Source organism: Mycobacterium toneyamaense (assembly GCF_055384815.1).
Window position 1 is genome coordinate 2,207,547 of record NZ_AP040333.1, and the last position, 225,836, is coordinate 2,433,382.

At 66.2% G+C, this 225,836-nt stretch carries 212 protein-coding genes, 2 tRNA genes and 4 pseudogenes (2 of these 218 cut by a window edge); 121 read left to right on the plus strand and 97 right to left on the minus strand.

Going from position 1 to position 225,836, the window contains the following annotated elements; genetic code table 11:
• On the plus strand, positions 1-600 hold the 3' portion of the coding sequence (locus ACZ5IQ_RS10665) for a hypothetical protein (protein ID WP_135357833.1). 360 nt of this gene lie to the left of the window's left edge; the window shows 600 of its 960 coding nt (coding positions 361-960); its start codon lies off the left edge, out of view; it ends in the stop codon at positions 598-600.
• A gap of 112 nt (positions 601-712) precedes the next feature.
• On the opposite strand, the gene ACZ5IQ_RS10670 is transcribed toward ACZ5IQ_RS10665, so the two are convergent.
• A complete protein-coding gene (locus tag ACZ5IQ_RS10670) occupies positions 713-2,116 on the minus strand; it encodes an HNH endonuclease signature motif containing protein (RefSeq protein ID WP_464481219.1) in 1,404 nt (467 codons plus the stop codon).
• Between the two features lie 161 nt (positions 2,117-2,277).
• Here ACZ5IQ_RS10670 and ACZ5IQ_RS10675 point away from each other — a divergent pair, with 161 nt between their 5' ends.
• From ACZ5IQ_RS10675 to ACZ5IQ_RS10690, 4 genes are read left to right on the plus strand one after another with little or no spacing between them, the layout of a single operon-like run.
• Positions 2,278-2,559: a phosphoribosyl-ATP diphosphatase gene (locus tag ACZ5IQ_RS10675; RefSeq protein ID WP_029105736.1), complete on the plus strand. Its 282-nt coding sequence runs from the start codon at positions 2,278-2,280 to the stop codon at positions 2,557-2,559.
• Complete coding sequence (gene hisG, locus ACZ5IQ_RS10680; protein ID WP_061007418.1) at positions 2,556-3,425, plus strand: ATP phosphoribosyltransferase; 870 nt, start codon at positions 2,556-2,558, stop codon at positions 3,423-3,425. Before ACZ5IQ_RS10675 ends, hisG begins: the two co-directional genes overlap by 4 nt.
• A gap of 51 nt (positions 3,426-3,476) precedes the next feature.
• Positions 3,477-3,980: a DUF4126 family protein gene (locus ACZ5IQ_RS10685; protein ID WP_464481220.1), complete on the plus strand. Its 504-nt coding sequence runs from the start codon at positions 3,477-3,479 to the stop codon at positions 3,978-3,980.
• Entirely contained in the window at positions 3,967-5,343 is a 1,377-nt protein-coding gene (locus ACZ5IQ_RS10690) for an FAD-containing oxidoreductase (RefSeq protein WP_464481221.1), read from the plus strand. Before ACZ5IQ_RS10685 ends, ACZ5IQ_RS10690 begins: the two co-directional genes overlap by 14 nt.
• On the opposite strand, the gene ACZ5IQ_RS10695 is transcribed toward ACZ5IQ_RS10690, so the two are convergent.
• From ACZ5IQ_RS10695 to ACZ5IQ_RS10730, 8 genes are all read right to left on the minus strand, one after another.
• On the minus strand, positions 5,327-5,962 hold the full coding sequence (locus ACZ5IQ_RS10695) for a flavodoxin family protein (protein ID WP_464481222.1): 636 nt from the start codon (positions 5,960-5,962) through the stop codon (positions 5,327-5,329). The two genes, ACZ5IQ_RS10690 and ACZ5IQ_RS10695, sit on opposite strands and share 17 nt — an antisense overlap.
• Before the next feature lie 9 nt (positions 5,963-5,971).
• Positions 5,972-6,499, minus strand: a complete 528-nt coding sequence (locus ACZ5IQ_RS10700) for an SRPBCC family protein (protein ID WP_133427834.1) — start codon at positions 6,497-6,499, stop codon at positions 5,972-5,974.
• A complete protein-coding gene (locus ACZ5IQ_RS10705; protein ID WP_267325017.1) occupies positions 6,486-6,812 on the minus strand; it encodes an ArsR/SmtB family transcription factor in 327 nt (108 codons plus the stop codon). Before ACZ5IQ_RS10705 ends, ACZ5IQ_RS10700 begins: the two co-directional genes overlap by 14 nt.
• 160 nt (positions 6,813-6,972) lie before the next feature.
• The gene (locus tag ACZ5IQ_RS10710) at positions 6,973-7,455 is read right to left on the minus strand and encodes a GreA/GreB family elongation factor (protein ID WP_133427831.1); all 483 of its coding nucleotides are present in this window, start codon (positions 7,453-7,455) and stop codon (positions 6,973-6,975) included.
• Positions 7,456-7,509: 54 nt separating this feature from the next.
• Positions 7,510-7,995, minus strand: coding sequence for a GreA/GreB family elongation factor (locus tag ACZ5IQ_RS10715; RefSeq protein ID WP_133427830.1), 486 nt, complete (start codon positions 7,993-7,995; stop codon positions 7,510-7,512).
• A gap of 130 nt (positions 7,996-8,125) precedes the next feature.
• Positions 8,126-9,391 carry an NAD(P)/FAD-dependent oxidoreductase gene (locus ACZ5IQ_RS10720; protein WP_133427829.1) on the minus strand — a complete coding sequence of 422 codons (1,266 nt, stop codon included), beginning with the start codon at positions 9,389-9,391 and terminating at the stop codon, positions 8,126-8,128.
• 434 nt (positions 9,392-9,825) lie between these two features.
• Entirely contained in the window at positions 9,826-10,479 is a 654-nt protein-coding gene (locus tag ACZ5IQ_RS10725) for an Rv1733c family protein (RefSeq protein ID WP_133427828.1), read from the minus strand.
• A 202-nt stretch (positions 10,480-10,681) separates the two neighbouring features.
• A complete protein-coding gene (locus ACZ5IQ_RS10730) occupies positions 10,682-12,211 on the minus strand; it encodes a PucR family transcriptional regulator (RefSeq protein ID WP_133427827.1) in 1,530 nt (509 codons plus the stop codon).
• Between the two features lie 185 nt (positions 12,212-12,396).
• Between ACZ5IQ_RS10730 and ACZ5IQ_RS10735 the strand changes: the two genes are divergently transcribed.
• Together ACZ5IQ_RS10735 and ACZ5IQ_RS10740 are read left to right on the plus strand one after the other, a co-directional pair.
• Positions 12,397-13,581: a hypothetical protein gene (locus ACZ5IQ_RS10735; protein WP_464481223.1), complete on the plus strand. Its 1,185-nt coding sequence runs from the start codon at positions 12,397-12,399 to the stop codon at positions 13,579-13,581.
• 14 nt (positions 13,582-13,595) lie between these two features.
• Positions 13,596-14,102: a hypothetical protein gene (locus tag ACZ5IQ_RS10740; protein ID WP_133427825.1), complete on the plus strand. Its 507-nt coding sequence runs from the start codon at positions 13,596-13,598 to the stop codon at positions 14,100-14,102.
• A gap of 30 nt (positions 14,103-14,132) precedes the next feature.
• On the opposite strand, the gene ACZ5IQ_RS10745 is transcribed toward ACZ5IQ_RS10740, so the two are convergent.
• Both ACZ5IQ_RS10745 and ACZ5IQ_RS10750 read right to left on the minus strand, forming a co-directional pair.
• Entirely contained in the window at positions 14,133-14,771 is a 639-nt protein-coding gene (locus ACZ5IQ_RS10745; RefSeq protein WP_464481224.1) for a Hint domain-containing protein, read from the minus strand.
• 279 nt (positions 14,772-15,050) lie between these two features.
• Positions 15,051-16,004 (minus strand): MFS transporter, encoded by a 954-nt coding sequence (locus ACZ5IQ_RS10750; RefSeq protein ID WP_464481225.1) that lies wholly within the window; start codon positions 16,002-16,004, stop codon positions 15,051-15,053.
• A gap of 156 nt (positions 16,005-16,160) precedes the next feature.
• Between ACZ5IQ_RS10750 and ACZ5IQ_RS10755 the strand changes: the two genes are divergently transcribed.
• Together ACZ5IQ_RS10755 and ACZ5IQ_RS10760 are read left to right on the plus strand one after the other, a co-directional pair.
• A complete protein-coding gene (locus tag ACZ5IQ_RS10755; protein ID WP_052536990.1) occupies positions 16,161-17,474 on the plus strand; it encodes an IS256 family transposase in 1,314 nt (437 codons plus the stop codon).
• A 673-nt stretch (positions 17,475-18,147) separates the two neighbouring features.
• Positions 18,148-18,885, plus strand: a complete 738-nt coding sequence (locus ACZ5IQ_RS10760) for a cutinase family protein (protein ID WP_464481226.1) — start codon at positions 18,148-18,150, stop codon at positions 18,883-18,885.
• Positions 18,886-19,525: 640 nt separating this feature from the next.
• Here the strand turns inward: ACZ5IQ_RS10760 and ACZ5IQ_RS10765 are convergent.
• Positions 19,526-20,839, minus strand: coding sequence for an IS256 family transposase (locus ACZ5IQ_RS10765; protein ID WP_052536990.1), 1,314 nt, complete (start codon positions 20,837-20,839; stop codon positions 19,526-19,528).
• Here ACZ5IQ_RS10765 and ACZ5IQ_RS10770 point away from each other — a divergent pair.
• The gene (locus tag ACZ5IQ_RS10770; RefSeq protein WP_464481456.1) at positions 20,838-21,359 is read left to right on the plus strand and encodes a YkgB family protein; all 522 of its coding nucleotides are present in this window, start codon (positions 20,838-20,840) and stop codon (positions 21,357-21,359) included. The two genes, ACZ5IQ_RS10765 and ACZ5IQ_RS10770, sit on opposite strands and share 2 nt — an antisense overlap.
• Positions 21,360-21,861: 502 nt before the next feature.
• Positions 21,862-22,161 (plus strand): sigma-70 family RNA polymerase sigma factor, encoded by a 300-nt coding sequence (locus tag ACZ5IQ_RS10775; RefSeq protein WP_464481227.1) that lies wholly within the window; start codon positions 21,862-21,864, stop codon positions 22,159-22,161.
• Positions 22,162-22,179: 18 nt separating this feature from the next.
• Here ACZ5IQ_RS10775 and ACZ5IQ_RS10780 read toward each other — a convergent pair.
• Positions 22,180-23,408, minus strand: a protein-coding gene (locus ACZ5IQ_RS10780) for an IS3 family transposase (RefSeq protein ID WP_464481228.1) whose coding sequence is annotated in 2 segments (ribosomal slippage) — positions 22,180-23,096 and positions 23,096-23,408 — 1,230 coding nt in all. Because the reading frame shifts where the segments join, the coding sequence is not laid out codon by codon here.
• A gap of 120 nt (positions 23,409-23,528) precedes the next feature.
• Here ACZ5IQ_RS10780 and ACZ5IQ_RS10785 point away from each other — a divergent pair.
• Complete coding sequence (locus ACZ5IQ_RS10785; RefSeq protein WP_464481229.1) at positions 23,529-23,810, plus strand: RNA polymerase sigma factor; 282 nt, start codon at positions 23,529-23,531, stop codon at positions 23,808-23,810.
• Between the two features lie 609 nt (positions 23,811-24,419).
• Positions 24,420-25,370 carry a LysR family transcriptional regulator gene (locus ACZ5IQ_RS10790; protein WP_464481230.1) on the plus strand — a complete coding sequence of 317 codons (951 nt, stop codon included), beginning with the start codon at positions 24,420-24,422 and terminating at the stop codon, positions 25,368-25,370.
• A 74-nt stretch (positions 25,371-25,444) separates the two neighbouring features.
• Here ACZ5IQ_RS10790 and ACZ5IQ_RS10795 read toward each other — a convergent pair whose 3' ends face one another.
• The 4 genes from ACZ5IQ_RS10795 to ACZ5IQ_RS10810 all read right to left on the minus strand — a co-directional run bounded on the left by ACZ5IQ_RS10795 (position 25,445) and on the right by ACZ5IQ_RS10810 (position 27,735).
• On the minus strand, positions 25,445-25,702 hold the full coding sequence (locus ACZ5IQ_RS10795) for a DUF6510 family protein (RefSeq protein WP_057963658.1): 258 nt from the start codon (positions 25,700-25,702) through the stop codon (positions 25,445-25,447).
• Positions 25,702-26,433: an FAD-binding oxidoreductase gene (locus ACZ5IQ_RS10800; protein WP_464481231.1), complete on the minus strand. Its 732-nt coding sequence runs from the start codon at positions 26,431-26,433 to the stop codon at positions 25,702-25,704. The genes ACZ5IQ_RS10795 and ACZ5IQ_RS10800 overlap by 1 nt, the downstream gene beginning before the upstream one ends.
• Complete coding sequence (locus ACZ5IQ_RS10805) at positions 26,430-27,023, minus strand: molybdopterin-dependent oxidoreductase (RefSeq protein WP_464481232.1); 594 nt, start codon at positions 27,021-27,023, stop codon at positions 26,430-26,432. The genes ACZ5IQ_RS10800 and ACZ5IQ_RS10805 overlap by 4 nt, the downstream gene beginning before the upstream one ends.
• A 553-nt stretch (positions 27,024-27,576) precedes the next feature.
• A complete protein-coding gene (locus ACZ5IQ_RS10810) occupies positions 27,577-27,735 on the minus strand; it encodes a hypothetical protein (protein ID WP_464481233.1) in 159 nt (52 codons plus the stop codon).
• 158 nt (positions 27,736-27,893) lie between these two features.
• Between ACZ5IQ_RS10810 and ACZ5IQ_RS10815 the strand changes: the two genes are divergently transcribed.
• The 3 genes from ACZ5IQ_RS10815 to ACZ5IQ_RS10825 all read left to right on the plus strand — a co-directional run bounded on the left by ACZ5IQ_RS10815 (position 27,894) and on the right by ACZ5IQ_RS10825 (position 30,880).
• Positions 27,894-28,484 carry a hypothetical protein gene (locus ACZ5IQ_RS10815; protein WP_052568745.1) on the plus strand — a complete coding sequence of 197 codons (591 nt, stop codon included), beginning with the start codon at positions 27,894-27,896 and terminating at the stop codon, positions 28,482-28,484.
• 120 nt (positions 28,485-28,604) lie between these two features.
• Positions 28,605-30,068 carry a DDE-type integrase/transposase/recombinase gene (locus ACZ5IQ_RS10820; protein WP_260973669.1) on the plus strand — a complete coding sequence of 488 codons (1,464 nt, stop codon included), beginning with the start codon at positions 28,605-28,607 and terminating at the stop codon, positions 30,066-30,068.
• Between the two features lie 38 nt (positions 30,069-30,106).
• Positions 30,107-30,880 (plus strand): ExeA family protein, encoded by a 774-nt coding sequence (locus ACZ5IQ_RS10825; RefSeq protein WP_235660736.1) that lies wholly within the window; start codon positions 30,107-30,109, stop codon positions 30,878-30,880.
• 103 nt (positions 30,881-30,983) lie between these two features.
• On the opposite strand, the gene ACZ5IQ_RS10830 is transcribed toward ACZ5IQ_RS10825, so the two are convergent.
• The gene (locus tag ACZ5IQ_RS10830; RefSeq protein ID WP_464481234.1) at positions 30,984-31,403 is read right to left on the minus strand and encodes a TetR/AcrR family transcriptional regulator; all 420 of its coding nucleotides are present in this window, start codon (positions 31,401-31,403) and stop codon (positions 30,984-30,986) included.
• A gap of 803 nt (positions 31,404-32,206) precedes the next feature.
• Positions 32,207-34,456, minus strand: a complete 2,250-nt coding sequence (locus tag ACZ5IQ_RS10835; RefSeq protein WP_464481235.1) for a LuxR C-terminal-related transcriptional regulator — start codon at positions 34,454-34,456, stop codon at positions 32,207-32,209.
• A gap of 236 nt (positions 34,457-34,692) precedes the next feature.
• On the opposite strand from ACZ5IQ_RS10835, the gene ACZ5IQ_RS10840 reads away from it, so the two are divergent.
• Positions 34,693-34,911 carry a hypothetical protein gene (locus ACZ5IQ_RS10840; protein ID WP_109394498.1) on the plus strand — a complete coding sequence of 73 codons (219 nt, stop codon included), beginning with the start codon at positions 34,693-34,695 and terminating at the stop codon, positions 34,909-34,911.
• A gap of 485 nt (positions 34,912-35,396) precedes the next feature.
• Here the strand turns inward: ACZ5IQ_RS10840 and opcA are convergent, their stop codons facing one another.
• From opcA to ACZ5IQ_RS10900, 12 genes are all read right to left on the minus strand, one after another.
• Positions 35,397-36,308 carry a glucose-6-phosphate dehydrogenase assembly protein OpcA gene (opcA, locus tag ACZ5IQ_RS10845; RefSeq protein ID WP_057963650.1) on the minus strand — a complete coding sequence of 304 codons (912 nt, stop codon included), beginning with the start codon at positions 36,306-36,308 and terminating at the stop codon, positions 35,397-35,399.
• Between the two features lie 31 nt (positions 36,309-36,339).
• On the minus strand, positions 36,340-37,881 hold the full coding sequence (gene zwf, locus ACZ5IQ_RS10850; protein WP_464481236.1) for a glucose-6-phosphate dehydrogenase: 1,542 nt from the start codon (positions 37,879-37,881) through the stop codon (positions 36,340-36,342).
• Positions 37,878-38,993 carry a transaldolase gene (tal, locus tag ACZ5IQ_RS10855; RefSeq protein WP_464481237.1) on the minus strand — a complete coding sequence of 372 codons (1,116 nt, stop codon included), beginning with the start codon at positions 38,991-38,993 and terminating at the stop codon, positions 37,878-37,880. The genes zwf and tal overlap by 4 nt, the downstream gene beginning before the upstream one ends.
• 51 nt (positions 38,994-39,044) lie before the next feature.
• The gene (gene tkt, locus ACZ5IQ_RS10860; RefSeq protein ID WP_464481238.1) at positions 39,045-41,138 is read right to left on the minus strand and encodes a transketolase; all 2,094 of its coding nucleotides are present in this window, start codon (positions 41,136-41,138) and stop codon (positions 39,045-39,047) included.
• Positions 41,139-41,237: 99 nt separating this feature from the next.
• Complete coding sequence (gene gnd, locus ACZ5IQ_RS10865) at positions 41,238-42,251, minus strand: phosphogluconate dehydrogenase (NAD(+)-dependent, decarboxylating) (RefSeq protein ID WP_198530390.1); 1,014 nt, start codon at positions 42,249-42,251, stop codon at positions 41,238-41,240.
• A 29-nt stretch (positions 42,252-42,280) separates the two neighbouring features.
• Entirely contained in the window at positions 42,281-43,891 is a 1,611-nt protein-coding gene (gene pgi, locus ACZ5IQ_RS10870; RefSeq protein WP_464481457.1) for a glucose-6-phosphate isomerase, read from the minus strand.
• 462 nt (positions 43,892-44,353) lie between these two features.
• Positions 44,354-46,300 (minus strand): glycoside hydrolase family 15 protein, encoded by a 1,947-nt coding sequence (locus tag ACZ5IQ_RS10875; RefSeq protein ID WP_464481239.1) that lies wholly within the window; start codon positions 46,298-46,300, stop codon positions 44,354-44,356.
• Between the two features lie 1,027 nt (positions 46,301-47,327).
• The gene (locus tag ACZ5IQ_RS10880; RefSeq protein ID WP_464481240.1) at positions 47,328-47,939 is read right to left on the minus strand and encodes an acid phosphatase; all 612 of its coding nucleotides are present in this window, start codon (positions 47,937-47,939) and stop codon (positions 47,328-47,330) included.
• Between the two features lie 773 nt (positions 47,940-48,712).
• The gene (locus ACZ5IQ_RS10885) at positions 48,713-48,934 is read right to left on the minus strand and encodes a hypothetical protein (protein WP_464481241.1); all 222 of its coding nucleotides are present in this window, start codon (positions 48,932-48,934) and stop codon (positions 48,713-48,715) included.
• Between the two features lie 256 nt (positions 48,935-49,190).
• Entirely contained in the window at positions 49,191-49,367 is a 177-nt protein-coding gene (locus ACZ5IQ_RS10890; protein ID WP_464481242.1) for a hypothetical protein, read from the minus strand.
• A complete protein-coding gene (locus ACZ5IQ_RS10895; RefSeq protein WP_464481243.1) occupies positions 49,364-50,806 on the minus strand; it encodes a dihydrolipoyl dehydrogenase family protein in 1,443 nt (480 codons plus the stop codon). The genes ACZ5IQ_RS10890 and ACZ5IQ_RS10895 overlap by 4 nt, the downstream gene beginning before the upstream one ends.
• A 1-nt stretch (position 50,807) precedes the next feature.
• Entirely contained in the window at positions 50,808-52,046 is a 1,239-nt protein-coding gene (locus ACZ5IQ_RS10900) for a bifunctional alpha/beta hydrolase/OsmC family protein (RefSeq protein WP_464481244.1), read from the minus strand.
• Between the two features lie 540 nt (positions 52,047-52,586).
• On the opposite strand from ACZ5IQ_RS10900, the gene ACZ5IQ_RS10905 reads away from it, so the two are divergent.
• Positions 52,587-53,210, plus strand: a complete 624-nt coding sequence (locus tag ACZ5IQ_RS10905; RefSeq protein WP_464481245.1) for a TetR/AcrR family transcriptional regulator — start codon at positions 52,587-52,589, stop codon at positions 53,208-53,210.
• 36 nt (positions 53,211-53,246) lie between these two features.
• Here ACZ5IQ_RS10905 and ACZ5IQ_RS10910 read toward each other — a convergent pair whose 3' ends face one another.
• Positions 53,247-53,918, minus strand: coding sequence for a TetR/AcrR family transcriptional regulator (locus tag ACZ5IQ_RS10910; RefSeq protein WP_070943288.1), 672 nt, complete (start codon positions 53,916-53,918; stop codon positions 53,247-53,249).
• A gap of 448 nt (positions 53,919-54,366) precedes the next feature.
• Positions 54,367-55,680, minus strand: coding sequence for an IS256 family transposase (locus ACZ5IQ_RS10915; protein WP_052536990.1), 1,314 nt, complete (start codon positions 55,678-55,680; stop codon positions 54,367-54,369).
• 76 nt (positions 55,681-55,756) lie between these two features.
• On the opposite strand from ACZ5IQ_RS10915, the gene ACZ5IQ_RS10920 reads away from it, so the two are divergent.
• The gene (locus ACZ5IQ_RS10920) at positions 55,757-56,422 is read left to right on the plus strand and encodes an RNA polymerase sigma factor (protein WP_464481246.1); all 666 of its coding nucleotides are present in this window, start codon (positions 55,757-55,759) and stop codon (positions 56,420-56,422) included.
• A complete protein-coding gene (locus ACZ5IQ_RS10925; protein ID WP_198530388.1) occupies positions 56,419-56,700 on the plus strand; it encodes an anti-sigma factor family protein in 282 nt (93 codons plus the stop codon). Before ACZ5IQ_RS10920 ends, ACZ5IQ_RS10925 begins: the two co-directional genes overlap by 4 nt.
• Positions 56,701-57,126: 426 nt before the next feature.
• Here ACZ5IQ_RS10925 and ACZ5IQ_RS10930 read toward each other — a convergent pair whose 3' ends face one another.
• Positions 57,127-58,401 (minus strand): cation:proton antiporter, encoded by a 1,275-nt coding sequence (locus ACZ5IQ_RS10930; protein ID WP_464481247.1) that lies wholly within the window; start codon positions 58,399-58,401, stop codon positions 57,127-57,129.
• Positions 58,402-58,671: 270 nt separating this feature from the next.
• Between ACZ5IQ_RS10930 and ACZ5IQ_RS10935 the strand changes: the two genes are divergently transcribed.
• From ACZ5IQ_RS10935 to ACZ5IQ_RS10950, 4 genes and pseudogenes are all read left to right on the plus strand, one after another.
• Positions 58,672-59,340, plus strand: a complete 669-nt coding sequence (locus ACZ5IQ_RS10935; protein WP_464481248.1) for an RraA family protein — start codon at positions 58,672-58,674, stop codon at positions 59,338-59,340.
• 391 nt (positions 59,341-59,731) lie between these two features.
• Positions 59,732-59,998 (plus strand): phospholipase D-like domain-containing protein, encoded by a 267-nt coding sequence (locus tag ACZ5IQ_RS10940; RefSeq protein ID WP_464481249.1) that lies wholly within the window; start codon positions 59,732-59,734, stop codon positions 59,996-59,998.
• Positions 59,999-60,156: 158 nt separating this feature from the next.
• Positions 60,157-60,252, plus strand: a pseudogene (locus ACZ5IQ_RS10945) (ATP synthase subunit c family protein); the annotation flags it as partial.
• A gap of 495 nt (positions 60,253-60,747) precedes the next feature.
• Positions 60,748-60,924: a hypothetical protein gene (locus tag ACZ5IQ_RS10950; protein ID WP_464481250.1), complete on the plus strand. Its 177-nt coding sequence runs from the start codon at positions 60,748-60,750 to the stop codon at positions 60,922-60,924.
• 162 nt (positions 60,925-61,086) lie between these two features.
• On the opposite strand, the gene ACZ5IQ_RS10955 is transcribed toward ACZ5IQ_RS10950, so the two are convergent.
• A complete protein-coding gene (locus ACZ5IQ_RS10955; RefSeq protein WP_057963637.1) occupies positions 61,087-61,344 on the minus strand; it encodes a helix-turn-helix domain-containing protein in 258 nt (85 codons plus the stop codon).
• Positions 61,345-61,399: 55 nt separating this feature from the next.
• Complete coding sequence (locus ACZ5IQ_RS10960) at positions 61,400-61,591, minus strand: hypothetical protein (protein ID WP_464481251.1); 192 nt, start codon at positions 61,589-61,591, stop codon at positions 61,400-61,402.
• A gap of 145 nt (positions 61,592-61,736) precedes the next feature.
• On the opposite strand from ACZ5IQ_RS10960, the pseudogene ACZ5IQ_RS10965 reads away from it, so the two are divergent.
• From ACZ5IQ_RS10965 to ACZ5IQ_RS10985, 5 genes and pseudogenes are all read left to right on the plus strand, one after another.
• Positions 61,737-62,044: pseudogene (locus ACZ5IQ_RS10965) on the plus strand (type II toxin-antitoxin system TacA family antitoxin); the annotation flags it as partial.
• Positions 62,041-62,547: a GNAT family N-acetyltransferase gene (locus ACZ5IQ_RS10970; RefSeq protein WP_464481252.1), complete on the plus strand. Its 507-nt coding sequence runs from the start codon at positions 62,041-62,043 to the stop codon at positions 62,545-62,547. The pseudogene ACZ5IQ_RS10965 and the gene ACZ5IQ_RS10970, both read left to right, overlap by 4 nt.
• A gap of 6 nt (positions 62,548-62,553) precedes the next feature.
• Positions 62,554-63,096, plus strand: coding sequence for a hypothetical protein (locus ACZ5IQ_RS10975; RefSeq protein ID WP_057963633.1), 543 nt, complete (start codon positions 62,554-62,556; stop codon positions 63,094-63,096).
• Between the two features lie 11 nt (positions 63,097-63,107).
• Entirely contained in the window at positions 63,108-63,299 is a 192-nt protein-coding gene (locus tag ACZ5IQ_RS10980; protein ID WP_057963632.1) for a hypothetical protein, read from the plus strand.
• A 225-nt stretch (positions 63,300-63,524) separates the two neighbouring features.
• A complete protein-coding gene (locus ACZ5IQ_RS10985; protein WP_464481253.1) occupies positions 63,525-64,136 on the plus strand; it encodes a hypothetical protein in 612 nt (203 codons plus the stop codon).
• Between the two features lie 612 nt (positions 64,137-64,748).
• Here ACZ5IQ_RS10985 and ACZ5IQ_RS10990 read toward each other — a convergent pair.
• Positions 64,749-65,396, minus strand: coding sequence for a TetR/AcrR family transcriptional regulator (locus tag ACZ5IQ_RS10990; RefSeq protein WP_057963629.1), 648 nt, complete (start codon positions 65,394-65,396; stop codon positions 64,749-64,751).
• Between the two features lie 173 nt (positions 65,397-65,569).
• Here ACZ5IQ_RS10990 and ACZ5IQ_RS10995 point away from each other — a divergent pair, with 173 nt between their 5' ends.
• Positions 65,570-65,998 (plus strand): hypothetical protein, encoded by a 429-nt coding sequence (locus ACZ5IQ_RS10995; protein WP_464481254.1) that lies wholly within the window; start codon positions 65,570-65,572, stop codon positions 65,996-65,998.
• 274 nt (positions 65,999-66,272) lie between these two features.
• On the opposite strand, the gene ACZ5IQ_RS11000 is transcribed toward ACZ5IQ_RS10995, so the two are convergent.
• On the minus strand, positions 66,273-66,407 hold the full coding sequence (locus ACZ5IQ_RS11000; RefSeq protein WP_267888691.1) for a hypothetical protein: 135 nt from the start codon (positions 66,405-66,407) through the stop codon (positions 66,273-66,275).
• Between the two features lie 4 nt (positions 66,408-66,411).
• The gene (locus ACZ5IQ_RS11005; protein WP_464481255.1) at positions 66,412-66,888 is read right to left on the minus strand and encodes a DUF2510 domain-containing protein; all 477 of its coding nucleotides are present in this window, start codon (positions 66,886-66,888) and stop codon (positions 66,412-66,414) included.
• Positions 66,889-67,223: 335 nt separating this feature from the next.
• On the opposite strand from ACZ5IQ_RS11005, the gene ACZ5IQ_RS11010 reads away from it, so the two are divergent.
• From ACZ5IQ_RS11010 to ACZ5IQ_RS11020, 3 genes are all read left to right on the plus strand, one after another.
• The gene (locus ACZ5IQ_RS11010; RefSeq protein ID WP_052568745.1) at positions 67,224-67,814 is read left to right on the plus strand and encodes a hypothetical protein; all 591 of its coding nucleotides are present in this window, start codon (positions 67,224-67,226) and stop codon (positions 67,812-67,814) included.
• A gap of 120 nt (positions 67,815-67,934) precedes the next feature.
• Entirely contained in the window at positions 67,935-69,398 is a 1,464-nt protein-coding gene (locus ACZ5IQ_RS11015) for a DDE-type integrase/transposase/recombinase (protein WP_260973669.1), read from the plus strand.
• A gap of 38 nt (positions 69,399-69,436) precedes the next feature.
• Positions 69,437-70,210, plus strand: a complete 774-nt coding sequence (locus ACZ5IQ_RS11020) for an ExeA family protein (protein ID WP_235660736.1) — start codon at positions 69,437-69,439, stop codon at positions 70,208-70,210.
• 485 nt (positions 70,211-70,695) lie between these two features.
• Here the strand turns inward: ACZ5IQ_RS11020 and ACZ5IQ_RS11025 are convergent, their stop codons facing one another.
• Positions 70,696-71,310, minus strand: coding sequence for a hypothetical protein (locus ACZ5IQ_RS11025; RefSeq protein ID WP_464481256.1), 615 nt, complete (start codon positions 71,308-71,310; stop codon positions 70,696-70,698).
• Between the two features lie 315 nt (positions 71,311-71,625).
• Positions 71,626-72,882 carry an AlbA family DNA-binding domain-containing protein gene (locus tag ACZ5IQ_RS11030; RefSeq protein WP_464481257.1) on the minus strand — a complete coding sequence of 419 codons (1,257 nt, stop codon included), beginning with the start codon at positions 72,880-72,882 and terminating at the stop codon, positions 71,626-71,628.
• A gap of 132 nt (positions 72,883-73,014) precedes the next feature.
• Between ACZ5IQ_RS11030 and ACZ5IQ_RS11035 the strand changes: the two genes are divergently transcribed.
• The 3 genes from ACZ5IQ_RS11035 to ACZ5IQ_RS11045 all read left to right on the plus strand — a co-directional run bounded on the left by ACZ5IQ_RS11035 (position 73,015) and on the right by ACZ5IQ_RS11045 (position 75,566).
• Entirely contained in the window at positions 73,015-73,680 is a 666-nt protein-coding gene (locus ACZ5IQ_RS11035; RefSeq protein WP_057963624.1) for a type IV toxin-antitoxin system AbiEi family antitoxin domain-containing protein, read from the plus strand.
• A 949-nt stretch (positions 73,681-74,629) separates the two neighbouring features.
• The gene (locus ACZ5IQ_RS11040; protein ID WP_057963623.1) at positions 74,630-75,013 is read left to right on the plus strand and encodes a helix-turn-helix domain-containing protein; all 384 of its coding nucleotides are present in this window, start codon (positions 74,630-74,632) and stop codon (positions 75,011-75,013) included.
• 103 nt (positions 75,014-75,116) lie between these two features.
• Positions 75,117-75,566 carry a hypothetical protein gene (locus tag ACZ5IQ_RS11045; RefSeq protein WP_464481258.1) on the plus strand — a complete coding sequence of 150 codons (450 nt, stop codon included), beginning with the start codon at positions 75,117-75,119 and terminating at the stop codon, positions 75,564-75,566.
• Between the two features lie 99 nt (positions 75,567-75,665).
• Here ACZ5IQ_RS11045 and ACZ5IQ_RS11050 read toward each other — a convergent pair whose 3' ends face one another.
• Positions 75,666-75,923: a helix-turn-helix domain-containing protein gene (locus tag ACZ5IQ_RS11050; RefSeq protein ID WP_464481259.1), complete on the minus strand. Its 258-nt coding sequence runs from the start codon at positions 75,921-75,923 to the stop codon at positions 75,666-75,668.
• 158 nt (positions 75,924-76,081) lie between these two features.
• Between ACZ5IQ_RS11050 and ACZ5IQ_RS11055 the strand changes: the two genes are divergently transcribed.
• Positions 76,082-76,372, plus strand: coding sequence for a hypothetical protein (locus ACZ5IQ_RS11055; RefSeq protein WP_464481458.1), 291 nt, complete (start codon positions 76,082-76,084; stop codon positions 76,370-76,372).
• Here ACZ5IQ_RS11055 and ACZ5IQ_RS11060 read toward each other — a convergent pair.
• Complete coding sequence (locus ACZ5IQ_RS11060) at positions 76,263-76,898, minus strand: MFS transporter (protein WP_464481260.1); 636 nt, start codon at positions 76,896-76,898, stop codon at positions 76,263-76,265. The two genes, ACZ5IQ_RS11055 and ACZ5IQ_RS11060, sit on opposite strands and share 110 nt — an antisense overlap.
• Before the next feature lie 61 nt (positions 76,899-76,959).
• On the opposite strand from ACZ5IQ_RS11060, the gene ACZ5IQ_RS11065 reads away from it, so the two are divergent.
• The gene (locus ACZ5IQ_RS11065) at positions 76,960-77,610 is read left to right on the plus strand and encodes a winged helix-turn-helix transcriptional regulator (protein WP_464481261.1); all 651 of its coding nucleotides are present in this window, start codon (positions 76,960-76,962) and stop codon (positions 77,608-77,610) included.
• A 10-nt stretch (positions 77,611-77,620) separates the two neighbouring features.
• On the opposite strand, the gene ACZ5IQ_RS11070 is transcribed toward ACZ5IQ_RS11065, so the two are convergent.
• Both ACZ5IQ_RS11070 and ACZ5IQ_RS11075 read right to left on the minus strand, forming a co-directional pair.
• Positions 77,621-78,412, minus strand: coding sequence for a thioesterase family protein (locus ACZ5IQ_RS11070; RefSeq protein WP_293021198.1), 792 nt, complete (start codon positions 78,410-78,412; stop codon positions 77,621-77,623).
• On the minus strand, positions 78,409-79,245 hold the full coding sequence (locus tag ACZ5IQ_RS11075; protein WP_061001621.1) for a RecB family exonuclease: 837 nt from the start codon (positions 79,243-79,245) through the stop codon (positions 78,409-78,411). The genes ACZ5IQ_RS11070 and ACZ5IQ_RS11075 overlap by 4 nt, the downstream gene beginning before the upstream one ends.
• Before the next feature lie 82 nt (positions 79,246-79,327).
• On the opposite strand from ACZ5IQ_RS11075, the gene ACZ5IQ_RS11080 reads away from it, so the two are divergent.
• On the plus strand, positions 79,328-80,155 hold the full coding sequence (locus ACZ5IQ_RS11080; RefSeq protein ID WP_053856389.1) for a tRNA (adenine-N1)-methyltransferase: 828 nt from the start codon (positions 79,328-79,330) through the stop codon (positions 80,153-80,155).
• Here ACZ5IQ_RS11080 and ACZ5IQ_RS11085 read toward each other — a convergent pair.
• Genes ACZ5IQ_RS11085 through ACZ5IQ_RS11095 form a run of 3 tightly spaced genes read right to left on the minus strand, consistent with a single transcriptional unit; the run spans position 80,152 to position 81,514 of the window.
• Positions 80,152-80,445 (minus strand): DUF503 domain-containing protein, encoded by a 294-nt coding sequence (locus ACZ5IQ_RS11085; protein WP_464481262.1) that lies wholly within the window; start codon positions 80,443-80,445, stop codon positions 80,152-80,154. The two genes, ACZ5IQ_RS11080 and ACZ5IQ_RS11085, sit on opposite strands and share 4 nt — an antisense overlap.
• 8 nt (positions 80,446-80,453) lie before the next feature.
• A complete protein-coding gene (gene lppK, locus ACZ5IQ_RS11090; RefSeq protein WP_464481263.1) occupies positions 80,454-80,990 on the minus strand; it encodes a lipoprotein LppK in 537 nt (178 codons plus the stop codon).
• A gap of 17 nt (positions 80,991-81,007) precedes the next feature.
• On the minus strand, positions 81,008-81,514 hold the full coding sequence (locus ACZ5IQ_RS11095; RefSeq protein WP_061001618.1) for an MTB12 family secreted protein: 507 nt from the start codon (positions 81,512-81,514) through the stop codon (positions 81,008-81,010).
• Between the two features lie 168 nt (positions 81,515-81,682).
• Here ACZ5IQ_RS11095 and arc point away from each other — a divergent pair, with 168 nt between their 5' ends.
• Positions 81,683-83,521 (plus strand): proteasome ATPase, encoded by a 1,839-nt coding sequence (gene arc, locus ACZ5IQ_RS11100; protein WP_464481459.1) that lies wholly within the window; start codon positions 81,683-81,685, stop codon positions 83,519-83,521.
• A 56-nt stretch (positions 83,522-83,577) separates the two neighbouring features.
• Here arc and ACZ5IQ_RS11105 read toward each other — a convergent pair whose 3' ends face one another.
• Positions 83,578-84,732: a hypothetical protein gene (locus tag ACZ5IQ_RS11105; RefSeq protein ID WP_464481264.1), complete on the minus strand. Its 1,155-nt coding sequence runs from the start codon at positions 84,730-84,732 to the stop codon at positions 83,578-83,580.
• 43 nt (positions 84,733-84,775) lie between these two features.
• Between ACZ5IQ_RS11105 and dop the strand changes: the two genes are divergently transcribed.
• From dop to prcA, 4 genes are all read left to right on the plus strand, one after another.
• Positions 84,776-86,284, plus strand: coding sequence for a depupylase/deamidase Dop (gene dop, locus ACZ5IQ_RS11110; protein ID WP_406775942.1), 1,509 nt, complete (start codon positions 84,776-84,778; stop codon positions 86,282-86,284).
• Between the two features lie 75 nt (positions 86,285-86,359).
• Positions 86,360-86,554 (plus strand): ubiquitin-like protein Pup, encoded by a 195-nt coding sequence (locus ACZ5IQ_RS11115; protein ID WP_064986355.1) that lies wholly within the window; start codon positions 86,360-86,362, stop codon positions 86,552-86,554.
• Positions 86,551-87,411: a proteasome subunit beta gene (prcB, locus tag ACZ5IQ_RS11120; RefSeq protein ID WP_464481265.1), complete on the plus strand. Its 861-nt coding sequence runs from the start codon at positions 86,551-86,553 to the stop codon at positions 87,409-87,411. Before ACZ5IQ_RS11115 ends, prcB begins: the two co-directional genes overlap by 4 nt.
• The gene (gene prcA, locus ACZ5IQ_RS11125; protein WP_406804474.1) at positions 87,411-88,175 is read left to right on the plus strand and encodes a proteasome subunit alpha; all 765 of its coding nucleotides are present in this window, start codon (positions 87,411-87,413) and stop codon (positions 88,173-88,175) included. The genes prcB and prcA overlap by 1 nt, the downstream gene beginning before the upstream one ends.
• On the opposite strand, the gene ACZ5IQ_RS11130 is transcribed toward prcA, so the two are convergent.
• Complete coding sequence (locus ACZ5IQ_RS11130) at positions 88,176-88,790, minus strand: TetR/AcrR family transcriptional regulator C-terminal domain-containing protein (RefSeq protein ID WP_464481266.1); 615 nt, start codon at positions 88,788-88,790, stop codon at positions 88,176-88,178.
• 83 nt (positions 88,791-88,873) lie between these two features.
• On the opposite strand from ACZ5IQ_RS11130, the gene ACZ5IQ_RS11135 reads away from it, so the two are divergent.
• The 4 genes from ACZ5IQ_RS11135 (at position 88,874) to ACZ5IQ_RS11150 (ending at position 91,811) form a co-directional block, all read left to right on the plus strand.
• Complete coding sequence (locus ACZ5IQ_RS11135; protein WP_464481267.1) at positions 88,874-89,857, plus strand: nitrilase-related carbon-nitrogen hydrolase; 984 nt, start codon at positions 88,874-88,876, stop codon at positions 89,855-89,857.
• The gene (locus ACZ5IQ_RS11140; protein WP_464481268.1) at positions 89,854-90,879 is read left to right on the plus strand and encodes an agmatine deiminase family protein; all 1,026 of its coding nucleotides are present in this window, start codon (positions 89,854-89,856) and stop codon (positions 90,877-90,879) included. Before ACZ5IQ_RS11135 ends, ACZ5IQ_RS11140 begins: the two co-directional genes overlap by 4 nt.
• A gap of 153 nt (positions 90,880-91,032) precedes the next feature.
• Positions 91,033-91,308, plus strand: a complete 276-nt coding sequence (locus ACZ5IQ_RS11145) for a DUF3303 domain-containing protein (RefSeq protein ID WP_212811987.1) — start codon at positions 91,033-91,035, stop codon at positions 91,306-91,308.
• Between the two features lie 65 nt (positions 91,309-91,373).
• Positions 91,374-91,811, plus strand: coding sequence for a VOC family protein (locus tag ACZ5IQ_RS11150; RefSeq protein ID WP_020100695.1), 438 nt, complete (start codon positions 91,374-91,376; stop codon positions 91,809-91,811).
• Here ACZ5IQ_RS11150 and ACZ5IQ_RS11155 read toward each other — a convergent pair.
• The 4 genes from ACZ5IQ_RS11155 to ACZ5IQ_RS11170 all read right to left on the minus strand — a co-directional run bounded on the left by ACZ5IQ_RS11155 (position 91,798) and on the right by ACZ5IQ_RS11170 (position 98,409).
• Positions 91,798-94,380, minus strand: a complete 2,583-nt coding sequence (locus ACZ5IQ_RS11155; protein ID WP_212811986.1) for an NAD-glutamate dehydrogenase domain-containing protein — start codon at positions 94,378-94,380, stop codon at positions 91,798-91,800. The genes ACZ5IQ_RS11150 and ACZ5IQ_RS11155 overlap by 14 nt on opposite strands.
• A gap of 72 nt (positions 94,381-94,452) precedes the next feature.
• Positions 94,453-95,907, minus strand: a complete 1,455-nt coding sequence (locus ACZ5IQ_RS11160; RefSeq protein ID WP_464481269.1) for an NAD-dependent succinate-semialdehyde dehydrogenase — start codon at positions 95,905-95,907, stop codon at positions 94,453-94,455.
• The gene (gabT, locus tag ACZ5IQ_RS11165; RefSeq protein WP_133427818.1) at positions 95,904-97,244 is read right to left on the minus strand and encodes a 4-aminobutyrate--2-oxoglutarate transaminase; all 1,341 of its coding nucleotides are present in this window, start codon (positions 97,242-97,244) and stop codon (positions 95,904-95,906) included. Before gabT ends, ACZ5IQ_RS11160 begins: the two co-directional genes overlap by 4 nt.
• 151 nt (positions 97,245-97,395) lie before the next feature.
• Complete coding sequence (locus ACZ5IQ_RS11170) at positions 97,396-98,409, minus strand: AraC family transcriptional regulator (protein WP_064861084.1); 1,014 nt, start codon at positions 98,407-98,409, stop codon at positions 97,396-97,398.
• A 120-nt stretch (positions 98,410-98,529) separates the two neighbouring features.
• Between ACZ5IQ_RS11170 and ACZ5IQ_RS11175 the strand changes: the two are divergent.
• Positions 98,530-100,550, plus strand: a pseudogene (locus ACZ5IQ_RS11175) (fatty acid desaturase).
• 400 nt (positions 100,551-100,950) lie between these two features.
• Here ACZ5IQ_RS11175 and ACZ5IQ_RS11180 read toward each other — a convergent pair.
• The 4 genes from ACZ5IQ_RS11180 to ACZ5IQ_RS11195 all read right to left on the minus strand — a co-directional run bounded on the left by ACZ5IQ_RS11180 (position 100,951) and on the right by ACZ5IQ_RS11195 (position 106,780).
• Positions 100,951-102,492 carry an APC family permease gene (locus tag ACZ5IQ_RS11180; RefSeq protein WP_133427816.1) on the minus strand — a complete coding sequence of 514 codons (1,542 nt, stop codon included), beginning with the start codon at positions 102,490-102,492 and terminating at the stop codon, positions 100,951-100,953.
• Positions 102,485-103,327, minus strand: coding sequence for a universal stress protein (locus tag ACZ5IQ_RS11185; protein WP_464481270.1), 843 nt, complete (start codon positions 103,325-103,327; stop codon positions 102,485-102,487). Before ACZ5IQ_RS11185 ends, ACZ5IQ_RS11180 begins: the two co-directional genes overlap by 8 nt.
• 3 nt (positions 103,328-103,330) lie before the next feature.
• The gene (locus ACZ5IQ_RS11190) at positions 103,331-105,274 is read right to left on the minus strand and encodes a primary-amine oxidase (protein WP_464481271.1); all 1,944 of its coding nucleotides are present in this window, start codon (positions 105,272-105,274) and stop codon (positions 103,331-103,333) included.
• A 75-nt stretch (positions 105,275-105,349) separates the two neighbouring features.
• Entirely contained in the window at positions 105,350-106,780 is a 1,431-nt protein-coding gene (locus ACZ5IQ_RS11195; RefSeq protein WP_133427814.1) for a gamma-aminobutyraldehyde dehydrogenase, read from the minus strand.
• A 147-nt stretch (positions 106,781-106,927) separates the two neighbouring features.
• On the opposite strand from ACZ5IQ_RS11195, the gene ACZ5IQ_RS11200 reads away from it, so the two are divergent.
• Together ACZ5IQ_RS11200 and ACZ5IQ_RS11205 are read left to right on the plus strand one after the other, a co-directional pair.
• Positions 106,928-108,463 carry a PucR family transcriptional regulator gene (locus ACZ5IQ_RS11200; protein WP_464481460.1) on the plus strand — a complete coding sequence of 512 codons (1,536 nt, stop codon included), beginning with the start codon at positions 106,928-106,930 and terminating at the stop codon, positions 108,461-108,463.
• Between the two features lie 350 nt (positions 108,464-108,813).
• Entirely contained in the window at positions 108,814-109,083 is a 270-nt protein-coding gene (locus tag ACZ5IQ_RS11205; protein ID WP_061001596.1) for a metal-sensitive transcriptional regulator, read from the plus strand.
• A gap of 6 nt (positions 109,084-109,089) precedes the next feature.
• Here ACZ5IQ_RS11205 and ACZ5IQ_RS11210 read toward each other — a convergent pair whose 3' ends face one another.
• Positions 109,090-109,782 carry a cupin domain-containing protein gene (locus tag ACZ5IQ_RS11210; RefSeq protein ID WP_110783757.1) on the minus strand — a complete coding sequence of 231 codons (693 nt, stop codon included), beginning with the start codon at positions 109,780-109,782 and terminating at the stop codon, positions 109,090-109,092.
• Positions 109,783-109,956: 174 nt separating this feature from the next.
• On the opposite strand from ACZ5IQ_RS11210, the gene ACZ5IQ_RS11215 reads away from it, so the two are divergent.
• Positions 109,957-110,163 carry a hypothetical protein gene (locus ACZ5IQ_RS11215; RefSeq protein WP_061001595.1) on the plus strand — a complete coding sequence of 69 codons (207 nt, stop codon included), beginning with the start codon at positions 109,957-109,959 and terminating at the stop codon, positions 110,161-110,163.
• A gap of 71 nt (positions 110,164-110,234) precedes the next feature.
• On the opposite strand, the gene ACZ5IQ_RS11220 is transcribed toward ACZ5IQ_RS11215, so the two are convergent.
• A complete protein-coding gene (locus ACZ5IQ_RS11220; protein ID WP_464481272.1) occupies positions 110,235-111,077 on the minus strand; it encodes an alpha/beta hydrolase in 843 nt (280 codons plus the stop codon).
• A gap of 111 nt (positions 111,078-111,188) precedes the next feature.
• On the opposite strand from ACZ5IQ_RS11220, the gene ACZ5IQ_RS11225 reads away from it, so the two are divergent.
• The 7 genes from ACZ5IQ_RS11225 to ACZ5IQ_RS11255 all read left to right on the plus strand — a co-directional run bounded on the left by ACZ5IQ_RS11225 (position 111,189) and on the right by ACZ5IQ_RS11255 (position 119,277).
• Positions 111,189-111,755 (plus strand): TetR/AcrR family transcriptional regulator, encoded by a 567-nt coding sequence (locus tag ACZ5IQ_RS11225; RefSeq protein ID WP_464481273.1) that lies wholly within the window; start codon positions 111,189-111,191, stop codon positions 111,753-111,755.
• Between the two features lie 53 nt (positions 111,756-111,808).
• On the plus strand, positions 111,809-113,167 hold the full coding sequence (gene pafA, locus ACZ5IQ_RS11230; protein ID WP_029105057.1) for a Pup--protein ligase: 1,359 nt from the start codon (positions 111,809-111,811) through the stop codon (positions 113,165-113,167).
• A gap of 69 nt (positions 113,168-113,236) precedes the next feature.
• Positions 113,237-114,232 carry a helix-turn-helix transcriptional regulator gene (locus ACZ5IQ_RS11235; RefSeq protein WP_464481274.1) on the plus strand — a complete coding sequence of 332 codons (996 nt, stop codon included), beginning with the start codon at positions 113,237-113,239 and terminating at the stop codon, positions 114,230-114,232.
• Entirely contained in the window at positions 114,229-115,209 is a 981-nt protein-coding gene (locus tag ACZ5IQ_RS11240; RefSeq protein WP_061001591.1) for a helix-turn-helix transcriptional regulator, read from the plus strand. Before ACZ5IQ_RS11235 ends, ACZ5IQ_RS11240 begins: the two co-directional genes overlap by 4 nt.
• A 31-nt stretch (positions 115,210-115,240) precedes the next feature.
• Entirely contained in the window at positions 115,241-115,495 is a 255-nt protein-coding gene (gene tatA, locus ACZ5IQ_RS11245; protein ID WP_061001590.1) for a Sec-independent protein translocase subunit TatA, read from the plus strand.
• A gap of 61 nt (positions 115,496-115,556) precedes the next feature.
• Positions 115,557-116,504 (plus strand): twin-arginine translocase subunit TatC, encoded by a 948-nt coding sequence (tatC, locus tag ACZ5IQ_RS11250; RefSeq protein ID WP_064857657.1) that lies wholly within the window; start codon positions 115,557-115,559, stop codon positions 116,502-116,504.
• Positions 116,488-119,277, plus strand: coding sequence for a DEAD/DEAH box helicase (locus ACZ5IQ_RS11255; RefSeq protein WP_464481275.1), 2,790 nt, complete (start codon positions 116,488-116,490; stop codon positions 119,275-119,277). Before tatC ends, ACZ5IQ_RS11255 begins: the two co-directional genes overlap by 17 nt.
• A 12-nt stretch (positions 119,278-119,289) precedes the next feature.
• Here ACZ5IQ_RS11255 and ACZ5IQ_RS11260 read toward each other — a convergent pair whose 3' ends face one another.
• The gene (locus ACZ5IQ_RS11260; RefSeq protein WP_464481276.1) at positions 119,290-120,168 is read right to left on the minus strand and encodes an MBL fold metallo-hydrolase; all 879 of its coding nucleotides are present in this window, start codon (positions 120,166-120,168) and stop codon (positions 119,290-119,292) included.
• A gap of 142 nt (positions 120,169-120,310) precedes the next feature.
• Here ACZ5IQ_RS11260 and ACZ5IQ_RS11265 point away from each other — a divergent pair, with 142 nt between their 5' ends.
• Positions 120,311-121,042 carry a DUF4333 domain-containing protein gene (locus ACZ5IQ_RS11265; protein ID WP_464481277.1) on the plus strand — a complete coding sequence of 244 codons (732 nt, stop codon included), beginning with the start codon at positions 120,311-120,313 and terminating at the stop codon, positions 121,040-121,042.
• A gap of 157 nt (positions 121,043-121,199) precedes the next feature.
• Here ACZ5IQ_RS11265 and ACZ5IQ_RS11270 read toward each other — a convergent pair whose 3' ends face one another.
• Positions 121,200-122,150, minus strand: coding sequence for a 5'-3' exonuclease (locus tag ACZ5IQ_RS11270; protein ID WP_212811963.1), 951 nt, complete (start codon positions 122,148-122,150; stop codon positions 121,200-121,202).
• Positions 122,151-122,202: 52 nt separating this feature from the next.
• Between ACZ5IQ_RS11270 and ACZ5IQ_RS11275 the strand changes: the two genes are divergently transcribed.
• From ACZ5IQ_RS11275 to ACZ5IQ_RS11295, 5 genes are all read left to right on the plus strand, one after another.
• Complete coding sequence (locus tag ACZ5IQ_RS11275; protein WP_406775933.1) at positions 122,203-123,354, plus strand: M24 family metallopeptidase; 1,152 nt, start codon at positions 122,203-122,205, stop codon at positions 123,352-123,354.
• A gap of 43 nt (positions 123,355-123,397) precedes the next feature.
• On the plus strand, positions 123,398-124,723 hold the full coding sequence (locus tag ACZ5IQ_RS11280) for an ABC1 kinase family protein (protein ID WP_212811962.1): 1,326 nt from the start codon (positions 123,398-123,400) through the stop codon (positions 124,721-124,723).
• Between the two features lie 296 nt (positions 124,724-125,019).
• A complete protein-coding gene (locus ACZ5IQ_RS11285) occupies positions 125,020-126,243 on the plus strand; it encodes an ISL3 family transposase (protein WP_212806588.1) in 1,224 nt (407 codons plus the stop codon).
• Between the two features lie 23 nt (positions 126,244-126,266).
• Positions 126,267-127,670: an HNH endonuclease signature motif containing protein gene (locus ACZ5IQ_RS11290; protein WP_464481278.1), complete on the plus strand. Its 1,404-nt coding sequence runs from the start codon at positions 126,267-126,269 to the stop codon at positions 127,668-127,670.
• A 108-nt stretch (positions 127,671-127,778) separates the two neighbouring features.
• Entirely contained in the window at positions 127,779-128,420 is a 642-nt protein-coding gene (locus ACZ5IQ_RS11295; RefSeq protein WP_244872590.1) for a class I SAM-dependent methyltransferase, read from the plus strand.
• Here the strand turns inward: ACZ5IQ_RS11295 and ACZ5IQ_RS11300 are convergent.
• Positions 128,398-128,793 (minus strand): MmcQ/YjbR family DNA-binding protein, encoded by a 396-nt coding sequence (locus ACZ5IQ_RS11300; protein ID WP_212811960.1) that lies wholly within the window; start codon positions 128,791-128,793, stop codon positions 128,398-128,400. The two genes, ACZ5IQ_RS11295 and ACZ5IQ_RS11300, sit on opposite strands and share 23 nt — an antisense overlap.
• Before the next feature lie 111 nt (positions 128,794-128,904).
• On the opposite strand from ACZ5IQ_RS11300, the gene ACZ5IQ_RS11305 reads away from it, so the two are divergent.
• From ACZ5IQ_RS11305 to ACZ5IQ_RS11315, 3 genes are read left to right on the plus strand one after another with little or no spacing between them, the layout of a single operon-like run.
• Complete coding sequence (locus tag ACZ5IQ_RS11305) at positions 128,905-130,881, plus strand: alkaline phosphatase family protein (RefSeq protein WP_212811959.1); 1,977 nt, start codon at positions 128,905-128,907, stop codon at positions 130,879-130,881.
• A gap of 28 nt (positions 130,882-130,909) precedes the next feature.
• A complete protein-coding gene (gene ligA, locus ACZ5IQ_RS11310; protein ID WP_212811958.1) occupies positions 130,910-132,967 on the plus strand; it encodes an NAD-dependent DNA ligase LigA in 2,058 nt (685 codons plus the stop codon).
• A 17-nt stretch (positions 132,968-132,984) separates the two neighbouring features.
• Positions 132,985-133,689: a hypothetical protein gene (locus tag ACZ5IQ_RS11315; protein ID WP_212811957.1), complete on the plus strand. Its 705-nt coding sequence runs from the start codon at positions 132,985-132,987 to the stop codon at positions 133,687-133,689.
• A 3-nt stretch (positions 133,690-133,692) separates the two neighbouring features.
• On the opposite strand, the gene ACZ5IQ_RS11320 is transcribed toward ACZ5IQ_RS11315, so the two are convergent.
• On the minus strand, positions 133,693-134,358 hold the full coding sequence (locus ACZ5IQ_RS11320) for an ACT domain-containing protein (protein ID WP_212811956.1): 666 nt from the start codon (positions 134,356-134,358) through the stop codon (positions 133,693-133,695).
• Positions 134,359-134,471: 113 nt separating this feature from the next.
• On the opposite strand from ACZ5IQ_RS11320, the gene gatC reads away from it, so the two are divergent.
• Genes gatC through ACZ5IQ_RS11335 form a run of 3 tightly spaced genes read left to right on the plus strand, consistent with a single transcriptional unit; the run spans position 134,472 to position 137,343 of the window.
• Positions 134,472-134,771, plus strand: a complete 300-nt coding sequence (gatC, locus tag ACZ5IQ_RS11325) for an Asp-tRNA(Asn)/Glu-tRNA(Gln) amidotransferase subunit GatC (protein WP_212811955.1) — start codon at positions 134,472-134,474, stop codon at positions 134,769-134,771.
• Positions 134,768-136,252, plus strand: a complete 1,485-nt coding sequence (gatA, locus tag ACZ5IQ_RS11330; protein WP_212811954.1) for an Asp-tRNA(Asn)/Glu-tRNA(Gln) amidotransferase subunit GatA — start codon at positions 134,768-134,770, stop codon at positions 136,250-136,252. Before gatC ends, gatA begins: the two co-directional genes overlap by 4 nt.
• A 59-nt stretch (positions 136,253-136,311) precedes the next feature.
• Positions 136,312-137,343 carry an ATP-dependent 6-phosphofructokinase gene (locus ACZ5IQ_RS11335; RefSeq protein ID WP_029105781.1) on the plus strand — a complete coding sequence of 344 codons (1,032 nt, stop codon included), beginning with the start codon at positions 136,312-136,314 and terminating at the stop codon, positions 137,341-137,343.
• Here the strand turns inward: ACZ5IQ_RS11335 and ACZ5IQ_RS11340 are convergent.
• Positions 137,340-138,341 (minus strand): glycerophosphodiester phosphodiesterase family protein, encoded by a 1,002-nt coding sequence (locus tag ACZ5IQ_RS11340; protein WP_464481279.1) that lies wholly within the window; start codon positions 138,339-138,341, stop codon positions 137,340-137,342. The genes ACZ5IQ_RS11335 and ACZ5IQ_RS11340 overlap by 4 nt on opposite strands.
• Positions 138,342-138,399: 58 nt before the next feature.
• Between ACZ5IQ_RS11340 and gatB the strand changes: the two genes are divergently transcribed.
• Positions 138,400-139,896 (plus strand): Asp-tRNA(Asn)/Glu-tRNA(Gln) amidotransferase subunit GatB, encoded by a 1,497-nt coding sequence (gatB, locus tag ACZ5IQ_RS11345; protein WP_212811952.1) that lies wholly within the window; start codon positions 138,400-138,402, stop codon positions 139,894-139,896.
• Here gatB and ACZ5IQ_RS11350 read toward each other — a convergent pair.
• Together ACZ5IQ_RS11350 and ACZ5IQ_RS11355 are read right to left on the minus strand one after the other, a co-directional pair.
• Entirely contained in the window at positions 139,893-141,002 is a 1,110-nt protein-coding gene (locus tag ACZ5IQ_RS11350; protein ID WP_212811951.1) for a hypothetical protein, read from the minus strand. The two genes, gatB and ACZ5IQ_RS11350, sit on opposite strands and share 4 nt — an antisense overlap.
• Before the next feature lie 26 nt (positions 141,003-141,028).
• On the minus strand, positions 141,029-142,204 hold the full coding sequence (locus ACZ5IQ_RS11355; protein ID WP_212811950.1) for a PQQ-dependent sugar dehydrogenase: 1,176 nt from the start codon (positions 142,202-142,204) through the stop codon (positions 141,029-141,031).
• Positions 142,205-142,343: 139 nt separating this feature from the next.
• Between ACZ5IQ_RS11355 and ACZ5IQ_RS11360 the strand changes: the two genes are divergently transcribed.
• Positions 142,344-143,246, plus strand: a complete 903-nt coding sequence (locus ACZ5IQ_RS11360) for a DoxX family protein (protein WP_061001091.1) — start codon at positions 142,344-142,346, stop codon at positions 143,244-143,246.
• 23 nt (positions 143,247-143,269) lie between these two features.
• Here ACZ5IQ_RS11360 and ACZ5IQ_RS11365 read toward each other — a convergent pair whose 3' ends face one another.
• Positions 143,270-143,680: a PH domain-containing protein gene (locus tag ACZ5IQ_RS11365; RefSeq protein ID WP_061001090.1), complete on the minus strand. Its 411-nt coding sequence runs from the start codon at positions 143,678-143,680 to the stop codon at positions 143,270-143,272.
• A 259-nt stretch (positions 143,681-143,939) separates the two neighbouring features.
• On the opposite strand from ACZ5IQ_RS11365, the gene ACZ5IQ_RS11370 reads away from it, so the two are divergent.
• The 3 genes from ACZ5IQ_RS11370 to ilvC all read left to right on the plus strand — a co-directional run bounded on the left by ACZ5IQ_RS11370 (position 143,940) and on the right by ilvC (position 147,374).
• A complete protein-coding gene (locus ACZ5IQ_RS11370) occupies positions 143,940-145,790 on the plus strand; it encodes an acetolactate synthase large subunit (protein ID WP_464481280.1) in 1,851 nt (616 codons plus the stop codon).
• Between the two features lie 5 nt (positions 145,791-145,795).
• A complete protein-coding gene (gene ilvN / locus ACZ5IQ_RS11375; RefSeq protein WP_226521547.1) occupies positions 145,796-146,302 on the plus strand; it encodes an acetolactate synthase small subunit in 507 nt (168 codons plus the stop codon).
• Between the two features lie 70 nt (positions 146,303-146,372).
• Positions 146,373-147,374: a ketol-acid reductoisomerase gene (gene ilvC, locus ACZ5IQ_RS11380; RefSeq protein ID WP_205848940.1), complete on the plus strand. Its 1,002-nt coding sequence runs from the start codon at positions 146,373-146,375 to the stop codon at positions 147,372-147,374.
• A gap of 72 nt (positions 147,375-147,446) precedes the next feature.
• Here ilvC and ACZ5IQ_RS11385 read toward each other — a convergent pair whose 3' ends face one another.
• The 3 genes from ACZ5IQ_RS11385 to ACZ5IQ_RS11395 all read right to left on the minus strand — a co-directional run bounded on the left by ACZ5IQ_RS11385 (position 147,447) and on the right by ACZ5IQ_RS11395 (position 150,156).
• Positions 147,447-147,776: a hypothetical protein gene (locus ACZ5IQ_RS11385; RefSeq protein ID WP_135356618.1), complete on the minus strand. Its 330-nt coding sequence runs from the start codon at positions 147,774-147,776 to the stop codon at positions 147,447-147,449.
• A gap of 335 nt (positions 147,777-148,111) precedes the next feature.
• Positions 148,112-148,711 (minus strand): NAD(P)H:quinone oxidoreductase, encoded by a 600-nt coding sequence (wrbA, locus tag ACZ5IQ_RS11390; protein ID WP_464481281.1) that lies wholly within the window; start codon positions 148,709-148,711, stop codon positions 148,112-148,114.
• Positions 148,712-148,725: 14 nt separating this feature from the next.
• The gene (locus ACZ5IQ_RS11395) at positions 148,726-150,156 is read right to left on the minus strand and encodes a phytoene desaturase family protein (RefSeq protein ID WP_212811947.1); all 1,431 of its coding nucleotides are present in this window, start codon (positions 150,154-150,156) and stop codon (positions 148,726-148,728) included.
• A 76-nt stretch (positions 150,157-150,232) separates the two neighbouring features.
• Between ACZ5IQ_RS11395 and serA the strand changes: the two genes are divergently transcribed.
• From serA to ACZ5IQ_RS11410, 3 genes are read left to right on the plus strand one after another with little or no spacing between them, the layout of a single operon-like run.
• Positions 150,233-151,819: a phosphoglycerate dehydrogenase gene (gene serA / locus ACZ5IQ_RS11400; RefSeq protein ID WP_212811946.1), complete on the plus strand. Its 1,587-nt coding sequence runs from the start codon at positions 150,233-150,235 to the stop codon at positions 151,817-151,819.
• Entirely contained in the window at positions 151,816-152,826 is a 1,011-nt protein-coding gene (locus ACZ5IQ_RS11405; protein ID WP_138248762.1) for a 3-isopropylmalate dehydrogenase, read from the plus strand. Before serA ends, ACZ5IQ_RS11405 begins: the two co-directional genes overlap by 4 nt.
• Positions 152,827-152,839: 13 nt before the next feature.
• Positions 152,840-153,412 carry a hypothetical protein gene (locus ACZ5IQ_RS11410; protein ID WP_464481282.1) on the plus strand — a complete coding sequence of 191 codons (573 nt, stop codon included), beginning with the start codon at positions 152,840-152,842 and terminating at the stop codon, positions 153,410-153,412.
• Here the strand turns inward: ACZ5IQ_RS11410 and ACZ5IQ_RS11415 are convergent.
• Positions 153,401-154,252: a helix-turn-helix transcriptional regulator gene (locus tag ACZ5IQ_RS11415; protein ID WP_138248764.1), complete on the minus strand. Its 852-nt coding sequence runs from the start codon at positions 154,250-154,252 to the stop codon at positions 153,401-153,403. The genes ACZ5IQ_RS11410 and ACZ5IQ_RS11415 overlap by 12 nt on opposite strands.
• A 133-nt stretch (positions 154,253-154,385) precedes the next feature.
• On the opposite strand from ACZ5IQ_RS11415, the gene ACZ5IQ_RS11420 reads away from it, so the two are divergent.
• The 7 genes from ACZ5IQ_RS11420 to ACZ5IQ_RS11450 all read left to right on the plus strand — a co-directional run bounded on the left by ACZ5IQ_RS11420 (position 154,386) and on the right by ACZ5IQ_RS11450 (position 159,487).
• Complete coding sequence (locus ACZ5IQ_RS11420; protein WP_138248765.1) at positions 154,386-155,303, plus strand: alpha/beta hydrolase family protein; 918 nt, start codon at positions 154,386-154,388, stop codon at positions 155,301-155,303.
• Positions 155,304-155,419: 116 nt separating this feature from the next.
• Complete coding sequence (gene bla, locus ACZ5IQ_RS11425) at positions 155,420-156,301, plus strand: class A beta-lactamase (protein WP_061001021.1); 882 nt, start codon at positions 155,420-155,422, stop codon at positions 156,299-156,301.
• Between the two features lie 9 nt (positions 156,302-156,310).
• Positions 156,311-157,585: a DUF7373 family lipoprotein gene (locus ACZ5IQ_RS11430; protein ID WP_133428395.1), complete on the plus strand. Its 1,275-nt coding sequence runs from the start codon at positions 156,311-156,313 to the stop codon at positions 157,583-157,585.
• A gap of 78 nt (positions 157,586-157,663) precedes the next feature.
• The gene (locus ACZ5IQ_RS11435; RefSeq protein WP_212811945.1) at positions 157,664-158,290 is read left to right on the plus strand and encodes a dihydrofolate reductase family protein; all 627 of its coding nucleotides are present in this window, start codon (positions 157,664-157,666) and stop codon (positions 158,288-158,290) included.
• Positions 158,291-158,370: 80 nt separating this feature from the next.
• The gene (locus ACZ5IQ_RS11440) at positions 158,371-158,592 is read left to right on the plus strand and encodes a hypothetical protein (RefSeq protein WP_138248766.1); all 222 of its coding nucleotides are present in this window, start codon (positions 158,371-158,373) and stop codon (positions 158,590-158,592) included.
• Positions 158,593-158,607: 15 nt separating this feature from the next.
• Positions 158,608-158,892, plus strand: coding sequence for a hypothetical protein (locus ACZ5IQ_RS11445; RefSeq protein ID WP_061001018.1), 285 nt, complete (start codon positions 158,608-158,610; stop codon positions 158,890-158,892).
• Between the two features lie 118 nt (positions 158,893-159,010).
• Positions 159,011-159,487, plus strand: a complete 477-nt coding sequence (locus tag ACZ5IQ_RS11450) for a DIP1984 family protein (protein ID WP_064860476.1) — start codon at positions 159,011-159,013, stop codon at positions 159,485-159,487.
• A gap of 261 nt (positions 159,488-159,748) precedes the next feature.
• Here ACZ5IQ_RS11450 and ACZ5IQ_RS11455 read toward each other — a convergent pair whose 3' ends face one another.
• On the minus strand, positions 159,749-160,174 hold the full coding sequence (locus ACZ5IQ_RS11455) for a type II toxin-antitoxin system VapC family toxin (RefSeq protein ID WP_061001017.1): 426 nt from the start codon (positions 160,172-160,174) through the stop codon (positions 159,749-159,751).
• Positions 160,171-160,410 (minus strand): AbrB/MazE/SpoVT family DNA-binding domain-containing protein, encoded by a 240-nt coding sequence (locus ACZ5IQ_RS11460; protein WP_061001016.1) that lies wholly within the window; start codon positions 160,408-160,410, stop codon positions 160,171-160,173. The genes ACZ5IQ_RS11455 and ACZ5IQ_RS11460 overlap by 4 nt, the downstream gene beginning before the upstream one ends.
• A gap of 101 nt (positions 160,411-160,511) precedes the next feature.
• Between ACZ5IQ_RS11460 and ACZ5IQ_RS11465 the strand changes: the two genes are divergently transcribed.
• From ACZ5IQ_RS11465 to ACZ5IQ_RS11480, 4 genes are read left to right on the plus strand one after another with little or no spacing between them, the layout of a single operon-like run.
• The gene (locus ACZ5IQ_RS11465) at positions 160,512-161,966 is read left to right on the plus strand and encodes a DUF3375 domain-containing protein (RefSeq protein ID WP_061001015.1); all 1,455 of its coding nucleotides are present in this window, start codon (positions 160,512-160,514) and stop codon (positions 161,964-161,966) included.
• Complete coding sequence (locus tag ACZ5IQ_RS11470; RefSeq protein ID WP_234785328.1) at positions 161,963-162,574, plus strand: DUF4194 domain-containing protein; 612 nt, start codon at positions 161,963-161,965, stop codon at positions 162,572-162,574. Before ACZ5IQ_RS11465 ends, ACZ5IQ_RS11470 begins: the two co-directional genes overlap by 4 nt.
• Positions 162,567-165,845 (plus strand): ATP-binding protein, encoded by a 3,279-nt coding sequence (locus ACZ5IQ_RS11475; protein ID WP_212811944.1) that lies wholly within the window; start codon positions 162,567-162,569, stop codon positions 165,843-165,845. The genes ACZ5IQ_RS11470 and ACZ5IQ_RS11475 overlap by 8 nt, the downstream gene beginning before the upstream one ends.
• A complete protein-coding gene (locus ACZ5IQ_RS11480) occupies positions 165,838-166,974 on the plus strand; it encodes a DUF3322 domain-containing protein (protein WP_212811943.1) in 1,137 nt (378 codons plus the stop codon). The genes ACZ5IQ_RS11475 and ACZ5IQ_RS11480 overlap by 8 nt, the downstream gene beginning before the upstream one ends.
• On the opposite strand, the gene vapC is transcribed toward ACZ5IQ_RS11480, so the two are convergent.
• The 7 genes and pseudogenes from vapC to ACZ5IQ_RS11515 all read right to left on the minus strand — a co-directional run bounded on the left by vapC (position 166,957) and on the right by ACZ5IQ_RS11515 (position 179,205).
• A complete protein-coding gene (gene vapC / locus ACZ5IQ_RS11485; RefSeq protein WP_212811942.1) occupies positions 166,957-167,358 on the minus strand; it encodes a type II toxin-antitoxin system VapC family toxin in 402 nt (133 codons plus the stop codon). The genes ACZ5IQ_RS11480 and vapC overlap by 18 nt on opposite strands.
• Complete coding sequence (locus ACZ5IQ_RS11490; RefSeq protein WP_133425925.1) at positions 167,355-167,558, minus strand: type II toxin-antitoxin system VapB family antitoxin; 204 nt, start codon at positions 167,556-167,558, stop codon at positions 167,355-167,357. Before ACZ5IQ_RS11490 ends, vapC begins: the two co-directional genes overlap by 4 nt.
• A gap of 613 nt (positions 167,559-168,171) precedes the next feature.
• Positions 168,172-169,557 (minus strand): annotated as a pseudogene (locus ACZ5IQ_RS11495) (AAA family ATPase); the annotation flags it as partial.
• A gap of 34 nt (positions 169,558-169,591) precedes the next feature.
• Positions 169,592-170,905, minus strand: coding sequence for an IS256 family transposase (locus ACZ5IQ_RS11500; RefSeq protein WP_024455803.1), 1,314 nt, complete (start codon positions 170,903-170,905; stop codon positions 169,592-169,594).
• Between the two features lie 89 nt (positions 170,906-170,994).
• Positions 170,995-172,995, minus strand: coding sequence for a Swt1 family HEPN domain-containing protein (locus ACZ5IQ_RS11505; protein WP_464481283.1), 2,001 nt, complete (start codon positions 172,993-172,995; stop codon positions 170,995-170,997).
• A gap of 1 nt (position 172,996) precedes the next feature.
• On the minus strand, positions 172,997-175,795 hold the full coding sequence (locus ACZ5IQ_RS11510; protein ID WP_133425926.1) for a DUF1156 domain-containing protein: 2,799 nt from the start codon (positions 175,793-175,795) through the stop codon (positions 172,997-172,999).
• Positions 175,795-179,205 (minus strand): helicase-related protein, encoded by a 3,411-nt coding sequence (locus tag ACZ5IQ_RS11515; protein ID WP_212814856.1) that lies wholly within the window; start codon positions 179,203-179,205, stop codon positions 175,795-175,797. The genes ACZ5IQ_RS11510 and ACZ5IQ_RS11515 overlap by 1 nt, the downstream gene beginning before the upstream one ends.
• 193 nt (positions 179,206-179,398) lie before the next feature.
• Here ACZ5IQ_RS11515 and ACZ5IQ_RS11520 point away from each other — a divergent pair, with 193 nt between their 5' ends.
• Complete coding sequence (locus ACZ5IQ_RS11520) at positions 179,399-179,707, plus strand: helix-turn-helix domain-containing protein (RefSeq protein ID WP_082761789.1); 309 nt, start codon at positions 179,399-179,401, stop codon at positions 179,705-179,707.
• Positions 179,708-180,042: 335 nt separating this feature from the next.
• On the plus strand, positions 180,043-181,677 hold the full coding sequence (locus ACZ5IQ_RS11525) for a hypothetical protein (protein WP_464481284.1): 1,635 nt from the start codon (positions 180,043-180,045) through the stop codon (positions 181,675-181,677).
• Positions 181,678-181,921: 244 nt separating this feature from the next.
• On the opposite strand, the gene ACZ5IQ_RS11530 is transcribed toward ACZ5IQ_RS11525, so the two are convergent.
• Entirely contained in the window at positions 181,922-183,136 is a 1,215-nt protein-coding gene (locus ACZ5IQ_RS11530; RefSeq protein WP_212811939.1) for an MFS transporter, read from the minus strand.
• Between the two features lie 74 nt (positions 183,137-183,210).
• Between ACZ5IQ_RS11530 and ACZ5IQ_RS11535 the strand changes: the two genes are divergently transcribed.
• From ACZ5IQ_RS11535 to ACZ5IQ_RS11555, 5 genes are all read left to right on the plus strand, one after another.
• Positions 183,211-184,401: an alpha/beta hydrolase family protein gene (locus tag ACZ5IQ_RS11535; RefSeq protein ID WP_212811938.1), complete on the plus strand. Its 1,191-nt coding sequence runs from the start codon at positions 183,211-183,213 to the stop codon at positions 184,399-184,401.
• A 26-nt stretch (positions 184,402-184,427) separates the two neighbouring features.
• On the plus strand, positions 184,428-185,210 hold the full coding sequence (locus ACZ5IQ_RS11540; protein WP_212811937.1) for a fumarylacetoacetate hydrolase family protein: 783 nt from the start codon (positions 184,428-184,430) through the stop codon (positions 185,208-185,210).
• 1 nt (position 185,211) lies between these two features.
• Complete coding sequence (gene gltX, locus ACZ5IQ_RS11545) at positions 185,212-186,669, plus strand: glutamate--tRNA ligase (RefSeq protein ID WP_371824538.1); 1,458 nt, start codon at positions 185,212-185,214, stop codon at positions 186,667-186,669.
• A gap of 129 nt (positions 186,670-186,798) precedes the next feature.
• Positions 186,799-186,870, plus strand: a tRNA-Gln gene (locus ACZ5IQ_RS11550).
• A 60-nt stretch (positions 186,871-186,930) separates the two neighbouring features.
• Positions 186,931-187,003, plus strand: a tRNA-Glu gene (locus ACZ5IQ_RS11555).
• A gap of 54 nt (positions 187,004-187,057) precedes the next feature.
• Here the strand turns inward: ACZ5IQ_RS11555 and ACZ5IQ_RS11560 are convergent.
• The 3 genes from ACZ5IQ_RS11560 to ACZ5IQ_RS11570 all read right to left on the minus strand — a co-directional run bounded on the left by ACZ5IQ_RS11560 (position 187,058) and on the right by ACZ5IQ_RS11570 (position 190,423).
• Entirely contained in the window at positions 187,058-188,272 is a 1,215-nt protein-coding gene (locus tag ACZ5IQ_RS11560) for a DUF1501 domain-containing protein (RefSeq protein WP_212811935.1), read from the minus strand.
• 10 nt (positions 188,273-188,282) lie between these two features.
• On the minus strand, positions 188,283-189,599 hold the full coding sequence (locus ACZ5IQ_RS11565) for a DUF1800 domain-containing protein (RefSeq protein ID WP_371824569.1): 1,317 nt from the start codon (positions 189,597-189,599) through the stop codon (positions 188,283-188,285).
• Between the two features lie 122 nt (positions 189,600-189,721).
• Positions 189,722-190,423, minus strand: a complete 702-nt coding sequence (locus tag ACZ5IQ_RS11570; protein ID WP_029105769.1) for an IclR family transcriptional regulator — start codon at positions 190,421-190,423, stop codon at positions 189,722-189,724.
• A 75-nt stretch (positions 190,424-190,498) separates the two neighbouring features.
• On the opposite strand from ACZ5IQ_RS11570, the gene leuC reads away from it, so the two are divergent.
• The 3 genes from leuC to ACZ5IQ_RS11585 all read left to right on the plus strand — a co-directional run bounded on the left by leuC (position 190,499) and on the right by ACZ5IQ_RS11585 (position 193,434).
• Positions 190,499-191,923: a 3-isopropylmalate dehydratase large subunit gene (leuC, locus tag ACZ5IQ_RS11575; protein WP_135357174.1), complete on the plus strand. Its 1,425-nt coding sequence runs from the start codon at positions 190,499-190,501 to the stop codon at positions 191,921-191,923.
• 12 nt (positions 191,924-191,935) lie between these two features.
• Positions 191,936-192,529 (plus strand): 3-isopropylmalate dehydratase small subunit, encoded by a 594-nt coding sequence (gene leuD / locus ACZ5IQ_RS11580; RefSeq protein ID WP_064860460.1) that lies wholly within the window; start codon positions 191,936-191,938, stop codon positions 192,527-192,529.
• A 248-nt stretch (positions 192,530-192,777) separates the two neighbouring features.
• Positions 192,778-193,434: an HU family DNA-binding protein gene (locus ACZ5IQ_RS11585; RefSeq protein WP_293020781.1), complete on the plus strand. Its 657-nt coding sequence runs from the start codon at positions 192,778-192,780 to the stop codon at positions 193,432-193,434.
• A gap of 71 nt (positions 193,435-193,505) precedes the next feature.
• On the opposite strand, the gene mutT1 is transcribed toward ACZ5IQ_RS11585, so the two are convergent.
• From mutT1 to cofC, 3 genes are all read right to left on the minus strand, one after another.
• On the minus strand, positions 193,506-194,435 hold the full coding sequence (mutT1, locus tag ACZ5IQ_RS11590; RefSeq protein WP_464481285.1) for an 8-oxo-(d)GTP phosphatase MutT1: 930 nt from the start codon (positions 194,433-194,435) through the stop codon (positions 193,506-193,508).
• 62 nt (positions 194,436-194,497) lie between these two features.
• Positions 194,498-196,663, minus strand: coding sequence for an RNA degradosome polyphosphate kinase (locus ACZ5IQ_RS11595; RefSeq protein WP_374704296.1), 2,166 nt, complete (start codon positions 196,661-196,663; stop codon positions 194,498-194,500).
• Positions 196,664-196,721: 58 nt separating this feature from the next.
• Complete coding sequence (cofC, locus tag ACZ5IQ_RS11600; RefSeq protein ID WP_374704297.1) at positions 196,722-197,378, minus strand: 2-phospho-L-lactate guanylyltransferase; 657 nt, start codon at positions 197,376-197,378, stop codon at positions 196,722-196,724.
• A 61-nt stretch (positions 197,379-197,439) separates the two neighbouring features.
• On the opposite strand from cofC, the gene ACZ5IQ_RS11605 reads away from it, so the two are divergent.
• The 3 genes from ACZ5IQ_RS11605 to ACZ5IQ_RS11615 are packed head-to-tail and all read left to right on the plus strand — an operon-like array spanning position 197,440 to position 200,658.
• Positions 197,440-198,420 carry an NAD(P)H-dependent glycerol-3-phosphate dehydrogenase gene (locus ACZ5IQ_RS11605; protein ID WP_135357188.1) on the plus strand — a complete coding sequence of 327 codons (981 nt, stop codon included), beginning with the start codon at positions 197,440-197,442 and terminating at the stop codon, positions 198,418-198,420.
• 4 nt (positions 198,421-198,424) lie between these two features.
• On the plus strand, positions 198,425-199,528 hold the full coding sequence (locus tag ACZ5IQ_RS11610; RefSeq protein WP_135357177.1) for a cystathionine gamma-lyase: 1,104 nt from the start codon (positions 198,425-198,427) through the stop codon (positions 199,526-199,528).
• Between the two features lie 20 nt (positions 199,529-199,548).
• Positions 199,549-200,658, plus strand: coding sequence for a D-alanine--D-alanine ligase family protein (locus ACZ5IQ_RS11615; RefSeq protein ID WP_133425935.1), 1,110 nt, complete (start codon positions 199,549-199,551; stop codon positions 200,656-200,658).
• Here the strand turns inward: ACZ5IQ_RS11615 and ACZ5IQ_RS11620 are convergent.
• Positions 200,655-201,230, minus strand: coding sequence for a DUF3515 domain-containing protein (locus ACZ5IQ_RS11620; RefSeq protein ID WP_464481286.1), 576 nt, complete (start codon positions 201,228-201,230; stop codon positions 200,655-200,657). The genes ACZ5IQ_RS11615 and ACZ5IQ_RS11620 overlap by 4 nt on opposite strands.
• 69 nt (positions 201,231-201,299) lie before the next feature.
• Here ACZ5IQ_RS11620 and ACZ5IQ_RS11625 point away from each other — a divergent pair, with 69 nt between their 5' ends.
• Positions 201,300-202,262 carry a thiamine-phosphate kinase gene (locus tag ACZ5IQ_RS11625; RefSeq protein WP_064860455.1) on the plus strand — a complete coding sequence of 321 codons (963 nt, stop codon included), beginning with the start codon at positions 201,300-201,302 and terminating at the stop codon, positions 202,260-202,262.
• Between the two features lie 9 nt (positions 202,263-202,271).
• On the plus strand, positions 202,272-202,955 hold the full coding sequence (locus tag ACZ5IQ_RS11630) for a uracil-DNA glycosylase (RefSeq protein WP_226521571.1): 684 nt from the start codon (positions 202,272-202,274) through the stop codon (positions 202,953-202,955).
• Between the two features lie 186 nt (positions 202,956-203,141).
• Here ACZ5IQ_RS11630 and rpmB read toward each other — a convergent pair whose 3' ends face one another.
• Positions 203,142-203,336, minus strand: a complete 195-nt coding sequence (gene rpmB, locus ACZ5IQ_RS11635; RefSeq protein WP_029105766.1) for a 50S ribosomal protein L28 — start codon at positions 203,334-203,336, stop codon at positions 203,142-203,144.
• A gap of 218 nt (positions 203,337-203,554) precedes the next feature.
• Here rpmB and ACZ5IQ_RS11640 point away from each other — a divergent pair, with 218 nt between their 5' ends.
• The 3 genes from ACZ5IQ_RS11640 to ACZ5IQ_RS11650 are packed head-to-tail and all read left to right on the plus strand — an operon-like array spanning position 203,555 to position 208,163.
• Positions 203,555-205,237 (plus strand): DAK2 domain-containing protein, encoded by a 1,683-nt coding sequence (locus ACZ5IQ_RS11640; RefSeq protein WP_464481287.1) that lies wholly within the window; start codon positions 203,555-203,557, stop codon positions 205,235-205,237.
• 2 nt (positions 205,238-205,239) lie between these two features.
• Positions 205,240-207,459, plus strand: coding sequence for an ATP-dependent DNA helicase RecG (gene recG, locus ACZ5IQ_RS11645; RefSeq protein ID WP_464481288.1), 2,220 nt, complete (start codon positions 205,240-205,242; stop codon positions 207,457-207,459).
• Positions 207,456-208,163, plus strand: coding sequence for an HNH endonuclease family protein (locus ACZ5IQ_RS11650; protein ID WP_133425941.1), 708 nt, complete (start codon positions 207,456-207,458; stop codon positions 208,161-208,163). Before recG ends, ACZ5IQ_RS11650 begins: the two co-directional genes overlap by 4 nt.
• A gap of 334 nt (positions 208,164-208,497) precedes the next feature.
• On the opposite strand, the gene ACZ5IQ_RS11655 is transcribed toward ACZ5IQ_RS11650, so the two are convergent.
• The 3 genes from ACZ5IQ_RS11655 to ACZ5IQ_RS11665 all read right to left on the minus strand — a co-directional run bounded on the left by ACZ5IQ_RS11655 (position 208,498) and on the right by ACZ5IQ_RS11665 (position 211,028).
• On the minus strand, positions 208,498-208,818 hold the full coding sequence (locus ACZ5IQ_RS11655) for a hypothetical protein (protein ID WP_464481289.1): 321 nt from the start codon (positions 208,816-208,818) through the stop codon (positions 208,498-208,500).
• 519 nt (positions 208,819-209,337) lie between these two features.
• Positions 209,338-210,174: an aldo/keto reductase gene (locus ACZ5IQ_RS11660; protein WP_464481290.1), complete on the minus strand. Its 837-nt coding sequence runs from the start codon at positions 210,172-210,174 to the stop codon at positions 209,338-209,340.
• Positions 210,175-210,179: 5 nt separating this feature from the next.
• Positions 210,180-211,028 (minus strand): aldo/keto reductase, encoded by an 849-nt coding sequence (locus ACZ5IQ_RS11665; RefSeq protein ID WP_464481291.1) that lies wholly within the window; start codon positions 211,026-211,028, stop codon positions 210,180-210,182.
• Between ACZ5IQ_RS11665 and ACZ5IQ_RS11670 the strand changes: the two genes are divergently transcribed.
• From ACZ5IQ_RS11670 to mutM, 10 genes are all read left to right on the plus strand, one after another.
• Positions 211,027-212,175: an alpha/beta hydrolase gene (locus ACZ5IQ_RS11670; RefSeq protein ID WP_212811917.1), complete on the plus strand. Its 1,149-nt coding sequence runs from the start codon at positions 211,027-211,029 to the stop codon at positions 212,173-212,175. The genes ACZ5IQ_RS11665 and ACZ5IQ_RS11670 overlap by 2 nt on opposite strands.
• Before the next feature lie 48 nt (positions 212,176-212,223).
• A complete protein-coding gene (locus tag ACZ5IQ_RS11675; RefSeq protein WP_212811916.1) occupies positions 212,224-213,057 on the plus strand; it encodes a DsbA family protein in 834 nt (277 codons plus the stop codon).
• Positions 213,054-213,662: a vitamin K epoxide reductase family protein gene (locus tag ACZ5IQ_RS11680; protein ID WP_212811915.1), complete on the plus strand. Its 609-nt coding sequence runs from the start codon at positions 213,054-213,056 to the stop codon at positions 213,660-213,662. The genes ACZ5IQ_RS11675 and ACZ5IQ_RS11680 overlap by 4 nt, the downstream gene beginning before the upstream one ends.
• A gap of 34 nt (positions 213,663-213,696) precedes the next feature.
• Positions 213,697-217,080, plus strand: a complete 3,384-nt coding sequence (locus ACZ5IQ_RS11685; RefSeq protein ID WP_212811914.1) for a pyruvate carboxylase — start codon at positions 213,697-213,699, stop codon at positions 217,078-217,080.
• The gene (rsmD, locus tag ACZ5IQ_RS11690; protein WP_464481461.1) at positions 217,077-217,634 is read left to right on the plus strand and encodes a 16S rRNA (guanine(966)-N(2))-methyltransferase RsmD; all 558 of its coding nucleotides are present in this window, start codon (positions 217,077-217,079) and stop codon (positions 217,632-217,634) included. Before ACZ5IQ_RS11685 ends, rsmD begins: the two co-directional genes overlap by 4 nt.
• A 37-nt stretch (positions 217,635-217,671) precedes the next feature.
• The gene (gene coaD, locus ACZ5IQ_RS11695; protein ID WP_135357183.1) at positions 217,672-218,148 is read left to right on the plus strand and encodes a pantetheine-phosphate adenylyltransferase; all 477 of its coding nucleotides are present in this window, start codon (positions 217,672-217,674) and stop codon (positions 218,146-218,148) included.
• Between the two features lie 87 nt (positions 218,149-218,235).
• On the plus strand, positions 218,236-218,973 hold the full coding sequence (gene sepIVA, locus ACZ5IQ_RS11700; protein ID WP_020103794.1) for a cell division protein SepIVA: 738 nt from the start codon (positions 218,236-218,238) through the stop codon (positions 218,971-218,973).
• 56 nt (positions 218,974-219,029) lie between these two features.
• Entirely contained in the window at positions 219,030-219,602 is a 573-nt protein-coding gene (locus tag ACZ5IQ_RS11705; protein WP_209841241.1) for a YceD family protein, read from the plus strand.
• Positions 219,599-220,330 carry a ribonuclease III gene (gene rnc / locus ACZ5IQ_RS11710; RefSeq protein WP_135357184.1) on the plus strand — a complete coding sequence of 244 codons (732 nt, stop codon included), beginning with the start codon at positions 219,599-219,601 and terminating at the stop codon, positions 220,328-220,330. The genes ACZ5IQ_RS11705 and rnc overlap by 4 nt, the downstream gene beginning before the upstream one ends.
• Entirely contained in the window at positions 220,323-221,183 is an 861-nt protein-coding gene (gene mutM, locus ACZ5IQ_RS11715; protein ID WP_061010224.1) for a bifunctional DNA-formamidopyrimidine glycosylase/DNA-(apurinic or apyrimidinic site) lyase, read from the plus strand. Before rnc ends, mutM begins: the two co-directional genes overlap by 8 nt.
• Before the next feature lie 9 nt (positions 221,184-221,192).
• Here the strand turns inward: mutM and ACZ5IQ_RS11720 are convergent, their stop codons facing one another.
• The 4 genes from ACZ5IQ_RS11720 to ACZ5IQ_RS11735 all read right to left on the minus strand — a co-directional run bounded on the left by ACZ5IQ_RS11720 (position 221,193) and on the right by ACZ5IQ_RS11735 (position 224,257).
• Entirely contained in the window at positions 221,193-221,948 is a 756-nt protein-coding gene (locus ACZ5IQ_RS11720) for an Rv0361 family membrane protein (protein ID WP_135357185.1), read from the minus strand.
• 95 nt (positions 221,949-222,043) lie between these two features.
• A complete protein-coding gene (locus tag ACZ5IQ_RS11725) occupies positions 222,044-222,745 on the minus strand; it encodes an Rv0361 family membrane protein (protein ID WP_082761995.1) in 702 nt (233 codons plus the stop codon).
• Between the two features lie 89 nt (positions 222,746-222,834).
• On the minus strand, positions 222,835-223,500 hold the full coding sequence (locus ACZ5IQ_RS11730; RefSeq protein ID WP_464481292.1) for a hypothetical protein: 666 nt from the start codon (positions 223,498-223,500) through the stop codon (positions 222,835-222,837).
• Positions 223,501-223,561: 61 nt separating this feature from the next.
• Positions 223,562-224,257: a hypothetical protein gene (locus tag ACZ5IQ_RS11735; RefSeq protein WP_464481293.1), complete on the minus strand. Its 696-nt coding sequence runs from the start codon at positions 224,255-224,257 to the stop codon at positions 223,562-223,564.
• A 101-nt stretch (positions 224,258-224,358) separates the two neighbouring features.
• Here ACZ5IQ_RS11735 and ACZ5IQ_RS11740 point away from each other — a divergent pair, with 101 nt between their 5' ends.
• The 3 genes in view from ACZ5IQ_RS11740 to smc are tightly spaced (at most 51 nt apart) and all read left to right on the plus strand, a layout consistent with a single transcriptional unit that may run on beyond the window.
• Positions 224,359-224,763 (plus strand): OsmC family protein, encoded by a 405-nt coding sequence (locus ACZ5IQ_RS11740; protein WP_061001520.1) that lies wholly within the window; start codon positions 224,359-224,361, stop codon positions 224,761-224,763.
• Entirely contained in the window at positions 224,760-225,038 is a 279-nt protein-coding gene (locus tag ACZ5IQ_RS11745) for an acylphosphatase (RefSeq protein WP_133425951.1), read from the plus strand. The genes ACZ5IQ_RS11740 and ACZ5IQ_RS11745 overlap by 4 nt, the downstream gene beginning before the upstream one ends.
• A 51-nt stretch (positions 225,039-225,089) precedes the next feature.
• On the plus strand, positions 225,090-225,836 hold the 5' end (the start) of the coding sequence (gene smc, locus ACZ5IQ_RS11750; protein ID WP_464481294.1) for a chromosome segregation protein SMC. The gene runs 2,841 nt beyond the window's last position; the window shows 747 of its 3,588 coding nt (coding positions 1-747); it begins with the start codon at positions 225,090-225,092; its stop codon lies beyond the right edge, outside the window.

The window sequence follows — 225,836 nt, forward strand, 5'->3', positions numbered from 1 at the left end:
GAGCAGGCAATCGTGTCGGCGCTGTCGACGGCGTTCTTGACGTTGGCCCAGCCATTGGTCAGTACGCCTGAGCTGGCTGCTGTCTTCGGCCCGTTCGTGTTCTTGGGCATCATCCTGTACGGATTGGTCGTGGGTGTGCCCCTCACAATTTTCAACTCCATCGCTGCCCCGATACTCAACTTGCTGCCGTTCGCGGCGGTGCCGGCACCGGTGTCCGCGACGCCCACGCCGACGGCGGCCGTGTCGACCGGTCCTGTCGCGCCCACCGCGACCGTCTCCGACCCGGTGACGCCATCTCTCAAGGCGACACACTACGGGCGGGTGTCGCCGACGTTGCGGACATCGAAGCGCGCAGCGACGGCGTCGGATACGACCGGTGACGACGTGGCAGGGCAGTTCAAACCGACAGGGCGGCAGTCGGTGCGGCATGGGCCGATCACGGCTGCCGGCCAATCCCAGGATCGGAATGCCGGCGGCCAGAATGCCGGATCGCAGGCAGGCCTTTCGAAGGGAACCGGCAAGGCGGGGGCATCGCCGTCGCGTAGCTCGAAGCTGGGCCACGGCAGCCGGTCGGTTCGCGATCACAAGGGCAACTCCTAGGCGCGGTTCGTTTCGGCGTGGACGTAAGCGGCACGACGTAGGTGGCGGCGGCGCGTGCGGTACCGCCGCCGTGGTTGGTCGGCGTGGCCTTCCGGCGCCGTTGGGCGCCGGGTCAGCTTGTGGGACTGTCGCTTTCGCCGCCCTCGTCGCCACTCTCGGCCGGGTAGAGCGTCGGGTGGTGAGACTGGTTCGTCCTGGGTTGGCCGACGTCGAGTAGTGGTGGTGGGGTCCAGTGGGTGCGGCCGTCGGGGCCCATGGTGGTGCTCCAGCCTCCGGTGTCGACCAGGCGATTGTCGCGCCCGCACGCCAGGGTCATAGTGTCGACGTTGGTCAGGCCGTCATCGCGCCAGTTGGTGACGTGATGCGCCTGGCTGCGGGAGGCGGGGGCGGTGCAGTTCGGTCTGGTGCAGCCGTGGTCCCGGCCGAACAACGCCAACCGCTGCGCGGTGCTGGCGGTGCGGGCCGCCCGACCCAGATAGAGCGGTTGGCCGGTGTGCTCGTCGAAGACGGCGAGGTAGTTGTCTGAGCCTTGGGCGGCCATCCGGATCAAATCCCTGATCGGCAGTTTCGTGCCGGTGTGGGTGAGCGCCACCCCGGTGCGCTTCTCCAGGTCGGTGACGGTGCAGTTGGCGACCACCGCGACCGGGAACCCGTTGTGCACCCCCGAGGTCCCGGTGGCGAGCATCATCCGGCCCACGAACGTGAACGCGTCGTACTGGCGCTGCGCGAGGGTGCGGGTATCCGCATCGATCTGCTCTTGGGTCGGGGTACCCGAGTAGCAGGGCTGCGGATCGGCCGGGTTGCACATGCCCGGGGCGGCGTACCTGTCGAACAACACCTCCCAGTAGGCCCGCCCCTCCGGATCGAGTTGGGCGGTGACGTCGGTACGGCCGTCGGGCCGCTGCTTACCCATCACGAACGAGCGTTTGGGGTCGGGTTCGTCGTCGTCGGGTTCGGGCCCGTCCTGATCCAACTCGTACAAAAGTTTCTGCGCGGCGCGGCGCAAATCCTCGGGGGTTTTGACCCGAGCGTCGGCCACCAGATCCGCCTCACACTGGGCCATGGTGATCGGGTCGGCTGCCCACAGCGGCAGCTTGCCGAAGAACCAGGTGATCACCTGTACGTGCTCGGCATTGATCGCACCCTCTGCCAGGGCGGCGGCCACCAGTTCCCACACCGGGCCGAGCGCCTCCCCGGTAATCGCGGACCGCGGGCCCAGGTGGTCGCAGTCCCGTACCCGGCGGCGGGCTTCCTCCCGGCTGATCCGGTGCCGGACATGCAGCACCTCAGGCCAATCCTTCGCCCCGATCTCCTTGGCCGTCGCCCGCGTCTGCGCAGCAGCCAGGATCCGGTGATCGACCGCCTCGGCCGCGCACCTCAACGTTTCCCGTCGCGACTGCAACTCCAACAATGTCCGCACATCCAGGCCGGTGTAGTCCAGGGCTGCGAGCCGGGCCTGCGCAGACTCGTAGGCGGCGTAGGCCTCCTCGACGGCGGCTGGATCGGTCAATCCCATATTCGAACAATAGTTCGAAGGTCCGACAAGAAATGGCCTGGAATGTGACGCTAGTTACCCACTGTGACCAGTGCAAACAAAGTGACCAAAGTTTTTTCGGGACCCGCGGTAGCCCCGACATGTGACCCGAGGCAGCCACGTGCACGGCCCGTGCCCCCAGCGTGAAACAATTGCAGCCCGTGAAGACCTTCGATGCGCTATTCGCCGAGCTCAGTGAGCGAGCGAAGACCCGGCCGGCCGGCAGCGGCACCGTCGCGGCGTTGGACGCCGGGGTGCATCATCTGGGCAAGAAGATCATCGAAGAAGCCGGCGAAGTGTGGATCGCCGCGGAACACGAGAGCGATGACGAGCTGGCGGGCGAGATCAGTCAGCTCCTGTACTGGACGCAGGTATTGATGATCAAGCGCGGCCTGACCCTCGACGACGTGTACGGCAAGCTGTGACCGGCGCATCGTCCAACGGCCTCCTGCGCGTCGCCGTTCCGAACAAGGGCGCACTGAGTGAGTCGGCCGCCCACATCCTGTCCGAGGCCGGATACCGTCGCCGCACCGATCCGAAGGATCTGACGGTCGTCGACCCGGCGAACAAGGTCGAGTTCTTTTTCCTGCGGCCCAAGGACATTGCCATCTACGTGGGGTCCGGGCAGCTGGACTTCGGCATCACCGGTCGCGACCTCGCTGCCGAGTCGATGGCCCCCGTCAGCGAGCGGTTGGCCCTGGGTTTCGGATCCTCGACGTTCCGCTATGCCGCGCCAAAGGGACGGGACTGGACGGTCGCCGATCTGGCCGGCAAGCGCATCGCCAGCGCCTACCCGAACCTGGTGCGGAAAGACCTGTCCGACAAGGGGATCGAAGCCACCGTGATCCGCCTCGACGGCGCCGTGGAGATCTCGATCCAGCTCGGCGTGGCCGACGCCATCGCCGACGTCGTCGGATCCGGCCGCACTCTGGCGCTGCACAATTTGGTGGCCTTCGGTGAATCGCTGTGCGATTCGGAGGCGGTGCTGATCGAGCGCGCCGATGTCGCACCGGACCCGGCCCGCGACCAGCTCGCGGCCCGCATCCAGGGTGTGGTGTTCGGGCAGCAGTACCTGATGCTCGATTACGACTGCCCCCGCAGCGTTTTGGAGCAGGCAACGGCCATCACGCCGGGTCTCGAATCGCCGACCATCGCGCCCCTGGCTGACGCAGACTGGGTTGCGGTGCGTGCCCTGGTGCCGCGGCGGCAGGTCAACGCCATCATGGATGAGCTGGCGGCCATCGGGGCCAAGGCGATCCTGGCGTCCGATATCCGGTTCTGTCGCTTCTGACCCGTGCCGGTGTTAGCGTCCCCGTAAGGTCTGCATCCTGACGGAGGTCAAGTGACACAAGCACTGATTCTGCTGTTCGCCTTACTCATCGGTGTAGTCGCGGGCCTGCGGGCGCTGACTCCGCCCGCGGTGGTGGCCTGGGGCGCCAAGCTCGGTTGGCTGCCGCTGGTGGGTACCTGGGCCGAATGGGTCGGTAACTGGATCACGGTGACGGTGCTGACCGTCCTGTTGGTGGTCGAGCTGATCACCGATCAGTTGCCCAAGACGCCGGCACGAACGGCGCCGGCGCAGTTCGGGGCCCGGTTGCTCACCGGCGCGTTCGCCGGTGCGGTCATCGGCGCCGGGTGGCACCACACGTTCATCGGCATGGGCGGCGGCATGATCGGCGCGGTCATCGGGACGCTGGCAGGCTTCCACGCACGTCGAATCCTGGTGGCGCGCAACGGCGGACATGACCTGCCGGTGGCGCTCGCCGAGGACGTCCTCGCGGTCGGTGGTGGCTTCGCCATAGCGGCCGTCGCGCTGAGTGCCATCGGTCCCTATGTCGTCGTCTGAGAGCACCGCGTTCGACGCCATCATCGTCGGCGCCGGACAAGCGGGACCGCCCTTGGCCGGCCGACTCACCGAAGCCGGCCAGACCGTCGCCGTCATCGAGCGCAAGCTCGTCGGCGGCACCTGCGTGAACTACGGCTGTATACCGACCAAGACTTTGGTCGCCAGCGCTTACGCCGCACACCTGGCCCGCCGCGGCGCCGACTACGGCATCGGAACCGGCGACGTCACCGTCGACATGGCAAAAGTCAAGGGCCGCAAGGACGGGATCGTCACCGAGGACCGCGAAGGCGTCGAGAGCTGGCTGGAAGGCATGGACGGCTGCACGCTGCTACGCGGGCACGCACGCTTCCTCGACCCACACACGCTGCAGGTCGGTGACCAGCAGATCACCGGTGAGAAGATTTTCCTCAACACCGGCGGCCGTGCGACGGCCCCGGATATCCCCGGTCTGGCCGACGTCGATTACCTCACGAACGTCGGCATCCTCGACCTCGACACGGTGCCAGAGCATCTGGTGATCATCGGCGGCAGCTACATCGGTCTCGAGTTCGCGCAGATGTTCCGCCGGTTCGGCGCCGAGGTCACGGTCGTCGAACGCGGGCCGCGACTTGCCTCGCGCGAAGACGACGACGTCTGCGCCGCCATCAAGGACATTCTCGAACGTGAGGGCATCACAATCCACCTGGGTGCCAGCGATATTCGGGTAGCGAAAGACGGCGACGGGGTGGCGGTCAGCACCGGCAGTGCCGTTGTATCGGGCTCGCACCTGCCGGTCGCGGTCGGGCGCGTGCCCAACACCGACGACCTTGGTCTCGAAAAGGCCGGCGTGGCAACGGACTCCCGGGGATACATCACCGTCGACGATCAGCTGCGGACCACTGTCGACCACATCTGGGCCATGGGCGACTGTAACGGCAAGGGGGCGTTCACCCATACGTCGTACAACGACTTCGAGATCGTGGCGGCCAACCTGCTCGACAACGAACCGCGGCGGGTCAGTGACCGGATCCCCACCTATGCGCTGTACATCGATCCGCCGCTCGGGCGGGCCGGGTTGACCGAGGCGCAGGTTCGGGCGTCGGGGCGAAAAGCGTTGGTGGGTAAGCGCCCGATGACCCGCGTCGGCCGGGCGGTCGAAAAGGGGGAGACGCAGGGCTTCATGAAGGTCGTTGTCGACGCCGAGACCAACCAGATTCTCGGCGCCTCCATCCTCGGTGTCGGCGGCGACGAGGTGGTGCACTGCATCCTCGACCTGATGGCCGCCAAAGCCCCGTACACGACCATGACGCACACCGTGCACATCCACCCGACTGTTTCCGAGCTGGTGCCGACGATGCTCGAGGGGCTCAGGCCCCTGCAGTGACGGGCTCGGTAACAGCCTGTGCCACATCGCGTCCGGCGACCAATTGCCGGGTGACCTCGGCGACGCGCCGACCCAGGTGCTCGCAGGTCGCCGTATCGGATCGGTGCACCTGGTCTGGGTTGGCGTCGACATCGGTCGCCGCCGCGGCACCCAGCCAGAAGCCCAGCCGGTTCAGTTCGTCCGCGCTTGCGGTCGAGTGATTCCAGCCCGGGCCCAGGCCCAGATTGACCCAATGCATGTGATGCTGGGCGGCGAAGACTGCCAGTGAGACAAGCGAATTGAGCTTGTCGCCGCTCTTGCTTCCCGAGTTGGTGAACCCGGCGGCGACCTTGTCGCGCCACGCGCCCTGCTGGCAGCGGCGGCCCGTCTGCTCGGCGAACGTCTGGAACGCCGCCGACACATTGCCCATGTAGGTGGCGGTGCCGAAGATGATCGCGTCGGCGGTATCCAGCGTCTGCCAGTCGTCGTCGGTGAGGTCACCCAACCGGATCAGGGTGACGGCCGCGCCGCCGGACCGGGCTCCGGCGGCGACTGCCTTGGCGAGGAACGCGGTGTGGCCGAACCCGGACTGGTAGGCGACGACAACCGAAGGCGCTTCGTGAAAGGTATTGTCCGACATCATTAACTCCTAGGGGTTCGGGCCTGCGGGCGGGGCATCGAGCGGGCTGTGTCCGGCGATCTCGGCGTATCGCTCCAGCCAGCCGGGCAGGGGAGTGCCGTCGAGCAGGGCCTGCAGCCGGTCGAGGAAAGCCTGTGTGCCGGGCCGGAATCCGTTGGCATTGGGCACGCCGAGGCCGCGATGGGTCATCCGGAGCAGAGTGCCGCTGCCGTCGGCGGTGAGCTCGTAGCGGACCACGCCGGGTTCGACGATCTGTTGGTGCCACTCATGCTCGAACACATGCGGCGGATCCCAGACCAGGATGCGGCCCGTCATGCGTTTCATATCCGGTGGCACGGGCGGGCCCGAGGCGACAGTCTCGATCGAGCCGCCCGCACGGCCGTCGATGACGGTCTTGCCCATCCAGATGTCGCGATGCGCGGGTTCGGTGATCGCTGCCCATACCCGCTCGACGGGGTGTTTCAGTCGTCGCTCGAATGTCAGCGTGGCGCGGTCGCCGTCCACCGTGACGACGCCCTCGAGTTCATCGGTTGTCATGTCCCTCCTCGAATGTCGAATCCAGATGCCGCTCAAGGGCGTCCAGATGGTCGGTCCAGTAGCGGCGGTAGCGGTCGATCCATCGGTCCATCTCGACCAGGCCGTCGGCGCGGAGCGCGTAGATGCGCCGTTGGGCATCGGGCCGCACCTCGACCAGCCCGACTTCCCGCAATACCCGCAGGTGACGGGAGACCGTCGGCTGCGTCAGGCCGGGGAGGGTTGCGACGAGTTCTCCGGCCGTGCGCTCACCCTCGGCGAGTACGTCGAGCAGGGCACGCCGGTTCGGTTCGGCGACTGCTTCGAAGACGTCCATGGGCCCAGTATGCCGAGCCATCTATATAGATGCAAGTAGATATACGCAGACGGCGATCAGGGTGAGGCGGCGAGGGTCGACCTCGGCTCCGTGTAGTTGTCTTGCGGTCACCGTGCGGTGCGTGGCTGCGGTGGATCGGGAGGGGTGTACTTTCGCAATCTCACTGTGGTGCAGACTCGTTCAGGTTGGCGATATGGAGACCGTAGGGTATGGCTTTGACGAGTGTGACCTTCATCGGGATGCCATTGGGCAGTCGGTAGGTGCGCCGTTGCCCAGCGCATGCACCCGTAATGGCGGCGCCCAACGGGGATTCGATGGGGCGGACGGGCATGTCGGCGTATTCGGTGCCCTGGATGCCGAGCAGAAATGTCTCGAAGTCCCCGGTGGCATCGTGACGGATAGTGACCACCATCCCGGGTTCGGCAATTCCGTCGTTGGGCGGATCTTCGCCGACGACGGCGTTGATCAGCAGGTCATTGATCTGTTGAATACGTTTCTCCCACGCGCGTCGCACCGCTGCCGCGTTCTCGTCGATATTCTCATCGGCTTTTCCCGCGGAGTGCAGAAAACGCAGAGTGTCCAGTTCGCGGTGGAGCCGCTCGTGGGCTTGCGGTGAGATCCAGACCCGTGTCGTGGTGGCCATGTCAAGTCCTTTCGTGGCGCGAGTCCCGTTGCGAGGTGGGATATTTCAGGTCGCTTACGCGGCTCCGGATTTCGAGTTGGGTGCATGTATTCCGTAGGGGACCGCCTTGAGTAGCGTGACGGGCACGCTGGCCCCACTGGGAACGGAATAGGTACGCTGCTCGCCGGCATGTGCGCCGGTGATCGCGCTGCCCAGCGGTGATTGCAGTGAATACACATCGATATCGGGGCCTTCGGCACCGCGCACACCGAGCAGAAACGTCTCGATCTCGCCGGTGTCGTCGTAGCGGACGGTCAGCACCATTCCCGGTTCCGCGATCCCGTCGTCGGGCGGGTCTTCACCGACGACGGCATTGGACAGCAGATCTTGAATCTGGCGCATGCGGGCTTGTCGCGCCAAGTACTTCTCGACGAGGTTGTCGTCGGTGTCCATGAAGTCGTCAGGAACTTCGATACCGGGCTGTGAACGCAGCGTGACCAGTTCGTCCTGCAGCCGCGTATGAGCCTCATGCGTCATCCAAAGACGTTCAGTGCTGGTCATTTTCGGTGATCTTCTTTCGTTGAAGTAGGGGTTGCCGTCAGGGGCGGGCCGTGGTGGAAGCGCCGCCCCTGACGACTTGAGCGCCCGTGGTGTGGGCTACACGGGCGGTGTGGATCAGCGATCGGCGGATCTAGCGGCCGGTTCGGCGCAGCGGGTCGAAGTCGCGCAAGGCTTCGGGTTGCTTGCCGGTGGTGATCTGTTCGGCCAGCAGTCGGCCGGTAACCGGTCCGTGCGCCAGTCCCCACATGCCGTGGCCGCCGGCAACGTAGACCCCGCGCGACACCTCTCCGATGAGCGGGCGGCCGTCGGGGGTTACCGGGCGCGGGCCCACCCAGACCTCGCTGCGTTCGGCCCACCGCACGCCCTGTAGCAGGGGACTCGCGGACGTGACGATGGCATCCGCCCGCGCCGCTATGGCCGGGTCGTGCGGGTCGCGGAATTCCATGGTTCCTGCCACCCGCAGCGCGCCGTGGTAGGGCGTACATGCCACGCGTACATCGGGCAGATAGATGGGCCCGGGGACGGGGTGATCCACCGGCACCGTGAACGAGTAGCCGCGGCCGGCCTGCACGGGCACGTGTATGCGACTGCCCGCGAGCCGGGATAGCCATGCGCCGGTGGCGATCACCGCGGTGTCGGCGGTCAACGGCTCGCCACTGGGCGGGTAGACGCTGACCCCGCTGCCGGAGCTGGACACGTCGCGCACCTCGAGTGTGCGCATCGTTGCGCCGCGCTCCACAACGGCTTGACCCAGCGCGTGGACGAACCGGCCGGGATCGACGAAGCGTTGACCGTTGATGCTCAGGGCGGCCGTGATCGCCCGCGATGCCAGCGGTACTTGCTCTCGTAGCGCCTCGCCGGCCAAGCCCGTGACAGACATTGTCTGTCCGGCTTTTTCGAGATGCCTGAGTTCGCGCATCATGCGTTCGGCTTGTTCGGTACTGCGGAACAGTGCGGTGATCGGGGCATCGGTCACCGGTGCGTCGACGCCGTTGGCGACCAGGACGTCGAAGGCTTCGATGGCTTCCTCGTTGAGTGGCACGTTGGCGCGCACCGCCCGGTTCCACGATTCACGCCGGCAGTTGGCGACGAAGCGCATCAAGAAGGCCCCGAGCTCGGCGTCGGCGGTCAGGGGAATGTGCAACGGGGCAGCCGGATTGACGAGTGCGCGCAGCCCGTATCGCAGCACGCTCGGTGAGTTCAGCGGAAGCGTCAGGGCCGGTGCGATCCAGCCGGCGTTGCCCCACGATGCCCCGGCGGCCACGCCGGTGCGGTCCACCACGGTGACATCGAGGCCGCGCTCCTGTAGGAACCACGCCGTCGACAGCCCGACGATGCCTGCGCCGACCACGATCGCCGACCGGGGCCCGCCGTCAATACGCTCGCCGCCGCTCATCACAATCCTCCACATCTGAGCTTTCGTTGTTGACTCCATGGTGGCTTCACGAGGCAGGGTGCATTTGCTGAAATCCGACAAGCGGCCGGTGGCCGGTTGTCGGGATTCGACAACGCCCTCGTCATCGCGGCCGGTACCGCTTGGAGTAGAGCAGGCGCCGGCGACGAGCGCGTGATTCATGAGGTCGACGGCTTCTGACGTAGGGTCAGGAAAGGCTGTGCCACTTCGTATTATCCAGCGGCAGCGGTTACCGGATTCGAAGCGGCGCGACCATCACGCATAGGCGTGAATGCGCCAACCCGGCCGAATGTACCCAGGCCGCGACTGCATCCGGGGCGACTCTTTCCGCAACCGACTTCGACGCTTCGTGATGCACTTTGCTGGTCGCGTGCGGCCCGCCGGGCTGGGAATGGACGGCTTGCGACAGCGGGCGGTCAAGGCTGCCTGGGCTTGTGCCCTTCGTGGCTGATCAGGGCGTCGATCCCGTTTTGCCATCCGATGGCGCGGATCCGGTTACACAACACGCGGACAGCGCCCAGCAGGAGCGCGGCAGTGGTTGTGACTGCCGTCCACGCGAACAGCGCGGCGGTCACCGCATCTATCTCGGCGCGGCTGGCCGGGGTGGGTTCGTCGGTCAGCGCCCCGGTGTTGTCGACCCAGATCGTGACGTGGTCGCCGGGCTTGGCCGCCGTATGCGTCGTGACCGCTCCGGTGTGTTCGGCTCCGGCAGCCGACCATCGGGCGGTCATGGTGACGGTGTTGGTACGCGAGATCTTGTGGGCCGCAGGGTCGTCGGTGATCGTCGCGGTGACGGGCTGACGACTGTGATGCTGCTGGGCGTAGGTGGCACGTTGTGCATCGTGAACGGCCGTGCCGAGCGCGCAGGCCACGGAAATGGCCAGCAGCGACACGATCACAGCCACTGCCATTGCCGCCGCCTCGATCCGGTCGCTGGCGCGCAGCAGCGGATTGCGACGAAACGCCTCGAAGACGGGCCATCGTGGGAGGCCGATCCGGAAAGTCTCCAGAACTTCGTCGGCCTCTGCAGCAGTGCCGACAGGCCGGTCATGCGGACGCGGGACGATCATCGAAATTCCCTAGCGGTGAGTCGCTTTGGCACGCGAATGCGCCGTCGGCGCAGGGCGGCCGTATGCGTCGTCCATCATGAGTGTCCACCTCCGCACCATTGGCTGGAACTCTCTCCATGGTGGTGGGCTTTTCGTGGCTGGGCTTGCCGGCGCGGAACAATGATGTCGCCGCGCTTTGTCGCGTTTCGACAGCCCGAACTGGTCAGTCGGTGTCGGTGGCGGCGAGTTCGATCATCATGGCCAGCCGCTTTTTGGCGTCATCGAGCGGCAGATTGGTGATTTCGGCCATCTTGCGAAGTCGGTAGCGCACGGTGTTCTCATGCACGCCCAGCCGGTTGCCCGCTTCGGTGGGGTCGCCCTGAGCCTCCAGCCAGGCCCGCAGGGTGGGCAGGTAGTCGGTGGCGTGGTCGCGGTCGTGCCGGCGCAGTTCAGCCACCGGTCGGCGATCGGGGGAGCGGCCTGAGCGCGCCGCACTGCGCAACCGTTGCAGCAGGATGTCGTCCCAGGACTCGTCGTAGGCCGGAGGCGCGACGCCGGTCGGCGACGTCTCGTGCAACGCCAGACACTCGTCGGCCTCGTGGCGTGCCGCCACCAGATCAGCGGCCCCGGCGGCACCGCTGATACCGGCCAGCAGCGTCATCCGCTCGGGTAACGCCGCCCGCAGACCGGAAACCCATTTCCTGGCAGCATCTGATTCTTCACCGGGCAGCAGCGTGTAGACGGTGTTGCCGGCCAGGGCGCTGCGGCCGGGCCGTGACCAACCGAAGCCGGTCGTGGCTCGCTCAAACGCCAGCAGCAGTGCCGCATCTCGTTCCGCGCCGATGAAGGCCTGCAGCGCGATCACCCGAAACGGGGTGGGTGGAAGGCCCAGTCGGCTGGCCGAGGTGGTGGCATCGGCGGTGCCCTCCAGCAACTGGATCACCAGATCGGATTCCACTTGCCGCTCGAGGTCGGCACTGGCACGCGACCGCAACAGGTGCAGGGCCACAGTGCGGGCACCGTCGGCCAACGCGGTGAGCGTGGGCTCGGCCAGCGGTGCCGCGCACTCGACCCACACCGATCCCATGAGCTGACGACCCGATCGCACCGCCACCACCATGCGCCCAGTGACGCCGTGATCAGTGTCCGGGCCGACAAACAGCGGTTCGTCGGAGGACGCCAGATGCGCGTACACGCCCCGAGCGTCAAAGAAGGCCCGCAACTCCTCCGGCGCCTGGCGCTCGACGATGGTCGCCACCCGCGCCGGGTCGGCGCCTCGCTGGCGCCGTGAGTATGCCAACACCCGCGAGAGCTGGTCCTCGATGATGACCGCCCCGCCCGCGGACTCAGCCAAACTGTCTGCCAATGCAAACAGGTCCGTTGGGCCGCGACCCGATTCGGTTTCGCGGCCCTCCAGGACCAGCCCGAAGACAACTGCCGCCAACTCGCTCCAAGATATCGCCGGGTCGACCACCATCACCGCCACGCCTTCTGCCGCTCCGGCGAATGCGGTGTCGTCATCGTCGTCGCCGCGAATGAGTACGACCACCGCACGGGCTTGTGCAGCCCAGCGCACCGCCTGTTTCACCGATTGCGCGCCGATGCCCAGCAACACGTCACCGACGACGGCACGGTCCTCGGTGAGTTCGTGCAACGCGACACTGCGCAATTCCGTGGACCGCGGGACAGGACAAAACCGCAACCGCACGCCATAGCTGCCCAGCACATTGACCAGGCGGTCTAACGTGATCACGGGCCGCTCCCTATACCGAATCAATCCCAGCGTATCGGTCAGGAGCCAAACCACTGCCATCGTTCGGGGCACGATCGCTGTGTGCGAGCGACGGAATTTGGTGTCGAGTGCGTTGTTTGGTTGCTTGTAGCCTGAAAATGCCCGGCGCGAAGCGTCATCGAGCACTGCGCCGGCGTGGGGGAGACATGGCGAAACGCTCATCAGTTGCGCAGGCGTGGAAGGATGCGCTGCGCCCGGCGTGCCGCGATCGGGGGATGAGGTTCGTCAGCGGTTCCGGGTTCGTGGTCGATGACAGCTATCTCACCGAACTGTGTTATCCGCGGGTTTTTCATCCGGACAAAGACCCAGACAGGCTGCGGGTCATCTGGACTGTCGATGTCAAACCGCTGGCCGTCGACGAAATCCTCTGGGACGCTTTCCTTCCTGACGTCGCTATGGGCCCGCAGATGCGGATCAACCGCCGGGTCAACGGGGCTTTCAGGGTCCAGCCGCTGCGCATCGAAGAGGGCTCACTCGACGTCCTGGTGACCGACGAGCCGAACTGGAGCCCGGTGCTCGACGCGTTCGACCGCGCCAGAACTGAGTTCATCGCCGCGTATCCCACCGTGGCCGACTACGTGTCGGCGCTCGAGCAGCGCGGTGACGGCATCGCTTCGAACCGGGCACTGACCCGCACGGTCACCGCGCTGATCGCCGCGGGCCGCGCCGATGAGGCGGCGCGGGTGGCGGACGAAGCCAGCTCCGCCGGCGAGAGCGGCGGCATGTCGTCGACGGTCGACGTGCTCGAGTACTTGTCCGCGTGGGCGAAAGGTCCGCAGGCGTACTCCGACTTCAGGGTCAGCCTGAAGCCCACCCATGATTACTCGGCGATGTACGAGACCAAGCGCAGCGACATGTCCGTCGACCTGAGCCGGGCACACCACCGCGGCATGATGGACTGTCACCTGCGCGACATGGACGGCTCCGATCCGTGGGCCATCGTGCTCAGCGCTCGCCCACCGGCCGGGGTGGAGGTGGACTTCTCCACTTCGCACTACCTGCAAGCCGCCGGCAGCGCCGAGGCGATGACGATCGAGTACTGCGTACCCGGGGGAGCCGAAATCGGTGCGGTGTCAGTGCGTTCAGTGGTTGGCCATCCGCGTGAGAGTCCCGGCGAGCATGACGTCGACATAGTGTTACCACGCAGCGTCGAGACGATCAGCCGCCACGAAGTGTTCACCTCGCAGGAGGCTGCCGAGATGTTCGAGCGGTTCTACCGGACCGACACCATCGGCGACGACTATGTGCTGCGTGCGGTCGAGGGCTACCGAGCTGACGGCAGACTCATCGACCTGCGTCAGCCGCCGGTTCGCGGACACGAGCACTGCTGAAGGAGTTCGACAACGTGAACCGCGCCCTGTGTGCAGTGATCACCATCGCGGCGGCAACCGTACTGGCGGGATGCGACACGCTGAACGCACTCGCCAACGGCGTGCTCCATCCGATGACACCGCAGCAGTCCAGGAGTCAAGTCGTCGACGCTGCAGCAGAAGTCAGCCTGCTCATCGCCAAACCCATTGAATCGGCGTACTTTTGGCATGGGTCGTGCAGCGACGGCGACCAGGGCCCGTTTCGCGGCGAGGTCAGAATCTCCTATCGCCCGCCCGCTGACCCCCGGGCTGCGGCGGCGGAGTTCGAGGACATGACTCAACGTCTCCGTCGCGGCGGGTGGGCCGCGGACAGCGACTTTCTGAGCCACTCAACCGCTTTGAAAAAGGGAGCTGTCAACGCGCTGCTGTCGCCGCCGGATGCCAGCGTCGCGATGGCATCGGTCGAACTCCTCGGCGAATGCCGCGATACGACGACCACCAAGGCCACCAAAGGCGACGTCGAGGACCTCCGACTCAGTTGATGTCCACGGCGGCAACCGGATTCAGCATGCTTACCGCGTCGGGCAGTTGTGGACCAGGACGGCTGCGGTGAGGGTGGCGATGTAGAACGTATGGGTGTTCTCGACGGTCAGATCCCACATGTCGGCCGTGCCGAATACCGGCGTGCTGCCTGCGACGTGTGCAACGCTGTCCCGGAAGGGGGTGGCCAACCGATCGCCGGGGTGCAGGTCTTTCGCATCGATCCATTCGGCGCTCGGCCGCTCGGCTGTGCCAGTGGTGGCGGCCAATCCGACAACCTCAGACGACGACGCCTGGGCGCGGTCCGTGCTGTAGAAGGGGTGGTTGGCGGTGGTGTGTATCACCGAGGTGACATCGGCAGGGTTGGTGATCGTGAGGTCGATCAGCTCGGTGTCGTGGTTGACCAGGACCGCCTGAACGAGCTGACCGCTGGTGTGCCCGGTTTCCGGATCGAAGGACCACACACGTTCCCCGGCCTTGAGCTCGGCGATGGGACGTTTGGTCCCGTTGGCCAGTAGGACCAGCGTGTCCGGGCTGAACGACTGGCCCGCGCACGGAGCCTGCTGGGATAAAGGCCGCGCCAGCGAGAGGCCAGCGCCTTGTTCCGAGCGTGGACGATCGAGGCCGGCCAACCAGAGGATCCCGCAGATCGACAGAATGATGGTGACCACCAAAGCCACTGGCACCCGCCACCAACGGCTACGACGCCACCATGACCGTTCACCGGCCGCAAAGTCCACCACGACGATTCCCCTGAATACACCAGTTCTGATATCCGTCGGAAATGTCGGACACGTTCTGCAGGTGTAGTCGGAAGCCCGTCCCGAAACCGAATGTCATCCGACAGTGATCTAGCGCACACGATCGGTCGCGCACAGTGGCCGTCGGGACATGAAAGCAGGTCCGGTGCAACGCCTCGTGCTGGATCGGACAGCGTCACTACGGCTGTATCAAACCTGCTGGGCCACCGGCGCGCGTGAATCCGGCTCGTGTGCGGCGCCCGTCACGTCGCCCGGCGGCTGAAACCGTCGGCCGGGTAGCGCAAAGACTCCGGCGGCAGCCGCCGCGTAGCACAGTGCCGCGACGACCGAGCACGCCGTGGTGATGCCGCCGAGGAACGAATGTTGCACGGCAACAAGGAGTTCGGGGTGCGCAGTGGCAATGCCGAACGCGGTGGGTACGGAATCGCCGGCCTCGCTGGCCTTTCCGGTTGCGGCGAACGCGCTGTCGGCGACGCGGGCACTGAAGATCGAGGAAAAGAGTGAGCCGACGATGGCCACGCCGAGTGTGGCACCCAGCTCGCGCGTGGCGTCGTTGACCGCCGAACCGATACCGGCCCGGGCCGGCGGCAGCACGAGCATGATGGATTCTGTTGCGGGAGTGGAGACCAGGCCGATGCCCAGGCCCATGAGCACCATCTGCGCAACGATGGTGGCCCAATAGGGGGTGTCGGTGTCGATGCTCCCGGCAATCCAGGCCATCGCGGTGCCGAAGGACGCCAGTCCGCTGACCACCACGGCGCGGGTGCCGATGCGTGGGGCGAGCCAGCCGCCGGCGATGGAACCGATCGCGATGAAGCCGGCGACGGGCAGGATGCGGGCGCCGGTCGAGAAGGGGCTGAACCCGCGCAGCACCTGAAAGTACTGCGTGATCAGAAAGATGAAGCCGGACAACGCGAAGAAGGTGACGGCCACCGACGCGCTGGCGGCGCTGAATCTGCGGTCGGTGAACAACCGGACATCGAGCATGGGGTGCTCTGCTGACTGCTCGATCGTCACGAAAGCCAGCGTCAGCGCTGCCGCGGCGACGAAGCCGAACAGTGTCGCGGGGCTGTGCCAGCCTCGGGCAGGGGCTTCGATGATGGTGTAGACGAGCACTCCGAGCAATGCGGTCGAGGTGATCAAGCCCCGGATGTCGAGCGGTGGCGAGCAATGATCAGAACCTGTGGATGAGCCTCGGCGAGGCGGCGTAGGAAAGGGCGCACCTTCCCGAGGATGATCTGAATGTCGAAGGTCTGATCAAGAGCCGGCGTTGGCGCGCTGGTTCGGGAAGGTACGCCCATGCTCACGGTAGTTCACGATGCGGATTCATCCAACGAGGATGCTGGCTCGTCGCGGTCGTTGCTCGATGAGATTGTCCGCGACGGTGCCCGCCAGATGCTGGCCGCAGCGTTGCGGGCTGAGGTCGCCGCCTACATCGAGGCTCATGCCGGTGAGCTTGATGAGAACGGGCACCGGCTGGTGGTGCGCAATGGCTATCACCGCGAGCGCGAGGTGCTCACCGCGGCGGGCGCGGTGAGTGTGACCGCGCCGCGGGTCAATGACAAACGTGTTGACCCGGACACTGGTGAGCGGCAACGGTTTTCCTCGGCGATCCTGCCGGCGTGGGTGCGCAAGTCGCCGCAGATGACCGAGGTGTTGCCGTTGCTGTATCTGCATGGCTTGTCGACCAGTGATTTCGGTCCGGCGTTGGAGCAGTTCCTGGGCTCGGGTGCCGGCTTGTCGGCCACGACGATCACCCGACTCACCACGCAGTGGCAGGACGAGGCCAAGGCCTTCGAGGCCCGTGATCTGTCGGGCACCGACTACGTCTACCTGTGGGTCGACGGCATCCATCTCAAGGTGCGCCTGGAGCAGGAGAAGCTCTGTTTGCTGGTGATGATCGGTGTGCGCGCTGACGGCCGCAAGGAGCTGGTCGCGCTCACCGACGGGTACCGGGAGTCGGCCGAGTCGTGGGCTGATCTGTTGCGGTCGTGCCGACGTCGCGGGATGACCGCACCGGTGCTGGCCGTCGGCGATGGGGCCCTGGGGTTCTGGAAGGCCGTGCGTGAGGTGTTCCCGGCCACCGGCGAGCAGCGGTGCTGGTTTCACAAGCAGGCCAATGTTCTTGCCTGCCTGCCAAAGTCGGCTCATCCGGGGGCGATCGCGGCGATGCGGGAGATCTACAACGCCGAGGATATCGACCACGCGCAGGTGGCGATCAAGGCGTTCGAGGTGGACTACGGCGCCAAGTACCCCAAGGCGGTCGCCAAGATCGTCGATGACGCCGATGTGCTGCTGGAGTTCTATAAGTACCCGGCCGAGCACTGGGTCCATCTGCGCACTACCAACCCGATCGAATCAACGTTTGCCACGGTACGTTTGAGGACCAAGGTGACCAAGGGGCCGGGTTCACGCGTCGCCGGAATGGCCATGGCTTACAAGCTGATCGACGCCGCGCAAGCCCGCTGGCGAGCCGTCAACGCACCGCACCTGGTCGCTCTGGTCCGGGCCGGCGCGATCTTCCACAAAGGCAAACTGCTCGAGCGACCCACCGACATCACCCCGTCGGCGGACTCGGCACCGACCGAATCAACTGGAACGGAGGTCGCCTGAAACAAGCCGATCCACAGGTATTGACAATTCCTCCTCCAACGCCGGCCCTTGATCAGAACCACTTGGACCTTCAGATCATCCTCGGGAAGGTGCGCCCTTTCCTACGCCGCCTCGCCGAGGCTCATCCACAGGTTCTGATCATTGCTCCGTGCGATGCCGTGAACCCAAATACGTTGTGCGCCTCCTACTCAGTAACGGCTAGCGAACAATGGCTCGCCTGGGCCCGGCCGCCTAAGCTGCTTGCTTCGAGGAAGCGGGTAGCAGTTCCGTATCGTCGTTAGTCAGAAATCGAGCGGTGAATCCGCGCCACAACTCCTCTACTGCAGGAGTTTTAGCGGCCAAAGCGGGCTAACAACGATGCCGAACTCGGTGCGAAGGCCGGTCGAGCCGGGCTGCGCTGCTATCTAACGTACCGCGTAGTACAGTTTGCGTACCGGAGCTCGGCTTTGGCAAGCGTTGGGAGCACACGCATGGAGTTGTCCGACGTTTCCCGCTAGCGGTTGAGCCGAAGTGGCGCCCCGCTGGTGATGCCGACAGCTTCGGAAGGGTAACGATTCGAGGCCAGCAGCGAATACCACCTTCCCGAACTCACGACTTCGTTAGTTGGCCAACGTCGAGGTGTTAGCCGCAAGGCGGCACGTATCGACTCCACGACATCTGCAAAGGAACGATCATGAAGATCAGTACCGTTGGGCACTGCTCAGCGCGCCCGCAGGCCGGCGCGAGGTTAGCCGCTGCGAGTCTTTCCGTCATTGCGATGCTCATTCCGCAATCCCCGGCTACCGGAACCGCTGAAGCCGAACTCGAGTGCCCCTATGCACAAATAATTTTCGCTCGCGGCACATTCGAACGGCCAGGCGTGGGTGCGACCGGGCAAGTCTTCATCGACGCCTTGAGTGGTCGCCTAGACGGCAAGTCCGTCGACGTGTATGCGGTGAATTACCCAGCGTCGCTGGACTTCAAGCACGCGGCTGAAGGCATCGTCGACGTCCGTAACAAAATCGAGTCCACCGCAGCGACGTGCCCCACTACAAAGATCGTCCTCGGCGGTTACTCGCAGGGTGCAGCGGTGGCTGGCTATACCCTCGCGGACACGATTCCGGCCGACTATGAGCTACCGACCGGCATCACCGGTCCCATCCCCGCGGCGATGGCAAACCACGTCGCAGCGGTGGCGCTGTTCGGCACGCCAGGTGCCAGTTTTATGGCATTCTTCCAGCGCGACGCACCACCTATTAGCATCGGCAGTACCTTCCTGGCCAAGACGATTCAGCTCTGCGCGCCCGGCGATCCAGTTTGTTCTCCCGGCGGCCTCGATCGCGCAGCCCACAGTTCCTATACGGACAACGGAATGGCAGTGGAGGCAGCGGAATTCGTCGTTCACGAGTTGTCGGAGGTGGCTACCGCCTGAATATGGGTTACGCGCCTAATTCGTCGTGGGGTCGCACGGATGCCGCGTTCTCGCAGGGCCTCCACGCCTAACTCACCGGACCAGGGCCGGGTAGCAGAGCAGGCGAAGCGGTCCTACGGACTGACGTTGGCACTCAACGCGAGATGATTTTCGCCGTGTACCGGGGCAACAGGTCGAACAACAGCCGAAGATAACACGTTGGTGTCCACAGCAACCCCCCTTTGAGGGGTACAGCCTTCCTTCTGGGAAAATGGCTATAAGCAAATCCGATATCTCAATGAAAGCATCGGTTTTACACCACCGATTGTCTGCTGCTTTGGGATCGCGGGTTCTTTAATCGCGGTGTACCTTCTCTTCAGGGTCGCCGTGACATATTAATTTTACCCCTGTCCCCATCGCTGAACTCGCGAGATGTTTCCCGTCCGGTAACTGCATGAACGGAAGGTGTCACTTGTGGCTACGGAAATTAAAGCGGTTAATACAAAGTTGATAACTGCCGAGCCAGCGGTCAGCGCTGTGGGGAATCTCGTCGCTCGCTATGGCTTGGCGCTCGTTATCGGATGGATAGGGGTCTGTAAGTTTTTCACATACGAGGCGCAAAACATCCGAGGAATTGTCAATACCTGTGGATCGGCTTGTTTCAGGCGACCTCCGTTCCAGTTGATTCGGTCGGTGCCGAGTCCGCCGACGGGGTGATGTCGGTGGGTCGCTCGAGCAGTTTGCCTTTGTGGAAGATCGCGCCGGCCCGGACCAGAGCGACCAGGTGCGGTGCGTTGACGGCTCGCCAGCGGGCTTGCGCGGCGTCGATCAGCTTGTAAGCCATGGCCATTCCGGCGACGCGTGAACCCGGCCCCTTGGTCACCTTGGTCCTCAAACGTACCGTGGCAAACGTTGATTCGATCGGGTTGGTAGTGCGCAGATGGACCCAGTGCTCGGCCGGGTACTTATAGAACTCCAGCAGCACATCGGCGTCATCGACGATCTTGGCGACCGCCTTGGGGTACTTGGCGCCGTAGTCCACCTCGAACGCCTTGATCGCCACCTGCGCGTGGTCGATATCCTCGGCGTTGTAGATCTCCCGCATCGCCGCGATCGCCCCCGGATGAGCCGACTTTGGCAGGCAGGCAAGAACATTGGCCTGCTTGTGAAACCAGCACCGCTGCTCGCCGGTGGCCGGGAACACCTCACGCACGGCCTTCCAGAACCCCAGGGCCCCATCGCCGACGGCCAGCACCGGTGCGGTCATCCCGCGACGTCGGCACGACCGCAACAGATCAGCCCACGACTCGGCCGACTCCCGGTACCCGTCGGTGAGCGCGACCAGCTCCTTGCGGCCGTCAGCGCGCACACCGATCATCACCAGCAAACAGAGCTTCTCCTGCTCCAGGCGCACCTTGAGATGGATGCCGTCGACCCACAGGTAGACGTAGTCGGTGCCCGACAGATCACGGGCCTCGAAGGCCTTGGCCTCGTCCTGCCACTGCGTGGTGAGTCGGGTGATCGTCGTGGCCGACAAGCCGGCACCCGAGCCCAGGAACTGCTCCAACGCCGGACCGAAATCACTGGTCGACAAGCCATGCAGATACAGCAACGGCAACACCTCGGTCATCTGCGGCGACTTGCGCACCCACGCCGGCAGGATCGCCGAGGAAAACCGTTGCCGCTCACCAGTGTCCGGGTCAACACGTTTGTCATTGACCCGCGGCGCGGTCACACTCACCGCGCCCGCCGCGGTGAGCACCTCGCGCTCGCGGTGATAGCCATTGCGCACCACCAGCCGGTGCCCGTTCTCATCAAGCTCACCGGCATGAGCCTCGATGTAGGCGGCGACCTCAGCCCGCAACGCTGCGGCCAGCATCTGGCGGGCACCGTCGCGGACAATCTCATCGAGCAACGACCGCGACGAGCCAGCATCCTCGTTGGATGAATCCGCATCGTGAACTACCGTGAGCATGGGCGTACCTTCCCGAACCAGCGCGCCAACGCCGGCTCTTGATCAGACCTTCGACATTCAGATCATCCTCGGGAAGGTGCGCCCTTTCCTACGCCGCCTCGCCGAGGCTCATCCACAGGTTCTGATCATTGCTCGAAACATCCAACCTCTTGTGTCTAACAGTCCGTTTATGGGCTGGATTTACCGCTTACTCAGCATTGATGATTTTTCTATGATGCTGGGCATTGTTGAAATCGTTACCGCCCTACTGCTGGCTGTGAAACCGTGGTTTCCCGCGATTTCGCTCGTTGGAAGTCTGGTGGCGGTCCTGCTCTTTGTGAGCACTCTGAGCTTTTTGGTAACTACACCTGGTGTGGGCGAGGCGTCAGCCGGCGGCTTCCCGCTACTGTCGATGACTGGCCAATTCCTCATTAAAGACATTGTCTTACTAGGCGTGGCGATATTTACGCTCGCCGACGCAATGAGGGCACTCAGCTCCGGTGCATCGCTGACCGTCGATCACGAAGAAGCGCAGCAGTGACATATCGGTGTCGCCGATCTTCTTAACTAGATTCGGCTGAGGGAATTTAGACACCATCGCTCGTTCGAGCGGCGTGTGAAACGTCCGTGTGCCTAGCGCCATATTGATGGGCCCGCAAGTCATTTGCAGGAAGATCGAAATGGCCCGGTACGCGCGCAGCACGGCCCTTTGCCTCGGTAATCATTCGCGACTTATGTTCGTTTGGTCAGACCTGAACACCTCAGATATTACGAGGGCTACCTAGTTATTAGATGAAGAGGACTTTAGTCGATTTGGCGTCACATATGAGCATTGATGCGACGGACCGCCACGCGGTCATCTCGGCGGGACTCTTGATCCTCACATTAACGACCTGGCATTCGGCAGAGTTCGCTAACTCAGACCTGCTCTCCCGAAGTTCCCGTCAGTGACACCCCTGATACCTCATTGCAGCACGGAAGCGGTGCTGAATCCGGCGACCGCGGTTCGACCTGAGCCTAAGGTGGGATGTACCCCTGGGCCCGTGTCGGCTCTAGCCGAGCGGTTCGAACGTGAAGCCATTCCCTACCGCGCCACCCTCCTCTGCACCGCCCGGCGACTTACACATCGGGAGGTTGATGCTGAGGACCTGGTTCAGGACACAATGGTGAACGCGTTTTTGGGCTTCGAGCGTTTCCAGCCCGGCACCAACCTGAAGGCGTGGCTATTTCGGATCATGCACAACCGATGGATCAGCGCCTACCGGATGAAACAATCTCGCCCAGAGACCTATTGCCTCGATGCGATGGCTGGTATCGCTAGCACGGGCCTTGCCCCCATGTAGTGGACACGGGATTTGTGGTTAGGCAGCTTCGGGCAGCGTAGCGGGTGTCAGGGTCCTTTCGTAGGTGGCGGGGCTGGAATGACGGCAGCGGGAGTGGCGTCGTTTGGTGTTGTAGCGGGCCAGCCAGCGGAACACCTCACGACGGCAGGCCGCTGCGTCGATCCAGCAGGTGCGGTCTTGCAGGATCTCGCGCTTGAGGGCGGCGTTGAACGATTCGGCCAGGGCATTATCGGCACTTGACCCCACGCCGCCCATAGACTGAGTGACGCCCAGTTCTTTGCAGAGGTTCGCGAAATCTCTTGAGGTGTACTGACTTCCGTGATCCGAATGGAATATTGCACCGACCAGACTGCCGCGCAACGCCGCGGCGGCCCTGAGGGCGTCCTCGACCAACTCGGTACGCATGTGCTCAGCGATCGCCCACCCCGCCACCCGCCGTGAGCAGCAGTCGATCACCGTGGCCAGGTACAGATTGCCGCCGGTCGCCAGGGGCAAGTAGGTGATATCTCCGACATAGGCGACATTGACTGCCGACGCGGTGAAATCCCGCTTGAGCAGATCGGGCACCTTCTGGTTGGCCGGATCCGGCACCGTCGTCTTGACGCGGCGTCTGCGCCGGTAGCCGGCGATCTGCGCGCCGCGCATCACCCGGGCGACCCGCTTGTGGCTGACCCGCTTCGCCTCGGGCACACCGTCGTTGAGCTCAGCGGTGATCCGCGGCGCCCCGTAGGTGTTGTCCTCGTCATGCACCACCCGGATCCGCTCGACGAGCGCCTCGTCAGCAGCAGCGCGGGCATCCCGGCCTTCTGCTGCCGCGCACCAGGCGTAAAACGACGAACGCGCGATCTCAACCACGCTGCACAGCCACTTCACCTCGAAGGCGTCCCGGTGGTCGGCGACGAACTGGAAGCGGCTCACCAGTTCGTCTCCCCGGCGAAATACTTGGCCGCCGACCGCAGAATGTCCCGCTCGGTAGCCAGCTTCGTCTTCTCCGCTTGCAGGTCCTTGACCTGGGCGCGTAGCCGGGCCAGCTCCTGCTCCGGGGTCTCCACGCCCGGTGCAGGCACACTGGCCGATCCGGGCTTGCGGTGGCGGACCGGCACGCCGGCGGCCTTGCACCACGCCGACAACGTGGCCTCGCTGACACCGAGTTCGGCAGCAATCACGGTGATCGTCGCACCGTCGGTGTCCCGGTACAACGCGACCGCGTCACGCTTGAACTCATCGGGGTAATTTTTCCTTGCCATCGAGTTGGATCATCTCGCTTCCCCCAGGCATTCCTGGGATTAAGCGTGTCCAACACACGGGGTCAAGTCCCCACCGCTTCGCGTGCAACTTGGTTCGCGCGTTCGGCAGAGGACGAGGCCGTGGACGGTCTATCCGACCACGGCTTGGAAGAAGCACTTCGGTCGCTGCCGGAGGGGTTCCAAAAGGTGCTTTACTACGTTTGCGTCCAGGGTTTCACATATGCCGACACTGCGACCCTTCTGGGGGTTCCAGTTGGCACGGTCAATTCCCGCCTATCGAGGAGTCTCGGTCGACTCCGTGCTCAGCTGGCTGACAACACGGACGGTCCAGGCGCTCGGTCAAATCGCCGTCCGCCTTCCCAACAGCCATTGCCGCCAGTGGTTATCACTATCGAGCGTTAAAAAGGATTGCGAGGACTCAACGTTGGCGATGTCTGCCCCGAACGATGGCAGCGGCCACTGCACGTGACCATGGGTCGATAGTGATCGCAGCGAAGCTGCCGGAACACTAACGGATGCGCCGACGTTGCCGCATTCGGAACCGCAACTGGCTTTCTGTCGGCTTTCTATGAAGCAGCATGATCGTCATTGTGCTCAGGCTTCGGACACGATCGCCCCACGCTTGAACTGTACGGAATGGTACAGTGCAGCGGTCGGCGACTGTTGGTACTGGCCTGGCCTGGCCTGGCCTGGCCTGGCGTCGTGTCCGGACGCGGGTGTATCAGTCGGACTCCAAGGCGCATCGCCGCTGACCGCTCAGAGCCTTGGCTGGATGCGAAACTGATTCAGCTCCTACGGTTTAAGGAGTTTCTGCCAATGACCTTGCCATCGGGCATGACGTTCGCCGGCAGCAGTGCCCCGCTTGCAGAAAAGTTGGGGACGCCACCCGGTTTCGAGGCGCGAGCCCTCTTTACGCAGAGTTGCCCCTGTCCAAACCACGATTGGGTGGCCGCGCGAACCTCATACACTCTGTCGGAGTTGGGGTTCGATGTCGGCGGGGTGTGTCCCTAGATGGAGCCCCGTGTCGAGATTCGGCATCTCCGTGCATTTGTCGCAGTGGCGGAGGCCGGTAGCCTTTCGGCTGGTGCTCGCAGCCTGGATGTTAGCCAACCTGCAGTGTCCCAGAGCGTCGCGGCGCTAGAGGAGTCACTCAATATGCGCCTGCTTGTGCGGGGGTCCGGCGGTACATCACCGACTCCGGCTGGGACCGTATTGCTGAGTGAGGCGCGCATCTTGATTGGCCGGTTCGAAACGGTCCTCGCTAAGATGGCGAACCTGTCGCTGGAAGTCGATGCCCCATTGCGGATCGCCGTTCCCGGTGAGATGGCGGTCCAGCCGCTTACGGATGCCCTCTCGAAGCTGGCAGCCTCACGCTTTCGCAGTACAGATGTTCAGCTCACTCAAGTGCCCTGTCCTGCTCAATTAGCAGCGCTGAGAAAAGGCACGTTGGATTTGGCGCTGATAAGGGAACGGCCCACTGACGACAACCTCGATGTCGCCCTGGTCGCCGAGGAGCCTTTAGGCGTCCTCGTAGCCACCGAGCAGGCTCAGCGTTTGAGGCTGGGAACGGCGGACTTACGGTTGGACGACTTGGAGCGTCTGCAATGGTTGGGATTCCCTAGGTCAGATAGTCCGGCATGGCACGACTATGTGTCGGCTGTCCTTCGGACTCATGGAATTGGGACAGGGGCAGAGACTGCAGATCTTCGAGAGCAAGTGCTGGAGGTCAAGCTTGCTCGATTGAGCATGGGTGGACGGTTTGCGCTGGTTCCACGTGGATATCTGCAGCACTTTCCCGACTCGTTGCTGTGGATACCACTAGTTGGCGAACCGCTGGTGCGCCGGACGTGGGCTGGATGGCCAGCCTCGTCGAAACGCCGAGATGTGGCTCTGTTGGTCGCGGCAATGGAGGACCCACTCAACTCGGTAGCTTCAGGCGAGGTTGGTGGCGGCCGGGCCTAACAGTGGCGCGACTGTCGAAGGCCTGGATCGCACTGCTTCAGAACAGGTTACGGTTGCATGCTCTGGGAGGGCCCTCATGGCCGTGCTATCGCGACGTGTGCCAACCCTGAGAGGTTGACGATCACTTCTTGCGGCTTTTGGACGATGACAGCGAGCATGCCCTGGCAATGCTCGCATCGCAGGACCGCCCCGATCGCGGTCACAAAGGCGTGGGCGCGCGCAAGTTCGAACATGCGACGGCAGCTTCCGCATCGTCCGGTTGCGGCGGTTATCTCGATGCCAAGAGTGTCGGCGAAGAGTCCAGCGAGCGCGTTTCCGTCGAGGTGGGTCATCAACTGCCTCCGAAGCGTTCCGTGCGTATCCGTTTGGGGTCGTGGCCGAGTTGGAGAAGCCAACCGGCAATCGTCTCGACGAACGGTGTAGGTCCGCAGACGAAGATGCGCGGTGTCGCTATGGCGGGGAAGGCGAAATCGGCGACCGACTCTCGAGTTAGTCGTCCGGCGGCGCGCGGCGATCCCGGGGGAGATTCCCGCGTATGCACGATGTCGACGGTGGTGTGTGAGAGCGCCGAGAGCTCGTCGGCGAAGAATACGTCCGCGGGCGTCCGGACCGAGTACAGCAGCCGGAAGTCGGCATGGTCTGCCTCGTGCTCACGGGCCGCGGCCATCGCGAACAGCGGGACCACGCCGGATCCGCCGGCGATGAGCTGAACCGGGGAATGGTCGTATTCTGATGGGATCCAGACGAAGTATCGTCCCAGAGGGCCGTGCACCTCGAGCTCGTCGCCTTCCGCGAGCTGGTGCACGAGGTAAGGCGAGACTTCACCTGCGGGGACTTCGTCGACCGCCAGGATGACTCGCGTCGTCCCGCCCGGCGACGCAATCGAATAGGACCGGGTCGCCTGATAACCGTCAGGGGCGGTGAGGCGGACGTCGAGGTGGGAACCGGCGGGGTTTCCCGGCCAGGTTGGCACATCTAGATCGAGGCGGACCGCCGACGCGGTCTCTCGACGGCGGCCGACAACGCGTCCGACGTGCCAGCTCGCCCGGATCGGAGAAGTCACCAGTAACGTTCCTCCCGCCACGGATCACCACGGAGGTGGTATCCGTTCTGTTCCCAGAACCCGGGCTCATCGCTGTGCATCATCCGTATCTCGCGGACCCACTTCGCGCTCTTCCAAAAGTAGAGGTGGGGCACGAGAAGACGCGCGGGTCCCCCATGCTCGGGGGTCAAGGGTTCACCCTGTGCCTCGGTCGCGATCCACGCTTGGCCGTCGAGTAGGTCGTCGAGGGGCAGGTTCGTGGTGTAGCCGCCGTGGCTTCGGACCATGACGTAGTCGCAGGAGGTGTCGACGTCCTCAAAGAGTCGGTCGAGGGGCACCCCGCGCCACGCCATGTCGAGCTTCGACCAATGGGTGACGCAGTGGATGTCGGTGACGATGTCTTCCAGGCCGACGTTCTGGAGCGCGTTCCAGTCCCATCCGTGCTTGGTGCCCGTCTCGGTGGTGATGGTGAACGTCCACTCGGGCGCCCCGATACCGGGGGTCAGGCCGGCCGTCAGGACCGGCCAGTCGTCGACGAGCGTCTGGCCCGGCGGCAACCGTAAGTCGCTGTCGCCGCGACGGTTACCAAATCCGCGATTGATCACTGCCATGGGAAGCTCCTTCGCGTGTCACGCGCGTTTGGGTGTGCTCGTGGGCACGTCGACGGCCACGGGGACGTCCGACGCCCCGCAACCCTTGACCCGTGGTCCGCTCTGCACTGTACCGCGAAGTACATCATGCTGTCATGAGATCGCACTGCCGGCTCTTCGGCCCTGTTGTGGCGTGCGAATGACTATCGAACGCGCGCGGCGGAGAGGGCCACTCGGTGGACCGGCGACAATGTGCGCGCGAAAACCCGATCGGTGCGCGCGGTACCCGAGGGCCGCGGCGAGGCAACGGCCGGTGGAGCGCCGCTGAATGAAGGCGATCCTGCGAGTGGGCCCAGCTCATACGGCAATGAGATCCCGATAGCTTGGTCCAGGAGATCGTCGCCACCGTGCAGGGTGGGTTGAAGATGACCTGATTGCACGACGGCGGAAGGCTTTTCGACTATACGGTCGATAGCCAGGCTGCGGTCCTTGTCGCAGGGAAACGCCCGGCGACGGCAGGTCGCGTCGAAGAGCTGACTGAACCGGTTCCGGGCCCGTTGACGAGAGATCGCACTCAGACCTGGTAGCGCCGCAGCGCCGCCACCGCGTCGTCGAGCACGTCACGGATGATTTCGATCCGGCCGTGGACCGAGGCGAGGAAGTATCCGCCTTGCAGAGCCGCGAGGAGGCTGGTGTTGACCGTCTCTCGGGATGGCGACCACGCGGTGGTCATTCGTCATTGAGCTTGTCGATGTGACTGTTGGTGTGGTCGCCGGGTTGATCTTGGTCGTGTGCACCATCAGTGTGACGAGGAATTGATGGGTCGCGCGGCACCCCGCTGAAGTCTTGGCGGGCTCGCAGGGTGCCGCGCTGTAGTGCACGGAGGCACTGATGGTGACGGTAGAGGCTGATCTGGTCTGCGTCGAGTCCCGGCTGGCGGCGGGCCTGATCAGATGCCCGGCGTGCTCGCAGGGCGTGCTGGGTGGTTGGGGATTCGCCCGCTCTCGCCGCGTGGTGGGTCTGGCCGGTGCTGTGCGGCCGCGGCGGGCGCGGTGCCGGTCGTGTTTGGTGACGCACGTGTTGTTGCCGGTCACGGTGCTGCTGCGCAGAGCGTATGCAGCCGAACAGATTTGGATGTCGCTGTTGGTGCGGGCCGCGGGGGTCGGGCATCGCCGGATCGCTGCCCGGCTCAACATTCCGGCGACCACGGTACGGGGCTGGCTACGCCGGGCCGGCGGCCGATTGGAGGCGATCCGGGGATGGTTCCTTGTGGTGGCGGTCCAGACCGGGATCGACGTGGCGATCCCCGACGGCCGGTGCTGTGGCTGGGGTGACGTGGTGGCGGCGGTCGAGGCCGCAGTCGCGGCGCTCGGGCAGCGGTTCGGGCCGGTCGGGTTGGTGGGCGCGGTGACGCCTGCGCAGGTGATGGTCGCGGTCACCGGCGGCCGACTGCTGGCACCGGACTGGCCGACGATGCGGTAGCCGCCGGTGCGCAACACCAGTTGCCCCTGATGCGCCACGCGGTGATCGGTGATCCTCGCGAAGGCACCTGCCCGACAGACGGTTTCGGGCGGGGCCTTCGAATGTGAGGAGAACACCGCAGTGTCGTTGGAAGAACACAAACGCCGGGAGCGGGCCCAGGCGATCGGCTTGTTCCGCTATCAGTTGATCTGCCCCGCCTTGGATGCCGGGTTGTCGACCAAACAGCGTGGCCGGCTGGTCCGTGAGATCGCCGAACGCCACCATGTGGATCCGTTCGGTTCCCGGGTACAGATCGCACGACCGACCCTGGACCGCTGGATCCGGCGCTACCGGGCCGGCGGGTTCGAAGCCCTGGTGCCCGAACCGCGGCGGCTGGCCACCCGCACCGACATCCAGGTGCTGGAGCTGGCGGCCTCGTTGAAGCGGGAGAACCCTGCACGCACCGCGGCGCAGGTGGCCCGGATCCTGCGCACTGCGACCGGGTGGGCGCCCTCGGAATCCACTTTGTTGCGTCATTTCCACCGCTGCGAACTGATGGGTCCGGCAGCCGGTGTGAGCACCGAGGTGTTCGGCCGGTTCGAAGCCGCTGACCCCAACGAGCTGTGGGTCGGCGACGCCCTGCACGGGCCGCGGGTCGGAGACCGCAAAACCTACCTGTTCGCCTTCCTCGACGACCATTCTCGGTTGGTGGTCGGGCACCGGTTCGGGTTCGCCGAGGACACCGTGCGCCTGGCCGCCGCCCTCAAACCGGCGCTGGCTGCCCGCGGCGTGCCGACCTCGGTCTATGTCGACAACGGCTCGGCGTTCGTCGACGCGTGGCTGTTGCGGGCGTGCGCGAAACTCGGTGTTCGACTGGTGCATTCCGCGCCCGGCCGGCCGCAAGGACGGGGCAAGGTCGAACGGTTCTTCAGGACGGTGCGTGAGCAGTTCCTCGTCGAGGTCACCGACACCACCACCGAGGACCTCACGGCCGCCGGGGTCGACCACACCGCGGCATTGTTGGAACTCAACCGACTGTTCATGGCCTGGGTGGAAACCGAATACCACCGCCGCACCCACAGCGAGACCGACCAGTCACCGCTGGCCCGGTGGGAGAGCGGCTGGGACCGGCTCGGTCATGCCCCGGCGTTGCCGACCGCGGCGGATCTGACCGAGGCGTTCTTGTGGTCGGAGTTTCGGGTGGTGACCAAGACCGCCACCGTCTCCCTGCACGCCAACACCTACCGGGTCGACCCCGCCCTGGCCGGGCGCCGGGTGGAGTTGGTGTTCTCCCCGTTCGACCTCGAGACGATCGAGGTCCGCCACGGCGACCGCAGTTACGGCCAGGCCATAGCCCACACGATCACCCGCCATGCCCACCCCAAAGCCCGACCCGAGACCGTCGAGACCCCGCCGGTGACGACGGGAATCGACTACCTGGCGTTGACCGCCGCTGCCCACCACGACCAACTGCGCGACGACGAACGCATCGGTTACCACGCCCTCTACGGACCCGACACGGACAGCGAGCGGGCTCCCGGGCAGCTCTCGATCACTGACCTCACCAACATCGATGGCGAGTTCGAGGATGGGGTGTCGGCGTGAGTATTCAACGACTGCAATCACATTGGGGATTCACCCGGATGCCGTTCGGACGTGACCTGGCCCCCTCGATGCTGCACCGCCACCCCGGCCACAGCGAAGCGATCGCCCGGATCGGCTGGTGTGTGGACCAATGCGCCATCGGGGTCATCACCGGTGAAGTCGGCGCCGGCAAAACCGTAGCCATCCGCGCCGCAGCCACCTCCCTGGACCCCGCCCGCCACGTCATCATCTACCTGGCCAACCCCACCATCGGAGTGCGCGGCATGCTCACCCACATCGTGGCCACCCTCGGGCACACCCCGGCGTTTCACACCGCCCGACTGGCCCCCCAGGCCGCCGACGCACTGGCCGCCGAACACGCCGAACGCGGCCGAAACCCCGTGCTCGTCGTCGATGAGGCCCACCTGCTCGACAATCATCAGCTCGAAGCGATCCGCCTTTTGACCAACCACGACATGGACTCCGGATCACCGTTCGCCGCCGTGCTCGTCGGGCAACCCACCCTGCGGCACCGACTGCGCCTGGGCGTGCTGGCCGCGCTGGATCAGCGCATCGCGGTGCGCTACACCCTGCCCGGGATGAGTCCGGCCGACACCGCCGACTACATCGCCCATCACACCAAGATCGCCGGCCGCTCCGATGCGCTGTTCGCCGACGACGCGATCACGCTGATCCACAACGCCTCCCGCGGGCACCCCCGCGCAGTCAACAACCTCGCCCTGCACGCCCTGACCGCCGCGTTCGCCGCCGGGCATTCCATCGTCGGGGAGAAAGCCGCACGCATCGCCATCAGCGAAACAGCAACCGACTGAACCAAATCCACGTCACCACGGCGACGACCACGCCACCGCGACAAGGATCCCGTCACCGAGATCACCAACGCCCCGCTCGCCACAAGCGAGCGGGGCGTTCTCATCAATGCATCATCATCAACGCCGATGACGCCGACATCTTCATCGTCAGCGACGGCCAACAGCTGGCGGCGAGGCGGTCTGGATTGGCATCAGGGTCCAGCTCACCGCGCTCCTGGATGCGGCGCAAGCCTGCTGCCAGGTGTCCCTCCCAGGTGCGGAAGGCAGCACTCAACGCAGGTCGGTACTCCGGGGAATTTTCCAGTTCGGTCGCCAACGTTGCGAGGGGACAAGCGAACCGATCACCGTCGCCGGGTTGTGCGTCGACAACGCGCGACACCCACGTGTCGAGCCCGTCCCACGATAAGATCGCGTCGGCGGCGTACTGACTGCTGTCGAGTACGCCCGTGAGTTCCCGGTCTATGACCGTTTGGACTAGTTCGGTCTTGTCGCGGAAATGGCGATGGACCTCCAGGTGTGGCATGACCTCGGTGCCCTCCTTGTCCTGGTGCGCGGTCCTAGCACGAAGCGGGATTCGCGAGGATCACCGTCGACGTACCGCTCAATCAGCGTCGGCGGATCCTGCACCAAAGCGCCGCCGGGTCCTGACTACAGATCCTGCAGCCGCAACGGGTGAGCTGTCATCACCCCAATCGGCCATTCACCCGGGTGAACGGAGGTGGAGCTACCCACTCGCGCCTGCTAGGTCTCGTTCTTCCTCGGCCCGTGGGCCCCGGGCGTGGCGCGATCGTCACGGCCGGGAGCATGCAGTGGTGCTGACAACTCCGCACCGGAGGGTCAATACCGTTCGGAACGGCCCTCAAGCGCCCCGAATGTAGTGGGCCGCGCCGCCGTCCACCCGACGGTGTGCGCGCGGTGATAGATGCACGAATCTGCGAGGTAGCCGTCGAACGGATACGAGCCGACCTGCGCGGCCGTCGCCGGCCTAATCGTCGAAGAGCTCGCCATCGCTGTCGGCGCTGTCTCCGTCACCGTCCCAAAGGTGGATGACGGGTAGCTCACGGAGAGTCGCCGCGCCAGACTTTCATGTGTGCGTGCCTCTGTGCTGGGTTGTCTGCGTAGCTGTGCGGCAATCTGACCAGCGTCGCGAGCACTGCCTCGGGTAGTGCCGTCCTGCTGGTCGCCACGGAGGACAGGATGCGCGCGATCGCGAGATATTCTTCCTCGCAACCCAGTTCGACACATACCATCGCGCGCTCATGGCGACTCAGTCATGGGCCTGCCGAGCCACAGGCGTGCTCAGGTGTGGGCGTGGATTCAGGCGTGTTACAGAAGACCGAGTTCGCGGGCGCGGGTGATCGCGGCGCGGCGGTCTTCAGCGCCGAGTTTGCGATAGAGGGCGCGTTGGTGGGTCTTAACGGTGTTGAGTGACACGTACAGTCGTTGGCCGATCTCGCGGCGTGAAAGTCGGGTGGCCAGCAGCCGTAGGACTTCGAGTTCCTTGGGGGTGAGCTCCGCACCGGCCGGCGTGCCGTGGGCTCGGCCGATGGACGTGACATCCTCGGAATCGGCGGTGATCAGCAGCCCGTGAACGATGCCCGTATCGGTGCAGTCCCGCAGCCACGTAGCAGCCTCGCTGCGGCTGTCCTGGGCGGCGGAGTGCTCTCCGAGGCGCCCAAGGATCTCGGCGGAGATCAGCAACGCGTGGGCCACCTCGAGGACCCCTGCGCCGCGACGGGCCAACACGACCGCCATCTCGACGGCCGCCGCGGCCGCGGCCGCGTCTCCGCGCATGTCGAGGATGATGGCTGTGGCAAGGGAGACCATCATCTCCACAAAGTGCTCGTCGTCGGACAAATCTCTGCTGCTGCCGGTCGCACGATGGATCTGCTGCTCGGCCTCGACCAGCCGACCTTGGCTGGCCGAGATCATCGCCAGATAGCCCAATGCGTATGTGCGGGCGAGGTGATTACCTGAGTTTTCGGCCTTGCGCACCGCTACGCGGAAGGCGCCCTGGGCGTCGGCGGTTTCGCCCGAGAAGTACAGCGCGGAACCATAAACGCAGTAGGCGGCCGCCGCACCCAGGGGTGCGTCGCCGAGGTCGAGGGTGATCGCCCGCCTCGCCGCGGCGAGCGCCTCGGCGAGGTCACCGGACTTGAAACGGTGCGCCGCGGCCAGGACGGCAACTTGCCCGCCGATGAGGTCGACATCTGTGGTGCCGTCCGACAATGTTGACTCAACCGCCTCGATCCAGCTGCCGGCCTCGTCGAGGCGACCGAAATCCAGGGCGATCCACGCCCTCGCCACACCCAACCGAGCATCGCCTGACACGGTCTCGGAAGGCAGCAGATCCAGCCAGCCCGAGACCGTCGACAATTGTCCCTGGTTGAAAATGGAGGCCCAGTGGGTGGCAATCAGCTCCGCGGTCCCCGCTAGATCACCCGCAGCCACCAGATGGTGAGCAGCGTCGTCGATGAAGCCCTGCTCGGCTAACCAGGCCGCGGCTCGTTGATGCAGGCCCCGAATGAGGTCAGGCTCGGTGCGGTGCATTTCGGTGCGCAGCAATTCTGCGAACAGCTGGTGATAGCGATACCAACGCCGAGAGACATCCAAGGGCTGCAAGAAGAGGTTCTCCCGCTCGAGAACCTCCAGCACCGATGCCGAGTCGCCGGTCTGCAGCACCGCGTCGCACAGCGCACCGTTGAGCCTGCGCAGCAGCGAGCTGCGCAGCAGGAAGTCGCGCCGTTCAGGCGACTGGCCGTCGAGCACTTCTGCGATCAAAAAGTCGACGATATGCCGGTTGTCCCCGGCAAACGTCTCAATGAACGATGCGACATCGGAGCGCCCGGCCAGCGACAGCCCGGCCAGATACAGGCCGGCGGCCCACCCCTCCGTGCGGCGAAACAACAATTCAACTTGGGCATCGGTCAGGTCCAGCCCGAGCACGACGCGCAGCAGTTGATCCGTTTCACCTACCTCGAAGCGCAACTTTTCGGCCCTTACCTCCAACAGTTCACCGCGGGCCCGCAGTCGCGCCAACGGCAACACCGGGTCCGAACGTGTCGCGATGAGTATGCGCAACGTCGGCGGCATCCGCTCGATCGCGAACGCCACCTGCTCGTGTACGGTCCGGTTTTCCACCAGGTGGTAGTCGTCGAAGATCAACGCGACCTGACAGTCCAGGGCGGTCAGTTCGTTGAGCAGGGTCGGCACCACCACCTGCACAGGGTCCGCCCCCATCCGTATCAGCTCGAAGGCGCGCGGCGCCACACCCGGGCTGGCCTTGCGCAGCGCAGCAATCACGCAGCTCCAAAATCGCGTCGGGTCGTTGTCGGACACATCAAGAGACAGCCAACCGCGCCGATCTTTGTCATCGGCGCCACTCACCCACTGCGCCAACAATGTCGTCTTGCCCCAACCCGCGGGTGCACTCAGCAACGTGAGCCGCCGGAATGGCTCCGCCGACAACACCCCGATCAAATCAGCGCGCTCAACGAGCCGGGCGCGGATCGCCGGCGGAGCCGACTTGGCGGCGAGCAACACCGCTGGCTCACCGCCCTCCCCGTCGCCAACCACCTTGGCATGGTGAGTCTTATCCGATCGCGACGATACGTCCGGCCGCTGACTGTCGCTCGTCGCCGTCCTCCTTAGACCGCCGCCCAAGACCGAACCGGAAGACTCCGGTCCCGCGCGATGCTAAACGTACTGGGCGCTCTCACCCGGGTGAGTTCCATCGCCGGGCGATGACCACTCACCCCGCGACGGTAAACGATGGATCACCAGATGACGCGCGGAAGGTCAACGTGGAGCCAATGGTGTACCAGATCTGTGTTCGCGGTCGCTTGACCGCGCGACTGGCCGCGGCGATGGAAGGGATGACCATGCAGGCGGGTGCGGTCGACACGGTGTTCACCGGCGAGGTCCGAGACCAATCCGAGCTGTACGGACTCCTCGACCGGCTGCGCGATCTTGGCTTGGAGCTCATCAGTGCGCAACCACAAGCTGCGGCTCGTCAGGATCCCGACGCGTAGGACGGCGCGCGATGATGACTGCACACCGGCAATCGTTGCCGAACCCAGCCGACACGCATCGCGACGACGGAAGGCGATCGCAGCTACGTGGGCGTGAACGTATCAGCACGGCATGAACGGCCGACCGCCGGACATGATCGCGTCATCAGCTCCGAGGGAGCTGACTCGGAGGCGCCGCTGCCCGAGAGCGGTGTCCATCGTAGATCTGTCCGCAAGGCAACGCCCGCTGCGCGATTTGATGACCAGCTCTGCCCCAGCTTGGAGCGGGTCTTCGACAATTCCTCGCATAAGGGGGCGTTGATGCTGCTCACCTACACCTTGGCCGGTCAGGCAGCTCTCGCGCCGAGTGGCGACCCGGCCGAAAGCTCGACTTTGTCGTTCACGGCTACCCGGTAGTGGCTTCGCAAAATTGCTCTGACGCGATCACCCGGTCGCTGGCGGCATCACCAATTCATCTGTGTGGGAGTATATTTCGATCATTGGATTCATGTGTACTGCACCTTGTCTATGCCCCGTAGGGCATCGAGGTAGATTTCGTCGGCATCGAGCCTGCGCATATCCTCGGCCAAGCAGTCGCGGGTCTCTCTACGCGCCAGCGGAAGTTTGGCGTCGGGTTTGGCGGTCCGGCTCAGGGTGGCGGTGACCCCTTGCTGGGGGCGACTCAGTGTGATGGTCTCGCTGGGGCGGACCAGTTCGATTTTGAGGTCGCCGACCGTGCGTTGGACGGGGCCGTCGATGCGGCTGGCCAGCCAGCCCGCCAGAATGTCCAGTGCGGGTTCCTCCTTGCGGCCGGAGACCAGTGCGGACTCAACCGGTTCGTGTGGGCCGTGGTCCAGCGCTGAGGTGAGCATCGCCCGCCAGTAGGTGATCCGGCTCCAGGCCAGGTCGGTGTCCCCGGCCGTGTAACCCCCCAGTCTGCTCTTGATGCAGGCCAGCGGGTCGACGCCGAAGGTTGCATCGGTGATCCGCCGGATCGCCAACTGCCCCAACGGGTCCTGTGCGGGCGCCCGCGGGGCGAGACCCGGCCACCAGACCACCACCGGGGTGTCGGGCAGTAGGAACGGGGTCACGGTGCTACTGGCCTGCGCGGCCAACGGTCCGGACAGCTTAAGCACGACGACTTCGCCGGCGCCGGCGTCGTGGCCGACCCGGATCTGTGCATCGAGTTTCGCCTCGGCGGCATCCCTGTTCACTGGGAGTGCGACGATCACCCGGCACGGGTGCTCGCGGCTCGCGGAGTTGGCGGCCTCGATGGACTCCTCGAGGTCAGCCTCGCTATCGGGTGCGATGACCAGGGTGAGCACCCTGGCCAAGGTGAACGCGCCACCCTCCTGGCGCAGTGCGTCCAGTCGCTTGTTGATCGCGTTGGTGTTGGTGGCTTCCAGCTCGACGATCATCGGTGTCCTCGATTCTTCGCGCAACCGCTCATCAGGGCCTCCGCCATTCCCGGCCGGTCCGGCGCAGCATCTCGAACGCCGAACCGGGTCCCCAGTCACCGGACTCATACGGGTCGGGTCTCCCATGGGCAGCCCAGTATTCGAGCGCGGGGTCCAGTATCTCCCATGATAATTCGACCTCATGGTTGACCGGGAACAACGACGGCTCGCCGAGCAGGACATCCAGGATCAGCCGCTCGTAGGCTTCCGGGGAGTCCTCGGCGAACGCCGACCCGTAAGAGAAATCCATATTTACATCGCGGACTTCCATCGAATGGCCGGGCACCTTCGAACCGAACCGCAGCGTGACGCCCTCGTCGGGCTGCACCCTGATCACCAGCGCGTTCTTGCCGAGCTCATCGGTCATCGTCGCATCGAACGGCAGGTGCGGAGCCCGCTTGAAGACCAGGGCGATCTCAGTGACTCTGCGGCCCAGGCGTTTTCCTGTCCGCAAGTAGAACGGCACGCCGGCCCAGCGGCGGGTGTCGACCTCGAGGGTGATGGCAGCGAAGGTCTCGGTGGTGGAGGTCTTGGAAAACCCCTCCTCCTCGAGCAGCCCGATCACCTTCTCGCCGCCCTGCCAGCCTGCGGTGTATTGGCCGCGAGAGGTATTCTCGTCCAACGGTTCCACCAGTCGTGTCGCTGAGAGCACTTTAATTTTTTCGGCCTGAAGTTCAGCCGGGCTGAAGCTGACGGGCTCTTCCATCGCGGTCAGCGCGAGCAGTTGGGTCAGGTGGTTCTGGATGACATCCCGTGCCGAGCCGACACCGTCAAAATAGCCGCCGCGGCCCCCTAGACCGATGTCCTCCGCCATGGTGATCTGGACGTGATCGACGTAGTGGGCATTCCAGATCGGGTCGAACAGCTGGTTGGCGAACCGCAACGCGAGGATATTCTGCACCGTCTCCTTTCCCAGATAGTGGTCGATTCGGAACACCGACTCTTCCGGGAAGGCGCTGTTGACCACGTAATTGAGGGACTTCGCGCTCTCCAAGTCGTGCCCGAACGGCTTCTCAATCACCACGCGACTCCAGCGGCCGCCTTCCGGCCGAGCTAGGCCAGACCTGGAGAGCTGCTTACACACCGTCGGGAAAGCCTTCGGCGGAACCGACAGGTAGAACGCGTGATTGCCGCCGGTACCGCGCTCGGCATCGAGCTCGTCCAGCGTCTCCTTCAACGAGGCGAACGACGCCTCATCGTCGAACGCGCCCTGCACGAAGCGGATGCCCTCGTTGAGTCGGTCCCAGACCTCCTGCCGAAACGGTGTGCGCGCGTGCGCCTGCACCGCGTCATGCACAATCTTGGCGAAATCCTGATCCGCCCAGTCGCGCCGGGCGAACCCGATCAGGGCGAACGTCGGCGGCAGCAACCCACGATTGGCCAGGTCGTAGATCGCAGGCATCAGCTTCTTGGTGGCGAGATCGCCGGTGACACCGAAGATCACCACTCCGCACGGGCCTGCGATCCGGGGCATCCGCTTATCACGCGTGTCCCGCAAAGGGTTTACCCAAGCGGTGGTGGCGGTGTCGGTCATTTCTTCTCGTCGAGCTGACCTTGGGTGGCCTCGAGAAGCTCCTGCCAGGACTTCTCGAACTTGTCGACGCCCTCGTTCTCCAGCACGATGAACACATCGGTGAGATCGATACCGACGGCCTCGAGTTTGTCGAACATCTCCTGGGACGGGCCCGCGGTACCGGTCAGGGTGTCGCCGGTGACGACGCCGTGGTCGGCGACCGCATCCATCGTCTTCTCGGGCATGGTGTTGACGGTGTTCGGCCCGACCAGCTCGGTGACATACAAGGTGTCGGAGTAGCCGGGATTCTTCACGCCCGTCGAAGCCCACAGCGGCCGCTGCACCAGTGCACCATCGGCTTTCAGCACCTCGAACTCCGCACCCCCCACGAAGACCTCTTCGTAGGCGGCGTACGCGAGCCGGGCGTTGGCGACGCCGGCCTGACCACGTAGCGCCAGCGCCTCCTCAGTGCCGATCTTCTCCAGCCGGGCGTCGATCTCGGAGTCCACGCGGGAGACGAAGAACGACGCCACCGAATGGATCTTCGAGAGGTCATGTCCGGCCTCCTTGGCCTTCTCCAGGCCCTTGAGGTACGCGGTCATGACCAACTTGTGCCGCTCGACGGAGAAGATCAGCGTGACGTTGACCGAGATGCCTTCCGCGATGACCGCGGTGATGGCGGGCAGACCCTGCTCGGTCGCGGGAATCTTGATCAGCACGTTGGGCCGGTCGACGATCTTCCAGAGCTCGATGGCCTGCTGGATCGTCTTGTCGGTGTCATGGGCCAGGCGTGGGTCGACCTCGATGGAGACCCGGCCGTCGACGCCGCCGGAACTCTTGTAGATCTCGGCGAAAACGTCGCAGGCGTTGCGGACGTCGTCGGTGGTGACGGTACGGATGGTGGCGTCGACGTCGGCGCCGTGCTCGGCGAGTTCGGCGATCTGCTCGTCGTAGGCGTTGCCCTTGGACAGGGCGGCCTGGAAGATCGACGGGTTGGTGGTGACGCCGACAATGCTCTTGGTATCGCGCAGTTCGATCAGGTTGCCCGATTTCAACCGGTCGCGGGACAGGTCGTCGAGCCATACCGAAACCCCGGCAGCGCTCAGGGCCGCCAGGTTGGAATTCTGTGTCATTTCGCTTGTCTCATCCTCTGGTTATCAGTGTCAGCTGGTGGTCGGTCAGAACTAGTTGGCGATCGAGCGTTCCGCGGCGGCGGCGACGGCTTCGGGGGTGAACCCGAATTCTCGGAACAGGGTCTTGTCGTCGGCGGATTCGCCGTAGTGCTCGATCGACACGATCTCGCCAGAGCCGCCGACCAGCTTGTGCCAGCTCATCGCCACTGCCGCTTCGACCGCGACACGGGCCGACACCTGGGGAGGTAGCACGCTGTCGCGGTACTCCTTAGGCTGGCTCTCGAACCACTCGACGCACGGCATGGAGACGACGTAGGCGGTGATGTTTTTCTCCGCCAACAACTTCTTCGCCTCCACCGCCAACTGCAGCTCCGAACCGGTCCCGATGATGATCACGTCGGCGTCGTCGGCCGGATTGCCGCCACCGAGGACGTATCCGCCCTTGCTGACACCCTCGTAATTCGTTCCTTCCAGCACCGGGATCCCCTGCCGGGTCAAGATGAAGCCAGCTGGCCCGCTGCCGTTGCCCCGCGCAATGATGTTGCGCCAGGCGTACGCGGTTTCGTTGGCATCGCCGGGACGCACCACGGACAGGTTCGGAATTGCGCGCAGCGCGGCCAGGTGTTCGACCGGCTGATGGGTGGGACCGTCCTCACCGAGCCCGATGGAGTCGTGCGTCCAGATGTAGATGGTGTTGATGTCCATAAGCGACGCCAGCCGGACCGCGCCGCGCATGTAGTCGGAGAACTGCAAGAAAGTTCCACCAAACGCGCGGGTCGGTCCGTGCAACACGATGCCCGACAGGATCGAACCCATCGCGTGCTCGCGGATGCCGAAGTGCAGCACCCGGCCGTACGGGTCGGCGGTGTAGTCCTTGGTCGAAATTGACCGAGGGCCAAACGATTTCACGCCCTCGATGGTGGTGTTGTTGCTGCCCGCCAGGTCGGCCGAGCCGCCCCACAATTCGGGCAGTTTCGACGCCACGTCGTTGAGCACCTGACCGAACGCCGCGCGGGTGGCCAGCGCCTTGGATTCGGGTTCCCAGTAGGTCACGTCGACGTCCCAGCCGTCGGGCAACTCCCCGGCGAGCAGGCGGTCGAGCAGCTTCTTGCGCTCGGGCTCACGCTCGGCCCAGGCGTCGAATTCCGGCTGCCACTTCTCGTGGGCTTCCCGGCCCCGGTCCACCAGCTTGCGGGTGTGCTCGATGACCTCGTCGCGCACCTCGAAGGTCTTCTCCGGGTCGAAACCGAGGATCTCCTTGGTGGCGGCCACTTCCTCGTCGCCGAGAGCCGAGCCGTGCACACCGCCGGTGTTCATCTTGGTGGGGGCGGGATAGCCGATGATCGTGCGCACCGAGATGAACGACGGCTTGTCGGTGACGGCTTTCGCCGCTTCGATGGCTTCCTCGATGCCGGTGACGTTCTCGCCGCCCTGAACCTCTTGGACATGCCAGCCGTAAGCCCGGTAGCGGGCCGGAACATCCTCGGACAGCGCGATATTGGTGTCATGCTCGATCGAGATCTGATTGTGGTCGTAGAACACGATCAGATTGCCGAGCTCCTGGGTGCCCGCCAGCGACGACGCCTCGCTGGTGACGCCTTCTTCCATGTCGCCGTCGGAGGCGATCACGTAGACGAAGTGGTCGAACGGGCTGGTGCCGGGGGCGGCGTCGGGATCGAACAGGCCCCGCTCGTAGCGGGCCGCCATCGCCATCCCGACCGCCGACGCCAGGCCCTGGCCGAGCGGGCCGGTGGTGATCTCGACGCCCTTGGTGTGCCGGAACTCCGGGTGACCGGGAGTCTTCGACTTCCAGGTCCGCAACGACTCGATGTCTTCGAGCTCGAGCCCGAATCCGCCGAGGTAGAGCTGGATGTACAGCGTGAGGCTGCTGTGGCCGCAGGACAGGATGAACCGGTCGCGGCCGAGCCAGTGGACGTCGGACGGGTCGTGCCGCATTTGCCGCTGGAACAGCGTGTACGCCAACGGCGCCAAGCTCATTGCAGTGCCGGGGTGGCCGTTGCCGACCTTCTGAACCGCGTCTGCCGCCAGCACGCGCACCGTGTCGACGGCGACTGAGTCGACGTCGGCCCAGTCTTCGGGATGGTGCGGTTCGGTGAGGGCCGAGATCTCTTCCACTGTGGTCACAAGCTCACTCCTCGATGGCAAATCATTTGTCCCCGATTGACTTTCACAATGCGGTCTCCAGATGGATGTGTCGCGTGTGCGACGGACTGGTGGGTGGATCTACTTCTGTTCGGCATGGCCGCCGAATTCGCTGCGCATGGCTGACACGATCTTGTCGGTGAAGTTGCCGAGTTGTCGGGACTCGAATCGCTCGAAGAGTGAGGTCGTGATGACAGGAGCCGGAACACCCTCGTCCACTGCGGCGAGGACCGTCCACCGGCCTTCGCCGGAGTCGGATACCCGCCCGCTGAATTCGTCGAGTTCGGGTGAGCGGGCCAGCGCGTTGGCGACCAGGTCGACCAGCCATGATCCGACCACCGATCCGCGCCGCCAGACCTCGGCCACCTCGGCGATGTCGATGTCGTATTGATAGGCCCACGGGTCGCGCAGCGGGGTGGTCTCCGCGTTCACGGCTTGGGTTGCCTTGCCGGCGTCGGCGTGCTTGATGATGCTGAGGCCCTCGGCGATCGCGGCCATCATTCCGTATTCGACCCCATTGTGGACCATCTTCACGAAATGCCCTGCCCCACTTGGCCCGCAGTGCAGGTACCCGTCGGCGGCGGTGCCGGCGCGGCTGTCACGGCCCAAGGTCGGCTCGGCGGATCCGGCGCCGGGGGCGATCGTCTTGAAGATTGGGTCGAGTCGGTTCACGACTTCGGATTCCCCGCCGATCATCAAGCAGTAGCCGCGATCGAGTCCCCACACCCCGCCGCTGGTGCCGCAGTCCACGTAGTGAATGGCCTGGGTCACCAGCTGCTTGGCCCGGGTGATGTCGTCGCGATAGTAGGAGTTGCCGCCGTCGATGACCGTGTCACCGGGCTCCAACAGGGGGACGAGGTCGTCGAGGGTCGAGTCGACGATGGCCGCTGGCAGCATCAGCCACACTGTCCGGGGCTGTTCCAGCTTCTCGACGAGGTCCGCCAGTGATGCGGCCCCGGTCGCCCCGTCGTCTGTCTCGAGCTTCTCGACCGCGTCGGGGTTGACGTCGTAGACAACGCAGCGGTGCCCGTCGCGGATCAGGCGCCGAACGAGGTTGGAGCCCATCCGGCCTAGCCCGACCATACCCAGCTGCATTGAGGTGCCAGTTGCCATGTTCTTCTTTCTCACTTGAGTGATCGGTAGCGCCGGATCAGCTTGTTGGTCGACGAGTCGTGGTCGAGTTCGGGTTCGGCATCGCTCTGCAACCCCGGCAGGATCGCCACGGCCAGTGCCTTGCCTAGCTCGACGCCCCATTGGTCGAAAGAGTTGATGCCCCAGATGGTTCCCTGCGTGAACACGCTGTGCTCGTAGAGCGCCACCAGTGCGCCGAGGATGTGGGGGGTCAACACCTGCGCCAGCAGCACATTGGTCGGACGGTTTCCCTCCATGACCCGGTGCGGCACCACCGCCTCGGGAGTCCCTTCCGCGCGAACCTCCCCCGCGGTTTTACCGAAGGCGAGTGCCTGGGCCTGGGCGAAGACATTCGACGACAAGATGTCGTGGTGGTCGCCCAGGGGGTTGAGGCCCTGCGCGAAGCCGATGAGGTCAACCGGTATCAGCGAAGTTCCCTGGTGGATCAGCTGGTAAAAGCTGTGCTGGCCGTTAGTGCCAGGCTCACCCCAGTACAGCGGGCCGGTCTGGAAGTCCACAACCGTGCCATCGAGGGTGACGTGCTTGCCGTTGGACTCCATCGTCAGCTGCTGCAGATACGCGGGAAAACGCTTGAGGTACTGGTCGTACGGCATCACGCCGACCGCAGAGGCCCCAAAGAATTCCACGTACCACACAGTGAGCAGGCCCATGAGCACAGGGAGGTTTCGAGGCAGCGGCGTGGTGCGGAAGTGTTCGTCCATCGCGTGCAAACCGGCCAACATTTCGTTGAACTGATCAGGCCCGAGTGCCACCATCGTGGACAGGCCGATGGCCGAATCCATCGAATACCGACCCCCGACCCAGTCCCAGAAGCCGAACATGTTCGCGGTGTCGATCCCGAACTGCGACACTCGCTCGGCGTTCGTCGAGACGGCCACGAAGTGCTTGGCGATCGCGGACTCGTCGCCCAGCTGGCCGAGCACCCAATCCCTCGCCGAGGTGGCATTAGTCAGGGTTTCCAGGGTCGTGAACGTCTTTGACGACACGATGAACAGCGTCTCTTCTGCCGACAGGTCCCTGGTGGCTTCCGCGAAGTCCGTCGAGTCCACGTTGGAGACGAACCGGAATGTCAGATTGCGCTCGGTGTAGTGGCGCAGCGCCTCGTAGGCCATCACCGGGCCCAGGTCGGAACCACCGATGCCGATGTTGACGATGTTGCGAATCGGTTTGCCGGTATGGCCTTTCCAGTCACCCGAGCGGATCTTCGTGGCGAACTCGGCCATCCGGTCCAAGACGTCGTGCACCTGGGCGACCACGTCGACCCCGTCGACGATCAACGCGGCGTCTTTCGGCATACGCAGTGCCACATGCAGAACCGCACGGTTCTCGGACACGTTGATCGGCATCCCGGCGAACATCGAGTCGCGACGCTCCTCGAGACCGCACTGCTGGGCCAACTCCACTAGAAGATCGACGGTTTCATCGGTGATGCGGTTCTTGGAATAGTCCAGATAGAGCCCAGCCGCCTCGGCGTTGAACCATTCGCCGCGATCGGGGTCGTCGGCGAACAGGTCACGTAGATGGCGGTTCCCGATCCTGGCGTGGTGTTCGGCGAGAGCGGCATAAGCGGGGCGAACACGCAACGGTGAATCTGGCATATGAAGTCCTCTTCGTGGGTCGGCGTCGGTGGGTCGGTGGCTCGTCGGCGTGCAGTTCCTCACGGGTCAGGTCGGGGAAGGCCTTGCGGTGGCCCTCGAACGTCGTGTCCCACGCCCGCAGGGGCTGGTCGCCGCGGGCGGTAATGCTCGAAGGCGAAACTGTCGTAGACAGTGGCGGGGGCATGGAAGTCGGCCTCCACGCCCTTTGTCGTCGGCATTCAGGATGGCTGCGCGACGCCCGAATCATGTTGATCATGACGGTATCAACGTCGGGTCCACATGAATTAGACTGTGCACCAACAGAAGTGTTAACACCTACCAGATCAACCACTGAGCGAGCTCGAGGAGTGGTCCGTTGGGGTCCGTGTTCACCTGGGGTGCTCATTGGTCTCTTTTCTTCACTCCGTGGTCTGTAGCGTGGTCGGCCCGGCGGTGGTGATGAGTCGTCTAGGTCGGTGCGGCGGCGGGGAGGAATACTCCGGCGCTGTCTGATGCTTCTTGGGACCGGATGACGTGCACTACGGCGTTGATCAATGCCAGGTGCGTGAACGCTTGGGGGAAGTTGCCCAGATGCCGGCCGGTGCGCGGCTGGATCTCCTCGGCGTAGAGGTTGAGCGGACTGGCAAACGACAGCAGCCGTTCACACAGCTGCCTGGCGCGGGTGATCTCACCAATCTCCACCAGCGCCGAGACCAACCAGAACGAGCAGATGACGAATGCGCCTTCCTCACCGTGCAATCCATCGTCGGTCTCCTCGACGCGGTAGCGCAGCACCAGGCCGTCTTCGGTGAGCTCATCGGCGATCGCCAGCACGGTGGCACGCATCCTCGGGTCGTCGGCGGGCAGGAAGCGGAGCAGCACGGCCAGCAGCAGCGCCGCGTCCAGCGCGTCGGAGCCGTAGCGCTGAACGAGCACACCTCGGGAATCGACGCCGTTCTTCAAGACGTCGGCCCGGATTTCCTCGGCGATCGGGCGCCATTTCTGCACGTAGGCCTGTTCACCGCGAATCTCGGCCAGTTTCGCCCCACGGTCCAGCGCGACCCAGCACATGATCTTCGACGACGTGAAGTGCTGGGGTTCGCCGCGGACTTCCCAGATGCCGCGGTCCGGGTCGCGCCAGTGCTTTATTGCCTCCTCGACCTGTTGTATGAGCATGAGCCACAATGTTTCTGGTATGTCATCGCGTGACTTGGCATGCAGATACACCGAGTCGAGGATCGTGCCCCAGATGTCATGCTGGTCCTGGTTGTAGGCGCCGTTGCCGACCCGCACCGGGCGAGCCCCGTCATATCCCGTCAGATGAGTGAGCTCATCCTCGACCAGTGCCCGCTCCCCGCCGACGCCGTACATCACTTGCAAGGGACGGTGTTCATCGCCGTTCGCGCAGGACACCTCGGCGATGAACGAGAAGAAGTCGTCCGCCTCCCGGTCCAGGCCCAGCGTGTACAGACCCCACAGCGCGAACGTCGAATCGCGCACCCACGCGTAGCGATAGTCCCAATTGCGTTCGCCGCGTGGCGTTTCTGGTAATGACGTGGTGCTCGCCGCCAGCAGCGCGCCTGTGGGGGCGTACGTCAGCCCTTTCAGCGTCAGCGCGCTGCGTTGTAGATATGTCCGCCATGGGTGATCCGGAAAGTTCCCCGAATTGATCCATTCCCGCCACATGTCGCCGGTCTTCCACATTTTGTCGGCGGCTTGCTCATAACCTGGCGGGGGCGGCGGTTCCGACCAGGACAATGCGACAAACACGTTGTCGCCCTCTTTCATTCGGGTACGCGCGTGGGCTTCGCGGCCCTCAATACCCAACCGCAGATTGGTCGTGAGCCTGAGCCTCGGGTGCGTGTCGGGATCGTCTTGGGCCGAAGCGATTGCCTCGCCGTAAGCGGGCCCGCAGTATTCCCAGCGGGCACCGACCCGGTGGTAGTCGAATGACGGTGCGCAGTTCACCACCAGGTCGACGGTGCCGCTGACGCATCGCACGGTGCGCAGCAGGGTGTGCTCGGCGTCCCAGTCCATCGGGGTGCGGCGGTGGGTGGGTGACCGCGAGCCCACGTCATGCCAGGGACCCATCACCAGCGCGTCGCGCACGATGAGCCATCCTGTGTGGGTCTGCCAGGTGGTTTCCAGGATGAGGCTGCCCGGCAGATAGCGGCGTGCAGCCGGAACCGATACCCCTTTGGGGCCGACCCTGAAATGGCCGGCAGATCGGTCAAGGAGTGCGCCGAATACGCTAGGTGAGTCCGGTCTAGGCACGCACAGCCATTCCACCGACCCGGTGGATGAGATCAGACACGTGGTCTCGCAGTCCGACAGGAAGGCGTAGTCGGCGATGGGCGGGAACGGATTTCGGCTAGAAACTGTAGCGATTTCAGGAACCGTATTGGTGTCCAGCATCTGCGATGGGTCGACCCCTGTGTCCGTCGCGCTTTTTAGCCGGGTCAAGAGATATCAGGCTCATCGAGCGTGGTCATCGAATCCTAACGACTGTAGGCAATTTGACTCTATCGGTCTGAGGAATGCGACCCGACCTGTCTCAATTTGGCGGGTCACCAGAAGGAAGAACCAGCGGCGCAATGGCTTTGAAACGAAACTTTCCCAGACCGCCGCCGAAATGGAACGCGACGGCCGACTCACCGACACCCGGGGTGGTGAAGGGCAACAGACGGTGGACACGCAGGCTGACCAGCAGGGCGTCGGTTCAGGGTCCTCCAAAGAGTCGACGAGAGGTCATGCGGCTTGTATGGCCGCGTCCAGCAAATGCTCGATGGGGCCGGGCTGAGCATGCGCGTCACCGTGTGACGCTTCTGATGCTCACCAAACTGCCTCCAATCAAGCACTGTGACAACAAGTCCCGATCTAGCGATGAAGTTTGTGGCGGTAGCACATTCAAGATTGATGCCAATGCAGCCAAACCGTACCACGCAGTACGTTCGCGGGCTGTACTGAACAGTACAGTACGTCGTGCGGACTTATCATGCGAACCGATGTCCTCGTCGCCGCATTACAGGATTCGTAGCGACTCGATGGCTCGGTCGAGGGGCATCGACGGATGCGCCCACTGGCAGACGCCGTTCTGCGGGGAAACCGGATTGGGGCGGTGGGCGGCTGTACGCTCGCGGATATGGTCCCGGGCCGCGACCGAACCGACGTGTGTCGTCGTGCACTATCAACTTTGTTGCGGTTGTGCGCCTCCGCATGACAGAAGCCGTCGCCCAAATGCTGTGCAAGTGAGAATTCTCGGAAAACGTACAATTGCGATAGCGGGATGCTGCTCCCTATCGTCAATTCTCCTGTCCGGTCATCGACAGCACATTGGCCGGGCCGGCAGGATGCGAACAGGTCGTAGCCGTAGACAGGCAGGGTTCGGGGGTTGATAGTTCCGGCTGGCGAGATCATCTCGACGCTTGCACGCCCGCGCCCGTCACTCCGGCAGACACGGATTCGGGTGACCAGTCAGCCCCAGGGCTGCGATCTGGCGCATGCCGTGCTCGAAACCGCACACCGCGATCGACGCGGGAGCCATCGACACGCGAATCCCATCGCTGACTGGCATCTCCATCCACCGCATCAGTATCGAGCGGGAAAAGTGACCGTGGCCGACGAACACGATATCGCGGGAGCCGATGTGCGACAGGGCCAGTGCGACGGCGCGGTCGGCGCGCACCGTTACGTCGGAGACGCTTTCCCCGCCGGGGCTGCCATGCGTCCACACCGTCCAGCCGGAAACGGTCTCGCGGATCTGCGGCGTGGTCAGCCCCTCGTAATCGCCGTAGTCCCACTCGGCGAGAAGGGGGGTGACCTTGCTGACTGTCAACCCCGCCAGCTCAGCGGTTACTAGCGCCCGACGTCTTGGGCTGCTAAGTACCAGCGGGTCCGTCAGCTGTAGAGCGGCGAGCGCTTCGGTGGCCAGCCGAGCCTGGTCTCGGCCGACGTCGGTGAGTTCGAGGTCGGTGGTCCCGGTGTGCCGCCCGTTGGCCGACCACTCGGTCTCGCCGTGGCGCAGTAGGAACAATCGGTGCCGTTCGATGGTCACGCCACGACTCCGGTGTGCGGTTCACTCGTACGCGCGAATTGGGCTTTCGTTACACGATGATGTCGTGTCAGCGGACCTCCGTCAGCGGGTCGTGACATGCGAGTGAGCAGCCGCCTCCGACATTTGTGCTCAGAGTGGCATGTTGCAGATGAACTAGCGGAACGTGATTCGAGTGCATCGTCGCTGCGTTGCGGATCTCGGTGACGACTAAGCCACGCATCGCGGTCGCTCCGTGAAGGCGCGGAACGTCCAGAGCCTGGGCGTCGACTACGTCGGTGTGTCGGAAATACTGGCCCGCGTCGATCGCGCCCCTTCACCGCCAAGTCGATATTCACCGTGCCGCCCCAGTGCGGTTCGACGAATCTCACTGAGGGTCTGGCATATTCAAACGCAGGCACGCATCAAAGTGTACTGCCCGGTACGGTTTGAGCAACATGAGGGCTATCTTTTACCCGAGCCTCGACCCATCGGCCGACCCAGGTGAGGTGCGGGGGTTGGTTTCTAGAATGTTTCGGTGGCCAGCAGGTATCTGCTGGGGGCGGACTCTAGCCGATTATGTTGCGCCACAACTCAGGCCAGTGATTCGGAGCAATCCATAGTCGCGTCGCGACCCTGCCGAGGTGGCCCGGCTGATGATCTAGTGCGTGGCCGCGCGTGCTGAGCGTGAAGAGGAACGTTTCATTACTATCTCAACCGCCGCCGGTTAACTCGGTTGAGTTGGCTACACGACGGCGGCACGCGCAGTGTAGGCGACCCCAGGATGAATCTGCTGATCAGTTGCGCACACGCGTATCAACCTGTGGGACCTTCACCGTCGGAACCAATTGGTTGATCCACGGGTTGTTGCTGCGGTCACGGCCGTAATAGTTCGAGTCTCTGTCGCGTCCACTGTTACCGACACCGCGATCGTCAGCCTGTGCTGGTCCAGCAAAACCGACCACGGCAGCGAACAGTGTGCCAGCAACGATGCCGACCAATCCGTTTACTATCTTCATTGAATCTCGTCTCTTCCCTTTATCAGCCGCACCGCGTCCTCGTGCTTTACGTCCGTACAGTCTGTCCCCGAAGGTTCCGTTCGCCTGAGTATTTCGTGTCGATTGCGCAGTCGAAGCCGCGCACGCGACGCATCTGCCGCCGCTAGGCCGGTGCCTCCCCCTCAATCGCCTCGGGAGAACCCAATGCGGGCGCATAAAGTCGCACGTGTAGCCGTTGGGTAGGTGATCAAGTGGCTCTGGTGCTCCGGCTCGGCTCTCAAAACGATCCGTCGTTTTGCGTCGGGTCGAACAAGATCGGGCGCCCCGATATCGGGGTCAGGCCGGCCGTCAGGGCCGGCCAGTCGTCGACGAGCGTCTGGCCCGGCAGCAACCGTGAGTCGCTGTCGCCGCGACGGTTACCGAATCCGCTTTCCATCAGGTGCTTCGCGTTCACGCCGGACCATGTGAACCGGACCGTCGTCGGGCAAGAAGGGGGTTCCATACCTGGTTGACCGACGGGTGTGGCGCAACGACGTGGCGGAGTGTCTCGATCGGCACTTTGGCGACGACAGCGAGTGTGGCCGCTTGGGCGAGTTCGGCGAACTCGGGTCCGACGAAGGTTGCGCCGAGCAGGGTATCGGTGTCGGCGTCGATGACCAGTTTCGCCCAGGCGTCGAAGCCGTCGCGGAAGATGGCGAGGTCGGGTACGGCTTCCGGGTAACGCGCGACGGTCGTCGTGACCGCGAAGCCGTCTGCGCGCGCTTGGTTTTCAGTGCGGCCCACTTCGACGACCTGGGGGTCGGTGTAGACGACCTGGGGAAGGTTGTGTGGGTCGCGTGCGATGAGTTCGTCGGCGCCGAGTTGGCGGCCTCGCGCGCGGGCGGCGATGATGTCGGCGACGACGACTGCGTGGTATTGCGACAGGTGCGATAAGAGTGCGCGCCCGGTGGTGTCGCCCATCGCGTACAGCCAGGTGTCGTCCACTCCGAGTGCGTGCAAATGGTCGTCCACGGCTACAAACTCCCCGGGACGCAACCCAACGGTTTCCAAGCCAAGGTCATCGGTGTTGACGATCCGTCCGGCGGCTACGACGATCTCGTCGACCTTGATGTCCTGGTCGCCGACGGTGGCACTGACGGTGCCGCCCGCTACGGGTCGGGTCACGCTCGAAAGCTGAGCTTGGAAGCGAAGGTCTACGCCTTTGCGCCGCAACGACTCGGTCACCATCTCGCTGGCGACGGTCTCGGAGTTGCGCAGCAAGGTGTCGCCGCGTGCGAGCAGGGTGACTTTGGAGCCCAGGCCGGCCAGTATGGTGGCGAACTCGACACCGACGACGCCGCCGCCGAGGATCAGGGTTCGTGGTGGCACGTGCGTCATGTTCGCGAGATCGCGGTTGGTCCAGGGGCGCGCCTCAGCGAGTCCCGGGACGTCCGGGATGGTGGGGCGGGTACCGGTGGCGAGCACGACCGCCTGACGCGCTCGGACGGTTTCCTCGCGGTTGTCGGGGTGGGTGACAGTGACCTCACGGGGGCCGCCGAGTCGGCCGTGGGCGTGGATTACCGTGAGGCCACTCTGCTGCAGCTCAGCGGTCACGCCCCCATCGTTGAGATGGTCGACGATGACATCGCGCTTGGCGAAGACGGCGGCGGCGTCGAGCTGGCCCAACCCCACGGCTTCCCGTACGCCGGGAACAGCCTTCGCCAGGGCCAGCACCTCGATCGGACGCAGAAGCGCCTTGGTCGGATTGCAAGCCCAGTAGTGGCACTCGCCGCCGATGAGGCGTTCCTCCACGAGTGCCACCTCGAGCCCTTCGGATACGAGGTATTGCGCCGCCGAGGAGCCGCCGGGGCCACCGCCGATGACCACTACGTCGAATTCTGAATCTTGAGTCATGTCAGCCTTTGTCTTCGTCTGCTCGTGCTTCAGCGGTATGAATGGACACTTCGGAACGCAGGGTGCGATGCACCGGGCATCGGTCGGCGATGGCGAGCAGCTTGGCGCGTTGGTCAGCGTCGAGCGGGCCGATGAGGGTGATGTCGCGTTCGATTCGGTCGATCATCCCCGTGGCGGTCTCGCATTCGGCGCAATCCTCGGCGTGGATGCGGGAGTGGTGCGAATCGACGACGATGCCTTCGAGCGGCCACTGCTTCCGATCGGCGTACATCCGCACCGTCATCGACGTACAGGCGCCGAGCGCGGCCAGGAGCAAGTCGTACGGCGTCGGGCCGGCGTCGTCGCCGACGGGGTGCGGTTCGTCTGCCGTCAGCCGATGCCGGCGCGCACTGATCTGCTGGGTGAGTCTGCCGGGTCCGCTCTCAGCGACTCGCACCGCATCCTCAGCCGCGTCATCGGCGTTCAGATCGGCGGTCGTCGTGTAAGCCGTTACGTACTTACTCGACCAGGCGGCAAGGACGTTCGCCGCGTAGTCAGCGTCAGCTCGATTGCCGAGAAGGTGATCGGCGCCGTCGAGCGCAATGAACGACTTCGGATGCCGCGCAGTGTCGAAGATGATCCGCGCGTTGTTCACAGACACCACTTCGTCGCTCGGGGAATGCATGACCAGCAGCGCGGCATCGAGAGCGGAGATCCGCTCGCACTGAGGTTGCATCGCGATGTCGTCGAGAAATTGGCGACGCACCTGAAACAGTCGACCCCCAAGCGACACCGTGGCTTCGCCCTCTTCGACGACGGGTGTCATGTCGCCCAGCAATCCGATGACGTGGAAGGGGTCAGCCGGTGCACCGATGGTGACGACTCCGCGAACGTCGGGGATCTGCGGTGCGGCTGCCAACACTGCCGCTCCGCCCAGCGAATGCCCGATCAGCACCGCTGGGGCACTGAACCGGTCTCGGAGATGTTCGGCGGCGCAGACCAAGTCCTCGACGTTGGAACTGAAGCTGGTCGCCGCGAAGTCGCCTTCGGACTCTCCCAAACCGGTGAAGTCGAATCGCAGTACCGCGATACCCTGACGCGCCAGCGCACGCGAGATCCGGCCTGCTGCAACGTTGTCCTTGCCGCAGGTGAAGCAGTGCGCGAACAGAGCCCAGGCTTTCGGGGCGCCGATCGGCATCTCTAGCTTGCCGGCTAACTCTCCGCTACTGCCACGGAAGACCATTTTGGTTGAGGTGCTCATGCGCCTCCCTAGGCATGCAACGATTGCGGATGAACTGTACTACACAGGACATTGTGCCTACAGTCCGCCGATACTTCGCCGGGGAGTAACCCTTGCCTGTTTCAGGATTGGGGCAACCGTACCTTTGTTATGTACTGGAGGGTACACCTTATGACGCTCACCCTCGCGTCGTATTCGGCTGGCTCGCTGGGTTGAGAAGGTCCACGTACGTCGGTGCCGTATTCCTTGGCCGAGTCCGGGTACTCGGCCCATACCTGGCTGACCTGATGGCACACTGCTGAAACACTTTTCGGTAGACCAGTATGGAGCCACTCCTCAAGCCTGCGGCGCCGGTCGGATCGTTAGTTGGCACGGGCTGTCAACAGTCGACCGATCAGCTCGGGGCCGCTGGGAAGGCGGTTCGACCGAGTTGTGTAACGGATGCCGCCCAGCCCGGCACTCACCTACGTCTGATCAATCGTGCGGCGCCCGTGGAGCCGAGCCGCCGTCACAGCTCCGTGGTTGGCGAGGTTCCGCATGAATGATGAATGGAGAGTTCCGATGAACGAATCATCGACCCCACCCGCCGCCAGCACGTCGGTCCCACCGCATCACCGGCACGTACGTGCGGCGATCGTCAATGCGGCCGCCTCGATGATGCACCACCGCGGCGTCGCCGCGACGTCGATCGGTGACGTCGCCGACGCCTCCGGTGCAGAGGCCAAAGAGCTTCACCGCCATTTTCGCGACAAAGCGGAACTCGTCCAAGCGGTCATAGACCGGGAACTCACCCTAGTCCTTGCCGGCCATGATGCCGCCGACGCGATCATGTCGTGGGACGGGCTCGAAACGTGGGCGTCACAGGTGGTGGACGCACAATCGGCTGAGGACGGTCCGTTCGCGTGTCCCCTCGGGACCTTGGCGACCGAATTGCGAAGCGCCCCGGAATACCGACCTGCGCTGGCTGCTGCATTCCGCACCTGGGAGGGACATCTGGCGGCCGGCCTCCGCCGGATTCAGCAGCGCGGCGAGCTCGACGCCGACGCCAATCCCGACCGCCTCGCCGCCAGCCTTCTCGCGGCCCTGCAGGGCGGATACCTATTGGCGTCAGTCCACGGCCGGATCGAGATCATGCGCGACGTGCTCGATGATGCGCTGGCGGCACTGCGGCGCTACCAGGTTTAAGCCGGCGTCTCGTCAACCGGGCCGCAGCGCGGCGTGTCAGCCCTTCGCCGCGACCGTCCGCCGCCGCGGTGTTGCTCTGCGACGCAAGGACTGTAATGCGTTCTCCACTGCGTCCTCGAAAACTGTTCCATCGGCGTGTATTTGGGCCATCATCAATCCGCCCTGTACGGCGGCGACCAGTGATTGGGCCAATCTCTCAGGATCTGATTGCCGTGCCAGCTGACCCCTCTCGCGCATGACTTCCAGGCCGCGCGCCAGCGGCTCCTCCCATCGCCGGAAGGCGGCGTCCAGGTGTGGAAGATATGCGGGATCGTTCTTCAATTCAGCGGCCATCGTCCCGAGCGGGCAGGCGAACGGCCCATCAAGGACACGATGGCTCTCCACCACCTGATCAGCCCACCGCTTCAGACCGGCCCAGGAGTTGGCGTGATGAATCGCCGGTTGGGCGGTCAAGATGAGTTCGACCTGGCGGTCGATGACCGCCCGAATGAGGTCGGCCCTGTCGTCGAAGTAGTGGTACAGCTGCGACTTACCGCAGCCCGCGGCCGCCAGAACGTCATCGAGGCTGGTCGACGCCACACCACTTTGACGCATCATGGTCGCGGCTGCGTCGACGATAGCTGCACGGCTGCGCAGCCCTCGCGGGGACAGCGACGGCTTTGGGCTCTCGCCCCTTGCCGCCTTCTCGGGCGCCCGCGTTGCTGCCATCTGTCCCACGATAGCGTCTCGGCCAGTCGGACTTCACTCGTCGAACGACAGCACCGGTCTGGAGTCCGTGTGAACTCGTCGCCGGTCCAGCGAGTGGTGCCATGCGATCGCTTCACAGCACGCTGTACTTAGCCGTACATTCGGATCGCACCACCTCGCCAGGGAGGCGGCGAGTCCGAAGCATATTCCGCAACCCGGTGCCTGTAACGAGTTGCGGGTGGCTCGACACACATCTGTATGACCCGGCCAGCCTCGTCCCTATTCATGACCATCAGGCATACGTCCCGACATATGCCAACTACTGTGCTGTGCACTGGCGACGTGGTGGCCAGGGCGCGACGACCGGGGCAGCCGTCGCTCACTCGCCGCCGACGAGGGGATGCTGACATGCAGGAACCGGTGGGCGCAGCATCTGGAGGAATTGTCAATACCTGTGGATCGGCTTGTTTCAGGCGACCTCCGTTCCAGTTGATTCGGTCGGTGCCGAGTCCGCCGACGGGGTGATGTCGGTGGGTCGCTCGAGCAGTTTGCCTTTGTGGAAGATCGCGCCGGCCCGGACCAGAGCGACCAGGTGCGGTGCGTTGACGGCTCGCCAGCGGGCTTGCGCGGCGTCGATCAGCTTGTAAGCCATGGCCATTCCGGCGACGCGTGAACCCGGCCCCTTGGTCACCTTGGTCCTCAAACGTACCGTGGCAAACGTTGATTCGATCGGGTTGGTAGTGCGCAGATGGACCCAGTGCTCGGCCGGGTACTTATAGAACTCCAGCAGCACATCGGCGTCATCGACGATCTTGGCGACCGCCTTGGGGTACTTGGCGCCGTAGTCCACCTCGAACGCCTTGATCGCCACCTGCGCGTGGTCGATATCCTCGGCGTTGTAGATCTCCCGCATCGCCGCGATCGCCCCCGGATGAGCCGACTTTGGCAGGCAGGCAAGAACATTGGCCTGCTTGTGAAACCAGCACCGCTGCTCGCCGGTGGCCGGGAACACCTCACGCACGGCCTTCCAGAACCCCAGGGCCCCATCGCCGACGGCCAGCACCGGTGCGGTCATCCCGCGACGTCGGCACGACCGCAACAGATCAGCCCACGACTCGGCCGACTCCCGGTACCCGTCGGTGAGCGCGACCAGCTCCTTGCGGCCGTCAGCGCGCACACCGATCATCACCAGCAAACAGAGCTTCTCCTGCTCCAGGCGCACCTTGAGATGGATGCCGTCGACCCACAGGTAGACGTAGTCGGTGCCCGACAGATCACGGGCCTCGAAGGCCTTGGCCTCGTCCTGCCACTGCGTGGTGAGTCGGGTGATCGTCGTGGCCGACAAGCCGGCACCCGAGCCCAGGAACTGCTCCAACGCCGGACCGAAATCACTGGTCGACAAGCCATGCAGATACAGCAACGGCAACACCTCGGTCATCTGCGGCGACTTGCGCACCCACGCCGGCAGGATCGCCGAGGAAAACCGTTGCCGCTCACCAGTGTCCGGGTCAACACGTTTGTCATTGACCCGCGGCGCGGTCACACTCACCGCGCCCGCCGCGGTGAGCACCTCGCGCTCGCGGTGATAGCCATTGCGCACCACCAGCCGGTGCCCGTTCTCATCAAGCTCACCGGCATGAGCCTCGATGTAGGCGGCGACCTCAGCCCGCAACGCTGCGGCCAGCATCTGGCGGGCACCGTCGCGGACAATCTCATCGAGCAACGACCGCGACGAGCCAGCATCCTCGTTGGATGAATCCGCATCGTGAACTACCGTGAGCATGGGCGTACCTTCCCGAACCAGCGCGCCAACGCCGGCTCTTGATCAGACCTTCGACATTCAGATCATCCTCGGGAAGGTGCGCCCTTTCCTACGCCGCCTCGCCGAGGCTCATCCACAGGTTCTGATCATTGCTCCAGCATCTTTGGCCGACCAACTGCGCAACGGCGATCCGGAAGCCTTCAGCAAGCTGCTCGACCTCTACGGGTCGTCGATGCAACGGGTAGCGCGCGGATACGTGTCCAGCCGCGAGCTGGCCGAGGACGTCGTACAGGAGACGTGGATCGCAGTCTTCAGGGGCATCGACAAATTCGAGGGCCGAGCGTCGCTACGGACGTGGATCTTCACCATCCTGATCAACGTCGCCAAGAAGCACGGCCTGGCTGAGCGCCGTCACACCGACACCGCCGTGCGCGTCATGACCGGCGGCACCGTTGACCCGGACCGATTCCGCGACGCCGGCGATCCCCTGCCCGGTCACTGGAAGGAACCACCCGCCCCGTTCCCGGACACGCCCGAGGGATCGCTGCTCAGCGGGGAACTCACACGAGTCGCGACCGCGGCTCTGCGCCAGTTGCCGACGCGCCAGCGTGAGGTGGTCACTCTGCGGGACGTACAGGGGTTCACTTCCGAGGAGGTATGCCAGATGTTGGACATCAGCGCCGTCAACCAGAGGGTCCTGTTGCACCGCGGCAGAGCCGTAGTCCGCCAGGAGCTGGAAAACTACCTTGGGACGATGGCATGAACACCGACGAGATCATCTGCGAACAACTCGTCGAACTGGTGACCGACTACCTCGATGGTGTGCTCGATCCCGTCGTCGCCGCTCGGTTCGACGTACACCTAATGGAATGTGACGGCTGCACCAACTACCTCGAACAGTTCCGGTCGACGATCAGCACCCTGGGGCGCATTCCGCCCGATCAATTCGACGAGAGCTTCCGAGAACGCCTGCTCGACACGTTCCGCGGATGGACGGCTTCCCCCGGGGACGAACACGACCGTCTGCAACCCGACACGTGACCGCTTAGATTCTGCTCGCCGCTGCGAACGTTCAGTGCCCGGTATGATGGTGGTTTCTTCTCGTCGTTCGAGGAGCCCGATCTCGTGACGCGACGGAACTGCGGCCTCGCGCGGAAGTGCTCTCACCGCCGCTGCAATGGGGCGCACAAGACCAGCACGAGCAAGATGCGGTCGTTTCCGTTCTGAATCGACGCATTGCAGCCCACGAAGATGGCGAAGGCGACCGCGGCGTCGATTGGTCGCCGCCGGCCGACGCCACTTCACATGAGATAGACGAGAATCGCTGCCGTTGGTCGCGATCCGCGATGCCGCCGTAAATGTGGTCACTCCACGTTCTGTGCCGAATTCGCTAGTAGCTAACGGACCTGATTTCAGATCTCTCGCCGGCAACGCGTCCGGAGACGCCGGGGAGTCTTTCACACGTTGTCACGGGCCGGGATGCGGACGGTCATCGCCTTCGCGACTTGGCTCCACGGGCGGGCAGCGACCGCCCGTGAGGCTATCGCTTGCACGGACGCCCGGCAGTTCTGTTTCCTTCGCACCCCGTGCCAGCAGCAGGACGGCCAGTCGTGGAAAGGCGATGACTGACAACAACCCCGCGGCGACTAACGCTGCGTAGTTGGCCGGTTGCATCAGGCCCAGTTCCACGCCGATCCCCCCGGCCACCACCGGAATGCTCAGCGAGGTGGCCTGCAGCAGACCTACGGCCACAACGTCGCGGCGATGGCCGAGCAGCGGACGGTAGAAGATGGCCGGTAAGGCTCGCACGACCAGAAGGGCGACGAGGAAGACAGGGATCTTGGCCAAGGACGAAACCTGGTCAACGAGGGCCCGAACGTCGAGTGACACCCCGGTGGCGACGAAGAAGAACGGGATGAAGACACCAAATCCGACCGCATGCAGCTTGGTATAGAACTGGGTGTGGGTCATGTCGTCATCGCGATCGAGCAGAGTCAACGCCGCCCCGGCGAGGAACGCCCCCAGGATTGACTCGAGGCCGAACGCCGTTGCGAGAGAGGCGAAGACCAATAGCAGCGCGACGGTTCCGCGGACTCGAATCTCGGCGGTGGTGTCCTGCAGGTCGAGTAGCGTCTTGCAGACGGTGTGGGCACGCTCCAGGCCGAGAACGACGACGATGACGGCACCGGTGAAGCCGAGAAACGCCGCCAGCAGCGTCAGCTTAACCCCCAACCCTGCCGACGTGTCTTCGGAGAACAACAGGGAGAGAAGAATAATGGGCACGATCTCGGCAATCGACGCACCGGCCACGATGACTTGCCCTGCCCGGGTCTCGACGATTCCCGCGTCCTTCAGGACCGGAAGGATGATGCCGAGTCCGGTTGCCGAGAGGATCACGGCCATCAGCACCGGCGACCGAGCGAGACCCAAAATTCCCAGGCCTGCACCCACGGCCACCGCGAGGACGAACGACACCACGAAGGCGCCCGAGGCGCGCCGCAGCACAGGCCCTCTCAGCTGGCGGACGTCGATCTCCAGCCCGGCGAGCAACAGGAGGAAACTCAAACCGATCGTCGACAACACCTGGAGCGCGGCGTCCATGTGCACCCAGCCCAGCATCTGTGGACCGACGATGACGCCGAGAAGAATCTCAAGCACGATCGCTGGCAAAGGCAATCGGAGCAACCTGACGCTGAGCGGCGACACCAACGCGACGACCGAGACGAGCGCTACCGCAGTCAACGAGACGATGAGGGATCCTCTCTGGCTGTTCCATGCGTAATGAGCCGACGACTGCGCATGTTGAGTCAGGGCTAGTTAAGATGCTCAGCTCATCGTCTTGGCTTCCGCGTGCAGTCGATTGGTAGAAGTCAGCTGACTCAGATAGTCGATCACTGTACCGCAGCGTACAGTTCTTCGGAACGCCTCCGCCATACGTACCCGTTCAGCAGTCAAGGCTCGATGGTGCGTCGGTGGTGGTCTGATCGCTAACATCCAGCGAAAGGTTATAGCGTGTCAGCACAGGACCGAAACAGTATTCGAGCGCGCTATCTCAGTGTTGAAACTCCCAACGTCAGCGACGTACTCGATGAGTTCGGATTTCCAGGCCAGGCTTTGTCAGCCGACTTTGCGCCTCGTTCAGGCTCGCAGCTAGCAGGCTGGGCTTTTACGATCAGCGGCGATTCCGTTGCTGGCGGCCCGCCTACCGACTTGGCAAAGGTGCAGGCTTGCAGCGAGGTACAGGACGGAGACATAACCGTTTGGGCCGGAAACGGAAATGGTGCTTGTTTTTTCGGGGAACTCATAGCCTTGGGCCTGCAGGGGCTGGGCTGTCGAGGCGCTTTGATCGACGGCGGTGTGCGTGATCTCGCATGGCTCGAACAGGCCGGCTTCGCGACGTTTTCCACCTACCGCACGCCGGTTCAGTCGATCGGTCGGTGGCAGGTGCAGAGTTGGGCTCAATCTGTCTTGCTACCTGGCGCAACTTGTCGCACTGTCGAGGTCGGTCCCGGAGATTTTATCCTCGGCGACATTGATGGCGTCGTGGTAGTGCCAGCGGCACACGTTTTGCCTGTCCTTGAACGCGCCGAGGCGGTGACCCTTCGGGAGCGGGGAATCCGGCAGGGCCTCAAAGATGGCATGTCTCTTCAGGAAGCGATCGCCCGTTACGGCGCAATCTGAAAAGTCCTAAACGATTACACCGGTATGGGCCTTTCGTAACTGTGGTGTTCGCCCCGAGTCTTGTCCCGACTGACATAGTGGAGCGGCCGCGCGGGTGACTCTCTCTTTCGCCGCCGGATGACGGGAATCCCTTGCCAGAACGCCTGTCTGCGCCGCGGACGATGCAGGTCGAATGGTCGCATGGCCTACCGAAGTGAAGTAACCCGGAAGCAGGCGCGGGCCGCCAAAGTGGGCGAACGCCGACGAGCCTTGTGCCGTAGAGGGTGTGGCGGCCAATCGAATCTGGACACTTTTGGTAGGCGTATCCGACGTTCGGCTCAACACCGGGCGCCCCCTTCCCGCGCGCCGTTCGTAAGCGTCCAGGTTGGTAGGTCAGCGTCGACGGCTCTTCTTGACCCTCTATGCGTTGCGAGATAAGTACCGCCTGCTGCAAGGGGAGAACATCCGCTTCATCAGCACCGATGTGCTCGTCCACTGTCACAACAAGATGATCGTCGTCGACGGTAAGCGCGTCTTGGTTAGCTCGCAGAACTGGTCGGACTCGGCCGTCACCAAGAACCGTGAGGCAGGGCTGTGGATCGCGCAAGCCAAGGTGGCGAAGTACTTCCAGGGGATCTTCGAAACCGATTGGAACGTCGCGTTCCAGGCGTTACCCTGAGCGACCCGACGAGACGTCGTGACGCCGCAGTCCATCAGTGGCGGAGGCTTTGTCAAAGTCCAGCCGGCCGACTATCAGGAGGTATGAGCCAAAGGGCCGCGTCAGCTCCGCGTACCGGGTGAGGTGGTAGTCGGAGTCGCACGCCAACCCGAAGCACTCGCCTCTACACACCGTTGTTCATCACCTTCAGCCTCGTCGAAGCCACCTTCTTCATCAACGTCGCGTTCATGGCCCTGTTCGTGGAATCCATGCCGCCGCGGCGGGTGTCGATGCCGATCACGCACCCGGTGTCGGTGAGCCATCGACGACTACGAGTACCTCATCGCTCACCTGTCTGAGATCGTCGCCCACGCCGAGGAGCAGCTACGTCATGGCTAGACAAAGGTCACTGCTTAGAACGGTCTCGGTCAGCACGGCGGGTCGCAGACACTCCTGCCGCTCCGACGACTCCCACGTCCTGCTCAACGGCGACACCATGCTCGTCGTCAAGGTCGACCGCGACAAGTTCCACTACTGCACCCAGTGCGCGCTGCTGTTCATCGACACCGCCCGCCGGACGCTCAACACTCTGGCAGAGCAACTCGGCGAAGGACCCGCTCAGCGCCCCTCACCCGACCCGTCGCGACCAGCGCCCCAGCAGGACAACGGTGTCATGGTCATCGAGGGCGCCCCGCGGCGCCGCGGGATCCGAGGAGACCCTGGATCATCAGCGTGCCTCACGGTGTGCGCAGGGGCGATCGCGTGGTCAGTTGCGCAGCCACGGACGGGACGCCGCGGTGTTCGTGACCGCCTACACCACCGAGGGCACCGCGACCCAGCGTGACCTACTCGACGCAATCACCGTGCAGGTGCTCCCGGATTGGGGCGGCCGCCTCGGGCGCACCATGACCGTCAAAGTCATCGAGGACATCCGGATCCACGACTGACCGCCGATTTCCCGGGCCATCCCGCCGCCCCTGGCCCCGATCTATGCCGCACTTTGGGGCACATAAAGTGCGACATAGGTCGGTGAGGTGGCGTTTTGCCAAGCAACGTGCGGCATGGACGTGGCCGGGTGTACGGGACGTGAGACTCGACCGTGGGTCCGCTCAGGGGTCCAAGTCATGGCGGGCGGTGATGGTGAGGCGGTACGGGTCGGGGCGGCCGGTGATGAGCCAGTGAGCGTCGACGTCGAGGACCTCGGCGAGACGGACGAGTTCGACGGAGGAGAAGGGTCGGCGGTCGCGCACCGATTCGGAGAGTTCCTCGTCGGTCAAGCCGATCTGCGCGGCGACCTGGGCTTGGGTGCGGGTGTCCGCGGTGATGCTGTCGGCGACGCGTTGCGCGATGCCTTCCTGGCCCTTCATGGTTACGACGCTACGGGGAGCTGCGATCTCCACAACTCCCCGTAGCACGTGACGATCAGCTGGCCAGGTCGTGCACCGGCTGGGTGACCAACCTGTCGATCAGGTCGACGAGGACCGCACCGATGTCGAGCAGAGCGTCGGTGTGGCCGGTGAGCATCGCCACGACGCACACCCCCAGCCAGGCCAGGACGATGACCACCAATGTGGCCAGCACACGGTTGAGCGCGGTCAGCAGACGAGAAGACATGCTTCCCCCTCACAGGGGTTGAAGAGCAAGACGACCGTGGTCGTCTCCGCCGCGGCCCGACTGGCCCGGTAACTCTTCCCGCTTGCTGGAGGGCGTTTCACAGGTGCGAACCACGTATGGGCTGCTCAGAGCGGTGATCAATACCGCATTGACTTGTATGCCCAATAGGCACACAATGGGTGGATGGCTATCAAGACCGAACGTTTCGCGGTGCGCCTGACTGCTGAGCAGGACGCGCTGATTCGTCGTGCTGCGGAGGTGGAGGGGACCGATCTGACCAACTTCACGGTGACCGCGACGCTGGCTCACGCCCGTGACGTGCTCGCCGATCGCCGGCTGTTCATGCTCGACGCTCCGGCCTGGTCGGAGTTTGTCTCGGTGCTGGACCGGCCGGTGTCGCACAAGCCGCGGCTGGAGAAGCTGTTCGCGGAGCCCTCGATCTTCGACGAGTGAGCGGCTACAGCGCGCCGCGGCCGATCACCGGCGGCGATGAGGTCGCCGACTTCGACAGCGGCGAGCCCAGCCTGGACGACTACCTGCGCGGGCGGGCGCTGGCCAACCACGTCGAGGGCGCCTCACGGTGCTTCGTCACCTGCTGCGAGGGCCGCGTGGTCGGGTTCTACGCGCTGGCCTCAGCGGCGGTGGAGCGTGCGGATACGCCGGGACGGGTGCGCCGCAACATGCCCGACCCGGTGCCGGTGATCCTGTTGTCGCGGCTGGCGATCGACGCCAAGCACCAGAGCCAGGGCCTCGGTGCGCAGCTGCTGCGCGACGCGATCACCCGCGCCGTGGCGGCCGCGGAGATCATCGGCGTGCGGGCGCTGCTGGTGCACGCCCTGCATGAGCAGGCCCGCGCGTTCTACGCCCACTTCGACCTCGAGCCCTCACCGACCGACCCGCTGCACCTGCTGCTGCTGATCAAAGACGCCCGCGCCCTGCTCGACCCGCAGAGGTGACCGCCGATGCCCGACGACGCGGATGCACCCCACCCCGGCCAATGGCGTTCAGGTGCCACATTCCGGGAGCTTCTCGACCACATGAACGAGTTCTGGCAGACCCCCGAGGGCCAGCGGCTCCAAGCTGCCCAGCAGGCCGAGGAGGCCGACCTGCAGGCGTGGCTGGCTGATCAGCCGGGTGTCGTGGTGCACGACCACGGCGGCTACGCACCCGAGCAGTGGAACGGCGTGGTCGACGGGCACAGCTTCTACTTCCGTGAGCGCGACACCGAGTGGGACATCGAGATCGATCTCCGCCCGAGTGGGTCCATGCGGGTCGCGGACGGCACCCACGACGTCGGCACCACCCGCTACCGGCAGCACGAGGTCATCGAGGGCGACGTCATCGCCACCGGCACGATCGCGGCCCCGGGCTATGGCGCCAATCCGCGGGAGCGCGCGGCGTTCATCGTCACCACCATCCGGGATCATCTGCGGCGCAAGCGGGTCGCCGAGATCGCCAGGATGGTTGCCGAACGCTCGGCGGAACTCAATCACCGACTCTCCTAGGGACTTCCAGCATGGACTACGCCTACCGGGTTGAATGGTCGCCCGAGGACAACGAATTCGTCGGGCTCGTCGCCGAGTTCCCCTCGCTGTCCTGGCTGGCTCCCACCTCCGTCGAGGCGATGCAGGGCATTGTCGGCGTCGTCGAGCAGGTTGCGGCGGAGATGGCCGATGCCCGCGACGTCGAGCGCGGCGGGGGGATCTGATGGCGGACGTCACATGGGACCCAGAGCTGGTCGGGTCGTCGGCCTTCCACAAGCTCACGCATGGGTTCGCGATCCGAGACCGGCTGCGTGACGTGCTCGCCGAGCAACAGGCGATCGAGCGGCGGTACCGCCGGCGCGACAACAGCAGTGAGTACACCTCGCGCACGGTCTGGGCGGAGTGGGTGTTGGAGTCAGAATCTCAATTACACCGAGTCGGTCCTGCTCATGGGGGACTTCATCCACAATCTGCGCGCCGCGCTGGATCACGCCGTGTGGGCGATCACCCCGGCCCACATCCAACAGACCAGACCGACCGAGGTGGCGTTTCCGCTGCACTCGACCGAGAAGCGTTACACCGCGTGGGCGAAGAAGCGCGAGGACTGGTACGGGCCAACGGTTTTCGAGTCGTTCAGAAGCAATCAGCCGTTCAACGCGGTCGGCACCGGGAAGCTGCATCCGCTGCACATCTTGCAGTTCCTGTCCAACACCGACAAGCACCAGCTGCTCAACATCGTGGCCAACAACCAGGTCGACCTGGGCGGTGTCAGCATTGTTCCGGAGCCCCCCGGCGGGGTGGTCTCCACCGTCAACCAGGGGGTCGTCGCGAAGGGATTGGTACTGGCCCGGGTCGAGTTCGCCAGGCCCAAGGGTCCGGGCAAGACGTCGATCACGCTGCGACCAGTCTTCGCGTTCGAACAGGTCTTCCGGTACGTCAACCAAGACGGCGCCGAGAACTGGTTGGTCGTCGGCGACGCGATGAACGAGATCGGACCCGATGTTGTCGAGGCCGTCACATATCTACTTTCGGCGCATAAACGCGACTGTGAGAACACATGACGAAAAGGGATGGAGCCGAGGAGTGAACCTCTACCAACTACGGGACCTGATCGAGAACTCCAGCGCAGCCGAGTGGGTGAAGGTCGAACCCGCAGGGCCGACCTACCGCTACCGGTTCGAAGTATCAACTGATCGCGATGGCGGCGAACAGATCTCCGTGGAGAGCCACCGAGTGGTCTCGGAGGTCTTGTGCAGAGGCGACCCGCGAAACGACCCCCCGGGTGCTCCCCGGGGGTCGTTGGCGTTGATGGGCGCGGTGCATCCGGCTCGACACGGTGATCGCCCGTGAATGTGAACCGGGCGCGAACGAACCAGGGGAAACTGTCGTCACCAAGACATGACGATCACGACGACGGCGGGTTCTACGACCATGATGCCGGACCCAGATGACGGTATCGACCCTTCACGCGCTCACGGGTGTGGATCACTACGAGGTGCTGTTGCATTCCGACGACGAGATGGCCAAGCCCGGAGCGGTACCCGCGGCTGCTGAACATGTCGGGAGCGTTCATGTTCCGCGCCGTGGTCCGACCCGACACCCCGATCAGCCCCCGAGCACGTCACCATCCAGATGAACGCCGCTGGCAGCGACGCCAGGCTGCGGATCGTGGCCTATATCGGTGGCAGGCTGTGGACGAGCTGCTGCCAGCGGTCACCGAATTCGGGGTCGGCCATGCCGAGCACTGGGATTATCTGCGAGACAACTAATTTCGAGAAGAATTCGAAGCTCGGCGTGTAGTCCCGACCTAGCAGGCCGATGATGGCGTTGGCGTGGTACTCGGCTATGACCATGCCCGGATGGTCTTCTAAGTCGCGGTCGTCACTGACGATGGCCTCTGCTAATGGCTGTGCGATCAACTGCACCCACCGCCGCGGGACCGTCTCCACCTCGAACAAGTTCGGGTACCGGAATAGTTCCTCAACCACGCGGTAGACCGCAATCGCCACCCGGTAATCCGGGGAAGAAAGCTCCCGCTCGATGTCCCTCGCAATTTGTCGGCGTACACGACGCATCGACCGATCTAGAACCTCGCCCAACAGCTCGGCAACCCCGTGCTCGAACTGGTAGTAAAAGGCGGTCGAGCTGACCCCGGCCTCCTTGCAGATCGATGCGACGGTGATCTGCTGCTGAGCCCGCCGCGGCGCGGTGACATGGTGCATAGCGCTCTCGAACAGCCGGGCTTGCGTCCGGCGATTCTTGGTCTGCGCCGCCTTCTGCCGCGCTATGGCAGACCGATCAAGCGTTCGCTGCTCGCTCATAGATCCTAAGGATAGCGCGCCAACGCGCGCCAAACGCTGTAGACCCCCACTCGGTATACCCTCCCACTGGGCGTTGACGCCAAGTGGGGTATATGCCATATTGAGGTGGGTCGGCACGACGACAAATGGAGAACACGATGAACATGTTGGCGTACCGAAGGAGAGACATACCGATGAAAACCCTGATCAATCGGGGCGCAAGGAAACGCCCGGCAACGGCCCTGCTTGCTGGCTTGTGGGGGTTGGGGAGCGTTCTGGGTCTTGCGACCGCCGGTCCTGCACACGCGCAGGATTACATCGACCTAACTCAGGTTTGCAAAAACCAATACAATCAACCGGCCGCGGTGGTCCAGCAAGTGGACGGCAACAACGACGCGTACTCCTACGAGTGCGTTCTTCCGTACCTGGACAGTTACAGCGCTGGTGCCAACGTCGATAGGGGCGGTCCCGGTGTCTCGGCCGGCATCAACTTTGGAGGCGGTCAGCGGCTCGGGGGTCTCGATGTCCAAGGCTGGTGCAACAAGTACATGGCCGGCCTTCCTGCTACGGCCTGGGAGGGGTCGAACCAGTGGACATGCGGAGACGGCTCAGTGTCCTTCTAGGCTTCGATTCACGCTTAGGAGTTGTCCTCACGACGGCGCTGGTGGGTCAAATGACCACCAGCGCCGTTCGTTTTCTTCGTTTTGTCCTGCGATGACTTCCCAAGAGCACCTCCGAACGGGCTGACCGAGCAGCACAACGTCTGCCGATAGGCCGTCGACCAAGGACCGCCTGGGCCAGCCTGGCGGTGCCCAAACTCGCCGCGAAGACCGCCGTGGCGTTTTGCAAGAAGAGTGGCCGCGCGGTCGACCCCCGTGTCGCCAAGCTCGCGGACTCCTAGGAACGCTCCGATTCGTCGTCGCGGGCCCGATGATCTACGGACCGCTGCTCGGCGTAGCGCTGCACGTCTTTGGCGATGAGCGGGTCGTTGACGAGCTGATCGATCCGCGCGTTGGCACTGCGGAAACGCATCCGATCATCCATTAGACCCGTCTCTTTCAAATCCTGGTGGCCACCCGAGCATCCTGACCGTGAGGCACCTAGCACGACTAGCTCTGCTAGCTAGCATCCTCGATCGGTCCAGCTCGACAGCGATCTCCCGCCCCAGTCTTGCCCTCGGCCCCGAGTCTAGATCGGTGTGGGTTTGTCCGTGGAGGGCGACCGTGTGGGTCCAGCGTTGCCCGTCCCACCACCGGTGGTGGAAGCGGGAGGTGGGATCGGGGTACCAACCCGGCCCGGGTAGTGGGGTGGGTTGCTGCGGGATGGTCGCAGGTGGGGTCATGAAGATGTCGTTGGGTAGGTCGGTGATGTGGTAGCCCATGTGGACGATTTGTGAGAGCGCGGCCTGTTCTGTCAGGGAGTTCTGATCGGTCATTGCGGCGGCGGCGAAGCTGCGGACGTCGATGAATGTGTGGTCGCCGCTTGGCCCGGTTCGTTCGCTGAACACGACCATCCACCGGTAGCCGCGGTCATACAGGTCGGCGGCATCGGGGCCGGCTTCAGCTAGTGAGAAGACGCGAGTGGGGCAGTACTCGTCTATCGCTTCGACGTAGTGCTGGTACCAGCACTACGCGAGGCATGAGTTCAGGGTGTTGACCGTCTCTCGGGATGGCGACCACGCGGTGGTCATTCGTCATTGAGCTTGTCGATGTGACTGTTGGTGTGGTCGCCGGGTTGATCTTGGTCGTGTGCACCATCAGTGTGACGAGGAATTGATGGGTCGCGCGGCACCCCGCTGAAGTCTTGGCGGGCTCGCAGGGTGCCGCGCTGTAGTGCACGGAGGCACTGATGGTGACGGTAGAGGCTGATCTGGTCTGCGTCGAGTCCCGGCTGGCGGCGGGCCTGATCAGATGCCCGGCGTGCTCGCAGGGCGTGCTGGGTGGTTGGGGATTCGCCCGCTCTCGCCGCGTGGTGGGTCTGGCCGGTGCTGTGCGGCCGCGGCGGGCGCGGTGCCGGTCGTGTTTGGTGACGCACGTGTTGTTGCCGGTCACGGTGCTGCTGCGCAGAGCGTATGCAGCCGAACAGATTTGGATGTCGCTGTTGGTGCGGGCCGCGGGGGTCGGGCATCGCCGGATCGCTGCCCGGCTCAACATTCCGGCGACCACGGTACGGGGCTGGCTACGCCGGGCCGGCGGCCGATTGGAGGCGATCCGGGGATGGTTCCTTGTGGTGGCGGTCCAGACCGGGATCGACGTGGCGATCCCCGACGGCCGGTGCTGTGGCTGGGGTGACGTGGTGGCGGCGGTCGAGGCCGCAGTCGCGGCGCTCGGGCAGCGGTTCGGGCCGGTCGGGTTGGTGGGCGCGGTGACGCCTGCGCAGGTGATGGTCGCGGTCACCGGCGGCCGACTGCTGGCACCGGACTGGCCGACGATGCGGTAGCCGCCGGTGCGCAACACCAGTTGCCCCTGATGCGCCACGCGGTGATCGGTGATCCTCGCGAAGGCACCTGCCCGACAGACGGTTTCGGGCGGGGCCTTCGAATGTGAGGAGAACACCGCAGTGTCGTTGGAAGAACACAAACGCCGGGAGCGGGCCCAGGCGATCGGCTTGTTCCGCTATCAGTTGATCTGCCCCGCCTTGGATGCCGGGTTGTCGACCAAACAGCGTGGCCGGCTGGTCCGTGAGATCGCCGAACGCCACCATGTGGATCCGTTCGGTTCCCGGGTACAGATCGCACGACCGACCCTGGACCGCTGGATCCGGCGCTACCGGGCCGGCGGGTTCGAAGCCCTGGTGCCCGAACCGCGGCGGCTGGCCACCCGCACCGACATCCAGGTGCTGGAGCTGGCGGCCTCGTTGAAGCGGGAGAACCCTGCACGCACCGCGGCGCAGGTGGCCCGGATCCTGCGCACTGCGACCGGGTGGGCGCCCTCGGAATCCACTTTGTTGCGTCATTTCCACCGCTGCGAACTGATGGGTCCGGCAGCCGGTGTGAGCACCGAGGTGTTCGGCCGGTTCGAAGCCGCTGACCCCAACGAGCTGTGGGTCGGCGACGCCCTGCACGGGCCGCGGGTCGGAGACCGCAAAACCTACCTGTTCGCCTTCCTCGACGACCATTCTCGGTTGGTGGTCGGGCACCGGTTCGGGTTCGCCGAGGACACCGTGCGCCTGGCCGCCGCCCTCAAACCGGCGCTGGCTGCCCGCGGCGTGCCGACCTCGGTCTATGTCGACAACGGCTCGGCGTTCGTCGACGCGTGGCTGTTGCGGGCGTGCGCGAAACTCGGTGTTCGACTGGTGCATTCCGCGCCCGGCCGGCCGCAAGGACGGGGCAAGGTCGAACGGTTCTTCAGGACGGTGCGTGAGCAGTTCCTCGTCGAGGTCACCGACACCACCACCGAGGACCTCACGGCCGCCGGGGTCGACCACACCGCGGCATTGTTGGAACTCAACCGACTGTTCATGGCCTGGGTGGAAACCGAATACCACCGCCGCACCCACAGCGAGACCGACCAGTCACCGCTGGCCCGGTGGGAGAGCGGCTGGGACCGGCTCGGTCATGCCCCGGCGTTGCCGACCGCGGCGGATCTGACCGAGGCGTTCTTGTGGTCGGAGTTTCGGGTGGTGACCAAGACCGCCACCGTCTCCCTGCACGCCAACACCTACCGGGTCGACCCCGCCCTGGCCGGGCGCCGGGTGGAGTTGGTGTTCTCCCCGTTCGACCTCGAGACGATCGAGGTCCGCCACGGCGACCGCAGTTACGGCCAGGCCATAGCCCACACGATCACCCGCCATGCCCACCCCAAAGCCCGACCCGAGACCGTCGAGACCCCGCCGGTGACGACGGGAATCGACTACCTGGCGTTGACCGCCGCTGCCCACCACGACCAACTGCGCGACGACGAACGCATCGGTTACCACGCCCTCTACGGACCCGACACGGACAGCGAGCGGGCTCCCGGGCAGCTCTCGATCACTGACCTCACCAACATCGATGGCGAGTTCGAGGATGGGGTGTCGGCGTGAGTATTCAACGACTGCAATCACATTGGGGATTCACCCGGATGCCGTTCGGACGTGACCTGGCCCCCTCGATGCTGCACCGCCACCCCGGCCACAGCGAAGCGATCGCCCGGATCGGCTGGTGTGTGGACCAATGCGCCATCGGGGTCATCACCGGTGAAGTCGGCGCCGGCAAAACCGTAGCCATCCGCGCCGCAGCCACCTCCCTGGACCCCGCCCGCCACGTCATCATCTACCTGGCCAACCCCACCATCGGAGTGCGCGGCATGCTCACCCACATCGTGGCCACCCTCGGGCACACCCCGGCGTTTCACACCGCCCGACTGGCCCCCCAGGCCGCCGACGCACTGGCCGCCGAACACGCCGAACGCGGCCGAAACCCCGTGCTCGTCGTCGATGAGGCCCACCTGCTCGACAATCATCAGCTCGAAGCGATCCGCCTTTTGACCAACCACGACATGGACTCCGGATCACCGTTCGCCGCCGTGCTCGTCGGGCAACCCACCCTGCGGCACCGACTGCGCCTGGGCGTGCTGGCCGCGCTGGATCAGCGCATCGCGGTGCGCTACACCCTGCCCGGGATGAGTCCGGCCGACACCGCCGACTACATCGCCCATCACACCAAGATCGCCGGCCGCTCCGATGCGCTGTTCGCCGACGACGCGATCACGCTGATCCACAACGCCTCCCGCGGGCACCCCCGCGCAGTCAACAACCTCGCCCTGCACGCCCTGACCGCCGCGTTCGCCGCCGGGCATTCCATCGTCGGGGAGAAAGCCGCACGCATCGCCATCAGCGAAACAGCAACCGACTGAACCAAATCCACGTCACCACGGCGACGACCACGCCACCGCGACAAGGATCCCGTCACCGAGATCACCAACGCCCCGCTCGCCACAAGCGAGCGGGGCGTTCTCATCAATGCATCATCATCAACGCCGATGACGCCGACATCTTCATCGTCAGCGACGGCCAACAGTTCAGGGGAGCCTGTGGCGTGCAGCTCGGACGCGCTGATGAGGCCGGCTCTGTACAGCTCGCGCTTGGTTAGGTAGTCGATGTCGTCATTTGGGCCGGCGGCGGGCCACCTCGGCGACGATTCTTCGACGCTTGGCTTCTGACTCAGCTGCTCTGCGCGCGAAGTAGTGAGGGTCGGCGGGGTCAGTCATGGGGTCCTGTAGACCTGTGACAAAGAATCTTGGTCGAAATCGTCTCACGGTGGGGTTGTCCGCAACCGCAGCCCAATCTCCAAGCGCCTCAATCATATCCGCGACACCGCGGCCAGCTTCTTCGAAGACGGCTAGCGCGCCGGCGGGTGCGGCACCGTCTCGCCGGAGGCGGGCAGCACGGTGGCGGCAGCGGGCGGTGTGGGTGAGTTGTCGGCGATGACGGTGACGGCGAACGTGCCGAGCAGTAGTACTCCGAGGGCTTGGGTGAGGAGTGCGAGGACCAGGAATCGGAATTTGGTGGTGTTGCCGGCTCGGAGGGTGCGAATGGCGTTGATGTTGAGCTTGGCTGTTTCGTTCCGGGCGTCGATGGGGTGGTAGCCCCATAGTTCGGCGCTGAGCATGCGGGTCATGTCGGTGGTGCTGGCGATCCGGAATTTGCTTGCGGTGGCCCCGGCGAGGATGCCGAAGATGGCTGCGGTGAGCAGACACACCAGGGCGCCGCCCAGGAGCCACACCGTCCAGGCTGCGAGGCCGACGGTGTAGTGCTCACCTCTGATCACCGCGATGACGGCCAGGGAGATGGTGACCAGGGCTGTGGCGCTGGTGATGGAGGCCGCGGAGCGGGTGTTGATGGTGTCGCGGCGGGTGTATTCGCGGTCGAGTTCTTTGCCGATGAATTCGACCCATTCGCGACCCTGGTCGGGGTCGGGCGGATCATCCGCTGCGGGTGGCTGGGGGTCAGTCACTCTGGTCGCCGCGGACGACGGTTCGCACGACGTCGAGTGCGGCCGTCCTCAGCGACGCAGGGTCTTCGCTGCGGGTGGTCAGCTCGGTTTCCCACACGATGGGTGTAGGTGGGGGCCGGCCCGGTGGCGGTGGTGGGGGTGGAGTCTCAGGTGGGGCCTGCTGGTCATCAGCCATCCCGAGCCTCGCTTTCATGACGAGTTCGTCTTGCACTGGGCGGTGCCGATTTGCGCCACCTGCTGCTTCCGAGGGTACGACGAACCGGACGTCCGGAATGCTGGACACACTCGTCTGACTGGCGTGTCCGGCGCGCGGGGTCATTTCGTCGAATCTGGGTCGTCATCTGGTTTCTTGATTTCGTGCAGGTGGGTGATGCCGCCTTGGTTGATGCAGTACTCGGCAAGCTCGTACACCTGGCGGTGGAAGGCGTCGTCGGCGACCGCGGCGTTCATCGTGAGCTGCACCCTGGTGAACGTCCCGAGTGGGGTGGAATTCCCATCGTAGGTTTGGTCAGAGTTATCGACGGTCAGGATCATGAGGGCACGGGGGCCGGTCCACTCGATGCCGACGGAGACTTCGTACTCGGAGTGACCTTGGGTTTGGGCGATAGCGCGAATCAACGCCGTGAAGTCTGCGACTGCCGCCTCGATGGTGCGTGCGGCGACTTCATGGCCCTCGAACTGTGATGAGGGGCCGGTGGGGTATGCGCCAATGGCCGCCGCCAGGGCCGCAGAACCGTCGTGGTGCACACTTGCCCACGCCTGTTTCCAGTACCAGCTCTTGTGCATCGACGAGGGTGGCGCGGTCCACCGTTTGAGCCCTGGGCGTGGGTTGTGCAGTTCGAGGTTTTCCAGGGGGTGCGTCGCCCGGCGCTGGGAGTAGCTGAGCGCGATGTTGCCGGCTATCTCGAAGATCTTTCGAGCGTCGTCGTGGGATGGTCGGGTGAGGACACCGGGAACGCGGGGATGCGCTACTGCGATCAGCCATGCGCGTTGGTCGGTGTCTCGTCCCGCCGCTGTCTCCACGTACAGCGAGTCGAGCGCTTCGGTGGACCTTCGTCGCTCATCGAAGCGGGCGCGGTAGGCCGCCTCGATCTCGCGTTCCTTCATCCACTCGGTGTCGGCGTTGTTGCGGCGTGGGGCGCCGAAGTAGTCGTTGCGGTAGATCAGGTGTGGGCCGTCGACACTGGCCGGGACGATCACCGCCGCCGCCCGCGGGTTGGTGCCGAGGTGGTGCACCTGCAGCCCAAACACTGGCGGCGTGATCGCCGTGACCGCGACTTTGCGATAGGTCCGCTCATGGTTCTCGGTGAACTCACCGGTGTCTTTTCGCTCGGTCGCGGCCTTCTGCTCCTCCTCGATGCCGTACACGATCATGCCGCCGCCGCTGTTGGCCATCGCGGCGATGTCCTTGGGCACATCGGTTTGAGAGAGATTGCTGGCGGGCGGCAGTTCCGACTTCCAGTCCAGGTCGTCGGTTTCGACTACGCCGGTGGCCACAGCCTCATCGAGCATCGCATCAGTAAGAGGACCGGGCGGCAGCCCCAGCGCACGGTGTAGCGCGGTGAAAGTCATGAGAAACAACCTAGGCAAACGCCGCCGTCGGGGCGCTTCGTCTGCGCGTTACGAGCCGACCCGGGCGGGCATCGAGCTAGGGTACCCGCGGGATCCGGCGCGACGACGTCTCCGGCTTATTACCATCGGGGGATGGTCGACGCGGTGGTGTGGTGTCAATTGCACGCCTTGGCCGCCGACCAGTTCGGTCTATTCACTGCAGCTCAGGCCCGCCAGAGAGGGGTGGCTCGCTACGAGCTCACTCGACGGATCGCTGCCGGTGACCTGTTCCGGGCTCACCACGGTGTGTATGGGTTCAGCGAGGATTCCGCTGATATGTTCGCTTTCGAGGATTGGGCGGCGCAGTGGTTGGCGCTGCGCCCCAGTACGGACGTCGAGTTGCGTCGCACCGAGCCAGATTGCATCGTGAGCCACGACAGCGCTGCGGTGATCCGCGAACTGGGGGCCGTCGTCGCGCGGGGACTGTTTCTGACCGCGCCGCGGCGCATCAACACGCGGTCGGCACGGGTGCACACCTACCGCCGCGACATCGGTGACGCCGGAGCGGATTGGGACATCGTCGAGGGCCTACCCGTGGCGATGCCCGGGCGGATCATCGCCGACCTGGCTCGCGATCACCTCGACGGAGCCCATCAGGGCACCGTCATCGCCGATGTCCTGGAGGCGGGTCTGATGACGCTCGACGACGTGGGTGCACGACTGGATCCGTACGTCCATCAGTGGGACGAGGCAGATGGAGTGTCGTTGGCGCACCGGTTCTTGGTGGCGGCGGGGCGGCCGGCGCGACTGCGGGCGTAGTGCTCATCCTGTGGGCCACCGAGCCCACAGCTCAGCGGTGGTGGTCGTGCACGTGTTGATGCGCCGAGTGGCGTAGTTCCCCGCCGGCTGGCACCGCGTGTGCGGTCGATCCACACTGCTGCATCGTCGCTACTCGACGGCACTGGCGAAGAGGAGGCGAAGCGCTTCCACCCGCTGCCACGTTTGACGCGGTGAAGGCCGTGGACGTGACGTGGGTTCTCCCTCCACGGTGACCTCCCCCCGTGCCTTGGTTCATCGCAAAGAGGCCAAGCCGCCGAGCCGCAACATTGCAAAACACCAGACGGCGAAAGCCTGCCCGGTTAGCGCCGCTGATCGGATTGCGGCGACAGCCCTTCCTGGCCAGGATCACCGGCGTCAAGAGTGGACGGCGCACATCACGACCTTTACGTGCGTTTCCCACCTCGCGGGTCATCCAGTCAGGACGATTGTCGACCATCTGCCAGCGGATTCACGACTCGGCGTCATCGTACGGATATCGCTTTGAATACCGTCCATTTTTCTCACAAGCAGACAAATCGATTCACAGCTTTAGGCGCAGAATGGTTGAGTCGCAATGACTATTGGATCGCATAATCGAGCGACCATGCGCCGCAGGCGCAATTAGTGTGTTAATAATAATCGATTTCTAGCAAACTCGCTCCACGCACGTTGTCAACGCTGGCAAGTCACGATCTGCAGATATCAGCAACCGACAGTGTCGATCATGTTGGCGCCAGAGCCGCTTTTCACGTCGAAATACGGCTTTTAAAAGCCCTTTTGAGAGGCCCGCAGTCGTCTACCGGGTTCGCACGGGCGGCGTACGGGGCGCGCGACATGTCACCCCCTGCAGTACACACTGTTGCAGCAGTCCAACATTGCAGCTAACCTCGATCAGGCATCATTGATTTAGGCGTTGATGCCATTACTGTCCGCGAAAGGGGCGTGGTGAATGTCGGATTTCGTCCTCGAACGAATGCCTCCGTCGAGTGGTTTCGCGCTGGCGATTGGCCCAGCCACCGAGTATTTCGTGGCGCAGCTTCATGGGCTACTCCGTCGCTGTCCCCGCAAGGGGAAAACTGCGCTTACCGTAGGGGGCAAGAATGGCAAACGCCTACACGAAATGCTGACCGCGCGAGCCAAGGCCACGGGAAAGTCGATGAACGGCAAGTCGCTGTCCCAGTGCTACAGGTATGTGAACGGCGTGAAGAGCCCGAGCCTTGAGGTGCTCGTCGACATCGCCGAACTGTTCGCAGTGTCGCCCCACTACTTCCTTCTGCCGGACGGGGACGGCAACGACTCCTCCTACGACTCCAATGAGGGAGCCAGGCAATGACGTCGTGGACGCGCCTGTGATCCCGAGCGCCGCCGTACCCGACGACGGGTATCGAATTGAACTAGGAGGCAGGGGATTACACGGAGCCCGATGGTCCAGGGGTATGTCACTCGACCCCGGTAGCGAACAATATCGCGAAGTGCTGGAAGCGCTGCTTCTCCGGATCCCCTCACATGCGGACCGATGGATCGCCTGCGCGCCGGGGTGGTTCCCCCTCATCGCAGAGTTGCACGATCACCTGCTCGATCTGGACCCCAACTACGTCGTGCTTCAGGTCAAGGAGAGGTTCGCCGCGCTGCGGTATCGCGGCGGCACGTCGAGCAATGATCCCCTTGTTCAGGAACGATTTTCGGCTCTCATCGAGGTCGCCGAACGACTTTCGAAGACGATGTGCGAGCTGTGCGGCCATCTCGCTCGGCTGTCGGTGTGTGACGACCACGACGGTCCGAGATACAAAACGATTTGCAGGGCCTGCGCCATGGAGCTCGCTGCAGCGGGTGGAAGCTTCTATCAACCCCATCCGCCACGGTCGATGCGAGGCCCGCTGTGGTGAACGCCCTGCGCCCCAGCCGATGTTGTCACCTCGACGTCGACGCGGCGTGGGCCATCCACCTCGACGGCAAGCGCCCGGATCTGCTCAGGAGCTACGCGCCTAGGCGTCGCGCAGCAGTTCGACCACCGGCACGTCCAACGCATCCGCGATGTCGAAGAGCCGCTCGTAGAGCAGGCCCCGGCGGCCGTACTCCATCGCTATGAGAAGCGTACGGTCCACACCGCTCTTCTCGGCTAACGACTCCTGGGTCAGCCCACGTTCGGTCCGCACCCTCCGGATCGCTTCCCCGACCGATCGGCGGCGTCGCTCCCACTGCTCGACGCGGCGCGGATCGTTTTCTCTAGGTCGGGTGGGCACCTACACAAGAAGCAGCCATGAGCGGGCGAAAGTCTGTAGCACTAGTTCAACATTGGCCCTATTGGTAGCGGGGAGATGACATGACCACAGGCCAGCTTCCACTGTCACAACAGGTACGGACCCTGCCCATCCGGGTCGCGCCGCTACCCGGGGAGGCCATGGACTCGTGGCTCGAAACCCTTGCCGCGCGATCCCACACGACCTGGGGTGACCTGCTCATTGCGGTCGGGTTGAAGGGGCCAGGACATGGCCGCTCACTGCTGCGCTACCCCGTTATCGACTCGACGTCCAGCGCGATCGTCTCCATCGCCACGGCCACCGGGGTCCCCGCTCAGGCGATCAAGGCGATGGCGTTGGACGCCGTGGTGCCGGAGGTGGCACACCCGGGTCGCGTGATTCCGGGACGAGGAAAAACCCGAGAACCACTGCGAGCAGCGCCAACGGAATGAGTGCCCAGAACACGCTGCTCCACGAGAAGTGTTCGAGCAGAAGGCCTCCCGTGACCGGGCCGGCGGCGACACCGACGCCGACCACCGCGCCCCAGCCGCCCAGTGCCGCGGCGCGTTGGCGTCGGTCAGAGAAGGTGTTGGTGATGATCGACAGGGTGGTGGGGAAGATCAGCGCGGCGAAAACTCCCATGCCGAACCGCGCCGCGACGAGGGACCCGGTGCTGGTGGCCAGTGCGCCCATCCCGCTGGTGACGGCGAATCCGAGCAGACCGATCAGCAGCGCCGGCCGGCGACCGTAGCGGTCCGACAAGCTGCCTGCTGCCAAGACGAGGGCCGCGAAGGTCAGGGTGTAGCCGTCGACGACCCATTGCAGGCCGCGGGTATCGGCGTGCAGTTGGGTCGCGATGCTGGGCAAGGCGACGTTGACGATCGTCACGTCGAGATTGATGGCCAGGACTGCTACGTAGACGGCAGTCAGAATGCCCGCCTTGCGGCGCGGGTCGTTTTGTCGGTCTGGGATTGTCATGGCAACCTCCGCTCGGTAGTTGATATAATCAGGTGCACTTTAAAAAATCAAGTGAGTGATGATGAGTAAAGATTACGGCCAGTACTGCGGACTCGCCAGGGCGTTGGACGTGGTGGGTGACAGGTGGAACCTGCTGATCGTCCGTCAGCTCCTGATCGGGCCGGCGCGCTTCGGTGAGCTACGTGAGGGGCTGCCGGGGATCGCGACGAACCTGCTGACCGACCGGCTCCGCGATCTCGAATCCGCTGGTGTGGTGGCACGGCGCCTGTCGGACGGGGCCAACGCGATCACCTACGCCCTCACCGACTGGGGCGCCCAACTTCGCGAGCCGATCTACGCCATGATCCGCTGGTCGACGCCGCTGATGATCCGAGGTCCGGAAGGCGACAGCTTCCGCGCCGACGGGCTTCTCCTGGCGCTTCCGGCGCTGTTCGCCGGGCGCGTCCCCGGCGACTCGTCGACCGTGGTGGGAATCGTGGCGGACGGCGTCACCGTCCAACTGAGCGCGGCCGAGGCCGGCATCGACGTGGGCTGGCCCGACGGGCGCAAGCTCGACGCCGTGCTGACGGCCGAGGCGCAGATCGTTCTCGGGCTCGCGGCAGGCTTGCTCGCCCTTGACGACGTCGCCCCGCTCGTCGACATCACCGGCGACCTCGCGGCGTTGCGCGTCTTCTTCGACGCGCCCACGTCCGCCGTCGACGTCGCGAAGTGATCGCGGGACGTCAGCGCCGCTGGACCAACAGCGTCTGCGCTGACGTCCCGAAGAAGCCCTGTTCGTCGAACAGCTCGGCCGTCGTCGAGCCGAGGCCGTCGGGGCCGATCGAGCCGCGGGCCCGGAGACAGAACTCCGGGCCGACGGGGGCGCGGTGCAGGTGCACCGTGGTGTCGGTGTTCATGAACATGAATTCGTTCGGATCCAGCGCCGCGCCAACGCCATTCGCGGAATCGACGACCATCGCCAGCTGCTGCAGGTCAGTCGTCTTCTCGTCATCGACCAGCGATATCAGCGGCCGCATCCACACCACCGACGCGTTGGCGTCGTCGGGCTGCGGCACCCAGGTGACGGTCTCCAGATAGCCGGGCCGGCCCTGCCAGTGATGCCGGAAACCGGTGTCGGGCACCCGGGGCATCGGCGGGTACCGATCCAGGACCGCGTCGCGCGTATCGGTCACCGCAAGAAGCCACGCCGACATCCGCGCCACCGCACGTTCGGAACCGTCGCGCTGCGCGGCCGTCATCTCCGCGGTCATCATGCAGATGCGCGAGCCCGGCCGCGACACCCAGGCCCGAACCGCAACGGGCGCAACGGGAATGGCGCCGAGGATGTCGAGGGTCAGCCGGCCCACCTGCATGCCGCTGCCGGCAGCCAGTTCTTCGATGGACTTGGTCAGCAGTGCCAGCGGCGGTGACCCGTGCTGGATGCTCTCGTCCCAGTTGCTGCCGGTGCCTTCGGTCGATTCGAAGCGCTGCAGATCGCCGTCGGCGTCCAGCCGACGGTAGTAACAGTCGATCATGCGGCCCCGAAGTTCTCGGGCCAGCCGGGGTACGGCGGGGGAGTGCCGCCGAAGGCGGGGCACAGATCCTGGTGCGTGCACCACGAACACAGCTTGGACGGGTTGGGCCGGAAATCACCGGTCTCGCCCGACTTCTGGATGGCGTGCCAGATGGCCATCAGGGTCTTCTCGAACCTTTCCAACTCGGCCAGATCAGGGCTGTAGTCCAGCACCTGACTGTCGGCGAGGTACAGCAGCCGCAGCCGCGCGGGTACCACGCCCCGCAGCCGGAGCAGCGCCACCGCGTAGAACTTCATCTGGAACATGGCCTTGAACTCGGCCAGTGCCCGCGCTTCCGGAGGGGCCTTCCCGGTCTTGTAGTCGACCACGCGGAGCTCGCCGGTCGGCGCGACGTCGATCCGGTCGACGAAACCGCGCAGCAGGGTGCCGTCGGACAACTCGACCTCGACGCGTTGTTCGCAGCTCTGCGGATCGAAGCGTGTCGGATCCTCGAGCCGGTAGTAACCCGACAGCAGGGCCCGCGCTTCCTTCAGCAGCGTCTCCCGCAGCTCGGGCGCGATCTCCTCGGCCAACTCGGGCTTCTCTGCCACCACGGCGTCCCACGCTGGCGTCACCAGGGACAACGCGGTCTCCGGCACGCGGTCGGTGGCAGGCAGCGCGTACAGCTGCTCCAACGCGGCGTGCACCACCGAGCCGCGCAACTGCGCGGTCGACGGCGGCTCCGGCAGCCGGTCGATGGCCCGGAACCGGTACAGCAGCGGGCACTGTTTGAAGTCACCGGCCCGCGACGGCGACAGCGCCGGCCGCCGGGTGGGCGCAGTGGGGGTGGTCATGCCAGCAGCTTAAGTGGGGGCAACGACAAAGTTGCCGAACCCCGGCCGTCCGCCCGGGCGGGTCGGCTGGCAGGCTGGCCCGGTGAGAATCACCGGACCCTTCACCGTCGGCGACCGCGTCCAACTGACCGACGCCAAAGGCCGGCACTACACGATGGTGCTGGCGACAGGTGGGGAATTTCACACCCATCGCGGCATCATCGCCCACGATTCGGTGATCGACCAGCCCGAGGGCAGCGTCGTGAAATCCACCAACGGTGACCCGTTCCTGGTGCTGCGCCCGCTGCTGATCGACTACGTCCTCTCGATGCCGCGCGGTGCGCAGGTCATCTACCCGAAGGACGCCGCGCAGATCGTGCACGAGGGCGACATCTTCCCGGGCGCAAGGGTTTTGGAGGCCGGCGCCGGCTCCGGCGCGTTGACGTGTTCGCTGCTGCGGGCCGTCGGCCCGGGCGGTTCGGTGACGTCCTACGAAGTGCGCGACGACCATGCCGTGCACGCGGTGCGCAACGTCGAGACCTTCTTCGGCGAGCGGCCGGAGAACTGGAATCTGGTCATCGCCGATCTCAACGACTACGACGGCGGCGAGGTCGACCGCGTCGTGCTCGACATGCTCGCGCCGTGGGACGTGCTGGAGACGGTGTCGAAGGCACTGGTGCCGGGCGGCGTCCTGATCGTCTACGTCGCCACCGTCACGCAGCTGTCGAAGACGGTCGAGGCGCTGCGCGAGCAGCAGTGCTGGACCGAGCCGCGGTCGTGGGAGTCGCTGCAGCGCGGCTGGGACGTCGTCGGACTCGCGGTGCGCCCGCAGCATTCGATGCGGGGCCACACCGCGTTCCTGATCAGCGCGCGCCGCCTCGCGCCGGGCGCGGTGACGCCGCAGCCGCTGCGGCGCAAGCGCAACATCTAGTCGTCGCTGCTGACGAGGCCGCGCCGCACGGACAGCAGTTCGATTTCCGGGCGGCCCGCGACCTGACGTTCGGCGGCATCGAGCACCTCGACGACGTGATGGCGGTCAGCCGCCACGACCGACACCCCGATGGCCGCCCGGCGGTGCAGATCCTGATTTCCGCTCTCGGCTGCGGACACGTAGAACTTGCGCTGCAGTTCGGCGACGATCGGCCGGATCACCGAGCGCTTCTCTTTCAGTGAGTGCACATCGCCCAGCAAGAGGTCGAATTCCAGCCACCCGACCCACATTCGACAGCTCAGCGACCAGGCGTCGGTGCCGCGCCCGACGCGCCCGGTCCGCCGGGTTGACCCAGCTTGAGCAGCAGGTTGGCGGTTTGCCGGTTCAGCTGCCAGGCGTCCCGGATGGGGCTGAATTCCATGGGGAACGTGAACGTGTTGTCCGGCGCGGCGACCGAACTGATGGTGATCGTGGCGATGATGTCGCCCGGCTGCCCGGCCGACCACAGCAGGTCGGTCGCCGTGACGTTCATCGGGTTGAAGCCGTTGTCGCGAAGCGCCCTGGTGAAGTTGTCGAGCCCGGCCTGGTCCTCGGCGGTGCCGTATTGGATCAGCCCGATCTTTTGTGCCGACGGCACCGCGGGGTCCGCGATCTTGTACAGCACCGCGGTGATCGCGTCGGGTGACGGCAGCGGCGCTGCCTCGGGCGCCTTGGCGTCGGTGGTCAGCAGTGAACGGGGCATCGGGTCGGCCGGCGGCTCGACGTGTTCACTGCACCCGGCCAACCCGATCGCCGCCACGACGACGGCGATCAGGGTTCCTCGGGTCGGATTCACCGGGCTGGTCCTGGCGCCTACTTCACCGAGGACAGCAGGGCCATGGCCGACCCCTTGGACAGTTGCCAGCCGGTGGGGCTGGGGCCGGCGACGAAGGTCAGCGGCTGGGCTGCGGTGGCGCCGGTGGCCGCGGTGGCGGTGACGTTGGCCGTCGCGGTGCCGTCTCCGAGGTCATCGATGTCGGCAACGGCGAAGCTCATGGGGAACACGCCCTGCTTCACGGCGTTGCTGTAGGCCCGGTCGGCGGTGATGGCCTCGAGCCGCCCCACGCCGCCCTGGATGTAGCTGCCCTTGGACCCGGCGAAGCTCCCGGCGGCCGTCAGCCCGTTGAGCGTCGAGACCAGCGACGACTGCAGGCCCGGCGCGGGCGCCTGCGGCAGCGGGACCTGGCGGACGACCGGCGCGACCGCGGTCGACGTGCCGGTGGTCGGGATGGCCGTCTGCGAAGCCACGGTCGTACCGACTGCTGCGGCGCCGACGAGGGCGGTGGCTGCGATGCCGGTGACGAGGGATTTGACGATCACTGCGGTCCTTTCGATGAGCCCGACTCGGGTATGAGGTTAACAGCGCGGTCAGAGGGACACCCGTGTGTCGCAATTCCTTCGACGCCCACGATCGGCAGATCGCCGGTAGCGTTGAGGTATCCGCCGCACCAACTTCCGGTGTGGGAAAGGAGCAGCAAGATGTCTGAAATGGATCGCCCGGACGCCTTCGGCAGCCCGGGCACATCTCGTCAGAACCCCATGTCCAGCACCGATGCCGCCGAGTTGGCGCGGCTTCGCAGCGAGACGGCGGCGCTGCGAGAGCAGCTCACGAACGCGGCCGCGACGCATCGCGGACCGCGTGACGTGCAGCAACTCGAAGCCCGCATCGATTCGCTGACGACCCGCAACGGCAAGTTGATGGACACGCTCAAAGAGGCGCGGCAGCAGTTGCTGGCGCTCCGTGAGGAAGTCGATCGGCTGGGGCAGCCGCCCAGCGGGTACGGCGTCCTGCTGCTCACCCACGACGACGACACCGTCGACGTCTTCACCTCCGGCCGCAAGATGCGGCTGTCGGTGTCGCCGAACATCGAGGTGTCCGAACTCAAGCAGGGCCAGACCGTCCGCCTCAACGAGGCGCTGACAGTGGTCGAGGCCGGCTCGTTCGAGTCGGTCGGCGAGATCAGCACGCTGCGCGAAATCCTGAACGACGGGAAGCGTGCCCTCGTCGTCGGCCATGCCGACGAGGAGCGCATCGTCTGGCTCGCCGAGCCGCTGGTCGCGCTCGAATTCCTCGACCCCGAGGTCGCCGAGGTGCTCGAGGGCGTCGACGACCTGGCCGACGAGCGGGCGCGCAAGCTCCGCCCGGGCGACTCGCTGCTGGTCGACAGCAAGGCCGGGTACGCCTTCGAGCGCATCCCCAAGGCCGAGGTCGAGGACCTGGTCCTCGAAGAGGTGCCCGACGTCGCCTACAGCGACATCGGTGGCCTGACGCGGCAGATCGAGTTGATCCGCGACGCCGTCGAGCTGCCGTTCCTGCACAAGGACCTGTACCGGGAGTACGCGCTGCGGCCGCCGAAGGGCGTGCTGCTGTACGGCCCTCCGGGTTGCGGCAAGACGCTCATCGCAAAGGCCGTCGCCAACTCGCTGGCGAAGAAGATGGCCGAGCTGCGCGGCGACGACGCCCGGGAAGCGAAGAGTTACTTCCTGAACATCAAGGGTCCCGAGCTGCTCAACAAGTTCGTCGGCGAGACCGAGCGGCACATCCGCCTGATCTTCCAGCGGGCTCGCGAGAAGGCCTCCGAGGGCACCCCGGTGATCGTGTTCTTCGACGAGATGGACTCGATCTTCCGTACCCGTGGCACCGGCGTCAGCTCCGACGTCGAAACCACCGTGGTGCCACAGCTTCTCAGTGAGATCGACGGTGTCGAAGGCCTGGAGAACGTCATCGTCATCGGCGCCTCCAACCGCGAGGACATGATCGACCCGGCCATCCTGCGGCCCGGCCGCCTGGACGTGAAGATCAAGATCGAGCGGCCGGACGCCGAAGCGGCGCAGGACATCTTCTCGAAGTACCTCACCGAGGAACTGCCGGTGCACGCCGACGACCTCGCCGAGTTCAACGGCGATCGCGCGCTGACCATCAAGGCCATGATCGAGAAGATCGTGGACCGGATGTACGCCGAGATCGACGACAACCGCTTCCTCGAGGTCACCTACGCCAACGGCGACAAGGAGGTCATGTACTTCAAGGACTTCAACTCCGGTGCCATGATCCAGAACGTCGTGGACCGGGCCAAGAAGTACGCCATCAAGTCGGTGCTGGAAACCGGGCAGCGCGGTCTGCGGGTGCAGCATCTGCTGGACTCCATCGTCGACGAGTTCGCCGAGAACGAGGACCTGCCCAACACCACCAATCCCGATGACTGGGCACGGATTTCGGGCAAGAAGGGCGAGCGGATCGTCTACATCCGCACGCTGGTCACCGGCAAGAGTTCGTCGGCCAGCCGGGCCATCGATACCGAGAGCAACCTGGGGCAGTACCTGTAACAGGACAGCAGGTGTGGGGGCCGTGCGCGCAATACTCCGGAATTGCGCACACGGCCTCACGCATGTCTGAGGTCGGCGAGGTAGCGGTCCCGTGCGTCGAGCCGGCGGCGCAGGCTGTCGACCTGTGGGTCGACGAACTCGGCGCGGTACTCGGCATCGGTCGTGGTGCGCGCCGTGATGTACATGAAGGTCAGGGCGCCCAGGAAGAGCGTCGTCTGGATCAGTGACTCCGGAATGGGCAGTGTCATGCCGAAGATGGTGCCGTCGGGCGAGCCGTTGTTGCGCGTCCATTCCGCCAGCAGCTTCGGGCTGATGAGGATCAGGCCGAGCACCAGGAAGATGAAGGCCGTCACCAGCGCGACGATCAGCAGTTGCAGCACCTGCGACATGGCCAGGACGAACACGACGTTGACACGTTCGATGCGCGACAACGGGATTCGGTGCGCGGGCGCGGGCAGGTGCACGAACGGGGTGTCGGCCAGTACCGCGTCCTGGGCCTCGGGGGCGTCAGGCGCCGACGCCGTCAGGATCGGCCGGACCCGGTCGATGGTGGTCGCGATGACGAATGCCACGGCGATGAGCGACAGAAAGCCCAGCGCGGACCACAGCCGGGCCCGGCTGATGATGGCTGCCATCAGCCAGACGTAGGTGTTGAAGAACACCAGCACCGTCAACAGCATGATCGGTAGGGCGCGCACGAAGAGGCTGCCCACGAGTGTCAGGTTGTGCGCCGTGGTGTCCAGGGCCCAGCCCAGGATCGAGCCGATTCCGGTCGCGGTACAGATCAGGATGACGGCGACGATCACCCCGACGTAGATCAGATTGCCGCCGACTTTCGGACCGGGACCACCCAGCACCGCGCCGACGGCGCACACGGCCACCGACACCACGGCCACGCCGGCACGATTGCGCCACGACGCGATGCGCGACACCAGCCAGCCCGCCAGCGCGGCCACCGGCGCCACCAGCAGGAGCAATGCCAGGACGAACCATTCGGTCCGGGTGGGCTGGCCCTCGATGTTGATGGTGTGTTTTCCGGTGACGGCGGTGACGAGGATCGAGTTGGCCATGAACACCGCGAACGCGGCCAGCGCCGGGGCCGAGCGTTGCCACAGCCGTCGCACCAGCGCCCCTGGACGCAGCACCGCGGGCAGCCCGCGCCGCAGAAACCAGGTCTCGGCGGCGACCCGGTCTGCCGGTGATGTGGTCATGCGGCTAATCGTCGCGTATCGACAGCCGTCTAGTCTTGGCGGCATGCAACGGATCATCGGAACTGAGGTCGAATACGGCATTTCGTCGCCGTCTGATCCGACCGCGAACCCGATCCTCACGTCCACCCAGGCGGTGCTGGCGTACGCGGCCGCGAGCGGCATCCAGCGGGCCAAGCGCACGCGGTGGGACTACGAGGTCGAGTCCCCGCTGCGCGACGCGCGTGGCTTCGACCTGAGCCGCTCCACGGGCCCGGCCCCGATCGTCGACGCCGACGAGATCGGCGCGGCCAACATGATCCTCACCAACGGCGCCCGCCTGTACGTCGACCACGCCCACCCGGAGTACTCCGCTCCCGAGGTCACCGACCCGATGGACGCGGTCATCTGGGACAAGGCCGGCGAACGCGTCATGGAGGCCGCGGCCCGCTATGTCGCCAGCGTCCCGGGCGCGGCCAGGCTGCAGCTGTACAAGAACAACGTCGACGGCAAGGGCGCGTCGTACGGCACGCACGAGAACTATCTGATGAGCCGGCAGACGCCGTTCAACTCGGTGATCGCCGGGCTGACGCCGTTCTTCGTGTCGCGTCAGGTCGTGACGGGTTCCGGCCGGGTCGGCATCGGGCAGTCGGGGGATGAGCCGGGATTCCAGCTGACGCAGCGTGCCGACTACATCGAGGTCGAGGTCGGACTCGAGACGACGCTCAAGCGCGGCATCATCAACACCCGCGACGAGCCGCACGCCGACGCCGACAAGTACCGCCGGCTGCACGTCATCATCGGTGACGCCAACCTGGCCGAGACCTCGACGTACCTCAAGGTGGGCACCACGTCGCTGGTGCTCGACCTCATCGAGTTCGGGCCGGCCGAGGGCATCGACCTGTCCGACCTGGCGCTGGCGCGTCCGGTGCACGCGGTGCACGTCATCAGCCGGGACCCGTCGCTGCGCGCGACCGTGGCCCTGGCCGACGGCCGCGAGCTGACGGCCCTTGCCTTGCAACGCATCTACCTGGACCGGGTGGCCAAGCTGCAGGAGCGGCGCGACCCCGATCCGCGCGCCGACCACGTCCTCGAGACCTGGGCGCACGTGCTGGACCTGCTGGAGCGTGATCCGATGGAATGCGCCGACCTCCTCGACTGGCCGGCCAAGCTGCGCTTGCTGGAGGGCTTCCGCCAGCGGGAGAACCTGAGCTGGAACGCCCCGCGCCTGCACCTGGTGGACCTGCAGTACTCCGATGTGCGGCTGGACAAGGGTCTGTACAACCGCCTGGTGGCGCGCGGCTCGATGAAGCGTCTGGTCACCGAGCAGCAGGTGCTGGACGCGGTGGAGAACCCGCCCACCGACACCCGGGCCTACTTCCGTGGCGAGTGCCTGCGCCGGTTCGGTGCGGACATCGCCGCGGCCAGCTGGGACTCGGTGATTTTCGACCTCGGCGGCGAGTCGCTGGTGCGGATTCCGACGCTGGAACCGCTGCGCGGAAGCAAGGCCCACGTCGGTGCGTTGCTCGATTCAGTGGACAGCGCGGTCGAGTTGGTGGAGCAGCTCACGACGTAAACGCTTGTGTTCCCGGGGAACCCGGGCGCGGACCGGTAGTGTGAAGTCAGAGAATCGAGCAATCAGGAGGCGGCGATGGCTCAGGAACAGACCAAGCGCGGTGGCGGCGGCGGCGAGGACGACGACCTCTCCGGCCCGTCTGCCGCAGGTCAGGAACGTCGCGAGAAGCTCGCCGAGGACACTGACGATCTGCTCGACGAGATCGATGACGTGCTGGAAGAGAACGCTGAGGACTTCGTGCGCGCGTACGTCCAAAAGGGCGGCCAGTGACGCCAGCGTTCGGGCCTTTCTCTGATCGACTGGATGTCACCTCACCCCACCTGAACCTGTCCTCGTTTTCGGACTTTCTCAGCCGGCAGGCGCCCCACCTGCTGCCGGTGGGGGACCTGACGGGCACTTCAGCGGGTGACGTTCGATCCGGTGCCGACCTGCCCCACGGCACGACGATCGTCGCGATCAAGTACCCCGGTGGTGTGCTGATCGCGGGCGACCGGCGCGCCACGCAGGGCAACATGATCGCCAGCCGTGACGTGCAGAAGGTGCACATCGCCGACGACTACACCGCGACCGGCATTGCCGGCACCGCGGCCATCGCGGTCGAGTTCGCGCGGCTGTACGCCGTCGAACTGGAGCACTACGAGAAGCTCGAAGGCGTGCCGCTGACGTTCCGCGGCAAGGTCAACCGGCTGGCCATCATGGTGCGCGGCAATCTCGGCGCGGCCCTGCAGGGCTTCGTCGCGCTGCCGCTGCTGGTGGGCTACGACCTGGACGACTCCGACCCGGGCAATGCGGGCCGCATCGTCTCGTTCGACGCCGCCGGCGGCTGGAACATCGAGGAAGAGGGCTACCAGTCGGTGGGCTCGGGCTCGCTGTTCGCCAAGTCGTCGATCAAGAAGCTGTATTCGCATGTGACCGAAGCCGATTCGGCGCTGAAGGTCGCCATCGAGTCGCTCTACGACGCTGCCGACGACGATTCGGCCACCGGCGGACCGGATCTGACACGTGGCATCTATCCGACCGCGGTACTGATCGGTGCCGAGGGCGCCGAAGAGGTCACCGAGGAGCGTATCGCCGCGCTGGCCCGGGAAGTCATCGCCAACCGGACCCGCGCGAGAGGTAATGCCTGATGAGCTTTCCGTATTTCATCTCGCCCGAACAGGCGATGCGGGAACGTTCCGAGCTTGCGCGCAAAGGCATTTCGCGGGGTCGCAGCGTGGTTGTCCTGGCTTACGACGGGGGCGTGCTGTTCGTGGCGGAGAACCCGTCGCGCTCGCTCCAGAAGGTCAGCGAGCTGTATGACCGCGTCGGTTTCGCGGCGGTCGGCCGGTTCAACGAGTTCGACAACCTGCGTCGCGGCGGCATCCAGTTCGCCGACACCCGTGGCTACGCCTACGACCGGCGCGACGTCACCGGCCGCCAGTTGGCCAACGTCTACGCCCAGACCCTCGGCACGATCTTCACCGAGCAGGCCAAGCCCTACGAGGTCGAGCTGTGTGTCGCCGAGGTCGCGCATCACGGCGAGACGAAAGCTCCTGAGCTGTACCGGATCACCTACGACGGGTCGATCGCCGACGAGCCGCATTTCGTCGTCATGGGTGGTACGACCGAGCCGATCATCGCTGCGCTGGGCGACTCCTACCAGGAGAACGCGAGCCTGGCCGACGCGGTGAAGATCGCCGTCGACGCGCTGCACGCCGGGGCCGGCGATCGCGTGCTGGGGGCAGCGACGCTCGAGGTCGCGATCCTCGACGCCAAGAAGCCGCGCCGCGCGTTCCGCCGGATCACCGGTGCGGCGCTGGATGCGGTTCTGCCGAAGACCGAGGCGGAAGCTGAGGACGGGGACAAGGCCACCGACGGCGAGAGCAAGCCCGAGGGCGACGCGGCCGAGTAATCACTCGGCCGACGGGACCGCCGCCAGTCCGCGGAGTAGCACTCTGACGCCGAATTCGAAGGCGTCATCGGCGCGTTCGGGTTTGGTGGTGCCGGTGGCCAGTGCGGCCGCGAATTCCGGTGCGACATCGGCGCCGGCCTGCCACGGTTCGTCGGGCGCGGCGACATCGAGCGCCGAGCCCAGCACGAACGAGTCGATCAGGGTGATGGCCCGCAACGTGTCCGCGGGATCGAACCCGGCCCGGTCGAACGCGACGGCCAGCACGTTGTACATGGTGAGGGCGTGGTCGCTGTTCACCGCGTGCGAGGTCAGTAGGGGAATGAGCCGCGGGTAGCGGGCATAGCTCTGGCGGTAGGACCGCATGATGTCGGCGACGACGTCGGTCCACGGCCGCTGCGGGTCGTCGGCCGGCAGCGCGACGTCGGACATGGCCCGCTCGCGCAGGAGTTCGACGATCTGTTCCCGTCCGGCGACGTGGTTGTACAGCGATGACGGGCTGACCTTGAGGGCCCGGGCCAGTTCAGGCACGGTGAAGCCGCCGGTCTTGTTGACCAAATCCATTGCTGCACCGGCGATGCGATCCGTGGATAGCAGCGGTTTGGAGGGGCGGCCCATGGAATCTTTCTACTACCTCTTTACAAGCACGGGTAAGTGGGGCCACAATAAAACGAATTCAATTCGTTTTAGGAGTCCCGCTGATGATCACCCTGACCGCAACCGCGCCCGAGTCGCTGTCCCGCAGCACCGAGTCGACGCGACCCCCGGTACGGGTCGGTCTGGTGCAGCACCGCTGGCGTCCCGATGCCGATGAGCTCGCCAAGGTGCTGCGTGACGGCATCGACCGCGCGGCCGGAGAGGGCGCCGCGCTGGTCTGCCTGCCGGAGATCACCCTGCTGCGGTATCCCGCCGACACCCCGGCCGGCCCGAACCCGGGGGATACCGCCGAAGATCTCCTCGACGGACCGACGTTCGCACTCGCCGCCGAGGCGGCCCGCGCCAACGGCATCTTCGTGCACGCGTCGCTTTACGAAAAGTCGCCGGCGGCAGACGGTTTGGGCTTCAACACGGCGATCCTGGTCTCCCCGTCGGGCGAGCTCGCCGGCCGGACCCGCAAGATGCACATCCCGATCTCGGCGGGCTACTACGAGGACACCTACTTCCGGGCCGGTCCTGCCGAGGGCAACCCCTACCCGGTCTGCGAACCGGAGGGCCTCGGCGCCAAGCTCGGAATGCCGACGTGCTGGGACGAATGGTTCCCCGAGGTGGCCCGCAACTACTCGCTCGGCGGCGCCGAGATCGTCGTCTACCCGACGGCCATCGGGTCCGAGCCGGTCTTCCCGGCGTTCGACACGCAGCCGCTGTGGCAGCAGGTCATCGTCGCCAACGGCATCAACAGCGGCCTGTTCATGGTGGTGCCCAACCGAATTGGCGCCGAGGGCACCGTGACGTTCTACGGCTCGTCGTTCATCTCCGACCCCTATGGCCGGGTGCTGGTGCAGGCGCCGCGCGACGAGGAGGCGGTGCTGGTCGCCGATCTGGACCTCGACCAGCGCCGCGATTGGCTGGAGCTGTTCCCGTTCCTGCTGACCCGCCGGCCCGAGAGCTACGGCGCGCTGACCGCACCGGTTGACGCGCAGCGTCCGTACGGCGCCGGTCACGAGGCCACCGCGGTGGTGAAATGACGAACTACGTGATGCCTGCGGAGAGCGCACCACAGGACCGGGTGTGGATGGCGTTCCCATCGGAAGGATATTCGTTGGGGGACAACGCAACCGAACACCACGAGGCGCGCTCGACATGGGCCGCCGTCGCCCACGCGGTGCTGGAGTTCGAGCCGGTGACCGTCGTGGTGGACCCCGCGGAAACGGCTGCCGCGCGGCGGTATCTGTCCGCCGAGGTCGACATCGTCGAGGCACCGCTGAACGACGCCTGGATGCGCGACATCGGCCCGACCTTCGTGCATGCCGCCGACGGTTCGGTGGCCGCGGTGGACTGGGTGTTCAACGGCTGGGGTGGCCAGGACTGGGCGCGCTGGGATCGCGACGCGAAAATCGCTGCGGCGGTGGCGGATTGGGCCGGGGTTCCGATGGTCAGCTCGCACCTGGTCAATGAGGGAGGCGGCATCCAGGTCGACGGGCAGGGCACGGTGCTGGTCACCGAGACCGTTCAGCTCGACCCCGGCCGCAATCCCGGCGCCACCAAGGCCGACATCGAGGACGAGCTGGCCCGCACCATCGGCGCCTCGCACGCCGTGTGGTTGCCGCGCGGCCTGACCCGCGATTCGGAGCGCTTCGGCACCCGCGGGCACGTCGACATCGTCGCGGCCATCACGTCACCGGGGCGCCTGCTGCTGCATGCGCAGCGCTCCGATGTGCATCCGGACCACCTGGTGTGCAAGGAGATTCGCGAAGCGCTCGCCGACACCTGCGACGCCGCGGGCCGGCCGTGGGACATCGTCGAACTCCCGGCGCCGGATCTGCTGACCGACGCCGAGGGCTACGTCGACTACAGCTACATCAACCACCTGGTGGTCAACTGCGGCGTCATCGCATGTGCGTTCGGTGATCCGCGCGACGCCGACGCGGCCGCGATCCTGGCCGAGCAGTACCCCGGCCGGCGCGTGGTCAGCGTCGACGCCCGGCCGCTGTTCGAGCGCGGCGGTGGCATCCACTGCATCACGCAGCACCAGCCGTCGGCGCAGTGATCTGATCTCAGCCATTTGGCTGATGCCCCAGCTGCCCGGGTGGTGCTTTATTGAAGTCATCGCCCCATGGACGCCGCTGATGTTCGGGAGGTCGCGACGGCTCCTCGGCCGCGACCCGCAGTGCCCGACAACTGACTTCAAAGGCGGCTTCTCATGAAATATCTGGTGCAATGGCATGCCATCGATCCGGCTCGGATGCGGGCGACGGCCGAACACTTCCTGCAGACGGGTGCGAAACCGCCCGACGGAGCGACCCAACTCGGCAGGTGGTTCGGCCTCAACGGCAGCGGCTGCTCGGTGATCGAGGCTGCTGACGCCAAGCCGGTGTTCGAGCTCATCTCCGAATGGCAGGAGTATCTCCAGATCGAAGCCACCCCGGTACTCGAAGACGACGAGTTCGGCGCGATCGTCGCCAAGCTGTACAGCTAGCGGCGGTGTCACGGCGACCGACGGTCCCGGGTTTGGTCAGTGCCCTGCTGGGTAGCATCCGGGATATGGCCATCAAACTCGAGAACGTCGGCATCGCCGTGCGCGATCTCGACGCGACCATCGCGTTCTTCACCGACCTCGGGCTCACGGTGGTGGGCCGTGCCACGGTCAGCGGCGAATGGACCGAGACCGCCGTGGGTCTCGACGGCAACCACGCCAATATCGCGATGCTCGAGACGCCCGACGGTCACGGCCGCATCGAGCTGTTCGAGTACATCCATCCCGAGGCGAACGAGTCGGAACCCACCCGCCCCAACGACATTGGGATGCACCGCGTCGCATTCTCGGTAGACGACATCGACGCGGCCCTCGAGATCGCCGCCCGCCACGGGTGTCATCCACTCCGTGGCGTGGCGACCTACGAGGACATCTACAAGCTGACGTACGTTCGTGGCCCCAGCGGCATCATCGTGATGTTCGCCGAAGAGCTCAAGAAGAGCTGACGGCCATCAATCGGCTGACCGCCGCGCTCACCCGGTCGCGGTTGCCCGCGCCGTTGCGCACCACCCACGACGTCAGGTGTTCGAGCAGCTCCCGGATCTCCAGCAGCTCCTGAATGCGCCCGCTCTCATCGGTCTTACCGGTCAGCACCTCGGACCACAGGGTGTCGAGATCGAGGATGTCGCGCACCGTCGCATACGCCATCGCGACATCGGCCGTACTCACCGACAGCCGTTCCTGCATGCGGTAGATGGTGCCGGGACCGACCCGGTTGATCAGCTCGCCGGCGACCGACGTGGCGATGATCTCGCGGCGCAGCGGGTGCTTCGCGATCTCGGCCCGGGCGTGCTCGGCGATGCCGGCCGGGAAGTACTGCGTCAGGCGGTCGACGAACATCTCGTGATCCGGCACGTCGGAGGCCAACAGCTCCTGCGACACCAGATTCTTGGATTGTGCCAGCAGCACGGCGATTTCGGGACGGGTGAGCCCGAGTCCGACGAGACGGCGGCGGTCCAGTTCCTGCTTCGACGGCAGTCCTTCGACATCGGGGTCGACACCGGCCACGTCCTGCAGGTTGCCGATCAGCCGGACGTGCCGCTCCAACAGCGTGCCGGCCTCCGCGGCCGCCATGCTGATTGCGAGAATCTGGTCGGCGTTGTCGGCCAGCACCCGCGCGGCGACGTCGTCGGTGGCGTCGGCGAGCAGTGTATTGCGTTGTGCGGTGGCCATATTGCCGGAGTCCAGCGCGATCTTGAGGTTGACCTCGAGGTCGGAGGTGGCGACCCCGGCGGCGTTGTCGATGAAGTCGGCGTTGACTCGGCCGCCCTTCAGCGCGAACGCGATGCGGGCCTGCTGCGTCAGGCCGAGGTTGCCGCCCTCGCCGATCACCTTGCAGCGCAACTGCGATGCGGTGACGCGGACCCGGTCGTTCGCCTTGTCCTGGGCGTCGGCATCGGTCTCGTCGTCGGCGCGGACGTAGGTGCCGACGCCGCCGTTCCACAGCAGATCGACCGGTGCCCGCAGCACCGCGCTGATCAGCTCGTCGGGGGTGCATTCGGAGGCGTGGAAGCCGAGGCTTGTCCTGGCCTGCTCCGACAGCCGTATCGACTTTGCGGTGCGCGGCCACACGCCACCGCCGGCGGAGATCAGTGCCGGGTCGTAGTCCTGCCAGCTGGACCGGGGGAGCCGGAAGAGACACTCGCGCTCGACGTACGAGGTCTCGGGGTCCGGATTCGGGTCGAGGAAGATGTGCCGGTGGTCGAATGCCGCGACCAGTTTGATGTTGCGGGACAACAGCATTCCGTTGCCGAATACGTCGCCCGACATGTCGCCGATGCCGGCGACCGTGAACGGTTCGACATCGATGTCATGGCCGGCTTCGGCGAAGTGCCGCCGCACCGACAGCCACGCGCCGCGGGCGGTGATGCCCATGGCCTTGTGGTCGTATCCGGCCGATCCGCCCGACGCGAAGGCGTCGCCCAGCCAGAAGTCGTATTCGGCGGCAATCGAATTGGCGAGGTCGGAGAAGGTGGCCGTGCCCTTGTCGGCGGCCACCACGAGGTAGGCGTCATCGCCGTCGGGGCACACCGTGCGGTCGGGGTGACGGACGGTGCCGTCGACGATGTTGTCGGTGACATCGAGCAGGCCGCGGATGAAGGTGCGGTAGCCCGCTGCAGGATCAACGGAAGTGGGATCGGCCGCAGTCGACCGCAAGACGAAGGCGCCCTTGGCACCGGTCGGCACGATCGGGGCGTTCTTCACGGCCTGCGTCTTCATCAGCCCCAGTACCTCGGTGCGGAAGTCCTCGGCGCGGTTGGACCAGCGCAGCCCGCCGCGGGCGATGGCACCGCTGCGCAGGTGCACGCCTTCCACGGTGTCGGAGTGCACGAAGATCTCGCGGTAGGGCACGACGGGTCCGGTGATCGACAGCCGCGACGAGTCGATCTTGAACGACACGTAATCCTTGGGCTGGCCATCGGCGCCGACCTGGAACCAGTTGGTGCGCAGCGTCGCAGTGACGAAGGCGTGCAGCGCTCGGCGGATCCGGTCGTCGTCGAGTGAGGTGGCGGCTTCCACCAGACCGGCGACATCGCGATCCGCCTGCTCGATGTCGGCGTCGGTGTCCGGGTTGAACCGGGCATCGAACAGGGCCAGCAGCGCGTTCACGAAATCGGGTGCGGCGACGAGGGATTCGATGATGTAGTCCTCGGAGAATCCGAGCCCCGTCTGGCGGAGGAATCGGCACGCGGCGCGGATCAGCACCGCACGGCGCCAATCGATCCCCGCCGCGGTGATGAGCATCGCGTACCGGTCGACGTTCCAGCGGCCCGCGATGGCGGCCTCGCAGGCCTGCGCGACCAGGTCACGTGTCGCGCCGGAGAGCGAGAGGTCGCCGAACTCGTAGCAGTGCCCGGCGTCGTCGGAATGGTGGTAGGACGCGACGCGCAGGCCGAAGGACTCGAACATCGCGCAGACGTCGGCCAGCAGCGGGGGCTGGCCGGGCCACTGGATTTGGGCGTGGTTGTTCAGCCCGTCGGCGTCGAAAGACACCCGGGCAGCGTTGTTCTGCATGGGGAGGACTACTCCGGTCTATTTACTTGGATGTCTGTTTTGGAGGGGAGTGGGAAAGTTGTTGCCGCGCAACTACTGAAGGGCGATGTACTTGGTCTCGAGGTATTCCTCGATGCCCTCGCTGCCGGCTTCGCGACCGATGCCGGACTCCTTGATGCCGCCGAACGGTGCGGCCACGTCGGAGATGACGCCGCGGTTGACGCCGACCATTCCGGCCTCGATCGCTTCGGCGACGCGCAGCGCCCGGTCCAGGCCCTGCGTGTAGACGTAGGCGGCCAGGCCGTATTCGGTGTCGTTGGCGGCATCGATGCCGGCCTGCTCGCCGTCGAATCCGATGATCGCGGCGACCGGCCCGAAGATCTCCTCGCGCAGGAGGCGGGCGTCGCTCGACACGTCGGCGAGCACCGTCGGCGGGTAGAAGAAGCCTTCGCCTTCAACCGGTTTGCCGCCGGTGGCCACCGTGGCGCCCTTGTTGACGGCATCCTGCACCAGCTCGTCGACCGTCGCGCGCTGCTTGGCGGTGATCAGCGGTCCGACCTGGCTGCCGGCCTGGTCACCCGGACCGGTGGCCAGTGCCGCCATGCGGGCGGCGAGCTTCTCGGTGAACTCGGCGCGCACGGCGTTGTCGACGTGGATGCGGTTGGCGGCGGTACAGGCCTCACCCATGTTGCGCATCTTGGCGGCCATCGCGCCATCGACTGCAGCGTCCAGATCGGCGTCGTCGAACACCACGAACGGGGCGTTGCCGCCGAGTTCCATCGAGGTGCGCAGCACCCGATCCGTGGACTGCGCCAACAGCTTTCGGCCGACACCGGTGGAGCCGGTGAAGGTCAGCTTGCGCAGGCGCGCGTCGGCCAGGAGCGGGCCGGTCAGGCCGGCGGCATCCGTGGTCGGCAGGATCGACAGCACGCCGGCGGGCAGGCCGGCGTCGGCGAACACCTGGCCCAGCAGCAGCATGGTCAGCGGGGTTTCGGCCGCGGGTTTGACGATCATGGTGCAACCCGCAGCCAGCGCCGGGCCGATCTTGCGGGTGCCCATGGCCAGCGGGAAGTTCCACGGCGTGATCGCCAGGGTCGGTCCGACGGGCTGCTTGGTCACGAGGATGCGGCCGGTGCCGGTGGGGGACTGCGTGTAGCGGCCGTTGATCCGGACCGCTTCTTCGGCGAACCAGCGCAGGAACTCGCCGCCGTAGTTGACCTCGCCCTGGCTCTCGGCCAAGGGCTTGCCCATCTCGAGGGTCATGGTCAGGGCGAAGTCGTCGCGGCGCTCCATGACCAGTTCCCAAGCGCGCCGCAGGATTTCGGCGCGTTCGCGGGCCGGGGTGGCGGCCCACGACGCCTGGGCGGCGACCGCGTCGTCGAGGGCGCGGGCACCGTCGGCGGGCGAGGCGTCGGCGACCTCGATGAGCACGGCGTCCGTGGCCGGGTCGTGCACGGCGAAGCGGGCTCCGGTGGACGCCGGTACCTGCAGGCCGCCGAGCCACAGCTCGGTGGGCATGGACTCCAGCAGCGTGGTGCGGTCGATCATCGAGCTGCCGCCATTTCGCGCACGATGTCGGCCAGGACCGCGATGCCCTCGTCGAGCAGCTCGTCGCTGATGACCAGCGGCGGGAGCAGGCGGATGATGTTTCCGTACGAGCCGCAGGTCAGAAGGATGACGCCGCGCTTGAAGGCCTCTGCCGCAATGGCTTTCGTGAGAACCGGATCCGGCTCATTGGTACCCGGTTTGACGATCTCGATGGCCAGCATGGCGCCGCGGCCGCGGACGTCACCGATCACTCCGGTGTCGGTCAGGGCCTGCAGCTTGGGCACGACCGCGGTTTCGATGGCGCGGGCGCGGGCGGGCAGGTCCATCTCGGCCATGGCGTCGAGCGTGGCGAGCGCCGCGGCACAGGCGACAGGGTTACCGCCGTAGGTGCCACCCAGGCCGCCGGGGTGCACGGCGTCGAGCAGGTCTGCCCGGCCGGTGATGGCGGCCAGCGGCATGCCGCCGGCGATGCCCTTGGCCATGGTGATGATGTCGGGGACGATGAGGTCGTGCTCGGAGGCGAACCACGATCCGGTACGGGCGAAGCCCGTCTGCACCTCGTCGGCGATGAACACGACGCCGTTGGCCTTGCACCAATCGACAAGGGTGGCAAGGAATCCCGGCGCGGGCACGATGAAACCGCCCTCGCCCTGCACGGGCTCGATGATCACCGCGGCGAGCGACGCGGCGCCGATCTGGGTCTCGATGCGGCTGATGGCGGCCTTGGCGGCGGCCTCGCCGGTCAGCCCGTCACGGTACGGGTACGACGCCGGCATGCGGTAGATCTCCGGCGCGAACGGACCGAACTGCGTCTTGTACGGCATGGCCTTGGCGGTCAGGGCCATCGTCATGTTGGTGCGGCCGTGGTAGGCGTGGTCGAAGGCGACGACGGCCTGCCGGCCCGTGGCCAACCGCGCGACCTTGACCGCGTTCTCGACGGCCTCGGAGCCCGAGTTGAAGAATGCGGTGCGCTTCTCGTGATCGCCGGGGGTCATGGCGTTGAGCCGCTCGGCGAGTTCCACGTAGCCCTCGTACGGCGTGATCATGAAACAGGTGTGGGTGAACCGCGAAGCCTGCTGAGCCACGGCAGCGGCGACACCCGGGTGCGATGCGCCGACGCTGGTGACGGCGATACCCGAACCCAGGTCGATGAGTGAGTTGCCGTCGATGTCGACGATGACGCCGCCGTCCGCGTCCGCGGCGTAGACCGGTGCCGACGAGCTGACGCCACCCGCCACCGCGGCCTGGCGGCGCGCCGACATCTCGGCCGATCGCGGACCGGGCAGCGCGGTGACGATGTTGCGCTTCTGCGCCAGTCGATAGGTGATGTCGGTCATCGGTTGCTCCTGGTGATCGAACGGCTTGTGTACTGCTGATTCTCTGCGGTTGTGGCGCGGATAACTATGTCCACTTTGTCGATTTCGAGCGCATCGAGCACGCCATTTTGTCGTGGGGTGCGAGCGCTTGCGGAAGCCGACCAGCGCGGGGCTAACGCGGCCTGCGGAAGTAGCTCGGCGCCGTGCCTTCCCAGCGCTTGAAAGCGTGGGTGAAATTGGCCGTTTCGGCGTACCCCAGGTGCCGGGAGATCTCCTCGACCGAAAGGTCCTGCTGGAGCAGCTCGAGGGCCAGCTGGCGGCGGACCTCGTCGAGCAACGCGCGGTAGGAGGTGCCCTCGGCGGCGAGCCGACGGCGCAGGGTGCGCTGGTCGATGTGTAGTTCGTCGGCGATGGTCGGCATCGACGGCAGTTCGCCGGGGTTGTGCAGCAGGCGGCTGCGGACCTGGCCCGCCACGCCGACGCGAGAGAGTCTGCGCTCGAGCAGGTCCCGGCATTGCTGCTCGATCTTGCGCGCCGTATTGGCGTCGGCGAGCGGCGACGGCATCTCCAGTACTTCGTGGGTGGCGGCGATTCGGTTGGTGCACTGGCCGGAACGTACAGCGGATACCGGAAGCCCCCACAGTTCGGCGAGCTTTTCGGCGCGAGCGGCGTCGAGTGTCGTGTCCGCCCAGGCCGGTGTCAGCGCCAGGTTGGCGCCCTGTGTCGCGGCGACGAATCCGGCGAGGTCCCGCTCGACGATGAACGCCCTGACATCCGTGGGTAATTCGCTGTCGTCGGCGACGAGGTATCCGTACTGGTCGTCGGTCTCCACCGAGAACCGCAGGTGCGTGGGGGACAGCGCGAGATAAGGCAGGATCAGTTCGACCCCCTGTCGGAGATTGGGGCTGGCCAGGATCAGGAACCCGAGCAAGCCGGCCCGTCCCAGGGTGGAGTGCACTCCCACCTCGATGCCGACGCCCGGTCTGTCGCCAAGTCCCGCAATGAGATTGCGGATGACGTCGAATTCCTGATGCGCCCAGATTTCGGCGTTCTCGTCGTCCAGGTCGGCTTCGGTCAGTCCGCTACCTGCCAGACATTCGGCGGCTGTCATCCCATGCGCGATGGCGCCCTGCACCATGATGCGGACGCCTTCGGTGCCCCGCGGCACCGCCCAGACCGGGGCCATTCCCACTGTCCGAAAATACCAAATCAACGTCCCGTTGGAACATTCAGTCGCGTCGGCCCCGTCCGTAGCGTTTTTCGGCAGACGCAACCAACGAGGGTTGCCCGAAAGACGGAGTGTCGAATGTCGTCAGTCGAAGTGGCCGACCGGGCAGAAAGCCAACCCGCCGCGCGAACGGCGTTGCCCGATCCGGGCGAGCAGGTGCCGAAGTTGGCATGGCCGACTGTCGCGCTGTTTCTCGCGGGCGCCGCGGCATTCGTCACGTCGACCGTCGCTTATCTGGGCGGCGCCGCTCCGATGTGGGTGCCCATCGTGGTCAACGCGGTGGTGACCTTCACGATGTTCACCGTCGTCCACGACGCCGTGCACTATGCCATCAGCTCGACGCGCTGGGTCAACGGCTTGTTCGGACGGCTGGCTGTGCCGTTCGTCCAGCCGCTGATCTCGTTCCCCTCGTTCGGGTTCATTCACATTGAGCACCACCGGCATTCGAACGACGACGAGAACGATCCGGACACCTTCGCCTCCCATGGGCCGGCGTGGCAACTGCCGTTCCGCTGGGCCGTACTCGACGTTTCGTACGGCACTTATCTGATCCGCAAGGTTCGCGGTCGTCCCAAGGCCGAGGTCGCTGAAACCCTGGCATGCGTGGCCATTTCGGTGGCCGGGTTGATCGTCGCGATCATGTCGGGCCACTTCTGGACGCTGGCCGTCGTCTTCGTCATTCCGCAGCGCATCGCGGTGGTCGTCTTGGCGTGGTGGTTCGACTGGATGCCGCACCACGGGTTGGCGGACACTCAACGCAGTGACCGCTACCGGGCGACCAGAACCCGCGTGGGGATGGAGTGGCTCTACACCCCGTTGATGCTGTCGCAGAACTACCACCTGGTGCACCACCTGCACCCGTCGGTGCCGTTCTACCGCTATACCAAGACCTGGCGCCGCAACGAGGAGGCCTACCTGGACCGGAACGCCGCGATCTCCACGGTGTTCGGGCAGGGGCTCGACTCCGGCGAATTCCGGGAGTGGAAGCAACTGAACGGCAAGCTCGGTCGGCTGCTGCCGGTGCGGATGCCGGCGCGCTCGAGTTCATCGCACGCGGTGTTCCACCGGATCCCGGTGGCCGCGGTCGACCCGATCACCGCAGACAGCACATTGGTGACCTTCGCCGTTCCCGAGGCACTGCAGGACCAGTTCCGGTTCGAACCCGGCCAGCACGTCTCGGTGCGCACCGACCTGGGGGGCGAGGGCGTGCGCCGCAGCTATTCGATCTGCGCGCCGGCCACGCGGGCCCAGCTGCGGATCGCGGTGAAACACATTCCGGGAGGGACATTCTCGGGATTCGTGGCCGAGCACCTCAGGGCCGGCGACGTCCTGGAGGTGATGACCCCGGCCGGCAGCTTCAGCTCTGCCCTGCATCCGCTGCACCGCAAGCATTACGTCGGGCTGGTGGCCGGCAGCGGCATCACCCCGGTGCTGTCGATCCTGGCGACCGTCATGGAGCTCGAAACCGAGAGCCGGTTCACGCTCATTTACGGCAACCGCACCAAAGAGTCGACGATGTTCCGCGCCGAACTCGACCGTCTCGAATCCCGCTATGCCGACCGCCTCGAAATCCGGCACGTGTTGTCGGCCGAGCCGCGGCATACCCCGGAGCTGTCCGGCCGCATCGATGCGCAACGCTTGGCCCGCTGGCTCACGGGCGACCTTCATCCCGAGAGCGTGGACGAGTGGTTCCTGTGCGGCCCGGCCGCGATGTCCACCGGTGCGCGCGAGATGCTGATCGGGGTGGCGTCGAACCCGAGCGGATCCATCTGGAATTGTTCACCGGCTTCGACCGCGGCGACGCGCCTGTGCGCGACCACCAGTCGGCCACCGTCACCGTCCAATTATCCGGAAAGAAGCAGACTTTCGGTCTCGCCGCCGGCGACACGATCCTGGAAAGCGCACTGCAGGCGGGAATTGGCGCGCCCTACTCGTGCATGGGTGGTGCGTGCGGCACCTGCCGGGCCAAACTGCTTGGCGGCACGGTCGAGATGGACCAGAACTTCGCCCTCGGGTGCAACGACCTCGACGCCGGCTACATCCTCACCTGCCAGTCACATCCGACCAGCCCGACGGTGTCGGTCGACTACGACGGCTGACCGGGTACTTGTCTGGCCGGTTTCGCGCCGGCCCGGGCGTTGACTCTGCGCCCTGGCACACAGTTACTCGACGATTCGCGCCCAGGTTGCAGGGTGAACCCTGGGACGGCGTTGATCCTGCGCCTACGCACACGGTTACTCGACAATTCGCGCCCAGGTTGCAGGGTGAACGTCGGATGGCGTTGATCCTGCGTCTACGCACAGGGCTACTCGGCAATTCGCGCCCAGGTTGCAGGGTCAACAGGGGCATGCTCGGCCCGGGCGTTGACTCTGCGCCTACGCATACGGCTACTCGACAATTCCCGCCCAGACCGCAGAGTCAACCGGCACAGGGCAATTGGCCGGCCGAAAGAGAAGCGCACCGTCATGCCGAAGCATGACGGGGCGCGTCCGAGTTCACTCAGGGCAGCGGGGGAGTGTCCATGGTCAGGGTCTCGCCCCGGAAGAACGCCGGCTGGGTGGCGCGCATGCCGAGCATGAGCACCGCGCCGAAGATCAGGATGCCGAAGCCCAGATAGAACACCAGCCCGATGCCGCCGATCTCCGCGCCGCTGCCGCTGGCCGTCGGATCCATGCTGACGAGCACTGATTTGACGAACACCGACAGCAGCATGATGCCACCGAGTAGCGGGAACACCAGCTTGTAGATGATGTTGTGCGCATTGAGGAACAGTTCCTTGCGGAAGAACCACACACAGGCGAACGCCGTGATGCCGTAGTACCAGCAGATCATGATGCCAAGGGCGGCAATGGTATCCAGCAAGGTGCGCTCGGACAGCAGCGTCACGATGGTGTAGAACGCGGCGGTGACCACGCCCGCGACGACGGTGCTGAACACCGGCGACAGTGTGCGGGGGCTGACGCTGGCGAACCGCTTGGGGAAGGCGCCGTAGGTACCCATCGCGAGCATCGTGCGGGCAGCCGGCAGCACAGTGGTCTGCAGACTGGCGATCGACGATGCGAACACCGCCAGCAGCAGCAACGGGCCGCCCCAATCGCCGAGGACCGGATAGGCCAGCGCGCCGAAGACGTTGGCCGCGTTGTCCTTGTTGCCGAGCCCCAGGCCGGTGTCACCGATCCCGGCGTACATCATCACCGCGACCGCGACCAGGAGGTACGTCAGCAGAATAGACAGGACGCAGAGCAATCCGGCGCGGCCGGGGACCTTGGTGGGGTCCTTGCATTCTTCACCGAGGGTCAGACAGGTGTCCCAGCCCCAGAACGCGAAGATGGAGCCGATGAGCCCGATCACGAAGGCGCTCATGGTCAATCCGGTGAACGGGTCGAACCAGTCGATGTCGAAGTTCAGGTGGCCTTCGACGCCGCCCGAGCGCACGATCGCGACGATCGAGAACGTGATGAGCACGATCATCTGGAAGCCGACCAGGACGTACTGCACCTTCTCGCTGGTCGTGATGCCACGGCACGAGATGTAGGTGGCGATGGCCAGCAGCGCGACGGTGGACCCGATGTTGATCCAGACGTTGTCGGCCGAGAGCGTGGCGAGCTTCTGGTTGTGCAGCACGCTGCCCAGGAATTCGTAGCCGAACTGGACGCCGATCGAGGCGAGATTGGACAGCACGATGATGGTGGCGATCACCATGCCCCAGCCACACATCCAGCCGACATACGGGCCGAAAGCCTTGGTGGACCAGGTGAACGATGCGCCGCAGTCGGGTGCCCGCGAGTTGAGTTCGCGGTACGCGTAGGCGGTCAGGAACATGGGGATGAAGCCGGCGATCAGGATGGCCGGCATCTTCAGCCCGACCGCCGCGACGATCAGGCCGATGCTGGCCGTGAGCGTGTAGCCCGGCGCCACGGTCGAGATACCGAGGATTGCCCCGGTGATGGTGCCGATTCTGCCTGCGGCGAGGCCCTTGGCGACGAGGCCTTCTTCCCGCTCTACGCGAGCGAGGTCGGAATCGGCCAGTTGTTCAGTCATTATCAGCCCCTTCATCTTTCGGAACCACGATCATGGGGACCTGCAGGACGCGCAGCATCTTGGCCGCGGTCGATCCCAGGAAGAGCCGCCGGGGCTGTGCGAGCCGGCTGGACCCGACCATGATCACGTCGCCGTCATGCCAGCCGAGTTTGTTGACGGCGTCCTCGACACCTGCGCCGGTGGCTACGCGCGACGTGACCGGAATATCTTCCGGCAGAAATGCTTTCGCCTGGTCGAGGGCTTTCTGTGCGTGCTGCTGGGCCAGTTCCAGGTCGTCGGCGTCGTCGACGGCGACCAGCGACACCAGGCGCAGCGGTGTCCCGGTGTCCCGGCAGAGCCGCAGCGCGGCATCCAACAGCAGCTTGGCGCCCGGCCGGGTTCCGACGGCGCACGTGACTTCACGGATCCGTTCGTCGCGCTTCAGGCGGGCGCCACGCGGTGCGATGACCACCGGAATCGGCGATGCGTGCACCAGATCGTTGACCACCGATCCGAGCGACAGCGAGCCGGCGATACCGCCGCCGGCGCCGCCGACCACCAGGGCCTCGGCTCCGGCGGCTTCGGCGGCCGCGATCAGGCCCGCCGTGCTGGACTCGTCGAAGCTCAGATGGGTCGTCACCTTGAGGTCGCTGGGGACGCCGGCCGCGGCTGCGGCGAGCCAACTTTCGGCTTCGCGCTGCAGGATGCCGCCGGGCGTGGTGGCCAGCGCCGACCGGTCGCGCGGCAGCACCATGCACAGGTCGATCTCGGCGCCGAGGGTGCGGGCGATCTGCTCGCCGGCGTCGTCACCGCCGGGTGTGGCGAGATACGCGACGGCGATTCGTGGATTGCTCACGGGCTAGCCTTCTTCACAGTTGGACGACGTGTGGCAGGCCTTCGGCGGTGTCGGTGCCACATCGATCGAGGGGTTGCGATCGAAGAAGCCGACGGGCTTCAGCCAGAAGTTGACGGTGTCGACCGGCATGATCGGCCAGTCTTCCGGTCGGGTGATGTGGTGGATGCCGAAGACGTACCACAGCACGACGTCGGTGTTCTCGATCGAGCGGTTGGCCTCGGTCCACATCGGCAGACCGGTGTCTTGCTTGCTCTGCGTGACGAATTCGCCTGCGGGCCAGCGCTCGTCAGGAGAGTTGGGGGTGACCCACACGGTGTGCTCGATGGCGCGGCAGCGCGCCAGGACGGGGGAGTTCGGATCGAACATGGCCGGGAAGGCGCCGCCGGGCACCAGCTTGTAGGCCGGCGGGGTGCCGATGCCGTTGCGGACGTTGTCGTTGACGACCTTCCATGCCCGCTGGGTCTGGAAGTTCATGTCCTGCTTGCCCTCTGCCTCGGTGCGCAGCGGGGTGTTGCGCTGGCGCAGCGACAGCCCGTAGGGGTTGTCCGGCCCCATCGGTTCGATCTCGGTCTCGCTGGCGTACACGGTGTTCTCGGTGCCGTCGACGTCGAGGTCGAGTCGGGCGACGAGGAAGTGCTGGTGGTAGGGCGCGTAGGTACGGTGGTCGACCAGCGTGCCGTGCGGGTGGGCCTGCCCCTCCGGGAAGTTGCTCACCACCATGATTCCCGTTGCGCGGACCTCACATTCGATGTTGCCGTCCTGATAGAACCGCCAGTAGGTGAGGTACTCGTAGTTGGCGACGGTGACGTGGAACGACACCGTGAGTCGGCGCATCCGGCGCACCTCGGCGCCGTGGTGGTGGTCGACGTGCTTCCACAGCACGGCGTTGTCTTCTTCGTGGATGCAGATGGCATTCTTGATGGTGTACGGCTCGCCCTTGCTGTTGTGCAGCACGGCGTCCAGGTAGCGGATCTCGCCGAGACAGTCACAACCCAGCTCCAGCGAGGTGGTCATGAAGCCGATGCCCCACTCGCCGATGTCGAAAGCCGTTCGGCGGTAATGGTCTTCGCAGTGGTCGCGGTAGGGGACCATCATCTCGGCGAACGACATCCGGTTGGCCACCGACCGCACGTTGCCGTTGTCGTTGTAGCTCACCGCGTGCAGCGTCATGCCCTCGCGGTAGTTGAACCCGACGCGCAGTGACCAGTTCTGCCACTTCAGCAGGTTGCCCTCGAGCGTGAAGGAAACCCCTTCGGGCTGGGTGATGTTCAGCGGCTGCAGCGGCTCCCGGGTACCGACGTTGCGGATGCGCTCGGGAATGTGCTGCGGCACATACTCGCCCATCATCTCCGGCCGCTCGACCGTGAAGGTGTCCTCGATCTCCAGCAGCTCCATGGTGTTCATGTCGATGACACAGTGGAAGCCGTTGACCGGACCGGCGTAGGGGTTGGCGCCGTCGGCGGCCCGTACCCAGGTGTCGGTCCAGCCGAGGCGGCGGTCCTTGTACTTCTCCGGCATCACGACGTCGCCGTAGGTCCAGGTGTCCATGAACACCAGGTCCATGTCGGTGAACCCGCGTTTGGCCAGGGCCGCAATGACGTCCGGGTGCTTGCGCAGCACCTCGTCGGCCTCTTCCCACTCATCGACGGTGAAGTTGGGCTGCACGCCCGGGATGTGGTCCCACGACAGCACCGACCCGGCCGTCAGCGATACGACGCTCTTGTAGGTGCGGTTGTTCGACGTGTCGAGCAGCGTCGCCAGGGCACGTCGGTCCGGCACCGTGCCGGTCGCGTCGAACGCGGCGACCTCTGCCTTGGCGGGTTCCACCATCTCGATGGAGGTGTATCGCCAACCCTCACCGACACCGTGTGCGGCAGCGAGAATCTCGGCGACCTTGGCGAATTCGGGTGCGGTCAGGGGGTCGAGGGGATGGAAGGTGTTGGACATCGAGGGGGCTCCTGTCGGCAGGGTGGATTCGGGTCGCGAGGAGAGAACTCGCGGGGGAGAAAAGCGACGGTCGGATCAGTCGTGGGCACTCATGACGTGCTTGATCCGGGTGTAGTCCTCGACGCCATAGATCGACAGGTCCTTGCCGTAGCCGGAGTACTTGAATCCGCCGTGGGGCATCTCGGCGACCAGCGGGATGTGGCAGTTCACCCACACCGCGCCGAAGTCGAGTGCACGGCTGAACTTTTCGGCGGTCGCGTGGTCTTTCGTCCAGACGCTCGAGGCCAGGGCGTACCGGACGCCGTTGGCCAGTTCGATGGCCTGGTCGTCGGAGTTGAACGGCTGCACCGTCAGGATGGGCCCGAAGGTCTCGTCCTGCACGATGGCGTCGTCCTGTCGGACGCCAGTGATGACAGTCGGCTCGAAGTAGAATCCCTTGTCGCCCAGTTGCTTTCCGCCCGTGACGATGGTGGCGTGCTCCGGTAGCGCGGAGATCTTCTGGCTGACCGTGGTGAAGTGGTTGACGTTGTTGAGCGGCCCGTAGAACGCGTCGGCGTCGTCGGGGAGTCCGGGCCGCAGGGTCTGTGCCGCCTCGACGAGGGCGTCGACGAACTGGTCGTGGATCGACTCGTGCACGATGACGCGCGTGGCCGCGGTGCAGTCCTGGCCGGCGTTGAAGAACGCGGCCTGCGCGATACCGGTTGCGGCCTTGGTGATGTCGACGTCGCCGAACACCACGGCGGGCGCCTTGCCGCCGAGCTCGAGGTGACTGCGCTTGAGCTGCTGGGCGGCTGCCGACGCCACGGCGACACCGGCACGGACAGACCCCGTGATGGACACCAGGCCGAGGGCCGGGTGGTCGACCAGTTCGGCGCCGGTGGCGCCGGTGCCGAGAACGACGTTGAACACGCCGTCGGGCAGGATGCCCTTGCTGATCCGGGCCAGCACCAGCGTGCTCTCGGGAGTGGTGTCGCTAGGTTTGAGGACGACGGTGTTGCCGGTGGCCAGGGCCGGGCAGATCTTCCAGATCGCCATCATGAACGGGTAATTCCACGGGGTCACCTGACCGACGACGCCGATCGGCTCGCGCCGCACATAGGAGGTGAAGCCTTCCATGTACTCACCGGCGGACAAGCCTTCGACCATGCGGGCGGCCCCGGCGAAGAAGCGAACCTGATCGGCGCTCACCGCGACCTCCTCGGCCGCGATCATCGCCTTGAGCTGGCCGGTGTTGCGGCACTGTGCCTCGACGATCTCGTCGCTGTGCGCCTCGATGGCGTCGGCGAGCTTCAGGAGCGCCTGTTGCCGCACGCTGGGCGTGGTCTTGCCCCAGGTGAGGAAAGCGCGCTCGGCGGCGGCCACCGCGGCGTCCACATCGGTGCGGTTGGACACGGGGGACTGTCCGACCACGGAGCCGTCCACCGGGCTGATCAGGTCGATGATCTCCGACGACGACGAATCGACGAATTGGCCGTCGATGTAGTTCTGTAGAAGTCCGTCGGGCATCTCGTACCGTCGCTCTCTTGCTGGGAAGGCCGTCATGTCTCTGGCGGCCTTAGTGTGCGCCAGCACACACTCTTCAGCATCGGACAATTACGGGATTTTCGGTGGAGTTTTTCGACATTCTGTACATTCATGCCGGTGACGGTTCCGGTGCGATGGGTACTGGACCAAGCTGATCTGCGGATGCGGCTGCGCGGCGGTGCCGCCGGCGTCGGCGGCGAGATCAGTTTGGTCCTGACCACCGAATTGGCTGACCCGGCCAAATGGCTGTCCGGTGGTGAGCTGGTGCTGACCACCGGCATCAGTCTGCCGCCGGCTGCCGCGGACCGGCGGCAGTACCTCCGGCGCCTCCACGAAAGTGGCGTCGCCGGAGTCGGATTCGGCACCGGGCTCACCTTCGACGAAGTGCCCGAAGAACTGGTGTCCGCCGCCGACGAGCTGGGACTGCCGCTGCTGGAGATTCCGTTGCGGACGCCGTTCGCGGCCGTCGTTCAGCGGGTCGGCTCCCGCATCGCGGCGCTGCAGTACGACGCGGTGCTGCGGGCGTCCCGGGCGCAGCCACGGATCACCCGGGCTGTCGTCAGTGGTGGCCCGCAGGAGGTTGCGGCCGAACTGGGGCGGGCGCTGCGGGCCAGTGTGGTGGTGCTGGATCCGTCCGGCACGGTGATCGCGTCCCACCCGCGCAATCTCAACGTCACCACCGTCAACCTCGTGCGTGATGCGATCGAGCCCGGGGCCGCGTCGGCCGTCGCGGTGCTGGCAGAGGGTGTCACCGTCGCGCAGCAGTCCATCCGCGTCGGTGGCCGCTCGCACGGGGTGCTCGCCGTGGTCAGTGAAACGGCGTTGAGCCCGGTCGATCAGGTGCTGCTGGGCCACGCGAACTCGTTGCTCGCCTTGGATTTCGAGAAACCGGTGCGCCTGAAGGAGGCGCAGCAGCGCCTCAATGAGCAGGCGCTGGGCCTCATTCTCACCGGTGAAGCCAACCTGGAGCCGGCCTGGGCGCAGCTGGCTCAGGCGGCCGATCACCGCGGCCGGATCAGGGTGCTTGTCGTCCAGGCGGATTCGGATACGAACGCCGAAACCGACACCGCGAACCTGCTGAAGAAGGTGAACACAGCGATCCTCGATGAGCTGGACCAGGCCGGCCAGCCGGCGTTCGTGCATGGCGCCGACAAATGGCTGGCGGTGCTGTTGCCAGGAGCGGAGGCCGAGGAGATCGCCGCCGCACTGGTGACCCGGATCGATGCGTCGTTGCGCCGAACGATTCGTCTGGGCCTCAGTGGAATTCAGCCGCTGGCCAAACTGGGCGAGGCCGTCGACAACGCCCGGCTGGCGGCCTCCGTCGCCGAATGCGGCCGGCCGCCGATCGAATTCTCCGCGCTGGCCGGCAGCGCACTGCTCGCGTTCGGGGAGAGTCGGGACGTGCTGGTTGCGCTCGGGGCGGCCGTCCTGACCCCGGTCCTCGACCACGACGCCGAGTTCGGCACGGGACTGCTCACGTCGCTGCGGGCTTTCCTGGAAGCCAACGGGCACTGGGAATCTGCGGCCGCGGCCGTCGGCGTGCACCGCCACACGATGCGCAAGCGCATCGAGACCGCCGAGGCGCTGCTCGGATGCGATCTGGCCGTCGCGCGGGTCCGCGCCGAGCTGCTGCTGGCGATCCTCGCGCGGACGCCGGGCGACTGATCTGGGGAAACCCTGCCCCCTAGGGTATTTACGCGCCCGGGCGGCGACCCGCGCAGTTGTTGACACATACCCCGCGGGGTATGTACAAAGGTAACGGTTGCCCGCTCCTCGGAAAGGCTCAAAGATGTGTCAACCCAAGCGTTGTTCGGTGTGTGGCAAGACCACCTGGTCGGGTTGTGGCATGCACGTGGACGCCGTCAAGGCGGCGGTGCCGGTTGGTGAGTGGTGCGACGGTCATCCCAAGGCAGATCGGCCGTCCCGGCTCAAGTTCTGGAAGTAGGCCGGCCCATCGCTGATACCCTATGGGGTATGGCGGTTCGGCCCGCGAACCAACGAAAGGTAGGTGCGACATGGTCGGCGATGAGGAGGCCATGGCCGCTGTCCTGGCCCGGCTGCGTCGGGCGCAGGGTCAGCTGGCCGGCGTCATCTCGATGATCGAGCAGGGCCGGGAGTGCAAGGACGTCGTCACGCAGCTCGCGGCGGTATCCAAGGCGCTCGATCGCGCCGGGTTCAAGATCGTCGCCACCGGGCTTCGTGAGTGCCTGAGCGGGAACGTCGAGGAGGGCCGTGCCCCGATGACCGAGGCCGAGCTGGAGAAGCTGTTCCTGTCGTTGGCCTGAGGCGGCTCAGCTGGTTGGCCGCTTGATGATGGTCAGCGACTGGTCGATCTTCTTGAATTTCGTGAAAGTGTCCGCAGGGACACCGAACACGACGCTCAGCACGTCCGGCGGCAGCTTGCTGATGGACGCGCCTATGCCGATGTCGTCTTCGCCCTCCTGCGTGCTGGCGTTGAACACGATCAGCAGGCTCAGATTCTGGGTGCCCTTGTTCTCGAAGTAGTGCAGTGAGCCCTGCGGCGCGAACACCACGTCGCCGACGTTGGCCTCGAACTGCTCGGCGTGCCCCAGCGGATCGAGCAGGGTCCAGGTCGCCACACCGCCGGTGATGACGTTGATCTCCCAGGCGCTGGGGTGCCAGTGCGGTTCGCGGATGCCGCCCGGCTCCAGGGTGACCATCACGACGCTGGCTTCCTGTCCGGTCAGTATCGGCCAATTGCCTTCGTAGGCCTGGCGCAATGTGCCGCCTTCGAACTGAGTGGGTGCCAGGGCGCCGAGGTGGAACATGTGCGGCTGCGCCGTGTTCAGTTCGGCCGGGATGCGGGGGTTGCCGAAGCGGGCGGCATTGTCGGTCATGGTGGCGTCCTGAGTTTCGTTGCGGGACAAGGGGGATGAGAACGCGCGGTCGGCGCCGGCGCCGGCAAGCGCCGCCACCCCGACCGCGCCGGCGCCGCCGAGCATCGTCCGTCGATTGATCATCATGCCGACAGATTTGTCGGTCGCCCGGCCCGTTGTCGTCAGCGCTGGCACCCAATTGCGTCTTCCGGCTAGCTGCAATACGGAACGGGTGCCTGCCGTAGCGACTTTTGCCTGTTCGGAGCCGACGATGAATGCAGTCCGGAAAGCGGATGAGCCCTTCGACAGAAAGCGCCGATCATGAAGAATCCGATCAAGTTCATCGCCCCCGCAATGGCAGCGGCCGGCATCGCCGGCGCCCTCCTGCTGGCGCCGATCGCCAGTGCCGACACCGATCCGCTGATCCCCAACGGCTCGGATCCGCATTCGTCGTACGTGTTGGGCGAGCACTTCTCCAACCACGACGAGGCCAACCAGAGCGCGGGCTACCTGGATACGTCGTTCTGATCCCGCCGAGTCGGCACGGCTCCGTCCGCCACCCACTGCGGGTGGCGGACGGAGCCGTTTCTGGTCGGGCGTCAGAACCGCCGGACGAAATCGAGCGCGATGTCGGCGACCTCGCGCCACCCGCTGTCGACGACCAGAGAGTGGCCACGTCCCGGGACCTCGACGATTTCGGTGGTGTTCGCGTTCTTCTGCTGCCGCTTGTAAGAGGCGTTGGCGATGGCCCACGGCGCGGTGTTGTCCTTCTCGCCCGAGATGATCAGCAGCGGACCGCGTTCCGGGTTCCTGGTGTCGACCTTGGCCTCGGTGCCCGGGTGGAAATTGGCGGTGGCCGCCTGGAACAGCGGGACGCCCGACCCTGCGACCGAGTACTTCTCATACAGGCTGTTCGACTCCTCTTCCGAGACCGCGTTGCCGAACCCGAACCGGAACTGCTTGGGGGTCAAGGCGATTGCCCGTCCGCGGTTGCGCGGATTCTTGAGGACGGGAAAAGCCGCGCGCAGTGCCGAGAGCGGCAGCGGCAGCACCCCGCGGAACGGCGCCGGATCGATCGCGACCGCCACCTTGGCCAGGCCGAGGCCGGCCAGTTTCTGGGTGATCAATCCGCCGAACGAGTGGCCGACGATGATCGGCTTGCGATCGAGGGCGCCGATGACGTCGGCGTAGTGCTGCGTGATGTCGCCGACGCCCTTGTGTGCGAAGACCGACGGATCGCGACGGGCGTCGGCGACGGTCGACGGGTCGTCCGGCCAGTCGGGGGCGATGGTCACGAAGCCCTGTTCCTCGAACATCGTCCGCCAGCTGTTCCAGCTGTTCGGCAGCAGCCACAGGCCGTGGACGAACACAACCGGTTGCCGCCCGGAGGTGTTGGCGCGGTCGATGTCGGCCTGTTCGCGGGTGCTGATCGTCGTGGGCATGTGCGGTCTCCTCTAGTAGAAAGAACGGTCGTTCTGCCTCTGTAACCACGATGGCCCGCCAGGTGTTCCCAAATCAGAAAGAACGTTCTACCTCGTGACTACGATGGCGGTATGGACGTCGCTGAATCGGCCCTACGGCCACGCGAGCGACTGCTCCGCGTCGCCGCTGAGCTGTTCTATCGCGAAGGAATCCACGCCGTCGGCGTCGACCGGATACTCGCCGAAGCGGGCGTCACGCGCGCCACGATGTACCGCCACTTCAAGGGCAAGGAAGGCCTCGTCGAGGCATACCTCGGGCTCGAGGACGAGACCATTCGCGGCTACTTCCGCGACGCCGCGGCCACCGCCGGCCCGGATACCGACATGCTGGAGCTGGTGATCGACGGCATCGCCGAAGACATCGCGAGGTACCACACCCGCGGTTGTCCGTTCATCAACGCCGCCGCCGAGTACCCCGCGCCGGACAGCCCGGTCCGGCAACTCATCGCCCGGCACCGCAACTGGTTTCGCGGTGCGCTGCAGGATGCGGCCGGCGAACGCGACAACCCTGAGCAGATCGCGGCATCGCTCGTGCTGCTGCGGGACGCCGCGCTGGTCGGCGGATACCTCGACGGAATCGACTCGACCAAGACCGCCTTCGTCAGAGCGGCCCGGCAGGCCGCCGGTATCTCTGCGTGATGCCCGGCCTGTTGCCCACCTAATACCCATTCCCAACCCGTAAGCTCGATTATGTGCAGCGACGGATCATGGGAATCGAGACCGAGTTTGGCGTGACCTGCACTTTTCATGGTCACCGTCGGCTCAGCCCTGACGAGGTAGCGCGGTATCTGTTCCGGCGAGTGGTGTCGTGGGGCCGCAGTTCCAACGTGTTCTTGCGAAACGGTGCGCGGCTGTACCTCGATGTGGGCAGCCACCCCGAGTACGCGACCGCCGAATGCGACAACCTCGCGCAGCTGGTCACCCACGATCGCGCCGGTGAGCGCGTGCTCGAAGACCTGCTGGTCGACGCCGAGCAGCGGCTCGCCGACGAGGGCATCGGCGGCGACATCTACCTGTTCAAGAACAACACCGACTCGGCCGGCAACTCCTACGGCTGCCACGAGAACTACCTGATCGTGCGAGCAGGCGAGTTCTCCCGGATTTCGGACGTGCTGTTGCCGTTCCTGGTCACCCGCCAGTTGATCTGCGGTGCGGGCAAGGTGCTGCAGACGCCGAAGGCCGCGACGTTCTGTCTGAGCCAGCGCGCCGAGCACATCTGGGAGGGTGTCTCCAGCGCGACCACGAGATCACGCCCCATCATCAACACCCGCGACGAGCCGCACGCCGACGCCGAGAAGTACCGCCGGCTGCACGTCATCGTCGGCGACTCCAACATGTGCGAGTCCACCACCATGCTCAAGGTGGGCAGCGCCTCGCTGGTGCTGGAGATGATCGAGGCGGGCGTCCCGTTCCGGGACTTCTCGCTGGACAACCCGATTCGGGCCATCCGCGAGGTCAGCCACGACCTGACCGGCCGGCGTGCCGTGCGGCTGGCCGGCGGGCGGCAGGCGTCGGCACTGGACATCCAGCGTGAATACCACTCGCGTGCCGTCGATTACCTGCAGACGCGCGAGCCCAACGTGCAGCTCGAGCAGGTCGTCGACCTGTGGGGCCGTCAGCTCGACGCCGTCGAGAGCCAGGACTTCGCCAAGGTCGACACCGAGATCGACTGGGTGATCAAGCGGAAGTTGTTCCAGCGGTACCAGGACCGCTACAGCATGGAGCTGTCCGACCCCAAGATCGCGCAACTGGACCTGGCCTACCACGACATCAAGCGCGGACGCGGCGTGTTCGATCTGTTGCAGCGCAAGGGATTGGCCGCCCGCATCACCACCGATGAGGAGATCGACGCGGCGGTCAACACCCCGCCGCAAACCACGCGGGCCAAGCTGCGCGGCGAGTTCATCACCGCCGCACAGGAAGCCGGGCGTGACTTCACCGTCGACTGGGTGCACCTCAAGCTCAACGACCAGGCGCAGCGCACGGTGCTCTGCAAGGACCCGTTCCGGTCGGTCGACGAGCGGGTGAACCGGCTGATCGCCAGCATGTGAGCCCTGCCGCCGCGCATGTAGGCGCGGCGGTCAGCTCGCAGTCCACAGCAACCACTTAGTCTGTTGGGCGTGACGACGTCCAAGGTTGAGCGGTTGATGAACCTCGTCATCGCGCTCCTGTCCACCCGTAGCTACCTGTCGGCGGAGCAGATCCGGGCCAACGTCACCGGCTACCAGGACCCGCCGACCGACGAGGCGTTCTCGCGGATGTTCGAGCGCGACAAGAACGAGCTGCGCGATCTCGGCATCCCGCTGGAGACCGGGCGCGCCTCGATGATGGACGTCAACGACGGCTACCGCATCAACCGCACCGCCTACGAGCTGCCGCCCGTCGAGCTGACGGGCGACGAGCGGGCCGTCGTCGCGATCGCGACCCAGCTGTGGGAGTCGCAGGAGATGGTCACCGCCACACAGAGCGCGCTGCTGAAACTGCGGGCGGCGGGTGTGGACGTCGACGCGCCAGACGCGGGTGTCGCGATCACCACCGGCACCACCCAGGGACTGCGCGGTTCCGAAGAGGCCCTGGGAATCCTGTTGTCGGCCATCGACTCCGGCCGTGCCGTGCAGTTCGCACATCGTCCCAACCGGAGCTCGCCCTACGTCGACCGCACCCTGGAGCCCTGGGGCGTGGTCACCTACCGCGGCCGGTGGTACGTCGTCGGCCACGACCGCGACCGCAACGACGCGCGCACCTTCCGGGTGTCGCGCATCGCCGGCGAGGTGCGCGCCGTCGGACCCGACCACGCCGTCACGCGGCCCGAGGGCGTCAACCTGCGGGACATCGTGCACCGCGCGGTTGCCGAGTGGCCGGCCGGCGAGCAGGCGCGGATCTGGGTCGCGGAGGGGCGGGCTACGGCGTTGCGCCGGCAGGCCGTCAGCACGTCACCGAGTGTGCGCGGCGGTCGCAGTGGCGACGAGATCGTCATCGACATCGGCATGGTCGACCGGCTGGCCCGGGAGGTCGCCGGCTACGGCGCCGACGCCGTGGCGTTGGAGCCGAAATCTTTGCGGGACAACGTAATCGGTCGGTTGCGTGCGCAGGCGGGGGAGAGCCTTCACAAGTGAGCAACGTATCCACCCGCCTCGTGCGGCTGCTGAACATGGTCCCGTACTTCCAGGCCAATCCGCGGGTCAGTCACACCAAGGCCGCAGCTGACCTCGGCGTGACGCGGAAGCAGCTGGAGGCCGACCTCTGGCAGCTGTTCGTCTGCGGGCTGCCCGGCGGCGGTCCGGGGGAACTGATCGACCTCGACTTCGAGGGCGACACCATCGAGGTGATCTTCTCGGCGGGGATGGACCGGGCGCTGCGGCTCACCTCACCGGAGGCCACCGGAGTGCTGATGGCCCTGCGGGCGCTGGTCGACGTGCCCGGTGTGGTCGATCCCGACGTGGCGCGCAGTGTGATCGCCAAGATCGAGGCCGCTGCCGGGACCGCCGGTGCGACCGCGGCGGCGGTGCCGGCCCCGGATGTCACCGGCGACGTCGAGAACAAGGCGACCGCGACGGTGCGGGCCGCCGTCCGGGACAAGCGAGCGCTGTCACTCGAGTACTACTCCGCTTCGCACGACACCGTCTCGCAGCGCGTCGTCGACCCGATCCGGGTGGCCCTGATCGGTGATCACAGCTACCTGGAGGCGTGGTGCCGCACCGCCGAGGGTGTGCGGCTGTTCCGCTTCGACCGCGTCGTCGACGCGACCGCACTCGACGAACCGGCCGCGCCACCGGCGCCTGCGGTGCAGGCCGGACCGGACACGTCGCTGTTCTCGGCCGAGACCGCGGACCCGACGCTTCCGGTGGCGACGCTGCTGATAGACGCGTCGGCGGCGTGGATGTTCGACTACTACCCGCTGGCAGTGCAGCGCGAGATTCCCGACGGCAGCTGGGAAGCCACGATGAGTTACGCGTCGAATGACTGGATGGCCCGTTTCGTCCTCGGTTTCGGTTCGGCGGTCCGGGTCCTGGACCCGCCGGCGCTCGCCGACCGCGTACGGGAGTCCGCAGTGGCGGCGCTGGCGGCGTATGAACCCGGCCTTGGCGAGTAGACTCGGCCTCAACTTCTGGAGGTGACCCAAATTGGGCGGTTTGCAACCGTGGCACTGGTTGATCGTCATCGCGGTGTTCGTGCTGCTCTTCGGCGCGAAGAAGCTGCCGGACGCCGCGCGTTCGCTTGGTAAGTCGATGCGCATCTTCAAGTCTGAGTTGAAGGAAATGCAGTCGGACGGCACGTCGGAGCAGCCTGCGCCGCGCCCGATCACTGCCGAGCGCGTCGAGAACCCGGCGCCTGCACCGCAGGCAGCGCCGGACGCCGCGGACAAGCACCCGGCCTGACCTTTGCCGTGATCCCGCCGCGGGCCAAGCGCTCGCGGCGGTCGGCCTATTTCACACTCACGTGCCAGTAACTGGAATCTTCCGAAAGCTCGACCCGCGCCGCCGACGGTCGCGGGTCAACCCTGACGGCACCATGTCGCTCGTCGATCACCTCGAGGAGCTCCGGACACGGTTGCTGATCGCGGTCATCGCGGTCCTGTTGACGACCGTCGTCGGCTTCCTCTGGTACGGGCACGGCTTCTTCGGATTCCCCAGCCTCGGTGACTGGCTGCGCGGCCCCTACTGCTCGCTGCCGGCGTCGTCGCGTGCGTCGATCGCGCCCGACGGGGAGTGCCGGCTGTTGGCGACCGCGCCGTTCGACCAGTTCATGCTGCGTCTGAAGGTCGGCATGGCGGCGGGCATCATCCTGGCCTGCCCGGTGTGGCTCTATCAGATCTGGGCGTTCATCACCCCCGGCCTGTACAAGAAGGAACGGCGCTTCGCGTCGCTGTTCGTCGGCGTCGGCGCGCTGCTGTTCGTGTCCGGCGCGGTCCTGGCCTACGTGGTGCTGTCGACGGCACTGTCGTTCCTGCTGACCGTCGGCAGCGATGTGCAGATCACCGCGCTGTCCGGTGAGCAGTACTTCGGCTTCCTGATCAATCTGCTGATCGTGTTCGGCATCAGCTTCGAGTTCCCGCTGCTGATCATCATGCTGAACCTGGTCGGGGTGCTCACCTACGAGAAGCTCAAGGCCTGGCGCCGCGGGCTGATCTTCGGCCTGTTCGTGTTCGCGGCGTTCGTGACGCCCGGCTCGGACCCGTTCTCGATGCTGGCGCTGTCGCTCGCGCTGACGGTGCTGCTGGAGATGTCGATCCAGGTGGCACGGCTCCACGACCGGCGCAAGGCCAGGCGCGAAGCCGAGACCGTTCCCGACGACGAGGCCGCCCCGATCGGGCCGGTAGAACCCATCGATGCGCCATCTGCCGTGCCGACGCCGACCCGGCTGACCATCGATGACGACGCCACCTGACTCGCAGGAGGCGGCCCCGGTCGAGCCGGGGCCGCAACTGCGTGACTTCGCCGCCGGCCTGTCGTTCACCCTGGACCCGTTCCAGACCAACGCCTGCGTGGCGCTCGAGAACGGGCGCGGCGTTCTGGTCTGTGCCCCGACCGGCGCCGGCAAGACCGTCGTCGGCGAATTCGCGGTGCATCTGGCGCTGGCCGCCGGGCGGAAGTGCTTCTACACCACCCCGATCAAGGCACTGAGCAACCAGAAGCACAACGATCTGGTGGCCCGCTACGGCCCCGAACGCATCGGCCTGCTCACCGGTGACCAGGCGATCAACGGCGACGCCGACATCGTGGTCATGACCACCGAAGTGCTGCGCAACATGCTGTACGCCGATTCGCCTGCGCTGCACGGCCTGGCGTACGTCGTGATGGACGAGGTGCACTTCCTCGCCGACCGGATGCGCGGCGCGGTGTGGGAGGAAGTGATCCTGCACCTGCCCGACGAGGTCCGGCTGGTCAGCCTGTCGGCGACGGTGAGCAACGCCGAGGAGTTCGGCGGCTGGATCCAGACGGTCCGTGGTGACACGACCGTCGTCGTCGACGAACACCGCCCGGTGCCGCTTTGGCAGCACATGCTGGTGGGCAAGCGACTCTTCGATCTGTTCGACCTGTCCAAGGGTGCGGCCCCCGGCAAGGGGAAGGCGCGCGTCGACCCGGAGTTGTTGCGGCACATCGCGCATCGCCGCGAGGCGGACCGCCTGATGGACTGGCAGCCCCGCGGCCGCGGCCGCGACGGGCATCGGGGTCGGCCCGCCATGTACCGCCCGCCGAGCCGGCCCGACGTCATCGGCACCCTGGACCAGGCCGGGCTGCTGCCGGCCATCACGTTCGTGTTCTCCCGCGCCGGGTGTGACGCCGCGGTCAAGCAGTGCCTGCGATCGGCGGTGCGGCTGACCAACAAGACCGAGCGCGACCGGATCGCCGAGATCGTCGACCGGCGCTGTGCCGATCTGGCCGAGTCCGATCTGGCGGTGCTGGACTATCACGAGTGGCGCGAAGGCCTGCTGCGCGGATTGGCCGCCCACCACGCCGGGCTGCTGCCGGTGTTCCGGCACACCGTCGAGGAGCTGTTCACCGCGGGCCTGGTCAAGGCCGTTTTCGCCACGGAGACACTGGCTTTGGGCATCAACATGCCGGCCCGTACCGTCGTGCTGGAACGGTTGGTCAAGTACAACGGCGAGCAGCACGCCCCGTTGACGCCGGGGGAGTACACGCAGCTGACCGGTCGCGCCGGACGCCGCGGCATCGACGTCGAGGGCCACGCCGTCGTGCTGTGGCATGCCACCGACGAGATGGCCGATCCGGCCCAGGTCGCCGGCCTGGCGTCGACCCGAACCTTCCCGCTGCGCAGTTCCTTCGCGCCGTCGTACAACATGACGATCAACCTGGTGCAGCACATGACGCCGGCCGCGGCGCACCGGTTGCTCGAGCAGTCGTTCGCGCAGTACCAGGCGGACCGCTCGGTCACCGGGCTGGTGCGCGGCATCAAGCGCGGTGAGCGGATGCTCGCTGAGATTGCCGCCGAGCAGAGTGACGACTGGGAGTCCGTGCTCGAGTACGCCCGGCTGCGGGCGAGCATCACCGAACGTGAGCGGGCACAGTCCCGGGCCGGTCGCCTGACGCGGCGCAAGGGCATCAACGACGCGCTGGCCGGGCTCAAGCGGGGCGACGTCATCGCCATCGGCCTGGGCCGCCGCAGTGGACTGGCCGTGGTGCTGGAGCCGGCGTTCGACGCCGACGACCCCCGCCCGCTGGTGTTGACCGAACATCGTTGGGCGGGAAGGATTTCCGCCGCCGACTACGCCGGGACGTCGCAGCGTCTGGGCAGCATGTCGCTGCCCAAGCGGGTGGAGCACCGGCAGCCGAAGGTGCGCCGTGATCTGGCATTGGCGCTGCTGCGGGCGGCCGACAGCCTCGATGTGCCGTCGGTGCGGCGCAGCCGCGGCGCCACGGAGGCGACACCGGACATCGATCCGGAGCTCGCCGGCCTGCGCGAGCAGATGCGCCGGCACCCCGCGCATCAACTGCCCGACCGCGAAGCCCGGGTGCGCGCCGCCGAGCGTTACCTGCGCATCGAACGCGACAACGACCAGACCCAGCAGAAAGTCGCCGCGGCCACCAACTCACTGGCGCGCACCTTCGACCGCATCGTCTCGCTGCTCAGCGAGCGGGGCTTCATCGAAGGCGCCGAAGGCGAGCCTGCGGTCACGGACGACGGACGGCTCCTGGCCCGCATCTACAGCGAGAGCGACCTACTGGTCGCCGAGTGCCTGCGCGGCGGCGTGTGGGACAGCCTCAATCCGGCCGAGCTGGCCGCGGTCGTGTCGGCGGTGCTGTTCGAATCGCGCGGCGACGGCCCGACGGTGCCGCCGGGCTCCGAGCAGGTCACCGACGAGGTACGGCGGGCGCTGGCCAAGACCCGCCGGCTGTGGACCGACATCCGCGGCGACGAGCGCCGGCACCGGCTGCCGTTCAGCCGGGAACCCGACGCCGGTTTCGCCGCGGCCATGTACAGCTGGGCGACCTACGGCGATCTGACCGCGGCGCTGCTGATGTCCGACAACGGCAACGGAAACGCGCTGCCCGCAGGTGATTTCGTGCGGTGGTGCCGTCAGGTGCTTGACCTGCTGGACCAGGTGCGGCTCGCCGCGCCGTCGCCGCAGCTGCGGGCCACGGCCAAGCGGGCCATCGGCGCCGTGCGTCGCGGTGTCGTCGCCATCGACTCCATGTGAGCTGCCGCCGGCTCAGGCCAGACTCAGATCCAGCCAGTCGTCGACCATGAACCGGTCGCCGCGCGCCACGATGGTTGCGCCGCCGTGGCCGGCATAGTGCGCCGGCACCACCGCCGCCCGGCGCCGGGATGCCTCGGTGAACACCCGCTTGCGGGTGACAGTCGCTTCGGCCGCGTTGACGTCGTAGGCGCATGGATCGTCCGGCCGGGGAATCTGGATGGGGCAGTGCGTCAGGTCGCCGACGAACACGGCCGGCTTGCCGGCATCGAGCCACAACACCGACGAGCCGGGTGTGTGGCCGGGCGCCGGGCGCAGCCATACCGAGTCGCTCAGCTGATAGTCGCCGGAGAACAGCTCGGTCTGGTCGGCCACGGGAATCACGCTGTCCTCGAACACCGTTCGCATCTCGTCGGTGGTCTCGGGGTTGTCGGGCGCGAAGAACCGGTGGTCGGCCTCGGGCATCAGGTACCGGGCGTTGGGGAACGTCGGGACCCAGGCGCCGTCGACCAGTTGGGTGTTCCAGCCGACGTGATCGGTGTGCAGGTGCGTGTTGAGGACGACGTCGACGTCCGCCGGGTCGATGCCGGCGGCGCGCATGTTTTCGAGGAACGGCGTGCTGAGGTGATCCAGCGGCGGCATGCGCGGCCGGTGCCGATCATTGCCCGCGCCGGTGTCGATGACGATGATCAGCCCGTCGACCTGCAGCACCCAGCTCTGGATCGCGATCCGGAACAGGTCGGTCTCGGGGTTCCAGAACCGTGGCGCCAGCAGTTCGGCCTCGGCGTGCCAGGCCTCCGGCGGCGTGGACGGCCACAGCGTGGTCGGGATTTGCACCTGGGTTTCCGCGACGCGGGTCAAGACGGCATTGCCGAGCCGGATTTGGTCCGTCATACCGCGAGACTAAGGCCGGCCGGGTCAGGTGATGCCCAGACACGCGCCCCGCGTGCAGGTCATCCAGGAACGGCGGCACCGGTAGTGTGGTTGACCAGCAGCCCGGATGACGTCCGAGTAGTAGAGCACCGAGGGAGAGACGATGAGCGGTCCAGAGGGAACTGATCCGTCACAGCAGTGGCAAGGTCAGCAGCCCGCTTGGGGTCAGCCGGCGTCCGGCGCCGAGCAGCCGACCACTGCCGCCCCGGCATGGGGACAGCAGCCGGCCTACAACCCGGAGCAGTACCAGCAGCAGTACCCGGCCGTTCAGCCCGGTGCCGCGCAGCCTGGGGCGCAGCAGGTTCCGGGCTACCCCCAGCAGCAGTACCCGGGCTACCCGCAGCAGGGCTACCCGCAGCAGGGTGCCTACGGTCAGCCGCAGTACGGCCAGCCGGGTCAGTACGGTCAGCCCCAGTACGGCCAGCCTGGTCAGTACGGTCAGCCGCAGTTCGGTGACGGTGCCGCGGGGCAGCAGTTCGGCGCCCCGGCCGCCAAGAAGGCCAGCAGCAAGACGCTGATGATCATCGGCGGCGTCGTGGCCGCCGTCATCGTCGCGGTCGTCGGCGTCCTCGGGTTCCTGTGGCCGGGCTTCTTCGTCACCACCAAGCTCGACATCAACGCCGCGCAGTCGGGCGTGCAGAAAATCCTGACCGACGAGACCAACGGCTACGGCGCCAAGAACGTCAAGGACGTCAAGTGCAACAACGGCAGCGACCCTGAGGTCAAGTCCGGGCAGACGTTCGACTGCGACGTGAACATCGACGGCACCAAGCGCACCGTCAAGGTCACCTTCAAGGACGACAAGGGCACCTACGAGGTCGGCCGCCCGAAGTAGTTCCACTCAACTCTCACCAGGCCCAGGCCGGAACCTCTACGTCATATGTGACACGAGGGTTCCGGCCTGAGTCGTTTACGCCGTCGAGCGTGCGGCTGGATCGCCCCACCGAGCAGATCTGCGATCTGACGGCACACTCGTCGCATGAACCGGCGGATTACAGCTTGTCGAGCGCCTTCTGCAGCCGCGCGATGGAATTGGTGATGCCGTACTTTCCGGCCAGGTCGGCCACGCGCTGCGGGTCGCGGGCCGCGAGCGGCAGGGCGTCGGACTCCGTCGACAGGGACACCGGCGCATCGGTCGCGACGAGGACGACGGGCAGCGCGGCCGTGATGTAGTCCGCCGCGGCCAGGATTTTCTTGCGTTGCGCCGCAGCCATTTTGGAGGTCGGGTCCTGGGCGGCCGCCTCGATGGCGGCCAGTGAACCGTAGGTCTGCAGCAGGGTTGCCGCCGTCTTCTCGCCGATGCCGGCGACGCCCGGCAGACCGTCGGACGCGTCGCCGCGCATCAGGGCGAGTTCGGCGTATGCCGCGCCCGCGCGATCCAGCGGGACGCCGTAGGTCCCGGCGACCTCGGCAGGCCCGTACAGCACCGCCTTGGCCAGGCCGCGGCCGATATAGAACACCCTGATTCCAGGTCCGTCATCACTGGCCAGCTGCAGCAGGTCGCGGTCACCGCTCACCACGATCGCGGGGTCGGTCTGTTCCCGGGTCGCCAGCGTGCCCAGCACGTCGTCCGCCTCGAAACCTGGTGCGCCCGCGGTGGCGATGCCGAAAGCGTCGAGCAGCTCCATGATCACGGCGACCTGGGGTGTCAGATCGTCGGGCACCTCCTCGATATCGGGCTCGCCGTCCGGGTTCTCCTCGAGCACGCGGTGCGCCTTGTAGGACGGGATCAGGTCGACGCGCCACTGCGGCCGCCAATCCAGATCCAGGCACACCACCAGGCGGCCGGGACGGTGCTGGGTGACCAGGGCCGCGATGTTGTCGATGAAGCCGCGGACCGCGTTGACGGGGCGGCCGTCCGGCGCGGTGATCGAGGACGGCACCCCGAAGTACGACCGGAACCACATGCTGGCTCCGTCGAGCAGGAGGATCGGCTGGTTCATGCTCAGGCCCGCCTGTCGCGGATGTCGGTCGGCATCGCACTAGCCTATTGCTATGCGGGCGAGCGAAGTGACGGGGAATGTGACAGCAGGTCGATTCAACACCGACGTCTATGCCGCGCGTCTGCGCTCGGCCGCCGCGGCCGCCCAGGCCGCCGGCCTGGCGGGACTCGTCATCACCCCGGGGTACGACCTCCGGTATCTGGTGGGGTCGCGGGCGCAGACATTCGAGCGGTTGACGGCACTCGTGGTGCCCGCCGACGGTTCGACGCCGACGGTCGTGGTGCCGCGGCTGGAACTGGCGTCGCTGAAGGAGTCGGCGATCCTGGAACTGGGCCTGGCGGTGCAGGATTGGGTCGACGGCGACGACCCCTACGCGCTGGTCGCCGCGGCGCTGCCGGGCAGTGCCGTCGCGGTGACCGACGCGATGCCCGCGCTGCACCTGCTGCCGCTGGCATCGGTGCTCGGCGCGGTGCCGGTACTCGCCACCGACGTGCTGCGGCAGTTGCGAATGATCAAGGACGCCAGTGAGATCGACGCCCTGACGAAGGCGGGCGCAGCCATCGACCGCGTCCACGCGCGGGTGCCCGAATTCCTGAAGCCGGGCCGCACCGAGGCCGACGTCGCCGCGGACATCGCCGAAGCGATTGTCGCCGAAGGGCATTCGGAGGTGGCATTCATCATCGTCGGCTCCGGACCGAACGGTGCCGACCCGCACCATGAATGCTCGGACCGTGAATTGCAGGTGGGGGACATCGTCGTCGTCGACATCGGCGGGCCCGTCGAGCCCGGCTACAACTCGGACTGCACCAGGACCTACAGCATCGGCGAGCCCGATCCCGCGGTGGCACAACAGTATTCGGTGCTGCAGCGGGCGCAGGCCGCGGCGGTGGCCGCGGTCCGGCCCGGGATGACGGCCGAGCAGATCGACGCCGCGGCCCGCGACGTGCTGGCCGCCGAAGGGCTGGCCGAGGTGTTCGTCCACCGCACCGGTCACGGCATCGGCCTTTCGGTCCACGAGGAGCCGTACATCGTGGCGGGCAACGCATTGCCGCTCGAGCCCGGCATGGCGTTCAGCGTCGAGCCCGGTGTGTACTTCGCCGGGCACTGGGGCGCCCGGATCGAGGACATCGTCGTCGTCACCGACGACGGCTGTGTGTCGATGAACAACCGGCCGCACGATCTGGTGGTTGTCCCGGTTTCGTAGCGGGCTGTTGTCAAGATCGGCTAAGAAAGCCAAGATCGAGGCCATGGCTGAAATCCGCCGTGGCCGCACGGGACGTGCCGCCAAGCTGGCAACCCTTCCTGCCGGGATCGCGGGCCGCGCCGTCCTGGGCGTCGGCAAGCGCATGGCCGGCAAGTCGAAAGAGGACGTCAACGCCGAGCTCGTCGAGAAGGCCGCCGAACAGCTCTTTCAGGTGCTGGGGGAGCTCAAGGGCGCGGCCATGAAGCTGGGGCAAGCACTTTCGGTCATGGAGGCCGCGATCCCGCCGGCGTATGCCGAGCCCTACCGCGAGGCCCTGACCAAGCTCCAGAGCGACGCCCCGCCGCTGCCCGCCGAAAAGGTGCACCGCGTGCTCGATGCCCAGCTGGGCACCAAGTGGCGTGAGCGTTTCCAGTCGTTCGACGACACGCCCGTCGCCTCCGCCAGCATCGGGCAGGTGCACAGCGCGGTGTGGAGCGACGGCCGCCGCGTTGCGGTCAAGGTGCAGTATCCGGGCGCCGATGAGGCCGTGCGCGCCGACCTCAAGACGCTGCGCATGCTGACCACACTGTTCAAGCAGGTGGTTCCGGGCGCCGACGTCAAGAGCATCATCGACGAGCTCATCGAGCGCACCGAGGAGGAACTGAACTACCGCATCGAGGCGGACTATCAGCGGGCGTTCGCCAAGGCCTTCGCGGGGGACCCGCAGTTCTACGTCCCGGCGGTCGTCGCGTCGTCACCGAAGGTCGTCATCACCGAATGGATGGAGGGCCGCAAGCTCTCCGAGATCATCGCGGGTGGCACGGAAGACGAACGCAACCGGTGCGCGCACCTGCTGCTGGAGGTCACCATCAGTGCTCCGTACCGCTGCGGGCTGCTCCACGTGGACACCCATCCCGGCAATTTCATGCTGCTCGACGACGGCCGGTTCGGTGTCATGGACTTCGGTGCCGTTGCGGTTCACGAAGGCGGTCTGCCGCGCGCGACCGGCCCCATCCTGCGGCTCGCGCGCGACGAGAAGTGGGAGGAGATGACGGCGTATCTGCGCGAGGAAGGCTTCATCCCCGCCGGGGCCACCGTCTCGCACGAAGAGATCAACGCTTATCTGCTGCCGTACATCGAGCCGTTGCGCCACGAGAGCTTCCACTTCAGCCGCAGATGGCTGCAGGGCATCGCCGCCACCGCCGCGGACATCCGCAGCGAGCAGTTCGCCGCCACTTTCAAGACCAGCCGCCAGCTGAATCTGCCGCCCAACTATCTGATGATGTTCCGGGTGCTCGGCGGTCTACTCGGGATTGCCGCACAGCTGGACGCGACCATCAACTACGCCGAGATCGTCGACAAGTGGGTGCCCGGCTTTCACGAGGACTGAAGATCGCGCGGTAACTCCGGAGTCGTTGCGGCTGGTGGAACACCTTGCTGGGCAAGATGTTTGACCTCATTGGTCACTTTCGGCACAGGCGTCCCAAACTGCGGAAACTTGTCGGTGATTCGAACTAGTGTGGCGCTCCACGGGTTTTCGTGGGCGCCTTTGCGCTGTTCAGGGGCTATTTTAGGTTGTGCGCCTGGGGTTTTGAGCGTGTCGGCGGCGAGTTGAAGGACGCGCACGCGGTGTCCCTCTAGGTTTCGGGGTTACCACACCAACCTCAACCGCCAGGAACGATCCGCGTGCGCGTCAGTACTGCATTTAACCGAATACTTCAGGTCCCCGGAGCCAACGTCACCGATGTCACCATCGGCGACCGCGATATCGAAGTCACCGTCGGCCTTAAAGCCCGCTCGATGCGCTGCCCGTGCGGCAAACGTGTGCGGGCCGGTTATGACCGCCGGCGCCGGCGCTGGCGCCATGTGGATCTGGCCTGCAAGAAACTGTGGCTGGTCTACGACATCCGCCGCACGAACTGCCCACGCTGCGGCATCGTCACCGAGCAGGTGCCGTGGGCTCGTCCCGGTGCCCGATTCACCCGAGACTTCGAAGACACGGTGCTCTGGCTGGCCCAACGCACCGACCGCACCACCGTGGCCACGCTCATGCGGTGCGGCTGGGAATCGGTCACCGCCATCATCAACCGCGGTGTCGACGAACTGCTCGACCAACGACGACTCACAGACCTGTACCGGATCGGCGTCGACGAAATCTGCTACCGCCACCCGCACAAATATCTGACCATCGTCGGCGACCACGACACCGGCACCGTCATCGGAGTCCAGCCCGGACGCAGTGAAGAATCGCTATCGAAATTCTATGAACAACAACCTGATTCGACACTAGAGACGATCACCGCCGTGAGCATGGACGTGAGCAAGGCGTTCCGCGGAGCCACCCGAACCCACCTACCGGAAGCCACCATCTGCTTTGACCCGTTCCACATCATGCAATGGGTCAACCGGGCATTGGACCGGGTCTTCGCCGCCGCCGCCAGCGGACCGGACAAAGTCGCCATGACCTCAGCGCAGTGGCGCCAGACCCGATGGGCGCTGCGCACCGGCGAAAACAAACTCACCGACAACAAACGTGAACTGGTCAACCAGATCGCCCGCGCGAACCGTCACGTCGGCCGGGCCTGGGCCCTCAAAGAACAGCTGCGCGACCTGTATCGACTCCCACACGAACCCGGTGTCGCCCGTCAACGACTCAAAGCCTGGATCACCGCCGCCAAACGCAGCCGTATCCCGTCCTTCATCGAACTCGGCAAACGACTACAGGAACACTTCGACGCCGTCATCGCCGCCGTGGAACTCGGCATCTCCAACGCCCTCCTCGAAGGCATCAACGCCAAAATCCGACTCATCAACGCCCGCGGCTACGGCCACCACTCCGCCCGAACACTGACCTCAATGATCTATCTCTGCCTGGGCGGGCTCCACCCTCAGCTACCCACGAGAAGGTGAGGAGTAGCACTAGTGTTCGATGTATGGGATTGACCGATCCAGCCGCCGTCGAGGAGGCGTACGCCGCGTACGAGGCGGCGCAGGCCCGGCTGGCGTCCCTGGACTACACCGGCCTGGATGTGCCGACATTGTTGGAGTTGCAGTCCCGCCGGGAAACGTTGAGGTGTGCGGCCGAGGCCGTCGATCACCAAATTTTGGCGGCCGCACAGACCCAGGCCACGGCCAAAGACATCGGGGCCAAGGATTGGCCTGAGGTGTTGCATGTGCGGTTGCGGATCAGCCGGGAGGAGGCCCGCCGGAGGGTGCGGGACTGCGACCACCTGGGCCCGCGCTCGGCGATCACTGGGGAGCCGTTGGGTCCGGTGTGGGAACTGGTGGCCGCCGCGTTGGCTGAGGGTGCGATCAACAGTGAGCACGTCGCGGTGATCACCTGGTTTTTCGGCAAGGTGCCGTTGTGGGCGGCGGACCCGGTCACGTTGTTGCAGTGCGAGACGGATCTGGTGGCCGATGCCCGGGTCAAAACCCCCGAAGACCTCCGCAAGGTCGCGGCGGACCTGTTGTACAAGCTGGATCAGGACGGCCCCGAACCCGACGACGATGAGCCGGATCCGAAGCGGTCGTTCGTGATGGGTAAGCAGCGGCCTGACGGGCGTACCGACGTCACCGCCGAACTTGATCCGGAAGGGCGGGCTTACTGGGACGTGTTGTTCGAGAAGTACGCCGCCCCGGGTATGTGCAACCCGGCCGATCCGCAGCCCTGCTACTCCGGGACCCCGACGCAGGAGCAGATCGACAACGACACAAGGACTGTGGCGCAGCGGCAGTACGACGCGTTCAAATTCGTGGGCCGGATGGCGCTGGCCTCAGGGACGTCGGGTGTGCACAACGGGTTCCCGGTCGCGGTGGTCGCCACCTGCACCGTCGCCGACCTGGAAAAGCGCGTCGGGATGGCGCTCACCCACACCGGTACCAAGCTGCCGGTCAAGGATCTGGTGCGGATGGCCGCGCAAGGCTCGGACAACTACCTCGCCATCTTCGATAACCACACCGGCCAACCCCTCTATCTGGGCCGAGCAGCCCGCACCGCCAGCACAGCACAACGGTTGGCGTTGTTCGCCCGCGACCACGGCTGCACCCGACCCAACTGCACCGCCCCCGCCTCCTGCTCGCAGGCTCATCACATCACCAACTGGCGCGACGACGGACTGACCAACATCGACACCATGACCCTGGCCTGCGGCCGCGACAACCGCCTGGCCGACACCGGCGGCTGGACCACCACCATGGGCCCCCACGGCCGCACCCACTGGACCCCACCACCACTACTGGACGTCGGCCAACCACGAACCAACCACTACCACCGTCCGACACTGTATCCAGCCGAGGGCGACGCTAATGATGGTGAAAGCGACAGTCCTGCAGAGTGATTCAGCGCCGATCGACGCGCGATGACCCCCGGCAGCACGAGACCAGGTCGCGCTGCGGTAGCTGCGCGTCCGGTCGACCGTGTCGGCATTCCCGCGTACCGTTGGCCGATGCCCGGTTTCCTGGCCGCGACCCGCGACGGCTACGACCGTGCGGCCGCGCACTACGTCGCTCGGTTCCAAGACCATCTCGACGACCGGCCGGTGGACCGGGCCATGATCGGCGCGTTCGCCGAACTGGTGGACCGCGGGGCCAGCGTGCTGGACGTGGGCTGCGGCACCGGTGTGGCCACTGCGGCACTGGCAGCGGCCGGCCTCGACGTCACCGGAATCGATCTGTCTCCCAACATGATCGCGCAGGCGCGGCAGCACAATCCGGCTCTGGAGTTCCGCGTCGGGTCGATGCTCGACCTCGACGTGGCCGAGGGCAGCGTCGGCGGGCTCTGTGCCTGGTACTCGATCATCCATGTTCCGGATGAGTACCTGTCGCGAGTCTTCGCCGAGTTCCACCGGGTCCTGTCGCCGGGCGGGGTGTTGCTGTTGGCATTTCAGGTCGGTGATGAGCCGCGGGTGCTGACGGACTTCGACGGCGAGTTGGTGGACCTGACGTTCATCCGCCGGCGGCCCGAGTTCGTCGCAGACCTGTTGTCGGGCAGCGGGTTTCGCGTCTATGCGGAAACGGTCCGGCAACCCGACGAAGACGCGGCCGAATCCACGCCGCAGGCCTACCTCATTGCGCGTCGAGCAGCTTGATCAATCGCTTGGTCGCGACGAGCCGGAACGATGCGTCGAGCAGTTCTCGGACCTCGTCCCAGTCGACCTTCGCCGCGGTGAAATCCAGCCCGAGCCAGCCTGACGGACCCATGTAGGCGGGGTAGTAGAAGCGCGAATCCTGTTCCAGTGCTGCGCGGTCGGACTCGTCGACCTTGACCAGCAGGGAATGCGGGTAGGCGACCATCTCGCCCGTCGCCTTCGAATTGCCGCCGTACATCGCGAACATCTTGGGCGCACAGAACACCGGCCGGCCCCACGACACCTTCTCGAAGGCCTCGGGGAAGCTCAGCGCGACCGCGCGCAGCTCTGCCAGGCCGGGGTCGTCATCGTCGAACATGATCGGATGCGGCACGTTGCCACGGTAACCCGCGGCGGGGCAGAGGGTGCCCAACCTTCGAGATGACTGTGCATCAGGTTCGCGATTCCTGTGCGGCCGATAATTGTCGCGCGTTATACATTCCGGATGACAGCGGGAAGATGCATTGGCCGGGTCGGGGGACTGGCGGTCGCCCTGGGGATCGGAACCGCGCTCGCGGGGTGGAGCGACTGCCCGGCCTGGGCTGACACCACAGGGGCGGGAGCTGCAGGGTCGGGATCGACATCCCAGACCTCCTCGACCTCGCAGGCATCCCAGGCGGCAGCCGCTCCCGCCAAGAAGCCGAAAAAGCAGCGCAAGCCCGCCAAGTCGAAGTCGAAGCCCGCCAACGAGGAACAGGCCGGAAAGCCGGACAAGAAGCGCGACAAGCCCACCGCCGACAAGCCCGCCGCTGACCTGCCCGCCGCCGACCAGACGAAGGCCGCCGAGCGCACCAAGCTCGCGCCGTGGACAGCCCCGCCGCGCGTCGCCGGCCTCAACCGCGAAGAGCACCCGACGGCCGCGGCCAAGACTGCCGGCACGCCGACAGTCACCGCCGCGATCTCGACGCAAGCGAGCTCCGCGCAGCCCACGGTCAAGGTGGCCGCGGTATCGACAGATCCCATCGCCAAACTCACCAGGGCCCTGCGGTCGCTGCAGGCGCCGGTGTCTCCGCTCAGCTCGACATCGGTGCTGGTGGCCCTCGCTGCCGTGCGCGACGAACTGGAACGCAAGACCCTCAAGCCAACCAGCGCCGTTGCGCCGCAGTCGGTTTCGACGCTCGCTGACACCACGCCCAATGTGCTGGTGATCGGCGTCGATGGCACCAATCTGAGCCGGGTGCTGGCCGACCCGGCCAACGCCAACTTCTTCCAGCTCATGCAGGGCGGCACCACGGCGCCTGCGAGCATCGTCGGGCACACCACGATCAGCAATCCGTCATGGACCGCCATCCTCACCGGCGTCTGGGGTGAGAGGACCGGCGTCATCAACAACATCTTCAATCCAGCGGTCTACAACCGGTTTCCGACGGTGTTCAACCAACTGGAGACGTTCAATCCCGGCATCCAGACCACGGCGATCGCGAACTGGGACGTCATCTCGGCCATCGCCGTGTCGGGTTCGGTCGGCGCCGACCACGTCGTCAACATCTCGCACATCGCGGGTGACTCCAACTGGTCGCTCACCGACGATGCAGTCGGCGACGCGACCGAGGCCGCGATCGCCGCCGCCGACCCGAACAAGCCGAACTTCGTGTTCAGCTACTTCGTCGGCGTCGACGAGAACGGGCACAACTACGGCGGCGCGTCCACGGCATACGCCGAGGCGGTGCGGAACGTCGACCGCAACATCGGCGAGATCATGCAGTCGGTCAACGACTGGGAAGCGGCGACCGGCGAGCAGTGGACCGTCATCGTGGTCACCGACCACGGTCACCAGGACAGCAAGGGCTTCGGCCATGGGTTCCAATCACCCAATGAGACATCGACTTTCGTCATCGCCAACAACCCCGATCTGTTCACCGCCGGTGGCGTCAACCTGAAATACCAGATCGTCGACGTCACGCCGACGGTCGTGACGTTGTTCGGCGGCACACCGGCGCCCAAGTCCGACGGCGTCTCGATCACGGGCCTCGGCGGCAGCACCGTCACGCCGATCGACGACGACGCGGCACTGCGGGCTGCGGTACTGGACGTCATCGGCAAGTACGGGTACCCCAACATCGGCACCGACCTGACGCTCGGCGTGCGCACCGTCGCCGCGTCCGTGCCCTACTTCCTCAACCAGGCGTTCCAGCAGGTGACGGCGCAGTTGCGGTCGATCGCCGAGAAGAACATCTTCGTCATCAGCCCGCTGGCACAGGCGATGACCGTGCCCGTGCAGCTGGTCGGCAGCCTGACGTACGCCGCGACGAACGTCGTCGCGCAGGTCGTCGCCAGGCTGACCGGAGTCACCGGGGCCAGCCTCGTGCCGATCTTCATCCCGCCGCTGCCGCCGCTGGTCGGTACCGAGGACCCGGCCCCGGCAGCTGCTTGCACGGTCCTCGTGGCATGCGGCACGTCGGCGGGGATCATCGCGGCTTGATGTCACAGCCCTTCGCTAGCCTTACCGGGTGAGCTCACCCGATCCCGACGTGCGCCGGCAATGGCAGGAACTGGCCGAAGAAGTCCGCGGTCACCAGTTCCGCTACTACGTCAAAGATGCACCGATCATCTCCGACGGTGAGTTCGACAAGCTGCTCGGTGAATTGCAGGAGATCGAAGAGCGGTACCCCGAGCTGCGGACGCCGGATTCGCCGACGCAGCTGGTCGGCGGCGCCGGGTTCGCGACCGAGTTCGGCGAGGCACAGCACCTGGAGCGGATGCTGTCGCTCGACAATGCCTTCAACACCGATGAGCTGACGGCGTGGGCCGCGCGGCTCACCAACGAGCTGGGCCGCGAACTCGAGTACCTCTGCGAGCTCAAGGTCGACGGCGTCGCGCTGGCGCTGGTCTACCGCGACGGCAAGCTGGTGCGTGGCGCCACCCGCGGGGACGGCCGCACGGGCGAAGATGTCACGCTCAATGCCCGCACCATCACCGACGTCCCCGAGCAGCTGACCGGCACCGACGAATTCCCGGTGCCGGCGGTGCTGGAAGTCCGTGGCGAGGTGTACTTCCGCGTCGAGGATTTCGCCGCGCTCAACGCCAGCCTTGTCGAGGAGGGCAAGGCGCCGTTCGCCAATCCGCGCAACAGCGCCGCCGGGTCGCTGCGGCAGAAGAACCCGGCCGTCACCGCGCGGCGTCGGCTGCACATGATCTGCCACGGTCTGGGCTACACCGAAGGCTTCGAGCCGGCATCGCTGCACGACGCGTACCGTGCGCTGCAGGCGTGGGGCCTGCCGGTGTCGGACCACACGACCCGCGTCATCGGCATCGCGGCGGTGGCCGAACGCGTCGCGTACTGGGGCGAGCACCGTCACGACGTCGATCACGAAATCGACGGTCTGGTGGTCAAATTGGATGACCGCACGCTGCAGCGCCGCCTCGGCGCCACCAGCCGGGCGCCGCGGTGGGCCATCGCGTACAAGTACCCGCCCGAGGAGGTCACCACCAAGCTGCTCGACATCCGGGTGAGTGTGGGCCGTACCGGCCGCGTCACGCCGTTCGCGTACATGGAGCCCGTCACCGTGGCGGGATCGACCGTCGGGCTCGCGACGTTGCACAACGCCACCGAGGTGAAGCGCAAGGGCGTGCTGATCGGCGACACCGTGGTGATCCGCAAGGCCGGCGACGTCATCCCCGAGGTGCTCGGCCCGGTCGTCGATCTGCGTGACGGTACTGAACGTGAATTCGTCATGCCCGCAACGTGTCCCGAATGCGGTAGCACGCTGGCGCCGTCGAAGGAGGGCGACGCCGACATCCGCTGCCCCAACACCCGGTCCTGCCCCGCGCAGCTGCGCGAGCGGGTTTTCCATGTCGCGGGCCGCGGCGCCTTCGACATCGAGGGCCTCGGCTACGAGGCGGCCACCGCACTGCTGGCCGCCGGCGTCATCACCGATGAGGGCGACGTCTTCAACCTCACCCAAGACGACCTGCTGCGCACCAGCCTGTTCAAGACCCAGAAGGGCGAGCTCTCGGCCAACGGAGCCAGGCTGCTGGCCAACCTCGGCAAGGCCAAGCAGCAGCCGTTGTGGCGGGTGCTGGTGGCGCTGTCCATCCGGCACGTCGGTCCGACGGCCGCTCGGGCGCTGGCCGCGGAATTCGGTGACCTGCAAGCGATCACCGAAGCCTCCGAGGAGCGGCTGGCCGCTGTCGAGGGCGTCGGTCCGACCATCGCCGCCGCCGTGATCGACTGGTTCACCGTCGACTGGCACCGTGCCATCGTCGACAAGTGGCGCGCCGCGGGCGTGCGCATGGCCGACGAACGCGACGCGAGCATCGAGCGCACGCTGGAAGGCCTGTCGATCGTGGTGACCGGCTCGCTGACCGGCTTCTCGCGGGACGAGGCCAAAGAGGCGATCCTGGTGCGCGGCGGCAAGGCGGCCGGTTCGGTGTCGAAGAAGACCGCCTACGTGGTGGCCGGCGACGCGCCGGGATCCAAGTACGACAAGGCCGTCGAACTCGGCGTGCCGATTCTCGACGAAGACGGCTTCCGGCGGTTGTTGGAAGAGGGGCCGGACGCGCTCTGAGCTCGATGGCGGCGCCGATGTCCCGCAGAATCCCGGCAATCACCACGCGATTCTGGGTGAGCAAGACGTTGATCACCGCCGCATCGGTGTTCTGGCCGGATTACCTGTACGACCACCTGGGCCGCTGGATCGCGACAACGTTGCTGGTGGCGGCATGCGCCGTGGCGCTGTTGGTTCAACTGCGCGCAGACCGCTTGCGGCCGTGGGCATTCTGGCTCGCGATGCTGGCGACCAGTGCGGTGGGCACGGAGATCGCGAACGGGTTGCACGTCGCGTTCGGTCTGCGGTACCCGGCGATCGCTGTCGTTTGTCTCGCCGGCGTCGTGGGACTGCTGGCGCTCGGGCATGCGCACGTCGGAATGACGGAGTTGATCGCCGTCCGCACCCGGCGAGCCGAATGCTGGTTCTGGGCAACCGCTTTGGTGGCGTTCGGAATCGGGACTGCGCTGACCCACATGACGCCGGCTCCCATCTTGCCGCACCCAGTGTTGCAGCTCGTGCTGTGGGCTGCGCTGATCGCCGGTGTGGCGATGGCGTGCCGCTTGTCCGGTGGCATGTCGACGGCGGGCTTCTGGGGTTGTTTTGTCCTGACTCGTCCGTTGGGCGCGGCGGTCGCCTTCCTGCTGACCAACGCAAGTCAGGCCGGTGGGCTCGGCCTGGCTCGGCCCGCGGTCAGCGCGGCGCTGACCGCGGTGCTCATCGGCTCGGTGCGCTACCGCTGACCGCTACCGCACGATGGTCGCGACGATGCCGGCGAGATACCCGAGCCGCGCGACCTCGGACGGACGGAAGGCCGGCCCACCCGGGCGGCCCAGCATGATCGCCGTGTGGGGGTCACCCAACGGCGCGGCGGCCAGGGTGGTGTCGATGTCCCGCCAGAACTGCGGCACCCAGTCGCCGGTGGCGTCCAGTGCGGCGGCATGCTCGAGCGGCAGCCACGGCGCTGAGCTGGCGAGCGTCTCGGGCGCGCCCGGACTGCCGGTGATGCGATGGGGCGCCACGCCGTCCTTGCCGCCGGCCACCACGACACACCACCCGACCCGCAACACGCGCGGTGCCTCGTCGGCCAGCGTCTGGAGGCGCGCGGCCTTGCCCTTGGCGGCCGCCACATGGTCGATGAGTTCCAGCTCGCGATGGGCCTCGAGCAACCCGGTGTGGGGCCGAATGCTGTCCACGTACACGCCCTTGAGGGCCTCCGCGGCGGTGATCAGGGCGTCGGGCATGGACCCGAGCGGCAGTTCGACCACCAGATCGTCGATCGCGTAGCCCGGACCGCGCTCGACGACGTCGAGCGACAGGATGTCGGCGCCCACCGACCCGAGAGCCACCGCCAGCGAGCCGAGGCTACCGGGGCGGTCTTCGAGCTGCACCCGCAGCAGATAGGAGGACACGCGACAACTGTTGCACAGCGTCGTGGCGATGGCAGGACGTGCCGGTGCGGCGCGTGTCACGGATACGTTCCCCGTCGCGGCGCCCATCGGGCTCCCCACTAGGCTGTTTCGACGTGTCGAAGATTTCCCGGGACGATGTCGCCCATCTGGCGAATCTGGCCCGGCTCGCCCTGACCGATGGTGAGCTGGACAGTTTCGCAGGCCAGCTCGATGCCATCCTGGCGCACGTCGGCAAGATTCAGGCCGTCGACGTCACCGGTATCGAGGCGACCGGCAATCCGCTCAAAGAGGTCAACATCACCCGGCCCGACGCCGAGGTGGCCAGCCTGACGCAGGACCAGGCGCTGGCGCAGGCCCCGCGGGCCGAGGACGGCCGGTTCGCCGTGCCCCGCATCTTGGGAGAAGCAGAGTGAGCGACCTGATCCGTTTCGACGCCGCCACGCTCGGCGAGAAGATCGCCGCGGGCGACGTGTCGGCCACCGAGGTCACGCAGGCGCACCTGGACCAGATCGCCGCCACCGACGAGACCTACCACGCGTTCCTGCATGTGGGTGCCCAGGAGGCACTCGCCGCCGCCGCCGCGGTCGACAAGCAGGTGGCCGCCGGCGAGCCGCTGGCGTCGCCGCTCGCCGGTGTTCCGTTGGCGCTCAAGGACGTTTTCACCACCACCGACGCGCCGACCACGGCCGGCTCGAAGATTCTCGAGGGCTGGCGGTCGCCGTACGACGCGACCGTGACCGCGAAGCTGCGCGCGGCCGGCATCCCGATCCTCGGCAAGACCAACATGGACGAGTTCGCCATGGGGTCGTCCACCGAGAACTCGGCCTACGGCCCGACCCGCAACCCGTGGGACGTCAACCGCGTGCCGGGTGGTTCCGGTGGCGGTAGCGCCGCGGCGCTCGCCGCGTTCCAGGCGCCGCTGGCGATCGGCACCGACACCGGTGGCTCGATCCGTCAGCCCGCCGCGCTGACCGCGACCGTCGGCGTCAAGCCCACCTACGGCACCGTCTCGCGGTACGGCTTGATTGCCTGCGCGTCGTCGCTGGATCAGGGCGGCCCGTGCGCCCGCACGGTGCTCGACACCGCGCTGCTGCACCAGGTGATCGCCGGCCACGACCCGCGCGACTCCACCTCGGTCGACGCGCCCGTGCCCGATGTGGTCGCGGCGGCCCGGGCCGGCGCCGCGGGCGACCTCAAGGGCGTCCGGATCGGTGTCGTGAAGCAGCTGCACACCGGCGAGGGTTACCAGCCCGGCGTGCTGTCGTCGTTCAACACCGCGGTGGACCAGCTGACCGAGCTCGGCGCCGAGATCACCGAGGTCGACTGCCCGAACTTCGACTACTCGCTGGCGGCCTACTACCTGATCCTGCCGTCCGAGGTGTCGTCGAACCTCGCGCGCTTCGACGCGATGCGCTACGGCCTGCGGGTCGGCGACGACGGCACCCACAGCGCCGAAGAGGTCATGGCGCTGACGCGTGCCGCCGGATTCGGGCCAGAAGTCAAGCGCCGCATCATGATCGGCACCTACGCGCTGTCGTCGGGGTACTACGACGCCTACTACAACCAGGCTCAGAAGGTGCGCACCCTGATCGCGCGCGACCTCGATCGCGCCTACGAGAAGGTCGACGTGCTGGTCACCCCGACCACCCCGACCACCGCGTTCGGGCTGGGCGAGAAGGTCGACGACCCGCTGGCGATGTACCTGTTCGACCTGTGCACGCTGCCGCTGAACCTGGCCGGCCACTGCGGCATGTCGGTGCCGTCGGGCCTGTCGCCGGACGACAACCTGCCGGTCGGGCTGCAGATCATGGCACCGGCCCTGGCCGACGACCGGCTGTACCGCGTCGGCGCGGCCTACGAAGCCGCCCGCGGCGCCCTGCCCACCGCGCTCTAGAGGCGACCCCGCCGCACATTCGACGAGAACGAGAACCCGCGAGCGGGCAGTATGGGGTCATGCGGATAGGTGTGCTGACCGGTGGTGGTGACTGTCCTGGCCTGAATGCGGTGATCCGGGCGGTGGTTCGCACCTGCGATGCCCGGTACGGCTCGACGGTCGTCGGGTTCCGGGACGGCTGGCGTGGGCTGCTCGAGAACCGCCGCGAGCAGCTCAAGAACGACGACCGCAACGACCGGCTGCTGGCCAAGGGCGGCACCATGCTGGGCACGGCGCGCGTCAACCCCGACAAGCTGCGGGCCGGGCTGGACCAGATCAAGCAGACGCTCGAGGACAACGGCATCGACGTGCTGATCCCGATCGGCGGCGAAGGCACGCTGACGGCGGCGCACTGGCTGGCCGAAGAGAACGTCCCCGTCGTGGGTGTGCCCAAGACCATCGACAACGACATCGATTGCACCGACGTCACTTTCGGCCACGACACCGCGCTCATGATCGCCACCGAGGCCATCGACCGGCTGCACAGCACGGCCGAGTCACATCAGCGGGTGATGCTCGTCGAGGTGATGGGGCGCCATGCCGGCTGGATCGCGCTCGGCGCCGGCATGGCCGCCGGCGCGCACATGACCCTGATCCCGGAGCAGCCGTTCGACGTCGAAGAGGTGTGCCGACTGGTGAAACAGCGCTTCGTACGCGGAGATTCGCATTTCATCTGCGTCGTCGCCGAAGGCGCGCGGCCGGCCGAGGGGTCAATGCAGTTGCGCGACGGCGGAATTGACGAATTCGGGCATGTGCGATTCACCGGGGTCGCCCAGCAGTTGGCCATCGAGATCGAGAAGCGGATCCGCAAGGAAGTCCGCACCACGGTGCTCGGTCACGTGCAGCGCGGCGGCACGCCGACGCCCCATGACCGGGTGCTGGCGACCCGGTTCGGGATCAACGCCGCCGACGCCGCGCACGCGGGGGAGTACGGGATGATGGTGTCGTTGCAGGGCCAGGAGATCGGCCGGGTGCCGTTGGCCGACGCGGTCCGGCAACTCAAGCTCGTGCCGCAGAGCCGTTACGACGACGCGGCCGAGTTCTTCGGCTAGCGGTAGGCCTTCGGTAGTGGCATGCCGAATTCGGATTCCACCGCGCGCAGCCGGCTCGGATAGTCGGTGATGATGCCGTCGGCGCCGGCCGCGATCTGTGCCTTCATGGTGTCGGCGTCGTTGATCGTCCACGGAATCACCTTGAGCCCGCGCGCATGTGCGCGATCGATGAATGCGCTGTCGGCGACGAGAGCGAAATCCGGATCCTTCGGCGTCAGGCCGTAGGGCACCGAGTAGCCGGGCGACAGGGTGTTCGCGCCGACCGACGCCGCCCCGGCGATCGGATCGGTGACGACGGCCGGGTTCACGTCTGCCGTCCACGCCGAGTTCGGCACCCAGGTCGTCTCGTCCCACAGCGCCACCAAGGGGATACCGGGTTCCTGCTGGCGGACGAGCGGCAGTGTGCGCCAGTCGAAACTCTGGATCTCCACCTTGTCGACCTTGCCGGCAGCCCGCACCGTGGCGAGGATGACGTCGACGAATTGCTGTGGCGTGGCGGAGGTTTCGGGCTTGTCGGCTTCGATCTTGGTTTCGATGTTGTACCGGACGCCCGCGTGGTGCGCGTCCGCGAGCGCGAAAACCTGATCCAGGGTGGCGATCTTGTTGCCGGTCACCACTTCGGCGTCCGGGAATCCGTCGAGCAGCTTGCCGCAGTTCAGCGTGTGCAGCTGGGCCCGCGTGAGGTCGTGGACGAGCTTGCCGACGTACGGGTATTGCGGGTCGCCGGGGAAGGCTGGGCCGGTGTCGGTGCACTTCTCGGGCTGGATGGCCGGGTCGTGCCACACCATCGGCGCACCGTCCTTGGCGAGGACGATGTCGAGTTCCAGCGTCGTGACACCCAGCTCGATGGCCTTGGTGAACGCGCGCAGCGATTCCTCGGTGGTCTCGCCGCGCCCGCCGCGGTGCGCTTGCAGGTCGAAGTCGCCGGAATCGGCCGATGCGACGGGCATGGCCGTCAGCGCGAAGGTGGTCAGCAGGGCGCCGATGCGTGCGAGCATCCGCGGAGGGTAACCGGCCCCGGGAAATGGCCGGTGAACGACAACTAGGATCAGGCGCATGGCTGACGCAGACCTTCTCGACTACGACGACGTCCTCGCGACGTACGAGCCCGTCATGGGCATGGAAGTCCACGTCGAGCTGTCCACCGAGACCAAGATGTTCTGTGGTTGTGCGAACCGGTTCGGCGCCGAGCCGAACACGCTGGTGTGCCCGGTGTGCCTCGGTCTGCCCGGTGCGCTGCCGGTCGTCAACGAGGCGGCCGTGGAGTCCGCGATCAGGATCGGGCTCGCGCTGAACTGCGATATCGCGCCGTGGGGCCGGTTCGCCCGGAAGAACTACTTCTACCCGGATCAGCCGAAGAACTACCAGATCAGCCAGTACGACGAGCCCATCGCCGTCAACGGCTACCTCGATGTCCCGCTGGAGGACGGCAGCACCTGGCGCGTCGAGATCGAGCGCGCCCACATGGAGGAGGACACCGGCAAGCTGACCCACCTGGGCAGCGACACCGGCCGCATCTCCGGGGCCACGACGTCGCTGGCCGACTTCAACCGGGCCGGGGTGCCGCTGGTCGAGATCGTCACCAAGCCCATCGAGGGCGCCGGCGAGCGCGCCCCGGAGATCGCCCGCGCCTACGTCACCGCGCTGCGGGACCTGTTGCGCGGCTTGGACGTTTCCGACGTCCGTATGGACCAGGGCTCGATGCGCTGCGACTCCAACGTCTCGCTCAAGCTCAAGGGCGCCGCGGAGTTCGGCACCCGTACCGAGACCAAGAACGTCAACTCGCTCAAGAGCGTCGAGGTGGCGGTCCGCTACGAGATGCGCCGGCAGGCCGCCGTGCTGCAGTCCGGCGGCACCATCACGCAGGAGACCCGGCACTTCCACGAGGACGGGCACACCACGGCCGGCCGCAGCAAGGAAACCGCCGAGGACTACCGCTACTTCCCGGAGCCGGACCTGGAGCCCATCGCGCCGTCCGACGAGCTGGTGGAGCGGCTGCGCGGCACCATCCCCGAGCTTCCGTGGTTGGTGCGCAAGCGGATTCAGGAAGACTGGGGCATCTCGGACGAGGTCATGCGTGACCTCGTCAACGCCGGCGCGGTCGAGCTGGTGGCCGCGACCGTCGAGCACGGCGCATCCAGCGAGGCGGCCCGCGCGTGGTGGGGCAACTTCCTGGTGCAGAAGGCCAATGAATCCGGCATCGAACTGGACGCGCTGGCCATCACCCCGGCCCAGGTCGCCGCGGTGGTCAAGCTGGTCGACGACGGCAAGCTGTCCAACAAGCTGGCCCGCCAGGTCGTCGAGGGCGTGCTGGCCGGCGAGGGTGAGCCCGAGCAGGTCATGAACGACCGCGGTCTCGTTGTGGTGCGCGACGATTCGCTCATCCAGGCCGCGATCGACGAGGCGCTGGCGGCCCAGCCCGACATCGCCGACAAGATTCGCGGCGGCAAGGTCCAGGCCGCGGGTGCGATCGTCGGCGCGGTGATGAAGGCCACCAAGGGACAGGCCGACGCCGCGCGCGTGCGCGAACTCGTGATCGCGGCCTGCAGCTAGCGCAGCGCCGGCTGCGGCGCGGGCGTGGCCTGCGGACGCAGTGACGAGACGCCCGCGACGCAGTAGCCCGCGATCACGAAACACACCGCGGCGCAGGGCAGATTGCCGGTCGGCGTGCCCGCACCGGTGACGCCGTCGATGGCGCCGGCGAAGTCGGGCAGCGCTGCCAGCCAGAGCACCGTGAACGTGAGCAAGTACAGCACCCCGAACACCCGCACGTACGGACTCGGGTGCTGCGTGCCGACGCGGCGCGTGATCCGCCAGTCCTGAATCAGGACCGGCACCGTCACGAAGAAGAACACCGCCACCTCGACACCGAGGACCGCGTACTGCGTCGCGCTGTGCTGGGCGGAGAGCAACGTCGGCAGGCTGAGGAGTCCCATGATCACCGGTGCCAGCACGCTGATGACCGGGATGCGCCAGGCCATCGACACCGCACCCGGTGGTGTACCCGCGGCCACTTGGCGCCCGACCAGCACATGCACCAGGAACGCGACCGCCGCGGGCCCGACCACCGCGAGGCTGACCCAGCTGCTGACCGGCACGCAGCCGAGCGTCGGGTGATTCAGGGGATTCGCGGTGTTCCACACCCACCAGCGCAGCTGCGGGCCGAGGTGGTCGAACACGCCGTAGACGCAGCCGTGCACGAAGCCGACACAGATGGCGCCGATGACCGCGCCGCGCCGTTCGAAAACCCCGGTGGCGCGGACGATGTCATAGGCGAGCGTGATGGTCGCCGGGTACAGCGCCACGATGTACAGCGGTAGCCGCCCGTCGACGAAATCGACGCTGAACACGTTGTGCACCAACATGACCCCGAGGCGGGTGCCGGCGAAGATGTCCGGTGGATGCCGGGGGAGTTCGGTCACCAGCGCATAGACCACCGACGCCAGCCAGATGGCGATGCCGGTCGGGTCCCGCCGGACGCGCCGCAGCGCGTAGGCCAGGGCCAGTGCGGCGCCGACCAGCATCAGCAGCTCGACGACCGGCATGGTCCAGTGGGCAAGGGTCAGGGGGTTGCGCACCTTGACCCAGGAATCGTCGTCGCAGGAAAAGCCCAGGTAGCCGGCCAGCCGAGCGAAGTCGGCCGGGCAGGCGCGCATCATCGAGCGACCCTCATGTCGGGCGCCAATTACGTCTTGTCGTCCGTGCTACGCGGGAATCCGCCCTGCGGGAACAGCGGGAACACGACGTCGTCGAACTTCTCCACGTCGCCGGCCGTCTTGTTCACCGTGGCGCCCCAGACATTGCCGTCGGGGGAGAGCTTCAGCGCGAAGACATGGCCGTGGGTGTCGGTGCGGAGCGCCTCGGGGTCGCCCGTGACGGCGCCGGTCTCCTTCGACAGCCGCACGGCCACCGTCTTCTTGGTGTTGACCAGATTGACCATGACGGTGTCGTCGGTCGCGACGCAGCCCGCGACGCCGGGACGGTCGGGCCAGTTCCACACCGTCGACACCTTGGAGTCCTTGGTGATCCGCTGCAGCCGGTCCCCGGTCGGGGTTCTGTCGGTGACGTACAACGAGCCGCTGGCACCGTCGATGCACAGCCCGCCGCCGGAGCCCATGCCGGACAGTGCGGTGGTCGGCGGCGCCTGGCCCACCGTCGTCGGCTGCTCGATGCGCAGCAGCTTGCCCGCCAGCGAAGCCGGATCGGCTGCGGCAGCGGGGTTTCCGGCGTCCCCGGTGAGCACCACGAGGGTCGTCGGGCTGGTGAAGATCAGCGCTCCGGTGTTGCCTGTGGGGCCCTTGGGAATCCCGGTCAGGATCGGCTTCGGCACGTCGCCGTCGGCGATGCGGACCACCCGGTTGTCGGTCGGCGTGGTGATGTACGCGTACATCAGCCGGTCCTGTTGGTAACTCGGCGACAGCACGATGTCCATGAGCCCGCCGTCACCGGAGGCGTCGACCGGGATCACGGTCTTGACCTTGGGTTCCGCCGTCGTCGAGATGTTCTTGACGGCGCCGGTGACGCGTTCGGCGACGATCGCCGACTTGCTGTCGCCGCCCATGATCAGGCCGCTGGTGCTCTCCAGGCAGCCCTGCAGCACGGCCGGCGCCGGGCACGCCTTGGGGAACGGGTTCGGCGGCAGCGGCGGCGGGGGCGGTGGCGGCGAGCTGGGGGCCCCGCCGAGGTCGGGCTCGATGGTGAACGGCTCGGACGCCGCCGAATCGAAACGGGCGCAGCTGGGCAGCGCCAGCAAAGCGATGGCGCACAACGCCAGGACCCGTCGAGCGGGTGCAGAGCCGGAACGCTCAGGCCGGTGTCGAGGCCTCGTCAGCGCAGTCTGCGTCGACCGCCGCAATGTCATGCCCGCCAGGTTACGGACTGTTCGAGGATGCTCGCCACGTCGGGGCCGCGCGCCGGGCCGGGCAAATCCCGTGAACAAGCCGGTCAAACCACCGCTTAAATCCACGGTCAGCAGTGCAGTTGCACTTACCCTGGCAACTATGACCAGTACTTCCCATGACTCGCGCGCATGGCGACGGCCCGACGAGTCGGCCGCCAGGCCCGCGTCGGCACGCCTGGTCGATCCAGAAGACGACCTGCCCATCACGACCTACCGCGGCAGTGGCGGCGCAGAGGGCGGTGAGACCGCCGCGACCACTGCCATCCCGCGGTTCGACAACGAGTCGTCCGACGAGGCGACCGAGGTGACGCCCGCGTCGTCGACGCCGTCCTCGATGGCATTCGATCTCATGCACGAACCCGAGCCGCTGCCGTACGTGCAACCCCGGGAGCGGCGTGCGGAGCAGACCTCCGATGCGTTGGGGCCCGCCGAGATCGAGCCCGACCCCGAGACCGACGCCCGGGTACGCGTCGCCAAGCGCCGCGGCACCCAGGACCTGGGACTCATGGTGCTGCGTGTCGGCCTCGGCGCCTGGCTGGTGGTCCACGGACTGCAGAAGGCATTCGGCTGGTGGGGCGGCCAGGGCCTGAACGGGTACGAGCACGCGCTGGCCGCCGCCGGCTTCCAGCACGCGGGGATACTGACCTATCTCGCCACCGGGGCGCAGATCGGCGCCGGTGTCCTGCTGGTGCTGGGGTTGTTCACCCCGGTCGCCGCCGCGGTCGCGGTGGGCTACCTGCTCAACGCGCTCGCCGTGGAGGTGGCCGCACAACCCGTGCACGGCTACTTCCCGTATTTCCTGCCCGAGGGCCATGAGTACCTGGTGACCATGATCGTGCTCGCCGCGGCGCTGACCCTGACGGGGCCGGGTCTCTACGGCTTCGACGCCGGACGCGGCTGGGCCCGCCGGCCCTTCATCGGGTCGATCCTGTGCCTGTTGCTCGGCATCGGCGCGGGCGTCGGCGCGTGGCTGCTGCTGAACGGATCAAACCCGCTGCACTGAGCCTGCTCGGGCGCGGCGCCGGCTCACTCGTTGTACGGATTGGGCACGACGCCGCCGCTGGCGGCGGTCAGCACCGGCAGTGACGCGAACGTCACACCGGGCAGGCGCAGGTCGGTGCCGTCGGTCAATTCGGCCTTGGCCCACTTGGAGCGGTCGAACCGCAGTCCCTTGATGTCCTGCCACGTCACCGTCCGGCTGCCGAGCAGCGACCGCGCCGTGACGCCCTTCTTGTCGGCGACAGTGCGGTAGCGAATCACCATCGCCGACAACACGATCGGGATGACGAGCAGCACCGCGCACCAGGCCGGGCCGGCGAACACCAGAGCCAGCAGACCGATGGCGAAGAACCCCACCGCCAGATGGGCGACCCCCGGGATCTTGATCACGACGGGTTGGGGTGCGGTCGAAGCGGTTCGGCGGCTCACGCCATTCATCTTCCCAGGCGGCGGGTCGGACGGTTGCCGGGTGTGTCCGGCAACAGAACTGATTTGACCTGCGTGCGCCGCGAGGACTACCGTCACCGTTATGCAGACCTCGGCATTGCTTGTAGTAACTGGGCGCGTTGGTGCGTGACCAGGCTGACTAAGCCGACTACAAGCATCGACGCGCAACCCTCGTACAGCAGCAGACGCTGACGGGGGTTTTTTGTTTGCCCGGGAACGCCAAAACCGCAACACGATCAAGAGGACAAGAGTGAGCGCACCCACCACGCGACCGCCAGAGTCGACGCCGCAGCCCAACGGAGCCGGCGGCCTCGGCGGCACGGCCAATGGTTCTTCCAAAGCCGTTGCACTGCAACAGATGACCGGTGCCCAGGCCGTCGTCCGGTCGCTCGAGGAACTCGACGTCGACACGATCTTCGGCATCCCCGGTGGTGCCGTGCTGCCGGTCTACGACCCGCTGTTCGACTCGAAGAAGGTGCGCCACGTGCTGGTGCGGCATGAGCAGGGCGCCGGCCACGCCGCGTCGGGCTACGCGCACGCCACCGGCAAGGTCGGCGTGATGATGGCCACCTCGGGTCCCGGCGCCACCAACCTGGTCACGCCGCTGGCCGACGCGCAGATGGATTCGATCCCGGTCGTCGCGATCACCGGCCAGGTCGGCCGTGGGCTGATCGGCACCGACGCCTTCCAGGAAGCCGACATCTCCGGCATCACCATGCCGATCACGAAGCACAACTTCCTGGTCCGCAACGGTGACGACATCGCCAAGGTGATCGCCGAGGCGTTCCACATCGCCGCCTCCGGCCGGCCCGGCGCCGTCCTCGTCGACATCCCGAAGGACGTGCTGCAGGGGCAGTGCACCTTCAGCTGGCCGCCGGTCATCGACCTGCCCGGCTACAAGCCGAACACCAAGCCGCACAGCCGCCAGATCCGTGAGGCCGCCAAGCTGATCGCCGCGTCGCACAAGCCCGTGCTGTACGTCGGCGGCGGCGTCATCCGCGGTGAGGCGTCCGCCGAGCTGCTGGAGCTCGCCGAACTGACCGGCATCCCCGTCGTCACCACCCTGATGGCGCGCGGCGCGTTCCCCGACAGCCACCCGCAGCACATGGGCATGCCCGGCATGCACGGCACGGTCTCGGCCGTGGCGGCGCTGCAGAAGAGCGACCTGCTGATCGCCCTCGGCACCCGCTTCGACGACCGCGTCACCGGCCAGCTGTCGTCGTTCGCGCCCGACGCCAAGGTGATCCACGCGGACATCGATCCCGCCGAGATCGGTAAGAACCGGCACGCCGACGTGCCGATCGTCGGTGACATCAAGAACGTCATCGTCGACCTGCTCGCGGCGCTGCGCCGGGACGGTGTTGCCGCCGACACGCTGGACCTGGCCGACTGGTGGACCTACCTCGGCGGCGTCAAGGACACGTACCCGTTGAGCTACGGCCCGCAGAGCGACGGCAGCCTCTCGCCGGAGTACGTCATCGAGAAGCTGGGCCAGATCGCCGGGCCGGACGCGCTGTACGTCGCGGGCGTCGGTCAGCACCAGATGTGGGCCGCGCAGTTCATCAAGTACGAGAACCCGAAGACCTGGCTGAACTCCGGCGGTCTCGGCACCATGGGCTTCTCCATCCCGGCCGCGATGGGTGCCAAGTTCGCCCGCCCGGAGGCCGAGGTGTGGGCCATCGACGGCGACGGCTGCTTCCAGATGACCAACCAGGAGCTGGCCACCTGCGCCCTCGAAGGGGCGCCGATCAAGGTTGCGCTGATCAACAACGGCAACCTGGGCATGGTGCGGCAGTGGCAGACGCTGTTCTACGACGAGCGCTACTCCAACACCAACCTGTCGACGCACTCGCACCGCATCCCGGACTTCGTGATGCTGGCCGAGGCGCTGGGTTGCGTCGGTCTGCGCTGCGAGCGCGCCGAGGACGTCGAGGACGTCATCCGGCAGGCCCGCGAGATCAACGACCGCCCCGTCGTCATCGACTTCATCGTCGGCGCCGACGCGCAGGTGTGGCCGATGGTCGCCGCCGGCACCAGCAATGACGAGATCATGGCGGCGCGGGATATCCGTCCGCTGTTCGACAACGAGGATCAGGTGTAAGGGACATGGCGACTACTCACACACTCTCGGTTCTCGTCGAGGACACCCCCGGTGTGCTCGCCCGCGTGGCGGCACTGTTCTCGCGGCGTGGCTTCAACATCCAGTCGCTCGCGGTCGGCGCCACCGAGCAGAAGAACATGTCCCGGATGACCATCGTCGTCTCGGTCGAAGAGCAGCTGCCGCTGGAGCAGATCACCAAGCAGCTCAACAAGCTGATCAACGTCATCAAGATCGTCGAGCAGGAGCCGGACAACTCCGTCTCCCGCGAGCTGGCGCTGATCAAGGTGCGGGCCGACGCCACCACCCGTGGCCAGGTGATCGAGGCCGTCAACCTGTTCCGCGCCAAGGTCGTCGACGTGTCGACCGAATCGCTGACCGTGGAGGCCACCGGCACCCAGGAGAAGCTCGACGCATTGCTGCGAGTGCTGGAGCCGTATGGTATTCGCGAGCTGGTGCAGTCCGGTGTGGTCTCGCTGGCGCGCGGCCCGCGCGGCATCGGCGCGGCCAAGTAACCGAGCTGGACCCCGAACTAAAACTTCGAACAACAGAAACAAGGGTAAGGAAAAGCAAGTGGCAGTTGAGATGTTCTATGACGACGACGCGGACCTGTCGATCATCCAGGGGCGCAAGGTCGGCGTCATCGGCTACGGCAGCCAGGGACACGCGCATTCGCTTTCGCTGCGCGACTCGGGTGTGCAGGTCAAGGTCGGCCTGAAGGAGGGCTCGAAGTCCCGCGAGAAGGTCACCGAGCAGGGCCTCGAGGTCGACACCCCGGCCGAGGTCGCCAAGTGGGCCGACGTCATCATGCTGCTGGCGCCCGACACCGCGCAGGCCGAGATCTTCACCAACGACATCGAGCCGAACCTGGAAGACGGCAACGCGCTGTTCTTCGGCCACGGCCTCAACATCCACTTCGGCCTGATCAAGCCCCCGGCCAACGTCACCATCGGCATGGTCGCCCCGAAGGGCCCCGGCCACCTCGTGCGTCGTCAGTTCGTCGACGGCAAGGGCGTGCCCGCGCTGATCGCCGTGCACCAGGACCCCAAGGGTGAGGGCCAGGCGCTGGCGCTGTCCTACGCCAAGGGCATCGGTGGCACCCGCGCCGGCGTCATCAAGACCGACTTCAAGGAAGAGACCGAGACCGACCTCTTCGGTGAGCAGGCCGTCCTCTGTGGTGGCACCGAGGAACTGGTCAAGGCCGGTTTCGAGGTCATGGTCGAGGCCGGTTACGCCCCGGAGATGGCCTACTTCGAGGTGCTGCACGAGCTCAAGCTCATCGTCGACCTGATGTACGAGGGTGGCATCGCCCGCATGAACTACTCGGTGTCCGACACCGCTGAGTTCGGTGGCTACCTGTCGGGCCCGCGCGTCATCGACGCCGACACCAAGGAGCGCATGCGCGCCATCCTGAAGGACATCCAGGACGGCACCTTCGTCAAGCGCCTCGTCGCCAACGTCGAGGGCGGCAACAAGGAGCTCGAGGGCCTGCGCAAGGCCAACGCCGAGCACCCGATCGAGGTCACCGGCAAGAAGCTGCGCGACCTGATGAGCTGGGTCGACCGGCCGATCACCGAGACCGCCTAGTTTCAACCGCCGACAGGCCAGTTGTCGCACGCGATTCACGAAAAAGCGTGCGGTGACTGGCCTTTCGGCTTTTCAGTAGAGGGTGTACCCGATGCCGGCCAGGGCGCGGGCGACGTTGCGGCCGTCGGCACTGCCGGGCAGCTTCACGGACCGGTCGATGTCGAGGCCCTCGCCCGCCACGCCGTAGAAGTCGGTGGACACGGGATCGTCGGGTTCGGGCGGTTCGATGCGGCCATCGGGGTAGATGGCCTGCGCGCGCATGGCCCACATGCTCCGCTCGGCGGCGATCACGTGATACCCGCACAACGGCGGGCGCATCTGGTAGAGCTCCAGATCGCCGACGGCGAACCACCGGTCATTGGGTACCGCGCCCACCAGACGGGCGGTTCCTACGAATGTCACCTCATCACGCTAAGCCGGGCCGGCGGGGTGTTCCGACGCCAATTTTGGTTGCCGAAGCTGTCGTTGCTGGTAGATGACGCGTGTTCCGAGTGGATCACCGCGCCCTGACCGCAGAATCACCAACGCGTGCATTGACTCTGCGCCAGCGGCATTGGCCACTCGAACGTTCCAGCCACAGCCGCAGGGTCAACCAGTCACCGCGATCGACTCTGCGGCCACGGCGGCGTCCTCTCGACATTTGTCGCCCTCAGCGCGGAATGAAAGCGGACCGCCCTGACGGTGCGCACTGATCATCACAGCACGCGACACGCCGGGCGCGGGCGGCGAGCGACGAACTACCCGCCCAACCGGTCCGCGACCGTGACGACCCGCCGCGCCAGGTGGTCCAGCGCCGCGTAGGTGTTGTCGTCGAACTGGCGGATGTTGTCGTGATTGGCCAGCAGGCTCACGCCGTAGGGGTTGCCGTCGGCGAACTTGAGTGGGTCGGTGTAGCCGGGCGGCACGATGATGCCGCCCCAGTGCATCAGCGTGATGTAGAGCGACAGCAGCGTCGTCTCCTGGCCGCCGTGTGCGGTGTTGGTGGAGGTGTAACCGGCGTACACCTTGTCCGCCAGTACGCCCTTCGACCACAGGCCGCCGAGGGAATCGAGGAACCCCCGCAGCTGCGACGCGACCGAGCCGAAGCGGGTCGGCGAGCCGAAGATCACCGCGTCGGCCCAGACGATGTCGTCGCCCGTGGCGGCCGGAAGGTCTTTGGTCGCTTCGTAATTCGCGGTCCAGGCCGGGTTGTGCGCGAAGGACTCGGGAGTGGCGGTCTCGGCGACGGGCCGCAGCCGCACCTCGGCCCCCAGCGATTCGGCGGTGCTCGCGATGCGCTGCGCCATGGACGTGCCGTGCCCGGTCGCGGAGTAGAAGATCACAGAAAGCTTGGCCATGCGCCAAGCCAACACTATGGCGCGAGCGACGGCAGCGTCTTCACCCCGAATTCACGACGCAGTACGGTGCGCGCGGCGTACAGGCCGGCCATCCCGTGCACGCCGGTGCCCGGCGGGGTGGCCGACGAGCAGAGGTATGCCTTGGGGATTGGCGTGGTCCACGGGTTGGCCCGCAGCGTCGGCCCGATCATCGCGGCCTTGAGCGTGGCGCCGCCGACGATGATGTCGCCGCCGACGTAATTCGCGTTGTGCTGCGACATCTCGGCCGCCGGTACCGCGCGGGCCGCCAGCACCAGATCGCGGAATCCCGGTGCGGCGTCCTCGAACAACGCGATCACGGTCTCGGTCTGGTCGACGGTCGAGCCGGCGGGCACATGGCAGTAGGTCCACAGGGGCCGGCGGCCCTGTGCGTCGATGCGCGACGGATCGGCGAGGTGCGGCAGCGCGGCCAGCGTCATGGGGTGCTCGGCGTGGCGGCCCTGCCAGATCTCGCGTTCGGCGTGCGCCATCTGGGCCCGGGTGCCCCCGAGATGGACGGTGGGGGACGACGCCATTCGCGGGTCACGCCAGGGGATTTCACCGGACAGCACGAAGTCGATCTTGCACACGCCGGGACCGAACTTGTAGCGGCGCAACGCTTTTGCGTAGCGGCTGGGAACCGCCGGTCCGTAGATGTCGAGCAGTGCGGTCGGCGAGGTGTCATAGATGACCACGCCGCCGGGCGGGCTCGTCACGGGGGAGCCGGTGACGAGCTCGCCGCCGTGCGCGCGCAGATCGGCGATGAGCGCATCGGTGATCGTCTGGGTGCCGCCGACGGGCACAGGCCAGCCCGCCGTGTGCGCGACGGTGCTGAGCATGATGCCCGCTCCACTGTTGACGGGCGACGGCATGGGGTGGATGGCGTGGGTGCCGACGCCGGTGAAGAGCGCCTGGGCGTCGTCCCCGCGCAGCAGGTGCCACGCGGGACTGCCCTGGGCCAGCACACGCAGTCCGGCACGCACGGTGCTGGGCAGGTCCGGCGGCAGCGACCGCTTGTCGCCGAGGAAGAACCCGAGGACGCCGTCGACGTGCTCGACCAGCGGGCCCAGCAGCCGGCGCCACGACGAGCCGTGTTCGAGCTCCGCGCACGTGCGGTCCAGCGAGTGGTAAGCGATGGCGGCTCCGCCGGAAGGCAGGGGATTGGCGTACGAGATCTCCGGCGTCACCATCTGTACCCCGCGGGCCGCGAGGTCGAACTCCGCGAAGAACGGCGATGCCACGCCCAGGGGATGCACCGCCGAGCAGACGTCGTGCAAAACGCCTGGATACTCGGGGTCCGGGGCGCTGCGGGCGCCGCCGCCGGGAGTCGGCTGACCTTCGATGACCCGGACCGACAGCCCGGCTCGCGCGCAGATGACGGCCGCGGCCAGGCCATTCGGTCCACTACCGACGACGGTGACGTCCACCACTTGATCCTAGGGAGCGGGAAGTCAAGGTAACCGCGATTGGAATGCGCGCAACCTGGACCACTAGTCTGTGCGCGTGAGCCTTCCTGTCGTACTCATCGCTGACAAACTCGCCGAATCGACCGTCGCCGCCCTCGGCGACCAGGTAGAGGTCCGTTGGGTCGACGGACCCGACCGCGAAAAGCTGCTGGCCGCCGTGCCGGAAGCCGACGCCCTGCTGGTGCGCTCGGCCACCACGGTGGACGCCGAGGTGCTGGCCGCGGCACCCAAGCTCAAGATCGTCGCCCGCGCCGGCGTCGGCCTGGACAACGTGGACGTCGACGCCGCCACCGCGCGTGGCGTGCTGGTCGTCAACGCCCCGACCTCGAACATCCACAGCGCCGCCGAGCACGCCCTGGCGCTGCTGCTCTCGACGGCCCGCCAGATTCCGGCCGCCGACGCCACCCTGCGCGAGCACACCTGGAAGCGCTCCAAGTTCTCGGGCACCGAGATCTTCGGCAAGACCGTCGGCGTCGTGGGCATGGGCCGCATCGGCCAGCTCGTCGCGCAGCGCCTCGCCGCGTTCGGCGCGCACATCGTCGCCTACGACCCCTATGTCTCGCAGGCCCGTGCCGCCCAGCTCGGTATCGAGCTGCTGAGCCTCGATGAGCTTTTGGGCCGCGCTGATTTCATCTCGGTGCACCTGCCCAAGACCAAGGAAACCGCCGGCCTGATCAACAAGGAAGCGCTGGCCAAGACCAAGCCGGGCGTCATCATCGTCAACGCCGCCCGCGGTGGCCTGATCGACGAGCAGGCCCTGGCCGACGCGATCACCAGTGGCCACGTCCGTGGCGCCGGCCTCGACGTGTTCGCCACCGAGCCCTGCACCGACAGCCCGCTGTTCGAGCTGCCGCAGGTCGTCGTGACGCCGCACCTCGGCGCCTCCACCGAAGAGGCCCAGGACCGCGCCGGCACCGACGTCGCCGCGAGCGTGAAGCTGGCGCTGGCCGGCGAGTTCGTGCCGGACGCCGTCAACGTCGGCGGCGGTGTCGTCGGCGAAGAGGTCGCGCCGTGGCTCGACCTGGTGCGCAAGCTGGGCCTGCTGGTCGGTGCCCTGGCACCGGCGCTCCCGGCCTCGCTGAACGTCGAGGTGCTCGGCGAGCTGGCGTCGGAAGACGTTGAGATTCTGAAGCTTTCGGCGATGCGCGGCCTGTTCTCGGCCGTCATCGAGGACCAGGTGACGTTCGTCAACGCGCCGGCGCTGGCCGCCGAGCGTGGCGTCGAGGCCGTCCTCACCAGCGAGACCGAGAGCCCCAACCACCGCAGCGTCGTCGACGTGCGCGCCGTGGCCGCCGACGGCTCGGTCGTCAACGTGTCGGGCACCTTGAGCGGCCCGCAGCTGGTCGAGAAGATCGTCCAGATCAACGGCCGCAACCTGGACCTGCGCGCCGAGGGCATCAACCTGATCCTCAACTACGGCGACCAGCCGGGCGCCCTGGGCAAGATCGGCACCCTGCTCGGTGCGGCTGAGGTCAACATCTTGGCGGCCCAGCTGTCGCAGGACGCCGACGGTTCGGGAGCGACGATCATGCTGCGCCTGGACCGCGAGGTGCCGGCCGACGTGCTCGGCGCGATCGGCGAGGCCGTCGGCGCGACCACGCTGGAACTGGTGGATTTGTCGTGAAGCTCGCCGTCATTGCCGGTGACGGCATCGGCCCCGAGGTCATCGGCGAGGCGCTGAAGGTTCTCGACGTCGTACTGCCGGGCGTCGAGCGCACCGAGTACAACGTCGGCGCCAAGCGCTACCACGAGACCGGCGAGACCTTGCCCGACGGCATGGTCGACGAGCTCAAGACACACGACGCGATCCTGTTGGGCGCCATCGGCGATCCGTCGGTGCCCAGCGGCGTGCTCGAGCGCGGTCTGCTGCTGACCATGCGGTTCGCGCTGGATCACCACGTGAACCTGCGGCCGTCGCGGCTGTTCGCCGGTGTCGACAGCCCGCTGGCCGGCAACCCGGACATCGATTTCGTCGTCGTCCGCGAGGGCACCGAGGGTCCGTACACCGGCACCGGTGGCGCCATCCGCGTCGGCACCCCGCACGAGGTGGCCACCGAGGTGTCCACCAACACGCGCTTCGGTGTGGAGCGGGTCGTCCGCTACGCATTCGAGAAGGCCCGGACGCGGCGTAAGCACCTGACCCTGGTGCACAAGAACAACGTGCTGGCGTTCGCCGGCTCGCTGTGGAAGCGCACGGTCGACGAGGTCGCCACCGAGTACCCGGACGTCGAGACCGCTTACCAGCACATCGATGCCGCGACCATCCACATGGTCACCGATCCGGGCCGCTTCGACGTGATCGTCACCGACAACCTGTTCGGCGACATCATCACCGACCTGGCCGCGGCCGTCTCCGGCGGCATCGGCCTGGCGGCATCGGGCAACATCGATGCGACGGGCACCAACCCGTCGATGTTCGAGCCGGTGCACGGCAGCGCGCCCGACATCGCGGGTCAGGGTCTCGCCGACCCGACCGCGGCCATCATGAGTGTGGCGCTGCTGCTGACCCACCTCGGTGAGACCGACGCCGCGGCCCGCGTGGACAAGGCTGTCGCCGAGCACCTTTCGACGCGTGGCGACGCCAAGCTGTCGACGTCGGAGACCGGCGAGCGGATTCGCAGCTTCCTGTAGTGCCGTGAGCGGCATGACCGGCCTTGCCACCCTCAGCAGGCAGTGTTGGCTTTTCGCCATCGGCTCGACGTTCTTCGCGCTGGCCACGGCGCCGGGGTTTCCCTCGGTGGCCGGGGCCGGAGCGGCGAACGTGCTGTGCTTCATCGGGTCGTGGTTCTTCACCACGGCCGCCCTGATGCAATACGTGCTGGCCCCGCCGGGGATCCAATGGTGGTCGGCGGCAATCCAATTCATGGGCACGGTGTTGTTCAACGTGAGCACCGGCGCGGCGGTGTGGGCGCACGCCGTGCTCGCCGAGCGCCGCTACGTGTGGGCGCCCGACGCCGCCGGGTCACTGGCCTTCCTGCTCAGTGGGCTGCTGGCCGTCATGGTGGTCGGCCTGTGGTCGCCGAAATCCGTTGCCTGGCAGGCATCGTGGATCAACATGATGGGCTGCGTCGCGTTCCAGGTCTCGGCGCTGGCGGCGTTCGTCCGCAAGACCGGTGTCACGATCGACGAGCGGATGGCCAACTTCGGGACGTTCGTCGGAGCACTGTGCTTCCTGGTGGCCGCGCTGTTGGTGCGGCCTGGGCGGTCAGCCGTGTGACTGGCGCGTTGCCGCCAGGCTGCCGAGTAACTTCAGTCGTTCCGCCGTCGCTGAATTCGGTTCCGCCGTCATGACATAGAGCGTCAGACCCGGATCGGCGGCAAGTTCCAGCCCATCGAAGGTCAGATCGAGCTGGCCGACGTCGGGGTGCTTGAACGCTTTCGGGCCCGACTGGTGTGCGCGGATGATGTGGGCGCCCCAGCGGACCCGGAATTCGTCACTGCGCGTGCTCAATTCGCCGACGAGCTGGGTCAGCCGGTCGTCGTACGGATCACGGGCCGCGGCACTGCGCAGAATCGCGACGGCGTTGTCGGCCTGCTGATTCCAATCGACGAAGAATTCCTGCGCGCGGCCGTCCAAAAACACGAATCGGGCGAGGTTGGCCTGTCCGGGTCCGTCGATGGCGACGCGGTACAACTCCGCGGCGATGACGTTGGCGGCCAGGATGTCGAGGCGGTCATTGCTGACCCAGGCCGGCACTCCGACCATCGCATCCAGGATCAGTTGGACACTCGGCCGAAGCCTGCTGCCGGCCTTGCGCGGGGTCCGCCGCGGCCCTTGGCTGACTTTGATCAGGTTGAACAGGTGCGCGCGCTCGGTCTCGTCGAGTTGCAGGACGGTCGCCACCGAGTTGAGTACCGAGTCGGAGACGCCGGTGAGATTGCCGCGTTCGAGCCGGGTGTAGTAGTCCACGCTGACTCCGGCCAACAGAGCGACCTCTTCGCGGCGCAGGCCGGGGACTCGTCGTTTGGCGCCGTAGTCGGGCAGGCCGGCCTGCTGGGGAGTGATGCGGGCGCGCCGGGACGTGAGGAATTCCCGGATGTCCTTGCGCTGGTCCACGTTCTCGACAGTAGTGGGCTCGGCAGCCGGGAGAGGGGGTTTGCTGGACCCCGGACAACTCGGCCCTGACTGACCGGACCGCGCCCGGCCTACCGTCGTTTCTGACACCACCTCTCGACGGAAGGAACCGCACATGTCCGATGACACCGCAGCTCAGGAAGCGTTCGACGGCTTTGTCGCAATGTGGACCACCGGAACCACCGGCGGACGGCGCGCGCCAGTGCTACGGAGCCCAGATGAGGTCGGGCTCGACTACGAAGACGTGTTCTTCCCGTCGATGGACGGCGTCCCGCTGGAGGGCTGGTTCATCCCGGCCGACTCCGACCGGCTCGTCATCCATAACCACTTTCTCCCCGGAAACCGCTACGGCTACCCCGGGCACCTGCCGGAGTTCGGCGGGCTCGGCGGCTTCGAGGTGAATTTCCTGCCCGAGTACAAGGCGCTGCATGACGCCGGTTACAACGTTCTCGCGTACGACATCCGTAATCACGGCCGCAGTGGCCAGGGCAACGGCGGAATCGCGGGCATCGGTCTGACCGAATATCGCGATGTCATCGGCTCCTTGCGCTACGCCGGCGCTCGGCCGGACACGAAATCGATGAAGAAGGTGCTGCTTTCGGTGTGCCTGGGCGCTGATTCGACGGCGGTGGCCTGGTCGAAGCATCCCGAGGAGTTCGCGGAAATCCAGGCCATGGTGATGCTGCAACCGGTGTCGGGTCGCTACATCGTCGAGGAGTTCGTCAAGGCAGTCGGGATGGCCGACGGCTACGTGAAGTTCGATCAGGCCGTGCACGAACGAACGGGATTCCGGATCGCCGAGCAGTCACCGCTCGAATACGTCAAGGCCGTGACCGTGCCGACGCTCGTCGCCCAGGTCCGCGACGACACGATGACGCGCCCGCAGGATGTGCAGGACATCTACGACGCGATTCCGGTCGCCGACAAGAGCCTGCACTGGATTGAAGGAACCAACAGGCGATTCGACGGCTACAACTACCTCGGTGTCCACCCGGAAGTGGCCATCGACTGGTTCGACAAGTACATCGCCTGACGTCATCTTTGCTGACACCACGGGATCTGTTGGGGCCCAACGCACTGCAGGCCGGCGGGGTGCCGGAAGGGCACCCCGCGTTGGCGTCTTTCGTCGATACATGGTTGGCTGAATATGTGGGGGTATCGCTGAGCCGACGGGATTTCATCGTCGGGTTGGCCGCGACGGGCGTGCTGGCAGGGTGCCAGCCCACCAAGGCGGACGAGCCGACCAACTTTGCCGATCTGGAAGATCGCTATCAGGCGTTAATCGGCGTCTACGCAGTTGATCTGGAGTCTTCGGCGACGGTCGAGCACCGTGCTGACGAGCGGTTCGCGATGTGCTCGACCTTCAAAGCGTATGCGGCGGCCCGCATCTTGCAGATGGCCACGGCGGGCAAGGCGAATCTCGATGCCATGGTGCCCATCACCGCCGGTGACATCGTGGTCAACTCGCCGGTGCTGAGCGAGGCGGTGGGGGCGCGGATGGCGTTGCGAGAGATTTGTGCCGCGGCCCTGAGCCAGAGTGACAACGCGGCAGGCAACATCATGTTGCGGACCATCGGCGGGCCCTCGGCGCTCACGGATTTCGCCCGCTCGATCGGTGATTCGCAGACCCGGCTGGATCGCTGGGAACCGGCCCTCAACGAAGCGGCGCCCGGCGATCTCCGCGACACCACCACGCCGCGGGCGCTGTGCGGCGGGTATCGCGCCATTCTCGCCGGCGACGCGTTGTCCGGTGCGGCTCAGTTCCAACTGCGTCGGTGGATGGAGGAGACCGCGACGTCGACCCGCCGTTTTCGCGCGGGTCTGCCTGAGGGATGGACCAGCGCGGACAAGACCGGCGGCGGCGACTACGGGTCGACCAACGACGCCGGGATGCTCATCGGCCCGAAGCGGGAACGGGTCATGCTGACGGTGCTGGTCCGCACGCGCACCGTGCGGCGGGACGCCGGGCCGTTCAACGAGGCGATCGCGGAGTCGGTGCGATCGGTGCTTGCGCGCCTCGGCCACAGTTAGTGTTGGATCGTGGGGATCCGGAAGCTGGCACTTGCCGTGGTTACGTGCGGGTGCGTGGTCGCGGGCTGTTCGACGACCACGACCGGCACCTCGCGGTTCGGCGGTTCACTGAGCGACCCCGAACCGGACGTCAGCCAGCTGCGGACCGGTAACTACCAGATCAAGCCGAGCACCCCGTTCTTCAGCGCTGGACCCAACCCGCTCACGCAGTCGATCGTCGAATCGACCCGGATGGCCGAATACGTCGTGGGCCCTTGGGAAATCGACGCGTCGGTGACGAAGCCCGGGGCCATCGGGACCGGCACCATGACGTCGGAGTTCGGTGTCGACAACATCCTCGGGGTGTCCAAAGACAATGTGATGCAGGGCATTGCCAGAGCACACGGTCTGGTCGCCGGTTTCGGGTCGTACCGGTCATCAGGGTCCCGGGACTCCGATCTGGAAATCCAGAACGCGGTCCTGATGTTTCCCGATGATGGCCAAGCAGCGGCGGCCGCGGCAGAATTCACCGCACAGTTCGGCCCCGTCGTGGCCACTCCGTTTCCGACATATCCCGTCCAGATCTCGGTCGGTACCGGCACGGTGCCGGCGGTCGGCGTGGATTACGGCACCGGGGCCAGTGGCGTCGCGGCGTACACCGCGCAGGGACGTTTCGTGCTGTACCAATTCGTGAGCGCCAAAGCCACCAAGCTGACCAAGGCACCGCTGCGGGCTCAGTTGCTGACGTCCGACCTGCTCAGCAGGCAGCAGTCGCTCATCAAGAGCTTTGTGCCCACCGATCCCGCGAAACTCGCTGACCTGCCCAAAGATCCGAGCGACGATCAGTTGCTGTCGAAGACCATCACCACTCCCGATCGGCAGCAGGGCGTACTGATCGGGACGTGGCGACCGCGGGCGTGGCTGCATTTCGAAACCGATCCGGTGAGCATGACGACCCAGTTCGAGCGCGCCGGCGTCCAGTGGGTGACACAGCGGTGGGGCCGGGTCTACCAGGCGCCCAATGCGGATTCGGCCGCGCAGCTGCTGGACGCCACCAGCGCTCTGATCATGAAGAATCCGGATGTGCAGATGGCCGGGCCGGTGCCGGGGTTCCCCGGTGCGCGCTGTTTCGAGCACCTCCGCGACTATGCGCAACCGGACGCGACGGTGACATGGCGCATCCTGGGGTGGCACTACAGCTGCCTCGCCCGCACCGACAGATTTGTGTTCCAGGTCTTCGCCGACGATGAAACCGCTGTGGACCAACAGATTTCGGCGCAGTACCGGGTGCTGTCCGGGAAGTAGCCGGCCGCGCCGATGAGTTTCACCGAGTCCGCTGGTCTACCTCATTGACACACACCACCGACTCACCAGGAGCTGGAAATGGGCCAGATTCACCTCGCGTTGTTCGCCACTCTCGACCTCGTCGGGCAGGCGCCCGGCGGTCCCGGAGAAGACCCCGACGGGGGTTTTCCATTCGAAGGCTGGCAGGCACCGCTGATCGACGAGGTGTCGGGGGAGCAGGTCGGCGCCGCGTACGAAGGCACCGACGCGCTGCTGCTCGGCCGGCGGACGTACGACATCTTCGCGGGCTACTGGCCGCACCAGGACGACGAATTCGCGGCCATGTTCAATCGCATCCCCAAGTACGTCGCCTCCCGCGGCGAGCCCGATCTGTCGTGGTCCGGCTCGACGCAGATCGGCACGGATCTGGTCAGCGAAGTGCGGGAAATCCGTGATCGCCACGAGCACGTGAAAGTGGTCGGGAGTTTGAACTTCGTGCAGACCCTGTTGCGCGAAAAACTATTTGATCGCATCGACCTCTGGGTGCATCCTATTGTCCTGGGGGTAGGCAAGAGGGTATTCGATGGCGGTCCGGTGCCGTCGAACCTGACGCTGCTCAAGCCGCCGGTATCGAGCCCGGCCGGCATCGTGTACCTGCAGTACGGATTGGCCGAGGGCGTACCGGCGACGGGGGACATGAGCGAACCGGATCGGGGGGACGTTTGATTGGTACGGACTGGACCCGCGGCGTACTCGCCGGAGCGGTCTCAGGGGGAGTCGGCTGGGGTCTGTTGGCGGTCGGGGCCATGGGCCCTGGTGATGATCCGCACCTCGACCGGGTCGCCGGAACGAATTTGACTGCAGCGGTTAGTGTTTCGCTGATATGTCGACTGATTGCAGCACTGTTGTTGCGCGCGCGGGTACTCAGCAGCGTCGCTGTGGCGCTGGTGGTCGCACCCGTGAGCGTTTGGTGCATTGTCGGTCTGCTGTACCTGCAGGCCGTTGCCACGGTGACGGTGTGTCGCTGACCAGAGGAGGTGCGCATGTCCTTCGAGCATGAGAGCACGCTCGACCCGCGGATCGAGCGCGAGGTTGATCCGCGATATCTGTTCGGCGGCTACGCGCTCGGCCTGGTCGTGATGTCCCCGGCGCCGCTGTTGTACTACTGGCTGTTCGCGCCGGCGGGCGCGTTGCTGGTCGCCGCGGCCGCGGTTCTGGTCGCGACGGTGCGGCCGCGGTTTGACGACGTGGCATGTGGCGCATTCTTTGCCGCCCTGTTCGGCCTGGTTGCGGTGCTCGTGCTGTTCTTCGTCGGCGCGCAGGGCTGATCGCCACCGACCGTCTGGCCTGCTGAAAAATACGTTGCCGGCCAAGCCTTTTCCGCTCATCATGGTTCGGGCCGAGAAACGAACGCTCGGCCGGTGCCATCAGGAGCGAGGTGAAATCATGAAGTTGGCAGAAGCTTTGTCGTTGCGTGCGAACGCAGTTCGCCGTATCGAGCAGTTGCGCGTGCGCGTCGTGGGTAACGCACGGTTCCAGGAGGGCGAAGTGCCTGCCGAGGACGCCGCGGCGCTACTCGTCGAGATCGACGGCGCGCTGGACGAATACGAATCCCTGATCCGGCGGATCAACCTGACCAACGCGGCCAACTCGGTCGGGGCGGACGGCACGCTGACCGACGCCCTCGGGCGGCGCGACGCGCTGCGCTTGCGGTACCACGTCCTGACCACGGCCGCGGATGCAGCCGCGGGTGCGGGCGCGGGCCAGTACGGCTACTCGCGGCAGCTGCGTTCGGAGCTGAAGATGTTGTCCGCCTTGTCCGTTGGCGATCTGCGGGCGCGGGCCGACCAGGTGGCGCAGGAGTTGCGCGAGCTCGACGTCCGGATCCAGAAGGCGAACTGGGAGATCGAGCTGCTGGACTGACAGCAGCATGGTGTAGCAGGTAGTTGTCGCGGAGGCGTGCACAAAACCGCAAACGGCTCCAACCGTTCAGGCGCACGGAGGGCAGTGCAACGGGTTCGATTCCCACGCGCACACCGCAGCCCAGCAATGCGCACAGGTGACAGAGCACGAGGCACAACGCATCACCACGTGCAGATCTACGACAACGAGGGTGGGTGCGGGGTTACACCGCGATTTCAGTGCCAGGTTCTGGTCGGGCCGCGCCCGTTCGCCAAAGACAGGTCAGGCGCCGGCCAGCACTTCCGCGTTTACCCCGAGGGCGTCGTAGGTTGCCTTGGCTCTGGCATCGCGAGTGACCAGGACTGCACCGTGCTCACGAGCGGCCAACGCGACCAAGCCGTCATAGGTGGCGCCGCCCGCGACGCCACAACGGGCGAATTCGTGATGGGCACCGCGTCCCGTGTCGGCACCCAGTTGAAGGGGCTCCGGGAAGTTGTCGTCGATCAACGCCACCGCGTCGGCAGGGTCGACACGAGCATCGCCGGGCAGACGCGTCAGAACCGAGTATGTCTCGGCCAGCGCATGCCCGCTGAGCCCAAGACGTCGGCCCATTGCCCATTGCGAGACCGCGACGTGCTGCGGATGCGAGGACACAAGCAAGGGCACCGCGACGCTGGTATCGATTGCCGTGACCTGCTGCGACGTCAGCGTCGCCCCGAATCGATGAGCGCGAACATCATTTCATCGGTGACGACTGTGTCTGCGTTGGCGACGAGGCGTCCGTCCTTGTTTCGCACGAGGCGCGCGGAGCGGCCGCCGGGGACAATCTGCAGTCCAGGGCCATATGCCGAAATATCGACCGTCGAACCGGGCGTCAGTCCCAACGCGTCGCGGAGTTGCTTGGGCACCAAGATGCGGCCGCCCGAGTCGATTACCGCTTCCATGGGACTATGGTACCAGTGAAATCCCATTTTTGAGTTTGCGCTGTGCAGAAACGCTCGACACTGTGGAGAGCCTTGTCAGCCCTTCCGGCTAGTCTCGCAGCGTGGCGATAACGTCCGCGGTCCTGCGCTTCCGGCGTCTACAGCAGGAGGCGCCGGAATGGTCGCTGCTGAGGGCCCGAAACGCCGGGCTCATCATCGCCGTGGTCCAGGACTACTTTCCGCCGGAACGTCGTATACGCCCGGCGGCCGAGGTGGTAGCCGAACTCGATCATGATCTCGAACTCCTCCGCGAGACCGGAGCTGAATTCGAATCGACGGCAACAGGATACGTCGCCGCATGGGTGCACGACGGCTACTTGGTCCGGCGTCCCGGCCAGACGCGGGGGACCGAAACGTTGGTGCCATCGGCGGCAGCATTGAACGCTGCCGCAGTGGTGAACGGAATCGATGCGCCGCAGCGCGCCGCGTCGGCGTCACGGCTGGGGTCGATTGCCGCTAACCTCATTGCACTGCAACGTGATTCAGACCCGGTTTCGGCATCGCGGCTGGCACTGCTGCAGTCCGAACGCAAGGCCGTCGAGCAGCGCATTGAAGAAGTCGAACGCGGCGAGTTCGCTGTGCTCGACGCGGAGACGGCAAAGGAGCGGGTCGCCGAGACGCTCGGCCTGGCGCAGGAGATACCCGTGGATTTCGCCCGGGTGCGGTCGACCATCGAAGAATTGAGCCGGGACCTCCGGGCCAAAATCCTTGACGACACCGCTGAGGGCGGTGCGACGTTGAGCAACGTTTTTCGCGGGGTTGATCTGTTGGCGGACTCAGAAGCCGGACGTTCCGTGAACGGCTTCTACGACGTGATCCTCGATGCCGAACAGTCGACCCGTCTTCAGGAAGCGATCACCGCCATCCTGTCACGGGACTTCGCAGCCGAGTTGACCCCTCAGACGCGTACGGACCTGAGCACTCTCCTCACCCGGCTGGAGAACGAAGCAGCCACGGTACGCCAGACCATGATCCTGCTATCGCGATCGCTGCGACATTTCGTGCTCTCGCGCCAATACGAAGAACATCGGCGGCTCCGCCAACTGATTCAGCGCTGCCAGTCGCTGGCTGTTCGAGTGAGTGCACAGCACCGACCCGAGAAGTCAATGAACTTGGAACTCACCAGAATTGGCATGCAGGTTCGTTCGATCGCCGCCCTCAAGCTGCACAACCCGGGCGAAGGCCGGGTGCCTACGGAGTTCGATCGGCATGACACCGACGAGGTCGACTTCGCCGAACTCGCTGCGCAGGCACATGAATCCGACATCGATTTCGAGGAACTCCGCAGCAACATCGTCGCCAGCCTCAGCCGGTCGGCTGGACCGGTCACCGCAGGGCAGGTCCTGGCCGAGTTCCCTGCCACCCAGGGCCTCGCCAGCATCGTCGGCCTGATGGTTCTCGGCGCTGAGCACGGTGCCGTCTCCGCCGACACCAGCGAACGGGTCGCCATGGACCGACGCACCGTTGTGCTTCCGACCATCACCTTCAGCCCCGATGCATTCGAGGATCACCGGTGAATCCCGAAGAGACCTTTCCGTTCGAGGCAAAGCGTGCGCTGGTCCAACTGCTCCGCGGTCCGGTGGTGACGCATGATGCGCATCGACAGCAATGGTCGGCAATTCTCGCCCACCGCAGCGAAATCGAACGCCGACTGGCCGACGTGTTCCTCGACCTCGTCCTCGACGAGGACGACGGCATCGCGTTCACCCGGCCGCAGCCCGCACCCGATGACCCCAAATTCGCTCCACCGCAGGTACTTCGGACAGAGACGCTGACCTTCATGGACACGCTGGTGGTACTCGCGTTGCGCTACCAGTTGCTCGTGGCACCGCCTGGACAACGGGTGATCGTCGATTACGACGACATCGCCGCCGACATGGAGCCCTACCGCGGGCGCTACACCACCGATGCGGGCGGCTTCCGGAAGCGGATCAACGCGTCATGGGAAAAGATGAAGAAGTACTCGCTGATCGCCGCCGCTGACACCGCGGGCCGGTTCGAAGTATCGCCCGTGCTCCGTCAGTTGTTCGACGCGGACGAGGTTGCCCTGGTCGAGGCGGAGTACCAGCGGCTCTTGGACGCCGGTAGCGACCAGGACTCCGATACCGAGGCCGACGATGAGTGAGGACGTGTTCCGGCATGGTCAGCACCGCCTGGCACGTGTTCAGCTGTTCAATTGGGGCACCTATGACGGCTATCACGACCTGTCCGTGGCGCGCCGGGGCTTCCTGATCACCGGTCCCTCGGGCTCGGGTAAGTCCACGTTGTTGGACGCGATCTCCACGGTGTTGGTGCCCCCGACGAAGCTCAGTTTCAATGCGGCCGCGCAGGGCCGCGGCCGCACCGTGGCCTCCTATATCCGAGGTGCGTATGCGCGCGGATCCGACACGGACACCCGCGAATTGCGGTCGCGCTACCTGCGGGAAGGTGCGACCTGGAGCGCCGTCGGGTTGACGATGGCCACTGCCGATCCTGATGGGGATACCGTCACCACCTTGGTCGCGCTGTTCCACCTCAAACGCGGCAGCAATGATCTTGGCGAATCGGGCCGCGCGTTCCTGCTTTTCGACCACGACCTGGACATCACCGAACTCAGACACGTGGTGTCTGACGGCATCGACGTCCGCGGGTTGAAGAAGCGCTGGCCCGATGTTCTCTACAACAAGAGCTACCCCCAGTTTGGTCAGCGGCTCCGTGCCCGGTTGGGAATCGCCGACGAGAACGCGCAACTGTTGCTGCACCGGGCGATGTCTGCCAAAGGGCTCGACAGCCTCGACCGGCTGTTCCGCGACTACATGCTCGACGAACCCGACACTTTTGCCGAAGCTCGTCGCGCCGTCGAGTTCTTCGCCGACCTCGACGAGGCGCATCGCAGGGTCGTGCAGACGCGTGAGCAGATCGCCGCACTGACACCGCTGGAGGAGTGGACCGAAACGCGGGACCGAGAGGCGCAACGGACTCAGGAACTCGGGGAGGAGCAGACAGCGCTCGACGGCCTCGCCGCGCGCTTCGAGCTGCACCTGGCGCAGGGTTGGCACGCCGACGCTGAGGCCGCGCTCGCTGACGCCGTCACGCGTGACGAACACGCGAGTGCGGCCCGTCATCGTGCTGCCACCGCGCTGAAGGACGCCGAGCGTGCGCGTGACGGAAATCAGTCCCTGCGTGAGCTCACCGATGCCCTGGATAGCGCCGACGAAGCGGTCCGTCGGGTGGTCACGCAGCGCGCCCGATTAGGTGTGGCTTTGCGGTCCTGGGACACGACCGTTCCCGATACCGCCGAAGGCTTCGCCACCATGTGCTCGCAGATCGCAAGGGAGGCAGCTGAACTAGAGGCTGGAGCCGGTGCGCACGACGCCGCCCACAGCGCCCTGATCCTCGCTGCCGCGCGCGCCGACGAACAGGTTACCGACCTCAAACAGCAGATCTCTTCGCTCGCCGGGCAGAAGTCGAACCTGGACCACAAGCTGCTGGCGGCTCGTGAGCTGGTCATGCGCGCGACCGGGCTGCCGGCGCGATCGTTGCCGTTCGCCGGCGAGTTGATCGACGTCATCGATGCGAATTGGGCGGGCGCCGCCGAGCGGGTGCTCGGCGGGCTGGGCCGCACAATGCTGGTCGCCGACGAGCACGCCGCTGATGTCGCCGCTGCCGTCGATGCTGCCCATCTGGGTACGCGGCTGGTGTGGCGGCGCGTGGATGTGCATCGCACACACCGGATTTCGGCTGTCGATGCCGATTCGATCGTGAATGTGCTCCAGATCGCCGAGGGGCCATGGCAGCACTGGCTGCATTTCGAACTCGTATCCCGATTCGACTACCGCCGTGTTGCCGACGCGCGAGAACTGGGCCGGCACCACCGCGCCGTGACCCGCGCCGGACAGACCCGCGACGGCGACCGGCATATCAAGGACGACCGGTCGGCGATCGACGACCGACGGCACTACGTGCTCGGCACCAGCAATGACAGCAAGCTCCAGGCCCTGCGCGACGCCCTGCGCAAGGCTGAATCCGATGCCGGCTCCGCACACCGTCGCGCGCGTGCCGCCCGTGCCGAATCCGAACAGCGTCGGGACCGGGTCCAGTCAGCTCCAGGGATCGTCGCTGTCGAATGGGACGAGCTCGACCTGTTGGCCGCGGAAGCCCACCGTCTCGATGTGGGTGAACGTCTTGCGGCGCTGCGGGGTGACGCTGAGATCGACCGCCTGGAAGCTGCCGTGGTGGCTGCGCGAGGCGAGGCGACTCGAGCTGAAAAGGCATACGACGACGCGCACGAGGCGCTGTACTCAGCGCGTCAGCACGCACAGAATGTCGCATCGCGCATCGACGACCTGAAAGGAACAGCGGCGGCGAGCGACGAGCCGTCTCCCGAACTGACCGAGCGCTACCGCGCTCGATTCGACGATGGCAAACGTGCGGCCCTGCGGCTCAACGGCTTTCCCGCTGCAGAACGGGCGGTGGCGAACCAGATTCGGGGCGAATATTCGGCGGCCGAGAAGAAGCTGCTGCAGGCGCAGCACGCTATCGAGACTGTGCTGCAGCAGTACCTCAACCGCTGGCCGCACCCCGAACTTGCTGCCGAGCACGGATACGCCGACGATGCCGTGGCATTCCTGCGCCGGCTGCGTGCCGATGACCTGCCCAGCGTGGAAAATCGATTCTTCGATCTCAACGATCGGCAGTCGAATCAGAACCTCGGCACGCTCGCGCTGCGAATCCGGCGCGCGCCCGGCGAGATCCGTCGCCGGATCGATGAGGTCAATTCGTCACTGGCACATTCGGAATTCGACCGTGGACGGTTCCTGAAGATCGACGTCCGCGACTCCCTGCATCCGGACGTGACGGAGTTTCTGGCGGCCATCGCACGCGTGCAGGAGGGGTCGCTGCTTGCTGACGATCGGCAAGCTCAGGAGCAACGATTCGAGCGGATGCGAGAGCTGCTCGGGCGGCTCGGATCGTCCGATCCTGGTGACGTGGTGTGGCGCAATCGGTGTCTGGACACGCGGCGCCACGTCACGTTCGTCGGTATCGAGATGGATGCCGAGGGCACGGCGGTCAACCACCACGATTCTTCGGACGCGCTGTCCGGTGGGCAGGCGCAGAAGTTGGTGTTCTTCTGTCTGGCCGCGGCCCTTCGGTACCAGCTCGTCGGGTCGGATGCCGACGTGCCCAAGTACGGCACGGTGATCCTCGACGAGGCATTCGACCGGTCCGATCCTGAATACACCCGCCGTGCGGCAGATGTGTTCGATCAGTTCGGTTTTCACCTCGTGCTCGCCACACCACTGAAGATGATCAAGACATTGCAGGACTACGTCGGCGGGGTAGCCACTGTGTCGATCCGAGATTCGAAGGCGTCCCGGCTGGGCGTTGCGTCCATCAGCGAGGCAGCAGGTGGCTGAACCGAAGCTGCTGATGCCCAACGACGTGACAGTCAGAGCGCGACGGACGGTGGACCGTCACCTCAAATCGTGGCTTTTCGGCGCTTCTGTCGATGCGTTGACAATAAGACTGGGTAGCCCGAGCGAGGCGGCCGTCGCCGCCCATCGTACGGTCGTCGAGAACTGGGTCCACGCCTGGCAAGCCTCGCGCCTCGATGTCCGCTGGGAGGAGCGGCGCTGGGCCAGCCTGGGTAGGCAACTGCTTCCGGTTGCGGTGACCATTGAAGGGGCTGACGCGATCGTCGCAGCCGCGGGCGAGACTCGACGCTGGCAATCTCTGCTACAGCGCTGCGCGCGGTTACGGGCGCTGGATGACGAGCCGCAGTGGCCGGCTCTGTTGTCCGAGACATTCCGTTACTGGAATTCCTTGGCCGACAACGACTTCGACCGGCTCCTGGCTACGGTTCGCTGGCTACGTCAGAATCCGAACTCCGGCCTGCTGATCCGGCAGCTCCCGATACCCGGTGTTGACACGAAATGGCTGGGTACACACCGCACTGCGGTGACCGCGCTAGCGGTGCCGCTCGGTGTGCCTGAGCATCTGGGACTGCGGGAGCGTGAACTACTGCGGGCGGTCGTCATCGCTGATCCTGCTCTGCGGCAAGGTCTTCCGCGTATCTTTGCTGCCCCGGACCGGGAGTTGGCGGGGCTTGACCTGGCGGCATCGCAGGTCGTGGTTGTCGAGAACCTACAGACCCTCGAAGCGCTACCTGACGTGCCCGGCACGGTCGCGGTGTTCGGTTGGGGCGACCATGCCACCGGGGTGGCCGGATTCCCGTGGGTTCGGAATGCGCCGCGTGTCGTGTATTGGGGCGACCTGGACACGGACGGATTCGACATTCTGGCCCGTTTCCGGGCCGAATGTCCTTGTGAGAGCTTGCTGATGGATCACGCCTCGCTGGAGCGCTGGCATGACCTTGCCGTGCCACACGCTGCGAGTGGGTCAGTCGATGTGGCGTGGTTGACCGAGACCGAGCGCGCAGCATTGGACGTGTTGCAGCGCAATGGCCTACGTCTGGAGCAGGAGCGCATTCCGATTGGCGCCGCGGTGGAGTTGTTGATGGCGGCTGGATCAGTCCGGCCGCGGTGAGGTATCCAGCTGTAGCGATGTATGCCGCGCGATCGCGTCGAAGTCGCTGTCGGAGTGCAGGATTGGAATCTGTTCGCGTATGGCATGCGCGGCGATGAGGCAGTCGATCACTTTGCGTACGGTTTCACCGCGACGCCGACAGACGCGGTAAATGGTTGCGGCGTCTTCATAGTCAGTGGGGGATGTCGGTAGAGTTTGTGCGCGTGCCAACAGGCCACGAAGATCCTTGAGGTGGCGGTCGTTTCGGGCCCCGGCGAGGATTTCCATCTGGACGGGAGCGCAGATCGCGATCGGCTCGGCGAGTAGCTCGTCGACTCGCACGCACACACCGCTCCCGGTGTTCCTTAGAAACTCGATCCAGGCTGACGTGTCAACGAGGATCATCGGACGCGGTCGCTGCGCAATTCATCGAGATCGGCGTCCCATCCGGACCCGCGGAGTTCTCGGGCCGCTTTGAGGTCCAATGCTTCCTGGGCGAGATTGCGCAACGCGAAGTTCACCGCGTCTCGCTTGCTGGTCAAATGGAACCTTCGCATGACGACCTCGCACGCATGGTCGTCGATGTCGATGTTTGTGCGGGTCATACACCAAAGATACACCAACGGTTGTGTACCTGCGCTCGAATCCTTCACTGTTCGCTGAACGATGGGGATGCAGGTTGGTGTCAACCGGTTTCGTGGGTGGCGCGTCAATGCGGCTGCGAGCGCGAACGGGTCGAGGTCATCAAAGGTTGGGAAGCGCTGTGTCAACAGGCGCCCGCGAACACGGCCACGGCCTGGCGCGAGCTTCGCACTCGGCCAGATCATCTCGTGCCGACCGGCCGGCACCACCAACTCAAAGGTCGCCTGGCGACGGCAGCGCATGGCGGTGTCGAGATGGACCAATGGCAGTACGAAGTGACCGGCGCGGGGCGACTTTGGTACCTCACGCCCAGCGTTTATGTAGCACGTCTGACAGCCCGAGGGCCATGGTGGCGGTACGTCGATTACGCCCGGCGGGACAACTCCCGCGGACACCCGCGAGTCGGCAGAATGCCGTACGAGCTGTGAAGGATTACCTCGACTACACGGCGTTTTCCCGAACAGGCCTGATCAGGTAATTGGTTTCGGCGGAGCACTACACCGTCGACGATGCGACGTACGCCGTCGACAGCCTCGCCGTTGACTGGAACGTGCAGGCCGCGAAGTCCGCGCGAAGCTAGCTCTCCTCAAACCCAGACTGATCGAACTTCAGCGTTTTGGCGTTCTCGGCGACCGTGCGAATCTTGTTCTCGTCGAACCCGTTTGAGTCGACAGCCTCGATTTCGATTCGCACCACTAGTTCAATTCCTTGGTCGCGCAGGTTTGCGATGACCTCATCCGCGATGTTCTTGAAATCGAGCGCGATCTTGTCCGAGCTGAGGGTCTTCACGCCGTAGAAGCGGGTCTTGGCCGGCGGGAACCCGACGTCGACGCCTGGTCCCTTGGCCGGCTGCGGTTTCGTTGGCGACGGACTGGGATCCCCAGATTCGGGGGCAGGCTCTTCTTCGGCACGCTGCTTGGTGGCAACATCGGGGCGCACGAGCAGGAGCGAGTCCGTGGCAACCGGTGCGGAATTGGCATCGCCAGGAATCCACAAGCCGACGTACCGGCCGTCTTGGTAGCCGGTGGCCAACGCGAAAGCATCGGTCTCCCAGATCAGGGGAAGCTCACGGACGCCTTCTTGCAACACTTTCCGATCGCGGAGGCGCGGCATATAAGGATACTGGCAGTACAGCTCCCACAGCGCGCCGAGCGTAACGTGCCCGTCTTTCCAGATCTGTGGGACCTTGTTGATGGCAAGCCGAACGGTCACGGCGGCCTGCTGTGTTGACAGATCCCCGTCGCTGCCGAGACGACGGGACACTCGTTCGGCCAGTGACTCCGACTGTCCTTCCACCTTGGTCTCGCGCAGGATGAAAGGCGCTCCCGGATCGGGCTGTGACGGAATGAGGGCCCACGTAAATGTTTGCAGCAGACGCGATTTGACCGTCTGGTCGGCCGTTGCCTGCCGCTGGGTGGCCTGATCCTTCTGGTTCGTGGTGAGATCCAGATCGGCCTCGTTGGCCAGGACGTGGCTCCAGCCGAGGTAGTCGCGCACCGCGTTGTCGAGCTCTTCGAGTCGTGCTTCGTCGGCGGCCAGATACACCAGCATGTTGCGATTGATCCGATTGGCGTTGCCGCGCTGTTCGGTTGTTTTGTGTGCGAATGCCTTTGCCGCAGAATCGGTGCCGCGTTTGTGAGCGACCTTGGGATGCAGGATCACCAACCGCGCTTCGTCGGTATCGGGGATGTCGATATTGGATTCCGGGCACACGTGGACGCCGGCGAAGTCACCGCGGGTGTGGGCCTGGGCTTGCAGCCGCAGTGCGATTTCGGCCCAGACGTCTTCCTTGTGGAGGCGTTCGGCCTGATCCTTGGCGGCACGAGTGATGTTTGCCTGCAGGTCATACCAGTATTTGCCGGAGCCAGAGTAGAAGTAGGTCGCCCGATCACCGAGCTGAGTCAGTGCGGCATGGAAATTCCCGGGGGTGTCATCGGGCCTCGCCGTGCCGAGAAACACCCGCGAGCAATTGTCAATACCTGTGGATCGGGGTGTTTCAGGCGACCTCCGTTTCGGTGTGCTGATCGCCGTCTGACGGTGGTGTCGGTGGGGTGATGTCGGTGGGTCGTTCGAGCAGTTTGCCTTTGTGGAAGACCGCTCCGGCGCGGACGAGGGCGACCAGATGTGGGGCGTTGACGGCCCGCCAGCGGGCCTGCGCGGCGTCGATCAGCTTGTAGGCCATGGCCAATCCAGCGGCCCGCGATCCCGGACCCTTGGTGACCTTCGTTCTCAAACGCACTGTGGCGAAGGTACTTTCGATCGGATTCGTGGTACGCAGATGGATCCAGTGCTCGGCGGGGTAGTGGTAGAACTCCAGCAGGACATCGAGGTCGTCGACGATCTTGGCGACCACTTTCGGGTACTTCGCGCCGAAGGCAACCGCGAAGGCCTTGACCGCGACCTGAGCTTTGTCGATGTCTTCGGCGTTGTAGATGTCCTTGATGGCCGCCAGCGCGGCCGGATGCGCTGACTTCGGCAGCCCGGCCAGGACGTTGGCCTGCTTGTGGAACCAGCAGCGCTGCTCCTTGGTCGACGGGAATACCTCCCGCACCGCCTTCCAGAACCCGAGCGCGCCATCGCCGACGGCCAGCACTGGGGCGGTCATGCCGCGGCGTTTGCAGTCGCGCAGCAGATCCGCCCACGACTCGCATGACTCCCGATAGCCGTCGGTGATCGCCACGAGCTCTTTGCGGCCGTCAGCGCGCACGCCGAGCATCACCAGCAGGCACAGCTTCTCCTGGTCCAGGCGGACCTTGAGGTGAATGCCGTCGACCCACAGGTAGACGTAGTCGCTGCCGGACAGGTCCCGGGCAGCGAACGTACGGGCTTCGTCTTGCCACTGCGCGGTCAGACGGGTGATCGTGGTGGCCGACAACCCGGCACCCGAGCCGAGGAACTGCTCGAGTGCGGGCCCGAAGTCGCTGGTCGATAGGCCGTGCAGATACAGCAGCGGCAGCACCTCACTCATCTGCGGAGACTTGCGTGCCCAGGCCGGCAGGATCGCCGAGGAAAACCGCTGCCGCTCACCAGAATCGGGGTCGACACGGCGATCGTTGACCCGCGGCGCCTTCACCTGCACGGCACCGGCCGCGGTCAACACCTCACGCGGCTGGTGATAGCCGTTGCGGACCACCAGTCGGTGACCGTTCTCGTCGAGCTGATCAGCGAATGCGGCGACGTACGCGGCGACCTCGGCCTGCAGTGCAGCGGCCAACATCTGCCGGGCTCCGTCGCGGACGATCTCGTCCAACAACGACCGGCCGGCCTCGCCGCCGTTGGCCTCCTCGGCATCGTGAACTACGGTGAGCATGGGCGTACCTTCCCAACCAGCGCGCCAACGCCGGTCTTGATCGAATACCTGATTCCGTGATGATCATCCTCGGGAAGGTGCGCCCACTTTCAGGCCGCCTCCCCGGGCCTCATCCACAGGTATTGATCATTGCTCAACACCCGCTGGACCTCCAGGCCTTTGTGGGCCGAGCCGATGGTGGGAACGGCGCCGAAGAAGACAGTTCGGGCCAGACGCTTAGTCAGCGACCGCTGACCAAACAATGGTTTCGCGACGTCGACGCGGGCCGGTTCGGAGTTCGGGCCGTCGACGTCAGCGTCGATCACTGCCTTCCATGAATCTGGAAGGTAGCTGGTCAGCTCCGAGTTCACCCGTCCTACCGACAGTGGGATCGAGCCGGGCATGATCAACGACGCAGTGTCATTTTCGATGTTCCAGAGCGCGTGGATCACGGTGCTCATCAGACGCAGGACTCCGCGGGTGCGCTGGAACCGCTCCAGTGATGACCACTCCTCATAGAGGCGGTCGAAGAGCTCGGGGTGAATGGGATAGGTCCGTTTGATGCGGTCCTCGTAGGCAGTGTCGCGGCACTCGCGGGGGAAGTCGTCGCTGTACTTGCGGTAGAAGTCGACGTAGGCGCGTGCGGTGGCCCCGATCGATGCCAGCGCAGCGGCATCGGGCTGTTGGAACAGTCGCTGCCTGACGATCTGGTACGCCTCAAGCGATGAGGCCGGGCGCCATTGGTCGGCGACGCGCCCAACGACGCGCTGCAGGCGATGTAGGGCTTCCAGTCCGTTCGAGCCGCCGACTTCCTCGGCGCTTCCGGCGATTGGCTCCGCACTGTCGATGGAATTGGAAGCCGGTATCGAAATCACCAGCAGCACACCAGACGTTCCTGTGGCGGCCTCGGTGAGCGATTGCGCGAAGGTGAACTGATCATCGAACGTGCCACCGGCGAGGTCATCGCGTCCGACGAGTGAGCGGGCGTAGGCAACCCATTCGTCGATCAGGATGACCGCGGGGGAGTACTTCGCCAGCAGTTCGTGGAGGGCTGCGCCCGGAGGCGTTCGGTTGACATCGGCTTCGGCGACAAGTGCGTACGCCTCCGCGCCGCCCAGCTGCCAGGCCAACTCGCCCCAGAGCGTGTTGACATGAGGGCCGCCAGTCTTGGGTTCGCCGGCTGGGCTGAAATGATTGCCGACGATCGCGACGCGGTTCACCATGCCGGCTTGGTAACCGTTGGCGGTGAGCAAGTCTGCGGTCTCCTGCGGGAAATCACCCACCGGAAGCCCGGCAGCGACATGCCACAAGGCCAGCATCGAGTGGGTCTTGCCGCCACCGAAGTTGGTCTGCAAGTTGATCACCGGTGGCGCGTTGTCGTCTCCGGCCAGGCGCCGAACGGCTCGGCCGACGAGATCGGTCAGGCCTTCGGTCAGGTAGGTACGCCGGAAGAATGTCACGGGATCGGCGTAGTCCGAATCCTGTTCTCCGCCAAAGGCGACCTTGTGCAGATCGGCCGCGAACTCGGAGGACGCGAAGTTGCCCGTCGCAACATCATCGTGCGGTGGCAGCACTTCCCGCCACGGCTTGAGTCCGGTGGCCTCAGGGTTGTCGACAGCGGCTTTGAGGACCTTCTTGTCGTCCTTATCGGCGGTGACCCGGCGCAGATTGCGCTTGATGGTTTGGACTTCGTCGGCCTCGGCGCCGCTGCCGATCAACCGGAGCAGGCGCTCGGCGGTGTCCAGAGTGCGGTAGGCGTCGTCGTCGCTGAATGAACCGTTGTGCGCCCAGGTGTTTCGCGCCTCCCGAAGTTCGATGGCGAAGGACTCGCCAGCCTTGCCGAGTGCTTCGTTGAACGGATACCAGCCTTTTCTGAATCCGCCGGTGATGTTGCCTTCGGTGAGCATCCGCAATTGCACCTGCGGGTCGAGCGGCTCGTATGTCTTGGTCGACGGGGCGCCGTTTTTAGAGTCCTTGTTCTGGACGAGTTTGGGCCACGCCGCGCCGAGCGCCGGGTCGCCTTGCCCGATCACCGAGGATATGAAGTCATCCAAGGCAGGCGCGATGACCTCGAACATGCGGTTGATGCGGTCGCGGTTGCTCAGCGCCATGTCAGTCGTCCCCCTCGTCGTAGTCCAACGTGCCCTGCGCGCTGGTTGTCGGAGCATCAGCCCGTGCCACGTCAAGAATTTCGGGCCAGCTGGTGACCAGGCTGTTGAAGCTCAGCGCGTCCTTGGTCCAGCCGTTGCTCTCGGCGATCCGGAAGAGTAGGTGGGCAAGCTCTTTCACCAGATCAGCATCGATTGCGGCGTCCGGCCGGGTCAACGCAGTGCGTAGGAATTCGCCGGCGGGGGTGATGCCGTCGCCTTCCAGCTTCTTGATCAGGTGGTGCAGGACTTCCCAGTTGCTGGTGTGCAGATCGGCGAGTACGTCGTAGTCGGAAGCCAAGTCGGACGGCTTGATCAGCTGCACCTTCCCGGCTCGGCTGATCAGGATGCCATCGCGATCCATGGCGTCGACGGAGGTGTTGCGGGCGTTGGCCAGGTTATTGGCGTCGCCGAAAGTGCCTGTGTCGTAGCCATGTTGGCGATACCAGGCGATGGCGAACCGACTGGTCGAGTCGAAATCGCCTTCTTGCTCATTGAGCACCTGGTCGAGAATCTCGTTGATGCGTGCGAGCGCGGACCGCACGGACATCTTGGAGCCGTCTGGTTCGAGGACCGCCAAGTAGCGAGAGAACACGGCCATGCCAGGGCCGATTGCTGCCTGAGGCAGGTCAACCGGGGCGATCGCGCCTTGTTGCAACTCTCTGAGCGCGGAGGGCAATTCGGCCTTGAGGGCCTCGATGAACGCGCGGCGGTCGGTCTGTGGCGCCTCCTCAGGACGAGGGCGGAGCGCTAAGACGATTGACGAGGCAAGGGCATTGGTTCCCTGGGAGAGCATCCGATTGCTGAGCTCACTGCGGAGCGGCCAAGTGGCGGTGACCGCCCAACCTGAGCGGATCATTCCTTCCAGCAGGGTTTCCCAGCCGGACGATGCTTCGCCAGCATCTGTGGTCTCGGATTGTTTGAAGGCGTAGTAGACGGTGATCGGGTAGTCGGGGAGCGCGGATTCGCGTGCCCGTCTGAAAACCTCTCGGAACCCGTCTTCAAAGAATCTATGCGCTCCCTCTCGCCCGCCGTGGCGGTAGGGGTTCGCGACAAGCTCTTCCGACTTGGGCACCAGCATCGTGCTGAGCAGCTCGGGGTGGATCGCCCGTAGCGAGCGGCGCAGCCACACGTAGAAGAAGTCCGATAGGTCCGAATAGCCGATGTTGTCGTAGTACGGCGGGTCAGTGGAGATCAGCAAGCCATCGAGAGGGCGGTCGTCAGCCGATGCTTGCCTGGCCTCTCCGATCGTGTTGCCAGCGACTTGGATGCTCTTCACGATGCTGTTCAGACTGACTGTGTATGAACCCGCTGCCTTTCCAAATGGAGTCGTATCGGGGAAGTCCCAGATCATCGGGATGGCCTGGCGAGCAAACAGATTGCGAATCTGTTCTTTGGTGTTCTCCCAGCGGCACAGCGCGTTGGCTATGTCGGCAAGTCTGCTGACACCTAGTCCGAGATACGTCGCTACCGCGTCGGCGTAGGCAGCGGCGCCGGTGCCGCCGGGTTCGAGGCGGTCGCCCTCGGGCATGCCTGCGGCGCACGCGTCCGCGAGTACGTGCTCACGTGCCTCCGTGACCAGGTCGCCGAGCGTGGTGAGCGCGGTGAGCTGTCGCGGAGTGAACAGGTCGGCAAATGTTGTCATGCCATAGTTTGGAGTCTTGAAGTCGCGCGGATTGTTCGGCAGTTCACCTCGTGGCACGTCGTCGGGACGCGGAACCTGTGCCGCAGCTTCGTGCTCAGGCGTTGGTTTCAGGTAGATGCGGGTGCGGTTGCCCTCAGCGACAGTCGTCATCAGTTGTGAACCCATCCGTCCCGCGCGGCCCTCGGCCCGAATGTATTTCAGCTCAACGGCTGATCCGCAACCGATACACGTTGCGCCGGTTCGCCCGACAGTGCCGTCGGTCTCTGTTGTCGGCGCAGTCTTCGGATCGTGGCCGATGGAGAAGCTGACCTTGCCGTCGACCACGGACGGCACGACGTACGCCTCTTTGCCTTTCTTCTTACCGAGCCACCACGACCGCACCAACGGCATCGCAATACGACACGCGGGGTTGGGGCAGGTGACGGTACGTGCCCAAATCCAGGCAATGACAGTCGCTTTCGACCCATCCGGCAGGGCTGCCTTAGGGTACAGGTGCCCGATCCGCTTTTCGGCCTCATCGCGCATCCACGCCCCATAGGCCCGCACATCGGCGGCCAGACCTTCGGCGCCTTTCCATGAGCGGATCTCGGATTCAGCGAGGCCCGGGAACACTGGCGGCAGGTCGCGGAACTTCGGCGGAATCTCGATCAGCGCCTTATTGATCAGTACCGCAACGGGATTGAGGTCCGATGCGTGCGCCTCCAGGCCGAGCCGCTGTGCTTCGAGCGGTATCGTGCCGCCACCGGCGAACGGATCGAGGATGGGTGGGGGATTGCCACCAGTGGATTTGAGAATCTCCGCGTGTGCTTCGGCGAGTAGCTTCTCGTCGCGAATGTTCTCCCAAACGACGAGGCGCTCGATCAGTTTGTGCAGACGGTCGCGTTCCTTGCGCTGCAATTCTTCGGTGGGGAACTCTTCGGGATTCGAGGACGGGTCATCGACGAGTTGCGCAAACAGCACGGCGCGGGCAGCAGCGAGCGGACGGCGAGCCCACCACAGGTGCAGTGTTGACGGGTGACCGTGGCGGATCGACTTCTCGCGGGCCGATTCCTTGTTGATGGCTTCCAGCGGAAGCGCAACCTCGATCAGTTTGCGCTTGGGCGCGTTGGTATCAGTCATCAGAATGGCTCGGTTCCCTTGTCCCACATCTTTTTCCAATCCCCACGTATGCCGGTCGCATCGAATCCGCCGAGATCCGTCGAGGCGAATGGATTGTCGAGATACCGCACTTCGTCGTGTTCGGCGCCGCGCGGGTCGACCCGCACCAGCGCCAGTCGGTACCGCGGCGCGGCATTCTTGCCGAGAATCACCTCGTTGTGGGTGACGAAGAAGTCGGTGGCGCCGTCGATGCGGGCCTTCACTTCGACGCGGTAGGTGTCGCCGTCGGCATCTGAGGACAAGATGTCAAAACCCTTGTTGTTGAAGGCTTGTTCGACCGGATCACGTCCCAGCGCTCGTTCGACACCCAGCACCAGATCGACGCCGCGGCGCTCGACTTCCTTGGTCTCCTTGGCATGCATTGGTGCAGAGGGCGGTAGCTCGTTATCTACCATGCCCACCGGAAGCACCAAGGCCGCGGTGACGATGCGCGGCGGCTTGGTCGACATCAATGCCTGCCGGTCCAGCAGCTCTAACCGTTTACGGAGCCGGGAATCAAGCTCGACCGCCTTGCGATTGAGGCTCTCCGACGACTCCTTGGGCTTCGCTCCGGTCTGCTCCTTCTCGGACGCCACGAGCGCCTCGAGCAGTAGCCGATCGCGTTCTTCCTCGAGGCGTTTGGTCACCAGTTCGCGGGTCTTGGCGAGTTCGGCGGCACGGCGCGGCTGTACCTCTGCCAGGTATTCGGGTAGTTGGGTGGTGATGATCCAGCTGGTGGCGCGGTCTTCGGCGTCGGCAAGCCAGGACAGTTGGCGGGCTGCGGTGACTGCCGGCGTCTCCGGCGCAGCGACACAGTCCAGGTAGGGAGCGGGTCCGGCCGGTCTGACGGCGCACTGGCTGTCCACGTATGCATAGCCGAACCGCCTGGACACCGAAGCGCCGGTAGCGTCGGTCACCTCTTCGGTGACACCCACAAGGAGCTGCGGCTCGTCCAGCGTCGCCGACACCAACACCGTCCCGTCGGTGAGAGTTTCCCCGAAGCGGCGGATCGCTTCGCTCATCACTGCGTCATGAAGCGGGTGGCCTGGGGCGAGCAGATCGGCGCGGGTGAGTTCTTCGGAATGTACGTGTCCCAGGTCGAAGGTCACGCGGTCGTATCTGGTGGGAACGGGCCCGAACTTGCCGTCGCGTAATGGTGCTGGGACGTTGGTGATTTCGTATCGGCCGCGCTCGCGTTTGGTGATGCGTCCGCCGAGTCGGGTGAAGGCCGCCTTGAAGGCCATCTCGATGTAGTGGGGCTGCAACCGGCGTGCTCGCGCGTCGTCCATGGCCGCGCGTAACTTCTCCAGCTCGGCCTCGGCGAGATGGTCGGACGCCAGGGCACGTTCTTCGAGCAGTTCCTTGAGCCCGTCGGAGACGTTGTGATCGATGACTTGCTGCATCTTGGCGCGTGTCTCGGGCAGCTCGCCGTAGCGAATGGCCTCCAACAGCAGGTCGCGCAGCGGGGTCTCGTTGAACGCTTCGCCTAGTACATCGAAAACCTTGCCGCCGTAGGCTTCCCGCTGTTCTTCGATCTTTTCGAGCAGGCGGACGAAGACGTCACCCTCGCGGGTGTTGCTGGCCACGATGTTCCACAGCCGGCAGACTTCCTCCTGGCCGATGCGGTGGATACGGCCGAACCTTTGTTCGATGCGATTCGGGTTCCAGGGCAGATCGTAATTGACCATCAGGTGCGCGGCCTGCAGGTTGAGTCCCTCGCCGGCGGCATCGGTCGCCAGGAGGATTTGGCAGTCTCGGTTCTTGGTGAATTCTTCGGTGATCTGGCGGCGCTCACGGCGCCGGACCCCACCATGAATGGCCTGCACGGCAGCAGGTTTCCCGAGCAGCGAGCGGATCCGGCCGGCCAGGTAGTCGAGGGTGTCGCGATGTTCGGTGAAGATGATGAGCTTGCGCGGCCATCCGTTGGTATCCGTCGTCAGTGCCTCGTCGTGAAGGATGTTGCTCAGCTCGGTCCACTTGCGATCGGTACCGGAATCGCGAACTTGTTTGGCGGCGCGGGTCAGCTCCGACAGTTCGAGCAACTCGGCGTCGAGTTCGTCCACCGTCTGCGCTGCAGTAGCGGCATCGAGCAGTTCCTCTTCGAGCGCTTCGATCTCTTCGGAGTTGTAGTCGTCGGTGTCAAGGGCATCGACATCGACGGTCGGTTCGTTCTCGACGTAGGTGCCGTTGACGATTTCCTGCTTCTTGCGCTCGAGCCGTTCGGTTCGGCGGACCAGGCTCTTGTAGATCGCCTCGGGGCTGGACGCGAGTCGTCGTTGCAGCACGGTGAGCGCGAATCCGACTGTGTTCTTGCGCTTTCCGCCCACCCGGTCGGCGCGGTTCATGCCTTCGCGGACGTAGGCGGTGACCTGCTCGTAGAGCGAATGTTCAAGGGCGGTCAGCTCATAGGGCACTGTCTCGGCACGGCGCTCTGGGAACAGCTTCTTGCCGTCGAAGGTGAGGAGGTCCTCCTTGACCATTCGGCGCATGATGTCGGCGGTGTCGGTGGCCTTGGTGTTCCTGCCCTCGAACCGGTCACGGTCCAGCAGAGTCAGGAAGAGATTGAAGTCCTCGTTCTTGCCTGAGTGCGGCGTCGCCGTCATCAAGAGGAGATGACGCGTGATCCGGCCGAGAAGCTCGCCGAGCTGAAAACGCTTGGTCTTCTCCAGCTTTCCGCCGAAGTAGTGGGCGCCCATGCGATGCGCCTCGTCGACGATCACCAGATCCCACTCGGTCTCCGTGAGCTGAGCCTGCAGTTCCTCGTTGCGGGACAGCTGGTCCATACGGGCGATGAGCAGCGGGTTGGTCTCGAAGACGTTGAGGTCGACGTGGGCATCGATGAGCTGGTTGGTCAATAGGTTGAACCGCAGCCCGAACTTGAAGAACAGTTCGTCCTGCCACTGTTCCACCAGGCCACCCGGGGCGACGATCAGGCATTGGCGGACGTCGTCACGCAGCAGGAGTTCCTTGATGTAGAGACCCGCCATGATGGTCTTGCCGGCACCGGGATCATCGGCGAGGAGGAATCGCAGCGGCGTCCGGGGGAGGAGTTGTCCGTAGACCGCGCGGATCTGATGCGGCAGTGGACGCACGTCGCTGGTGGCCACCGCCAGCATCGGGTCGAAAAGTCCTGCGAGGCTGATTCTTTGGGCCTCGGCTACCAGTTTGTAGTCAGATGCTGATGCGTCGAATGGTCGGCTGGCCGCCGCGGCTGCACGCAGCTGGTCCTGGTCTTTCCTGAAGACGACTTGCTGACCGAGCGCACCGTTGTTGGTCCGGTACGTCAGCTCGACTGCCTCGGTGCCGTGCTGTTGGGCGGCGAGCACGGTGACGATTTCAGCGGGGATCAGTCCTTCGATGCGGAGTCCCGATTTGAGCTCTTCTAGCTGCACACGACCTCCAGGCATGACTTCTTGGAGGTGTTCGCTGTCGTCTGCAAACCGGTGTCGCCCGAGAGCGCGTTGCGCGCAGGGGTATGCCAACCGTCAGACATGTCGACTGGCCACCCCGACGCTCCCTTCGTCCGTCGGGAGAGCCATGTATAGATGGTGCAGCCGACAAGTCGGCATATTACGCCATCTATAGATGGTCGACGCCGGAATGGCGTATCGGCAGATTGCAGGGGTGCCGCAGTCCGAGATCGAGCGAAAGCTCGCTGGTGCTCTCGGTCGACGGTTGGCGGGGCTCCGGGAGGAGCGTGGACTCACTCAAGAAGCCCTGGCTGAAGCCAGCGGTATCAGCCGGAATCACTACCAGCTGCTGGAAAGCGGCATCAGCAACCGAAAGACCAAGCGCCCGGCCAATCCGCGGTTATCAACGTTGGTGGCGCTCAGCGATGCATTGGGTATGTCGGCAGCGGAGTTGGTGGCCGAAGTCTTGAGTGAGCGCGACTGAACTGGGTTCATTCCATTGGGTGGGCGCCGATCGACGCCAAGTAGCGTCTCCGATGTTCCGGCGCCCGAAGATGAGCTTGTATGGGTGCCCGGTGGCCTTGACCGGCTTGGCGCCACCGTGACACCTTCCGGACCCGTGGTTTCGAGCCCGATCCGATACCAATCCGTAAGCGAGGAGCGATTCGCTCACCCTCCGTCCGTTGGCAACAACCTACGCTGGCCGGTATGTCCAAGTCCGCACGTGGCAAGCAACCCAAGCGTCACCTTCGGTCGGTGCCGACTCCGCCTTCGATCAGACCTGAGGACCAGCCGCTGTTCCAGGCGCTGCGTACTGCGTTGCGCTCCGACCAGCCTCTGGCATTGCTCGAACTCGTGAGTGGGCTGATCACTGCCACCGATCCGCGCTCTCGCAATCCCTGGGCTCGCGATGACGATGGCCCCAGTCTCGACGCCCTGATCGAGTCGTTTATCGGTACCTCGTTCGCGCAGACCACGGCCGCGTTGTCCGTCATCCGCGAGCTGGTCCCGGACCAGGCGATGGCGGCGCGTATCGATCGCGAATTGGCCGCGCGCCGCCAACCGTTGCCGAATTGGCTTGACGCACTGGCGAATACCCGCGCCGACCCGGAAGTGTGGTTCCTGACGCACGTTCTTGGCGACGGTGACGACTACTTTTTCGGCGCGACGCTGCCCGACGGCCGGCAGCTGACGGCGCTGGTTTATGTCGACCACAACATGGGCACGGTGGTCAAAGACGCATTCGTCGTTCCGGAACCGATTTCAGTCGTGCTGGAGCGGCTACAACCGTCGATCGAAGACGGGCAGTCACTGACACCGTTCGACCCGGCTGAGGCGCGGGCGATAGTCGAGAAGGCGATCGATTTCGGATCCCGATTGTTCCCGCCGTTGGAGTCGGAGTCCTGGCCCATGTGCCGGCCTCTCGTGGAGTGGCTGGTGCGTATGCAGCCGGCCGGAGGCGCGGTGCCGGAACGTCATGAATGGACCGACGAGGAGAGAACGGCAATCGCCGACGATTTCTTCGCCTCGCGGTTCGGTGACGCCATGGACACCGCCGATGCGCGTGGTCTGCTGGACTCGATCTTGTGGTTCGCGACCGAATGGGGACCCGGTGATCCCTACCGGTGGAGCCCCGTCAACGTTGAAATCCTCCTCGTGGACTGGGCTCCGCGAAAGATAGTGGCGGACACGGGGTATCTCGCACAGCTACCGAACGTGTTGCGCTCATTCATCGCCTACTGCCATCTCCGCCAAGGCATCAGCGCCACCCTCACGGCCGAGACCTTGACGTCCGTCGGTAGATGGGAAGGCGAATTTCAGCGGATGATCCGGACGGATCGTCCGCAGGGTGCGGCGGCGCTGGCCGCCCGGTTGCTGGGGGAGGGCTTCGGCGGATTCGACGATGACGACCCAAGCCTCGCAGAGATCATGCTCGAGCGCTTGGACGCGATGGTCGGCGGCCATTTCCAGTTGCAGAATCTGACCGACGAGCCATTGGATGATGAGCCGTTTGACTGGGCGGGCATAGCCGACGACATCCGGCCCGCCGTCGAGACGGTGCTGGCCCTGTGCGACCGCTGCGCGGATGAGCTCTTCGATGTCGAGCACCGGACGGCGATGCGTCGCTTCCTGGGCCGTGCTGCGGTGGCCGATCCAGCGATCTTCCGTCGTAAGGCATCGTTGGAACGCGGAGCGGCCGCCGTGGCCTGGGTGATCTGCCGAGCCAACCACTCCATCGGCCGATTCGGCACGCCCCCGGTCACTGAACTGCTGGGGTGGTTCGGGGTCAAGGGCAGTGTTTCGCAGCGTGCCGAGCCGTTGTTACGTGCGAACGGGGTTGCCCCACATTCGGCTTACGGTGACATGAGACTCGGCGCGGCGGACTTGCTGACCGCCGCGCGACGTCGATCGATCATTCAAGTGCGAGATCGCTACCAGGGGAGTGCGGGGTGAACGTGGCGGTCTTCGTCTCTACACCGAGCGTGGGGGTTGCCGAGCTTCGCTTCGGCGTGTCGGCTCGTCAGGTCCCACGGTCGGCTTGAGATGGGCCGATAGCACCGGCGATACCGCATCCCAGATGGGTATGCAGCAAGCAGACCGGGACTGGAGTGACGGCTGTGACTATTGCCGACCGGGCCGCTTTTGACTGCGCGTCAGCGCAGACAAAGTGCGAGTGGTGACCTGCGTAGACGCACACTCAATGCTCGGCGGGGGCGGGAACGGGCTTGGCGCGCAACGGGTCTGCAGCCACCGGGACCAACGGCACGGCCAGCACCGGGAACAGCGCGCACACCGCGAACGCGGCCGGGAACCCGAAGGCTCCGATCAGGGCGCCGAACACCGGCGGCACGATGCCTGCCGTCAGCAATTGCGTCGTGTTCTGTACGCCCAACGCCCGCCCGCTCCAGAACGGCCCGGCGATCTCGGCGATCGCGGTGAAGGACAACCCGTTATCGGTCACGGTCACCACCGACGCCACCACCATCACGAACACCGCCACCGGCCAGTGCAGGTAGTCACACAGCGCCAGCAGGCCCATGGTGACACCGGCCAGAACCGCGATGACCCGCACCGGATGCAGCCGCGAGCCGGCCAGATCCGACCACCGGCCGGCGCCGATTCGCCCTGCAGCACCGCATAATTGGGCCACCGTCACCATCGTGCCCGCAGCGCCGGCCGACCAGCCGTGCGCTGTCATCAGCCACACCAACGAGAACGTCCACACCAGGCATTGCGGCACGACCAGCAGCACCGACACGGCGTGGATGCGTGCCAGCGCCGAGGAGCCGCGGTAGGGATTGGCCAGATCGGTTGCGGGAGCGGAGGATCGGGGCGGCCGGGGCGGGTCGATGACGCCAACGACGGTCACCACGGCAGCGACCAGACAGGCTATCGCGGGGAACAGCAGTGCGGCGGACACTCCGGATGACTCGGCCAGGCGCGGAATCACCAAGGCGCCCAGTCCTACTCCCAGCGGCTGCGCCGTCTGGCGGATGCCCATCACCAGCCCGCGCTGCTCCGGCGGGAACCAGCCCACGACCAACCGACCGCTGGCGGAATTGGAACTCGCGGCCGCCATGCCGCCCAGCAACAGGAAGGCCCCGACCGCCACCAGCGAGTCGGCCCAGGCCGCAGCGAACGCCGCCAACGACGTCAACAGCGACCCGACGACCAGAACGAAACGTTCACCGACCCGGTCGACGACCCAGCCCCACGCGATCAGCGTCAGCACCATGCCGAAGCTCGGCATGGCCGACACCAGGCCCGCGCGCGACAGGTCCAGTCCGCGTTCGCCGTGCAGCGTGGGGATCAGGAAGGCGGCGCCGTTGATGAAGACGTTGGCGCACATCGTCGAACCGAGCGCGATCACCAGCATCGACCAGCGGCGGACGGCTGAGACGTTGGTGACCATGGCTTCATGGTGCCACCGTGGTTCTCAAGATATGAATCTGTTTCTCAATATTTGAGAAGGCTACAGTTCGGGGCATGGCTCTGCGGGCGAATATCTTGCGGTTGACGGCGGCTTTCGCGGTCGGCTTGGCGCTGGTGACGGCACCGATGCCCGTGGCATCGGCCGCCGCGCCGAACTGGTCGGGCCTGGACGCCGGGGCGTTCGCCGACCGGGTGCCGCCGCCGGGCGGGCTCATCCGGTCCGTGCCGTTGAACCCCGAGCTGTCGGTCACCGCTGCGGCGCGCGCCTATCGGATCCTGTATTCGACCACCGACCAACACAATTCACCCGCGGTCAGCACCGCGGCGGTGTTCGTGCCGAAGGGTGAGGCCCCGCCGGGCGGGTGGCCCGTCATCGCCTGGGCGCACGGCACCGTCGGCCTCGGCGACGACTGCACGCCCTCGGCGCAGCCCCGCAGCGCGCGTGACAACGAATACCTGTCCCACTGGCTGGATCAGGGTTACGTCGTCGTCGGCTCCGATTACACGGGTCTGGGCACCCCGGGCCTGATGAGCTACCTCAACAGCGTCGCCACCGCGCACGCCATCATCGATTCGGTGATCGCCGCGCATCACCTCAACCTGCCGCTGTCGCCGAAGTGGGCGCTCGTCGGCCAGTCCCAGGGCGGCGCGGCGGCGGTCGCGAGCGCGCGGTGGGCCACCGAGTTCAGCAAGGGGAGTGGCCTCGACTACCGCGGCGTCGTGGCGACCGGCACCCCGGCGAACATCGACGACGTCATCATCACGGCCGGTCCCGACATGGTGCTGCCGCCCGGGCTGGGTCCCATCGCGTCGGCCTATACGGCCTACATCCTTGCCGGCTTCCGGGAGCTCCGTCCCGACGTCAACAGCGTGCTCACGCCGGCCGGTCTGGCCGCTGCCGACAAGGCCGAAACGCTGTGCACGGCACCGTTGAGCGCGGCTGTGACGGGTCTGACACCGCCAGAGTTCTTCTCCGCCCCGCTGGCCTCGCTGCCGGACATGCGCAGCGCGCTGGCCGACTTCATGGGCACGCCGATCGCCGGCTACGACCGGCCGATCTTCCTGGGCGTCGGGCTCAAGGACCGTGACGTGCCGCCGTCGTCGACCCTCAAGTTCGCCGATCAGCTCAAAGCCAACGGCCAGGACGTGGCGTTGTACGTCTATCCCGAAGACGACCACTCCAGCACCGTGCTGACCTCGATGGCCGACTCCACTCCGTTCCTCCAAGCCCAGTTCGCGGGCTGACCAGCGGGCCTCACTAGGCTGGGCGGATGCGCCTAGGTCGAATTGCCAGTCCAGACGGCGTCGCTTTTGTGGTGATCGAGGGCGACCCGAACTCCGATGCGGTCTGCAAAGAAATCGCTGAGCAGTACCTGTCCCGCAACCCCACCTTCACCGGGCGCTCCTGGCCGCTGGCCGACGTCCGGCTGCTGGCGCCGATCCTGGCCAGCAAGGTGGTCTGCATGGGCAAGAACTACGCGGCCCACGCCCGCGAGATGGGCAGCGAGCCGCCCGAGGATCCGGTGATCTTCCTCAAGCCGAACACCGCGATCATCGGGCCCAACATCCCGATCCAGCTGCCCGCCGACGCCAACCCCGTGCACCACGAGGGCGAGCTGGCGGTCGTCATCGAACGCCCGGGCAAGGACATCCCGGCCGCCAAGGCCAAGGACTACATCCTCGGCTACACGATCGCCAACGATGTCTCGGCACGTGACCAGCAGAAGAAGGACGGCCAGTGGATGCGGGCCAAGGGGCACGACACGTTCTGCCCGGTCGGCCCGTGGATCGAGACCGCGGTGGACCCGGCCGATCTGGACATCCGCACCGAGGTGAACGGTGAGAAGCGGCAGGACAGCAACACCGCGCTGCTGCTGCACGACGTCGGCGCCATCATCGAATGGGTCTCGGCCGTCATGACGCTGCTGCCCGGCGACATCATCCTCACCGGAACCCCCGAGGGCGTCGGCCCCATCGAGGACGGCGACACCGTCAGCATCACCGTCGAGGGTATCGGCACCCTCTCCAATCCTGTTGTGCGTAAAGGGAAATAACGTGACCACACCTGTCAGGGTTCGCTTCTGTCCGTCGCCGACCGGCACGCCGCACGTCGGCCTGGTCCGCACCGCCCTCTTCAACTGGGCGTACGCGCGACACACCGGCGGCGACTTCGTCTTCCGCATCGAGGACACCGATGCCGCGCGCGACAGCGAGGAGAGCTACAACGCGATCCTCGACGCGCTGCGCTGGCTCGGGCTGAACTGGGACGAGGGTCCCGAGGTCGGCGGCCCCTACGAGCCGTACCGGCAGTCGCAGCGCGGCGATCTCTACCGTGACGTGATCGCGAAACTGCTTGCCGCGGGCGAGGTTTACGAGGCCTACTCGACGCCCGAGGAGGTCGAGGCCCGGCACCTCGCGGCGGGCCGTAACCCCAAGCTGGGCTACGACAACTACGACCGCGACCTCACCGCCGAGCAGAAGGCCGCATTCGAGGCCGAGGGCCGAAAGCCGGTGCTGCGCCTCAAGATGCCCGACGAGGACATCACCTGGGTGGACCTGGTGCGTGGCGAGACGACCTTCGCCGCCGGTGTGGTGCCGGACTTCGCGATCACGCGCGCGAGCGGAGAGCCGTTGTACACCTTGGTCAATCCGGTCGACGATGCGTTGATGAAGATCACGCACGTGCTGCGCGGCGAGGATCTGCTGCCGTCGACGCCGCGGCAGATCGCGCTGTACCAGGCGCTGATCCGGATCGGTGTCGCCGAGGCGGTGCCGCAATTCGCCCACCTGCCAAGCGTTCTCGGTGACGGCAACAAGAAGCTGTCCAAGCGCGACCCGCAGTCCAACCTGTTCCTGCACCGCGATCGCGGATTCATCCCCGAGGGTCTGCTGAACTACCTGGCGCTGCTGGGCTGGGGCATCGCCGACGACAACGACCTCTTCAGCCTCGACGAGATGGTGGCGGCCTTCGACGTGGCCGACGTCAACTCGAACCCGGCGCGCTTCGACCAGAAGAAGGCCGACGCCATCAACGCCGAGCACATCCGCCGGCTGGCCCCGGAGGACTTCGCCGCCCGGCTCAAGGCGTACCTCGACGCGCACGGCCATGACACCACGTTGGATGCCTTGGGTTTCGCCGCGGCGGCCGAGTTGATCCAGACCCGCATCGTCGTCCTCGGCGACGCGTGGGACCTCGTGAAGTTCTTCAACGACGACGCCTACGTGATCGACGAGAAGTCGGCGGCCAAGGAGCTCAAGCCCGAGGCTGCCGAGGTCCTGGACGCGACGCTGAGCGCCTTGGCGGGCGTCGGCGAGTGGAACACCGCCAACATCGAGGCCGCGCTCAAGGCGGCGCTGCTGGACGGCCTGGAACTCAAGCCCCGCAAGGCGTTCGGTCCCATCCGGGTGGCGGTCACCGGCGCGACGGTCAGCCCGCCGCTGTTCGAGTCGATGGAACTGCTGGGCCGTGAGCGCAGTCTGGCGCGGTTGCAGGCGGCCCGAAACGGCCTGTGAGCGGGCGATTTAAAGGCAGGGCCATCTGTTTGGTAGTCTGCTCGTCGGCCCGGAAAGCGCAAAGCGGCGAACATCCGCTGAGGTTTTCCAGGCCGAAGATGCCCGTGATCTGCGGTGATGGGCATCAAATGGGGTATGGTGTAATTGGCAACACAGCTGATTCTGGTTCAGCCATTCTAGGTTCGAGTCCTGGTACCCCAGCTGCCGGAGCGATTAGGTCAGCCAGCGCAACTGAGCTAAGCTATCGCTCCGGAAGTTCTAGCCCCCGTCGTCTAGCGGCCTAGGACGCCGCCCTCTCACGGCGGTAGCGTGGGTTCGAATCCCATCGGGGGTACGTACGAACGCCGGACCTGACAACAGGTCCGGCGTTTTGTCTTTCTCGGGGTTGTTACCGGCCGCCGGCCAGGAACCCGAGGTCCCGCCGTCCGCGGCCGACCGACGGCTCCGGATCCGCGCCGAGGGTGCCGTGGAGCAGTTCGTGATAAACGTCACGGAAGTCGACGGTGGTCTTCAGATCGCCGTCGGTGAGATCGGTCAGGCTCGGCTCGTCGCCGTAGAAGCCGCCCCTGACGGGGGTGCCGGCGATGAACACCGGGCCGGAGGTGCCGTGGTCGGTGCCCTGTGAGGCGTTGGCCGCGACGCGCCGGCCGAATTCGGAGTACATCAGCACCACGACGTTGCGGCCGTAGGGAGTGCCCTGGAGTTTGTGGAAGAAGGGCGTCAGCGCGTCGTCGAGGGTCTTGAGCAATGCCTGCTGAGGGGCGCGCTCGTCGGCGTGCGTGTCGAAACCCAGCAGCTGCGTCATGTAGACCTGCGTGGGCACCCCGGCGCGGATGCAGCGGGCCACCAGTTCCAGGTCACTGGCCAACTGGTTGTCGGCCTGGCCGATGGTCTGCAGGCGGCCGTTGATGACGGGCGCGAAGCGGCTGTTGGTGGCGTGGTTGGCGCGGTAGGACTCACACACCTGGCTCATGGCGGTGGTGTCGTTCGGGTCGTCGGCGCTGAGCGCGGCCAACGTGCGCGCCATGTCGGGCGGGATGGCCGGCACGAAGTCGGAAAGCGATGCCGCGACGTGCTTTTGGCCGACGGCCAGGGGCGGCAGCACGGTGCCGATGTTGACGGCCCGGATCGGGTCGTCGCCGGTGGTGTCGAGCCAGCGGCCGATCCAGCCGCTGGTGACGGCGTCGACGGGGCTGGCCGTCTGCCAGATGTCCATGGAGCGGAAGTGGCTGCGGTCGGGCTTCGGGTAGCCGACTCCGCGCACGATCGCGAGCTTGTTGGACTGCCACAGCTTCGACATCCCGGTGAGCGCGGGGTTGAGCCCGAACGCCGGGTCGAGGTGGAGCACTTCCTCGGGTTTGTAGGCGAGCTCGGGGCGGGCATCGTGGTAGGCGTTGTCGGCGTACGGGATAACGGTGTTGAGGCCGTCATTGCCGCCGTAGAGCGTGACGATCACGAGGATGCCCTGGTTGGTCTGCAGCGGCCGGTCCTGACCTTCGCGGAGCAGGTCCGGCAGGGTCACCGCGGCGACACCGCCCAGCAGACCGGCGGCGCCGGCCCCGGCGCTGGCGATCAAGAATTTTCGGCGATTGAACTCGGGCATGGGGATCTCTTCAGGACGTCACGTACTCGGGGGTGATGACGGCCGCTGCCACCAGCCGGTGCGGATCGGAGACCAACGGTTTGAGCGCGGCTGCCGAGCGATCCGACCAGGCGCCGATGCCGAACAGGTAGCCCACGCCGTCGATCCGCTCGCTGGACGCCATCTGCTCGACGGCGCTGATGTCGCTGAGCGCCAGCAGCCGGTTGGCGGCCCAGACGCGTGCGGCCGCACTGTTGGTCGACAACCAGAGTTGGCCGCGGGGCCAGCCGCCGACGTCCGGCGGATAGAAGGGGCGCTGGCCCATCACCCGCAGCACCTGGTCGAGATCGGCGAGGACATGCTCGTCGTCGAGCGGAACCGCGAGCGACCGGACGATGCCCATCAGCCATTCCACCGGAGTGCTGACGACAGTGCCGGCGGCCTTGGTGAATTCGGGATCGAGCACGACGGCCTTGGTGAGCGCCTTGAGATCTCGGTTCGGGCCGTATGCGGCGACCAGGCGGGTCATGGTGTCGGGGGCGGCCGGCTGGTCCGAAGCCAGCAGGCGCCAGAGGGTTCCGGCGACGAACGCGGCGGAGGCGGGCTGACGCAGCACGATGTTGCAGAAGTCGGAGTCGGTGAGGTTGCCGGTGACACCGAGCACGGTTTTGACGGACTCGTCGTGATGTTCGGCGTAGACGGCCGTGCTGCCGTCGGGCAACAGATGCCGGCCGGTGAGGGTCTTGGCGCCCTCTTTGACGTCGATCTCGGTGTAGCCGTTGGCATGTCCCATGGTGAACAGTTCCATGAACTCGCGGGACAGGTTCTCGTTGGGCGCTGCCGCGGTGTTCACGTCACCGTCGAGCCAGTGCAACATCGCACCGTCGGTGAGCATGGCCCAGGCGAGGCTGCCGAAGTCACCGAGCTTGAGGGTGCGCAGCTTCTCGTTCTGTTCGCCCATCAACTGCGCGGCATTGACCTTCTCTGCCGAGGTGGCAAAGTGGTTGTGCCACAACAACGTCAGCTTCTCATGGATGGGCTGTTGCACTGCGGCCATGCGGCGCAACCACCAGCCCGACAGTTCCTGCATGCGCGCCACGAGGCCCTGGCCGAATTCGGCGATCTCGGTGGCCGAGGCGCCCGATGGCGGGTACTGCGGGATGGGGGATTTCGGCATCGGGGTCGCGATGGCACCCGGGTCGGCGTTCGGATCGAGGCTCAGCGCCCAGTCGAGATATGCCGACCAGTCCTGCTTGACGACAGCGTCCACCTGGGCTCCGGTGGTTCCGAAGCCGGTGCGGCGCAGCATCCGTGCGGTTGCCAGCCACTGTGGTGGCTGCGACACGATGAAACCTACTTTCCTACAGCGGTACGTTCCCCGCCGGCGCTGCCGGGGCCACTTAGGAACTTAGGTGATCGGCGCCACCGTCGTCACCGTATGCGGCGGATTCAAAGGTTTGCTGGTTCGTCTCACAGGCGGCGGGTGAGCGCTTCGGCCGCGGCCAGCAGATCGCTCGCCCAGCGCACGCCGGGGCGGCGGCCCATCCGGTCGATCGGCCCCGACACCGACACCGCTGCGATCACCGCACCGCGGTTGTCCCGCACCGGTGCCGAGACGCTGGCCACGCCGGGCTCGCGCTCGGCGGCGCTCTGTGCCCAACCGCGCCGGCGGACCTCCGCCAGTACCCGGTCGGTGAACTTCGCCGTCGGCAGCACCGCCTGCTGCGTCGCGGGATCGCTGTACGCCAGCAGGACTTTGGCACCGGAGCCGGCGGTCATGGGCAGCCGGCTGCCGACCGGCACGGTGTCGCGCAGGCCCGACGGTGGTTCGAGGGCCATGACGCACACCCGGGCCATGCCTTCCCGGCGGTAGAGCTGCACGCTCTCGCCGGTGATCTCGCGCAGCCGGGGGAGCACCGCGCCCGCCGCGCTCAGCAGCGGATCGTTGACCTGCCCGGCCAGTTCGGTCAGTGCCGGGCCGAGCCGCCACCGTCCCTCGTTGTCGCGGGCCAGAAGTCGGTGGACCTCGAGGCCTGCCGCCAGTCGGTGGGCGGTCGCCCGGGGCAGCCCGGTGCGGGTGCACAGTTCGGCCAGTCCACACGGTGACTCGGCCACTGAATGCAGCACACCCACCGCTTTGTCGAGGACGCCGATGCCGCTATCCTGTCTCACAGGGAGATACTAACGTCTCGCATTGTGGGATGGTAGGTCAGCCCTCCCGGGTATCGCGGAAGGAACTGCACAGTCATGACGAACAAGCCACGCACCATGGCGGAGAAGGTCTGGGCGGACCATGTGGTGGTCGAGGGTGCCGGTGAAGGTGCCGCCCGCGAACCCGATCTCATCTATATAGATCTTCATCTGGTGCACGAGGTCACCAGCCCGCAGGCATTCGACGGCCTGCGCCTGGCCGGTCGTCCCGTCCATCGCCCCGACCTCACCATCGCGACCGAGGACCACAACGTCCCCACGATCGACATCGACAAGCCGATCGCGGATCCCGTGTCCCGCACTCAGGTTGAGACGCTGCGGCGCAACTGTGCGGAATTCGGCATCCGCCTGCACCCGATGGGTGACGCGCAGCAGGGCATCGTGCACATCATCGGACCGCAGCTGGGTCTGACCCAGCCCGGTATGACGGTGGTGTGTGGTGACAGCCACACCTCGACGCACGGTGCCTTCGGCGCGATCGCGATGGGCATCGGCACGTCCGAGGTCGAGCATGTGCTGGCGACCCAGACGTTGCCGCTCAAGCCGTTCAAGACCATGGCGGTCAATGTCGACGGCGAACTGCCGCCGGGTGTCAGTGCCAAGGACATCATTCTCGCGGTGATCGCCAAGATCGGTACGGGCGGCGGTCAGGGTCACGTCATCGAATACCGCGGCAGTGCCATCGAATCGCTGTCGATGGAAGGCCGCATGACGATCTGCAACATGAGCATCGAAGCGGGCGCCCGCGCCGGCATGGTGGCGCCCGACGAGACGACGTTCGAGTTCCTCAAGGGCCGTCCGCATGCGCCGCAGGGGGCGGATTGGGACGCGGCCGTGGCGGCCTGGACGGCGTTACGTACTGACGAGGGTGCCGAATTCGACACCGAGGTGCACGTCGACGCGGCCACCCTGAGCCCGTTCGTCACCTGGGGTACCAACCCCGGGCAGGGCGTGCCGCTGTCCGCGAATGTCCCTGACCCAGAACAGATGTTCGATGAAGGCGACCGGCTGGCCGCCGAAAAGGCGTTGGCCTACATGGACCTTCGGGCCAATACGCCCATGCGGGATATCGCGGTGGACACCGTGTTCGTCGGGTCCTGCACCAACGGCCGGATCGAGGATCTGCGAGTGGTGGCCGACGTGCTGCGTGGCCGCAAGGTCGCCGATGGCGTGCGGATGCTGGTGGTGCCCGGATCGATGGCGGTGCGCGCACAGGCCGAATCCGAGGGTCTGGGCGAGGTTTTCACCGCCGCCGGCGCCGAATGGCGGCAGGCCGGATGTTCGATGTGCCTGGGCATGAACCCCGATCAGCTGGCTCCGGGGGAGCGCAGCGCCTCGACATCCAACCGGAATTTCGAAGGCCGCCAAGGCAAGGGCGGCCGCACCCACCTGGTGTCTCCCGCTGTCGCCGCCGCCACCGCGGTGCGCGGAACCCTGTCCTCACCCGCTGATCTGAGCTAGGAGCGCACTGTAATGGAGGCTTTCCACACCCACACCGGAATCGGCGTTCCGCTGCGCCGGTCCAATGTCGACACCGACCAGATCATCCCCGCGGTGTACCTGAAGCGGGTCACCCGAACGGGTTTCGAGGACGGACTGTTCGCCGGCTGGCGGACCGATCCGTCGTTCATCCTCAACCTCCCGCCGTTCGACCGCGGCTCGGTTCTGGTCGCCGGACCCGATTTCGGCACCGGCTCGTCGCGCGAACACGCGGTGTGGGCATTGATGGATTACGGATTCCGGGTCGTCATCTCGTCGCGCTTCGCAGATATTTTTCGGGGAAATTCTGGCAAGGCCGGATTGCTCGCCGCGGAGGTCGCACAGGACGATGTCGAACTGCTCTGGAAGCTGATCGAGCAGAACCCGGGGCTGGAAATCACTGTGAATCTTCAAGATCGGAATTTGACCGCGGGAACGGTCGTGCTGCCCTTCAAGATTGACGATTACACCGCATGGCGGCTGCTCGAAGGTCTTGACGATATAGGCCTTACGCTGCGGAAACGCGACGAGATCGAGGCCTTCGAGCAGCGTCGGCCGAGCTACAAACCGCGCACTCTGCCGGCCTGACCAAGGGGCTCCGCAGGCCCCGGCGGAGGGCCTGCGGAGCAATTTCGGCACTCGGGCGCAGCTCGAATCCCTGCCCCCGCAACCACGTTTCGAAACCTCTCAACCACCTCCCAAGTGGGCCAACCGGATTGCCGAATTTCGTCATAGCTATGCCCGAAACCGGGCGTGGCTCTTGGAAATCGGCGGGTACTGGGTTTACCGTGTGCATTAGTCGGTCCACCCAGGGCCACTGAAATCGGAGGTTTTGGATGAACAAAGCAGAACTCATCGATGCCCTGACAGAGAAGTTGGGCACCGATCGTCGTCAGGCCACCGCGGCCGTCGAGCACATCGTGGACACCATCGTCCGCGCCGTGCACAAGGGTGAGAGCGTCACCATCACCGGCTTCGGCGTCTTCGAGCAGCGTCGCCGCGCCGCCCGCGTCGCGCGCAACCCGCGCACCGGTGAGACCGTCAAGGTGAAGCCGACGTCGGTTCCGGCTTTCCGCCCGGGCGCTCAGTTCAAGGCCGTTGTCGCTGGCCTGCAGCGTCTTTCGGCTGACGGCCCCGCCGTGAAGCGCGGCGCCACCGCAGCTCCGGCCAAGCGTGGCGCTGCCAAGAAGGCCGCCCCGGCCAAGAAGGCCGCTCCCGCCAAGAAGGCCGCCGCCACCAAGGCTCCGGCCAAGAAGGCCGCTCCGGCCAAGAAGGCCGCTCCGGCGAAGAAGGCTGCGGCTCCGGCCAAGAAGGCCGCTCCCGCCAAGAAGGCCGCTCCGGCGAAGAAGGCTGCGGCTCCGGCCAAGAAGGCCGCTCCCGCCAAGAAGGCCGCACCGGCGAAGAAGGCTGCGGCTCCGGCCAAGAAGGCCGCTCCCGCCAAGAAGGCCGCACCGGCCAAGAAGGCTGCTCCCGCCAAGAAGGGCCGCCGCTAAGCCCTATCCGATAGGTCCGACTCGGACACGCCGTGGATCAACCGATCCACGGCGTGTCTGTGTGTGGAGTGTCAGCGCTTCGTCGGCAGTGGGCTGCCGATGTGATCCGCGGCGACGAGCGCGTCACCGTGCAGTGACATCACCCACATGCTGCCCTTGCGATTACGCGATTTGTCGGGCCGGATGCCGCTGCGCTCGCACCACCACGAGATCAGATCCGGGATCACCTTGCCCTGCGTGCAGATGACGGGGACCGTTTCGTCATCTGCCTTTGCGGCGATCTTCAGCACCCGCTTGCGGGCCGCGTCGGCGTCGCCCGCGAAGGCCTCTTCGGTCAGCGTCGGTTCATCCCGTACCCGGACACCGAGCTCCTGCGCCAGCGGTTCCACGGTCTGGTGACACCGGGTGCGTGACGCCGCGTGGACCTCGGTGGCACCGAAAGCGAGCAGTTGGCCGACAAGCGATTCCGCCTGTGCCCGGCCTTTCTTGTCGAGCGGCCGCAGCCGGTCGTCGCCCTTGTACCGAGCCTTGCGGCCCGCGGTTGCGTGCCGGACGATCAGCACGGTGCGGGTATCGGCGGGCCGACGGGTGAAGCGCCGCAGAACTTGTCGGTCATGCGGATATTGCAGCCGGAGCATGGCCTCGGCCACCGGCAGCCAGTCGAGCTTGTCGACCTCGGCATTGGGGCTGAACCCGCCGCCGGTCGTGCGGGCCGCCCAGTAGCGAACCTTCTTGGTGCCGTACTCCAGCGGATAGCTGACGGAGGCCAGCCGGCGGCCCAGCACCGACTCGTACCCGGTCTCTTCCAGGATTTCCCGTACGGCGGTAACCGGTTCGGTTTCACCGGGATCCACCTTGCCCTTGGGCAGAGACCAGTCGTCGTAGCGCGGTCGGTGGACGACGGCGATCAGTGGCGCGCCGGATTCGCCGGGGCGCCACAACACCGCCCCCGCTGCCAGCACCGGCGTCGCGCGGGTGTCATGCGCCGTCTTGTTCGGCACCTGTGCTCCTGGATGTGGTTGTCGGGATCAGGTTTTCGCGGTGCGTTGCTGCCGGGCGAAAACTACGGCGTGCGATGCCGCTCCATGATCGACACCTGGTGATCCCGGACCTTCTCGCCTTCGCGCGGCAGCGCGGTCCAGTGTCCGTCCGGACCCAGCTCCCAGCAACGGGTGGCCGGATCCATCGCGGAATCGAACACCCCGCTCAGCTCCTCGGTCAGTCTCGGGTCCTTCACCTGCGCCATCACCTCGACGCGTCGGTCGAGATTACGATGCATCATGTCGGCGCTGCCGATCCAGAATTCATTGATGGCGTTGAAGTGAATAACGCGTGAATGTTCAAGGAAGCGGCCGAGAATCGAGCGCACGACGATGTTCTCGGAGAATCCCTCGGCGCCCGGACGCAGCGCGCAGATACCCCGGACCACGACCTCGACCCGCACCCCGGCCTGCGACGCCCGATACAGCGCATCGATGACCTGTTCGTCGACCAGGGCGTTCATCTTCATCCGGATCCGGCCGTCGCCGCCGGCCCGCTTGGCCTCGATCTCGCGCTCGATGCGCTCGATGATGCCGCGCCGCACGCTGTGCGGAGCGACCAGCAGGTTGCGGTACGACACCTTGCGTGAGTAGCCGGTCAGCGAGTTGAACAGGTCGGTGAGGTCGGCGCCGATCTCCGGCGAGGCCGTCAGCAGGCCGACGTCTTCGTACAGGCGTGCGGTTTTCGGGTTGTAGTTGCCCGTGCCCACATGGCAATAGCGGCGGATGGTCGAACCTTCGCGACGCACCACCAACGCCGTCTTGCAATGGGTCTTGAGCCCGATGAGCCCGTACACCACGTGCACGCCCGCCTGCTCCAGCGCGCGGGCCCACTTGATGTTGGCCTGCTCGTCGAACCGGGCCTTGATCTCCACCAGCGCCACCACCTGCTTGCCGGCCTCGGCGGCGTCGATCAGGGCGTTGACGATGGGGGAGTCACCCGAGGTGCGGTACAGCGTCTGCTTGATGGCCAACACATTCGGGTCGGCGGCGGCCTGCTCGATGAAACGCTGCACCGTGGTGGAGAACGAGTCGTACGGGTGGTGCACCAGGACGTCGCCGTCGCGGAGCGTCGAGAAGATACTCTTCGGTGTCTCCCGCTCGCCGAACGCCGGGGGCGTGGCCGGCACGAACGGCCGGTCCTTCAGGTCGGGCCGGTCGACGCCGTAGATCTGCCACAGTGACGAAAGGTCCAGCAGTCCAGGAACTTCGATCACGTCGCCGGGGTGCACGTCGAGCTCGCGCAGCAGCAGGTCGAGCATGTTCTCGGTCATGTCGGTGGCGACTTCGAGCCGAACCGGTGAGCCGAACCGCCTGCGCGCCAGCTCGCGTTCCAGCGCCTGCAGCAGATCCTCGTCGCGATCTTCTTCGACTTCGAAGTCGGCGTTGCGGGTGATCCGGAACGCGTGGTGCTCGACGATGTCCAGCCCGGGGAACAGCACCGGCAGGAACGCCGCGATGAGTTCTTCCATCGGCAGGAACCGCACGCGCGACTTCACGCCGTCGCCCGTCGTGCCCGGCTCGGGCAGCTCCACGAACCGATCGACGTTGTCCGGCACCTTGATTCGGGCGAAGTGCTGGGTGCCGTCGTCGGGATTGCGCACGGTGATGGCGAGGTTGATGCTCAGGCCGCTCACGAAGGGGAAGGGGTGCGCGGGGTCGACGGCCAGCGGCGTCAGCACCGGGAACACCTGATCGTGGAAATACGTGGAGAGCTTGGACTGCTCGTGCTCGTCCAGCTCGCTCCAGTTGACGATCGTGATGCCCTGCTCGGCCAGTGCCGGGCGCACCACCTCTCCGAACACCGTGGCGTGTCGGGTCGAGATCTGCTGGGTGCGTTCACCGATCCGGCGCAGTTGCTCGCGCGGCGACAGCCCGTCCGCCGACCGGACCGAGAGCCCGGTCTCGTCACGGCGCTTCAGCCCGGCCACCCGGACCATGTAGAACTCATCGAGATTCGAGGCGAAGATCGCCAGGAACTTGGCCTGCTCCAACAACGGCAGCGACCGGTCGGCGGCGAGCGCCAACACCCGGGCGTTGAAGTCCAGCCAGCTCAGCTCGCGGTTGAGGTACCGGTCATCGGGTAGCGCGCCGTCCGTCGGATCCGCGGTGGCAGCGGGCAGTGTCTCCGGGTCCGAGTCGACGGGTGTGCGGTCGGTGTGTGCTGAACGGGTGTCGGCTTCGGTCACCCCGACGATCATTCCCTATCTGCTGGGTGCAGGCCACATGGTTGGTGAACGCCGGTGGTCAGCCGACGATCCGCGTCGTGGCCGGGCCGACACCGAGCCGGCGCGCCGTCTCGAGGTCGTCCGGGGTGTCGATGTCACAGCGCAGGCCCGGCCAGTCACCCGGCAGTTCCACCGCGCCCGAATCGGCATGGCGCCGTGCGGAATCGGCGCCGAACTCGGGAACGAGTGGGGCACCGAAGGCGAACAGTGCCGCGGTGCCGGTCCGGTGCCGGTCGGCGATGAAACTGCGGGCATGCCGACTGGCGCCGGCGATCGCGTCGGCCAATTCCGCGGTGCGCAGCGCGGGCAGGTCACCTTGCAACACCGCGACGTTCGTCACCCGGTCCCGCAGCACGCGCTCGGTGGCGGCGAGTGCGTGATTCAACGGATCGGGGTGTCCGGCCGGCGTGGGGTCCAGCAGCACGCCGGCACCGAGTTCGCGCACCGCGGCGGCGGCGTCCGGGTCGGGCGTGACGACGGTCACCGAGCCGACGGCCGGCACGGCCAGGGCCGCGGTGATGGTGTCGAGCAGCATCGCGAGCACCACCTGCTCGCGCAGATCGCCGGCGAAAACCGGGGCCAGTCGGGTCTTGGCCGCGGCCAGCCGTTTCACCGCGATGATCAACCCGACACCGGCGCCATCGCCGGCCGTCTGCACCCTCGGGTCGCCGCTCATGACCGCCATACTGCCAAAGGGCCGGCGGGGCTACTGTTGACGCGTGGTGGAGGCAGCGGTGATGGGTGCCGGCGCGTGGGGGACGGCACTGGCTAAAGTCCTGGCGGACGCGGGCAACAATGTGACGTTGTGGGCGCGCAGCGCGGAGGTGGCGCGCGAGATCAACGAGACCCACCGGAACTCGAAGTATCTCGGTGACCGGACGCTGCCGGCGTCCATCAAGGCGACGGCGGATCCCGCCGAGGCGCTGACGGGCGCCTGCACCGTGCTGCTTGCGGTGCCGTCCCAGACGCTGCGCACCAATCTGACCGCCTGGACCGGATACCTCGGTGACGACACCACGCTCGTCAGCGTGGCCAAGGGCATCGAGCTCGACAACCTGTTGCGCATGAGCCAGGTAATCGTCCAGGTCACGGGTGCCGACCCGAGCCGGGTCGCCGTCCTCAGCGGACCCAACCTGGCCAGCGAAGTGGTCGACGAGCAGCCGGCCGCCACGCTGATCGCGTGCACCGATTCGGGACGTGCGGTCGCGTTGCAGCGCGCCTTCGCCACCGGCTACTTCCGGCCGTACACCAGCGCCGACGTGATCGGCGCCGAAGTGGGCGGGGCCTGCAAGAACGTCATCGCGCTGGCCTGCGGGATGGCGGCGGGCGCCGGGTTCGGCGAGAACACGGCCGCCGCGATCATCACCCGCGGGCTGGCCGAGATCATGCGATTGGGAATCGCGCTCGGCGCCAAGGGCGTAACGCTGGCCGGACTGGCCGGCGTCGGTGATCTGGTCGCCACCTGCACCTCGCCGCAGTCCCGCAACCGCAGCTTCGGCGAGCGCCTGGCGCGCGGCGGCACCATGGAGTCGGCGACGGCCGCGGCCAGCGGCAAGGTCGCCGAGGGCGTCACGTCCTGCCAGTCGGTGCTGGCGCTGGCCGAGAGTTACGACGTCGAGATGCCGCTGACCGACGCGGTGAACCGGGTGTGCCACAAGGGTTTGTCGGTGGACCAGGCGTTCGCGTTGTTGCTCGGCCGCAGCACCAAGCCGGAGTAGGGCCGTGGACGGCCAGCTCGGCGACTCCACCCGTACCGTCAAAGCGACTGCGTCGCAACGGGTTCCAGGGCTGCCGGTGGCGCCGCCCCCGGTTCCGGTGGCGGCGTATCACCTGTCCGACGATGAATCGGACGGTCTGGACTTCTACGGCCGCAACTCCAATCCGGCCTGGCGTCAACTGGAATCGGCCCTGGCCGAGCTGGAGGGCGCCACCTCGGCGCTGACGTTCTCCTCGGGGATGGCCGCGATATCGTCCGCGCTGCGGGTGCTGGCAATCCCCGGCACCACGCTCGTGGTCCCCGCCGACGGCTACTACCAGGTGCGCCGATACGCGGCCGAGCATCTCGCGGCCCGTGGCGTCACGGTGATCGAGGCGACCGCCGCGCAGATGTACGACGCCGCCGCGGGCGCCGACGTCGTGCTCGCCGAATCTCCCGTCAACCCGACGCTGGATGTCGTCGACCTGCACCGGTTGTCCACGATCTGCCGCTCGCGCGGCGCGACCCTCATGGTGGACAACACCGCCGCGACCCCGCTGGGGCAGCGGCCGCTGTCGCTCGGCGCGGACCTGGTGGTGGCCAGCGCGACGAAGGGGCTGTCCGGGCACAGCGACCTGCTGGCCGGCTACGTCGCCGGGTGCCATCGCGACCTCATGGCTGCCATCGAACGGGACCGTCTGCTGGCCGGCGCGATCCTCGGCCACTTCGAGGCCTGGCTGGCGCTGCGCAGCCTCGGCACCGCCGGTCTGCGGTTCGAGCGGCAGTGCGGCAACGCGCTGGCGCTGGCGATGACGCTCGACGCCCACCCCGCCGTGCGGACCGTGCGTTATCCGGGCCTGCCGACCGACCCGGCGCACCCCGTCGCCCGCGATCAGATGCGACGTTTCGGCGGCCTCATCGCGATCGAGCTGGCCGACGCCGCCGCCGTCCGGGAGCTGGTGAACCGCAGTCAGCTGCTGGTTGCCGCGACCAGTTTCGGCGGTATCCACACCTCGGTCGACAGGCGCGCACGCTGGGGCGATGCGGTGGAGCCGGGTTTTGCGCGGATATCGCTCGGGATCGAGGACACCGACGACCTACTGGCCGACATCACGGGTGCGCTGGGGTAGCCAGGTAGCCTCTCCAGATTGTGACTGCCCCTCAATCCTCAGCAGCCGCCGGCCGTACCCGGGTCGCCGTCGTTTACGGCGGACGCAGCTCAGAGCACGCCATCTCCTGCGTTTCGGCCGGGAGCATCCTGCGCAACCTGGACCCGGCCCGCTACGAGGTCGTCGCCGTCGGCATCACCCCGGAGGGTTCCTGGGTGCTGGGCGACGGTCGTCCGGAGACCCTCGCCATCACCGACGGGCAGCTGCCGGGTGTCACCGAGGCGTCCGGAACCGCTCTGACGCTGGCCGCCGATCCGAACCGCCGCGGCGAACTGCTGTCCCTGCAGGACGGCGTCGCGCAGGTGCTGACGGCCGTCGACGTCGTCTTCCCGGTACTGCACGGCCCGTACGGCGAGGACGGCACCATCCAGGGCCTGCTGGAGCTGGCCGGGGTGCCGTACGTCGGCGCGGGTGTGCTGGCCAGCGCGGCCGGGATGGACAAGGAATTCACCAAGAAGCTGCTGGCCGCCGACGGCCTGCCGATCGGCGACCAGGTGGTGCTGCGGCCGCGCGACGCGACGCTGAGCCTCGACGACCGGGAACGTTTGGGGCTGCCGGTGTTCGTGAAGCCGGCCCGCGGTGGATCCTCCATCGGCGTCAGCCGGGTCGCGTCGTGGGACGAGCTGGATCAGGCCATCGCCTATGCGCGCCAACATGATCCGAAGGTGATCGTGGAAGCCGCGATGCCGGGCCGCGAAGTGGAATGCGGCGTGCTGGAGTACCCGGACGGCCGGATCGCGGCCAGTGAGCTGGGTGAGATTCGCGTGGGTGGCGGGTTCTACGACTTCGCCACCAAGTACCTCGAGGACGCCGCCGAACTCGACGTGCCCGCCAAGGTCGACGACGAAACCGCAGACGAGATCAGGCAATTGGCCATCCGCGCGTTCAAGGCGCTCGACTGCCAGGGCCTGGCGCGCGTCGACTTCTTCCTCACCGAGAACGGGCCGGTGATCAACGAGATCAACACCATGCCCGGCTTCACCACCATCTCGATGTACCCGCAGATGTGGGCGGCCAGTGGTGTCGACTACGCCACCCTGCTCAGTGTCATGGTCGATACCGCGGTCGGGCGGGGGACCGGGCTGCGCTAGCGGGCCGGTGCCGGGTCCAGCGGCCGGGGCGGCATCACCTTCTCGATGAGCTCGGAGATGGTCTGGATCGGTGTCGGGCCGGAGCCCTGCGGCAGGGTCAGCGCGACGTAGGTGGCAGGCGTGCCGTGGTCGACGGCATACCAGGTGCTGGCACCCGCTCCGCTGGCCTCGAACCACGACACCGCATTCACCATCTGCAGCGGGGCGCCGACCACGAAATCGTCGGGCCGCTCGACACCGCAGCGCAGCACCACCGTGTCGATGCCGGTCGGGCCCAGCCACGCGGCGGCGCCGGGCGGGGCGGGGTCCGCGAGCGTCGCCCGCCGGAAATCGCCCATGGTGTCGGGCAACGCCGCGAGGAGTGCCCGGCACTGGTCGCTGTCGGCCTGCGGCGCCGGCGCGCCGGCGAGCGGGAGCGCAACGGGCTTGTCCGCGGGCGCCTGCCGCAGTGCCGCATACGCGAGCAGACCGACGATCGCGGCGACCGCCACGACGACAGCCGCGATGATGGCGCCGCGGGGCGGCCCATCGAGATCGCCGGCCAGGGCGCTGTGGTCGCCGGGTTCGGTCATGACGGCAACTCTAGAGCGCCCGTCGCCCCGGGCGGCCGACGGCGGTCGTGCGCCATAGACTCCACCACCATGAGCAGCGCGGAATCCCGGGAGACCCTGGCGGGGCTCGGTGAGTTCGCGGTGATCGGGCGGATAACCGCTCGCCGCACCCAGCCCGCCGAGGTCGTCGTCGGCCCGGGTGACGACGCCGCGCTGCTGACGGCCGCCGACGGCCGGGTCGTGGTGTCGACCGACATGCTGGTCGAGGGCCGGCATTTCCGGCTGGACTGGTCCACACCGCATGATGTGGGCCGCAAGGCAATTGCGCAGAACGCCGCGGACATCGAGGCCATGGGCGGCCGGGCCTACGCGTTCGTCGTCGGCTTCGGGGCGCCGGTGGACACCGAGGCCGCCGACGCGCAGCGGTTGTCTGACGGAATGTGGTCGGAGGCAACGAAATTCGGTGCCGGAATCGTGGGCGGTGACCTGGTGGCCGCACCGCAGTGGGTGGTCTCGGTGACGGTGCTGGGCGACCTGGGTGGCCGCGCGCCCGTGCTGCTGTCCGGTGCGCAACCGGGGGACACCGTCGCGGTGATCGGTGACCTCGGCTGGTCGGGTGCCGGATATACCTTGTGGCGCAAAGGCATCCACGAGTTCGACGAGTTGCGCCGACGGCATCTGGTGCCGCACGTGGCGTACGGACAGGGGGCGGCCGCCGCGGTGGCAGGCGCGACCGCGTTGACGGACGTGTCCGACGGGCTGGTCGCCGACCTCGGCCACATCGCGTCGGCCTCCGGCGTCGCCGTAGACCTGTCCATGGCCGCGCTCGAGGTCGACGTGGCGACGCTGACGCCGGCGGCCGCGATGGTCGGTGGCGACGCCCGTGACTGGGTGCTCGGCGGCGGTGAGGACCACGTGCTGGTCGGCACTTTCGGTGGCGCACTGCCGGCGGGGTGGCGGGCGATCGGAACCGTCGGGCCCGGCGAACCGCGCGTGACGGTCGACGGCGCGTCATGGCATGGAGCCGGCGGATGGGAATCGTTCGGTCAGTAAGGTACTGGCGTGAGCGCCCGACCCCTGCACGACCTGATCGACCCCGGCTGGGCCACGGCCCTGGCACCCGTCGCCCCGCAGATCACCGCGATGGGTGAATTCCTGCGCGCCGAGAACGCGGCCGGTCACGGCTATCTGCCGGCGGGGGAGAATGTGTTGCGCGCCTTCACCTTCCCCTTCGACGAGGTGCGGGTGCTGATCGTCGGCCAGGACCCCTACCCGACCCCCGGGCACGCCGTCGGGCTGAGTTTCTCGGTGGCGCCCGACGTGCGGCCGCTGCCGCGCAGTCTGTCCAACATCTTCACCGAGTACACCGCGGACCTGGGTTACGAGCCTCCCAGTTGCGGTGACCTGAGCCCGTGGTCGAAGCAGGGCGTCATGATGCTGAACAGGGTGCTGACGGTCCGGCCGGGCAATCCCGCGTCGCACCGCGGGAAAGGCTGGGAAGCCGTCACCGAGTGCGCGATCAACGCCCTGATCGCGCGGCCGCAGCCGCTGGTGGCGGTGTTGTGGGGCCGCGACGCGCAGACCCTCAAGCCCATGCTCACCGGCGAACGCTGCGCGAGCATCGAATCGGTGCACCCGTCACCGTTGTCGGCGTCGCGCGGTTTCTTCGGGTCCCGGCCCTTCAGCCGGGCCAACGAGCTGCTGACGGGTTTGGGCGCGGAACCCATCGACTGGCGCCTGCCCTAGGTACACCTCCCGCGAGCGACCGTGTTTGTACGGCGACACGCCGGTTTTGGTGTGCACTATCCGGCCGCTCGCGGGCCGCGAACTTGGCCCGAAGACACACGAAAGCGCTGCACGGAGTACGTGCAGCGCTTTCGTGTGAAGCTTTCAGTTGTCAGGCGGAAGCAATCCGCCCGGCGGTAGCCGAAACTAGCCGCGGGTGACCTTGCCGGCCTTGAGGCAGGAGGTGCAGGCGTTGACGCGCTTGCGGTTGCCGCCCGGACGGTCCACGGCACGCACGGTCTGGATGTTCGGATCCCAGCGGCGGTTGGTCCGACGGTGGGAGTGCGAGACGGACATACCGAAGCCCGGTCCCTTTCCGCAGATGTCGCACACGGCGGCCATGAAGAACTCCTCGAAAATCAGTACTTGGGGTCTGAGTCCGACGGCCGCAGCGTTGTGCGGCGCGAACAGACAACCTGACCAGGATACCGGGCCGCCCGACGATCACCAAAATGGGTTTGGCGGCCGCTGTTCCATGGGAGTTGGTCAGGAGATTTGTCGGGGCCTGTGGCTAGGCTGGCGGGGCACTGAGGGTCGAGGGCGGACGCGATGGAGGTCACATGTCAGCTGGCGTGGGTCGCACACCCCGTCCGCTGGATGGGATCGCCTTACGTGACTGGGCGCACACCGCGGTCCTGCACCTGATCGCCCACACCGACGAGATCAATCGGCTGAACGTCTATCCCGTCGCCGACTCCGACACCGGCACCAACATGTTGTTCACCATGCGCGCCGCCGCCGCCCAGGCCGACGAGGCCGTGAAGGCGGCGGGCAACGACGTGGTGGCGGTGTCGGCCGCGTTGTCGGCGGGTGCGCTGCACGGCGCCCGGGGCAACTCGGGCGTCATCCTGTCGCAGATCCTGCGCGGCGTGGCCGACGTGGTCGCCGAGGCCGCGTTGCAGCGCGGCGAGGACAGAGAATGCGGCGAGATCACGGCGCCGGAATTCACCGCGGCCCTGCATCACGCCCAGGTGCTGGCGGTCGCGTCGGTCGGGCAGACCGTGCCCGGGACCATCGTCTCGGTGCTGCAGGCGGCCGCATTGGAGGCCGAGAAGCACGACGGCCTGACGGACCTCGCGACCATCGCGGCGACGGTCGCGGACGCCGCCGCGGCAGCGCTCGAGCGGACCACCGACCAGCTCGACGTGCTCGCGGAGGCGGGTGTCGTCGACGCCGGTGGGCGCGGTCTGCTGGTCCTGCTCGACGCGCTGACCGCGACGCTGTCCGGCGGCTCGGCGCCCCGGCCGCAGTACCAGCCGGGGCATCCTCGGCCCGAGCACGGCCACCACGGCCAACACGATCATCACGAAATCAATGGCGCGGCACCACAATTCGAGGTGATGTACCTGCTGGGCGACTGCGCCCCGGACAACGTCGAGGTGTTGCGCGCCCGCCTGCTGCGGCTCGGTGAATCGGTTGCCATCGCCGCCGCGAGCGCCGGTGCCCACTACAGCGTGCACGTGCACGCCGACGACGCCGGCGCCGCGATCGAGGCGGCCCTCGACCTGGGTACCGTCAGCAGGATTCAGGTCACCGCGCTGATCGGGGCCGCCGGGGCCCGGCCGTCGGGCGGCTGGAGCCGGGACCGCGCCGTGCTGGCGATCGTCGACGGCGACGGGGCGGGGGAGTTGTTCGGCGGCGAGGGTGCGCACGTGTTGCGGCCCGTCGACGGTCAGCCGGTCAGCGCGCAGCAGTTCCTCGCCGGGCTGGTCGGCACCGGCGCCGCGCAGATCATGGTGCTGCCCAACGGTTTTCTGGCCGCCGAGGAACTGGTGGCCGGCTGCGCCACGGCCATCAGCTGGGGCATGGACGTGGTACCGGTACCGGCCGGATCCATGGTGCAGGGATTGGCGGCACTGGCGGTGCACGACGCCACCCGGCAGGCCGTCGACGACGGTTACACCATGGCGCGCGCCGCAGCGGGCGCCCGGCACGGATCGGTACGAATCGCCACCGAGGCGGCGCTGACCTGGGCCGGCCGGTGCCGTCCGGGTGACGGACTGGGCATCGCCGGCGACGAGGTGCTGATCGTCGGGCACGACCTGGTCAGTGCCGCCAGCGGGCTGATCGACCTGCTGCTGTCGTCGGGCGGAGAACTGGTGACGGTGCTGACCGGTGCGGGCGTCGACGCCGAAGTGGGGGCCGCGCTCGCCGAGCACGTGCGCCAGGAGCACCTGGCGGCCGAGTTGGTGACCTATCACACCGGTCACCGCGGCGACGCACTACTGATCGGGGTGGAGTAGCGGTGGTCGCGCTGACCGACTCCCTGGTGCACGTATTGGGCGCGAAATCGGCTGCGCCGCTGGAAGAATTCTTCGGTATCCGCACCGTCAACGATCTGTTGCGGCACTATCCGCGCAAGTACAGCCAAGGCATGACGGTGCTCGGTGAAGACACCGAGCTACCGGAGGAAGGCGACCACGTCACGTTCGTCGACGTCATCACCAAGGCGGAGACGCGCTGGACCAACCGGGCGCCCAAGCGCGAATACCTGGTGGTCACCCTCGGCAATCGCAATCCGAAGGTCACCGCGACCTTCTTCAACGCCAAGTTCCTCAAGAAATCGCTCGTCGAGGGCACTCGGGTGATGCTGTCTGGTGTCGTCGGATTCTATGGGCGCACAATGCAACTGACGCATCCCGCGCACCTGGTCCTCGGTTCCGCCGGGGGCCGCACGTTCGGGTCGCCGGCGCTGAAGAAGATCGCCGACGCCTCCGAGAAGATGCACGGCGAACTGCAGATGTCGGCGTTCGAGCGGGAGTTCTTCCCGATCTACTCGGCGTGCGCCAAGGTGCAGAGCTGGGACATCTACGCGTGCATCCTGCAGGTGCTCGCGGTGCTGGACCCGGTATCCGACCCGCTGCCGGAATCCATCCGCGCGCAGCGGGGCCTGATCTCCGAGGATCAGGCGCTGCGCGACATCCACCTCGGCGAGCGCGAGGCGGACCGCGAACAGGCCAGGGAACGGCTGACTTTCGACGAAGCCGCCGGGCTGCAATGGGCGCTGGCCGCCCGTCGGCACGGCACGCAGTCGCAATCCGGTCCACCGGCGCCGCCGAGGGACGACGGTCTGGCGGCCGCCCTGCGTGACCGGTTGCCGTTCGAGTTGACCGCGGGTCAGCGTGATGTGCTCGAGGTGCTGTCGACCGAGCTGTCCGAGTCCCGGCCCATGAACCGGATGCTGCAGGGCGAGGTGGGCTCGGGCAAGACCATCGTCTCGCTGCTCGCCATGCTGCAGATGGTCGACGCCGGATACCAATGTGCGCTGCTCGCCCCGACGGAAGTGCTTGCCGTGCAACATGCGCGGTCGGTTCGCGACGTTCTGGGGCCGCTGGCCATGGCGGGACAGCTCGGTGCCCCGGACGATGCCACGTCGGTGGCGTTGCTCACCGGGTCCATGACCGCACAGCAGAAACGGCAGGTGCGCGACGAGGTGTCGAGCGGGCGGGCCGGCATCGTCATCGGCACCCACGCCCTGCTGCAGGACGCGGTGGAGTTCGACCGGCTCGGCATGGTGGTTGTCGACGAGCAGCACCGGTTCGGGGTCGAGCAGCGAGATCGCCTGCGCGCCAAGGCTCCTGAGGGCCTGACGCCGCACCTGCTGGTGATGACAGCCACCCCGATCCCGCGTACGGTCGCGCTGACCGTGTACGGCGATCTGGAGACCTCGACCATGCGGGAGTTGCCGCGGGGCCGCCAGCCGATCGACACCAAGACCATCTTCGTCAGCCAGAAGCCGGCGTGGCTCGACCGCGCGTGGGCCCGTATCCGCGAAGAGGTCCAAGCGGGCCGGCAGGCCTACGTGGTGGCCTCCCGGATCGACGAGAACGACAAGACGAGCGAGAACAAAGAGGCCGGTCCGCCGCCGGTGACGGTCGTCGAGCTCTACGACAAACTGCGTACCGGGCCGCTGCACGGACTGAGGCTGGGGCTCATGCACGGCCGGCTGCCCGGCGACGAGAAGGACGCCATCATGTCGGCCTTCCGGGCCGGACAGATCGATGTGCTGGTGTGCACCACGGTCATCGAGGTCGGCGTCGACGTGCCCAACTCGACGGTCATGGTGGTGATGGACGCGGACCGCTTCGGCATCAGCCAGCTGCACCAGCTGCGGGGCCGTATCGGTCGTGGCTCGCACGCCAGCCTGTGCCTGCTCGCGACGAAACTGCCGGAGGGATCGAAGGCCGGTGCCCGGCTGCAGGCCGTCGCCGGCACCCTCGACGGTTTCGAACTGGCCGATCTGGACCTGCAGGAGCGTCGCGAGGGCGATGTGCTGGGCCTCAACCAGTCCGGCCGGGCGGGGCACCTGCGGTTCCTGTCGCTGGCCGACCATCAGGAAGTCATCGAGTCGGCCCGGGCCTTCTGCCAGGCGGCCTACGCGCAGAATCCGGATGATCCGGGCATGTCCGCGCTGGCTGCCCAGTTCGTCGACACCGACCGCGTCGAGTACCTGGACAAGGCGTGAAACGACTGCTGTGGCTGGTGGCGGCAGTGGTACTGGCGGTGGTGGTCGCGATCCAGGTCGGTACGGCAGACGAACCGGCAGCGGTCGCCGACGGCGTCGACGGTGCCGTCGTGCCGACCGTCGCTCCCGGTACCGACATCCTGGCGGGCGTGGCCGTCATCGCGCGGCGCGTGCGCGATCCGAACTACCGGCGCGCGGCGTTCGGTGAGGCCTGGACCGACGACAACCCGGCGCCCGAGGGCCACAACGGCTGCGACACCCGCAACGACATCCTGAACCGGGACCTCACTGACAAGACTCTCGTGTCGCTCAAGCGCTGCCCGCAGGCGGTGAAGACCGGGGTACTGCGCGATCCCTACACCAACGACACCATCGCGTTCACGCGCGGCAACCAGGTCGGCGCAGCGGTGCAGATCGACCACATCGTGCCGCTCGCGCTGGCCTGGGACCTCGGGGCCAGAGACTGGAACGACGAGCTTCGGCTCCGATTCGCCAATGACCCGGCGAATCTGCTCGCGGTGTCCGGGAAATCGAATCAGGACAAAGGCGACAAGCAGCCGTCGGACTGGATGCCGCCGAACCATGGTTTCTGGTGCCAGTACGCCGTGCAGTACGTCGCGGTGTTGCGCGGCTATGGGCTGCCCGTGGACGCGCCGTCGGTGCCCGTCCTGCGCGATGCCGCGGCCACCTGCCCGACGAGCTAGGAGCCATTCTCAGTGACAGAACAGAACCCATCCGCGGCGCTTTTGTTGCCTTCCGGACCGTCGCTGCACAACAGCGGGTACTCACCAGTTAGCCGACAATCCGCAAGGCGGAAATACCGCTAATTCGGTGGCGATCGACATGAATGCGCAGATATTGGTTGCCGAGCTAACGCGCCCGGCAACCAATATCCAATTCATCCTATTAACGGCTGCGATAAATAGCTGGCAGCGCGGCAACAGGGTTCCGTTTCAGAAATGCTGCCGTTCCGGCAACCGATCGCTATTGCGCGCGGTGCTTCGCCGATTCGCTGTTCTGCCTTTCGTTCGGAGGCTGTTAACGGCGTCCGAATAAGCCGCCGATTGTCTGGATGGTGCCATTGAGTGCGCCGCCGATGGTCTTGACGGTGCCGTTGGTTGCGCCGCCGACGGTCTGGACGGTGCCGTTGGTTGCGCCGCCGATGGTCTTGACGGTGCCGTTGGTTGCGCCGCCGACGGTCTGGACGGTGCCGTTGGTTGCGCCGCCGACGGTCTGGACGGTGCCGTTGGTTGCGCCGCCGACGGTCTGGACGGTGCCGTTGGTTGCGCCGCCGACGGTCTTGACGGTGCCGTTGAGCGCCTGGCCGATGCTGTCCACCGGGCTGGTTGCCGCTGCCACCTTCGGCGCGGTGGCGGCCTTTGCGGTCGACTTGGCTGCGCCGGCTGTGGTCGTGGTGCTGTGTGTCGTGGCGCCCCCGGAATGGGAATGTGACTTGTCAGCCTGTGCTGTGCCCGTTGCGCATGCAAACATCAAGGCGCCCATTCCGATTGTTGCCGCGCCTATTGACAAGCGACGGGTGATGTCGGCTATTGTCGGCATCGTTAATTCTGCTGTGCTACCGAATTGATGAATCATTTGTCGAAACCCCCTGCTTCGATGCTGCGCGATTACGTCGGGTTTGGAAAAACCCGATATCAAATTAACCCACTAGACGTAATCGGAAACATCGTTAATGCAAATAAATTGCTGGGTGTTGCGCGATGGTCGGCCACACGCGGCGCTTTGGACACATCTGTGACAACTCAGCACCGGCGGGTCCGGTTCGCGCATCCGGCCGTCGGCCGTGGCAATCAATATGGCCGTTCCCCGGGTGTGGGAAACGGCCATATTTTGTGTCAAATGCGCGCCTGGGCGGCCTCAGATGCCGGTGTAGGTGGCGGGGTCCGGACGGTAGCGGGTGCCGTCGTCCAACCCGTTCAGGCTGTCCATGTGCTCGGCGGCGAGTTCGAAGCCGAACACGTCGAGGTTCTCGGCGATGCGCTCCGGCGACGACGAGCGGGGGATCACCGAGTTGCCCAGCTGCAGGCTCCACCGGATCAGCACCTGCGCCGGGGTCTTGCCGTACTCGGCGGCGATGGACTGCACGGTCGGGTGGGTCAGCAGGTTGCCGACGCCCAGCGGGCTGTAGGCCTGCGTGACGATGCCCCGCTCGGCGTGCACGGCGCGCAGCGCGGACTGGTTGAGCAGCGGGTGCAGCTCGATCTGGTTCACCACCGGGCTGACGTAGCTCAGGTCGATGATGGTGGACAGGTCCTCGTCCGTGAAGTTGCAGACGCCGATGGACTTCGCGGTGCCGTCGTTGTGCAGCTTGATCAGGGCGCCCCAGCTGTCCACGTACTTGCTGATGTCGCCGGCGGGCCAGTGGATCATGTACAGGTCCACGTACTCCAGGCCGAGCTTGTCCAGGCTGACCTTGAACGCATCCTGGCCGGCCTGGAAACCCTGGTCGGCGTTGGCCAGCTTGGTCGTCACGAAGATTTCGGCGCGCGGGATGCCCGACGACGCGATGGCCCGCCCGACGGCTTCCTCGTTGCCGTAGACGGCGGCGGTGTCGATCAGGCGGATGCCCATCTCGAGCGCGGCCGAGACGGCGCGCTCGGTGTCGGCGTCCGACAGCTCGCCGACACCGAGACCGAGCGCCGGGATCGTGTTGTCGTCGTGGAGCGCCACATTGGGAATCTCTGCGGAGGCCATGTCACCTACCCTGTGAAGTTGAATGTTCGTGGATCCGGGCCCAGGCGGGTGCCGTTGTCGAGGGTCGCGATGGACGCGATGTCCGCTTCGCTCAGCTCGAAATCAAACACGTCGAAATTGCTCGCAATCCGGTCTGGGTTCACCGATTTCGGGATGACGATATTACCCAGCTGTATATGCCACCTAATCAGCACCTGTGCTGGCGTTTTTCCGTGTCGCTCCGCGATGGTGGTGACGATCGGGTCCGCGAGCAGGGAACCCTGGCCCAGCGGGCTCCAGGCCTCGGTGGCGATGCCGTAGCGGGCGTGTGTTTCCCGCAGCTCGGCCTGCGGCAGCCGCGGATGCAGCTCGATCTGGTTCACCGCGGGCACGATCCCGGTGGCATCGATGAGCAGTTTGAGGTGCTGGGGCTCGAAGTTGCTGACGCCGATCGCGCGGATCCGGCCCTGGTCACGCAGGTGGGCGAAAGCCTTGAACGTGTCGATGAACAGGTTCTGGGCGGGCGTCGGCCAGTGGATCAGGTACAGGTCGAGGTAATCGAGCCCCAACCGCGCCATGCTGGCGTCGAACGCGGTGAGGGTCTTCTCATAACCCTGGTCGGAGTTCCACAGCTTGGTGACGATGAAGACGTCCTCGCGCGGAATGCCGGAGGCGGCGACGGCCCGGCCGACGCCGTCCTCGTTGCCGTAGGCCGCGGCGGTGTCGATATGGCGATATCCGGCGTGCAATGCTGCACTGACGGCGCGTTCGGTGTCCTCGGCCGGTGTCTGCCACACCCCGAGACCCACCACGGGAATGGACGTACCGTCGTTGAGCGTCAGTGTTGGACTCGGAGCACCTGAAGGATCAGCCATGACAATGAGCATGCCAGGCGACGCTGAGCTGTCGGCAGCGACAACCGACGCCGAACTGGTCGTCCGGCCCGAGCATCCGGTCGGACGGCCCAACCGCCTGCGCCTCGCGGTCCTGACCCGGGCCGGCGGCATCGCCCTGCGTGTCCTCCCCAAGATTCCCGACCGGCTGAAGCGCGTGCTGCTCGGCGGGCGTCGCGTCACGATCGACGGCAACACCCTGGACACCACCCTGCAGCTGATGCTGGCGGCGCAGAACGCCACCGGCGCCGGGGGCCTGGTCGTGAGCAGCGACATCAACGTCTCGCGCACTCAGCTGCTGGCGTTGTCGCAGTACCTCGACCCGGCCATCGCTGTGACGACGACCGACTTCACGGTTCCCGGTCCGGTCGAACCCCTGCGCGCCCGCCACTACCGGGCCGACACCACCGGGCCCGCGCCGCTGCTGGTCTTCTTCCACGGCGGCGGATTCGTCGTCGGCGGCATCGAGTCGCATGACGGGCTGTGCCGGCTCATCAGCCGGGACGCTGGCGTGCACGTCGTCTCCGTCGAGTACCGGCTGGCCCCTGAGCACCCGGCTCCGGCCGCCTCCGACGACTGCTACGCCACCTATCTCTGGTGTGTGGAGAACGCGGCGCGGCTGGGCGCCGACCCGGCAAGGATCGCCGTGGGTGGCGACAGTGCCGGCGGCAACCTGGCGGCCGTCGTCTCCCAGCTGGCCCGGAACAACCGCGCGCCGCTGCCTGCCCTGCAGTTGCTGATCTATCCGGTCACGAATTTCGCGGGCGACACCCGGTCGAAGGTGCTGTTCGCCGACGGCTACTTCCTGAGCAAGGTCGACATGGACTGGTTCCGGGCCAACTACCTCGCCGAATCGGCGCTCGATCCGGCGGACCCGCGGGTGTCGCCGCTGCTGGCCGACGATCTGTCGGGTCTGCCGCCCGCGCTCGTGCTCACCGGTGGGTTCGATCCGCTGCGCGACGAAGGCGACGCCTACGCCGCGGCGCTGGCCGCCGCCGGCGTGCCGGTGGACCACCGCAGGTACGGATCCCTGGTCCACGCCTTCGCGAACTTCTTCCCGCTCGGCGGCGACAGCGCGGTCGCGACGGCGGACTTCATCTCCGCGTTCCGGGCACACCTCACCCGCTGAGGTACGGCTCCGGCCGAGTTCGGGGACGGCGTCGGTACCCTTGACGCCGTGCCGTCGAAATCGTCGAAGTCATCGAAGAACGCCAGCTATGACCTGAAGGCTGCGGACCGCAAGCGGGACTGGGTGGTCAAGGGCGGGCTGACCGCGCTTGTCATCATCTTCGCGGTGGTACTGGTGGCGTACATCGTCATGAACGGCAAGCCCAAGGCCGACCCGCACAAGGTGCAGGCGGTCCAGATCGCGGCGAGCAACGTCGTCACCAACCCCGGCACCAAGGACCCGAAGGTCACCCTCGCGATCTACGAGGATTTCCTCTGCCCGGTCTGCGGCGTCTTCGAGAAGACGTACGGCCCGACCATCGCCAAGCTGATCGACAACGGCGACATCGCCGTCGACTACAACATCGTCTCGATCATCGGCCGTGGTGACCCGAAGTCGTACTCGACGCGCGCCGGCGCCATGGCGTACTGCGTCGCCGACGAGGACAAGGCCGCGTTCCGGCGCTTCCACGAAGCGCTGTACAAGAACCAGCCCGAGGAGACCGCGGCGACGTTCCCCGACAACGCCAAGCTGCTCGAGTACGCACGCCAGTCCGGTGTCGCCGTCGGCCCGAACGATCCGGTCAGCAAGTGCGTCGAGAACGGCGTCTACACCGAGATGGTCAACAACATGGCCCGCAACGCCGAGATCCAGGGCACCCCGACCATCAAGATCAACGGCACCGAGACCAGCCTGGTCCCGAACGGCGACCCGAACAGCCTGATCGAGAAGATCAAGGCCGTCGCGCCCGATCTGCCGAACCTGCCCGCCGCACCGGCAGCCCCCGCCGCTCCGGCCCCGGGCGCCCCGGCACCGCAGCCCGCTCCGGCACCGCACCAGTGACCGACGTCGACACGTCGCAGCGGCAGGTGGGGGTGGCGGTCAGCCGCCCCGCCGCCGTCTGGATTCTCCTCGCCGGCATCATCGGCGAGGTCGCCGCGTTCGTGCTGACCGTCGAGAAGGTCCGGCAGCTGCAGAACCCGTCGTACGTCCCGTCGTGCAGCATCAACCCGGTGCTGTCCTGCGGGTCGGTGATGCTGACCAAACAGGCCTCGCTGTTCGGATTCCCGAACCCGCTCCTGGGCATCGCCGCCTTCAGCGTGGTGATCGTGACCGGCGTGCTCGCCGTCGCGGGCGTGCGGCTGCCGCGGTGGTACTGGGCGGGTCTGGCCGGTGGCACGCTGCTGGGTGCGGTGTTCGTGCACTGGCTGATCTACCAGAGCCTGTACGAGATCGGCGCCCTGTGCCCGTACTGCATGGTGGTCTGGGTCGTCACCATGGCGCTGCTGATCGTGGTGGCGTCAATTGCGTTGCGGCCCTTGGCCGCTGGCAACAAAGTGGCGGACACCCTGTACCAGTGGCGGTGGCCGCTGTACGCCGTGTGGATCACCGCGATCGCCCTGCTGATCCTTGATCGATTCTGGAGTTATTGGTCCACGCTGATCTAGTGCTTCAGCTGGCCGTAACCGCTAGGGTCACTGGGTGATTTCCAAACTCCTGGTGGCCAACCGCGGTGAGATCGCGATCCGGGCCTTTCGCGCAGCCAACGAACTGGGTATCGCGACCGTCGCGGTGTACCCGTTCGAAGACCGCAACTCGCTGCATCGGCTCAAGGCTGACGAGTCGTATCAGATCGGGGAGAAAGGCCATCCGGTCCGGGCGTACCTGAACGTCGACGACATCGTCGCCACCGCGTTGGCATGCGGCGCCGACGCGATCTACCCGGGCTACGGCTTCCTGTCGGAGAACCCCGAACTGGCGGCCGCGTGCGCCGCCGCGGGCATCACATTCGTCGGACCCAGCTCCGACATTCTCGAACTGACCGGCAACAAGGCGCGCGCCATCGAATCGGCCCGCGCCGCGGGGCTGCCCGTGCTGGCTTCGTCGGAGCCGTCGTCGTCGGTCGACGACCTCCTCGCCGCCGCCGAGCAGATGCAGTTCCCGTTGTTCGTCAAGGCCGTCGCCGGTGGTGGCGGCCGCGGTATGCGCCGCGTGGCCGACCCGGCCGACCTGCGCGAAGCCATCGAAGCGGCGTCCCGCGAAGCCGATTCGGCGTTCGGTGACCCGACGGTGTTCCTGGAGCAGGCCGTCGTCAACCCGCGGCACATCGAGGTGCAGATCCTCGCCGACACCCACGGCAACGTCATGCACCTGTTCGAGCGCGACTGCAGCGTCCAGCGCCGGCACCAGAAGGTCATCGAGCTGGCGCCCGCGCCGAACCTGGATCCCGAACTGCGGGAGCGCATGTGCAACGACGCCGTGGCCTTCGCGCGGCAGATCGGCTACACGTGCGCCGGCACCGTCGAGTTCCTCGTCGATCAGCGCGGCCAGCACGTGTTCATCGAGATGAACCCGCGCATCCAGGTCGAGCACACCGTCACCGAGGAGATCACCGCGGTCGACCTCGTCGCGTCGCAGTTGTGTATCGCGTCCGGCTCGTCGCTCGAAGAGCTGGGTCTGAGCCAGGAGACCATGCAGGCCCGCGGCGCCGCGCTGCAGTGCCGCATCACCACCGAGGATCCCGCCAACGGCTTCCGGCCCGACACCGGCCGCATCACCGCCTACCGCACCCCGGGTGGCGCCGGCATCCGGCTCGACGGCGGCACCAACCTCGGTGCCGAGGTCTCGGCCCACTTCGACTCCATGCTGGTCAAATTGACCTGCCGCGGAAGGGATTTGACGACGGCCGTGGCGCGCGCCAAGCGGGCCCTGGCCGAGTTCCGCATCCGCGGCGTCTCGACGAACATCCCGTTCCTACAGGCAGTGCTCGACGACCCCGACTTCGTCGCCGGCAAGGTGACGACGTCGTTCATCGACGAGCGTCCGCAGTTGCTGACCGCGCGCAGCAGCGCCGACCGTGGCACCAAGATCCTCAACTACCTCGCCGATGTGACGGTCAACCAGCCGCACGGGCCGCGCCCAGCGGCGGTGTACCCGCGCGACAAGCTGCCCGCCGTCGATCTGAAGGCGGCGCCGCCCGCGGGGTCGAAGCAGCGGCTGGACGAGCTGGGGCCCGAGGGCTTCGCGCGCTGGCTGCGTGACACCCCCGCCGTGGGTGTCACCGACACCACCTTCCGCGACGCGCACCAGTCGCTGCTCGCCACCCGCGTGCGGTCCACGGGTCTGCTGGAGATCGCCCCGTACATCGCCCGGTCGACGCCGCAGCTGCTGTCGGTCGAGTGCTGGGGTGGCGCCACTTACGATGTGGCCCTTCGCTTTCTGAAGGAAGATCCGTGGGAGCGCCTGGCCGCACTGCGTGAGGCGTTGCCCAACATCTGTCTGCAGATGCTGCTGCGCGGCCGCAACACCGTCGGCTACACGCCGTACCCGGAGCTGGTGACATCGGCGTTCGTCGAAGAGGCCACGGCGACCGGCATCGACATCTTCCGGATCTTCGACGCGCTCAACAACGTCTCGTCGATGCGTCCCGCCATCGAGGCGGTGCGCGAAACCGGTTCCGCGGTGGCCGAAGTCGCGATGTCCTACACCGGCGACCTGATGAATCCCGGCGAGACGATCTACACGCTGGACTACTGGCTCAAGCTCGCCGACGAGATCGTCGAAGCCGGTGCGCACGTGCTGGCCATCAAGGACATGGCCGGCCTGCTGCGACCGCCGGCCGCGGCAAAACTGGTGTCGGCGTTGAAGTCTCGCTTCGACCTGCCGGTGCACGTGCACACGCACGACACCCCGGGCGGGCAGCTGGCGACGTACATGGCCGCCTGGCAGGCCGGCGCCGACGCCGTCGACGGTGCCTCGGCGCCGCTGGCCGGGACCACCAGCCAGCCCGCGCTGTCGTCCATCGTCGCGGCGGCCGCGCACACGCAGTACGACACCGGGCTGTCGCTGGAGGCGGTCTGCGACCTCGAGCCGTACTGGGAGGCGCTGCGCCGGGTCTACGCGCCGTTCGAGTCCGGCCTGCCGGCGCCGACCGGCCGCGTCTACACCCACGAAATCCCCGGTGGCCAGCTGAGCAACCTGCGCCAGCAGGCCATCGCGCTGGGCCTGGGGGACCAGTTCGAGGAGATCGAGAACGCCTACGCCGGTGCCGACCGCATCCTCGGCCGCCTGGTGAAGGTGACGCCGTCGAGCAAGGTGGTCGGTGACCTGGCCCTGTCGCTGGTCGGTGCGCACGTCACCGCCGATGACTTCGCGGCCGACCCGTCGCGCTACGACATCCCGGACAGCGTCATCGGATTCCTGCGCGGCGAGCTGGGTGACCCGCCCGGCGGCTGGCCGGAGCCGTTGCGCAGCAAGGCATTGGAGGGCCGCGGCCCGGCCCGGCCCGAGCAGCAGCTGACCGCGGAGGACGAGGCCCAGCTGGCGACCCCCGGCCCTGTGCGCCAGGGTGCCCTGAACCGGCTGCTGTTCCCCGGCCCGACGAAGGAGTTCCTGGCGCACCGCGAGGAGTACGGCGACACCTCGAGGCTGAGTGCCAACCAGTTCTTCTACGGCCTGCGCCGCGGCGAAGAGCACCGCGTGCAGCTGGAGAAGGGCGTCGAGCTGCTCATCGGCCTGGAAGCGGTTTCCGAGCCCGACGAGCGCGGCATGCGTACCGTGTTGTGCCTGATCAACGGGCAGCTGCGGCCCGTGCTGGTGCGTGACCGCGCCATCGCCGCGGACGTGCCGGCTGCCGAGAAGGCCGATCGCACCAACCCGGACCATGTCGCCGCCCCGTTCGCGGGTGTCGTCACGGTCGGCGTCGCGGTCGGTGACCAGGTCGATGCGGGCCAGACCATCGCCACCATCGAGGCCATGAAGATGGAGGCGGCCATCACCGCACCCAAGGCCGGTACCGTCGCGCGGATCGCCGTCACCCCCACCGCGGGCGTGGAAGGTGGCGATCTGCTCGTGGTGATCAGCTGACCCGGATCATCGGCGGCCGCCACGGCGGCCGCCGGATCTCGGTGCCCGCCAAAGGGACTCGACCGACGACGGACCGGGTCCGCGAGTCGCTGTTCAACGTGCTGGCGGCCCGGGTGGACTTCGACGGGGCCCGGGTGCTCGACCTGTACGCCGGATCGGGGGCGCTCGGGCTGGAGGCACTGTCGCGCGGTGCGGCGTCGGCCCTGTTCGTGGAGGCCGACCGGCGCGCCGCGGCGGTGATCTCGCGCAACATCGCCGAACTCGGGGTCGACGGCGCCGTCGTCCGGTGCGGGACGGCGTCCAGCGTGACGGCGACGACGGCGCCGCGGCCGGTGGACCTGGTGTTCGCGGACCCGCCCTACGACGTGCCGGCCGCCGACGTGGAAGCCGTTGTCGGGCAGCTCGTTTCGGGTGGCTGGCTGGCCGAGGGTGCCGTCGCGGTGATCGAGCGCCCGGCGTCCGGCCCGGCCCTCGTCTGGCCGGACGGCTGGACCGTGCTGCGCGAGCGGCGGTACGGCGACACCCGGCTGGAAATGGCGGAGTGGGCAGGCTGAGCACTGGCATTGCCCGGGCCTTGTACCGTCTTGGGCTATGAGCGGTGCGGTCTGCCCGGGATCCTTCGATCCGATAACCCTTGGTCACCTCGATGTCTTCGAGCGGGCAGCGGCCCAGTTCGACGAGGTGGTGGTGGCGGTGCTGGTGAACCCCAACAAGAAGGGCATGTTCACCGCGGAGGAACGCATCGCGATGATCGGCGAGGCGACGTCGCATTTGCCGAACCTGCGGGCCGAGGCCGGTTCCGGGCTCGTCGTCGACTTCGCCCGGGCGCGCGGGCTGACGGCCATCGTCAAGGGTCTGCGCACCGGTACGGACTTCGAATACGAGCTTCAGATGGCACAGATGAACCGGCACGTCGCCGGCGTCGACACCTTCTTCGTCGCGACCAAGCCGCAATTCTCGTTCGTGTCGTCGTCGTTGGCCAAGGAGGTCGCGGCCCTCGGCGGCGACGTCACCGACCTGCTGCCGCCGGTCGTGAACAAGCGACTCCAGGCCAAGCTGGCCGGATAGGTCGCGACACACCGGCCCGCAAAGCCGAGTCACACGAGTAACAACAGGCACACTGGTAACAACCAACTACGCCTGGAGGATGTTGCCGTGTACCGAGTATTTGAGGCGCTGGACGAGCTCGGCGCGATCGTGGAAGAGGCACGCGGAGTGCCTATGACCGCGGGCTGCATGGTGCCGCGGGGCGATGTCCTGGAACTTCTCGACGACATCAAGGACGCCATCCCGGGCGAGCTGGACGACGCCCAGGATGTCCTGGACGCCCGCGACGGAATGCTGCGTGAGGCCAAGCAGCACGCCGACTCGATGGTGTCGTCGGCCACGGCCGAGGCGGATTCGCTGGTCAACCACGCCCGCGCGGAAGCGGACCGGCTGTTGGCCGACGCGAAGGCGCAGGCCGACCGCATGGTCTCCGAGGCGCGTGCGCACAGCGAGCGCATGGTCGTCGAGGCCCGCGAAGAGGCCAATCGGATCGCCAGTACCGCCAAGCGGGAGTACGAGGCCAGCACCAACCGGGCCAAGGCCGAGGTGGACCGGCTGTTGGAGAGCGGCAACCTGTCCTACGAGAAGGCCGTGCAGGAAGGCATCAAGGAGCAGCAGCGCCTGGTGTCGGAGACCGAGGTGGTTCAGACCGCCCACGCCGAGGCCACCCGCATGATCGATTCGGCGCACGCCGAGGCCGACCGCCTGCGCGGCGAGTGCGACATCTACGTGGACACCAAGCTCGCCGAGTTCGAGGAGCACCTCCAGGGCACGCTGCGCTCGGTCAGCCGGGGCCGGCACCAGCTGCGTACCGCCGCCGGCACACACGACTACGCCCAGCGCTGAATCGCTTGGCGGGAATGGCGTCCGGTCGACGATCGGCGCCGACGTAAGATTGAGCAATGCCTGGCCCGAGTCCGCTGACCATTGACATTGCGCGATTGGGCCGTCGGCCCGGGTCGATGATGACGCACGTCGAAACCGTGCCCAGTCCCGAGCGGATCGGCCTGGATCTGATGGCGATCGCGGCCGGGGCGCCGATCGACCTCGACCTGCAACTGCAGTCGGTGTCCGAGGGCGTGCTGGTGACGGGGTCGGTGTCCGCGCCGACCATCGGTGAGTGCTCGCGGTGCCTCAACCCGCTGTCGGGGCACGTCACCGTCGACCTCACCGAGCTGTTCGCGTATCCCGACAGCACGACCGAGGCCACCACCGAGGAGGACGAGGTCGGCCACGTCGTCGATGACGCCGTCGACCTCGAGCAGTCGATCATCGACGAGGTCGGGCTGACGCTGCCGTTCTCGCCGTTGTGCACCCCGGACTGCCCGGGACTGTGCCCGGATTGTGGGGTACGCCTGCTCGACGCCGAACCGGACCACCACCACGACAAGATCGACCCGCGGTGGGCGAAGTTGTCGGCGCTGCTGCCCGACACCCCCGATACCGACGGGGCTTCGTCGGAGGGCGGTTCGTGACGGTAGATCGTGCGCCGCTGCTGGCAGCGCTGGGCGTGCAGTTGCCCGACGATCTGCTGACCGTGGCACTGACCCACCGCAGCTACGCCTACGAGAACGGCGGTCTGCCGACCAACGAGCGGCTGGAGTTCCTGGGCGACGCCGTGCTCGGATTGGTGATCACCGCCGAGATTTTCCGCCGCTACCCGGACCGCAGCGAAGGCGAGCTGGCCAAGCTCAAATCCGCGGTCGTGAACACCCAGGCGCTGGCCGAGATCGCACGCACCCTCACCCCTGACGGACTCGGCAGCTATCTGCTGCTGGGCCGCGGCGAGATGGCCAGCGGCGGTGCGCAGAAGGCCAACCTGCTGGCCGACGGACTCGAATCACTGCTCGGTGCAACGTATGTCCAGCACGGCCACGAGGTGGCCCAGACCGTGGTGATGGGGCTGTTCAGCGCCGCGCTCGACACCGCGGCGAGCCTCGGGGCGGGCCTGGACTGGAAAACCAGCCTGCAGGAACTGTCCGCGGCCCGCCGGATCGGCGTCCCGTCCTACGTCGTGACGTCCACCGGACCGGAGCACGACAAGGAGTTCACCGCGCGCGCGACGGTGGGTGGCATCGACTACGGCGAAGGCATCGGTCGCACGAAGAAGGAAGCCGAACAGCACGCCGCCGCGGCGGCCTACCAGGCGCTGGAGGCCAGCCCCGAAGTCGACCCTGACGCCGACGCCGTCAGCAATGCCTGAACTTCCCGAAGTCGAGGTCGTCCGCCGGGGCCTCGAATCACACGTCGTGGCAAAGGGTTTCAGGACCGTGCGGGTGTTGCACCCGCGCGCGGTACGACGGCACGACAACGGTCCCGCGGATCTGGCCGGCCGGCTGGCCGGACGCCGGATCACCGGCACGGGCCGCCGCGGCAAGTACCTGTGGCTGACCCTCGACGGTGACGAGGCGCTGGTGGTGCACCTGGGCATGAGCGGCCAGATGCTGATCGGGCCACCGGCCCGGCCGTCGCACCTGCGCATCGCGGCCGTGCTCGACGACGGCACCGAGCTGAGTTTCGTCGACCAACGGACTTTCGGTGGTTGGCAGGTCTGCGACCTGGTCGAGGTCGACGGCAGCGTCGTGCCCGTGCCGGTGGCGCACATCGCCCGCGACCCGCTGGATCCCGCATTCGATCCGGACGCCGTGGTGAATGTCTTGCGGCGCAAGGACTCCGAGATCAAACGTCAGCTGCTGGACCAAACCGTGGTGTCCGGTGTCGGCAACATCTACGCCGACGAATCGCTGTGGCGGGCGCAGGTCAACGGGTTCCGCCCGGCGTCGGCGCTGGCTCGGCGCCGGCTCGGGGAACTCCTCGTCCACGCGGCAGACGTGATGAATTCGGCTCTCGCGCAAGGCGGCACGTCGTTCGACTCGCTGTATGTCAACGTCAACGGCGAGTCCGGGTACTTCGACCGGTCTCTGGACGCCTACGGCCAGGAAGGGGAGCCGTGCCGCCGCTGTGGCACGGCGATCCGGCGGGAGAAGTTCATGAACCGGTCGTCGTACTACTGCCCGAAATGCCAACCGCGGCCACGCATCCCGCGCCCGATCTGACGGCCCGGGCTACTTCAGCCCGGGAATGCCCTTGAACTTCGGCGAATCGGTCATGCAGAACTTCCACTCGCCGTCTTCTTTGCGCAGCGGAACGTTCGTGACCCCGGTGGACGAACTGACGTTCACCGTCGCCCGATCTCCGTTGACATCGATGTCGGTGATCTCGGCGCGTTTGGTCGAACCTGGGCCGGCGTCTCCGGCGCTGCCGCCCTTGCCGAACTTGCCCGCGATCGACGGCACCTTGTCGTAGAGCTTCACGTCGTTCGCGCAGGAGTGCGCCTTGAAATCGTCGAAGGTGTCGATCTGCGACGTCATCAGGTCGCGGATCTTCTCCTGGTCCGAGGACGACGCACCGTTCGTCACCTCGCCACCGCTGGACGCCGTATCCGAGCTGGAGCCGGAGTCGGAACGCGACATCACCAGGGCGAACACCACCCCGATCACGAGCACGACGGCGAATATCCCCGAACCGATGAGCGCCCACTTGCGGGTGTTGTTGGGCGGAGGCGGCGGCGGGAACCCGGGCTGTCCCGGGAAACCCGGCCCCATCGGGTAGCCGGGCGGCGGTCCGTAGCCCGGATATCCGTATCCGGGCTGGCCGTAGGTCGGCTGCCCATAGGCGGGTTGCCCATAGGCGGGCTGGCCGTAGGCCGGCTGTCCATAGGCCGTTGGGCCGTACGCAGGCTGGCCGTATCCCTCGGGCGGCTGCTGTGGCGGCTGCCAGGGCTGGGCGCCCGGATCAGAGCCGGACGGGGGATAGGTCATGTCTGCGCGCTCCCTGTGAACTGTGCTTGGTATCCAACGTAACACCAGCGCCACTACCCGAAATGCCAACCGCGGCCGGGTAAGTCACAGGTTCATCACTTCATGCCGGGCAGATTCTGCAGCTGCTTCAGCTGCGGTGAGTCGGTGAAGCAGATCTTCCACTCGCCGCTCTCTTTGCGGAAGTAGAGCGTGCCGGACCGCTCCAGGCCGGTGCCCGACGTCGCGGTGACTTCGGCGGTGGCGGTATCCCCGGTCACGTTGACGCTGTCGACGGTCGCCTTGCCCTTGGCGCCGGTCGGATTGGTGCCAGTGCTGTCGGCGATGCCGGGGAACTTGCTGAAGAACTTCTGGTCGTTCTCGCACGCGCGTTCTTTGATCGACGACGGCCCCGAGCTCATCAGGCTCCGAATCTGGTCCTCGTCGGAGTTGCCGCCCAGTGCGCTGAGCCCACCGCCGGAATTCGAGACCAGGACCACGGCGAGCACGATGCCCACGACGATGATCGCCGCCAGCCCACCGATCAGCGCCCACTTCGGGCCGTTCGACTTGGGTTGCGGCGCACCGGGGAATCCCGGGCCCATCGGGTAACCCGGCGGCTGTCCGTACCCGGGCTGGCCGTAGGCCGGTTGACCATACGCAGGCTGACCGTACGCAGGTTGCCCATAGGCAGGCTGGGGCTGGCCGTATCCCGGCTGGCCGTAGCCGGCCGGCGGGTACCCGGGTGCCGGCTGCTGCGGCTGCTGCGGCTGCTGCCACGGCTGGCCGCCTGGCTGGGGCCCGAGCGGGGGATAGGTCATGTCTGGTCGCTCCCTGTGAACTGTGCTTGCAGTCCAAGTTAACACCGCTGGGCCGTCTACCTCCGGAAACGCCGGTCAGCCTCGGGCGTTTACTTCATCCCCGGCAGCTGCTGCAATTTCTTCATCTCGGGGGAGTCGGTCAGGCAGTACTTCCACTCACCGCCTTCCTTGCGGAAATAGACGGTGGCGGAGGCCTCACGCCCACTCTCGGCACGCGTGGTGACGTTCACGGTGGCGCGCTCGCCCGTCACGTCGACACTGTTGACGGTGACCTTCACGTTGGGCTTGATCGGCGCCTTCTTACCGTCGGCGAGCCCGGGGAACTTGCTGAAGAACTTGTTGTCGGCTTCGCACCGGTGGTCCTTCAGCGCCGTCGGTTCGCTCATCAGGCTGCGGATCTGGTCCTCGTCCGAGTTACCGCCCAGTGCGCTGAGCCCACCGCCGGAGCCCGAGGTCCACACCACCACGCCGATCACGATGCCGATGACCGCGAGCAGGGCCAGCCCACCGATCAGCAGCTTCTTGTTGTTGTTCGGGGTGGGCGCGCCGGGATAGCCGGGTCCCGGGGGAAACCCGGGTGCCTGGCCGTATCCAGGGCCCATCGGATACCCGGGCGCCTGCCCATAGCCGGGGGCCTGTCCATACCCGGGCGCCTGCCCGTAGCCGGCCGGCGGGTACCCGGGTACCGGCTGCTGGGGCTGCTGCGGTTGCTGCCACGGCTGGGGGCCCGGCGACCCGAGCGGGGGATAGGTCATTGTCTGGCGCTCCTTGTGAAGTGGTGCGTGAAGGCGAAACCGGCGGCGGCGAGCCGTGATCTCAGCGGGTTCCGGGCAGATTCTTGAACACGGGATTGTCGGTGGAGCAGAACTTCCACTCGCCGCCTTCTTTACGCAGCCAGAACGCAACCTGCGACGACCCCGGGGGTTTGACCGTGGCGCGGTCGCCCGTGACGGTGATGTCGAGGGCCTGCATGCTGTCCGCGTCACCTGCGACCTTCGGTATCTGCATGCTGCCGAATGCGCCGCCGCCTGCCTGGCCGAAGAACTTGCGGTCGTTGGCACAGGAGATCGATGCCATGTCGCCGCCACCGAAACTGGCCAGGAACTGGCGAATCTCATCCTCATCGGAACTGCCGCCACCCGACGACCCTGGCGTGGTGGCCTCGTCCGTCGGATCGGTGCTGCCCCATGAGCCTTTGCGCTTGCCACTCGACTGGCTGCTCGCTGATGTCGACTGGTCGTCGTCGGAGGAACCGGTCAGCGCGTAGATTCCGACGCCACCGAGGACCAGCACCAGCACGACCGCGCCGGCGATCAGAATCCACTTGCCCGGACCGCCGGAGTTCGGCGGTGTGGCACCGGGATAGCCGTACGGCATCGGCTGACCGGGCATCGGACCGTATCCGGGCGGACCATATGCGGGATAGCCGGGAACAACCGGCTGGCCGCCGTACGGACCCTGCTGCGGGTACCCGGATGGTCCTGGATTCGGACCCGGGTATGGGTACGTCATGTGAACTCTCCCCCCGAGAGTGTTGCGTGAATTCATGACTTTACCTGGGGCCCAGCAGGGTTCCCGCCGGACATTGAGCGGCGGCGCGGTACAAATGTGCCATGACGGAACTGTGGGTCGAACGGACTGGGGTGCGCCGCTACACCGGGCACAGCTCGCGGGGGGCCGAGGTCCTCGTCGGGTCCGAGGACGTCGAGGGTGTCTTCACCCCGGGTGAATTGCTCAAGATCGCACTGGCGGCCTGCAGCGGCATGAGCAGCGATGCGCCGCTGCGGAGCCGACTCGGCGACGACTACAAGACGACCATCCGGGTATCGGGGCCGCCGGACCGCGAGAACGAGGTCTACCCGCTGCTGCAGGAGTCCATGGAGTTGGACCTCTCGAGCCTGTCCGAAGACGAGATCAAGCGCCTCAAGATCGTCGTCGAGCGGGCCATCGACAAGGTCTGCACGGTGGGCCGCACCTTGAAGGCGGGCACCGAGGTCACCTTCGGGTTCGCTGAGTGACCGAGGCAGTCCGGCTGTCGGCCTGGGTGCACGGCCAGGTGCAGGGGGTCGGGTTCCGCTGGTGGACCCGCGCCAGGGCACTCGAGTTGGGCCTCACCGGTTACGCCAGCAACAAGCCGGACGGCCGGGTGCACGTCGTGGCACAGGGCTCGCGCGCCGACTGCGAGCAGCTGCTGGCCCTCCTGCGCAGCGGCACCACCCCGGGCACGGTGACGACCGTCGTCGACGATTGGGCCGCCGCAGGTGACCCGATCGACGGTTTTTCCGAGCGTTAGAAGCCCAGGGGTCCCCGGCATTTAACCGGCGCGACGGTAGGGTTTCACCCCATGCATCTGAAGAGTCTGACGCTGAAGGGCTTCAAGTCCTTCGCGTCGCCGACGACTCTTCGCTTCGAACCCGGTATCACGTGCGTGGTGGGGCCGAACGGTTCGGGCAAATCCAACGTCGTCGACGCCCTGACCTGGGTCATGGGCGAGCAGGGCGCCAAGACCCTGCGGGGCGGCAAGATGGAAGACGTCATCTTTGCCGGCACGTCGTCGCGGGCGCCGCTGGGCCGGGCCGAGGTGACGCTGACCATCGACAACTCGGACAACGCCCTGCCGATCGAATACTCCGAGGTGTCGATCACCCGCCGGGTGTTCCGCGACGGCGCCAGCGAGTACGAGATCAACGGCAGCAGTTGCCGGCTCATGGATGTGCAGGAACTGCTGTCCGACTCCGGTATCGGCCGCGAGATGCACGTCATCGTCGGCCAGGGCAAGCTCTCGGAAATCCTGGAATCGCGCCCCGAGGACCGTCGCGCCTTCATCGAGGAGGCCGCCGGTGTGCTCAAGCACCGTCGGCGCAAGGAGAAGGCGGTCCGCAAGCTCGACGCCATGCAGGCCAACCTGGCCCGCCTGACCGACCTGACCACCGAACTGCGCCGTCAGCTCAAGCCGCTGGGCCGACAGGCCGAGATGGCGCGTCGCGCGCAGACCATCCAGGCCGATCTGCGCGATGCCCGGCTGCGCCTGGCCGCCGACGACCTGGTGACCCGGCAGGCCGAGTTCGACGACACCAACCAGACCGAGACC

What these genes read in the sequence shown, in the direction of transcription:
- ACZ5IQ_RS10670 (WP_464481219.1), bottom strand. Translation starts at nt 2,116, where the DNA reads ATGGGATTGACCGATCCAGCCGCCGTCGAGGAGGCCTACGCCGCCTAC.
- ACZ5IQ_RS10690 (WP_464481221.1), top strand. Translation starts at nt 3,967, where the DNA reads ATGTCGTCGTCTGAGAGCACCGCGTTCGACGCCATCATCGTCGGCGCC.
- ACZ5IQ_RS10695 (WP_464481222.1), bottom strand. Translation starts at nt 5,962, where the DNA reads ATGTCGGACAATACCTTTCACGAAGCGCCTTCGGTTGTCGTCGCCTAC.
- ACZ5IQ_RS10700 (WP_133427834.1), bottom strand. Translation starts at nt 6,499, where the DNA reads ATGACAACCGATGAACTCGAGGGCGTCGTCACGGTGGACGGCGACCGC.
- ACZ5IQ_RS10705 (WP_267325017.1), bottom strand. Translation starts at nt 6,812, where the DNA reads ATGGACGTCTTCGAAGCAGTCGCCGAACCGAACCGGCGTGCCCTGCTC.
- ACZ5IQ_RS10710 (WP_133427831.1), bottom strand. Translation starts at nt 7,455, where the DNA reads ATGGCCACCACGACACGGGTCTGGATCTCACCGCAAGCCCACGAGCGG.
- ACZ5IQ_RS10715 (WP_133427830.1), bottom strand. Translation starts at nt 7,995, where the DNA reads ATGACCAGCACTGAACGTCTTTGGATGACGCATGAGGCTCATACGCGG.
- ACZ5IQ_RS10720 (WP_133427829.1), bottom strand. Translation starts at nt 9,391, where the DNA reads ATGAGCGGCGGCGAGCGTATTGACGGCGGGCCCCGGTCGGCGATCGTG.
- ACZ5IQ_RS10725 (WP_133427828.1), bottom strand. Translation starts at nt 10,479, where the DNA reads ATGATCGTCCCGCGTCCGCATGACCGGCCTGTCGGCACTGCTGCAGAG.
- ACZ5IQ_RS10735 (WP_464481223.1), top strand. Translation starts at nt 12,397, where the DNA reads ATGGCGAAACGCTCATCAGTTGCGCAGGCGTGGAAGGATGCGCTGCGC.
- ACZ5IQ_RS10755 (WP_052536990.1), top strand. Translation starts at nt 16,161, where the DNA reads ATGCTCACGGTAGTTCACGATGCGGATTCATCCAACGAGGATGCTGGC.
- ACZ5IQ_RS10760 (WP_464481226.1), top strand. Translation starts at nt 18,148, where the DNA reads ATGAAGATCAGTACCGTTGGGCACTGCTCAGCGCGCCCGCAGGCCGGC.
- ACZ5IQ_RS10770 (WP_464481456.1), top strand. Translation starts at nt 20,838, where the DNA reads ATGGGCGTACCTTCCCGAACCAGCGCGCCAACGCCGGCTCTTGATCAG.
- ACZ5IQ_RS10765 (WP_052536990.1), bottom strand. Translation starts at nt 20,839, where the DNA reads ATGCTCACGGTAGTTCACGATGCGGATTCATCCAACGAGGATGCTGGC.
- ACZ5IQ_RS10790 (WP_464481230.1), top strand. Translation starts at nt 24,420, where the DNA reads ATGGAGCCCCGTGTCGAGATTCGGCATCTCCGTGCATTTGTCGCAGTG.
- ACZ5IQ_RS10795 (WP_057963658.1), bottom strand. Translation starts at nt 25,702, where the DNA reads ATGACCCACCTCGACGGAAACGCGCTCGCTGGACTCTTCGCCGACACT.
- ACZ5IQ_RS10805 (WP_464481232.1), bottom strand. Translation starts at nt 27,023, where the DNA reads ATGGCAGTGATCAATCGCGGATTTGGTAACCGTCGCGGCGACAGCGAC.
- ACZ5IQ_RS10810 (WP_464481233.1), bottom strand. Translation starts at nt 27,735, where the DNA reads ATGACCACCGCGTGGTCGCCATCCCGAGAGACGGTCAACACCAGCCTC.
- ACZ5IQ_RS10815 (WP_052568745.1), top strand. Translation starts at nt 27,894, where the DNA reads ATGGTGACGGTAGAGGCTGATCTGGTCTGCGTCGAGTCCCGGCTGGCG.
- ACZ5IQ_RS10825 (WP_235660736.1), top strand. Translation starts at nt 30,107, where the DNA reads ATGCCGTTCGGACGTGACCTGGCCCCCTCGATGCTGCACCGCCACCCC.
- ACZ5IQ_RS10830 (WP_464481234.1), bottom strand. Translation starts at nt 31,403, where the DNA reads ATGCCACACCTGGAGGTCCATCGCCATTTCCGCGACAAGACCGAACTA.
- ACZ5IQ_RS10840 (WP_109394498.1), top strand. Translation starts at nt 34,693, where the DNA reads ATGGTGTACCAGATCTGTGTTCGCGGTCGCTTGACCGCGCGACTGGCC.
- opcA (WP_057963650.1), bottom strand. Translation starts at nt 36,308, where the DNA reads ATGATCGTCGAGCTGGAAGCCACCAACACCAACGCGATCAACAAGCGA.
- zwf (WP_464481236.1), bottom strand. Translation starts at nt 37,881, where the DNA reads ATGACCGACACCGCCACCACCGCTTGGGTAAACCCTTTGCGGGACACG.
- tal (WP_464481237.1), bottom strand. Translation starts at nt 38,993, where the DNA reads ATGACACAGAATTCCAACCTGGCGGCCCTGAGCGCTGCCGGGGTTTCG.
- gnd (WP_198530390.1), bottom strand. Translation starts at nt 42,251, where the DNA reads ATGCAGCTGGGTATGGTCGGGCTAGGCCGGATGGGCTCCAACCTCGTT.
- ACZ5IQ_RS10875 (WP_464481239.1), bottom strand. Translation starts at nt 46,300, where the DNA reads ATGCTGGACACCAATACGGTTCCTGAAATCGCTACAGTTTCTAGCCGA.
- ACZ5IQ_RS10885 (WP_464481241.1), bottom strand. Translation starts at nt 48,934, where the DNA reads ATGAAGATAGTAAACGGATTGGTCGGCATCGTTGCTGGCACACTGTTC.
- ACZ5IQ_RS10895 (WP_464481243.1), bottom strand. Translation starts at nt 50,806, where the DNA reads ATGACTCAAGATTCAGAATTCGACGTAGTGGTCATCGGCGGTGGCCCC.
- ACZ5IQ_RS10900 (WP_464481244.1), bottom strand. Translation starts at nt 52,046, where the DNA reads ATGAGCACCTCAACCAAAATGGTCTTCCGTGGCAGTAGCGGAGAGTTA.
- ACZ5IQ_RS10905 (WP_464481245.1), top strand. Translation starts at nt 52,587, where the DNA reads ATGAACGAATCATCGACCCCACCCGCCGCCAGCACGTCGGTCCCACCG.
- ACZ5IQ_RS10910 (WP_070943288.1), bottom strand. Translation starts at nt 53,918, where the DNA reads ATGGCAGCAACGCGGGCGCCCGAGAAGGCGGCAAGGGGCGAGAGCCCA.
- ACZ5IQ_RS10915 (WP_052536990.1), bottom strand. Translation starts at nt 55,680, where the DNA reads ATGCTCACGGTAGTTCACGATGCGGATTCATCCAACGAGGATGCTGGC.
- ACZ5IQ_RS10925 (WP_198530388.1), top strand. Translation starts at nt 56,419, where the DNA reads ATGAACACCGACGAGATCATCTGCGAACAACTCGTCGAACTGGTGACC.
- ACZ5IQ_RS10955 (WP_057963637.1), bottom strand. Translation starts at nt 61,344, where the DNA reads ATGAAGGGCCAGGAAGGCATCGCGCAACGCGTCGCCGACAGCATCACC.
- ACZ5IQ_RS10960 (WP_464481251.1), bottom strand. Translation starts at nt 61,591, where the DNA reads ATGTCTTCTCGTCTGCTGACCGCGCTCAACCGTGTGCTGGCCACATTG.
- ACZ5IQ_RS10975 (WP_057963633.1), top strand. Translation starts at nt 62,554, where the DNA reads ATGCCCGACGACGCGGATGCACCCCACCCCGGCCAATGGCGTTCAGGT.
- ACZ5IQ_RS10980 (WP_057963632.1), top strand. Translation starts at nt 63,108, where the DNA reads ATGGACTACGCCTACCGGGTTGAATGGTCGCCCGAGGACAACGAATTC.
- ACZ5IQ_RS10985 (WP_464481253.1), top strand. Translation starts at nt 63,525, where the DNA reads ATGGGGGACTTCATCCACAATCTGCGCGCCGCGCTGGATCACGCCGTG.
- ACZ5IQ_RS10990 (WP_057963629.1), bottom strand. Translation starts at nt 65,396, where the DNA reads ATGAGCGAGCAGCGAACGCTTGATCGGTCTGCCATAGCGCGGCAGAAG.
- ACZ5IQ_RS10995 (WP_464481254.1), top strand. Translation starts at nt 65,570, where the DNA reads ATGAAAACCCTGATCAATCGGGGCGCAAGGAAACGCCCGGCAACGGCC.
- ACZ5IQ_RS11000 (WP_267888691.1), bottom strand. Translation starts at nt 66,407, where the DNA reads ATGCGTTTCCGCAGTGCCAACGCGCGGATCGATCAGCTCGTCAACGAC.
- ACZ5IQ_RS11005 (WP_464481255.1), bottom strand. Translation starts at nt 66,888, where the DNA reads ATGGTCGTGTTCAGCGAACGAACCGGGCCAAGCGGCGACCACACATTC.
- ACZ5IQ_RS11010 (WP_052568745.1), top strand. Translation starts at nt 67,224, where the DNA reads ATGGTGACGGTAGAGGCTGATCTGGTCTGCGTCGAGTCCCGGCTGGCG.
- ACZ5IQ_RS11020 (WP_235660736.1), top strand. Translation starts at nt 69,437, where the DNA reads ATGCCGTTCGGACGTGACCTGGCCCCCTCGATGCTGCACCGCCACCCC.
- ACZ5IQ_RS11030 (WP_464481257.1), bottom strand. Translation starts at nt 72,882, where the DNA reads ATGACTTTCACCGCGCTACACCGTGCGCTGGGGCTGCCGCCCGGTCCT.
- ACZ5IQ_RS11035 (WP_057963624.1), top strand. Translation starts at nt 73,015, where the DNA reads ATGGTCGACGCGGTGGTGTGGTGTCAATTGCACGCCTTGGCCGCCGAC.
- ACZ5IQ_RS11040 (WP_057963623.1), top strand. Translation starts at nt 74,630, where the DNA reads ATGTCGGATTTCGTCCTCGAACGAATGCCTCCGTCGAGTGGTTTCGCG.
- ACZ5IQ_RS11045 (WP_464481258.1), top strand. Translation starts at nt 75,117, where the DNA reads ATGTCACTCGACCCCGGTAGCGAACAATATCGCGAAGTGCTGGAAGCG.
- ACZ5IQ_RS11055 (WP_464481458.1), top strand. Translation starts at nt 76,082, where the DNA reads ATGGACTCGTGGCTCGAAACCCTTGCCGCGCGATCCCACACGACCTGG.
- ACZ5IQ_RS11060 (WP_464481260.1), bottom strand. Translation starts at nt 76,898, where the DNA reads ATGACAATCCCAGACCGACAAAACGACCCGCGCCGCAAGGCGGGCATT.
- ACZ5IQ_RS11065 (WP_464481261.1), top strand. Translation starts at nt 76,960, where the DNA reads ATGAGTAAAGATTACGGCCAGTACTGCGGACTCGCCAGGGCGTTGGAC.
- ACZ5IQ_RS11070 (WP_293021198.1), bottom strand. Translation starts at nt 78,412, where the DNA reads ATGATCGACTGTTACTACCGTCGGCTGGACGCCGACGGCGATCTGCAG.
- ACZ5IQ_RS11075 (WP_061001621.1), bottom strand. Translation starts at nt 79,245, where the DNA reads ATGACCACCCCCACTGCGCCCACCCGGCGGCCGGCGCTGTCGCCGTCG.
- ACZ5IQ_RS11085 (WP_464481262.1), bottom strand. Translation starts at nt 80,445, where the DNA reads ATGTGGGTCGGGTGGCTGGAATTCGACCTCTTGCTGGGCGATGTGCAC.
- arc (WP_464481459.1), top strand. Translation starts at nt 81,683, where the DNA reads ATGGATCGCCCGGACGCCTTCGGCAGCCCGGGCACATCTCGTCAGAAC.
- ACZ5IQ_RS11105 (WP_464481264.1), bottom strand. Translation starts at nt 84,732, where the DNA reads ATGACCACATCACCGGCAGACCGGGTCGCCGCCGAGACCTGGTTTCTG.
- dop (WP_406775942.1), top strand. Translation starts at nt 84,776, where the DNA reads ATGCAACGGATCATCGGAACTGAGGTCGAATACGGCATTTCGTCGCCG.
- ACZ5IQ_RS11115 (WP_064986355.1), top strand. Translation starts at nt 86,360, where the DNA reads ATGGCTCAGGAACAGACCAAGCGCGGTGGCGGCGGCGGCGAGGACGAC.
- prcA (WP_406804474.1), top strand. Translation starts at nt 87,411, where the DNA reads ATGAGCTTTCCGTATTTCATCTCGCCCGAACAGGCGATGCGGGAACGT.
- ACZ5IQ_RS11130 (WP_464481266.1), bottom strand. Translation starts at nt 88,790, where the DNA reads ATGGGCCGCCCCTCCAAACCGCTGCTATCCACGGATCGCATCGCCGGT.
- ACZ5IQ_RS11135 (WP_464481267.1), top strand. Translation starts at nt 88,874, where the DNA reads ATGATCACCCTGACCGCAACCGCGCCCGAGTCGCTGTCCCGCAGCACC.
- ACZ5IQ_RS11140 (WP_464481268.1), top strand. Translation starts at nt 89,854, where the DNA reads ATGACGAACTACGTGATGCCTGCGGAGAGCGCACCACAGGACCGGGTG.
- ACZ5IQ_RS11145 (WP_212811987.1), top strand. Translation starts at nt 91,033, where the DNA reads ATGAAATATCTGGTGCAATGGCATGCCATCGATCCGGCTCGGATGCGG.
- ACZ5IQ_RS11150 (WP_020100695.1), top strand. Translation starts at nt 91,374, where the DNA reads ATGGCCATCAAACTCGAGAACGTCGGCATCGCCGTGCGCGATCTCGAC.
- ACZ5IQ_RS11155 (WP_212811986.1), bottom strand. Translation starts at nt 94,380, where the DNA reads ATGCAGAACAACGCTGCCCGGGTGTCTTTCGACGCCGACGGGCTGAAC.
- ACZ5IQ_RS11160 (WP_464481269.1), bottom strand. Translation starts at nt 95,907, where the DNA reads ATGATCGACCGCACCACGCTGCTGGAGTCCATGCCCACCGAGCTGTGG.
- gabT (WP_133427818.1), bottom strand. Translation starts at nt 97,244, where the DNA reads ATGACCGACATCACCTATCGACTGGCGCAGAAGCGCAACATCGTCACC.
- ACZ5IQ_RS11170 (WP_064861084.1), bottom strand. Translation starts at nt 98,409, where the DNA reads ATGGCCCCGGTCTGGGCGGTGCCGCGGGGCACCGAAGGCGTCCGCATC.
- ACZ5IQ_RS11180 (WP_133427816.1), bottom strand. Translation starts at nt 102,492, where the DNA reads ATGACTGAACAACTGGCCGATTCCGACCTCGCTCGCGTAGAGCGGGAA.
- ACZ5IQ_RS11190 (WP_464481271.1), bottom strand. Translation starts at nt 105,274, where the DNA reads ATGTCCAACACCTTCCATCCCCTCGACCCCCTGACCGCACCCGAATTC.
- ACZ5IQ_RS11195 (WP_133427814.1), bottom strand. Translation starts at nt 106,780, where the DNA reads ATGCCCGACGGACTTCTACAGAACTACATCGACGGCCAATTCGTCGAT.
- ACZ5IQ_RS11205 (WP_061001596.1), top strand. Translation starts at nt 108,814, where the DNA reads ATGGTCGGCGATGAGGAGGCCATGGCCGCTGTCCTGGCCCGGCTGCGT.
- ACZ5IQ_RS11210 (WP_110783757.1), bottom strand. Translation starts at nt 109,782, where the DNA reads ATGATGATCAATCGACGGACGATGCTCGGCGGCGCCGGCGCGGTCGGG.
- ACZ5IQ_RS11215 (WP_061001595.1), top strand. Translation starts at nt 109,957, where the DNA reads ATGAAGAATCCGATCAAGTTCATCGCCCCCGCAATGGCAGCGGCCGGC.
- ACZ5IQ_RS11220 (WP_464481272.1), bottom strand. Translation starts at nt 111,077, where the DNA reads ATGCCCACGACGATCAGCACCCGCGAACAGGCCGACATCGACCGCGCC.
- ACZ5IQ_RS11225 (WP_464481273.1), top strand. Translation starts at nt 111,189, where the DNA reads ATGGACGTCGCTGAATCGGCCCTACGGCCACGCGAGCGACTGCTCCGC.
- ACZ5IQ_RS11255 (WP_464481275.1), top strand. Translation starts at nt 116,488, where the DNA reads ATGACGACGCCACCTGACTCGCAGGAGGCGGCCCCGGTCGAGCCGGGG.
- ACZ5IQ_RS11260 (WP_464481276.1), bottom strand. Translation starts at nt 120,168, where the DNA reads ATGACGGACCAAATCCGGCTCGGCAATGCCGTCTTGACCCGCGTCGCG.
- ACZ5IQ_RS11265 (WP_464481277.1), top strand. Translation starts at nt 120,311, where the DNA reads ATGAGCGGTCCAGAGGGAACTGATCCGTCACAGCAGTGGCAAGGTCAG.
- ACZ5IQ_RS11270 (WP_212811963.1), bottom strand. Translation starts at nt 122,150, where the DNA reads ATGAACCAGCCGATCCTCCTGCTCGACGGAGCCAGCATGTGGTTCCGG.
- ACZ5IQ_RS11275 (WP_406775933.1), top strand. Translation starts at nt 122,203, where the DNA reads ATGCGGGCGAGCGAAGTGACGGGGAATGTGACAGCAGGTCGATTCAAC.
- ACZ5IQ_RS11280 (WP_212811962.1), top strand. Translation starts at nt 123,398, where the DNA reads ATGGCTGAAATCCGCCGTGGCCGCACGGGACGTGCCGCCAAGCTGGCA.
- ACZ5IQ_RS11290 (WP_464481278.1), top strand. Translation starts at nt 126,267, where the DNA reads ATGGGATTGACCGATCCAGCCGCCGTCGAGGAGGCGTACGCCGCGTAC.
- ACZ5IQ_RS11295 (WP_244872590.1), top strand. Translation starts at nt 127,779, where the DNA reads ATGCCCGGTTTCCTGGCCGCGACCCGCGACGGCTACGACCGTGCGGCC.
- ACZ5IQ_RS11305 (WP_212811959.1), top strand. Translation starts at nt 128,905, where the DNA reads ATGACAGCGGGAAGATGCATTGGCCGGGTCGGGGGACTGGCGGTCGCC.
- ACZ5IQ_RS11315 (WP_212811957.1), top strand. Translation starts at nt 132,985, where the DNA reads ATGTCCCGCAGAATCCCGGCAATCACCACGCGATTCTGGGTGAGCAAG.
- ACZ5IQ_RS11335 (WP_029105781.1), top strand. Translation starts at nt 136,312, where the DNA reads ATGCGGATAGGTGTGCTGACCGGTGGTGGTGACTGTCCTGGCCTGAAT.
- ACZ5IQ_RS11340 (WP_464481279.1), bottom strand. Translation starts at nt 138,341, where the DNA reads ATGCTCGCACGCATCGGCGCCCTGCTGACCACCTTCGCGCTGACGGCC.
- gatB (WP_212811952.1), top strand. Translation starts at nt 138,400, where the DNA reads ATGGCTGACGCAGACCTTCTCGACTACGACGACGTCCTCGCGACGTAC.
- ACZ5IQ_RS11350 (WP_212811951.1), bottom strand. Translation starts at nt 141,002, where the DNA reads ATGATGCGCGCCTGCCCGGCCGACTTCGCTCGGCTGGCCGGCTACCTG.
- ACZ5IQ_RS11355 (WP_212811950.1), bottom strand. Translation starts at nt 142,204, where the DNA reads ATGACATTGCGGCGGTCGACGCAGACTGCGCTGACGAGGCCTCGACAC.
- ACZ5IQ_RS11360 (WP_061001091.1), top strand. Translation starts at nt 142,344, where the DNA reads ATGACCAGTACTTCCCATGACTCGCGCGCATGGCGACGGCCCGACGAG.
- ACZ5IQ_RS11365 (WP_061001090.1), bottom strand. Translation starts at nt 143,680, where the DNA reads ATGAATGGCGTGAGCCGCCGAACCGCTTCGACCGCACCCCAACCCGTC.
- ilvN (WP_226521547.1), top strand. Translation starts at nt 145,796, where the DNA reads ATGGCGACTACTCACACACTCTCGGTTCTCGTCGAGGACACCCCCGGT.
- ilvC (WP_205848940.1), top strand. Translation starts at nt 146,373, where the DNA reads ATGTTCTATGACGACGACGCGGACCTGTCGATCATCCAGGGGCGCAAG.
- wrbA (WP_464481281.1), bottom strand. Translation starts at nt 148,711, where the DNA reads ATGGCCAAGCTTTCTGTGATCTTCTACTCCGCGACCGGGCACGGCACG.
- ACZ5IQ_RS11410 (WP_464481282.1), top strand. Translation starts at nt 152,840, where the DNA reads ATGACCGGCCTTGCCACCCTCAGCAGGCAGTGTTGGCTTTTCGCCATC.
- ACZ5IQ_RS11420 (WP_138248765.1), top strand. Translation starts at nt 154,386, where the DNA reads ATGTCCGATGACACCGCAGCTCAGGAAGCGTTCGACGGCTTTGTCGCA.
- ACZ5IQ_RS11435 (WP_212811945.1), top strand. Translation starts at nt 157,664, where the DNA reads ATGGGCCAGATTCACCTCGCGTTGTTCGCCACTCTCGACCTCGTCGGG.
- ACZ5IQ_RS11440 (WP_138248766.1), top strand. Translation starts at nt 158,371, where the DNA reads ATGGGCCCTGGTGATGATCCGCACCTCGACCGGGTCGCCGGAACGAAT.
- ACZ5IQ_RS11445 (WP_061001018.1), top strand. Translation starts at nt 158,608, where the DNA reads ATGTCCTTCGAGCATGAGAGCACGCTCGACCCGCGGATCGAGCGCGAG.
- ACZ5IQ_RS11450 (WP_064860476.1), top strand. Translation starts at nt 159,011, where the DNA reads ATGAAGTTGGCAGAAGCTTTGTCGTTGCGTGCGAACGCAGTTCGCCGT.
- ACZ5IQ_RS11460 (WP_061001016.1), bottom strand. Translation starts at nt 160,410, where the DNA reads ATGGAAGCGGTAATCGACTCGGGCGGCCGCATCTTGGTGCCCAAGCAA.
- ACZ5IQ_RS11475 (WP_212811944.1), top strand. Translation starts at nt 162,567, where the DNA reads ATGAGTGAGGACGTGTTCCGGCATGGTCAGCACCGCCTGGCACGTGTT.
- vapC (WP_212811942.1), bottom strand. Translation starts at nt 167,358, where the DNA reads ATGATCCTCGTTGACACGTCAGCCTGGATCGAGTTTCTAAGGAACACC.
- ACZ5IQ_RS11490 (WP_133425925.1), bottom strand. Translation starts at nt 167,558, where the DNA reads ATGACCCGCACAAACATCGACATCGACGACCATGCGTGCGAGGTCGTC.
- ACZ5IQ_RS11500 (WP_024455803.1), bottom strand. Translation starts at nt 170,905, where the DNA reads ATGCTCACCGTAGTTCACGATGCCGAGGAGGCCAACGGCGGCGAGGCC.
- ACZ5IQ_RS11505 (WP_464481283.1), bottom strand. Translation starts at nt 172,995, where the DNA reads ATGGCGCTGAGCAACCGCGACCGCATCAACCGCATGTTCGAGGTCATC.
- ACZ5IQ_RS11510 (WP_133425926.1), bottom strand. Translation starts at nt 175,795, where the DNA reads ATGACTGATACCAACGCGCCCAAGCGCAAACTGATCGAGGTTGCGCTT.
- ACZ5IQ_RS11520 (WP_082761789.1), top strand. Translation starts at nt 179,399, where the DNA reads ATGGTCGACGCCGGAATGGCGTATCGGCAGATTGCAGGGGTGCCGCAG.
- ACZ5IQ_RS11530 (WP_212811939.1), bottom strand. Translation starts at nt 183,136, where the DNA reads ATGGTCACCAACGTCTCAGCCGTCCGCCGCTGGTCGATGCTGGTGATC.
- ACZ5IQ_RS11535 (WP_212811938.1), top strand. Translation starts at nt 183,211, where the DNA reads ATGGCTCTGCGGGCGAATATCTTGCGGTTGACGGCGGCTTTCGCGGTC.
- ACZ5IQ_RS11540 (WP_212811937.1), top strand. Translation starts at nt 184,428, where the DNA reads ATGCGCCTAGGTCGAATTGCCAGTCCAGACGGCGTCGCTTTTGTGGTG.
- ACZ5IQ_RS11560 (WP_212811935.1), bottom strand. Translation starts at nt 188,272, where the DNA reads ATGCCCGAGTTCAATCGCCGAAAATTCTTGATCGCCAGCGCCGGGGCC.
- leuC (WP_135357174.1), top strand. Translation starts at nt 190,499, where the DNA reads ATGACGAACAAGCCACGCACCATGGCGGAGAAGGTCTGGGCGGACCAT.
- leuD (WP_064860460.1), top strand. Translation starts at nt 191,936, where the DNA reads ATGGAGGCTTTCCACACCCACACCGGAATCGGCGTTCCGCTGCGCCGG.
- ACZ5IQ_RS11585 (WP_293020781.1), top strand. Translation starts at nt 192,778, where the DNA reads ATGAACAAAGCAGAACTCATCGATGCCCTGACAGAGAAGTTGGGCACC.
- cofC (WP_374704297.1), bottom strand. Translation starts at nt 197,378, where the DNA reads ATGAGCGGCGACCCGAGGGTGCAGACGGCCGGCGATGGCGCCGGTGTC.
- ACZ5IQ_RS11605 (WP_135357188.1), top strand. Translation starts at nt 197,440, where the DNA reads ATGGGTGCCGGCGCGTGGGGGACGGCACTGGCTAAAGTCCTGGCGGAC.
- ACZ5IQ_RS11620 (WP_464481286.1), bottom strand. Translation starts at nt 201,230, where the DNA reads ATGACCGAACCCGGCGACCACAGCGCCCTGGCCGGCGATCTCGATGGG.
- ACZ5IQ_RS11625 (WP_064860455.1), top strand. Translation starts at nt 201,300, where the DNA reads ATGAGCAGCGCGGAATCCCGGGAGACCCTGGCGGGGCTCGGTGAGTTC.
- rpmB (WP_029105766.1), bottom strand. Translation starts at nt 203,336, where the DNA reads ATGGCCGCCGTGTGCGACATCTGCGGAAAGGGACCGGGCTTCGGTATG.
- ACZ5IQ_RS11640 (WP_464481287.1), top strand. Translation starts at nt 203,555, where the DNA reads ATGTCAGCTGGCGTGGGTCGCACACCCCGTCCGCTGGATGGGATCGCC.
- ACZ5IQ_RS11660 (WP_464481290.1), bottom strand. Translation starts at nt 210,174, where the DNA reads ATGGCCTCCGCAGAGATTCCCAATGTGGCGCTCCACGACGACAACACG.
- ACZ5IQ_RS11670 (WP_212811917.1), top strand. Translation starts at nt 211,027, where the DNA reads ATGACAATGAGCATGCCAGGCGACGCTGAGCTGTCGGCAGCGACAACC.
- ACZ5IQ_RS11665 (WP_464481291.1), bottom strand. Translation starts at nt 211,028, where the DNA reads ATGGCTGATCCTTCAGGTGCTCCGAGTCCAACACTGACGCTCAACGAC.
- coaD (WP_135357183.1), top strand. Translation starts at nt 217,672, where the DNA reads ATGAGCGGTGCGGTCTGCCCGGGATCCTTCGATCCGATAACCCTTGGT.
- ACZ5IQ_RS11705 (WP_209841241.1), top strand. Translation starts at nt 219,030, where the DNA reads ATGCCTGGCCCGAGTCCGCTGACCATTGACATTGCGCGATTGGGCCGT.
- mutM (WP_061010224.1), top strand. Translation starts at nt 220,323, where the DNA reads ATGCCTGAACTTCCCGAAGTCGAGGTCGTCCGCCGGGGCCTCGAATCA.
- ACZ5IQ_RS11720 (WP_135357185.1), bottom strand. Translation starts at nt 221,948, where the DNA reads ATGACCTATCCCCCGTCCGGCTCTGATCCGGGCGCCCAGCCCTGGCAG.
- ACZ5IQ_RS11725 (WP_082761995.1), bottom strand. Translation starts at nt 222,745, where the DNA reads ATGACCTATCCCCCGCTCGGGCCCCAGCCAGGCGGCCAGCCGTGGCAG.
- ACZ5IQ_RS11730 (WP_464481292.1), bottom strand. Translation starts at nt 223,500, where the DNA reads ATGACCTATCCCCCGCTCGGGTCGCCGGGCCCCCAGCCGTGGCAGCAA.
- ACZ5IQ_RS11735 (WP_464481293.1), bottom strand. Translation starts at nt 224,257, where the DNA reads ATGACGTACCCATACCCGGGTCCGAATCCAGGACCATCCGGGTACCCG.
- ACZ5IQ_RS11740 (WP_061001520.1), top strand. Translation starts at nt 224,359, where the DNA reads ATGACGGAACTGTGGGTCGAACGGACTGGGGTGCGCCGCTACACCGGG.